The 230,686-nt window shown below is 39.8% G+C and carries 199 protein-coding genes, 12 tRNA genes, 3 rRNA genes and 3 pseudogenes (2 of these 217 running past the window's edge); 131 read left to right on the top strand and 86 right to left on the bottom strand.

Going from position 1 to position 230,686, the window contains the following annotated elements:
- Nucleotides 1–413, top strand: the end of a protein-coding gene (gene rlmM / locus P3L37_RS14970; protein ID WP_109911794.1) for a 23S rRNA (cytidine(2498)-2'-O)-methyltransferase RlmM. 691 nt of this gene lie to the left of the window's left edge; 413 of the gene's 1,104 nt are visible here — the last part of the coding sequence; its start codon lies off the left edge, out of view; it ends in the stop codon at nt 411–413.
- A 54-nt stretch (nt 414–467) separates the two neighbouring features.
- Here rlmM and xni read toward each other — a convergent pair whose 3' ends face one another.
- The 3 genes from xni to queF form a co-directional block, all read right to left on the bottom strand.
- Nucleotides 468–1,223, bottom strand: a complete 756-nt coding sequence (xni, locus tag P3L37_RS14965) for a flap endonuclease Xni (protein WP_109911795.1) — start codon at nt 1,221–1,223, stop codon at nt 468–470.
- A gap of 18 nt (nt 1,224–1,241) precedes the next feature.
- The gene (ppnN, locus tag P3L37_RS14960) at nt 1,242–2,609 is read right to left on the bottom strand and encodes a nucleotide 5'-monophosphate nucleosidase PpnN (protein WP_004908728.1); all 1,368 of its coding nucleotides are present in this window, start codon (nt 2,607–2,609) and stop codon (nt 1,242–1,244) included.
- Nucleotides 2,610–2,694: 85 nt separating this feature from the next.
- Nucleotides 2,695–3,540 (bottom strand): NADPH-dependent 7-cyano-7-deazaguanine reductase QueF, encoded by an 846-nt coding sequence (gene queF, locus P3L37_RS14955; protein WP_004908730.1) that lies wholly within the window; start codon nt 3,538–3,540, stop codon nt 2,695–2,697.
- 146 nt (nt 3,541–3,686) lie between these two features.
- Here queF and syd point away from each other — a divergent pair, with 146 nt between their 5' ends.
- Complete coding sequence (gene syd, locus P3L37_RS14950; protein WP_004908733.1) at nt 3,687–4,247, top strand: SecY-interacting protein; 561 nt, start codon at nt 3,687–3,689, stop codon at nt 4,245–4,247.
- Between the two features lie 463 nt (nt 4,248–4,710).
- Here syd and P3L37_RS14945 read toward each other — a convergent pair whose 3' ends face one another.
- Nucleotides 4,711–5,607: a DUF535 family protein gene (locus P3L37_RS14945; protein WP_109911796.1), complete on the bottom strand. Its 897-nt coding sequence runs from the start codon at nt 5,605–5,607 to the stop codon at nt 4,711–4,713.
- A 255-nt stretch (nt 5,608–5,862) separates the two neighbouring features.
- Between P3L37_RS14945 and P3L37_RS14940 the strand changes: the two genes are divergently transcribed.
- The 3 genes from P3L37_RS14940 to P3L37_RS14930 are packed head-to-tail and all read left to right on the top strand — an operon-like array spanning nt 5,863 to nt 7,438.
- The gene (locus P3L37_RS14940) at nt 5,863–6,198 is read left to right on the top strand and encodes a YqcC family protein (protein WP_109911797.1); all 336 of its coding nucleotides are present in this window, start codon (nt 5,863–5,865) and stop codon (nt 6,196–6,198) included.
- Between the two features lie 7 nt (nt 6,199–6,205).
- Nucleotides 6,206–6,964 carry a tRNA pseudouridine(65) synthase TruC gene (gene truC, locus P3L37_RS14935; protein ID WP_109911798.1) on the top strand — a complete coding sequence of 253 codons (759 nt, stop codon included), beginning with the start codon at nt 6,206–6,208 and terminating at the stop codon, nt 6,962–6,964.
- Between the two features lie 21 nt (nt 6,965–6,985).
- Entirely contained in the window at nt 6,986–7,438 is a 453-nt protein-coding gene (locus P3L37_RS14930) for a flavodoxin (RefSeq protein WP_004908745.1), read from the top strand.
- Between the two features lie 83 nt (nt 7,439–7,521).
- Here the strand turns inward: P3L37_RS14930 and P3L37_RS14925 are convergent, their stop codons facing one another.
- The 4 genes from P3L37_RS14925 to map all read right to left on the bottom strand — a co-directional run bounded on the left by P3L37_RS14925 (nt 7,522) and on the right by map (nt 12,753).
- Nucleotides 7,522–7,902, bottom strand: a complete 381-nt coding sequence (locus P3L37_RS14925) for a DUF3461 family protein (protein ID WP_004908747.1) — start codon at nt 7,900–7,902, stop codon at nt 7,522–7,524.
- Nucleotides 7,903–8,320: 418 nt separating this feature from the next.
- Nucleotides 8,321–9,148 carry a 2,3,4,5-tetrahydropyridine-2,6-dicarboxylate N-succinyltransferase gene (dapD, locus tag P3L37_RS14920; protein ID WP_004908750.1) on the bottom strand — a complete coding sequence of 276 codons (828 nt, stop codon included), beginning with the start codon at nt 9,146–9,148 and terminating at the stop codon, nt 8,321–8,323.
- 62 nt (nt 9,149–9,210) lie between these two features.
- Nucleotides 9,211–11,847, bottom strand: coding sequence for a bifunctional uridylyltransferase/uridylyl-removing protein GlnD (gene glnD / locus P3L37_RS14915; RefSeq protein ID WP_109911799.1), 2,637 nt, complete (start codon nt 11,845–11,847; stop codon nt 9,211–9,213).
- Between the two features lie 108 nt (nt 11,848–11,955).
- Nucleotides 11,956–12,753, bottom strand: coding sequence for a type I methionyl aminopeptidase (gene map, locus P3L37_RS14910; RefSeq protein ID WP_036957992.1), 798 nt, complete (start codon nt 12,751–12,753; stop codon nt 11,956–11,958).
- 651 nt (nt 12,754–13,404) lie between these two features.
- On the opposite strand from map, the gene rpsB reads away from it, so the two are divergent.
- The 19 genes from rpsB (at nt 13,405) to tilS (ending at nt 35,338) form a co-directional block, all read left to right on the top strand.
- The gene (gene rpsB, locus P3L37_RS14905; protein WP_004908759.1) at nt 13,405–14,130 is read left to right on the top strand and encodes a 30S ribosomal protein S2; all 726 of its coding nucleotides are present in this window, start codon (nt 13,405–13,407) and stop codon (nt 14,128–14,130) included.
- Between the two features lie 142 nt (nt 14,131–14,272).
- The gene (gene tsf, locus P3L37_RS14900; protein WP_004908761.1) at nt 14,273–15,124 is read left to right on the top strand and encodes a translation elongation factor Ts; all 852 of its coding nucleotides are present in this window, start codon (nt 14,273–14,275) and stop codon (nt 15,122–15,124) included.
- 189 nt (nt 15,125–15,313) lie between these two features.
- Nucleotides 15,314–16,042: a UMP kinase gene (gene pyrH, locus P3L37_RS14895; protein WP_004257499.1), complete on the top strand. Its 729-nt coding sequence runs from the start codon at nt 15,314–15,316 to the stop codon at nt 16,040–16,042.
- 107 nt (nt 16,043–16,149) lie between these two features.
- Nucleotides 16,150–16,707: a ribosome recycling factor gene (frr, locus tag P3L37_RS14890; RefSeq protein WP_109911800.1), complete on the top strand. Its 558-nt coding sequence runs from the start codon at nt 16,150–16,152 to the stop codon at nt 16,705–16,707.
- A gap of 147 nt (nt 16,708–16,854) precedes the next feature.
- On the top strand, nt 16,855–18,048 hold the full coding sequence (ispC, locus tag P3L37_RS14885; RefSeq protein ID WP_004908768.1) for a 1-deoxy-D-xylulose-5-phosphate reductoisomerase: 1,194 nt from the start codon (nt 16,855–16,857) through the stop codon (nt 18,046–18,048).
- 186 nt (nt 18,049–18,234) lie between these two features.
- Nucleotides 18,235–18,990: a polyprenyl diphosphate synthase gene (gene uppS / locus P3L37_RS14880; protein ID WP_109911801.1), complete on the top strand. Its 756-nt coding sequence runs from the start codon at nt 18,235–18,237 to the stop codon at nt 18,988–18,990.
- Nucleotides 18,991–18,999: 9 nt separating this feature from the next.
- Nucleotides 19,000–19,860, top strand: a complete 861-nt coding sequence (cdsA, locus tag P3L37_RS14875) for a phosphatidate cytidylyltransferase (RefSeq protein ID WP_004908774.1) — start codon at nt 19,000–19,002, stop codon at nt 19,858–19,860.
- Between the two features lie 8 nt (nt 19,861–19,868).
- Nucleotides 19,869–21,221, top strand: a complete 1,353-nt coding sequence (rseP, locus tag P3L37_RS14870; protein WP_109911802.1) for a sigma E protease regulator RseP — start codon at nt 19,869–19,871, stop codon at nt 21,219–21,221.
- A 42-nt stretch (nt 21,222–21,263) separates the two neighbouring features.
- Nucleotides 21,264–23,678 carry an outer membrane protein assembly factor BamA gene (bamA, locus tag P3L37_RS14865; protein WP_109911803.1) on the top strand — a complete coding sequence of 805 codons (2,415 nt, stop codon included), beginning with the start codon at nt 21,264–21,266 and terminating at the stop codon, nt 23,676–23,678.
- A gap of 89 nt (nt 23,679–23,767) precedes the next feature.
- Nucleotides 23,768–24,262, top strand: a complete 495-nt coding sequence (skp, locus tag P3L37_RS14860; protein WP_004908780.1) for a molecular chaperone Skp — start codon at nt 23,768–23,770, stop codon at nt 24,260–24,262.
- 3 nt (nt 24,263–24,265) lie between these two features.
- On the top strand, nt 24,266–25,303 hold the full coding sequence (gene lpxD, locus P3L37_RS14855; protein ID WP_109911804.1) for a UDP-3-O-(3-hydroxymyristoyl)glucosamine N-acyltransferase: 1,038 nt from the start codon (nt 24,266–24,268) through the stop codon (nt 25,301–25,303).
- Between the two features lie 129 nt (nt 25,304–25,432).
- Nucleotides 25,433–25,885 (top strand): 3-hydroxyacyl-ACP dehydratase FabZ, encoded by a 453-nt coding sequence (gene fabZ, locus P3L37_RS14850; protein ID WP_004257450.1) that lies wholly within the window; start codon nt 25,433–25,435, stop codon nt 25,883–25,885.
- 1 nt (nt 25,886) lies between these two features.
- On the top strand, nt 25,887–26,684 hold the full coding sequence (gene lpxA / locus P3L37_RS14845; protein ID WP_004908785.1) for an acyl-ACP--UDP-N-acetylglucosamine O-acyltransferase: 798 nt from the start codon (nt 25,887–25,889) through the stop codon (nt 26,682–26,684).
- Between the two features lie 44 nt (nt 26,685–26,728).
- Entirely contained in the window at nt 26,729–27,880 is a 1,152-nt protein-coding gene (gene lpxB, locus P3L37_RS14840) for a lipid-A-disaccharide synthase (RefSeq protein WP_109911806.1), read from the top strand.
- The gene (gene rnhB / locus P3L37_RS14835) at nt 27,880–28,473 is read left to right on the top strand and encodes a ribonuclease HII (protein ID WP_109911807.1); all 594 of its coding nucleotides are present in this window, start codon (nt 27,880–27,882) and stop codon (nt 28,471–28,473) included. The genes lpxB and rnhB overlap by 1 nt, the downstream gene beginning before the upstream one ends.
- Before the next feature lie 11 nt (nt 28,474–28,484).
- A complete protein-coding gene (gene dnaE / locus P3L37_RS14830) occupies nt 28,485–31,967 on the top strand; it encodes a DNA polymerase III subunit alpha (RefSeq protein ID WP_004908794.1) in 3,483 nt (1,160 codons plus the stop codon).
- Nucleotides 31,968–31,979: 12 nt separating this feature from the next.
- A complete protein-coding gene (gene accA, locus P3L37_RS14825; RefSeq protein ID WP_222959899.1) occupies nt 31,980–32,939 on the top strand; it encodes an acetyl-CoA carboxylase carboxyl transferase subunit alpha in 960 nt (319 codons plus the stop codon).
- A gap of 145 nt (nt 32,940–33,084) precedes the next feature.
- Nucleotides 33,085–33,972 carry a DMT family transporter gene (locus P3L37_RS14820; protein ID WP_042851536.1) on the top strand — a complete coding sequence of 296 codons (888 nt, stop codon included), beginning with the start codon at nt 33,085–33,087 and terminating at the stop codon, nt 33,970–33,972.
- Between the two features lie 13 nt (nt 33,973–33,985).
- Nucleotides 33,986–35,338, top strand: a complete 1,353-nt coding sequence (tilS, locus tag P3L37_RS14815) for a tRNA lysidine(34) synthetase TilS (RefSeq protein ID WP_109911810.1) — start codon at nt 33,986–33,988, stop codon at nt 35,336–35,338.
- Nucleotides 35,339–35,401: 63 nt separating this feature from the next.
- On the opposite strand, the gene rof is transcribed toward tilS, so the two are convergent.
- Nucleotides 35,402–35,665 carry a Rho-binding antiterminator gene (gene rof / locus P3L37_RS14810; protein WP_004908806.1) on the bottom strand — a complete coding sequence of 88 codons (264 nt, stop codon included), beginning with the start codon at nt 35,663–35,665 and terminating at the stop codon, nt 35,402–35,404.
- 271 nt (nt 35,666–35,936) lie between these two features.
- Here rof and nlpE point away from each other — a divergent pair, with 271 nt between their 5' ends.
- From nlpE to chbG, 7 genes are all read left to right on the top strand, one after another.
- Nucleotides 35,937–36,593, top strand: a complete 657-nt coding sequence (gene nlpE / locus P3L37_RS14805) for an envelope stress response activation lipoprotein NlpE (RefSeq protein ID WP_109911812.1) — start codon at nt 35,937–35,939, stop codon at nt 36,591–36,593.
- A 371-nt stretch (nt 36,594–36,964) separates the two neighbouring features.
- Nucleotides 36,965–37,285: a PTS sugar transporter subunit IIB gene (locus P3L37_RS14800; protein ID WP_004908810.1), complete on the top strand. Its 321-nt coding sequence runs from the start codon at nt 36,965–36,967 to the stop codon at nt 37,283–37,285.
- Between the two features lie 115 nt (nt 37,286–37,400).
- Nucleotides 37,401–38,759, top strand: coding sequence for a PTS N,N'-diacetylchitobiose transporter subunit IIC (gene chbC / locus P3L37_RS14795; protein ID WP_036957985.1), 1,359 nt, complete (start codon nt 37,401–37,403; stop codon nt 38,757–38,759).
- Nucleotides 38,760–38,803: 44 nt separating this feature from the next.
- Nucleotides 38,804–39,151, top strand: a complete 348-nt coding sequence (gene chbA / locus P3L37_RS14790; RefSeq protein WP_004908815.1) for a PTS N,N'-diacetylchitobiose transporter subunit IIA — start codon at nt 38,804–38,806, stop codon at nt 39,149–39,151.
- Nucleotides 39,152–39,161: 10 nt separating this feature from the next.
- Nucleotides 39,162–40,028 carry a transcriptional regulator ChbR gene (gene chbR, locus P3L37_RS14785; protein WP_109911813.1) on the top strand — a complete coding sequence of 289 codons (867 nt, stop codon included), beginning with the start codon at nt 39,162–39,164 and terminating at the stop codon, nt 40,026–40,028.
- Between the two features lie 108 nt (nt 40,029–40,136).
- Nucleotides 40,137–41,489, top strand: a complete 1,353-nt coding sequence (locus P3L37_RS14780; RefSeq protein WP_109911821.1) for a 6-phospho-beta-glucosidase — start codon at nt 40,137–40,139, stop codon at nt 41,487–41,489.
- 35 nt (nt 41,490–41,524) lie between these two features.
- Entirely contained in the window at nt 41,525–42,280 is a 756-nt protein-coding gene (gene chbG / locus P3L37_RS14775) for a chitin disaccharide deacetylase (protein ID WP_109911814.1), read from the top strand.
- 62 nt (nt 42,281–42,342) lie between these two features.
- On the opposite strand, the gene proS is transcribed toward chbG, so the two are convergent.
- The 6 genes from proS to metN all read right to left on the bottom strand — a co-directional run bounded on the left by proS (nt 42,343) and on the right by metN (nt 47,970).
- Entirely contained in the window at nt 42,343–44,061 is a 1,719-nt protein-coding gene (proS, locus tag P3L37_RS14770; RefSeq protein WP_004908825.1) for a proline--tRNA ligase, read from the bottom strand.
- Between the two features lie 99 nt (nt 44,062–44,160).
- Nucleotides 44,161–44,880 (bottom strand): tRNA (N6-threonylcarbamoyladenosine(37)-N6)-methyltransferase TrmO, encoded by a 720-nt coding sequence (gene tsaA, locus P3L37_RS14765; RefSeq protein WP_109911815.1) that lies wholly within the window; start codon nt 44,878–44,880, stop codon nt 44,161–44,163.
- A 7-nt stretch (nt 44,881–44,887) separates the two neighbouring features.
- Complete coding sequence (gene rcsF, locus P3L37_RS14760; protein ID WP_004908829.1) at nt 44,888–45,289, bottom strand: Rcs stress response system protein RcsF; 402 nt, start codon at nt 45,287–45,289, stop codon at nt 44,888–44,890.
- A gap of 122 nt (nt 45,290–45,411) precedes the next feature.
- The gene (locus P3L37_RS14755) at nt 45,412–46,233 is read right to left on the bottom strand and encodes a MetQ/NlpA family lipoprotein (RefSeq protein ID WP_272667390.1); all 822 of its coding nucleotides are present in this window, start codon (nt 46,231–46,233) and stop codon (nt 45,412–45,414) included.
- 59 nt (nt 46,234–46,292) lie between these two features.
- A complete protein-coding gene (gene metI / locus P3L37_RS14750) occupies nt 46,293–46,946 on the bottom strand; it encodes a methionine ABC transporter permease MetI (RefSeq protein WP_004257375.1) in 654 nt (217 codons plus the stop codon).
- The gene (metN, locus tag P3L37_RS14745; RefSeq protein ID WP_004915275.1) at nt 46,939–47,970 is read right to left on the bottom strand and encodes a methionine ABC transporter ATP-binding protein MetN; all 1,032 of its coding nucleotides are present in this window, start codon (nt 47,968–47,970) and stop codon (nt 46,939–46,941) included. Before metN ends, metI begins: the two co-directional genes overlap by 8 nt.
- Before the next feature lie 168 nt (nt 47,971–48,138).
- Here metN and gmhB point away from each other — a divergent pair, with 168 nt between their 5' ends.
- From gmhB to P3L37_RS14710, 7 genes are all read left to right on the top strand, one after another.
- Complete coding sequence (gmhB, locus tag P3L37_RS14740; RefSeq protein ID WP_004915273.1) at nt 48,139–48,705, top strand: D-glycero-beta-D-manno-heptose 1,7-bisphosphate 7-phosphatase; 567 nt, start codon at nt 48,139–48,141, stop codon at nt 48,703–48,705.
- 432 nt (nt 48,706–49,137) lie between these two features.
- Nucleotides 49,138–50,678: ribosomal RNA gene (locus tag P3L37_RS14735) — 16S ribosomal RNA — on the top strand.
- 65 nt (nt 50,679–50,743) lie between these two features.
- Nucleotides 50,744–50,820, top strand: a tRNA-Ile gene (locus P3L37_RS14730).
- A 132-nt stretch (nt 50,821–50,952) separates the two neighbouring features.
- A tRNA-Ala gene (locus P3L37_RS14725) sits at nt 50,953–51,028 on the top strand.
- A 315-nt stretch (nt 51,029–51,343) separates the two neighbouring features.
- A 23S ribosomal RNA gene (locus P3L37_RS14720) occupies nt 51,344–54,474 on the top strand.
- Between the two features lie 143 nt (nt 54,475–54,617).
- Nucleotides 54,618–54,733 (top strand): 5S ribosomal RNA (gene rrf / locus P3L37_RS14715).
- Together the 16S, 23S and 5S rRNA genes with 3 tRNA genes alongside form the textbook arrangement of a ribosomal RNA operon.
- Before the next feature lie 59 nt (nt 54,734–54,792).
- Nucleotides 54,793–54,869: transfer RNA gene (locus tag P3L37_RS14710), tRNA-Asp, on the top strand.
- Between the two features lie 83 nt (nt 54,870–54,952).
- Here P3L37_RS14710 and P3L37_RS14705 read toward each other — a convergent pair.
- The 7 genes from P3L37_RS14705 to P3L37_RS14675 all read right to left on the bottom strand — a co-directional run bounded on the left by P3L37_RS14705 (nt 54,953) and on the right by P3L37_RS14675 (nt 61,976).
- Complete coding sequence (locus tag P3L37_RS14705; protein WP_109913266.1) at nt 54,953–55,663, bottom strand: ArsR/SmtB family transcription factor; 711 nt, start codon at nt 55,661–55,663, stop codon at nt 54,953–54,955.
- Entirely contained in the window at nt 55,644–56,051 is a 408-nt protein-coding gene (locus P3L37_RS14700) for an amino acid-binding protein (protein WP_109913267.1), read from the bottom strand. Before P3L37_RS14700 ends, P3L37_RS14705 begins: the two co-directional genes overlap by 20 nt.
- Nucleotides 56,044–56,367 carry an antibiotic biosynthesis monooxygenase family protein gene (locus P3L37_RS14695; RefSeq protein WP_109913268.1) on the bottom strand — a complete coding sequence of 108 codons (324 nt, stop codon included), beginning with the start codon at nt 56,365–56,367 and terminating at the stop codon, nt 56,044–56,046. The genes P3L37_RS14700 and P3L37_RS14695 overlap by 8 nt, the downstream gene beginning before the upstream one ends.
- 118 nt (nt 56,368–56,485) lie before the next feature.
- Nucleotides 56,486–56,818: a YfiM family lipoprotein gene (locus P3L37_RS14690; protein ID WP_181937025.1), complete on the bottom strand. Its 333-nt coding sequence runs from the start codon at nt 56,816–56,818 to the stop codon at nt 56,486–56,488.
- Between the two features lie 67 nt (nt 56,819–56,885).
- Nucleotides 56,886–58,241 (bottom strand): CDP-diacylglycerol--serine O-phosphatidyltransferase, encoded by a 1,356-nt coding sequence (pssA, locus tag P3L37_RS14685; protein ID WP_109913270.1) that lies wholly within the window; start codon nt 58,239–58,241, stop codon nt 56,886–56,888.
- Nucleotides 58,242–58,400: 159 nt separating this feature from the next.
- Nucleotides 58,401–61,046 carry a bifunctional acetate--CoA ligase family protein/GNAT family N-acetyltransferase gene (locus P3L37_RS14680; protein WP_109913271.1) on the bottom strand — a complete coding sequence of 882 codons (2,646 nt, stop codon included), beginning with the start codon at nt 61,044–61,046 and terminating at the stop codon, nt 58,401–58,403.
- 228 nt (nt 61,047–61,274) lie between these two features.
- Complete coding sequence (locus tag P3L37_RS14675; RefSeq protein WP_109913272.1) at nt 61,275–61,976, bottom strand: tRNA-uridine aminocarboxypropyltransferase; 702 nt, start codon at nt 61,974–61,976, stop codon at nt 61,275–61,277.
- A gap of 169 nt (nt 61,977–62,145) precedes the next feature.
- Between P3L37_RS14675 and P3L37_RS14670 the strand changes: the two genes are divergently transcribed.
- Nucleotides 62,146–63,240 carry a tRNA/rRNA methyltransferase gene (locus P3L37_RS14670; protein ID WP_110731775.1) on the top strand — a complete coding sequence of 365 codons (1,095 nt, stop codon included), beginning with the start codon at nt 62,146–62,148 and terminating at the stop codon, nt 63,238–63,240.
- A gap of 151 nt (nt 63,241–63,391) precedes the next feature.
- Here P3L37_RS14670 and emrB read toward each other — a convergent pair whose 3' ends face one another.
- The 11 genes from emrB to nrdH form a co-directional block, all read right to left on the bottom strand.
- Nucleotides 63,392–64,930, bottom strand: a complete 1,539-nt coding sequence (emrB, locus tag P3L37_RS14665; RefSeq protein WP_109913274.1) for a multidrug efflux MFS transporter permease subunit EmrB — start codon at nt 64,928–64,930, stop codon at nt 63,392–63,394.
- Between the two features lie 14 nt (nt 64,931–64,944).
- Nucleotides 64,945–66,126, bottom strand: a complete 1,182-nt coding sequence (emrA, locus tag P3L37_RS14660) for a multidrug efflux MFS transporter periplasmic adaptor subunit EmrA (RefSeq protein ID WP_109913275.1) — start codon at nt 66,124–66,126, stop codon at nt 64,945–64,947.
- 216 nt (nt 66,127–66,342) lie between these two features.
- Nucleotides 66,343–66,858, bottom strand: a complete 516-nt coding sequence (gene mprA / locus P3L37_RS14655; RefSeq protein ID WP_109913276.1) for a transcriptional repressor MprA — start codon at nt 66,856–66,858, stop codon at nt 66,343–66,345.
- A gap of 663 nt (nt 66,859–67,521) precedes the next feature.
- The gene (locus P3L37_RS14650) at nt 67,522–68,721 is read right to left on the bottom strand and encodes an MFS transporter (RefSeq protein WP_109913277.1); all 1,200 of its coding nucleotides are present in this window, start codon (nt 68,719–68,721) and stop codon (nt 67,522–67,524) included.
- Between the two features lie 130 nt (nt 68,722–68,851).
- Nucleotides 68,852–69,847: a glycine betaine/L-proline ABC transporter substrate-binding protein ProX gene (gene proX / locus P3L37_RS14645; protein ID WP_272667336.1), complete on the bottom strand. Its 996-nt coding sequence runs from the start codon at nt 69,845–69,847 to the stop codon at nt 68,852–68,854.
- 102 nt (nt 69,848–69,949) lie between these two features.
- Entirely contained in the window at nt 69,950–71,125 is a 1,176-nt protein-coding gene (proW, locus tag P3L37_RS14640; protein WP_109913279.1) for a glycine betaine/L-proline ABC transporter permease ProW, read from the bottom strand.
- Nucleotides 71,118–72,317: a glycine betaine/L-proline ABC transporter ATP-binding protein ProV gene (gene proV, locus P3L37_RS14635; protein ID WP_004908883.1), complete on the bottom strand. Its 1,200-nt coding sequence runs from the start codon at nt 72,315–72,317 to the stop codon at nt 71,118–71,120. Before proV ends, proW begins: the two co-directional genes overlap by 8 nt.
- A 727-nt stretch (nt 72,318–73,044) precedes the next feature.
- Nucleotides 73,045–74,016, bottom strand: a complete 972-nt coding sequence (gene nrdF, locus P3L37_RS14630; RefSeq protein ID WP_004908884.1) for a class 1b ribonucleoside-diphosphate reductase subunit beta — start codon at nt 74,014–74,016, stop codon at nt 73,045–73,047.
- Nucleotides 74,017–74,028: 12 nt separating this feature from the next.
- Nucleotides 74,029–76,161 carry a class 1b ribonucleoside-diphosphate reductase subunit alpha gene (nrdE, locus tag P3L37_RS14625; protein ID WP_109913214.1) on the bottom strand — a complete coding sequence of 711 codons (2,133 nt, stop codon included), beginning with the start codon at nt 76,159–76,161 and terminating at the stop codon, nt 74,029–74,031.
- Nucleotides 76,162–76,172: 11 nt separating this feature from the next.
- Nucleotides 76,173–76,586, bottom strand: coding sequence for a class Ib ribonucleoside-diphosphate reductase assembly flavoprotein NrdI (nrdI, locus tag P3L37_RS14620; protein ID WP_109913213.1), 414 nt, complete (start codon nt 76,584–76,586; stop codon nt 76,173–76,175).
- Between the two features lie 8 nt (nt 76,587–76,594).
- Complete coding sequence (gene nrdH, locus P3L37_RS14615; RefSeq protein WP_109913212.1) at nt 76,595–76,822, bottom strand: glutaredoxin-like protein NrdH; 228 nt, start codon at nt 76,820–76,822, stop codon at nt 76,595–76,597.
- A gap of 288 nt (nt 76,823–77,110) precedes the next feature.
- Here nrdH and P3L37_RS14610 point away from each other — a divergent pair, with 288 nt between their 5' ends.
- Both P3L37_RS14610 and cspE read left to right on the top strand, forming a co-directional pair.
- On the top strand, nt 77,111–77,569 hold the full coding sequence (locus P3L37_RS14610; protein WP_004908893.1) for a methylated-DNA--[protein]-cysteine S-methyltransferase: 459 nt from the start codon (nt 77,111–77,113) through the stop codon (nt 77,567–77,569).
- 216 nt (nt 77,570–77,785) lie between these two features.
- Complete coding sequence (cspE, locus tag P3L37_RS14605) at nt 77,786–77,995, top strand: transcription antiterminator/RNA stability regulator CspE (protein WP_004257099.1); 210 nt, start codon at nt 77,786–77,788, stop codon at nt 77,993–77,995.
- Between the two features lie 133 nt (nt 77,996–78,128).
- Here the strand turns inward: cspE and lipA are convergent, their stop codons facing one another.
- The 9 genes and pseudogenes from lipA to rsfS form a co-directional block, all read right to left on the bottom strand.
- Complete coding sequence (lipA, locus tag P3L37_RS14600) at nt 78,129–79,094, bottom strand: lipoyl synthase (RefSeq protein ID WP_004908904.1); 966 nt, start codon at nt 79,092–79,094, stop codon at nt 78,129–78,131.
- Between the two features lie 123 nt (nt 79,095–79,217).
- Nucleotides 79,218–79,781, bottom strand: coding sequence for a lipoyl(octanoyl) transferase LipB (lipB, locus tag P3L37_RS14595; protein ID WP_231136593.1), 564 nt, complete (start codon nt 79,779–79,781; stop codon nt 79,218–79,220).
- Between the two features lie 391 nt (nt 79,782–80,172).
- Nucleotides 80,173–80,436 (bottom strand): DUF493 family protein YbeD, encoded by a 264-nt coding sequence (gene ybeD, locus P3L37_RS14590; protein ID WP_004908910.1) that lies wholly within the window; start codon nt 80,434–80,436, stop codon nt 80,173–80,175.
- 151 nt (nt 80,437–80,587) lie between these two features.
- Nucleotides 80,588–81,699 (bottom strand): annotated as a pseudogene (dacA, locus tag P3L37_RS14585) (D-alanyl-D-alanine carboxypeptidase DacA); the annotation flags it as partial.
- Nucleotides 81,700–81,976: 277 nt separating this feature from the next.
- Entirely contained in the window at nt 81,977–82,945 is a 969-nt protein-coding gene (gene rlpA / locus P3L37_RS14580; protein ID WP_004908915.1) for an endolytic peptidoglycan transglycosylase RlpA, read from the bottom strand.
- A 13-nt stretch (nt 82,946–82,958) separates the two neighbouring features.
- Nucleotides 82,959–84,071 carry a peptidoglycan glycosyltransferase MrdB gene (gene mrdB, locus P3L37_RS14575; protein ID WP_109913209.1) on the bottom strand — a complete coding sequence of 371 codons (1,113 nt, stop codon included), beginning with the start codon at nt 84,069–84,071 and terminating at the stop codon, nt 82,959–82,961.
- A 37-nt stretch (nt 84,072–84,108) separates the two neighbouring features.
- On the bottom strand, nt 84,109–85,998 hold the full coding sequence (gene mrdA, locus P3L37_RS14570; protein WP_238562722.1) for a peptidoglycan DD-transpeptidase MrdA: 1,890 nt from the start codon (nt 85,996–85,998) through the stop codon (nt 84,109–84,111).
- Nucleotides 85,999–86,030: 32 nt separating this feature from the next.
- The gene (rlmH, locus tag P3L37_RS14565; protein ID WP_004908925.1) at nt 86,031–86,501 is read right to left on the bottom strand and encodes a 23S rRNA (pseudouridine(1915)-N(3))-methyltransferase RlmH; all 471 of its coding nucleotides are present in this window, start codon (nt 86,499–86,501) and stop codon (nt 86,031–86,033) included.
- A 2-nt stretch (nt 86,502–86,503) separates the two neighbouring features.
- Nucleotides 86,504–86,830 (bottom strand): ribosome silencing factor, encoded by a 327-nt coding sequence (gene rsfS / locus P3L37_RS14560; RefSeq protein WP_080641496.1) that lies wholly within the window; start codon nt 86,828–86,830, stop codon nt 86,504–86,506.
- Between the two features lie 344 nt (nt 86,831–87,174).
- Between rsfS and P3L37_RS14555 the strand changes: the two genes are divergently transcribed.
- Complete coding sequence (locus P3L37_RS14555) at nt 87,175–87,819, top strand: DUF1722 domain-containing protein (protein WP_231136567.1); 645 nt, start codon at nt 87,175–87,177, stop codon at nt 87,817–87,819.
- Here P3L37_RS14555 and nadD read toward each other — a convergent pair.
- The 8 genes from nadD to P3L37_RS14515 form a co-directional block, all read right to left on the bottom strand.
- Nucleotides 87,807–88,472, bottom strand: a complete 666-nt coding sequence (nadD, locus tag P3L37_RS14550) for a nicotinate-nucleotide adenylyltransferase (protein WP_109913207.1) — start codon at nt 88,470–88,472, stop codon at nt 87,807–87,809. The two genes, P3L37_RS14555 and nadD, sit on opposite strands and share 13 nt — an antisense overlap.
- On the bottom strand, nt 88,465–89,496 hold the full coding sequence (gene holA, locus P3L37_RS14545; protein ID WP_109913206.1) for a DNA polymerase III subunit delta: 1,032 nt from the start codon (nt 89,494–89,496) through the stop codon (nt 88,465–88,467). Before holA ends, nadD begins: the two co-directional genes overlap by 8 nt.
- On the bottom strand, nt 89,496–90,035 hold the full coding sequence (gene lptE / locus P3L37_RS14540; RefSeq protein WP_004908937.1) for an LPS assembly lipoprotein LptE: 540 nt from the start codon (nt 90,033–90,035) through the stop codon (nt 89,496–89,498). The genes holA and lptE overlap by 1 nt, the downstream gene beginning before the upstream one ends.
- Nucleotides 90,036–90,065: 30 nt before the next feature.
- Nucleotides 90,066–92,648 (bottom strand): leucine--tRNA ligase, encoded by a 2,583-nt coding sequence (gene leuS / locus P3L37_RS14535; RefSeq protein WP_109913205.1) that lies wholly within the window; start codon nt 92,646–92,648, stop codon nt 90,066–90,068.
- A gap of 350 nt (nt 92,649–92,998) precedes the next feature.
- Nucleotides 92,999–93,724 (bottom strand): amino acid ABC transporter ATP-binding protein, encoded by a 726-nt coding sequence (locus tag P3L37_RS14530; RefSeq protein ID WP_004257041.1) that lies wholly within the window; start codon nt 93,722–93,724, stop codon nt 92,999–93,001.
- Nucleotides 93,721–94,398, bottom strand: coding sequence for a glutamate/aspartate ABC transporter permease GltK (gltK, locus tag P3L37_RS14525; protein WP_109913215.1), 678 nt, complete (start codon nt 94,396–94,398; stop codon nt 93,721–93,723). The genes P3L37_RS14530 and gltK overlap by 4 nt, the downstream gene beginning before the upstream one ends.
- A 4-nt stretch (nt 94,399–94,402) precedes the next feature.
- Nucleotides 94,403–95,143 carry an amino acid ABC transporter permease gene (locus P3L37_RS14520; RefSeq protein ID WP_109913204.1) on the bottom strand — a complete coding sequence of 247 codons (741 nt, stop codon included), beginning with the start codon at nt 95,141–95,143 and terminating at the stop codon, nt 94,403–94,405.
- Nucleotides 95,144–95,258: 115 nt separating this feature from the next.
- Nucleotides 95,259–96,152, bottom strand: a complete 894-nt coding sequence (locus P3L37_RS14515; RefSeq protein ID WP_004908948.1) for an amino acid ABC transporter substrate-binding protein — start codon at nt 96,150–96,152, stop codon at nt 95,259–95,261.
- Nucleotides 96,153–96,734: 582 nt separating this feature from the next.
- Between P3L37_RS14515 and P3L37_RS14510 the strand changes: the two genes are divergently transcribed.
- The 5 genes from P3L37_RS14510 (at nt 96,735) to P3L37_RS14490 (ending at nt 101,519) form a co-directional block, all read left to right on the top strand.
- Entirely contained in the window at nt 96,735–97,145 is a 411-nt protein-coding gene (locus tag P3L37_RS14510; protein ID WP_042851762.1) for a hypothetical protein, read from the top strand.
- A gap of 48 nt (nt 97,146–97,193) precedes the next feature.
- Entirely contained in the window at nt 97,194–99,266 is a 2,073-nt protein-coding gene (locus P3L37_RS14505; RefSeq protein WP_109913203.1) for a protein-disulfide reductase DsbD family protein, read from the top strand.
- Nucleotides 99,263–99,994, top strand: coding sequence for a DsbA family protein (locus P3L37_RS14500; RefSeq protein ID WP_004908958.1), 732 nt, complete (start codon nt 99,263–99,265; stop codon nt 99,992–99,994). The genes P3L37_RS14505 and P3L37_RS14500 overlap by 4 nt, the downstream gene beginning before the upstream one ends.
- A gap of 386 nt (nt 99,995–100,380) precedes the next feature.
- Nucleotides 100,381–100,881, top strand: coding sequence for a protein disulfide oxidoreductase (locus P3L37_RS14495; protein ID WP_004908960.1), 501 nt, complete (start codon nt 100,381–100,383; stop codon nt 100,879–100,881).
- A 110-nt stretch (nt 100,882–100,991) separates the two neighbouring features.
- The gene (locus tag P3L37_RS14490) at nt 100,992–101,519 is read left to right on the top strand and encodes a protein K (RefSeq protein WP_117162198.1); all 528 of its coding nucleotides are present in this window, start codon (nt 100,992–100,994) and stop codon (nt 101,517–101,519) included.
- Between the two features lie 48 nt (nt 101,520–101,567).
- Here P3L37_RS14490 and P3L37_RS14485 read toward each other — a convergent pair whose 3' ends face one another.
- Nucleotides 101,568–102,281 (bottom strand): NUDIX hydrolase, encoded by a 714-nt coding sequence (locus P3L37_RS14485; RefSeq protein WP_004908966.1) that lies wholly within the window; start codon nt 102,279–102,281, stop codon nt 101,568–101,570.
- A gap of 151 nt (nt 102,282–102,432) precedes the next feature.
- Here P3L37_RS14485 and P3L37_RS14480 point away from each other — a divergent pair, with 151 nt between their 5' ends.
- The 17 genes and pseudogenes from P3L37_RS14480 to P3L37_RS14400 all read left to right on the top strand — a co-directional run bounded on the left by P3L37_RS14480 (nt 102,433) and on the right by P3L37_RS14400 (nt 121,366).
- A complete protein-coding gene (locus P3L37_RS14480; protein WP_109913202.1) occupies nt 102,433–103,452 on the top strand; it encodes an SPFH domain-containing protein in 1,020 nt (339 codons plus the stop codon).
- A complete protein-coding gene (locus tag P3L37_RS14475; RefSeq protein WP_109913201.1) occupies nt 103,452–104,375 on the top strand; it encodes a sugar kinase in 924 nt (307 codons plus the stop codon). Before P3L37_RS14480 ends, P3L37_RS14475 begins: the two co-directional genes overlap by 1 nt.
- A 72-nt stretch (nt 104,376–104,447) precedes the next feature.
- Nucleotides 104,448–104,624: pseudogene (locus P3L37_RS14470) on the top strand (transposase); the annotation flags it as partial.
- A 1,109-nt stretch (nt 104,625–105,733) separates the two neighbouring features.
- Nucleotides 105,734–108,274: a filamentous hemagglutinin N-terminal domain-containing protein gene (locus P3L37_RS14465; RefSeq protein ID WP_109912865.1), complete on the top strand. Its 2,541-nt coding sequence runs from the start codon at nt 105,734–105,736 to the stop codon at nt 108,272–108,274.
- Nucleotides 108,275–108,352: 78 nt separating this feature from the next.
- Nucleotides 108,353–108,739, top strand: coding sequence for a holo-ACP synthase (gene acpS, locus P3L37_RS14460; protein WP_238562695.1), 387 nt, complete (start codon nt 108,353–108,355; stop codon nt 108,737–108,739).
- A gap of 10 nt (nt 108,740–108,749) precedes the next feature.
- A pseudogene (gene fabG, locus P3L37_RS14455) lies at nt 108,750–109,504 on the top strand (3-oxoacyl-ACP reductase FabG).
- An 11-nt stretch (nt 109,505–109,515) separates the two neighbouring features.
- Entirely contained in the window at nt 109,516–110,073 is a 558-nt protein-coding gene (locus tag P3L37_RS14450; RefSeq protein WP_109912863.1) for a 3-hydroxyacyl-ACP dehydratase FabZ family protein, read from the top strand.
- A 19-nt stretch (nt 110,074–110,092) separates the two neighbouring features.
- A complete protein-coding gene (locus P3L37_RS14445) occupies nt 110,093–110,383 on the top strand; it encodes an acyl carrier protein (RefSeq protein ID WP_109912871.1) in 291 nt (96 codons plus the stop codon).
- A gap of 22 nt (nt 110,384–110,405) precedes the next feature.
- Nucleotides 110,406–111,572 (top strand): aminomethyltransferase family protein, encoded by a 1,167-nt coding sequence (locus P3L37_RS14440; protein ID WP_109912862.1) that lies wholly within the window; start codon nt 110,406–110,408, stop codon nt 111,570–111,572.
- Nucleotides 111,573–111,645: 73 nt separating this feature from the next.
- Nucleotides 111,646–114,231, top strand: a complete 2,586-nt coding sequence (locus P3L37_RS14435; RefSeq protein ID WP_109912861.1) for a beta-ketoacyl-[acyl-carrier-protein] synthase family protein — start codon at nt 111,646–111,648, stop codon at nt 114,229–114,231.
- Nucleotides 114,228–115,445 (top strand): beta-ketoacyl synthase N-terminal-like domain-containing protein, encoded by a 1,218-nt coding sequence (locus P3L37_RS14430; RefSeq protein ID WP_109912860.1) that lies wholly within the window; start codon nt 114,228–114,230, stop codon nt 115,443–115,445. Before P3L37_RS14435 ends, P3L37_RS14430 begins: the two co-directional genes overlap by 4 nt.
- Nucleotides 115,445–116,503 (top strand): ATP-binding protein, encoded by a 1,059-nt coding sequence (locus tag P3L37_RS14425; protein ID WP_109912859.1) that lies wholly within the window; start codon nt 115,445–115,447, stop codon nt 116,501–116,503. Before P3L37_RS14430 ends, P3L37_RS14425 begins: the two co-directional genes overlap by 1 nt.
- A gap of 20 nt (nt 116,504–116,523) precedes the next feature.
- On the top strand, nt 116,524–117,237 hold the full coding sequence (locus P3L37_RS14420) for an ATP-binding cassette domain-containing protein (protein WP_109912858.1): 714 nt from the start codon (nt 116,524–116,526) through the stop codon (nt 117,235–117,237).
- Complete coding sequence (locus P3L37_RS14415; protein ID WP_109912857.1) at nt 117,218–117,892, top strand: hypothetical protein; 675 nt, start codon at nt 117,218–117,220, stop codon at nt 117,890–117,892. Before P3L37_RS14420 ends, P3L37_RS14415 begins: the two co-directional genes overlap by 20 nt.
- A gap of 11 nt (nt 117,893–117,903) precedes the next feature.
- Nucleotides 117,904–119,208, top strand: coding sequence for an ABC transporter permease (locus P3L37_RS14410; RefSeq protein ID WP_109912856.1), 1,305 nt, complete (start codon nt 117,904–117,906; stop codon nt 119,206–119,208).
- 114 nt (nt 119,209–119,322) lie between these two features.
- Nucleotides 119,323–120,267 (top strand): ACP S-malonyltransferase, encoded by a 945-nt coding sequence (locus tag P3L37_RS14405; RefSeq protein ID WP_109912855.1) that lies wholly within the window; start codon nt 119,323–119,325, stop codon nt 120,265–120,267.
- Nucleotides 120,268–120,529: 262 nt separating this feature from the next.
- Entirely contained in the window at nt 120,530–121,366 is an 837-nt protein-coding gene (locus tag P3L37_RS14400) for a hypothetical protein (RefSeq protein ID WP_162598860.1), read from the top strand.
- Nucleotides 121,367–121,528: 162 nt separating this feature from the next.
- Here the strand turns inward: P3L37_RS14400 and P3L37_RS14395 are convergent, their stop codons facing one another.
- Nucleotides 121,529–121,840: a hypothetical protein gene (locus P3L37_RS14395; protein WP_109912853.1), complete on the bottom strand. Its 312-nt coding sequence runs from the start codon at nt 121,838–121,840 to the stop codon at nt 121,529–121,531.
- A 632-nt stretch (nt 121,841–122,472) separates the two neighbouring features.
- Between P3L37_RS14395 and P3L37_RS14390 the strand changes: the two genes are divergently transcribed.
- The 12 genes from P3L37_RS14390 (at nt 122,473) to P3L37_RS14335 (ending at nt 136,811) form a co-directional block, all read left to right on the top strand.
- Complete coding sequence (locus P3L37_RS14390; RefSeq protein ID WP_204163277.1) at nt 122,473–123,006, top strand: hypothetical protein; 534 nt, start codon at nt 122,473–122,475, stop codon at nt 123,004–123,006.
- A 44-nt stretch (nt 123,007–123,050) separates the two neighbouring features.
- Complete coding sequence (locus P3L37_RS14385) at nt 123,051–125,339, top strand: TcfC E-set like domain-containing protein (protein ID WP_109912852.1); 2,289 nt, start codon at nt 123,051–123,053, stop codon at nt 125,337–125,339.
- A gap of 20 nt (nt 125,340–125,359) precedes the next feature.
- Nucleotides 125,360–126,037: a pilus assembly protein gene (locus P3L37_RS14380; RefSeq protein WP_109912851.1), complete on the top strand. Its 678-nt coding sequence runs from the start codon at nt 125,360–125,362 to the stop codon at nt 126,035–126,037.
- Nucleotides 126,038–126,048: 11 nt separating this feature from the next.
- Nucleotides 126,049–126,570 (top strand): hypothetical protein, encoded by a 522-nt coding sequence (locus P3L37_RS14375; protein WP_109912850.1) that lies wholly within the window; start codon nt 126,049–126,051, stop codon nt 126,568–126,570.
- A gap of 7 nt (nt 126,571–126,577) precedes the next feature.
- On the top strand, nt 126,578–127,210 hold the full coding sequence (locus P3L37_RS14370) for a hypothetical protein (protein ID WP_109912849.1): 633 nt from the start codon (nt 126,578–126,580) through the stop codon (nt 127,208–127,210).
- Nucleotides 127,211–127,218: 8 nt separating this feature from the next.
- Complete coding sequence (locus P3L37_RS14365) at nt 127,219–128,202, top strand: hypothetical protein (RefSeq protein ID WP_162598859.1); 984 nt, start codon at nt 127,219–127,221, stop codon at nt 128,200–128,202.
- A 9-nt stretch (nt 128,203–128,211) separates the two neighbouring features.
- Nucleotides 128,212–129,357, top strand: a complete 1,146-nt coding sequence (locus tag P3L37_RS14360) for a hypothetical protein (protein WP_109912847.1) — start codon at nt 128,212–128,214, stop codon at nt 129,355–129,357.
- Nucleotides 129,358–129,553: 196 nt separating this feature from the next.
- Nucleotides 129,554–131,605: a hypothetical protein gene (locus P3L37_RS14355; protein WP_238562692.1), complete on the top strand. Its 2,052-nt coding sequence runs from the start codon at nt 129,554–129,556 to the stop codon at nt 131,603–131,605.
- Nucleotides 131,606–131,643: 38 nt separating this feature from the next.
- Complete coding sequence (locus tag P3L37_RS14350; protein WP_109912845.1) at nt 131,644–133,605, top strand: RCC1 domain-containing protein; 1,962 nt, start codon at nt 131,644–131,646, stop codon at nt 133,603–133,605.
- Nucleotides 133,606–133,621: 16 nt separating this feature from the next.
- Nucleotides 133,622–134,563 carry a hypothetical protein gene (locus tag P3L37_RS14345; protein ID WP_109912844.1) on the top strand — a complete coding sequence of 314 codons (942 nt, stop codon included), beginning with the start codon at nt 133,622–133,624 and terminating at the stop codon, nt 134,561–134,563.
- Between the two features lie 218 nt (nt 134,564–134,781).
- Complete coding sequence (locus P3L37_RS14340) at nt 134,782–135,732, top strand: hypothetical protein (protein ID WP_109912843.1); 951 nt, start codon at nt 134,782–134,784, stop codon at nt 135,730–135,732.
- Nucleotides 135,733–135,857: 125 nt separating this feature from the next.
- Entirely contained in the window at nt 135,858–136,811 is a 954-nt protein-coding gene (locus P3L37_RS14335) for a hypothetical protein (protein ID WP_109912842.1), read from the top strand.
- A 491-nt stretch (nt 136,812–137,302) separates the two neighbouring features.
- Here P3L37_RS14335 and lnt read toward each other — a convergent pair whose 3' ends face one another.
- The 5 genes from lnt to miaB form a co-directional block, all read right to left on the bottom strand.
- Nucleotides 137,303–138,832, bottom strand: coding sequence for an apolipoprotein N-acyltransferase (gene lnt / locus P3L37_RS14330; protein ID WP_109912841.1), 1,530 nt, complete (start codon nt 138,830–138,832; stop codon nt 137,303–137,305).
- Nucleotides 138,832–139,716, bottom strand: a complete 885-nt coding sequence (corC, locus tag P3L37_RS14325) for a CNNM family magnesium/cobalt transport protein CorC (protein WP_004908986.1) — start codon at nt 139,714–139,716, stop codon at nt 138,832–138,834. Before corC ends, lnt begins: the two co-directional genes overlap by 1 nt.
- Before the next feature lie 365 nt (nt 139,717–140,081).
- Nucleotides 140,082–140,549 carry an rRNA maturation RNase YbeY gene (gene ybeY / locus P3L37_RS14320; protein ID WP_004908987.1) on the bottom strand — a complete coding sequence of 156 codons (468 nt, stop codon included), beginning with the start codon at nt 140,547–140,549 and terminating at the stop codon, nt 140,082–140,084.
- Nucleotides 140,550–141,602, bottom strand: coding sequence for a PhoH family protein (locus tag P3L37_RS14315; protein WP_109912869.1), 1,053 nt, complete (start codon nt 141,600–141,602; stop codon nt 140,550–140,552).
- 39 nt (nt 141,603–141,641) lie between these two features.
- Complete coding sequence (miaB, locus tag P3L37_RS14310; RefSeq protein ID WP_004908990.1) at nt 141,642–143,072, bottom strand: tRNA (N6-isopentenyl adenosine(37)-C2)-methylthiotransferase MiaB; 1,431 nt, start codon at nt 143,070–143,072, stop codon at nt 141,642–141,644.
- A 464-nt stretch (nt 143,073–143,536) separates the two neighbouring features.
- On the opposite strand from miaB, the gene ubiF reads away from it, so the two are divergent.
- Complete coding sequence (gene ubiF / locus P3L37_RS14305) at nt 143,537–144,724, top strand: 3-demethoxyubiquinol 3-hydroxylase (RefSeq protein ID WP_109912840.1); 1,188 nt, start codon at nt 143,537–143,539, stop codon at nt 144,722–144,724.
- A gap of 70 nt (nt 144,725–144,794) precedes the next feature.
- Here ubiF and P3L37_RS14300 read toward each other — a convergent pair whose 3' ends face one another.
- The 10 genes from P3L37_RS14300 to nagB form a co-directional block, all read right to left on the bottom strand.
- Nucleotides 144,795–146,150, bottom strand: coding sequence for a dicarboxylate/amino acid:cation symporter (locus tag P3L37_RS14300; protein ID WP_109912839.1), 1,356 nt, complete (start codon nt 146,148–146,150; stop codon nt 144,795–144,797).
- Nucleotides 146,151–146,695: 545 nt separating this feature from the next.
- Nucleotides 146,696–146,770: transfer RNA gene (locus tag P3L37_RS14295), tRNA-Gln, on the bottom strand.
- A gap of 10 nt (nt 146,771–146,780) precedes the next feature.
- Nucleotides 146,781–146,857, bottom strand: a tRNA-Met gene (locus P3L37_RS14290).
- Nucleotides 146,858–146,907: 50 nt separating this feature from the next.
- A tRNA-Gln gene (locus P3L37_RS14285) sits at nt 146,908–146,982 on the bottom strand.
- Nucleotides 146,983–147,013: 31 nt separating this feature from the next.
- Nucleotides 147,014–147,088, bottom strand: a tRNA-Gln gene (locus P3L37_RS14280).
- Between the two features lie 31 nt (nt 147,089–147,119).
- Nucleotides 147,120–147,204: transfer RNA gene (locus P3L37_RS14275), tRNA-Leu, on the bottom strand.
- 6 nt (nt 147,205–147,210) lie between these two features.
- A tRNA-Met gene (locus tag P3L37_RS14270) sits at nt 147,211–147,287 on the bottom strand.
- 369 nt (nt 147,288–147,656) lie between these two features.
- Nucleotides 147,657–148,880 carry an ROK family protein gene (locus tag P3L37_RS14265; protein WP_109912837.1) on the bottom strand — a complete coding sequence of 408 codons (1,224 nt, stop codon included), beginning with the start codon at nt 148,878–148,880 and terminating at the stop codon, nt 147,657–147,659.
- 11 nt (nt 148,881–148,891) lie between these two features.
- Complete coding sequence (gene nagA / locus P3L37_RS14260) at nt 148,892–150,055, bottom strand: N-acetylglucosamine-6-phosphate deacetylase (RefSeq protein ID WP_123382157.1); 1,164 nt, start codon at nt 150,053–150,055, stop codon at nt 148,892–148,894.
- Between the two features lie 75 nt (nt 150,056–150,130).
- Nucleotides 150,131–150,934: a glucosamine-6-phosphate deaminase gene (nagB, locus tag P3L37_RS14255; protein ID WP_004909001.1), complete on the bottom strand. Its 804-nt coding sequence runs from the start codon at nt 150,932–150,934 to the stop codon at nt 150,131–150,133.
- Nucleotides 150,935–151,350: 416 nt separating this feature from the next.
- Here nagB and nagE point away from each other — a divergent pair, with 416 nt between their 5' ends.
- The 6 genes from nagE (at nt 151,351) to glnS (ending at nt 158,981) form a co-directional block, all read left to right on the top strand.
- Entirely contained in the window at nt 151,351–153,378 is a 2,028-nt protein-coding gene (gene nagE / locus P3L37_RS14250; RefSeq protein WP_272667335.1) for an N-acetylglucosamine-specific PTS transporter subunit IIBC, read from the top strand.
- A 241-nt stretch (nt 153,379–153,619) separates the two neighbouring features.
- Nucleotides 153,620–153,874: a colicin E3-like toxin immunity protein gene (locus P3L37_RS14245; protein WP_004909005.1), complete on the top strand. Its 255-nt coding sequence runs from the start codon at nt 153,620–153,622 to the stop codon at nt 153,872–153,874.
- Between the two features lie 186 nt (nt 153,875–154,060).
- Complete coding sequence (locus tag P3L37_RS14240) at nt 154,061–155,314, top strand: hypothetical protein (RefSeq protein ID WP_109912836.1); 1,254 nt, start codon at nt 154,061–154,063, stop codon at nt 155,312–155,314.
- The gene (locus P3L37_RS14235; RefSeq protein ID WP_226537870.1) at nt 155,311–156,117 is read left to right on the top strand and encodes a sel1 repeat family protein; all 807 of its coding nucleotides are present in this window, start codon (nt 155,311–155,313) and stop codon (nt 156,115–156,117) included. Before P3L37_RS14240 ends, P3L37_RS14235 begins: the two co-directional genes overlap by 4 nt.
- A gap of 211 nt (nt 156,118–156,328) precedes the next feature.
- Complete coding sequence (locus P3L37_RS14230) at nt 156,329–157,144, top strand: sulfite exporter TauE/SafE family protein (protein ID WP_110732271.1); 816 nt, start codon at nt 156,329–156,331, stop codon at nt 157,142–157,144.
- Nucleotides 157,145–157,313: 169 nt separating this feature from the next.
- A complete protein-coding gene (gene glnS, locus P3L37_RS14225) occupies nt 157,314–158,981 on the top strand; it encodes a glutamine--tRNA ligase (RefSeq protein WP_004909016.1) in 1,668 nt (555 codons plus the stop codon).
- A 216-nt stretch (nt 158,982–159,197) separates the two neighbouring features.
- On the opposite strand, the gene P3L37_RS14220 is transcribed toward glnS, so the two are convergent.
- From P3L37_RS14220 to kdpF, 7 genes are all read right to left on the bottom strand, one after another.
- Nucleotides 159,198–159,593, bottom strand: a complete 396-nt coding sequence (locus P3L37_RS14220) for a DUF5329 family protein (protein ID WP_272667334.1) — start codon at nt 159,591–159,593, stop codon at nt 159,198–159,200.
- 96 nt (nt 159,594–159,689) lie between these two features.
- A complete protein-coding gene (gene kdpE / locus P3L37_RS14215; RefSeq protein ID WP_004909034.1) occupies nt 159,690–160,376 on the bottom strand; it encodes a two-component system response regulator KdpE in 687 nt (228 codons plus the stop codon).
- Nucleotides 160,377–160,392: 16 nt separating this feature from the next.
- On the bottom strand, nt 160,393–163,080 hold the full coding sequence (kdpD, locus tag P3L37_RS14210) for a two-component system sensor histidine kinase KdpD (RefSeq protein WP_109912834.1): 2,688 nt from the start codon (nt 163,078–163,080) through the stop codon (nt 160,393–160,395).
- An 8-nt stretch (nt 163,081–163,088) separates the two neighbouring features.
- On the bottom strand, nt 163,089–163,682 hold the full coding sequence (gene kdpC / locus P3L37_RS14205) for a potassium-transporting ATPase subunit KdpC (RefSeq protein ID WP_109912833.1): 594 nt from the start codon (nt 163,680–163,682) through the stop codon (nt 163,089–163,091).
- Between the two features lie 10 nt (nt 163,683–163,692).
- Complete coding sequence (kdpB, locus tag P3L37_RS14200; RefSeq protein ID WP_109912832.1) at nt 163,693–165,756, bottom strand: potassium-transporting ATPase subunit KdpB; 2,064 nt, start codon at nt 165,754–165,756, stop codon at nt 163,693–163,695.
- Nucleotides 165,757–165,769: 13 nt separating this feature from the next.
- Nucleotides 165,770–167,473 (bottom strand): potassium-transporting ATPase subunit KdpA, encoded by a 1,704-nt coding sequence (gene kdpA, locus P3L37_RS14195; protein WP_222959882.1) that lies wholly within the window; start codon nt 167,471–167,473, stop codon nt 165,770–165,772.
- Between the two features lies 1 nt (nt 167,474).
- Complete coding sequence (gene kdpF, locus P3L37_RS21420) at nt 167,475–167,564, bottom strand: K(+)-transporting ATPase subunit F (RefSeq protein WP_071524535.1); 90 nt, start codon at nt 167,562–167,564, stop codon at nt 167,475–167,477.
- 444 nt (nt 167,565–168,008) lie between these two features.
- Here kdpF and P3L37_RS14190 point away from each other — a divergent pair, with 444 nt between their 5' ends.
- Together P3L37_RS14190 and P3L37_RS14185 are read left to right on the top strand one after the other, a co-directional pair.
- A complete protein-coding gene (locus P3L37_RS14190; protein ID WP_004909050.1) occupies nt 168,009–168,215 on the top strand; it encodes a YbfA family protein in 207 nt (68 codons plus the stop codon).
- 199 nt (nt 168,216–168,414) lie between these two features.
- Complete coding sequence (locus P3L37_RS14185) at nt 168,415–169,158, top strand: type 2 GTP cyclohydrolase I (RefSeq protein ID WP_004909053.1); 744 nt, start codon at nt 168,415–168,417, stop codon at nt 169,156–169,158.
- Between the two features lie 291 nt (nt 169,159–169,449).
- On the opposite strand, the gene P3L37_RS14180 is transcribed toward P3L37_RS14185, so the two are convergent.
- Nucleotides 169,450–170,577 (bottom strand): multidrug effflux MFS transporter, encoded by a 1,128-nt coding sequence (locus P3L37_RS14180; RefSeq protein ID WP_109912829.1) that lies wholly within the window; start codon nt 170,575–170,577, stop codon nt 169,450–169,452.
- Nucleotides 170,578–170,709: 132 nt separating this feature from the next.
- Between P3L37_RS14180 and P3L37_RS14175 the strand changes: the two genes are divergently transcribed.
- Nucleotides 170,710–171,471, top strand: coding sequence for an AraC family transcriptional regulator (locus P3L37_RS14175; protein WP_110732272.1), 762 nt, complete (start codon nt 170,710–170,712; stop codon nt 171,469–171,471).
- An 84-nt stretch (nt 171,472–171,555) separates the two neighbouring features.
- On the opposite strand, the gene P3L37_RS14170 is transcribed toward P3L37_RS14175, so the two are convergent.
- On the bottom strand, nt 171,556–172,842 hold the full coding sequence (locus P3L37_RS14170) for a citrate synthase (protein WP_004909058.1): 1,287 nt from the start codon (nt 172,840–172,842) through the stop codon (nt 171,556–171,558).
- Between the two features lie 670 nt (nt 172,843–173,512).
- Between P3L37_RS14170 and sdhC the strand changes: the two genes are divergently transcribed.
- The 22 genes from sdhC (at nt 173,513) to P3L37_RS14060 (ending at nt 193,684) form a co-directional block, all read left to right on the top strand.
- Nucleotides 173,513–173,902 (top strand): succinate dehydrogenase cytochrome b556 subunit, encoded by a 390-nt coding sequence (gene sdhC / locus P3L37_RS14165; RefSeq protein ID WP_004909059.1) that lies wholly within the window; start codon nt 173,513–173,515, stop codon nt 173,900–173,902.
- Nucleotides 173,896–174,240 (top strand): succinate dehydrogenase membrane anchor subunit, encoded by a 345-nt coding sequence (gene sdhD / locus P3L37_RS14160; RefSeq protein WP_036947812.1) that lies wholly within the window; start codon nt 173,896–173,898, stop codon nt 174,238–174,240. Before sdhC ends, sdhD begins: the two co-directional genes overlap by 7 nt.
- On the top strand, nt 174,241–176,007 hold the full coding sequence (gene sdhA, locus P3L37_RS14155; protein WP_004909067.1) for a succinate dehydrogenase flavoprotein subunit: 1,767 nt from the start codon (nt 174,241–174,243) through the stop codon (nt 176,005–176,007).
- A 35-nt stretch (nt 176,008–176,042) separates the two neighbouring features.
- Entirely contained in the window at nt 176,043–176,759 is a 717-nt protein-coding gene (locus tag P3L37_RS14150; protein ID WP_004256824.1) for a succinate dehydrogenase iron-sulfur subunit, read from the top strand.
- 496 nt (nt 176,760–177,255) lie between these two features.
- The gene (gene sucA / locus P3L37_RS14145) at nt 177,256–180,069 is read left to right on the top strand and encodes a 2-oxoglutarate dehydrogenase E1 component (RefSeq protein ID WP_004909072.1); all 2,814 of its coding nucleotides are present in this window, start codon (nt 177,256–177,258) and stop codon (nt 180,067–180,069) included.
- 14 nt (nt 180,070–180,083) lie between these two features.
- Nucleotides 180,084–181,295: a 2-oxoglutarate dehydrogenase complex dihydrolipoyllysine-residue succinyltransferase gene (gene odhB / locus P3L37_RS14140; RefSeq protein ID WP_004909074.1), complete on the top strand. Its 1,212-nt coding sequence runs from the start codon at nt 180,084–180,086 to the stop codon at nt 181,293–181,295.
- 132 nt (nt 181,296–181,427) lie between these two features.
- Nucleotides 181,428–182,594: an ADP-forming succinate--CoA ligase subunit beta gene (sucC, locus tag P3L37_RS14135; protein WP_004909077.1), complete on the top strand. Its 1,167-nt coding sequence runs from the start codon at nt 181,428–181,430 to the stop codon at nt 182,592–182,594.
- Nucleotides 182,594–183,466: a succinate--CoA ligase subunit alpha gene (gene sucD, locus P3L37_RS14130; RefSeq protein ID WP_004256808.1), complete on the top strand. Its 873-nt coding sequence runs from the start codon at nt 182,594–182,596 to the stop codon at nt 183,464–183,466. The genes sucC and sucD overlap by 1 nt, the downstream gene beginning before the upstream one ends.
- Before the next feature lie 841 nt (nt 183,467–184,307).
- On the top strand, nt 184,308–185,876 hold the full coding sequence (cydA, locus tag P3L37_RS14125; protein ID WP_004256799.1) for a cytochrome ubiquinol oxidase subunit I: 1,569 nt from the start codon (nt 184,308–184,310) through the stop codon (nt 185,874–185,876).
- Nucleotides 185,877–185,890: 14 nt separating this feature from the next.
- Nucleotides 185,891–187,030, top strand: a complete 1,140-nt coding sequence (gene cydB, locus P3L37_RS14120) for a cytochrome d ubiquinol oxidase subunit II (protein WP_004909081.1) — start codon at nt 185,891–185,893, stop codon at nt 187,028–187,030.
- Between the two features lie 11 nt (nt 187,031–187,041).
- On the top strand, nt 187,042–187,155 hold the full coding sequence (cydX, locus tag P3L37_RS14115; RefSeq protein ID WP_004909083.1) for a cytochrome bd-I oxidase subunit CydX: 114 nt from the start codon (nt 187,042–187,044) through the stop codon (nt 187,153–187,155).
- Between the two features lie 5 nt (nt 187,156–187,160).
- On the top strand, nt 187,161–187,448 hold the full coding sequence (gene ybgE / locus P3L37_RS14110; protein ID WP_004256791.1) for a cyd operon protein YbgE: 288 nt from the start codon (nt 187,161–187,163) through the stop codon (nt 187,446–187,448).
- Nucleotides 187,449–187,582: 134 nt separating this feature from the next.
- Entirely contained in the window at nt 187,583–187,978 is a 396-nt protein-coding gene (ybgC, locus tag P3L37_RS14105; RefSeq protein WP_004256789.1) for a tol-pal system-associated acyl-CoA thioesterase, read from the top strand.
- Nucleotides 187,975–188,658: a Tol-Pal system protein TolQ gene (gene tolQ, locus P3L37_RS14100; RefSeq protein ID WP_004256787.1), complete on the top strand. Its 684-nt coding sequence runs from the start codon at nt 187,975–187,977 to the stop codon at nt 188,656–188,658. Before ybgC ends, tolQ begins: the two co-directional genes overlap by 4 nt.
- A 17-nt stretch (nt 188,659–188,675) precedes the next feature.
- Nucleotides 188,676–189,098, top strand: coding sequence for a colicin uptake protein TolR (gene tolR / locus P3L37_RS14095; RefSeq protein WP_004256786.1), 423 nt, complete (start codon nt 188,676–188,678; stop codon nt 189,096–189,098).
- Between the two features lie 51 nt (nt 189,099–189,149).
- Nucleotides 189,150–190,268 carry a cell envelope integrity protein TolA gene (gene tolA, locus P3L37_RS14090; RefSeq protein WP_109912828.1) on the top strand — a complete coding sequence of 373 codons (1,119 nt, stop codon included), beginning with the start codon at nt 189,150–189,152 and terminating at the stop codon, nt 190,266–190,268.
- A gap of 146 nt (nt 190,269–190,414) precedes the next feature.
- Nucleotides 190,415–191,707: a Tol-Pal system beta propeller repeat protein TolB gene (gene tolB, locus P3L37_RS14085; RefSeq protein WP_004909089.1), complete on the top strand. Its 1,293-nt coding sequence runs from the start codon at nt 190,415–190,417 to the stop codon at nt 191,705–191,707.
- A gap of 44 nt (nt 191,708–191,751) precedes the next feature.
- Entirely contained in the window at nt 191,752–192,249 is a 498-nt protein-coding gene (gene pal / locus P3L37_RS14080; protein ID WP_004909091.1) for a peptidoglycan-associated lipoprotein Pal, read from the top strand.
- 22 nt (nt 192,250–192,271) lie between these two features.
- A complete protein-coding gene (cpoB, locus tag P3L37_RS14075; protein WP_109912827.1) occupies nt 192,272–193,063 on the top strand; it encodes a cell division protein CpoB in 792 nt (263 codons plus the stop codon).
- Between the two features lie 196 nt (nt 193,064–193,259).
- A tRNA-Lys gene (locus P3L37_RS14070) sits at nt 193,260–193,335 on the top strand.
- A gap of 37 nt (nt 193,336–193,372) precedes the next feature.
- Nucleotides 193,373–193,448, top strand: a tRNA-Lys gene (locus tag P3L37_RS14065).
- A 160-nt stretch (nt 193,449–193,608) separates the two neighbouring features.
- Nucleotides 193,609–193,684: transfer RNA gene (locus P3L37_RS14060), tRNA-Lys, on the top strand.
- Nucleotides 193,685–193,734: 50 nt separating this feature from the next.
- Here the strand turns inward: P3L37_RS14060 and P3L37_RS14055 are convergent.
- Together P3L37_RS14055 and P3L37_RS14050 are read right to left on the bottom strand one after the other, a co-directional pair.
- On the bottom strand, nt 193,735–194,004 hold the full coding sequence (locus P3L37_RS14055; protein ID WP_162617362.1) for a hypothetical protein: 270 nt from the start codon (nt 194,002–194,004) through the stop codon (nt 193,735–193,737).
- Nucleotides 194,005–194,027: 23 nt separating this feature from the next.
- Nucleotides 194,028–194,906, bottom strand: coding sequence for an aminoglycoside 6-adenylyltransferase (locus tag P3L37_RS14050; RefSeq protein ID WP_110731787.1), 879 nt, complete (start codon nt 194,904–194,906; stop codon nt 194,028–194,030).
- A 410-nt stretch (nt 194,907–195,316) separates the two neighbouring features.
- On the opposite strand from P3L37_RS14050, the gene P3L37_RS14045 reads away from it, so the two are divergent.
- The 5 genes from P3L37_RS14045 (at nt 195,317) to P3L37_RS14025 (ending at nt 201,237) form a co-directional block, all read left to right on the top strand.
- A complete protein-coding gene (locus P3L37_RS14045) occupies nt 195,317–196,162 on the top strand; it encodes a hypothetical protein (protein WP_109912824.1) in 846 nt (281 codons plus the stop codon).
- 498 nt (nt 196,163–196,660) lie between these two features.
- Complete coding sequence (gene nadA, locus P3L37_RS14040) at nt 196,661–197,701, top strand: quinolinate synthase NadA (protein WP_004909097.1); 1,041 nt, start codon at nt 196,661–196,663, stop codon at nt 197,699–197,701.
- A 65-nt stretch (nt 197,702–197,766) separates the two neighbouring features.
- Nucleotides 197,767–198,489, top strand: a complete 723-nt coding sequence (gene pnuC, locus P3L37_RS14035) for a nicotinamide riboside transporter PnuC (RefSeq protein ID WP_109912823.1) — start codon at nt 197,767–197,769, stop codon at nt 198,487–198,489.
- A 355-nt stretch (nt 198,490–198,844) separates the two neighbouring features.
- Complete coding sequence (aroG, locus tag P3L37_RS14030; RefSeq protein WP_109912822.1) at nt 198,845–199,900, top strand: 3-deoxy-7-phosphoheptulonate synthase AroG; 1,056 nt, start codon at nt 198,845–198,847, stop codon at nt 199,898–199,900.
- 416 nt (nt 199,901–200,316) lie between these two features.
- Nucleotides 200,317–201,237: a hypothetical protein gene (locus tag P3L37_RS14025; RefSeq protein ID WP_110731789.1), complete on the top strand. Its 921-nt coding sequence runs from the start codon at nt 200,317–200,319 to the stop codon at nt 201,235–201,237.
- 65 nt (nt 201,238–201,302) lie between these two features.
- Here P3L37_RS14025 and P3L37_RS14020 read toward each other — a convergent pair whose 3' ends face one another.
- Both P3L37_RS14020 and gpmA read right to left on the bottom strand, forming a co-directional pair.
- Nucleotides 201,303–202,043, bottom strand: coding sequence for a hypothetical protein (locus tag P3L37_RS14020; protein WP_109910947.1), 741 nt, complete (start codon nt 202,041–202,043; stop codon nt 201,303–201,305).
- Nucleotides 202,044–202,216: 173 nt separating this feature from the next.
- A complete protein-coding gene (gpmA, locus tag P3L37_RS14015) occupies nt 202,217–202,969 on the bottom strand; it encodes a 2,3-diphosphoglycerate-dependent phosphoglycerate mutase (RefSeq protein ID WP_004909107.1) in 753 nt (250 codons plus the stop codon).
- Between the two features lie 928 nt (nt 202,970–203,897).
- On the opposite strand from gpmA, the gene P3L37_RS14010 reads away from it, so the two are divergent.
- The 7 genes from P3L37_RS14010 to P3L37_RS13980 all read left to right on the top strand — a co-directional run bounded on the left by P3L37_RS14010 (nt 203,898) and on the right by P3L37_RS13980 (nt 213,066).
- Nucleotides 203,898–204,344 (top strand): hypothetical protein, encoded by a 447-nt coding sequence (locus P3L37_RS14010; RefSeq protein ID WP_109910949.1) that lies wholly within the window; start codon nt 203,898–203,900, stop codon nt 204,342–204,344.
- Between the two features lie 22 nt (nt 204,345–204,366).
- Nucleotides 204,367–204,687 (top strand): PTS fructose transporter subunit IIB, encoded by a 321-nt coding sequence (locus P3L37_RS14005; protein ID WP_004909112.1) that lies wholly within the window; start codon nt 204,367–204,369, stop codon nt 204,685–204,687.
- The gene (locus P3L37_RS14000; protein ID WP_110731791.1) at nt 204,674–205,792 is read left to right on the top strand and encodes a PTS fructose transporter subunit IIC; all 1,119 of its coding nucleotides are present in this window, start codon (nt 204,674–204,676) and stop codon (nt 205,790–205,792) included. The genes P3L37_RS14005 and P3L37_RS14000 overlap by 14 nt, the downstream gene beginning before the upstream one ends.
- A gap of 91 nt (nt 205,793–205,883) precedes the next feature.
- Nucleotides 205,884–208,469, top strand: a complete 2,586-nt coding sequence (locus tag P3L37_RS13995) for a glycoside hydrolase family 38 C-terminal domain-containing protein (RefSeq protein ID WP_109910951.1) — start codon at nt 205,884–205,886, stop codon at nt 208,467–208,469.
- A 12-nt stretch (nt 208,470–208,481) separates the two neighbouring features.
- A complete protein-coding gene (locus tag P3L37_RS13990) occupies nt 208,482–210,032 on the top strand; it encodes a fructose PTS transporter subunit IIA (RefSeq protein ID WP_109910952.1) in 1,551 nt (516 codons plus the stop codon).
- Nucleotides 210,033–210,208: 176 nt separating this feature from the next.
- Nucleotides 210,209–210,916 carry an oligogalacturonate-specific porin KdgM family protein gene (locus tag P3L37_RS13985; RefSeq protein ID WP_109910953.1) on the top strand — a complete coding sequence of 236 codons (708 nt, stop codon included), beginning with the start codon at nt 210,209–210,211 and terminating at the stop codon, nt 210,914–210,916.
- Nucleotides 210,917–210,948: 32 nt separating this feature from the next.
- Nucleotides 210,949–213,066, top strand: a complete 2,118-nt coding sequence (locus P3L37_RS13980) for a metallophosphoesterase family protein (protein ID WP_110731792.1) — start codon at nt 210,949–210,951, stop codon at nt 213,064–213,066.
- 120 nt (nt 213,067–213,186) lie between these two features.
- On the opposite strand, the gene P3L37_RS13975 is transcribed toward P3L37_RS13980, so the two are convergent.
- The 3 genes from P3L37_RS13975 to modE all read right to left on the bottom strand — a co-directional run bounded on the left by P3L37_RS13975 (nt 213,187) and on the right by modE (nt 216,616).
- Complete coding sequence (locus P3L37_RS13975) at nt 213,187–214,014, bottom strand: CPBP family intramembrane glutamic endopeptidase (RefSeq protein WP_109910955.1); 828 nt, start codon at nt 214,012–214,014, stop codon at nt 213,187–213,189.
- A gap of 204 nt (nt 214,015–214,218) precedes the next feature.
- A complete protein-coding gene (gene modF / locus P3L37_RS13970) occupies nt 214,219–215,688 on the bottom strand; it encodes a molybdate ABC transporter ATP-binding protein ModF (RefSeq protein ID WP_109910956.1) in 1,470 nt (489 codons plus the stop codon).
- A 139-nt stretch (nt 215,689–215,827) separates the two neighbouring features.
- Nucleotides 215,828–216,616 carry a molybdenum-dependent transcriptional regulator gene (gene modE, locus P3L37_RS13965; protein WP_004909124.1) on the bottom strand — a complete coding sequence of 263 codons (789 nt, stop codon included), beginning with the start codon at nt 216,614–216,616 and terminating at the stop codon, nt 215,828–215,830.
- 218 nt (nt 216,617–216,834) lie between these two features.
- Here modE and P3L37_RS13960 point away from each other — a divergent pair, with 218 nt between their 5' ends.
- A complete protein-coding gene (locus P3L37_RS13960; protein ID WP_004909125.1) occupies nt 216,835–216,987 on the top strand; it encodes an AcrZ family multidrug efflux pump-associated protein in 153 nt (50 codons plus the stop codon).
- 85 nt (nt 216,988–217,072) lie between these two features.
- Here P3L37_RS13960 and P3L37_RS13955 read toward each other — a convergent pair whose 3' ends face one another.
- Complete coding sequence (locus P3L37_RS13955; RefSeq protein WP_181937024.1) at nt 217,073–218,086, bottom strand: ElaD/SseL family deubiquitinase; 1,014 nt, start codon at nt 218,084–218,086, stop codon at nt 217,073–217,075.
- 313 nt (nt 218,087–218,399) lie between these two features.
- Here P3L37_RS13955 and modA point away from each other — a divergent pair, with 313 nt between their 5' ends.
- Genes modA through modC form a run of 3 tightly spaced genes read left to right on the top strand, consistent with a single transcriptional unit; the run spans nt 218,400 to nt 220,960 of the window.
- Nucleotides 218,400–219,176 carry a molybdate ABC transporter substrate-binding protein gene (gene modA, locus P3L37_RS13950; protein ID WP_109910958.1) on the top strand — a complete coding sequence of 259 codons (777 nt, stop codon included), beginning with the start codon at nt 218,400–218,402 and terminating at the stop codon, nt 219,174–219,176.
- Nucleotides 219,177–219,201: 25 nt separating this feature from the next.
- Nucleotides 219,202–219,891: a molybdate ABC transporter permease subunit gene (gene modB, locus P3L37_RS13945; RefSeq protein WP_109910959.1), complete on the top strand. Its 690-nt coding sequence runs from the start codon at nt 219,202–219,204 to the stop codon at nt 219,889–219,891.
- Between the two features lies 1 nt (nt 219,892).
- On the top strand, nt 219,893–220,960 hold the full coding sequence (gene modC / locus P3L37_RS13940; RefSeq protein WP_004909131.1) for a molybdenum ABC transporter ATP-binding protein ModC: 1,068 nt from the start codon (nt 219,893–219,895) through the stop codon (nt 220,958–220,960).
- Nucleotides 220,961–221,044: 84 nt separating this feature from the next.
- Here modC and P3L37_RS13935 read toward each other — a convergent pair whose 3' ends face one another.
- Complete coding sequence (locus P3L37_RS13935; RefSeq protein ID WP_109910960.1) at nt 221,045–221,863, bottom strand: pyridoxal phosphatase; 819 nt, start codon at nt 221,861–221,863, stop codon at nt 221,045–221,047.
- Between the two features lie 754 nt (nt 221,864–222,617).
- Here P3L37_RS13935 and P3L37_RS13930 point away from each other — a divergent pair.
- From P3L37_RS13930 to pgl, 5 genes are all read left to right on the top strand, one after another.
- On the top strand, nt 222,618–223,586 hold the full coding sequence (locus tag P3L37_RS13930) for a Gfo/Idh/MocA family protein (RefSeq protein ID WP_110731794.1): 969 nt from the start codon (nt 222,618–222,620) through the stop codon (nt 223,584–223,586).
- A 14-nt stretch (nt 223,587–223,600) separates the two neighbouring features.
- Nucleotides 223,601–224,803, top strand: coding sequence for a DegT/DnrJ/EryC1/StrS family aminotransferase (locus P3L37_RS13925; RefSeq protein WP_109910962.1), 1,203 nt, complete (start codon nt 223,601–223,603; stop codon nt 224,801–224,803).
- Nucleotides 224,800–225,228 carry an NUDIX hydrolase gene (locus P3L37_RS13920; protein WP_004909135.1) on the top strand — a complete coding sequence of 143 codons (429 nt, stop codon included), beginning with the start codon at nt 224,800–224,802 and terminating at the stop codon, nt 225,226–225,228. The genes P3L37_RS13925 and P3L37_RS13920 overlap by 4 nt, the downstream gene beginning before the upstream one ends.
- Nucleotides 225,229–225,259: 31 nt before the next feature.
- The gene (locus P3L37_RS13915) at nt 225,260–226,054 is read left to right on the top strand and encodes an inositol monophosphatase family protein (protein ID WP_109910963.1); all 795 of its coding nucleotides are present in this window, start codon (nt 225,260–225,262) and stop codon (nt 226,052–226,054) included.
- Nucleotides 226,055–226,170: 116 nt separating this feature from the next.
- Entirely contained in the window at nt 226,171–227,151 is a 981-nt protein-coding gene (pgl, locus tag P3L37_RS13910) for a 6-phosphogluconolactonase (RefSeq protein ID WP_123382144.1), read from the top strand.
- A 229-nt stretch (nt 227,152–227,380) separates the two neighbouring features.
- Here pgl and bioA read toward each other — a convergent pair whose 3' ends face one another.
- Nucleotides 227,381–228,649, bottom strand: a complete 1,269-nt coding sequence (gene bioA, locus P3L37_RS13905) for an adenosylmethionine--8-amino-7-oxononanoate transaminase (RefSeq protein WP_109910965.1) — start codon at nt 228,647–228,649, stop codon at nt 227,381–227,383.
- A gap of 93 nt (nt 228,650–228,742) precedes the next feature.
- On the opposite strand from bioA, the gene bioB reads away from it, so the two are divergent.
- Nucleotides 228,743–229,780: a biotin synthase BioB gene (bioB, locus tag P3L37_RS13900; protein WP_117162177.1), complete on the top strand. Its 1,038-nt coding sequence runs from the start codon at nt 228,743–228,745 to the stop codon at nt 229,778–229,780.
- Nucleotides 229,780–230,686, top strand: partial view of an 8-amino-7-oxononanoate synthase gene (gene bioF / locus P3L37_RS13895; RefSeq protein ID WP_123382142.1) — the 5' portion only. The gene runs 251 nt beyond the window's last position; only the first 907 of its 1,158 coding nucleotides appear in the window; the start codon lies at nt 229,780–229,782; its stop codon lies off the right edge, out of view. The genes bioB and bioF overlap by 1 nt, the downstream gene beginning before the upstream one ends.

The raw sequence follows: 230,686 nt of genomic DNA, 5'->3' as shown, positions 1-230,686 counted from the left end.
TGAAACGCAGTATGATGGTCGATGCTGTAGATAATGGTCCTATGGCGGAAAGCCTTATGGATACAGGGCAAGTTAAGCATCACCGTGAAGATGGTTTTAAATTTAAGCCTACTTCCCATAACATCACTTGGTTAGTCTGTGATATGGTCGAAAAACCAGCTAAAGTTGCTGCATTAATGACGGATTGGCTTGCTCAAGGTTGGTGCCGAGAGGCCATTTTTAACTTAAAATTGCCGATGAAAAAGCGCTATGAAGAAGTCTCACATATCTTAGAAAAGTTGAAAATACAGCTTAAAGAACAAGGCGTTAATGTGTTGATTCAAGCGAAGCAGCTTTATCATGACCGAGAAGAAGTGACTGTACATGTGATGAGGGTATGGTCGGCGAATCCGATGGCACGTGAGTATTATTAATTCATAAATTCAGTCAATAAAAAGGCCACTAATGAAGTGGCCTTTTTATTTCTACTAGTTGGTTGTATAACGCAGCTGATTTAAATTTCCTTGGAGCACAATATCGGTTCTTAACGTCGCAATATCTCGGCAAATCAATGCAATCTCCTGCTGATTGATTAGCTTTTTCTGCCATTTCTCTTCAATTTTATCTAAATTGGCAAATATATTTTCAATTGAGTGGTATTGCTGCAAGAGTATTGTCGCACTTTTGGGGCCAATGCCCGCGACACCGGGAACTTTACTACTACTGATCCCAGCAAGTCCCCAATAATCAGGGAGCTGCTCAGGAGAAACGCCAAATTCCTTTTCAATAAAAGGGATATCAAGCCAGCGCTTTTGAAAATAATCGCGAATTCTTAAGTTAGGGGCAAGTAGCTGGCAGTAACCTTTATCTGTGGATACGATGGTGACAGTGTGCCCCGAACCTGCAATACGTGTTGCTAAGGTAGCGGCTAAATCATCGGCTTCATCTCCTTCAGACTGCCAACAGTGAATCCCTTTTTCTTTAAATAAGGCTATTAATACGGGGAGCTCAGTATGCAAATCTTCAGGCATAGGTTGCCGACCTGCTTTGTAATCGGGCAGTTTTTCATGACGCCAGCTTTGATGACGCCCTTCTTCATCGAACACCGCAACAACGTGTGTGGCATTAGTGTGGGCGATCAACTGCGATATTGCAGATAAACAAGTTTCTCCACACGGGCTTCCTTGCACCGCGTGGATACGGCGTATTAAGTTTAATGCATCAATAATTAATAAGTGGATCATAAATACGCCATCATTTACTTATTTCACGATTTCATAGCAAGGTTCATATGCCGTACCACCCGGTAATTTCATACGATGTTGCTCAACGAAGCCTTGTAATAGCACATCCATACGCTTCATTAGCTCACTATCGCCGTGAATTTTGAATGGTCCATGCTTTTCTATGGCTTTCATACCAAATTCTTTCACGTTACCAGCCACAATACCGGAGAAAGCACGGCGTAAATCTGAAGCCAATTTTTCAGGGGCTTGCCCTGGATGGAGGTTCAGTGATGCCATATTTTCATGCGTTGGTTCGAATGGATGCTGTAAATCGTGAGCAATTTTAATGGACCAGTTAAAGCTATAGGCATCGCCGGTGCTACGGCGATTTTCTTTAACTTGTGGCATGCTACGTTTCATTACACGAGCAACTTCTGGTGCATCGTCAATAATAATTTGGTAATGCTTACTGGCTTCATCACCTAAAGTGTGACGAATAAAATCGTCTAACACTTCAAAGTATTCTGCACTTTCTTTTGGACCCGTTAAAATCAATGGTAGAACTTGTTCACTGTTGGCTGGGTCCATCAAGATACCAAGTAAATAAAGCAACTCTTCAGCGGTACCAACACCACCAGGGAAGATAATAATCCCATGACCTAATCGAACGAATGCCTCTAAACGTTTTTCGATATCAGGCATAATGATGAGCTCGTTCACTAATGGGTTTGGTGGCTCAGCAGCGATAATTGAAGGTTCAGTTAAACCGATAAAACGGCTATTTTTGTATTGTTGTTGGGCATGGCCAACAGCGGCACCTTTCATTGGTGCTTCCATCGCTCCCGGGCCACAACCAGTACAGATATTGAGTTCACGCAAGCCAAGCTCGTTACCGACCTTACGGCCATATTGGTATTCAATTTCATTAATTGAGTGGCCCCCCCAGCAAACAATCATACTTGGGTCTTCATCAATATGTAGTGCGCGAGCATTACGTAATATAGAGAAAATCATATTGGTGATATGCGTGCCGTTTTCGAGGTCTAGATTAAATTGTTCTTTGGCATGCGTAATCTGCGCATGAACAAATAAAATGTCACGTAAGACGGCAAACAGGTTTGCTTGTAAGGTGCGGATGATTTTACCATCAACAAAGGCTTTTTCTGGGGGCTCGATAAGTTCAAGCTTAACGCCACGTTCACGACGTAATACATTGATATCAAAATCTTTACTTTTTTCTAATAGCTCTTTGCTGCTATCAGTTAAGCTGCCTGAATGCAAAACGGCTAAAGAGCAATTCCTAAATAATTGGTACAAATCGCTACTGGCCGTGCGTTTTAGCATATCAACTTCAAGTTGAGAGAGTAGATCCATAGATCCTAATGGACTGATATGAGTAATCAAGTAGTACTCCTTTACCCCATGGGTTCTTGATATGTGAATTGTACTGCAAATGTATTAATTACATTTACTTTTCAAGCATATATATTTATTGCCGTGATAAGCGACCTAATTCAGGCGTAAATTCTTCATTACTACGCCATGGGTTTATGTCAAGCCCTCCACGGCGAGTATAGCGTGCGTAAACACTTAATTTTTCAGGTTTACATAATTGCATAATATCAGTGAAAATGCGTTCAACACATTGTTCGTGAAACTCATTATGATGGCGAAATGAGACCAAGTAACGTAATAAGGCTTCGCGATCAATTTTTGGTCCACGATAGTGGATCTGCACAGAGCCCCAGTCAGGTTGATTGGTAATTAAACAATTTGATTTTAATAAATGGCTCACTAACGTTTCGTCAACAACTTGTTGCTGGGTACAATTCGCCAAATAGTCACGATTAAACTCATAATTATCAATGTCAATTTCTTGCTCATCAATACATGTGCCAAGTAATGGCTGGATAGGTTGATGAGAAAAGTGCTCTAATTTATGGAGTGTAACGCTTACTTGCCCATTAGCACAGCGGCTTAAATCATTTTGCAAAGCGCTTCGCACATTTTCCCAAGTTTCAAAACGCGTTTGGTTAAAACTGTTTAGATAAAGCTTAAAACTTTTAGACTCAATTAAATTTTCGCTATTTGCATCAACACTAATCGAGCCTATCGCTACTTGGGGAACACCACGCTGATTTAGCCATGAAAGCTCGTACATTGTCCAAATGTCAGCACCGTGAAATGGAAGCGACTTAGCGTGAATGGCTAAAGGATCACGATTTAAGCTACGAGGGACAGCTTGTAATAATGTGGCATCATACTGGTCATGATAAGCCGTTTTTTTCCCAAGAGTTAAATTATTAAGTGCGGGATTATTCTGATAGTGTGACATAGGAGTCCTTATACTTCATAAACTAAAAATGAGGCTAACAGGTAAAAATTGGGATATTTTCTTCGTCTGTGAACTTCTGTCATAATACCATTTATCGGCAACATTGACGCCTTTCTCTTTAAATTGACTACAAAAAATAGATAATTATGAATACATCACATTCTGCCGCACTACATAATTTTACTCAAAAATATGTTTCACAATGGCATCAACAAACGGGGTTACCTCCTGCCTCAACAGATTTATATGGCATTCCATCTCCCTGTATTGTCCGTACAGGTGAAAATTGGGTTTACTGGGAGCCTCAAGCATTTCCAATAAAGGATGCGAACTTGGATAAAGTCGCGACAGCATTGGAGATTAATTTACAAAGTGATATCCATACTTTTTATACGACACAGCTTGCTGGCGATATGAAAGCCACATTTCGTGATATTACGCTGAGTTTAGTGCAGGTTTGGAATGAAGATGACTTCATCCGTTTGCAAGAGAATTTAATTGGTCATTTAGTCACTCAAAAGCGTTTAAAACTATCCCCCACGCTGTTCATTGCGACTTTAGAGTCTGAGATTGAAATGATATCAATGTGTAATCTCACGGGGGAAATTATATTAGAAAAATTTGGTAGTCAGGACCGGCGTGTACTTTCTTCGAATTTAACAAGTTTTCTGGATGAACTAGGGGTTGTCGTTGAACCTCAGGGGTAAGTATTTTTAAGTGGGTTTGTGTAAGTAAATGCCTACAATTGAACTAAGTAATTTCTTAAAAAATGATCTTTATATTGTAATGATAATTATTTAACTTTTAATTTCATGGCGTTACTATCTGGTATGCGATTTTTGCGTGTTTTACTGTGTTATTGTTTATTTTGCTAGGTTGTTTCATTAATAGATTTAATGCATTCTTATCTCGCTGGACAGGGTAAACTCGTTTAGCTTTTTATACCTTCTTGTGAGGTATAAAAATTGTTTAAAACAAGGCGATGGAACGCGACTAGATGACGAATCTATGAATTTGTTTTAATCAACAGGATGTTGAATGACGGGAAGTCATTTTGCAGGATGCGTAAATTTTAAAGTATGGGCCAGTCAGCTTAGGTTGACTGGCTTTTTTAGTTATGAATCACTCGTAGCTAAGTGGTGTTAAAGTGCTAAAGATAATTTATTAAAATTAATACTCTAAGCTAATTGAATTCTTGGTTAACGAGGTAATAATCTCTTGAGTCATGGCATCGCGTAGTGCTTCCCGGCGGCGAAATTCAGCACGACGCTGGCTTTTCACTGACTCAATATCTCGTACAGGCTCTTGAGTGGGTAATTGGAACCAACCATCAGGTGTTTTCGTTGCACTACATTCTTGCCAAAACATATCGTAGCTTGATTTCAAATGTTGGCTCTTAATATGGCACTGGTTTGAAATTCCTAATATTGATTTTACCTGAAAGAAGCTTGCTACGGCATAAATGGCTGACATTAATAAGTTTTTTGGTCTCATACCGTGCATCTGTTTAGTAATCAATCTAACTTGGTCGACACTTTGTTCAGTGGAAGGGCCTTGCAAAGAGCATACGTATAGTTGACCTTCAGGGCCAAAGGAAAAGCTCATTAAATAAATATCGTCGCCCGTTTCATTTTTCAAGTGTAAAGTGAGATCGCCTTCCCGAGGGTATTGAGAATAAATCAAAGTTAATTGAGCGAACTCGCCTGATTTTAATTCAATGTTTGCCACGATAAGCCCTTTTCGCTTAGCAGAAAACATCGCTTCAATAGCTTCAGGTTTAAATGTCTTTTCAATTAAGTTGAGAGTGTAGCTGGCGGTTAATAGCTTTTGCTTTCCGCTCCAGCTTTTATGTAGATACTTATTTATAGGGCGTTCGATAAAATGAGGAACGCTTTCAATAACTGAAGAAAATTGCGCACTACGGTAGTTTTGGCACATAACTTGATAATGCTGATATTGTGACGAAGGTAGCTTTGAAATACGTATTTTTCTTTTTAATTCAATATAGTTAGAATTTAAAGCTTTCCAGACTTTATTTTCTTTACGCCACTGTTTTAGTCGTCCCATAGATAAACCATTTTGTTGTTAATTATTCTGTAAGTACTAAATTGATAAAACATTTAATCTTACATGTGCTATCTGCAACAAAATATAAACGAATCTTATTAAATGAGTTGTTCGATTAATAGCTACGATAATAATTATTATCGATATGCAAAATAAATAAACTTGTATTTGTTAAGGCTTAACCCCATGTATCCGACAGAATTATGATAGAAAATACCGTATATTTGCTGCAGCCATCACTAAATGAGTTTAAGTATGAATATTGAACAACGTATTATTGAGAAACTTCGTCACTTAGAAGAGGAAATGAAATTAAAATCCCTTTGGAATGAACAGCCACCTTCACCTGAAGCTTTTAACAGCATAGAGCCTTTTTGTATTGATACGATGGAGGCTATAGAGTGGCTGCAGTGGATTTTGATACCTCGTCTTCAAATGTTAATTGAACAAGGGGCAGTACTGCCAACTAATTTTGCCGTCGCGCCTTATTTTGAAGAAGCTTATAAGCATGATGAAGAAGAACAATACACGCTAATTATTAATTATTTGCGTGAATTAGATGGTTTTTTCTCAACGAAGACCAACGGGTAATTTATTGATGTTGGAAATTATTTATCACGACGAATATCTGGTGGCGGTGAATAAGCCTGCGGGTATGTTAGTGCACCGCAGCTGGTTGGACAGTAAAGAAACCGTATTTGTTATGCAAACATTACGTGACCAAATTGGCCAGTATGTTTATCCCATTCATCGCCTCGATAGGCCTACCTCAGGTATATTACTTTTTGCATTATCGAGCGAGGTTGCAAGGCTGTTATCGGCTCAATTTGAAAACCATCAGTTAGAAAAAGTGTATCACGCTGTTGTTCGTGGTTATTTAACCGAAGAGCAAACCATCGATTATCCGCTATTAGAAGAATTAGATAAAATTGCAGATAAACATGCGTCACGTGAACCTGTTCTACAGGAATGCGTTACCCACTGTAAACCGATAGCAACAGTTGAGTGCGCGATTGCGATTGGGCGATATGAAACATCAAGATTTAGTTTAGTTGAGTTAAAACCTGAAACTGGTCGTAAACATCAATTGAGAAGGCATATGTCTCACCTTCGTCACCCTATTATTGGTGATAGCAAGCATGGAGACTTACGGCAGAATAGAGGAGTGAATACACATTTTTCAGTGTCTCGCTTGATGTTACATGCCAGCTTATTAAATTTAAATCACCCAATAACAAAAGAAAATATATCGTTAGTTGCCGCGTGGGATACACAATGGTTGTCATTAATTGAGCAATTTGGATGGTCAGATAAAGTTGCAAAATTAGGGATAAACGTCATTAACTCATCAAGTTAACTATGAAATAGAGGGAATGTTATGTCAAAAATAGGCATTTTTGTTGGAACTGTCTATGGGAACTCTTTAGCTGTTGCGGAAACGGCACAAGAAATTTTAGAGCAGCAAGGGCATGAAGTGGTTGTTTTTGATGAGCCCACCTTGAATGATTGGCAACTTTATAATTCAGGCAATGAAATTGCACTTATTGTTACCTCGTCGACAGGGCAAGGGGATTTGCCTGATACAATCGCCCCGTTATATAGCGAAATCAAAGATGTTGTCGGTTATCAACCGGATTTGCGTTATGGCCTAATTGCTTTAGGCGATAGCAGTTATGAAAGTTTTTGTGGCGCTGGTATTCGTTTTGATGAGTTGTTAGCTGAGCAATCAGCAACCCGTATTGGTGATATTTTATTTATTGATGCGATTGAAGTCGATGTTCCCGAGGAGTTTGCTAAGCCTTGGGTTGAAGCATGGGCTGAGTTACTTTAAATGTCTGCGCCGTAGTATTACCAGTATTAATGATAAATATCGGCAGTACTACGGCGCAGTAAATCAATCGTTTCGCCTGTAAATTATTTACGGGTCAATTTTTCTAGATCCGCTTCAATTTCCGCGATCTTGTTTGAAACCACATGTTCAAGATGACGTAAATCATCAAGAATTTTGTGTTTTAAATCAATATCAGTTTGATCTGTTTGGCAAATTTGGTCTAGTTCTTCGATGGCATAACGCAGGTTAGTGTTAATTTCATTAATTTCTTTGAAATTATTATTACCATCCGCAATGGTTTTACGCTGGCGTGGATATTTGAATTTTACGCTTTTAGCGAAAAACTCCCCTTTATCTTTGCGAAAATAAATTTTTAAAATGTCATTATTCGCTTCTTGGCGTAAGGTGTAGCGGTCGATGTCTTGAGGGTTACTGATGCCTAAACTTTTCAAATTATCGTACATGTTAGCTCGCTTTACTGTAGAGACAGAGTCGGTGAACAAAGTGATAGTGTGAGCAGGCCGTAACAATATCGGTCTATTTCTCGTTAAGAAGTTATCTATTCTACCCATCTGGGTGATAGATTGAATGATGTTATTACGCAAACAGCATCATTATAATGAAAAATAAAATAATACAGTTTTATTAGAGGTAAACGGCAAAAGCTACGGACATATTATGCGCGATTTCTAGAAATTGACAAACTTCTCTTTGCAATTAATGCGCTAATATTAAAAGGTAACGCTGATATGGCCACCCGAGTTGCATACGAGTGTATGCGATTCGGGATAGCTTCGATTTTTAACCTAATTACAATGGCTCATGACAAAAACTTATTATAAAAACCAGTAACAGGTTTGGTATGAGATTCTAGGTGATTAATTACTCATCAATCGTTCTTAATAATTCATTAATACCGACTTTGCCGCGAGTTTTCTCATCGACTTTTTTAACAATGACTGCGCAATATAGGCTATAGCGACCATCTTTTGATGGTAAATTTCCCGATACAACCACGGAACCAGCAGGGACTCGGCCGTAATGAATTTCACCTGTTTCACGGTCATAGATTTTGGTGCTTTGTCCCAGATAAACCCCCATTGAAATAACGGAGCCTTCTTCAACAATCACCCCTTCGACCACTTCGGAACGAGCACCAATAAAGCAGTTGTCTTCAATAATCGTTGGGTTGGCTTGTAGTGGCTCTAAGACACCGCCAATACCCACGCCACCAGATAAATGCACGTTTTTACCAATCTGCGCACATGAGCCCACGGTTGCCCATGTATCCACCATGGTGCCTTCATCAACGTAGGCACCAATATTGACATAAGATGGCATTAATACGCTATTTTTAGCGATATAAGCGCCTTTACGTACAGCCGCTGGAGGAACAACTCGGAAGCCTTCTTTCTCGAAGCGAGCTTGGTCATAATCTGCAAATTTCATCGGCACTTTATCGAAATAACGGCTTTCTGCACCGTCAATCACTTGGTTATCTTGAATGCGAAAGGATAACAAAACCGCTTTTTTCAGCCATTGATGGGTAACCCAAACACCGGCAATTTTTTCAGCTACACGCAATTTGCCGCTATCGAGTAATGCAATGGTATCTAGCACGGCTTGTTTTACCGAACTTGATACAGTATTTGGTGTGATACTGGCTCGCTCTTCGAACGCTTGTTCAATGATCGCTTGTAAATGCTGCATTGATTGTATTTTCCTCTTGAATGACATAAAAGTGAACGTTCACCATGAAAATGTGATGGACGCTATATTTTATCCTTCGATTTTAGGGTTTCTGTCAACCTTTCTGATAACTCTTGTTGCATATTTTTAGTCAACGCTTTGTGATCTTTATCTGCTAACACAAAGAAATCTTCCACTTTTTCGCCAATTGTGGTGATGCGCGCGCCATACAGAGAAATTTCCATTTGAGCAAAAATATGACCGATGCGAGCTAATAAACCAGGTTGGTCCAAAGCGAACAACTCCATATAAGTGCGACGTTCGTTAGTGGAATGTAGAAAATTAACTTTTGTTGGCACGGTAAAGTGACGTAACTTTGACGGTAAAGTACGTGGCTTAGGGAGTGAAATTTCGGGTTGCTGAACGGCTAATAACAACATTTTTCGAATATGATCGTATCTGTCTTTGGATAGGGGGCTACCGTTAGGCTCAAGTACGACGAAGGTATCCATGGCCATATTGTCTTTGTTAGTAAAAATTTGAGCACTGTGAATGCTTAAATTTCGTCGATCTAATTCGCTGGCGACAGCGGCAAATAAATGGGGTTTATCATGGCACCAAATGAAAATTTCTGTTCCGCCATGTTTAGGTTGCGTGCTGATTAACACTAAAGGCTGGCTCAAATCATGGGCTAGTAGGTGCTTAGCATGCCATGCTAATTGGGATGGAGTGTGACGTAAAAAATAATCTGCATGGCAACGAGACCATAACCCTTGTAGTTTTTCTTCATCAATGGATGATTGGCGCAGTAATGATAAAGCCTGATAACGATGGTGACGAATGCGTTCACGTAAGTCAGGGGTGCTTTGCATGCCTTGATTTAACTGGTGTTCTGTTGATAAAAATAGTTCACGAATTAAACTTTGTTTCCAACTATTCCACAGCGTGCTATTTGTCGCACAAATGTCAGCGACAGTTAGACACATCAGGTAGTTAAGCCGTGAAACGGTTTTTACTTCCCCTGCAAATTGTTTAATGACATCAGGATCTTGGATGTCGCGTCGTTGAGCGGTTACTGACATCAATAAGTGATTTTTCACCAACCATGACGCCAATTCAGCTTCTTTGGTAGAAAAATCATGTAGTAAGGCAAAATCATAAACAAACTCAGAGCCGAGATCGGAGTGATCTCCTGAGCGGCCTTTAGCAATATCGTGGAAAATCGCTGCTAATCGTAAAAGCTCAGGTTGCAATAATTTGGGATAAACACTAACGCAAAGAGGGTGATCTCGTCGGTTTTCTTCTAAGGTAAAGCTATCAATTTTTTGCAGCACACGAATAGTATGTTCATCAACGGTATATGCATGGAATAGGTCGAATTGCATTTGCCCGACAATATTGCTCCATAGCGGTGTGTAAGCGCTTAATACACTATGAAGGTGCATGGGAACAAAGGCACCTTTGATTGCTCTGGGGTGGCGTAGAATTTTGATAAACAGTTTTCGGGCTTCAGGAATTTCACATAATGGCACTGAAAGGTTACGGCGTGCATAACGAAGCTGACGTAATGTGGTGGAATAGATCCCTGTAATATTTGGATAGCGAGCCATTTGATAAAACATTTTTAAAATAGCAGCTGGTTGCTTAATAAATAATTCTTCATCAATAACATCAATCAATGACCCGCGTAATTGGAATAGCGAATCAATAGGGCGTGGTTTTTCGTTAGGGTTAAGCGTTAAAATGGCCTCATCAAATAATTGTAATAGCATTTGATTGAGTTCTCTCACCCGGCGAGTGACACGATAGAAATCTTTCATCATTCGTTCAACGGGTTGGTTTTTTTCGCCCTCATAACCCAGTAACCGAGCTACACTAAACTGGCGGTCAAATAGTAGACGATTATCATGACGTTTCACCACTAAATGGAGCGCAAAGCGAATTTTCCATAAAAACATTAAGCACTCTTTGAGTTCTTGGCGCTCTTCTTCGGTGAGAAAGCCAAAGCCCACCATTTCATCGACGGTGGTTGCGCCAAAATGGCGCCTGCCGACCCACAGTAATGTATGGATATCTCGCAATCCCCCTGGGCTACTTTTAATATCAGGTTCTAAATTATAGCTGGTGCTATGGTAGCGTTGATGACGTTCTTGTTGTTCTTCAATTTTTGCAGCAAAAAAGACCGCGGAAGGCCAAAAATCATCGCTAAAAATGGTTTTTTGTAATTGTAAAAACAGGGTGACATCACCACAAATTAGCCGTGATTCAATGAGATTAGTTGCAGTGGTTAGGTCTGCATTTCCGGCTTCAATGCATTCAGCCAGCGAACGAACACTGTGGCCGATATCAAACCGTAGATCCCACAATAGAGTAATAAATTGCCCAATTTCGCTAGCAATGTGCTCTGGAAGAGGGGTTTTGCTTAACACTAAAATATCAATGTCAGAAAGTGGGTGCAATTCATGGCGTCCATAACCCCCAACAGCGATTAGTGACATATCTGGTTGCTTATCAAATTGAAAGGATTGCCATAATCGCGTTAGTAAGGCATCAAGATAGTCACTACGTAAGTGAATGAGATCGACAACATCTTTACCTTGCTTGAAAGCCTCTTCGAGCCACTGATCAAAATTATCGACATGTTGCCTTAATGAATTCAGCTCAAGGTCATGAGTACTAAATTGATTAGGGGGTAGGTAGGAAGCTGAATTTACAGTCATCTTTATCTTTCCGTATTGATAGCAATAGGGGTTAGCTACCAGCTTACGGTTTTTTGATAAAAATGAACAGAGGAAGAGCCTTCGGTTAGGAAGGCTCTACAGAGAAGATTATTCGTTAACTAATACCGCAGAGATAAATGGTTCTTCTTCTTTACGCAGTGTGAGGATTTCACAGCCGTTATCCGTCACAACTAACGTATGTTCATATTGGGCAGACCAGCCGCGGTCTTTGGTTTTTACTGTCCAACCATCTTTCATGGTACGAATACGGTGATCGCCTGTATTGACCATAGGCTCAATGGTAAAAGTCATCCCTTTTTGCAGGACTACGCCACTGTCGTCAGCGTCGTAGTGTAGAACTTGTGGTTCTTCATGAAAACCTTGGCCAATGCCGTGGCCGCAATATTCACGCACAACAGAGAAATCTTGTTTTTCGACAAATTCTTGAATGGCTTTACCCAAAGTTCGTAAGCGAATACCCGGTTTAACCATACGAATTGCCAAATACAAGCTGTCTAGTGTGACTTGGCAAAGGCGCTCACCTTGAATCGTCGGTTTACCAACGATAAACATTTTGGAGGTATCGCCATGGAAGCCATCTTTGATGACGGTAACATCAATATTGACAATATCGCCATCTTTCAAAATTTTATCATCACTAGGAATGCCGTGGCAGATGACATCATTGACGGATATACAAACTGATTTAGGAAAACCGTGATAATTCAGGCACGCAGGGATAGCTTGCTGTACGTCAACAATATGTTGATGACATAGGCGATCTAATTCACCTGTACTAACTCCCGGCACAACGTGCGGAGCAATCATTTCTAATACTTCTGCGGCTAAGCGGCCAGCAACGCGCATTTTCTGAATATCTTCTTCAGTTTTGATAATAATAGCCATGAGTGTAGTCCATTCATGCCAACATTGATTAAAGGCATGTTAAAAAAGAGGGGTAAAAATAGGGAGCCCATTTTACATCGATGAGACATATGGTAACAGCCACCGCATTTTCTGCCAACTAGCTATCGAACGGATTCGAAAGTCGAAGTTACTTTATAGTAGATAAGGAAAGGAGCAGAGCTTGTTCATTTTGAGCTTTTAACAGCACAAAATGCAAAGTAATAATGAAGGTCATCTAGAAGGCATTGCAAAAATAAGGCTTTTTTATCTTGCCAAATAGTGTCTATAATTGAGCTGAGCAATGGTTAAATATTGCTCAGCTCAATAGCTTTAAATCAAATCTACTTTTAGGCACTTTTGTGAGCGAAAAAAACAACAAAAGTTGGCTTCTAAGTTGGTTTTATGGTATAAAGCGCGCCGGCAATCCATATTATTTCTTATCACCATCATCGAAATGTCATTTTATGGCGTCAAGATGAGGCCACTGATAAAATATTGGATGTGCGAAACTTAAAACTCAATTGTGTAATAACACACACAAATCGACACGTGCACCGGGGTGCTCTTATGCGTTTTTTAACGCAGCTTTGGAGTCGGTAGCATGGGATTTGTGGAGGCATAACCCCAATTACTTAAATACAGAGGTATTAAATGGCAACTGTTTCCATGCGCGATATGTTACAAGCAGGCGTACACTTTGGTCACCAGACTCGTTACTGGAACCCAAAAATGAAACCTTTCATTTTCGGTGCGCGTAATAAAGTTCATATCATCAACCTGGAAAAAACTGTTCCAATGTTCAACGAAGCTCTGGCTGAGTTGACTAAAATTGCTTCTCGTAAAGGCAAAATTCTGTTTGTCGGTACTAAACGTGCTGCAAGCGAAGCCGTTCAAGAAGCTGCTAACAGCTGTGATCAGTATTTCGTTAACCACCGTTGGTTAGGCGGAATGTTGACTAACTGGAAAACCGTTCGTCAGTCAATCAAACGTCTGAAAGATTTAGAAATTCAATCACAAGACGGTACTTTTGACAAACTGACTAAGAAAGAAGCGCTGATGCGTACTCGTGAACTTGGTAAGTTAGAAAACAGCTTAGGCGGTATCAAAGATATGGGCGGTTTACCTGACGCTCTGTTCGTTATCGATGCAGACCACGAACACATTGCTATCAAAGAAGCAAACAACCTGGGTATCCCAGTATTTGCTATCGTTGATACTAACTCTGATCCAGACGGTATCGACTTCGTTATCCCTGGTAACGATGATGCAATCCGTGCAATCAAACTGTATCTGGGCGCTGTAGCAAGCACCGTTCGTGAAGGTCGTTCACAAGATCTGGCTGTTCAAGCAGAAGAAAGCTTAGTAGAAGCTGAATAATAAGGCTCAAACCCTTATTTAGGTATTGCTATACAGGTACTGCTATATGTTAGAAGGGGCCTGATTTAGGCCCCTTTTATATATGAATCAGAACTATCCACGTGGGGAAGACTCCCACGGGGAATATCGAGGAATAAATCACATGTCTGGAATTACCGCTGCATTGGTAAAAGAACTGCGCGAACGTACTGGCGCAGGTATGATGGAATGTAAAAAAGCACTTGTTGAAGCTAATGGCGACATCGAATTAGCGATTGATAACATGCGTAAATCAGGTCAAGCAAAAGCGGCTAAAAAAGCAGGTCGCGTTGCAGCTGAAGGTGTTATCCTGACGGAAGTTTTCAACGGTGGTAAAACAGGTGCTCTGGTTGAGCTGAACTGTGAAACTGACTTCGTTGCTAAAGATGCAGGTTTCTTAGCATTCGGTAAAGAAGTTTTAGCTTCTGTTGTCGCTGACAAAAATGCTGACATCGATGCACTGAAAGCAAAATTCGAAGAAGCTCGTACAACATTAGTTGCGAAAATTGGTGAGAACATCAATATTCGTCGCGTTGCTATTCTGGAAGGCGCACAAGTAGGTAGCTACCTGCACGGTGCTCGTATTGGTGTTTTAGTTGCGGCTGAAGGCGCTGACGAAGAGTTACTGAAACACATCGCTATGCATATCGCTGCAAGCAAACCTGAATATGTAACTCCAGATGATGTTCCTGCTGATGTTGTTGCTCACGAGCATCAAATTCAGTTAGACATCGCAATGCAATCTGGTAAACCACGCGAAATCGCTGAAAAAATGGTTATCGGTCGCATGAACAAATTCACAGGCGAAATCTCTCTGACTGGCCAGCCTTTCGTAATGGACCCAAGCAAATCTGTTGGTGACTTACTGAAAGAGAAAGGTGCTACTGTTTCTGGTTTCCTTCGTTTCGAAGTAGGTGAAGGTATCGAGAAAGTTGAAACTGACTTTGCAGCAGAAGTTGCTGCGATGAGCAAGTAATCAACTAAGGGCCGCCAATTGGCGGCTCTGTTTTATATACGTATATTCCCCGGATGTTAGCGTCATCGGCATACGCTAGAATTTGTGTGTATAAAAAATTATATTTAAATTAATTAAAAATTTTAGGTACGTAGAACCGTGTGATTCTACGTGTGTTACCCCAATAAATATCTGTTAGGACAGAACACCATGGCAACCAATGCAAAACCCGTTTATCAGCGTATTCTGCTTAAATTAAGTGGCGAAGCCTTACAAGGCGCAGAAGGTTTTGGTATCGATGCTAGCGTTTTAGATCGTATGGCTCAGGAAATTAAAGAACTCATAGAACTGGGTATACAGGTCGGTGTGGTTATTGGCGGTGGTAACCTGTTTCGTGGTGCTGGTTTGGCACAAGCTGGCATGAACCGTGTTGTCGGAGACCACATGGGAATGCTAGCAACGGTGATGAACGGACTCGCGATGCGTGATGCATTACATCGCGCCTATGTGAATGCAAGACTGATGTCTGCGATCCCACTTAACGGTGTCTGTGATAACTATAGCTGGGCAGAGGCCATTAGCTTGTTACGTCACGGCCGCGTTGTTATTTTTTCGGCAGGAACAGGAAACCCATTCTTTACAACAGACTCCGCTGCGTGCCTACGTGGTATTGAAATTGAAGCGGATGTTGTGTTAAAAGCAACAAAAGTTGATGGTGTTTATTCAGCAGACCCTGCTAAAGACCCTGACGCAGTTCTTTATGAAAATCTGAGCTACCAAGAAGTGTTGGAACGTGAACTTAAAGTGATGGACTTAGCAGCATTCACATTAGCACGTGACCATAACTTACCGATTCGTGTATTCAATATGAATAAACCGGGCGCTTTACGACGCGTTGTTATGGGCGAAAATGAAGGAACTCTGATTTCTCACAATTAATACTCAGAGACATGACCTGAGTTTAAATGTATTATCTAATATAAATTCAGACAATTTAAGCGAGGTCGCATGCGGCCTTTAATAACCAGTTCTTAAGGGTTGAAAACGTGATTAACGAAATCCAAAAAGATGCTCAAGACCGTATGGAAAAGAGCCTTGAAGCATTCAAAAACCAAATTAGTAAAGTTCGCACAGGCCGTGCATCTCCAAGCCTATTAGATGGCATTACTGTTGAGTACTACGGTTCAGCGACACCTTTGCGCCAATTAGCTAACGTCACTGTTGAAGATTCACGGACATTAGCTATTTCGGTTTTTGACCGTAGCATGTCACCAGCGATTGAAAAAGCAATCATGGCATCAGATTTGGGCCTGAACCCGTCATCAGCGGGTACTGTTATCCGTGTTCCACTTCCTCCATTAACGGAAGAACGTCGTAAAGACTTAATTAAAGTGGTCCGTGGTGAGGCAGAGCAAGGTCGTATCGCAGTTCGTAACGTTCGCCGTGACGCTAACGACAAAGTTAAAGCGTTACTGAAAGATAAAGAAATCAGTGAAGATGACGAACGTCGTTCACAAGATGATATCCAAAAACTGACTGATAGCTACATCAAGAAAGTTGATGAAGCATTAGCGCAAAAAGAAGCAGAGTTGATGGAATTTTAATCCATCATAATAATAAAGCCACCAATGCAGACGGTAAAAGTGTGCGTTAGCGTGGCTTTATTATTTTTCAAGTTTATTAAAAAATCCTTTCTAACCTCTAAGCTGATATAATCTCAGTATTGAATTAATACAGAGTACTCAATCACTATGAAACGTCTGACAATCCTAGGTTCTACAGGCTCAATTGGTACAAATACACTTTCTGTTGTTCGCCAAAATCCCGAAAAATTTCAAATTGTTGCTTTAGTGGCAGGAAAAAATGTCACTGAAATGGCGAAACAGTGCCTTGAGTTTAATCCGAAATATGTCTCAATGGCGGATGAATTATCAGCAAAAGCCTTAAAAACTATTTTGATTGAGAATAACTGCAAGACTGAGGTTTTGTCAGGAAAACAAGCGGCTATTGACCTTGCGGGCCTTGATGATGCCGACCAAGTTATGTCAGCAATTACCGGAGTTGCCGGTTTACTTCCTACCTTGGCTGCAATACGTAAAGGTAAAAGAATATTATTAGCGAATAAAGAGTCTTTAATTACCAGTGGCCGTTTATTCTTTAATGAGATTCGTAAGCACAATGCAACCGTATTTCCTATTGATAGCGAGCATAATGCTATTTTCCAAAGTTTACCGGAAATTATTCAACGCAATTTAGGCTTTGCTGATTTATCAGCCTCGGGTATTTCAAGTATTGTTTTGACCGGTTCTGGCGGGCCTTTTAGGGATACACCATTATCGCATTTTGATAACGTGACACCTGATGAAGCATGTAACCATCCAAATTGGTCAATGGGACGAAAAATATCAGTTGATTCAGCGACAATGATGAATAAAGGTCTAGAATATATTGAGGCTTGCTACTTTTTTAATGCGAATGCTGAGCAGATGGAAGTAATTATCCATCCTCAATCGGTTATTCATTCTATGGTTCGGTATAAAGATGGCAGCGTGATAGCACAACTGGGTACGCCTGATATGCGCACTCCGATTTCATATAGCATGGCTTATCCTCAACGTATCATATCTGGTGCAAAACCTCTTGATTTTGCAACGCTTTCATCATTAACGTTTGTTCAGCCTGACTACCAACGCTATCCTTGCTTGAAGCTCGCAATCGATGCCTGCCACCAAGGGCAAGCCGCTACAACCGCGCTTAATGGTGCAAATGAAGTGACTGTTGCGGCCTTTCTTGAAGGCAAAATACGCTTTACGGATATAGCAAAAATTAACCACAGTGTATTAGATAGCCAAGTTTTTTCTGAACCTGTTTCAATTGAGGAGGTCTTAGAAATCGACGAGCGAGCACGTAAAAATGCAGAAAAAATAATCGCTCAGACAATTTAACGCTGGTATGTGTTTTATTTAGTTGCTGATAGCCATAATAACTCTTTAATATGTGACGTGTTTAAAAAAAGAAAAATAACATAGCACTACTTTGAGAATTAAGGATGTGTCTTATCAGCAAATTCAATAATAGTAGTTATTATTGGTCTGTATACTCAAAGTGGTACTCACAAGGATTAATATTTAATGAACTCTAGTGGTGAAAATCTCTCTGATTCAATGATGCCTAAGCATGTTGCTATCATTATGGATGGTAATGGTCGATGGGCTAAGCAAAGAGGGAAACTCAGAATTACAGGTCATAAGGCAGGTGTTGAATCTGTCCGTAATTCGGTGCGTTTTGCGGTGAAAAATAAAATTAGTTCGCTCACATTGTATGCATTTAGCAGTGAAAACTGGAGACGACCAGAGAAAGAAGTGAGTTCTCTAATGGAACTATTTGTTTTTGCTCTTGATAATGAAGTTAAAAACCTGCATAAAAACAATGTCAAACTAAAAGTCATTGGTGATATTAGTCGTTTTAGTGAACGCCTCAGAAAAAGAATTGATAAGGCAGAAGCATTAACGCAAAACAACACTGGGCTAAAACTGAATATAGCCGCGAACTATGGTGGTCGCTGGGACATCAGTAACAGTGTAAAACAAGTATTTGCAAAGGTACAAAGTGGTGAACTTTCTATTGATGACATCAATGAAGAAAATATTAATGACCATATTTGTATGCATGATCAAGAAAATGTCGATTTAGTCATTAGAACCGGTGGGGAGCATCGCATTAGCAACTTCCTATTATGGCAAGTCGCTTATGCGGAATTTTATTTCACCAACGTTTTGTGGCCAGATTTTGATGAAATGGTGTTTCAGAGTGCAGTTGATGCTTTTAGTAAGCGTGAGCGCCGTTATGGTGGAGCTGAATCAGATGATGAACTGGGCAAGGAATAGGGGATAGATGTGCTGAAATATCGTTTACTTACTGCGATAGTCTTAATACCGATTGTTATAGCAGCTCTGTTTTTACTTTCCCCAGCAAATTTTGGGCTTGTCGTAATTGCGGTTTGTGCTTTAGGAGCTTGGGAATGGGCACAATTTGTCGGCTGGCATTCACAAGCTAAACGTGTCGGGTTGGCGGTTGTTTTTGCAGCAATATTACTTGCAATGCAATTTTCTATCTCCAATATAAACCAGTTCTCCTCTGAGCCTATGGTTTTGTATGGCCTGTGGGCAGGTCTTATTTGGTGGGTAATAGCGATTATTTTAGTTGTTACCTACCCAGCATCGGCTTCTTGGGGTAAATCAGCAATTATCCGGTTGTTATTTGGCGTGTTAACGATTATCCCATTTTATTGTGGAATGATGGTTTTAAGAACTGTGGGTTATCAAAGTGATACATTCTTCGGTGCTTGGTGGTTACTGTATGTCATGTTGCTAGTTTGGGGGGCAGATTCAGGTGCCTATGCATTTGGTCGTACTATCGGACGCAACAAAATGGCACCTAAGGTATCTCCTGGTAAAACGTGGGAAGGCTTAGTCGGTGGGCTGATAACAGCAGGGATTATCTCATGGTTATTTAGCGCCTTTGCGCCAATCCCTGTGATGCCTGATTATTTACTAGTGACTTCAATTATTGTTGTTGTAGTATCAGTATTTGGTGATTTGACCGAAAGTATGTTTAAGCGTCAATCAGGTATTAAAGATAGTAGCCACTTAATTCCAGGGCATGGCGGTATTTTGGATCGTATTGATAGCCTGACGGCAGCAATCCCTGTTTTTGCTGGGCTAAATTTGTTAATTTTTAACGGTTTTGGTCTTTAGGAAGATACATGGGATTTATTTGGAGTTTAGCTGCATTTATTATCGCGATAGGCGTGTTAATTACAGTACACGAGTTCGGTCACTACTGGGTTGCTCGTCGCTGTGGTGTTTATGTTGAGCGCTTCTCTATTGGCTTTGGCAAAACGTTATGGCGTAAAGTCGATAAACATGGCACTGAGTTCGTTTTAGCCATTATCCCATTAGGGGGTTATGTCAAAATGCTTGATGAACGTGTTGGAGAGGTTGTTCCTGAGCGTCGTCATCAAGCGTTTAATAATAAAACAGTAGGTCAACGAGCTGCCATTATTAGTGCGGGGCCTATTGCGAACTTTTTATTGGCAATTGTTGTCTATTGGATTGTCTTTATGATTGGCGTTCCTTCTGTGAAGCCTGTCATTGAAGATGTAAAACCAGGTTCTATTGCGGCAATTGCAAATTTTGAACCAAAAATGGAACTAAAATCCATTGATGGCATCGAAACTCCTGATTGGAATTCAGTTCGCTTAGCATTGGTCGGCAAAATAGGTGACCACGAACTGACTGCACAAGTATTACCGAGTGGTTATAATGAACCGATGACAAAAACGGTTGATTTAACGACTTGGCAGTTTGATCCTGAGAAACAAGATCCAATTTTGTCGTTAGGGATAATGCCTGTTTCTGCAAAAATTGACCCTGTTATTCAAAAAGTCACAGAGGGGTTAGCTGGCGAACGAGCAGGTTTACAGAAAGGAGACAGAATAGTCAGTGTTAACGGGGAGGTATTAGGCCTTTGGAACCCAGTAACACGAATTATTCGTAATAACCCAGGTGTACCGTTAAAACTAGAAGTACAACGGTCGCAACAATTGGTTTCACTCACGTTGACTCCTGATAGCCAAGATGGACAACGTGGAGAGAAAATTGGATTTGCAGGCGTAGAACTTTCAGTGTTACCGTTAGCAGATGAATATAAAATGGTGCAGCAATATGGGCCATTCTCTGCGTTTTACCAAGCCAGTGATAAGACGTGGCAGTTAATGAAGTTGACGGTCAATATGATGGGTAAACTGGTTGTTGGGGATGTCAAACTCAATAACTTGAGCGGTCCGATATCTATCGCTAAAGGTGCGGGGGTATCCGCCGAGTCAGGCTTGGTATATTATTTGATGTTTATTGCGCTTATTAGCGTCAATTTAGGTATCATCAATCTGTTTCCATTGCCTGTTTTAGATGGGGGGCACTTGCTCTTCTTATTAATTGAAAAAATTAAAGGAAGTCCAGTGTCTGAGCGAGTACAAGACTTTAGTTTTCGGATAGGTGCAATGGCATTGATTCTGTTAATGGGACTTGCACTTTTTAATGATTTCTCTCGCTTCTAATTTTTATAAGCTGGGGACCAGTAAGGAATACGCATAACAACGATGGCGATGAAAAAGTTGCTCATAGCGTCGCTGCTTTTCGGCAGCGCCACTGCATACGGTTCAGACGGATTCGTAGTTAAAGACATTCGTTTCGAAGGTCTACAACGCGTCGCCGTTGGTGCAGCATTATTGAACATGCCAGTTAGGGTTGGCGATTCAGTTGATAACGATGATATCAGCCGTTCGATCCGTTCCCTATTTTCAACCGGTAACTTCGAAGATGTTAGGGTCCTGCGTGATGGAAACACGCTGATCGTTCAAGTTAAAGAGCGGCCAACGATTGCCAGTATCACCTTTACAGGTAATAAGTCTGTTAAAGATGATATGCTCAAGCAGAACTTGGAAGCTTCAAATATCCGCGTTGGTGAGGCACTTGACCGCACGACAATTGCGAATATCGAAAAAGGTTTAGAAGACTTTTACTATAGCGTTGGTAAATATAATGCAACAGTAAAAGCTGTTGTGACACCTTTACCACGTAACCGTGTGGATTTAAAATTTGTTTTCTCTGAAGGTGTTTCAGCTCAAATTCAGCAAATTAATATTGTAGGTAATAAAAATTACACTACAGCAGAATTAGTTAATAAGCTGCAATTGCGTGATGATGTACCTTGGTGGAACCTTGCTGCTGACCAAAAATACCAGAAGCAAAAACTGGCGGGTGATTTAGAAACTCTGCGCAGTTTTTATCTTGACCGCGGTTATGCACGTTTTAACATTGACTCCACGCAAGTCAGTCTGACTCCAGACAAAAAAGGCATTTATATTACGATTAACATTACTGAAGGCGACCAATACAAAATATCGGGTGTCGAAGTTAATGGTAATACTGCAGATCACTTAACTGAAATCCAAGAACTTATCACTATCACACCGGGAGAGTTATATAACGGTGCTCAAGTGACAAGCATGGAAAACAAAATCAAAGATATGTTTGGCCGCTATGGTTATGCATATCCTCGAGTAATGACACAGCCTGAAATCAACGATGCAGATAAAACCGTGAAATTGCATTTAAATATTGATGCAGGTAACCGTTTCTATGTGCGTGAAATTCGTTTCCAAGGCAATGACACCAGTAAAGACACCGTTTTGCGTCGTGAAATGCGCCAAATGGAAGGGGCATGGCTTGGAAATGACCTTGTTGAACTCGGTAAAGAACGTCTGAATCGTACAGGTTATTTCGAAACTGTTGATGTTGAGACTCAACGTGTACCGGGCAGTCCTGACCAAGTAGATGTTATCTACAAGGTTAAAGAGCGTAATACAGGTTCAATGAACTTTGGTATCGGTTTTGGTACTGAAAGTGGTGTGAGTTTCCAAGTTGGGGTTACACAAGATAACTGGTTAGGTACAGGTAATGCGGTTGGTATTAACGCAAGTAAAAACGACTACTCAACTAACGTTGAATTCTCATTTACTGACCCGTATTTCACCGTGAATGGTGTGAGCTTAGGCGGTCGTATTTTCTATAACGACTTTAGTGCGAAAGATGCGGATCTATCTGGCTATAACAACAAAACGTATGGTCTAGACAGTTTCTTAAGCTTCCCGTTCAATGAAAATAACTCTTTCCGTGTTGGTGCGGGTTACGTTCATAACCGACTTTCAGATATGCGAGCTCAAGCTGCGATGTGGGATTACCTCGACTCTATGGGGAAAAATCCACCAGTTACAGAAAATGGGCGTAATAAAGAAAGTTTTGATGCGGATGACTTTACGCTTAACTTAGGTTGGACTTATAACTCGTTAAACCGTGGTTTCTTCCCAACATCGGGTAATAAAACGAACGTATCGGGTAAAGTAACAATACCTGGCTCTGATAACGAATACTATAAACTGCGCTTTGATACCGCACAGTATTACCCACTGGATGAAGACCAAACTTGGGTAGTTCTGGGGCGTGCACAAGCAGGTTATGGTGATGGTATTGGCAGTAAGCAAATGCCATTCTATGAAAACTTCTATGCGGGTGGTTCAAGCACCATTCGTGGTTTCCGTTCGAATAATATCGGTCCAAAAGCGGTTTACTTGAAGAGAATTAATGGTGTGGATGGCCCTGAGCCAGGAAGCCCATCAAGTGATGCGGTCGGTGGTAATGCGATGTACGCAGCATCATTTGAATTAATCACTCCGACTCCATTTATTGACGAGAAATATTCGAACTCAGTTCGTACGTCTCTGTTCGTTGATGCGGGTACGGTATGGGATACTAATTGGAACAGTATCAATGCTGATTGGCGTAAAGGTATGCCTGACTACGGTAAGGCAACTAACGTCCGTGCTTCTGCTGGTGTTGCTTTACAATGGATGTCCCCTCTTGGACCACTGGTCTTCTCTTATGCGCAGCCGATTAAGGACTACGAAGGGGATAAATCAGAACAGTTCCAATTTAATATTGGTAGAACGTGGTAAGCTATTCCAGTTTCTACTTATGATGGCTCCCATAATTTTATGGGAGCAACCAAAATTTCCAGCCATACGTATGGGTTAAGGAGTTTAGTGTGAAAAAATTGTTGTGTGCAGCGGGTGTGAGTATTGCTTTAGCAATGTCTGCGGGTGCTTATGCTGAGAAAATCGCTATCGTCAATGTTGGTGAAATTTTCCAAAATATGCCTGCGCGTGAAGCCGTTGCTAAACAGCTTGAAAGTGAATTCAAAAGCCGTGCGACTGAGTTACAAAATCTAGAAAAAGATTTGCAAACTCGTGTTGAAAAATTGCGCCGTGATGGTGCAACGATGAAGCAAAGTGAGCGCGAAAAGCTTGAATCTGAACTCATGACTAAACGTGATCAATTCGCTGAAAAAGCTCAAAAATTTGAAGAAGACAACCGTCGTCGTCAAGGTGAAGAGCGTACTAAAATTTTAACTCGTATTCAGAACTCTATTAAGTCTGTTGCCGCTAAAGAAGGCTATGATGTCGTTATCGATGCAAATGCAGTTGCCTATGCAAAAGATAGCGTTGACATTACAAGTCAGGTTCAAAAACAGGTTAAATAATAGATGTCTTCAATTCGATTGGCTGACCTTGCTCAGCAGTTGAATGCGCAATTACACGGTGATGGTGATATTACCATCACCGGTATTGCTCCAATGCATTCAGCGAATAATCAACAGATTACTTTTTTATCTGACAGCCGTTATAGTGACAAATTGGCCGATTGCCAAGCTGCAGCGGTGGTTCTCACAGCAAAAGATCTCGAAGCATGTAAAGTAGCTGCACTGGTAGTGGATAACCCATACCTTGCTTATGCACGCATGGCTCAAATTATGGATACAACGCCAAGTCCGGCTGAAGATATCCACGCATCAGCGGTAATTGCTGATGATGCAAAACTCGGTAAGAATGTCGCAATTGGCGCAAATGCTGTTATCGAAAGTGGTGTTGAACTTGGCGATAATGTGGTGATTGGCGCAGGTTGTTTTGTGGGTAAAAATACACGCATAGGTACAGGGACCCGTTTATGGGCAAATGTCAGCGTGTACCACAATATCGAAATTGGTACACATTGTTTAATTCAATCTGGCACTGTGATTGGTTCAGATGGCTTCGGTTATGCAAATGATCGTGGTAATTGGATCAAAATTCCTCAGTTAGGCACAGTGATCATCGGCGATCGTGTTGAGATCGGTGCAAGCACAACGATTGATCGCGGTGCGTTAGATAACACTGTGATTGGTAATGGGGTTATTATCGATAACCAATGCCAAATTGCACACAATGTCATAATTGGTGATAATACCGCAGTTGCTGGCGGAGTTATCATGGCTGGTAGTTTAAAAATCGGTCGTTACTGCATGATTGGTGGGGCTAGCGTCATCAACGGTCATATGGAAATTTGCGATAAGGTCACAGTAACAGGAATGGGTATGGTCATGAGGCCTATCACTGAACCGGGAGTATATTCTTCAGGAATTCCTTTACAGCCTAATAAAGCTTGGCGTAAAACAGCTGCTTTAGTCTTAAGTATCAATGAGATGAATAAGAGACTGAAACACGTTGAGCGTGAATTAGATAGCCAAAATCAAAAAAATCAGTAATCATTTTGTAATTCAGGCTAAAATAGTTATCTGAGTTACGTTTTCCGGCCTGCCAGTTAACCTAATTTATGGGTTAAAGCAGGCCGATTCATTAATTAAACCGTATTAATAGACAGGAAGAGTATTTCGATGAGTGATAATCATACTCTGAATATAGAAGAAATCTTAGAACTGCTTCCACACCGTTACCCATTCCTTTTGGTTGACCGTGTATTAGATTTTGAAAAAGGCAAATCATTGCGTGCAGTGAAAAATGTGTCATTTAATGAGCCATTTTTCCAAGGGCACTTTCCAAGCAAACCCATTTTTCCTGGCGTATTAATTTTAGAAGCCATGGCACAAGCGACTGGGATCCTTGCGTTTAAAAGCGTTGGAAAATTAGAGCCTGGTGAGTTGTACTATTTTGCAGCGATAGACAATGCGCGTTTTAAACGTCCTGTTCTACCAGGAGACCAAATGGTCTTAGAAGTAGAATTTATTAAAGAACGTCGCGGAGTTGCACGTTTTAAAGGTGTTGCTAAAGTTGATGGAGAAGTGGCCTGCGAAGCAGAAATGATGTGCGCCCGTCGCCGTGAGGTCTGATATGATTGATAATACAGCCTATATTCATCCATCCTCTATCGTAGAAGATGGAGCTATCATCGGTGCCAATGTTCGTATTGGCCCTTTTTGTTATATTGGCGCGAATGTCGAAATTGGCGAAGGTACTGAGTTGAAATCTCATGTTGTCGTTAATGGCCATACAAAAATAGGCCGTGACAATGTGATTTTCCAGTTCGCTTCCATTGGTGAGATTAACCAAGATCTTAAATATCAAGGTGAACCAACACGAGTTGAAATCGGGGATAGAAACCGTATTCGTGAAAGCGTAACTATTCACCGTGGTACAGTTCAAGATGTTGGCCTGACAAAAGTGGGCAACGATAATTTACTGATGGTGAATGTGCATATTGCCCATGATTGTATCATTGGCAACCGTTGTATTATTGCAAATAACGGTACTTTAGGTGGCCATGTAACACTTGGTGATTATGCCATCATTGGTGGTATGACCGCAGTTCATCAATTTTGTAAAATTGGTGCTCATGTTATGGTCGGCGGTTGCTCTGGTGTTGCACAAGACGTGCCACCTTATGTTATTGCACAGGGTAACCACGCAACACCATTTGGTTTAAATCTTGAAGGTTTAAAACGCCGTGGTTTTGAAAAAGAATCACTACATGCTATTCGTAATGCATACAAGGTGTTATATCGTTCAGGTAAATCATTAGAAGAAGCACGTGAAGAAATCGCGGAAGCGGCAAAAGCCAATGAACACGTTAAAGTGTTTAGTGATTTCTTAGAGGATTCAGCACAGTCTAAACGTGGTATTATTCGTTAATCTAGTATTAATGAATCTGGGCCTTTAATAAGGAGCGAATTTCGGTGAATAATAGCCGCCCACTTACTATTGGCCTTGTTGCCGGAGAAACATCTGGTGATATTCTCGGTGCTGGGCTTATCCGTGCACTTAAAGAGCAAATACCAGATGCTCGCTTTGTTGGTGTTGCTGGTCCATTAATGCAAGCGGAAGGTTGTGAAGCTTGGTATGAAATGGAAGAGCTTGCTGTCATGGGCATTGTTGAAGTCCTTGGCCGTCTACCTCGGCTATTATCCATTCGTAAGGATTTAACCCAGCGTTTTACTGAACTACAGCCGGATGTTTTTGTTGGGATTGATGCCCCTGATTTTAATATTACCCTAGAGGGGCGCTTAAAATCGAAAGGTATCAAAACCATTCATTACGTTAGCCCATCAGTTTGGGCATGGCGCCAGAAGCGGGTATTTAAAATTGGTCGTTCAACAAATTTAGTATTAGCTTTTTTACCTTTTGAAAAAGCATTTTACGACCGTTTTAATGTTCCTTGCCGTTTTATCGGGCATACAATGGCGGATGCCATTCCATTACATCCTGATAAACAAGCCGCTCGACATCGGCTGAATATTCCTGAGCATGTTAAATGTTTGGCTTTACTGCCAGGAAGTCGTCATTCAGAAGTCGAAATGCTAAGCGCAGATTTTCTCAATACAGCGAAAATATTACAACGCAATATCCCTGGTTTACATATTGTGGTGCCGTTGGTGAATGAAAAACGCCGCCAGCAGTTTGATGAGATAAAAGAAAATACCGCACCTGAATTGCAAGTCCATATTTTAGATGGTCAGGCTCGTGATGCAATGATTGCAGCAGATGCGACTTTGTTAGCATCAGGAACAGCAGCACTTGAGTGTATGCTAACAAAATGCCCAATGGTGGTGGGGTATCGTATGAAACCTTTCACTTTCTGGTTAGCTAAACGGTTAGTGAAAACGCCGTATGTTTCTTTGCCTAATTTGTTAGCAGAAAAAGAAATTGTGAAGGAGTTACTACAAGAGGAATGCCAGCCTGATAAACTCGCACAGCAGTTGCTTCCTCTCCTAGATGGTGGAGAACAGGTTGAAAACCTGAAACAAACTTTTTTACAATTACATCAGCTTATTCGTTGTGATGCAGATAAACAAGCTGCTGAAGCGGTATTAGATATGGTCAAAAATTAATGGAATTTATCTATCCAAAAGCAAATTTAATCGCTGGTGTTGATGAAGTGGGTCGAGGCCCGCTAGTTGGAGCTGTAGTGACCGCGGCAGTGATTCTTGATCCCAATAACCCAATTACAGGGCTGGCAGACTCAAAAAAACTCACCGAAAAAAAACGTGAGAAATTATTTGATGAAATCCAACAAAAAGCGCTGTGTTGGTGCATTGGTCGCGCAGAACCAGAAGAAATTGATAACATAAATATATTACATGCAACTATGTTAGCGATGCAGCGTGCCGTTGCGGGTTTATCTATTGTTCCTGAGTATGTTTTAATTGATGGCAACCGCTGTCCTAAATTGCCAATGCCTTCACAAGCAGTCATTAAAGGCGACAGCCTAGTACAAGAAATTAGTGCAGCATCCATTTTAGCTAAAGTGATTAGGGATAGGGAAATGGTCGAATTGGACAAAACCTTTCCTGAATATGGCTTTGCGAAGCATAAAGGCTACCCAACCGCGTATCATTTAGAAAAATTGGCGCAGTATGGTGCAACCGAATTCCATCGTAAAAGCTTTGCTCCAGTGAGAAGAGCTTTAGACAGCAATAAGTAGGTATTAGGTCGATGGCATCACCTCGTTTTATTCATTTACGTGTTCACAGTGACTATTCCATGATTGATGGGCTAGCCAAAACGGGGCCACTGGTTAAAAAAGTGGCTTCAATGGGCATGCCTGCGTTTGCGATCACCGATTTTACTAACCTTTGTGGGCTAGTCCGGTTTTATGGTGCAGCACATGGTGCAGGGATCAAACCCATTATTGGTGCTGATTTTTATGTGGAAAGTGAACTATTGGGTGATGAAATATCTCACTTAACTGTTTTAGCACGTAATAATGAAGGTTATCAAAACCTTACCCTACTCATTTCTGAAGCGTACCAAAAAGGCTATGGTGCGGTTGGACCAACAATTAAACGTGAGTGGCTGGCTAAGCACAAAGATGGTTTGATTCTACTCTCTGGTGGCCGTAAAGGGGATGTCGGGCAATGTCTATTAAGAGGTAATCAAGCCTTAGTGGATGAGTGCCTTGCATTCTATGAAACGCATTTTCCAGATTGCTACTACTTAGAATTAGTCAGAACAGGGCGGCCAGATGAAGAAAGTTATCTGCATGCGGCTGTCGAGTTAGCAACTAAAAAAGGCTTGCCTGTTGTTGCAACGAATGATGTTTGCTTCATTGAAAGTAGTGATTTCGACGCCCATGAAATACGTGTTGCTATCCATGATGGTTTTACATTAGCTGATCCGAAAAGGCCTAAAAATTATAGCCCTCAGCAATATTTACGTTCCGAAGAAGAGATGTGTGAGCTATTTGCTGACATCCCTGAAGCGTTAGAAAACAGTGTAGAGATTGCTAAGCGTTGTAACGTCACGATTCGCCTTGGTGAATACTTCTTACCGCAATTCCCAACAGGGGATATGAAAACCGAAGACTTTTTGGTTATGCGGTCAAAAGAAGGGTTAGAAGAGCGCCTCGAGTTTTTATTCCCAGACGAAAAAGTACGAGCGGAAAAACGCCCTGAATACGATGAGCGTCTGGAAATTGAACTTAACGTGATTAATCAGATGGGGTTCCCCGGTTACTTCTTGATCGTGATGGAATTTATCCAATGGTCAAAAGATAATGGCGTACCTGTGGGGCCGGGGCGAGGTTCCGGTGCGGGCTCTTTAGTTGCTTATGCCCTTAAAATTACGGATCTTGATCCGCTTGAGTTTGACTTGCTTTTTGAGCGTTTCTTGAATCCGGAACGTGTTTCGATGCCTGACTTTGATGTCGATTTCTGTATGGAAAAACGCGACCAAGTGATTGATCACGTAGCCCAAATGTATGGGCGTGACGCTGTTTCACAGATCATTACTTTCGGTACGATGGCCGCCAAAGCGGTTATCCGTGACGTGGGGCGCGTACTTGGGCACCCATATGGTTTTGTTGATAGAATTTCAAAATTAGTGCCGCCAGACCCCGGTATGACACTGGAAAAAGCGTTCGAAGCAGAACCACAGCTACCTGAAATTTATGAGGCTGATGAAGAGGTTAAAGCGCTTATCGATATGGCGCGTAAGCTCGAAGGTGTCACACGAAATGCTGGTAAACATGCGGGTGGGGTGGTTATCGCTCCAACTAAAATTACTGACTTTGCGCCGCTTTATTGTGATGCGGAAGGTAATAACCCTGTCACACAATTCGATAAAAACGATGTCGAATATGCGGGGTTAGTGAAGTTTGACTTCCTTGGTTTACGGACGTTGACGATCATTAACTGGGCGTTGGAAATGATCAACGCGCGTCGAGCTAAGAAAAATTTAGAACCGATTGATATTGCAGCTATTCCGCTACACGATCAAAAAAGCTTTGATATGCTGCAGCGCTCAGAAACCACAGCGGTATTCCAGTTAGAATCCCGTGGAATGAAGGACTTAATTAAGCGATTACGCCCCGACTGCTTCGAGGATATGATCGCACTGGTGGCATTGTTCCGTCCCGGGCCACTGCAATCAGGCATGGTAGATAACTTTATTGACCGTAAACATGGTCGTGAAGAAATATCGTACCCAGATGTACAATGGCAACATGAATCATTAAAACCTGTTCTAGAGCCCACATATGGGATTATTTTATACCAAGAACAGGTTATGCAGATTGCTCAGGTTTTAGCTGGCTATACGCTTGGCGGTGCGGATATGCTGCGTCGTGCGATGGGTAAAAAGAAACCTGAGGAAATGGCGAAGCAGCGTTCTGTTTTTGAAGAAGGTGCAATTAAAAACGGAGTAGACGGCGAGCTATCAATGAAAATCTTTGACTTGGTAGAGAAATTTGCCGGTTATGGGTTTAATAAATCGCATTCAGCTGCCTATGCTTTAGTTTCTTATCAAACATTATGGTTAAAAGCGCACTATCCCGCTGAATTTATGGCTGCAGTTATGACCGCGGATATGGATAACACGGAAAAAGTGGTTGGTTTAGTTGATGAATGTTGGCGAATGGGCTTAAAAGTATTGCCGCCAGATATCAATAGTGGGCTTTATCACTTCCATGTGAATGATGAAGGTGAGATAGTTTACGGTATCGGTGCAATCAAAGGAGTCGGCGAAGGCCCGATCGAAGCGATTGTTGAAGCTCGTCAACAAGGCGGCATCTTTAAAGAGATTTTTGACCTTTGTGCGCGAGTTGATATTAAAAAAATTAACCGTCGTGTGATGGAAAAGCTTATCATGGCAGGGGCATTTGACCGATTAGGCCCTCATCGTGCAGCGTTGATGTCTTCCCTTGAGGATGCGTTAAAAGCAGCTGACCAACATGCTAAAGCAGAGGCAATAGGCCAAGCAGATATGTTTGGTGTACTAGCTGAAGCACCTGAACAAGTTGAAAGTTCATATGCAAGTGTACCTAAATGGCCAGAGCAAGTAGTATTGGATGGTGAACGAGAGACGCTTGGTTTATATTTAACAGGGCATCCAATAACGCGATACTTGAGCGAAATAGAGCGCTATACTAATGGGCTTAGATTAAAAGATGTGAACCCCACCCCTCGTGGTCAAGTAACAACTGTGGTAGGTTTAGTACTTTCAGCTAAAGTGATTACAACCAAGCGTGGAAATAGAATAGGGATTTGTACGCTTGATGATCGTTCCGGTCGTCTGGATATTATGTTATTTTCAGATGCACTCGATAAGTACCAACATATGTTGGAAAAAGACAATATCCTGATAGCCACCGGTCAGGTCAGCTTTGATGATTTCAATGGTGGTAATAAAATGACAGTGCGTGAGTTAATGGATATTAGTGAAGCAAGGGAAAAATATGCACGAGGACTTGCAATTTCACTGTCAGATAAACAAATTAACGATCAATTGCTGAACCGGCTTCGCAGTACTCTTGAACCTCATCGTTCAGGAACGATCCCGGTTCATCTGTATTACCAGAAGGATGATGCCAGAGCCAAGCTTAAATTTGGTGTTGTTTGGCGTGTGACGCCAGTGGATCCCCTTTTGAACGATCTTCGAACTCTGCTGGGTAGTGAGCAGGTAGAATTAGAATTTGACTAAAATAGGAATATTATGAGTCTGGATTTTCTTGATTTTGAACAGCCAATCGCGGAATTAGAGGCGAAAATTGATTCTCTAACAGCGGTTAGCCGTCAAGATAACAACTTAGAAGTTAACCTAGATGAAGAGGTTGCTCGTTTACGTGAAAAAAGTGTTGAACTGACACGTAAAATTTTCTCTGATCTTGGGGCTTGGCAAATAGCTAAACTCGCTCGTCACCCACGTCGTCCATATACATTGGATTATATTTATCGCATTTTTACTGATTTCCAAGAATTAGCAGGGGATCGCGCTTATGCAGATGATAAAGCCATTGTCGGTGGAATGGCGCGTTTGGATGGTCGTCCAGTCATGATTATTGGGCATCAGAAAGGGCGTGAGACAAAAGAAAAAATCCGTCGTAATTTTGGTATGCCAGCCCCAGAAGGTTACCGTAAGGCACTGCGTTTGATGGAACTGGCTGAGCGTTTTAACTTACCTATTATCACCTTTATTGATACTCCAGGTGCTTATCCGGGAGTTGGTGCTGAAGAGCGTGGTCAGTCAGAGGCTATCGCACGTAATTTACGTGAAATGTCACGTTTATCTGTCCCAGTCATTTGTACCGTTATTGGTGAAGGTGGCTCTGGTGGTGCACTTGCTATCGGTGTGGGTGATAAAGTCAATATGCTGCAATACAGCACTTATTCTGTTATTTCACCAGAAGGCTGTGCATCTATTCTATGGAAAAGTGCAGATAAAGCACCATTAGCAGCAGAAGCAATGGGGATTACCGCCCCACGTCTTAAAGAACTGAAATTAATTGATAATGTTATTCCTGAGCCATTAGGCGGTGCACATCGTAATTATGATGAAATTGCAGAACAGCTAAAAGCACGCCTAACCGAGGACTTAGAGGAATTAGAATTATTAGATGCTGAAGCATTGAAAAACCGTCGCTATCAGCGCCTGATGGACTATGGTTATTGTTAATCATTAACAGCTAATCATTAATAAATACGGGAGTTTGCTTTTGCCAGCTCCCGTTTTTATTTTTAAGCTAGTCATTTTTAATGATAACCGAGTGTTTTGATTTAAATTATTCATCTGCTGAAAATAACTATAGATAGGGACTAGGGTGCGACAATATAATTATTTGCTATATGCTTTTACTTGCGTGTTGATATGGAGCTTTATTCCTATTGTCTCTCGTTTTGGGCAAGAAGGCATGGACAGCTTTCAATTCCTGTTCTGGTCGAACGTAATATCTGCGATATCTGTGATTATTGTTGCTCTTGCTTCAGGCTATCGACTGACAAAACTGTTTATTTTGCCAAGAGATATATTAGTCAAAGTCTTTGTTCTTGGCTTTCTTGACTGTTTATTCTATTTGTTGCTGTACTACGGATATTCCATTGAGAATGGTATAGCGGTATTGGTCATTCAATATAGTTGGCCATTAGTTATTATCTTGTTATCAGTAGTATTGCTAAAAGACAAATTAGCTGGAAGACAAATAATTGGTATCATAATCGGTTTTATTGCGGTGATTATTACTTTTACCAAAGGGCAAATTACGCAATTACATGTTGAAAACCCAACAGCGTTATTACTGGTTTTTAGTGGTGCGTTTTGCTTTGCCCTAATGTCAGTTTTCTCCCGTCAATATTCGATTGACCCCTATATTAGTACTGTATGGTTATTTATTTTTTCAACGCTGACTTCTTTTGTCTTATTGATGCTGTTTAGTGAAATGCGATTACCTTCAAAAGCGGCTTTTTGGCCAACGTTGATTAATGGTATTTTAATCAACGGGGTGTCTTACATTTTATGGTTCAAGGCGATGAATACAGGGCACTCGGCGAAAATAGCTTCTGTGGTATTTTTGTCTCCCGTATTATCGGTGCTCTGGTTAGTGTTAATCTTAAATGATGCTTTTGAAATTGCGTATGCAATAGGGGTATTACTGGTAATTATTTCTGGTGTTCTGTGTGTTGGCGCAAAGAGCCAAAGTCAGAAGTTGTGAGAAGGGCGAATAAATGTCACAGCATTCGCAAGTCATTGTTGATAGGGTTCTTAATAAAATAAGCGGTATCGAAAAAATTCTAGTGGGATTCAGTGGTGGTATTGACTCAACAGTTTTATTACATGCACTTTATCTTATTCGAAAGAAACAGCTTCCTCTATTAGAGGTTCGCGCTATTCATATTCATCATGGGTTGAATAGAAAAGCAAATGAATGGGAGCAGCATTGTGCTCAATTGTGTTTACAGTGGGACATTCCTTTCATTTGCCGACACGTAGTGGTTGATTCAAGCCAAAAAGGTATTGAAGCAGCGGCACGAGATGCCCGTTATCAGGCTTACCGAGAAGAATTACAAGAAGGTGAGGTGCTAGTTACGGCTCAACACCTTGATGATCAAGCAGAAACTTTCATGTTAGCGTTAAAGCGTGGTAGTGGGCCAGCAGGGTTGTCTTCAATGCCTGAACAATTAGCGTTTTCAGCATGTTGCGGTTCAACATCGCTGCTACGACCATTACTCTCAACACCCCGTATAGCGCTAGAAGCTTATATGCAAGAGCAGCAATTATCGTGGGTTGAAGACGATAGTAACCAAGATGATCGTTACGATAGAAATTTTTTACGCCTGAATATCATGCCTGTTTTGACTGAGCGTTGGCCGCATTTTTCGAGTGCAGTTGCCCGCAGTGCAGCGTTATGTGCAGAGCAAGAAACATTACTTGATGAGTTATTAAAGGATTCCCTTGATGAAATGATGGATTATCGAGGGGGGCTATTTATTGATGACTTGAAAGCCTGTTCATCAGCAAAACGCAATGCACTTATTCGCCGCTGGATTGGTCTGCATCAGCTACCAATGCCACCATTTAACCAATTGGAACGTATTTGGCAAGAAGTGGCGTTAGCTCGGCAGGATGCGGATCCTATTTGCCGTTTAGGGCAATTCGAAATTCGCCGTTATCAAGGTGCGTTGTGGGTTGTTAAGCGCATTAATAGCTTAGCTAATCAACAATTTGAATGGATTTATCCCGAGGCTTTTGAGTTACCTGAATCCTTAGGAATTTTACAAATTATGGAAGGTGAGGGGCAAATACGTCCACCATTTTCACATGAAAATGTGACGGTTCGTTTTGGGCTGCAAGGCACGCTCAATATTGTAGGACGGCATCGTTCCAGAAGCAGTAAGAAGATCTGGCAAGAATTAGGAGTAGCTCCATGGATGAGAGAAAGAGTGCCTCTAATTTATTATAACGACCAGCTCATTACTGCGGTGGGGTGTTTTATTACTCCTGAAGGAATGGCTGATGAAGCGACTCTTGGTATTGCTATTGATTGGCAAAAAGAGAGTGAATTTAAGGTGTTGAGTTAATGAGAAGCCCCTTATGACTGTGATTACCATAAGGGGCCATAGAAGGACTCAAAATAGCGAGTATTAGTGAGAGTGGTCGACAACAATCGTGCCGATTTCTGGATGACTGAAGGAAATTATGCAATCCAATCTTAACTCCTTGGTTCCTTCATGTGTCTCAACAATCAGGTACTCAACTTTTTTTCGTAGGAGTAAATCATTGGCCTGCCCCTCAATATTCACGCCGTCATTAAGTGCTATTTGCAATTTTAGCTGACGTTGGCATGCGATTTCTAGATATTCGTAATCATCACAATTGATAGGTTGATATTCAGTATCTGTAGACATATTCCCTCACCACTGTGTTAGTGGCGGTTATTGCCGCCTTGAACATGTTGTACCAAGCAAAAATGTGCTTAGTACGATAATAGCACAGTAACTTTAATAACTATAATCACAGCACTGGGAAAAAGACAATTCTTATTCACCAAATCAATGCATAACGTATTTTATCAGTAATGTCCGAATTTTCTTATGTTTACCATATTTTTATTAGATGAAATGCTATGATGTTTATATTGGTTAATAAGTTAAAACACATGGTTTTAAGGGAATTATAATGAAAAAATCACTAATGTTAGTCTTAATGGCGGTTGGAAGCATTACGTTAGCTGGCTGTCAGAGTGCGACAAAAAATATTGATGCAGCACCAGTCGATAAAGTATATACAGGCGTTTTACCTTGTGCAGATTGCTCTGGTATTGAGGCGACATTGTTAGTTAACCAAGACGGTAGTTATGTTGAGCAGCTTGTCTACTTAGGAACGAAAGATGGTGATACTGCTTTCCATGATACTGGTAAATGGAATATAGAAAATAATAAATTACGTGCAACTAATCCTAAAGGTGAGAGCACTTATTTTGCTCAATCAGCAGATGGCCAATCAATGACCTTACTGGATTTAGATGGTAACCCGATTGAAACACAGATGAATTATACATTAGACCAAGTTAAGCCAAGTAAAAAAGTGGGGCAATACCGCTATATGGCAGATGCAGCTGTATTCACAGAGTGCGCTAGTGGTCGTCAATATGCAGCTTCTGGTATCGAATTAGAAAAAGCGTATGGAGAAACGGGTGTAGATGGTGGTACGCCAGTTTACGCTGAAATTGAAGGTTATTATACCATTCGTCCTTCAATGGAAGATGGTCAGTTCGACTCAGCATTAGTACCAACAGGTACAATTAAATTCGACAAATCGGCTTCTTGTAACTAATTCGTATTTTTTCCTTTCTTAAAAGACCCACTTCAGTTGAAGTGGGTCTTTTTCTTTCGGACTCCTAAATTATCGACTAACGCCTCGTATTCTCTATCTTTAATTCATTTCTTATCATTATTTGACATCAGTATAACTTTTTTATTGACGCAAAATATTTATATAAATGTGAAGGTCGTCATAGCTGCTGGTCAATAGGAGACAATTGTTGCTCAGTTTGAATTATCGAAAAGGCTGGGAAGGCAGTATACTCAATTCAACTAGAGATAATTATATTCTTTAGCGTGTAGGGCTGAGTTATATGATAAGTCTATAAGAAAACTTATAAGTCACAGCGGTAATAAAAAATAGAACGAATTAAAGGATAAGGAATGAATAAGAAAAATATTTATCTATTTTGTTCTGCAGGTATGTCTACCTCACTGCTAGTTAACAAAATGAGACAGCAAGCAGAAAAATATGATGTACCTGTCAATATTGAAGCCTTCCCTGAAAGCTTAGCTTCAGAGAAGGGTGTAGATGCGGATGTAATATTGCTGGGCCCGCAAATCGCGTGGATGTTATCGGATATTCAGAAATTATTACCTAATAAGCCAGTTGAAGTTATTGATTCACTTTTATACGGAAAAGTGGATGGGCTTGGTGTACTAAAAGTCGCTGTTGCAATCATAAAACAACAATCGGCAAGCTAGTATCAAAAAGCTATTTACTACCTCTACAACATAATAACTCCATCGACATGAACGCTATTAATACAACGTAATTAGTTAAGAATGGAGCACACTCAAAAAAATTGAGGGTAATTTTATGAGTCTTTTTATCACTTCGCTTGAAAAGGTTCTCCTTCCATTCGCAGTTAGATTGGGAAAGCAACCTCATGTTAATGCAATAAAGAATGGTTTTATTCGAATTATGCCTCTGACATTAGTTGGGGCAATGTTTGTGCTAATTAATAATGTTTTTCTGAGTTTTGATACAGGGTCTTTTTTCTATTCTTTGGGCGTTAGACTAGAACCCTCAACGATAGAAACACTAAATGGCTTTAAAGCCATCGGTGGAAATGTTTATAACGGGACATTGGGGATAATGTCCTTAATGGCACCTTTTTTTATTGCAATGGCACTGGCGGAAGAACGTAAGGTGGATCCTCTAGCGGCTGGTTTGTTAGCCGTTGCATCTTTCATGACAGTAACACCTTATGACGTCAATGGTGCTTATGCTGTTGGTGCTAACTGGCTCGGTGGGGCAAATATCATTTCAGGGATCATTCTAGGGCTAGTCGTTGCTGAAATGTTCACTTTTATTGTTCGCCGTAATTGGGTGATCAGATTACCCGATAGCGTACCTCCATCTGTATCTCGTTCATTTTCTGCACTTATTCCTGGTTTTATTATCTTATCCATTATGGGAATTGTGTCGTGGGCATTAAGCGGTATTAGTAGTAACTTCCATCAAATTATAATGGATACAGTATCAACACCACTTGCTTCTATGGGGAATGTTGTTGGTTGGGCATATGTTGTATTTACGTCTCTACTATGGTTCTTTGGTATTCACGGTTCTCTCGCATTAACCGCATTAGATAGTGGCATAATGACCCCATGGGCATTGGAAAACGTGTCTTTGTATGCTGAATATGGCTCAGTTGACGCTGCGATTGCTGCGGGTAAGTCTTTCCATATGTGGGCAAAACCGATGCTTGATTCCTATGTGTTCTTAGGTGGAACCGGTGCTACATTAGGATTAATTATTGCTATCTTTATTGCATCACGCCGTGCCGATCATCGTCAGGTTGCGAAATTAGCATTACCAGCGGGTATTTTCCAAATTAATGAGCCGATTATTTTTGGTCTACCCATTATTATGAACCCAGTAATGTTTATTCCATTTATTCTTATTCAGCCTTTATTGGCGGGAATAATGGTCGCGGCTTATTATCTAGGGATTATCCCGCCAGTGACGAATATTGCACCATGGACGATGCCTACTGGGCTAGCTGCATTCTTCAATACAAATGGTAGTATTGCCGCTTTATTACTTGCATTATTTAACCTTGGTGTGGCCGTACTCGTTTATCTTCCATTTGTTGTGATTTCTAATAAAGCACAAAACACAATTGATGAAGAAGAAAGTGAAGAAGATATTGCTAACGCACTTAAATTTTAAAATAGGGAGGAGCTTGCTCCTCTCATTAAAATAGAGATAAAAATATGTTTGAGCTTAATGATATCCAAGAAAATGCCACTACGGATGAACTTGAAGAAGTTGTCATGGGACTGATTATTAATGCAGGGCAAGCAAGAAGCTTAGCTTACACCGCATTAAAAAAAGCGAAAGAAGGTGATTTTGTGACCGCAAAAAGTTTAATGGCGCAATCTCATTCCTCGTTGAATGAAGCTCATAAAGTGCAAACTCAGTTAATTGAAAGTGATATGGGGGAAGGGCGAATCAAAGTAAGCCTAGTCCTAGTTCATGCGCAGGATCATTTAATGAACGCAATGTTAGCCCGTGAATTAATTACAGAGTTAATTGAATTACATGAAAAACTAAACCATTAGAGAGAGGGTCATGATGCAGACACTGATGAATAGAACCGACACTAATGCTGAAATTAAACTAGTTCAAGAAAGTGAACTTTTTAATAATAAAACCTTTCATGTCTTTATTTATAATAAAGTTGAGAGTGCAAGTGGACTGCATCAACATGATTATTATGAATATATGATCGTTTTAACGGGGCGTTGTTATCAAATAATTAATGGAAAAAAAGTTTTATTAGAACGAGGAGATTTCATTTTTCTTCCAATAGGGTCTTATCACGAAAGTGCTTATGATTTTGGGCCAACACGAATATTGAATGTGGGTATCAGTAAATCATTTTTTGATAAACATTACTTACCACTATTACCAAGTTGTTTTGTTGCATCACAGGGTTATCAATTGAAAAATGAGTTTATGGCTTATATAGAATCCGTAATCGCATCATTAAATTTTCGTGATAGCGAATTTAATGAATTTATTGAGTTAGTTACATTTAATGTAGTAAATCGATTACGCCATTATCGTGAAAAAAGTATGCGAGATGATGCACCGCAGTGGTTAAAAAGCACATTGGAAGAAATGCATGATATCGCTATGTTTAGTGAGAGAGCTCTACAAAATATGATTTCTATAACGGGAAAATCACAAGAATACTTAACCCGGGCAACAAAAAGATATTATGGCAAAACGCCAATGCAGATTATTAATGATATCAGAATTAACTTTGCTAAAAAGCAACTTGAAATAACTAATTATTCAATTACAGATATTGCTTTTGAATCAGGTTATAGCAGCCCAAGTTTATTTGTAAAAAAATTTAAAGAGCTAACTTCATTAACACCGAGTGATTACAGAAAAAATCTATTTAGCGTTGAACAAAAAATGGTAGGTTAAATTATTATCTAAATAAGCTTTCCATTACTAAAATCTCTAGCATACCCATCTTTATATATAAGGATGGTGTGCTTTTCTATGTCTATTATAAAGGTCCATGAGGTTAATATGACTCGGAAATTAAAAGTTGTTACTATTGGAGGGGGGAGTAGCTACACTCCTGAATTACTGGAAGGTTTTATTAAACGTTATCATGAATTACCTATTACTGAATTATGGTTAGTGGATGTCGAAGAAGGTAAAGAAAAATTAGATATTATCTATAATTTATGCGAACGCATGGTTAAGCATGCCAATATACCTCTAAAGATATTTAAAACACTGGATAGGCGAGAAGCATTAAAAGATGCTGATTTCGTCACGACTCAATTAAGAGTTGGGCAATTAAAAGCGCGTGAATTAGATGAATCGATCCCTTTAAAACATGGTTATTTGGGACAAGAAACTAATGGTGCTGGTGGTTTATTCAAAGGGTTACGAACAATACCTGTGATTTTTGACATTATCAAAGATGTTGAAGAAATTTGCCCGAATGCTTGGATAATTAATTTTACTAACCCTGCTGGTATGGTGACTGAGGCTGTTTATCGGCATACTAATTTCACACGCTTTATTGGTGTTTGTAATATCCCTATCGGTATGAAAATGTTTATTACCGACGTTTTAAAACTATCTGATAGTGATGAATTATCTATCGATTTATTTGGTTTAAACCATATGGTTTTTATCAAAGATGTTATTGTAAATGGCTCATCGAGGTTTAATGAATTATTAGAGGGTATTGCCTCTGGAACGTTAAGTGCCAATTCAGTTAAAAACATTACTGACCTTGCTTTTGACGAAGGTCTAATTCGCGGGTTAAATCTGATCCCATGTTCCTATTTATTGTACTATTTTAAACCTAAGGAAATGCTAGCGATTGAGCTGGGTGAGTATTATAAAGGCGGTGCTAGGGCACAAGTCGTGCAAAAAGTTGAACATCAACTATTTGAACTATATAAAAACCCGACATTAGATGTAAAGCCTAAAGAGCTTGAATTAAGAGGTGGGGCTTATTATTCAGATGCAGCTTGTGAAGTCATCAATGCGATATACAATGATAAGCAAACGGAGCACTATGTTAATATTCCACATCATGGACATATCGATAATATTCCTGAAGACTGGACTGTCGAAATGACATGTATATTAGGTCGTGATGGTGCGAAACCGCACCCACGGGTAAAACATTTTGATGATAAAGTACTTGGTTTAATTTATACCTTAAAAAACTTTGAGATTGCGACTAGCCAAGCTGCAGTAAATGGTCAGTTTAATGATGTTTTATTGGCGATGAATTTAAACCCATTAATTCATTCTGATAACGATGCGCGTTTAATTTCTAAGGAATTACTTATCGCCCATAAAAAATATCTACCCAACTTTGCTAAAGCAATACAACAGCTTGAGCAAGAAGGTTAATTAGCCAGATAGCTTATAGAATTAAGGGAGAGCATATGGCTGTACTACTTATTGTAAATGCTGATGATTTTGGGCTCTGTGAAGCTGTCAATTATGGTATTATTGAATCTCATCGTAATGGGATAGTTCATTCAACTAGTGCGATGATGAATATGCCAGCAATATCCCATGCAGCTAAATTAAGCCAAGAAAATCCGAACTTAGCGGTGGGCATGCATTTTGTTTTAACTGCAGGAAAGCCCTTCTCATCAATGCCTACACTCAGCCGTGATGGAATGTTGGGGAAATGGCTTTGGGATATTGATATTAATGATTTACCATTGATTGAGATTGAACAAGAGCTAAACTTGCAATATCAAAAGTTTATCGAAATTTTTGGTCAAAAACCTAGCCATATTGATAGCCATCATCATGTCCATATGATTGAAGGTATTTTTCCAATTGTAGTTGCTTTCGCCCAAGAGAAGGGAGTTGCATTACGCGTTGATCGTCAATTAGAGAAGAATTGGCCACCATTATCATATCAAGTGGTGAGTACGGACTGTTTTAGTAGCGAATTCTATGGTGATGAAATTTCAGAAACACTGTTTTTGAAGATTATTAATGAAGCTAAGGTACAAGGTAATAGATCTATTGAAGTTATGAGCCATCCTGCTTTTATTGATAATGCACTATTAAAAAGTAACTATGCATATCCACGTTTAAATGAATTGGAAGTTTTAACATCTGAAAACTTAAAATCACAAATTTTGGCACATGGCTTTAAGATTGGTTCGTACCGAGACATCTAAAGAAAAAGCCCAAATTCAAAGTAACCTAAATTTGGGCTTTATTTTCTAGCTTTTAACCTGTTTTATTTACCGAGCTTACCTTTTAGGAAGCTAACAATATTTTCTAAACCAACAAGTTCTTTATCATCACTTCGGCGTGATTTATATTCAATTTGGTTGTTGTCTAAGTTACGGTCACCAATAACGATAGTATATGGAACACCAATCAGCTCCATATCGGCAAACATCACACCAGGGCGCTCTTTACGGTCATCGAAAATCACATCAATACCGTTTGCTTTTAAGTCAGTGTAAAGTTTTTCTGCAACCTCTTTAACACGATAAGATTTGTGCATATTCATTGGTAAAATAGCCACTTGGAACGGAGCAATTGCATCCGGCCAAATAATTCCTCGGTCATCATGGCTTTGTTCAATGGCAGCGGCAACAATACGCGTTACACCAATACCATAACAACCCATGGTGACGATTTGGTTATGGCCATCTTCATTTTGGACTGATGCTTTCATTGCTTCTGAGTATTTAGTGCCTAATTGGAAAATGTGGCCAACTTCGATACCGCGTTTAATTTGTAGTACGCCTTTACCATCAGGGCTTGGGTCGCCTTCAACAACGTTACGTAAATCAAAAGCTTCTGGTAACGCTAAATCACGTTCCCAGTTGATGCCAAAATAGTGTTTGCCATCAATATTTGCGCCAGCACCAAAGTCGCTCATTACTGCAACGCTACGGTCGATAACAATCGGTAGAGGCATATTGACAGGGCCTAAAGAACCTGGGCCTGCATTCACCGCATTTCTGATTTCAGCTTCAGTGGCAAATTCTAATGGGCTAGCCACTAAAGGGTGTTTTTCTGCTTTGATTTCATTTAATTCATGGTCGCCACGAATTAATAAAGCGACTAAAGTGTGCCCTGAATCTTTTTTCGCGTGGACAATCAATGTCTTAACAGTTTTCTCAACAGGTAAATTGAATTGTTCGACAAGCTCTGCAATTGTTTTTGCATTTGGCGTATCAACAAGCCGCATTTCTTCTGTTGGAGCGCCACGAGGTGTTGTTGGTGCTAATGCTTCTGCGAATTCAATGTTAGCAGCATAATCAGATTCGGTAGAGAAAATAACGTCATCTTCACCATTTTTTGCTAATACTTGGAATTCGTGGGATGCGCTACCACCGATAGAGCCTGTATCAGCTTGAACAGCACGAAAATCAAAACCAATCCGCGTGAAAATTTTGCTGTAGGCTTCGTACATTGTATCGTAGGTTTCTTGCAATGATTCTTGGCTAGTGTGGAAAGAGTATGCATCTTTCATGATAAATTCACGTGAACGCATCACACCAAAACGTGGGCGAACTTCATCACGGAATTTGGTTTGAATTTGGAATAAATTCAATGGTAGTTGTTTGTAAGACGTAATTTCGTTACGCACTAAATCGGTGATCACTTCTTCATGGGTTGGGCCGAGAACAAACGGGCGCTCACCACGGTCAACAAAACGCAGCAATTCAGGGCCATACTGTTCCCAACGTCCACTTTCTTGCCATAAATCTGCAGGTTGGACGACGGGTAAAGATACCTCTATAGCGCCTGCATTTTCCATTTCTTCACGAACGATGGTTTCTACTTTTCGCAGAACACGCACACCAGTGGGTAACCAGTCATACAGACCAGAGGCAAGTTTACGGATCATTCCTGCACGCAGCATCAGCTGATGGCTGATAACTTCTGCATCCGCAGGGGTCTCTTTTAGAGTTGAGAGCAGATATTTGCTAGTACGCATTGTATAGGTTCCATTAGAACAACAAGTTATGGCAAACGACTTATTTGCCAAGGTATATAGTGAGCTAGTCTACCAGTGACGAAGACTTGTCAAAAGGGGTTAAGGTGATTTTTCGTATGGTTCAATAGCGAATACTTCAGTCACACCATCAATTACTCGCCAACGAATATTAAAATCTAATAAATGGACTGCATAGTCACGTATTTCAGTAGATTGTTTTTTATATGCAGGGCGAGGGTCTTGCATTAAAACTTGTGAAATAAATTGTTTAATACCCGGGTACTGACTTTGATAAGTATTTAATACAGTTTCTGTATGTGGGGTAAATATAACCGGCATATTATCTGAAGGTGTTTCTTGCGCATACCCTGCAGTTGCAGTAGGTATTGCCTCAGCGAAAGGTAAATAAGGTTTTATATCGATAACTGGGGTGCCATCAACCAAATCAAGACTACCAAGCTCAAGGATCACTTGGTTATTTTTTATTGTTATTCCATGTAATTCAACAAGTGACATACCTATTGGGTTTGGTCTAAATGTTGAACGGGTTGCGAAAACACCCATTTTATCATTGCCTCCTAGTCTTGGAGGACGCACTAGTGGCTTCCAGCCATTTTTCATCGTTTGATGAAAAATGAATAAAACCCAAACGTGGCTAAATTGATTGAGACCTCGGACTGCATTTGGCTGGTTAAATGGAGAATTTAGATGTAAGCGTCCCGCACCTCCCTGAACAAGTCCAGGTTGGCGAGGGATCGCAAACTTTTCTTTATAAGGTGATTCAATGTGCCCAATAACATTAAACTGAAAAGATTGCATAAGATACTTATTCAACAATTTTTAATGCACTGCCTTCGCAAATAGTTGCCTGGTAACAACCTGGGGAGGTCATAGTTTGGCACTGGTGTAAAAGTACTGCATCAGCCGCAATATAGGCAGCCTGTGATAACATACTGTTTTTTGCGGTATTCAAATTTGCCGGAGGGCTTTGAACACTTTCTCGACAAGATTCCCCAGAAACAACACCTAAATCTTTGAAAGGCATCCCTAATAATTCTTCTGGACTATTCATTAATTTAACGTTTGCAGTGTTTGGTTTTGTCTCACTCGGTACAGGTTTAGACAATTTCATACTAGTGAAACCTTTATTTTGCCCTGGACTCGTGTATTGGTTAATTCCACACCCGGCTAACAAAAATGTCACCAAAGTGAGCAATAACAGTCTCATAATTATACCTTTCTTATATTATTCAAAATAATGCCGTTGTTTTATAGTCTATAAATTACAAAAAATACTAGACGGCGTTAAGCCGTCTAGTATTTTAATCGTTTTTTAAATAATAAAAAAGATTACCAGCCTTTAACTGCACCACCATCGAAGACTTCGTTAGCTTTATTTGCCACTTCATCTGATTGATATGCTTGAATAAATTTCTTCACATTTTTGCTATCTTTATTATCTTCACGAGCAACAATAATATTTACGTAAGGAGAATCTTTATCTTCAACAAATAAACCATCTTTTGCTGGGGTTAATTTAGGTGTAGCACTACTCGCCCAAGTAGTATTGATGATCGCTAAGGCAATTTTTTGGTCATCTAAAGCACGAGGTAATTGAGGTGCTTCTAACTCAACAAATTTCAGGTCTTTCGGGTTTTCAACCACATCTAAAACCGTTGGCATTAAACCTGTACCATCTTTTAATTTAATTAAACCTTGTTGTTGTAATAACAGTAATGAACGGCCTAAGTTAGTTGGGTCATTTGGTAACGCAATTTGTGAACCATCTGCAAGTTCATCAACTGACTTAATCTTTTTAGAGTAAGCCGCAATTGGATAAATAAAAGTATTTCCAACAGGGACTAATTTATAGTTACGGTCTTTAATTTGCTGATCAAGATAAGGCTTGTGCTGGAATGCGTTCGCATCGATATCGCCTTTACTTAATGCTTCGTTTGGTAAGACGAAGTCATTAAATGAAACAAGCTCAACATTTAAACCGTATTTTTCTTTAGCTACTTTTTGCGCGACTTCAGCAACTTCTAATTCTTTGCCCATGATCACACCAACTTTAATGCTGTTAGCATCTTTCTCTTTTTCACCACAACCAGTGAGAACGAGTGTGCCTAATAGCGCGCCGACAACTGCGATAGATTTTAATTTAATAGACATTGGTTTACCCCTTTAAAACGGACTTTATAAGCACCTCAACGGCGCCGCTATTTTACTAACTATCGATGTGAAACTTTTTTCATTAAATACTCGCCACCAAACTGAATTAGATTTACTAAAATGACAAGTAGAACAATAACGGTATTCATCACAACAGGGTTATAGGTTTGATAACCATATTGTAGTGCGATTTGGCCTAAACCACCGGCACCAACTGCACCACCCATTGCAGAATATCCGACTAACATAATTAACGTGATAGTGGCTGCATTAATTAAACTTGGCAATGCTTCAGGGATTAAAATCTTACGAATAATCTGAAGTGGAGTTGCCCCCATTGCACGAGCTGATTCAATTAAACCACTTGGAATTTCTAATAACGCATTTTCAACCATACGAGCAATAAATGGTGCGGCCCCAATAGTTAAAGGCACGATAGCTGCTTTTAAACCAATGGTGGTACCAACAAGAAACGACGTTAATGGAATAATCCAAACTAGCAAAATAATAAACGGTACTGAACGGAAAATATTAACAACAACCGCAAGAGCACGATATAAGCCAACATTTTCCATAACTTGATCTTTGCGCGTAATATAGAGCAACACGCCTAAAGGTAAACCTAAAACAAAACCTAAAAAGCCGGAAACAAAGGTCATTGTGATAGTGTCAATTGTGCCGTTAATCAGCAGATAAATCATTCTCTCAGACATAACCCAAAACCTCTACTTTCACGTGGTGCTCTTTCAAAAATGCAATTGTGGACTCAACGCCACCATTGATGCCATGTAGCTCTGCTAGCATCACACCAAATTTCACGCCGCCAGCGTAGTCAATTTGTGAACTTAAAATATTAATATCAATATCAAACTTACGTACTGCCATTGAAATTAAAGGTGCATCAACAGACTGCCCTGTAAATTCGAGCTTAAGTAATGGAGATAGGTCTTGACCTGGTTCTGTTTTCAATCGTTCTTTATAATCATCTGGAATATCAATGACTAATGTTGACTGTATAAATGCTTGAGCGACAGGTGTTTTTGGGTGAGAGAATACTTCGCTCACTTTATCTTGCTCGATTAATTGACCTCCACTTATTACAGCAACTTGATCACAAATACGTTTTACAACATCCATTTCGTGAGTAATTAATAAGATAGTTAGTCCTAATCGGCGGTTAATATCTTTCAACAATTCTAAAATTGAACGAGTTGTCGCCGGGTCTAATGCACTTGTAGCTTCGTCACATAGCAATACTTTAGGGGAATTAGCTAATGCGCGAGCTATAGCTACACGTTGTTTTTGTCCGCCGGATAAATTCGCAGGATAAGCATCTTTCTTTTCACTTAAACCAACTAAATCTAGTAATTCATTCACACGCTCTTTAATTTTTTCTTTAGGCGTATTATCAAGCTCTAAAGGTAGAGCAACGTTATCAAAAACAGTGCGTGAAGATAACAAGTTAAAATGTTGAAAAATCATGCCAATGCCGCGACGTGCTCTCGTCAAGGTTTTTTCAGTCATCGACGTTAAATCTTGCCCATCAACAATAACTTGGCCTGAAGTTGGGCGCTCAAGCATATTTACGCAACGAATAAGCGTACTTTTACCTGCACCTGAAGCACCAATAACGCCATAGATCTGACCAGCAGGCACATGCAAGCTAATATCAGTAAGTGCTTGAATGTTACGGCTTCCTTGCTGGAAAACTTTATTAATATTTGAGAGCTTTATCATTTATAGTTTCTAACTTTATCTGAATTGTTTTTAGATAGTGTATCTAATAAGGTTGGATGTTAAGGCGTCTAGACGTCTAAGTCAATAAAGATTGTTCTATTTATTCTATTCTCCTTTTATTTCTTTTCATGAGATACTAAAAAAATACTAAATTTTAGGAGCAAACAGGTGAGTAACGGGATCCCAGCAGTCTTTTTAGATAGAGATGGAACAATTAATATCGATCATGGCTATGTGCATAAAATTGATGACTTCGAATTTATCGAAGGGTCAATTGAAGCAATGCTTGAATTAAAAAAGATGGGCTATGCATTAGTTATCGTAACCAACCAGTCAGGTATTGGTCGGGGAATTTATACAGAAGACCAGTTTATGCAACTAACAGAATGGATGGATTGGTCATTAGCAGATCGCGGTATTGACTTAGACGGTATTTATTTTTGCCCCCATCATACTGAAGCTACAGTAGAAGAATATCGCCAAGACTGTAATTGTCGTAAACCAAAACCTGGAATGCTATTAGATGCACAAGACTTTTTAAAGATAGATATGGCTTCATCCATTATGGTCGGTGACAAACTGGCTGATATGTTAGCAGGTAAAGGTGCTAACGTCGGTACGACCGTATTAGTAAAAAGTGGCGAGCCAGTCACAGATGAGGCAATTAATAATGCAGATCTTGTTATTAATAGTATTGCCGAACTGCCAGAAGCACTAAAAAGAATCAAAAAGTAGTCGTTTTGTGTGGTAAATAGGCAGTTAGAAAAAAAATGTAAAAAAACACTTGCCAGATTTTTCTGACTCCCTATAATGCGCCACCACTGACCGGGAACAAGACAACGCAAAGCGCGATGAACACTGAAACGGCAGCGAGAGATTCTGAAAAGAAAAAGCAAAAAATTGCTTGACTCTCACAGAGGAAAACGTATTATACGCCTCCTCGCGACAACGACCTCGAAGTCGAAAATCAAAAGATTTAGTCGCAACGCTCTTTAACAATTTATCAGACAATCTGTGTGGGCACTCACAGGACACTATCAAAAAAATATTTGATTTTAAGTCTTGAAGAGTGACTAACACGTTAATTCATATATATATGAACTAATAGGTAATTTGGTTTCTTCGGAAATCAAACGACAGTAAACATTCTTTGAGCATCAAGCTTTTTAATTGAAGAGTTTGATCATGGCTCAGATTGAACGCTGGCGGCAGGCCTAACACATGCAAGTCGAGCGGTAACAGGGGAAGCTTGCTTCTCGCTGACGAGCGGCGGACGGGTGAGTAATGTATGGGGATCTGCCCGATAGAGGGGGATAACTACTGGAAACGGTAGCTAATACCGCATAATCTCTTAGGAGCAAAGCAGGGGAACTTCGGTCCTTGCGCTATCGGATGAACCCATATGGGATTAGCTAGTAGGTGGGGTAATGGCTCACCTAGGCGACGATCCCTAGCTGGTCTGAGAGGATGATCAGCCACACTGGGACTGAGACACGGCCCAGACTCCTACGGGAGGCAGCAGTGGGGAATATTGCACAATGGGCGCAAGCCTGATGCAGCCATGCCGCGTGTATGAAGAAGGCCCTAGGGTTGTAAAGTACTTTCAGTCGGGAGGAAGGCGTTGATGCTAATATCATCAGCGATTGACGTTACCGACAGAAGAAGCACCGGCTAACTCCGTGCCAGCAGCCGCGGTAATACGGAGGGTGCAAGCGTTAATCGGAATTACTGGGCGTAAAGCGCACGCAGGCGGTTGATTAAGTTAGATGTGAAATCCCCGGGCTTAACCTGGGAATGGCATCTAAGACTGGTCAGCTAGAGTCTTGTAGAGGGGGGTAGAATTCCATGTGTAGCGGTGAAATGCGTAGAGATGTGGAGGAATACCGGTGGCGAAGGCGGCCCCCTGGACAAAGACTGACGCTCAGGTGCGAAAGCGTGGGGAGCAAACAGGATTAGATACCCTGGTAGTCCACGCTGTAAACGATGTCGATTTGAAGGTTGTTCCCTAGAGGAGTGGCTTTCGGAGCTAACGCGTTAAATCGACCGCCTGGGGAGTACGGCCGCAAGGTTAAAACTCAAATGAATTGACGGGGGGCCCGCACAAGCGGTGGAGCATGTGGTTTAATTCGATGCAACGCGAAGAACCTTACCTACTCTTGACATCCAGAGAACTTAGCAGAGATGCTTTGGTGCCTTCGGGAACTCTGAGACAGGTGCTGCATGGCTGTCGTCAGCTCGTGTTGTGAAATGTTGGGTTAAGTCCCGCAACGAGCGCAACCCTTATCCTTTGTTGCCAGCGATTCGGTCGGGAACTCAAAGGAGACTGCCGGTGATAAACCGGAGGAAGGTGGGGATGACGTCAAGTCATCATGGCCCTTACGAGTAGGGCTACACACGTGCTACAATGGCGTATACAAAGAGAAGCGACCTCGCGAGAGCAAGCGGAACTCATAAAGTACGTCGTAGTCCGGATTGGAGTCTGCAACTCGACTCCATGAAGTCGGAATCGCTAGTAATCGTAGATCAGAATGCTACGGTGAATACGTTCCCGGGCCTTGTACACACCGCCCGTCACACCATGGGAGTGGGTTGCAAAAGAAGTAGGTAGCTTAACCTTCGGGAGGGCGCTTACCACTTTGTGATTCATGACTGGGGTGAAGTCGTAACAAGGTAACCGTAGGGGAACCTGCGGTTGGATCACCTCCTTACCATTGAAGTGTTTTTGTGAAGTGCTCACACAGATTGTCTGATGAAATAGAGTAGCGGTATCGATAGGCTTGTAGCTCAGGTGGTTAGAGCGCACCCCTGATAAGGGTGAGGTCGGTGGTTCAAGTCCACTCAGGCCTACCAAAATCGAATTGATGCTTCGTTATAACCTAGCTCGTTTACCTAGCGTAAACGTCGCCATGTTATGCCTTGCCTAAATTCGATTTATAACTAATTTCTTTCATAAAAAGAAACGATACCGAAAAATACCTTTATGGGGCTATAGCTCAGCTGGGAGAGCGCCTGCCTTGCACGCAGGAGGTCAGCGGTTCGATCCCGCTTAGCTCCACCATAAATTTTTCTGATTATTCAGAATAGATTAGTGAAATAGTCTATTGCGAATAATTATGCTCTTTAACAATCTGGAACAAGCTGAAAATTGAAAACAACGCACATTGTTTATCGCTTAAACAATGTGAGAGTCTCTCAAAAATCTCAACTTGAATAGTGTACTTTAAACTATCGAGTCGACGAGCGACATGAGTTCAAGGCAGCCCGCGCACAGCAAGCGCAGCGTACTTAACGTACGTGAGCATTGCGCGCACGGACTAACGCCGAAATCATGAAGCACAGTCACTCGTTGTAAGAAGACACCTTCGGGTTGTGAGGTTAAGCGACTAAGCGTACACGGTGGATGCCTAGGCAATCAGAGGCGATGAAGGACGTGCTAATCTGCGATAAGCGTCGGTAAGGTGATATGAACCGTGATAACCGACGATTTCCGAATGGGGAAACCCAGTGCAATTCGTTGCACTATCGTTTGATGAATACATAGTCAAACGAAGCGAACCGGGGGAACTGAAACATCTCAGTACCCCGAGGAAAAGAAATCAACCGAGATTCCCCTAGTAGCGGCGAGCGAACGGGGAGCAGCCCAGAGTCTTAATCAGCATTAGCATCAGGAGAACGGTCTGGAAAGGCCGGCAGTAAAGGGTGATAGCCCCGTATCCGAAGGTGTTAGTGTTGTGAACTCGACGAGTAGGGCGGGACACGTGTTATCCTGTCTGAATATGGGGGGACCATCCTCCAAGGCTAAATACTCCTGATTGACCGATAGTGAACCAGTACCGTGAGGGAAAGGCGAAAAGAACCCCGGCGAGGGGAGTGAAATAGAACCTGAAACCGTGTACGTACAAGCAGTGGGAGCCCCACCACCAAAGCATTTTCTGGTGTTGAGGACAACTTTGAAGTGACATTCAACACGCGTTGGCGGAGCGTTTTTTGCGACGCCCAACACACAAAACAAGCAGTGAATGTGCTTTGGGGTGGGGTGACTGCGTACCTTTTGTATAATGGGTCAGCGACTTATATTCTGTAGCAAGGTTAACCGTATAGGGGAGCCGTAGGGAAACCGAGTCTTAACTGGGCGAATGAGTTGCAGGGTATAGACCCGAAACCCGGTGATCTAGCCATGGGCAGGTTGAAGGTTGGGTAACACTAACTGGAGGACCGAACCGACTAATGTTGAAAAATTAGCGGATGACTTGTGGCTGGGGGTGAAAGGCCAATCAAACCGGGAGATAGCTGGTTCTCCCCGAAAGCTATTTAGGTAGCGCCTCGTGAACTCATCTTCGGGGGTAGAGCACTGTTTCGACTAGGGGGTCATCCCGACTTACCAACTCGATGCAAACTACGAATACCGAAGAATGTTATCACGGGAGACACACGGCGGGTGCTAACGTTCGTCGTGAAGAGGGAAACAACCCAGACCGCCAGCTAAGGTCCCAAAGTCATAGTTAAGTGGGAAACGAAGTGGGAAGGCTCAGACAGCCAGGATGTTGGCTTAGAAGCAGCCATCATTTAAAGAAAGCGTAATAGCTCACTGGTCGAGTCGGCCTGCGCGGAAGATGTAACGGGGCTAAACTATGCACCGAAGCTGCGGCAGCGAACGTATCACTTAAACTGATTAAGTGATATTCAATAGTATCAGAACGATTGACGGAGCAACGCGACGTCAATGCGTCCAACAAAGTCGAGGCGGAAACGTCAGACAGTCAGTTTAAGGATACGTTCGTTGGGTAGGGGAGCGTTCTGTAAGCCTGTGAAGGTGTACTGCGAGGTATGCTGGAGGTATCAGAAGTGCGAATGCTGACATAAGTAACGATAATGCGGGTGAAAAACCCGCACGCCGGAAGACCAAGGGTTCCTGTCCAACGTTAATCGGGGCAGGGTGAGTCGACCCCTAAGGCGAGGCAGAAATGCGTAGTCGATGGGAAACGGGTTAATATTCCCGTACTGGTGATAATTGCGATGGGGGGACGGAGAAGGCTAGGCTATCCGGGCGACGGTTGTCCCGGTTTAAGGATGTAGGCAGGTGAATTAGGCAAATCCGGTTCACTATATGCTGAGGTCCGACGACGAGTCACTACGGTGATGAAGTAGCTCATGCCCCGCTTCCAGGAAAAGCCTCTAAGCTCTAGATTATCATTAATCGTACCCCAAACCGACACAGGTGGTCAGGTAGAGAATACTCAGGCGCTTGAGAGAACTCGGGTGAAGGAACTAGGCAAAATGGTGCCGTAACTTCGGGAGAAGGCACGCTGGCATTAGGTGAAGTCCCTCGCGGATGGAGCTGAAGCCAGTCGCAGATACCAGCTGGCTGCAACTGTTTATTAAAAACACAGCACTGTGCAAACACGAAAGTGGACGTATACGGTGTGACGCCTGCCCGGTGCTGGAAGGTTAATTGATGGGGTTATCCGTAAGGAGAAGCTCTTGATCGAAGCCCCAGTAAACGGCGGCCGTAACTATAACGGTCCTAAGGTAGCGAAATTCCTTGTCGGGTAAGTTCCGACCTGCACGAATGGCGTAATGATGGCCAGGCTGTCTCCACCCGAGACTCAGTGAAATTGAACTCGCTGTGAAGATGCAGTGTACCCGCGGCAAGACGGAAAGACCCCGTGAACCTTTACTATAGCTTGACACTGAACATTGAGCCTTGATGTGTAGGATAGGTGGGAGGCTTTGAAGTGTGGACGCCAGTCTGCATGGAGCCAACCTTGAAATACCACCCTTTAATGTTTGATGTTCTAACGTAGCCCCGTTATCCGGGGTGCGGACAGTGTCTGGTGGGTAGTTTGACTGGGGCGGTCTCCTCCCAAAGAGTAACGGAGGAGCACGAAGGTTGGCTAAGCATGGTCGGACATCATGCGGTTAGTGCAAAGGCATAAGCCAGCTTGACTGCGAGAGTGACGGCTCGAGCAGGTACGAAAGTAGGTCTTAGTGATCCGGTGGTTCTGAATGGAAGGGCCATCGCTCAACGGATAAAAGGTACTCCGGGGATAACAGGCTGATACCGCCCAAGAGTTCATATCGACGGCGGTGTTTGGCACCTCGATGTCGGCTCATCACATCCTGGGGCTGAAGTAGGTCCCAAGGGTACGGCTGTTCGCCGTTTAAAGTGGTACGCGAGCTGGGTTTAGAACGTCGTGAGACAGTTCGGTCCCTATCTGCCGTGGGCGTTGGAAGATTGAAAGGGGCTGCTCCTAGTACGAGAGGACCGGAGTGGACGCACCACTGGTGTTCGGGTTGTCATGCCAATGGCATTGCCCGGTAGCTAAGTGCGGAAGAGATAACCGCTGAAAGCATCTAAGCGGGAAACTTGCCTTGAGATGAGTCTTCCCTGACTCTTTAAGGGTCCTAAAGGAACGTTTAAGACTAAGACGTTGATAGGTTGGGTGTGTAAGCGTAGCGATACGTTGAGCTAACCAATACTAATGAACCGTGAGGCTTAACCTGACAACACCGAAGGTGTTTTAGAGAGATTATGTTGATTCAATAAGCGTGAGAAGCCGAAAGGTGAAGGACACAGCAGCTTGTTCGAGATTAATGTTCTGGTTTAGTGCACGAAAGTGAGATTAAACGGGAATACACAGAATTTGTCTGGCGGCAATAGCGCGGTGGTCCCACCTGACCCCATGCCGAACTCAGCAGTGAAACGCCGTAGCGCCGATGGTAGTGTGGGGTCTCCCCATGTGAGAGTAGGGAACTGCCAGACATTAATTAAAGGTTTATTGCTCAATTAGCGGTAAACAGCCGAAAGGCAAAAGAATAAGTGGAGCGGTAGTTCAGTTGGTTAGAATACCTGCCTGTCACGCAGGGGGTCGCGGGTTCGAGTCCCGTCCGTTCCGCCACTTATCGAAGCCTCGTGATGAAAATCGCGAGGCTTTTTTGTATTGATAACATACTGAATTTTATCGATAATGCCTATTTTAGGTTAACCGATATTAATATCAAAAATACGTTTTAAAGCTTTTTTACCATTGGAAGTAAAAGTAATTTCTCTATAGCCTTTTGCTTTATCTATCCATCTATTTTTTTCAAAGAATTGTAGTAGCAAGGCTCCTGCAAGTCCTCCTAGGTGCATACGCCTTTCACTCCAATCCAAGCAAGCGCATGCTATTTTTCGTTTTGTATGAGGAATAATATCTATCCCAAATTTTTTAAATTGCGCCATACCAATATCTGATAACTTGTTTTCTTTAGCGGTAAACCAACCATTTTTATCCATAAATTCGTAGATCTGAACAGCAACTTCCCCTGCTAAGTGATCATAGCAAGTACGTGCTTTTCGCAGATGAATAGGTGTTGCTATTGTTGGGGTATACTCTAATTTAATGGATACCCCCATTAATGTTTCTAATAATTCGGCAATATCTGAGCCTGCAAGTCGGTAATACCGGTGCCTTCCTTGAGATAGACAGCTAATTAAGTGGCTATTTAATAGCTTAGTGAGGTGTGCGCTCGTTGTTGATGGTGCTATATCTGCAACTGCACTTAATTCTGTTGCTGTCCATGCCCTACCATCCATTAATGCACACAAAATGCTGACTCTTGAAGGGTCAGCAATCGCAAATGCAACTTTTGCGATAGATTTCTCTAATGGTTCTTTTTCTTCAATGAGAATACTATTTTTGCTTGGTATCATATGGTAGGTTTTCCCACTTCTTTGTAACTTCAGTAGTTAATATATTATTGTCTGTTATTAATATTAGCCTGTTATTATGGTCGCTATATTGGACTAAGATATTAATTTGGTGGCGTGCAAGCAGAGAAACAATTTCTCCAAGTTCGCCTGGGCGTTCTTGTTTTAATTTGCGGATCACAGGTTTTGAAATACTTTCAATCTTCAGCCCTACTGTAGCCAGAGCATTGCTTGCTTTTTCTGGCTGGGTGACGAGAAAGTGAGCATGGCTTTTTCCTTCGATAGAAAAAACACCACCACCTTCAAGGCCAATACCATGTTTCCCTAATGTTGTCGCCAATAGTGCTAAAGCACCCACTTGGTTTTCAATAATCACATGAATATCATACATTAAAATTATCCTCTTTATTGAATGAGTAATCCTTTAGGGTATTAGCAATTCGAATTCTATAATGAGAAAAAATGGTTTGTTGTCCTTCAACTTGTGCTTCAATATGCATGAAATGTTTTTTCCAATTTTTTACGGCTTCTTCTGTTTCCCACCACGAAAGTGAGAGAATTTTTCCTTCAGTGGTTATACTTTGAAAACGTTCAACCGAAATAAACCCTTCTATGCGCATAAGTTCAGATTTTAGTTGACCGGCTAGTTCAAAATAACGATTTTTTTGTTCTGGTACTGGGATGGCTTCGAAAATCACTGCGATCATGAGTCTCTCCTTAATATTGAGAGCTCAACTATAAAGGGTTAATTAAGAGATACTTCGATGGTGAGCGAAATATTGAAAATAGCAGGGGAATTTAAAAGAATGGGAAGTAAGGAGAGGGTTACTTTAAGGACTGATATAAACTATAACCCGCTATTGACCCTGCAACATCATAGGCAAAATCATGCCAACTCCACCCCGTACCAGCAGGCCTGCTGTCATAAAGCTCTTTTGCTGCGCCAAGAGAAACTGAGAATAGAATACCGAATATGGCAGCATCGCGGTGTTGTATATTTTGTTTGTCTGCATAAGCGTTACCCGCTGCAGCCATAGCGGCTGAAAATGCAAAATGTTGTGCTTTATCTTTGCCTTGCCAATTGTCATTGGACCAATGAAAACCACTGCATCCTGTGATGGAAAATATAAGTAAGCTAAAAATTAATGGCTTAAACATATTAGGTATCATTATCCAGATGATGAATGTAAAAAGCGTCACTTAAGTGACGCTAAATTGAGATGTATTATAAAATCCGACTAATTAACCGATCCACTCGTATTCGACGTAGACGTCGGATTAATTTTTTCACTTTAACAGGATAGGTTTGAATACTGTCTAATTCACGAAAATGGCTAACAACCTTAGTATGAGTTCGAATACACTCTAGCTCGTGATTGCGTTGCTCTTGCAACTGTTGTTTTGGGTCGTGAATTAATACTGCGTTTTCAAGATCTAACCCCCAAGCGCGTGGGTTTAAGTTGTTACCCGTGATCAATTGCCAGTGATTATCAACCCACATCCCCTTTAGATGATAGGTATTGTCTGCGTCTTTCCAGAGCCTAACTGTTAACTGCTGGCTATCAATAAAGCGTTGCAAGCGACTAACAAAACGGCGCAGATTGATCTCATAAAGGTATGGTAACGCACCAATTATTTTAAAGGGTTCTTCAGGTGGGATGTAGAAGTCATTGGCAGTTTTGTCGCCAATGATAATTTCTACTTGTTTGCCATCACGGAGTAACCGACTAATAACTCTGACTAACACCGCAGGTAAATTAAAATAAGGCGTGCAGATTGTTAGTTTATTATTTGTTGCACCCATTAAATGAGTGATAACACGGTTTAAATCGTTTTTCTTGCCGAGGCCAACAAAGGGAGTGACAGACAACTCATCATTTGATGCGTTTCCTGAAAATTGATAGGACGCTCCCCGTAAGCCCAAACGAAATTGCTTAATTAGGTGCTTAAACTCAGCTGTTTTTGGCCGATTCGGTGTATTTAATAGATGAATGGCATCAGACTGTAGTAATGCGTCATCAATAAATTTTTTCATTGATGCGGTAAGTTGGCTGTTTTTGATAAGGTGATAACGGTCATAACGGTATTTATTATGACGCTGTAAATAGACGTCATTAATACTTGCACCGCTATAGAGCAGAGTATCATCAAATAAAAAGCCTTTTAGGTGCAGAACACCTAGTGCTTCCCGTGTATTTACAGGAATACCGTAGATAGGAATTTCAATTTCAGGGTAATGTTTTGCAACATCGTAATACCAATCGGCGTTTGTGGCATTTGCAGCAGCCCCTATCCGGCCTCGTTGAGCACGGTGCCAGTCTACGAGAATTTTGATATCCAATGATGTATTAGCTTGTTTTGCAGCATATAGAGCATGAAGTACGTCTTTACCTGCATCGTCTTTCTCTAAATACAAAGCCGTTATGTAGATAGTATTTTGAGCCTGAGAGATTTGTTTAAGCAGTTCATCACGAAAATCTTCTGTCTTATATAGCGTTTTTACATCAGCAATTTCTTGAGATAGTTTTGGCAAACTGACCAAATATTGTTGATGTTTTGCTTGTTTTAATTTTGACAACATCACAGTGTGAATTTTCTCTTATTAGTCTAATAGCAACTCGCTTTGCGCACATTTTTAAGCGAATGATCTATAGATGATAGCATATTTAGCCAAACCATTTAGTATAAATTGACGACTTGTTTAATTACTATACAAGTTGAGCCGTATTCTTGGATATTTCTATAAGTGCAGTGTCAGATTAACTACTCCATCTTCAAACTGAACGTCAATTTCAAAGCCGAGTTTTTTCGCTAGGCTAATCATATTACGGTTTTCAGGCATGGTTATTGCCGTCAGTTTTTTAATGCCGTGGCTCCGAGTATAGTTAAGTAACTTTTGCATCAGTTGATAACCGAGCGTTTGCCCCTTCATGTCGGAACGAACCAGTACTGCAAATTCAGCTTCTTGGTTATCAGGATCCGCCATAGCCCGTGTTACACCTATAATTTCAGGAGATGTATTGGGGTTTCTTACCGCAACAAAAGCCATTTCCCGATCATAATCAATCTGAGTCATATTGGCGAGATCATCATGGGTAAACTCACTAATTTCGCTAAAGTAGCGATAATAAAGATCCTCTTTAGTAACTTGTTCTATAAAGGATTTTAGCAAAGGCTCATCTTCAGGGAGGATCGGACGTAGTAAACAGGTAAGGTCTTCTTTTAAATGAATCGTTTCTTCGAGTTCACTAGGGTAAGGGCGAATTGCCAGCCTAGATGTTGTTGCATCATCTGTTGGGCTTAGAGTCATGGAGACATCAAGTAAAGTGAATTCATCCCCTGAGGCAAGTAATGGGTGAATGTCTAACCTTGTAATATTTGGGCAATCAATAATTAAATTTGAAACGCGCACTAATAAAGCTGACAACCCTATGATATTTAAAGGTTCTAAAGCACTTCGAGATTTGATTTTGTAACTTTTGATGGCATTGATAACTTGGTAGCGAGCTAAAGCCATATTTAGCGGGGGAAGAGCGACAGCAGCTTGGCTCTCTTGTTGCCACTCAATACCACCTTCTCCTAACATGATGAGAGGGCCAAAAACAGGGTCTAGCTCAACAGCGATTCTGAGTTCTTGAGCGCCAGCTCGATTGGCCATACTTTGTACCAACAGGCCTTCAATTCGTGCATTAGGGAAATTTGTTGAAACACGTTCCATAATCGCTTTAGCTGCATCTTCTACCTCTTTAGCATTGCGTAAATAGAGCATGACCCCTTGTACTTCTGACTTATGAACAATATCAGGAGAGCGTAATTTCAAGGCGACGGGATAGCCAATTTTTTCTGCAATTTCAATGGCTTCATTACTAGAGTGTGCTATCCATGTGGGTAAGCTATTTAACCCGTAGGCTTTTAAAATAGGTTGAACTTCATGTGTATCCAAGTGTAGCTTATTATTTTCCAGTGCTTGTTGAATATATTCATGAGCTTGTTGAGTATTCGCTGTAATACCAATAGGTAAAGCCGGAGTTTCTTTGAGTTGTTTTTGGTTACGGCGATATTCCACCATATGCATGTATGCTGTGATTGCCCCTTCTGGAGTACGGTAGGTTGGGATCCCTGCTTCACTAAATAGCCTGCGAGATTCTTGAGATGAATATTCTCCACACCAGTTGGTTAAGATGGTTAGCCATTTTCCTCGTGGGTGCTGCTTAATCGTTTTAATAATTTTTTCTGCCATGGCTTTACTTTCCGTTATCGCACTGGGAGTGTGGATAAGCAATAAAGCGTCATGGTCGTGGCTGTCGAGCATTTTGTTCAGTACATTGATGTAGCGCTCAACGGTGGAATCATCCCCCAAGTCAATTGGGTTTTTCGTCGATAAATCAAGAGGTAACAGGGAGCTTAATTCATTTTCTGTTTCAACACTTAACGTTGCAAGTTTGCCACTACGCAAGAGAAGTTCGTCTAATGCCATCGCTGCGGGTGCAGAACCGTTGCTCATAATAGAGAGGCGTTCACCGCGTAATGGTGTCATATAGCTTAATGTTTCAACCGCAGAAAACATTTCGTGAGTATCTTGCACACGAAGTAGCCCAGCACGTTGGATAGCGGCGTCATAAGCGGCATCTAGGCTCGGTTTATCGCCTAGAAGTTCTTGTGCTTTGCGGGTTCGACCGCTTTTTATTACTAATATAGGTTTATTACGTGAAGCACTGCGAGATGAGGATAAGAAACGTCGCGCATCACTAATACTTTCGAGATACAGCAAAATGGCACTGGTTTTGCTATCACGGGCTAAATAATCGAGTAAATCGTCAATATCAATATCGATGCTATCACCAAGGGCAATAAAATAAGAAAAACCGATGTCTCGGTGCCTTGCCCAATCCAGAACGGTATTTGATACAGCAGCAGATTGTGAGATAAACGCGAGTTTCCCTTTTAAGATTGGAATCGGGGAGAAACTGGCATTCAATCCTTGCCATGGGGCGAGAAAACCGAGGCTATTCGGGCCTAATAGGCGAATTTGATATTGCTGGGCGACTTTTTTTAATTCATTAAACTGAATGGAAGGGGATGATAAAATAATAACCACTTTACAGCCGGCTTCCCCTAATTGCTGTAAACAGGCGATATTACGTGAGTAATGCGTGCAGATAACGGCAAGGTCGGGTTTGAGTGGCAATTTATCTATGGAAGGATAAGCAAGTACGCCAAGGACAGAGTTTCGGTTTGGGTTAACAGGTAAAATAGGGCCTTTAAAGCCGCTGGTAAGTAGGTTTTTCATCATCACCGAACCTGCACGGCCAGGATTTTCAGATGCTCCAACGACAACGATAGACTTTGGCCTGAATAAAGATTCTAACTGACTGACTAAACCCATAGTTGATAACCCTTTGCTTTGCTGAACGAGATAAGCGTTCAATAGGTAAAAAGTGGCTGAGTGATACTTATGAATACTATGCCTTATCTTTGCGATTGCGCTAGTTTATCTGGTGAGTTTAATTAATTTATACAAGCACGTTCACGTTTTATCAGCACGATTATCTAAAAGTTATCATTTAATGGTACTAGGCTCGAAAAGAAAGAGAAAAATAGTACCAATAAATAGTTAGAGGTGAGATTCAGTGAGTAGCATCTGTGCAATAGGGTGATGCGGCTTTCCTTCAAGGTATTTTTGACGGAACAAATTGAAATGGCTAAAGAGTTGTTGTGAAGCGTTTAAATCTCCCGCTAATTCTAAAACGGTAGCTGCAACTTCAGCGGTACAATGTTGCTCTTCCCTTGATGGTGTACGTAGTAAGTAATCACTCCTTGCTTTGGTATTAATTGAAAGCATTGGAATATCATTAAGATAAGGGCTTTTCCGAAACATTTTACGTGCTTCTGGCCAGGTCCCATCGAGTAAAATAAATAAAGCGGGTTTATCCGACAAAGTAGGCTCGTTGACTACGACGCGTTCATTTTGAGCGTAGCTTTCTGGGAAAATGAGGTAAGGTTGCCTTGTGGTGTCTTGTAATGCTGCCAGTAGCTGCGCATCAGGCTCTGTCCTTGACCACTGAAAGGCCAAAGTGTTGGGCAAAACATCCGCAATCAATTTTCCCGTATTACTTGGCTTAAATACTTCACCATCAAACATAATCAAGCAGAATTGACTTTTTGCTTGTGACGATACGGTATCTTGGCACAGGCATTGTGGGATAGGTAACAAGCAATATTGGCAACGTTTTACTCGGCAGCCTCGCGCTTTAAATGGTTTAGTTGATAATGCGAGGCGCTGTTGACGCAAGTGATAAACGGCATTCGAAGTCATGTTGAGTGATATTTTTTAGGTCTAAAATGAAGGCACATATTGTACGCAAAACGATTTCTATGCGATAGAAGTATATTCAATAACTTTTAGATGAGATAATAGTGTGAATCGGTAGCGTAGCCATGCAACATCATGTAATCTTCGCGCCATAGCTTAGTAGGGGATAGTGATGAACGACTCGAATGATTTTAGTGGTAAAAACGGCAAAGTAAAAGTGATGTATGTCCGCAGTGAAGAGCAGGACAATAATAAAGGTAATGACAAACGCCGAGGCGGTGGCCGTGACGATAGGCGTGGTAATGACAAGCGTGGTGGCGATAGACGAGAGGGGGCCCGTCAAGATCGTGGTGGCCGCTCAAATCGCCCTGAAGGAAGTCGTGAAGGGCGTCGCTCCGATAACCGAAATGAGGTATCTCGTGAACGTTCGCCATGGCGCACTGTTTCAAAGCCAGATAGCGAAGAATTAGCGAATGACCACGGCGGAATTGTTGGCAAGAGTCAAATAGATCCTGAACAACTACGTAAGCAGCGCCAGGAAGAAACTCGTATCTATGGTGAGAATGCCTGCCAAGCTATGTTTAAAAACCGCCCTGATGCGATTGTTCGTGCATGGTTCTTACAATCCGTTACGCCGCGTTTTCGAGACGCGTTAAAATGGATGGCGGCAAATCGCAAGGCTTACCACGTGGTAGATGACGAAGAGTTATCGAAAGCATCAGGAACCGAACATCATGGTGGTGTCTGTTTTATCATCAAAAAACGTGGTGGAATGAGTGCGGATGCGTATTTACAACAAGCCGCAGAAAAAGATTGCGTATTGGCACTTGAAGATGTGGGGAATCCACATAATCTAGGTGGAATGATGCGTAGTTGTGCCCACTTTGGCGTAAAAGGCGTTATTTTACAAGATGCTGGCATGTTGGAGTCAGGTGCAGCAATTCGTACCGCAGAAGGTGGGGCTGAGCATATTAAGGCGATTGATGCTGATGGGCTGACTGACACTTTGGATAAATTCCGTAAAGCAGGCTACACCATTGTGACGACTTCCAGCCATAAAGGCAGTCAAGATCTCGCAAAAGCGAAGTTACCCGCCAAAATGGTACTAGTTTTAGGCCAAGAGAGTGATGGTTTAAGTGATAGTACGTGGGATCAAGGCGATATGAGTTTGTATATCGGTGGAACAGGTAAAGTGGAAAGCTTGAATGTCTCTGTTGCAACGGGAATTATGTTGGCCCAGTGGTGGCAACAAAACCAAGTTAAATAATCCTTACGTTTTATAAGAAAAATAAAGCCATACATAAAGGATGCATATCCCAGTTGTATGGCTTTTTTATTTCTGTCATGAAGACAACTTACTGAATCAGTAAGAGTATTTTGCCAATAGCCTCCCATAAAATTATATGGGGTTGGGCTGATTAATGAGCACCACCGCCGTCTTTCGAACCTGCCCCAAATGGTGGCTTAGCGAACCAGACAATGACCATTAGTAGGATGAAAATTCCAGCTGAGAGCCAAAATATCTCATTTGCTGACATAATCAGTCCTTGGTCAGTGATCGTTTTAGCGAGGTATGCCGAACTTTGCTGCTCATTCATACCAATTTTTGCCAGCTCGCTGTACATCTGTTGGGCATTTGGGTTGTATGGGTTAACAAATTCAGTGAGGTTTTCATGATGCATTGACTCTCTTTGGGTCCACATGGTCGTTGTGATTGATGTCCCGATGGCTCCAGCTAAGGTACGAGTGAAGTTAGATAAACTGGATGCAGAGGCCATTTTTTCTGGTGGTAGGCCAGATAATGTAATGGTTGTCAAAGGCATAAAGAAACAAGCGATAGCTAAACCTTGCACAAATTGCGGCCAAGCGGCCTCGGCAAAACTCATTCCAGGTTCGAATGTATAAGCACGCCAATAGTAACAAACTGCATAGATAATAAAGCTGAATGTCACTAAATAACGCATATCAATTCGGTTACCAAAACGCCCTATAATTGGCGTAATCAGTAGCGGTAATAACCCTACAGGAGCAGAGGCTAGCCCTGCCCAGGTCGCAGTATAGCCATAAACCTCTTGTAGCAATTGCGGCAGTAGTACAATCGTCCCGAAATAGAGCATGTAAGCCAAACTTAGGGATAAACAGCCAATCGTAAAATTGCGTTCTTTAAACAGGGATAAGTCGATGACGGGATGGTCATCGGTGAGTTCCCAGACAATTAAGAAGGCGATAGCGACAACGGCAATAACGGTTAGGACGATAATTTCAGTCGAGTTAAACCAATCCAGCTCTTTGCCTTGGTCAAGCATGATTTGTAAAGCACCAATACCGACAACCAATAGTACCAAACCAATAGTATCAATACGCTGAATAGATATTTTAGTTTCACGGCCTTTTAAGGTACGCATGATGGCAAAGATGATTGCAATACTAAATGGCACATTGATAAAAAATATCCAGCCCCAATGGTAATTATCACTAATATAACCACCAAGAATCGGTCCGCAAATAGGTGCAATAACGATAGTCATTGACCAAAGGGCGAGGGCCATGTTGCGCTTGGCAGGAGGATAATTATTAAGCAGTAGGCTTTGAGACAAAGGAATGAGAGGCCCTGCGACTAAACCTTGTAAAACACGAAATAAGATCAACATCTCTAGGCTGCCAGAAATACCGCACAGCCATGAAGTTAAAGCGAACAAGCCAGTGGACCATAAAAATAGCCTGACTTCACCGATTCTACGCGCTAACCAACCAGTAACAGGGATGGAAATTGCATTAGCAACACCGAAAGAGGTTATTACCCATGTTCCTTGTGAATTGGAAGCCCCTAAATTTCCAGCAATGGTCGGAATAGCTACGTTAGCAATTGTAGAATCAAGAACTTGCATAAATGTTGCCAATGAAAGGGCAATCGTCATCCATGCGAGTTTAGATCCCGTTAAAGGTGCTGTCGTCACGATTGCACCTCCACCTATTGATTCTCTAGGTTATTATTAATTATCTCAGTAACTATTTTGTCTGCAGGAGACATATCCACAGCTAATGCAGCAGTATGATAAGCAGGAGTAGCGCGCATCCCTTTAGAAAGCACTTTGCCGTTTTTATCTAATGTATCAACCGTAACTTCGGTGGATAAACCGATACGTAGTGGATGCTCTTCAAGCTGAGTTTCATCTAAGGCAATACGCACGGGGAGGCGTTGGACTACCTTGATCCAGTTACCACTGGCATTTTGTGCAGGTAATAAAGAGAATGCGCTACCTGTTCCCATATCAAGCCCAACTACAGTACCGTTAAACACGATATCTTTACCGTAAAAATCAGTCGTGACTTTCGCAGGTTGGCCGATACGCATGTCCGCAAGTTGTGTTTCTTTAAAGTTCGCATCAATCCACATACCATTGGAAGGGACAATGGCCATTAATGGTGTTGAAGGGGTAATTTGTGAACCCACTTGCACACTGCGACGTGAAACATAGCCATCAACAGGGCTGACGATTTTTGTCCGTTGTAGGGTGAGCCAAGCGTTTCTAACTTGTGTCGCGGCCTGTTCTACTGCGGGTTGTTTTTCAATTGCGGTATTCAAAACAATGGCTTGATTAGCATTATATTGTTCTATTGCCATGTCTAATGCTGCTTTTGCACTGACAACGGCTTCTCTCGCGTGTTGTAGTTCTTCTTTACCGATGACATGGCTACTGCCTAAAACTTCGCGACGTTTTAAATCATTCTGTAAGCGGTTTAATTCAGACCGTTTTACGTCAATATTGGCTTGTAGCTGGCGGCTATTAACCATGTGCTGGCGAGTCTGGCGTACACTGTTCGCTAATTCTGTTTTTGCTTTATCGAGTGTTAATTCTGCATCACGTGGGTCTAGTTCAACCAAAACAGTTCCACTTGTCACGAAATCGGTATTATCCACATTGACTGTCATAACGCTCCCAGAAACTTGGGATTGTATTTGTACTTGGTTACCCGCGACATAAGCGTTGTCAGTTGATTCATAGTGGCGAAGAACGAGATACCAGTAGACCACCCAGCCAACGCCTATAATAATAAATAATAGAGTCAAAAAGATCAGCGCACTTTTGCGTTGTCTTTTTTTATTTCGTTGGGGAGTTTGCGTTTGTTGCATTTCCTCAGGGGAACTCATACTCGTATTTCTCCACTTCTATGGATAAGGATCACGGTTGTTTCCAGTAGTTAGGTATTAACCACTGGAAACTGAGACTACAAATGATTTTGCTGTTTGATGGGATATCGTAAAGCATAAGGCTGAAAGGATAATGAAATATTATTGGCTGAAAAGTATTTTTTCAGCTTTGAGCTAAAGAATGGCTCAAATACATTAACCTTACAATTTCTGTGGTCAATCTTTTATAGTATCTAGTTTTGTCAGTAATTTACGCATCAGCGTGTCAAGCTGTTGTTTTTCATCAGTATCTAAAACAGACCAAATATCAATTAATGCGCTGTGTTGAGGTGGCAATAGACCATTTAAAAATTCAGTCCCTTTTTCTGTGAGGTGTAGATGAAGGCAACGTCTATCGTTGTGACTTTCTTTGCGTTCAATCCAACCATTTTTTTCCAGTTCATCTGCAATTCGTGTCGCATTGGTTCTTGAGGAACCAAGAGCAGCACTGAGTTCAGATGGCTGAATACTGCGGGAGTCTTTTGTATCAAGGATCATGAGTGCCATAAACAGTGTTTCATTGATACCTTGAGACCTTAACATATTATTCCGAGTTTCAAGTAATTTTCCATGAACATGCATGCATAAGCGTGTTAGCAGAATTTCTTGATACGGAATAGGACTTTCATGTGAATCTTGTTGTTCTACACGAGCATTGAGTAGCTCTTCAGTCGGTGTAAATGAACTTTCCATTATTGGGATACCTTATTAGTTTCAGTTGGTAAGATTACAACTGTCATCAACCATCTAAATGGTATATTAAAAGATAGAATTAGCAATTATACTTAATTAATATCGCCGATTTTATTTTGATAATGATACATGATTCATAAATTTTATGAATGTAATTCGCCAGTTTTAGCATAGCCTATCGACTATTTCACTCAGAGTGCGTTAATTTTGACTATAAAACAACCAACCTAATACTAAATTAAAGGCTAATTCCAATCATACAAAACAATATATAATCACATGACATTAACTCAATACCATTTTTTTTGTTACCCAATAATTACAAGTTAGATAGATATTTTCAATGCGTAGGTGTAATTACTTATTTTTGTATAATTAAAACATTATTTGATGAAACAGTAATTTAATTTATTAACAGGAATACTACCTTTTTATCGAGTCATTGTATTTGTTTAACTGTGTCATTCACTAATATTTACTTTGTTTACTATTACAGTTGATAACTATCAGTTCTGTGATGGGCTGTTTATTTATTCAATATTCAACGTATTGGATGGATAAAATTGAACCGTATATTTTTAATGCATTATAACTTTTTATATATTGATGTGTGGGCTCATTAATTTTTATCTAAAAACGTATTGATATCGGTATGAGTCATATTTAGTCATCAGTTGTGGTGATGACGGGATCAAAGCGAATCCCTATAGACCAAATAATTAAACTTATGGTGGTCAAGATTGCACCTGCAACCGCAACACCCTCCCAACCCGCATGTTCATAGGCATAACCTGAAAGGAGAGACCCTAGAGCGCCTCCAATAAAATAACTGGTCATATAGCCAGCGGTTAGGCGGTTACGAGCTTCTGGTAATATACGATATAACGTACTCTGACTAGTGACATGGACGGCTTGCACTGCAAGGTCTAACACTAATACACCAATGATAAATGCAACGAGGGAATATTTAGCTAAGCCGATAGGTATCCAGGACAATAGCAATAATACCAATCCAATAGTCGTAATGCGCTTTCCTTTTCCTTTATCGACAAGATGCCCTGCTTGGGAAGCCATAAGTGCACCTGCAGCACCGACTAAGCCAAATAAACCAATAGTCCCTTCGGAATAATTGAATGGCGGGCTGGCTAACAAGAAAGCCATTGCGGTCCAAAGTAAACCAAAATTAGCAAATGATAGTGCACCGAGAGAAGCGCGTACCGCGAGCACTGGAGTGCCGAAAAATAGCCGGCCAATAGAGCAAATCAGCTGAAAGTAGTTTAAGTTAGTTTTTTGATGATAACGTGGAAGTTTAATGGCTAGAACAATCATTAATAGCATCAATAGCGCAAAGGCCACCCAATAGATAGCACGCCAGCCACCGACCATAGCAACAGCACCCGATACAGTTCTCGCAAGTAAAATACCTAGCAATAAACCACTCATAATCATTCCTACCGCTTTGCCTCGTTTATGTGGCTTAGCAATAGATGCCGCGAGAGGGATCAGAACTTGTGCAACAACAGAAAATAGCCCTGTAAGGGCGGTACCTAAAAGGATTTGCCAAATATTATTTGAAAGCGCTGTAATTAATAACCCTAATGCAGAAAGAAAGGTCATGGTTAAAATTAAGCGTTTACGCTCAAATAAGTCGCCCAAAGGGACTAAAAATAGTAAACCTGCGGCATAACCGAGTTGGGCGGCGGTGACAATAAACCCAGCCATATTGGTTGTTAAATTAAACTGCCCCGCAATGGTCTCTAAAAGCGGTTGAGCATAGTAATTACTGGCAACGACAAGGCCTGTGGCAATGGCCATTAAAATAGTGAGGCCCGTTGTCAGCTCTGCAGTTTGGGTCTGTTTCATGAGGATTACCTATTATTAGCTAGGTGACTACTATAAACAAAATTTATTACCTTGGTTTATTTCTTTTTGTCATTGATGCAAAAAAGCCACCGGTTAGGGTGGCTGAGGTTATTAATCGGTTTGTTTATTTTTACTTAGCGGCTGCTTGCGCTTCCTTTACCCAACCATCAAAAGTGGATTGATGGGCTTTGATCCACGCATTTGTGTGGCGTTGAATATCCGATTGTGAGGCTTCACCGTTATGCATTCTTAAGTTCTGTGCATTGATATCGGCAATAGGTAGCTTCATCACTTCAAATAATTTTGCTGCTGCTGGGTTATCCGCAGCCCATTTTTTATTGGCGACGATATGCATGGTATTTGGTGGGAAACCATAATTTTTTCCGTTAGGTAATGTGGTGTCTGTTTTTTCACCATTTGGCATTGAAGAGAATGGCACTTCTAACCAAACTACATCACGACCCGGCTTGAGGACATCACTTATCCAATAAGGCGTCCACGTATAATATAAAATAGGCTTACCTTCTTTATATCGGGTAATGGTGTCAGCCATCATCGCCGCATAGTTACCTTGGTTATGGTCGACCGTTTTTTCTAGGTCATAGGCTTTTAAATGGTTATTGATGGCCGCTTCACAGCCCCAACCTGGGTTGCATCCCGTTAAATCCGCTTTACCATTGCCATTTGAATCAAAGAGCTTGGCAATTTTAGGATCTTTGAGTTGTTCAACATTGGTAATATTGTATTTTTCAGCCGTTTTTTTGTCGATGAGGTAGCCTTGAGCCGCATTAACAACATAATTCCCTTGACGATAGAATACATTATCGCCGCCAGCAGCGTCATATTGTGCGTTATGTAAAGGAACCCAGCTGGTGGCTAGGTAAGTCGCATCGCCGTTCGCAATGGATGCGTAAGCTACGTTATAGTCGACTTCTTTGATAGGCTGAACATCATAGCCAAGTTCTTCAAGGGCTTTCGCCACAATCAGTGTTTGGAATGATTCTTCACTGATCGTGCTTTGCACTGGGTTAATTTTGATTCCTTTACCCGGCAGGTCGTTAGCACCGGCAAATGGAACGGCAAACATGGCTGTTAGTGCAGATGCAAGAATGATTTTATGTTTCATTATATTGTTCCCTCTGTTTTTTCGCAGCGAGCTTGGCTTTCATGCTAAGTGCCAAGTTAGGTGCCATATGAATGGCACTCAGGTGAATGGAGGATGTTTTGATTAATGGTTTTTTTTACAAAATGGGCGCATAACTAACCCAATAGGCCCTTTTTGGTACCAGCGGCATGATGTTTTGCCACGAGTATCTTGCCCTAAAGATTGGGTAAAACGGTCTAAGATGATAGCTAGAATAACAATACCGACCCCTCCGACAGATGCGAGCCCCATATCAAGTCGACCAATACCCCGTAAGACCATTTGGCCTAAGCCCCCAACAGCAATCATTGAAGCGATAACGACCATTGACAGTGCTAACATCAAGGTTTGGTTGACCCCAGCCATAATGGTTGGCATCGCTAATGGTAATTGCACTTTAAACAACATTTGGCGAGGGCTTGCACCAAATGATTCAGCGGCTTCAATTAAATCAGCTGGAACTTGTTTGATCCCTAAAATGGTCAAACGAATGATGGGCGGTAAAGCAAATATAATAGTGACGACAACACCAGGTACATTACCGATACCAAATAACATAACAATCGGGACTAAATAGACGAATGCTGGTGTGGTTTGCATCGCATCAAGTAATGGACGAATAACTTTAGCGGCTCTATCACTACGTGCCAGCCAAATACCCAGAGGCAATCCTATGACAATACAAAACAGCAAAGAAGTGAGAACCAGAGACAGAGTCACCATGGCTTCTGACCAAGCACCAATTGCTCCGATGGCTATCATCGAAACAAATGTGGCCACCCCCATCGCGCGTCCTGCTAATTGCCAAGCGAGTAATGCGAAAATGATAATGGCAACAGGGGATGGTAGCGAGGTGAGGAATTGTTCAAACCCACTTAGAATAAAATCAATGGGGGCACGAATTCCTTGGAATACAGGACGAAAGTTAAGTACTACCCAATCGATAGCATGTGCAACCCACGAATCAAGAGGGATCAGTGTGTGCTGGAAGGGATCCATAATATTAAACTGATCGGGGATGATGCTATCTGTTGGAGTGGCATCAAGCCAATCACTTGAACTGGTGTCAGCAGGTGTGGTTGTGTCTGATGCATTTCCCCAAGGATCATCCCCAGCGGTATTTGTTTCGCTAGAGCTTGTTGCTGCCCATGGGTCATCCGCCGGTATATTCTCAGTACCTTGTGTTGGCGTATTCGTGGCTTCAGTATCCGCCCACGGGTCTTGTTGGGTATTCGTTGCTTCTTGATTCTGCTTACTCATTTGGTGTCTCCTTATCCAGCGCCTGTAACAGCATTCCTTTTGAAATTACGCCCAAATAGCGGTTTTTTTCGTTAATAACCGGAACAGCACAAGGGGCTTGTGCCACGGTAGAAATAACTTCATTTAAGGATGTATCACCTTGAATTGGCTCGATATCAGTTAATATTGCAGCTTCAATACCAGCTTTTTCATGGAGTGCTTTTTCTAAGGATTCAACAGAAACCACACCGGCAAAGGTATGTCCTCGAGAAATTAAATAACCGTGATAGCGGTCTTCATCGTTGAGGACTTTTAGCGCTGAACGAGGGCCAAAACCCGGTGCGATATGCAATAGTGCATTAGGCCGTCTGCGTGCAATGTCCTTAGCACTGAATACTTGGCTGATATCTACACCGCGGAAGAAGGTCTTAACATAGTCATTTGCTGGATTATTGAGAATTTCATCAGGTGTGCCGACTTGAACGACAACGCCTCCTTGCATAATGGCAATACGGTCGCCAATTCTCATAGCTTCATCAAGATCATGAGAAATAAAGACAATCGTGCGTTGTTTATCCCCTTGTAAGGATAGCAATTCATCTTGCATTTCAGTACGAATGAGTGGGTCGAGAGCGGAGAACGCTTCGTCCATTAACAGAATATCAGGGTCATTAGCTAGCGCTCTGGCTAACCCGATACGTTGACGCATCCCACCAGAGAGCTCATCTGGGTATGAATTAGCCCATTTTTCAAGATTAACTTGCTCAAGCGCACTCATGGCTTTCTTATGGCGTTCTTCTTTTGGAATGCCAGAAAGTTCCATACCAAAAGCAGTGTTATCGATCACGTTCATATGTGGCATCAGCGCAAAGGATTGAAACACCATACTAATTTTTGTTCGCCTAACTTCGCGCAGTGCTTTGTCTGAAATATTGGAAATATCCTCTCCATCTATCATGACTTGCCCGCTGGTCGGTTCGATCAGGCGATTGAGGAGGCGCACCAAGGTCGATTTTCCTGAGCCAGAAAGTCCCATGACAACAAAGATTTCGCCTTCTTCAATCGTCAGATTAACATCTTGAACACCTACGGTAAGGCCTGTTTTTTCAAAGATATCATCTTTATTCATACCTGACTCTAATAGCTTAAATGCTTGATCAGGATTGTCCCCAAATATTTTATATAAATTTTTAACTTGTAATTTTATTGCCATATATTATTTACCCAATTTTCAATCAACAAGGAAGACAAATTACCTATATTGAAAGTGATGAATTCTATAGTGATAGTTAACATTATGTTTCCTATCTATGATTATCCTTTGAAAATTATTAGGGCAGAGATTCCTATATTCGGTTTAATGGGTTAGTTAATTATGGATTAAATTCAAATTTCTCCATTTGAGTTATTAGTAAAATTTGCAAGCAATAAACCCTAGCATAATAAAATCAGCTGACAACCCTAGGTTAAGTATAATTAATCAAAAATAATAGAGATGAAATGTGATGCGATTAATGTAAATAAAAACGATGTTAAGTTATATGATGATAGCTTTTATAGTTTCTATATTAAAGTTAACTTACTGTTGGGATTGAATTTAATTGAAAATAATTCACACTAATTTAATCAATATGCGAGTTGCCGATTTTATTCGATTTTTATGTGGAATAAATGCTTGGTTGATAGATGAAAAATAGAAATTAATATCAAATTCATTAAATAAATTTATGTAAAATAAGGTGATAATTGATTGAATTAAAAATAATTGCCAGATTAACTCATTAAAAATGAGCAATTAAACAGATATACATATAAAAAACGAATTAATTCGGCTGTTTTTTGAGCGAAAAAATACCATGACAAATAAAATTATTATAATTCATCATGGTATGGATTTGGTTGTGAGTGATTCTTATTGATAAATTAAATTAACAGTTCAATTAGAAGTTCCAGTCATCATCTTCGGTACTGACTGCTTTACCAATAATATAAGATGAACCGGAGCCCGAAAAGAAATCATGATTTTCATTTGCATCAGGAGATAAAGCCGATAATATCGCTGCACTTACATCGGTGACGGTATCAGGAAATAAGGCTTCATAACCTAAATTCATTAATGCTTTATTGGCATTGTAATGAAGGAATTTTTTGACATCTTCCGACCAACCTACTGTGTCATAAAGTTCTTGTGTATATTTCACTTCATTTTCATATAAATCGAATAATAATGAAAAAGCAAAATCCTTAATTTCTTTCTGAGTATTCTCATCATATTGGGATAATGACTTTTGAAATTTATAGCCAATATAATAGCCGTGTATGGCTTCATCTCGAATAATTAAACGTATAAGATCTGCGGTATTGGTTAACTTTCCTCTACTTGACCAATACATTGGTAAATAGAAACCCGAATAAAACAAAAATGATTCTAAAAAGACACTTGCGATCTTTTTCTTTAAAGGGTGTGAATCACAATAGTAAGATAGGATGATCTTAGCTTTATTCTGTAATGCAATATTTTCTTCACTCCAGCGGTATGCATCATCAACATCAATCGTTGAACAGAGAGTTGAAAATATTGAGCTATAAGAGCGCGCATGTACTGCTTCCATAAAGCTAATGTTCGATAAAACGGCTTCTTCGTGAGGTGTTTGTGCATCTGGCATTAAGCAAGGCGCACCCACTGTATTTTGAATCGTATCTAGCAGGGTAAGGCCAGTAAATACACGTATTGTTAGCTGTTTTTCTGCAGCAGTTAAAGTATTCCAAGAAGGAATATCATTAGATAATGGCACTTTTTCGGGAAGCCAAAAATTACTTGTTAATCGGTTCCATACTTCTAAGTCTTTATCATCCTGAATACGGTTCCAGTTAATGGCTTTTACTGGTGTGCTAGATGTGCTGGTGGTCATAATATTTTCCTATTACAAAGTGCAAGATACGCAGCCTTCGACTTCAGTTCCTTCGAGGGCAGTTTGGCGTAATCGGATGTAATACAATGTCTTGATTCCTTTTCGCCAAGCATATATTTGCGCTCGGTTAATATCTCGCGTGGTGGCATCATCTTTAAAAAATAGAGTCAAAGATAAACCTTGGTCAACGTGCTGAGTTGCCATGGCATAAGTATCAATAATTTTTTCAGGCCCGATTTGGTAAGCATCTTGGTAATATTCCAAGTTCTCATTCGTCATGAAAGGAGCAGGGTAGTAGACACGACCAATCTTACCTTCTTTACGAATTTCAATTCGTGAAACAATGGGGTGAATGCTTGATGTTGAATTATTGATATAAGAGATAGACCCTGTCGGAGGTATCGCCTGCAAGTTTTGGTTATAAATTCCATAGGTAATAACAGACTGTTTTAAGGCTTGCCAGTCTTCACGAGTTGGAATTTCGATACCCGAACGTCGGAATAATTCCTGAACGGCTTGTGTTTTTGGCAGCCAAATATTGTTGATATATTTATCAAAATAATCACCAGAGGCATAAGTTGAATGTTCAAAACCAACAAATGCAGTTTTTCTTTCAATAGCTAATTGATTGGATGTTTTTAATGCGTAATAGGTGACGGCATAAAAATAGATATTGGTGAAATCGAGCGCTTCTTCTGAACCATAATAGATATGTTCTCTTGCCAAGTAGCCATGTAAATTCATTTGCCCTAACCCAATCGCATGTGATTGTCGGTTACCTTCGGCAATGGAAGGGACAGAACGAATGTTACTCATATCTGAAACCGCACTCAGTGCTCTAACGGCAGCCGCTATTGATTGAGCGAAATTCGGTGAATCCATCGTTTTAGCAATATTCATGGAGCCTAAATTACAGCTAATATCTTTACCAATTTGTTGATAGCTTAAATCGTCTTCATAAACACTAGGGCGATTAACCTGCAGTATTTCTGAGCACAGATTGCTCATATTAATGCGCCCTGCGATAGGGTTGGCTCGATTCGCGGTATCTTCAAATAAAATATACGGATATCCTGATTCAAACTGGATTTCAGCTAAAGTTTGGAAAAATTCCCGAGCATTAATTTTGTATTTTTTTATCGCTTTGTTATTGACCATTTCATGGTATTTGTCTGTCACACTGATTTCAGACATAGGGACACCATAGGTGCGTTCAACATCATATGGTGAAAACAAATACATGTCCTGGTTATCTTTCGCTAGCTGGAAAGTGATATCAGGAATAACTACCCCTAAAGACAGTGTTTTAATCCGTATTTTTTCATCTGCATTTTCACGCTTCGTATCAAGAAAACGCATGATATCAGGGTGGTGAGCGTGCAAATAAACGGCACCGGCACCTTGCCTTGCGCCTAATTGGTTGGCATAAGAAAAAGCATCTTCTAACATTTTCATAACAGGAACAACGCCAGAAGATTGATTTTCAATTAGTTTTATTGGGGCACCTTGCTCTCGTAAATTGGTCATTAAAAAGGCAACACCGCCCCCGCGTTTGGATAACTGCAAAGCAGAATTGACTGAGCGACCAATGGATTCCATGTTGTCTTCAATTCTTAAAAGAAAACAAGAGATTAACTCACCACGTTGTTTTTTACCGCAGTTAAGGAAGGTGGGAGTTGCAGGTTGAAAACGACCTGTAATAATTTCATCGACATACAACTTAGCAAGGGATTCATCCCCTTGAGCAAGGGTTAAAGCAACCATACAGACGCGATCTTCATAGCGTTCGAGGTAGCGTTTACCATCAAAGGTTTTCAGCGTATAGCTAGTATAATATTTAAAGGCACCGAGAAACGTTTGAAAACGAAATTTGTGTGCGTATGCCTGTTTAAACAGTGCTTTGATAAATTCAAAGTTATATTGTTCTAATACACTGTTTTCGTAATAGTTTTCTTGTACTAAAAAGTCTAACTTTTCTTTTAAATCATGGAAAAATACGGTGTTTTGGTTCACATGCTGTCGAAAATAGTGATGAGCCGCTTCTTTGTCTTTATCAAATTGAATACGGCCTTCGTTATCATATAAATTCAACATCGCATTGAGCGCATGATAATCCACATCTGATATATTTTGCATTTTATCCATTTGGAATAACTCTAGTTGTTTGTACGTTGCCAAAACGTTTTTAGGCCTCGTTGAACGGATTGAACATCTTTATCAGTACCAAGAAGTTCAAACCGATATAGGTAGGGAATATGGCATTTTTGCGCGATGATATTTCCAGCTATTGCATAGGCATCACCAAAATTGGTATTACCCGCAGCAATAACACCACGGATAAATGCGCGATTGGCTTCAATATTAAGAAATTGAATCACTTCTTTTGGAACAGCCCCTTTTGTACCGCCACCACCATAGGTTGGTAGTAATAAAACATAAGGTCTTGTCGCAATTAGGCTACTTTCGTGGTTGCCAATAGGTAACCGTGTTGCAGGGATACCGAGCTTTTCAATAAAGCGATGGCAATTTTCTGAGCGACTTGAAAAATAGATGAGTGATTCCGTTTCCATGACATCACCTAAGCGGCTAATAGGCTAATCATGTCAGGTCGAAAACCGGCCCAATGTTTGTCACCTGCAATAACAACAGGGACTTGTTGATAACCTAATTTTTTTACGAGTTCAAGGGCTTGGTTATCTTCAGTAAGGTCAATAATTTGGTAGGAAATAGATTTGCGATCTAAGGCTTGATAAGTAGCATTACACTGAACGCAGTTAGGTTTACTATAAATGGTAATCTCAGTCATGTTATTTACCTTTTGAATGTTTATTCGCATTAAAAATAAGGCATGTGATACATGAATACTATATATGGATTTTAAATTTATCAACCATACAATATGTAGTGAATATGAAATATTGAATGATAATCATTCTAATTGTTGGCTAGGTGGTTATTAACATTGAAAATAAAAAAATATCGTATTAGATGATTCAGATAGACACTCTAAGAAAAAAGATCATTGCAAAGTGGAAATAATTTACTCTATAACTGTATATACAATCAGGTAATTGAGTCCTTTTGAGGAGATACTATGTACCATCAATATTTAGCGACACCGGATAAATTTCCTAAACCGTGGGTCCATATTACGGCTGATGACAACGGAATAACGAGCCTTTATTTTGTTGATGAAAAAACAGAAAAAGAAACGAAGAATGAGCATTCGAAGCTTTGTGTGAAAGAACTAAAGGAATATTTTAATCACAAAAGAACCGTTTTTACGGTGGCATTAAATCCACAAGGTACAGAATTTCAGAAAAAAGTCTGGAAACATCTTTGTGGGATACCTTATGGGGAACGCTGGAGCTATAAAGATTTGGCTTTAAAGTTAGGCTCAGCTAATTATTGTCGCGCAGTCGGCATGGCAAACTCACGTAATCCAATCTCATTAATTGTTCCTTGTCATCGTGTACTTGGACATGATGGGAAATTAGTGGGGTATACAGGGGGCTTAGATATCAAAGACTGGCTACTTTTACATGAGAAGTAAAAACTAAATAATTAGCTATAGATAATACTATTGGTTGTGATAATTGCTATTGATAAGAATTATTGTCGAAATCAGAACCTGTTCTATCGATAAATAATATTTTTTTATCTTTTTAGTCCATTTTCGTGATCTAGGTTGTAGACAAGTAACTGAGAAATCTGATGTACTGAGCTTGATACAGATGGTGTGTCTATTTTATTTTAAAGGTAATATTTGATGTCTAAAGTTAAAGGTAACGTTAAGTGGTTCAACGAATCTAAAGGTTTTGGTTTTATCACTCCAGAAGATGGTAGCAAAGATGTATTTGTTCACTTTTCTGCGATTATGGGCGATGGTTTCAAAACCTTAGCTGAAGGCCAAAAAGTGGAATTTGAAATTACTGAAGGTGCTAAAGGCCCATCTGCTGCTAACGTTATTCCTCTGTAATTTTTATAATTAAGATTAAAACGAACAGCTGAAAACTCGCGCTAGTTATCTAGGGCGAGTTTTTTTATCTATTGCAATAAAAAATGCCTGATGAAAATCAGGCATTTTTTGTTTATACGTAAAATAGTGGAGGCTATTTAACTTCCTCACCTTTAGCTTGTAAATCAGCATGGTAAGAAGAGCGAACGAATGGGCCGCAAGCTGCGTGAGTGAAGCCCATTGCCATGGCTTCTTCTTTCATCTCATCGAACTCCGCAGGGCTGACATAGCGTTTGACGGGTAAGTGATGACGGCTTGGTTGTAAGTATTGGCCTAGTGTAAGCATCGTTACGCCATGGCGACGTAAGTCGCGCATAACCTCGATAATTTCTTCATTGGTTTCACCAAGACCAACCATTAACCCTGATTTAGTTGGGATATCGGGATGGGCTTCTTTAAATTTTTCGAGCAATTTTAAAGACCATTCATAATTAGCACCAGGGCGAACTTGACGGTAAACACGTGGTACATTTTCAAGGTTATGGTTAAACACATCAGGTGGTGTCGCGGTTAAAATTTCTAATGCGCGATCCATACGGCCACGGAAATCAGGAACTAGTGTTTCAATTTTAATCGATGGGCTTTTTTCACGAATAGCGCTAATGCAATCAGCAAAGTGCTGTGCTCCGCCATCACGTAGATCATCTCGGTCAACTGACGTAATAACGACATAGCGTAATGCCATATCTTTAATGGTTTGCGCTAATTTTTCAGGCTCGTTGGCATCCGGTGCATTTGGACGACCATGAGCAACATCACAGAATGGGCAGCGGCGGGTACAGATAGCGCCTAAAATCATAAAGGTCGCAGTACCATGGTTAAAGCACTCAGAGAGATTAGGGCATGAAGCTTCTTCACAAACAGAATGCAGCCCATTTTTGCGCATGGCTGCTTTAATGCCTTGAATACGAGTGGAGTCAGCAGGAAGCCTAATTTTCATCCAGTCAGGTTTACGTAGAATTTCTTCTCGTTCAGTCACAACGTTTTTGACAGGGATCAGCGCCATTTTGTCGGCGTCACGATATTTAATTCCGCGTTCTATCTGAATTGGTTTACTCATAATATGACGGTTCCAGTTATCTTTTATGCTGATGGATAAGTGATAATTCTAAATAAAACCAAATGAAGGCTGTTATCCATTCATTAAAATATTTTTTAAAAATGTTAAAAAATTATAGCATTATTATTGAACAATATGAAATCCCAGTGTGTCACAGAATTGACGAATTAGCACAGGTTGAACATCAGATAATGACACATTGGGAGCAAGATCACTAACCTGAGTCATCTTTAATTCACTGTAACCACAAGGGTTTATGCGATTAAAGGGTTCAAGATCCATACTAATGTTCAAAGCGAGACCATGAAAAGAGCAGCCTTGCCTTATGCGTAATCCAAGAGAACAAATTTTGTCGCCATTCACATAGACACCGGGAGCATCAGGGCGAGGATACGCTGCTATATTAAAGTGGGCAAGGGTATTCACGACGGTATTTTCCAGTGCGGTGACGAGTTCTCTAACACCAATTTTGTTGCGCTTTAAGTTGAGCATCACGTACATCACTTGCTGTCCTGGCCCATGATAGGTGACTTGACCACCTCTATCACTTTGTATAACAGGGATATCACCGGGGGCTAGTACATGCTCTGCTTTCCCTGCTTGACCTTGAGTAAATACGCGAGGGTGTTCAACTAGCCATACTTCATCACACGTATTTTCAGTGCGCTCTTCAGTAAATTGATGCATCGCATCGGATACTTGCTGGTACGGCGCAAGGCCTAATTGACGGATAATTATCGTTCGTTCTGACAATGTTTTAACATCCACCTGAAAAAATTGAGTACTTAGTATAACGCTGGTAGGGGGGGAGTGCTAGTTTTGTCATGTTATGAATATGTTAACGCGATTTTTTTGAGTGAAATATGAAAAAGGTAAAAATTTGGGGACGTTTATATTTTTAGGTTTGGGAATTGATATGAAAAGTTATTTCTCATTAGGCATTTTGATGAAAAACTTATTTTATTTGTACTATCAGCAAGAAAAAATAATTATAAGGCTCTGTAGTGCAGAATAAATAAAAAACTACACCTTAATCGGTTATGGTTAACCTTTGGGATGTAGTTTATTTTTACAGAAATTAAAGTACAACTTTAACTAATTCTAATGCACCTAATTCGCTATACAAAGTTTCCACTTGTTCAATATGGGTGGCATTGATAGTTATAGAAACGGAGTGATAATTCCCCTTGCTGCTCGGTTTTACGTCTGGAGAGTAATCCCCCGGAGCATGACGTTGTATCACTTCAATCACTTGATCAACCAATTCAGGCTGTGCCAAACCCATGACTTTGTAAGTTAATGGGCATGGGAACTCAAGCAGTTCACCTAATTTCGTTTTCATGGGCACTCCTAATTTTTAAATTGGGCTGCTGGCTGAAAAAGATTGGCTGGTATTAAACCAGCCAATGAGATGTATTCATCCAACAAACATTTCGATACTTACTCTATTTCGATATTTACTATATGGGGATGACTTATTTTAGTTTCAAGTCTTAACCAAACCAACGGTGGAAGAGTAATTTAATATAGTCAATTAACCGACTGAAAAAGCCACCTTCTTCAACATCTTTTAATACTGCTAAAGGGTGCTGTTCGATAATTTTACCATCAAGTTGGAAGCTAATAGTACCGACTTGCTGCCCTTTGGTTAATGGGGCTTCTAGCTCAGTTGTAGATAGCTCATAACTGGCTTTTAAATCTTTTAAGCGACCTCGTGGGATGGTGAGGTATAAATCTTCAGTGACACCTAATTTTACTTCATTTTCATCACCAAACCAGACTGGTACACTGGCAAAATCCACATTGGCTTGTAATGGTTTAACGGTTTCATAAAAGCGGAAACCGTAAGTGAGTAACTTTTTACTTTCGGCATCACGGCCTTTGCTGCTTTTACCTCCCATAACAACGGAGATCAGGCGCATATCACCATCGGTTGCGGAGGCGACAAGGTTATAGCCAGCGGCATTAGTATGGCCTGTTTTGATGCCATCAACAGCAAGGCTCTTATCCCACAATAGGCCAGGCCATTACGGTTTGTTTGGCGGATATTGTTAAAGGTAAATTCTTTTTCTTTATAGATTGCGTACTCATCAGGCACATCACGTACGAGTGCTTGCCCAATAAGTGCCATATCACGGGCTGAGCTGTATTGGCCTTCGGCATCTAAACCATGAACGGTTTGGAAATGGGTATTTTTTAGCCCTAATTTGTTTACATAGCCATTCATTAATTGAACAAAGTTGGCTTGGTCACCCGCAATGTAGTCGGCCATAGCAACACAAGCGTCGTTACCTGATTGCAAGTTAATACCACGAGTTAATTGAGATACGCTAACGCGGTCGCCAGGTTTTAAGAACATCAATGATGAGCCTTTAAACACCGGGTTACCGGTAGCCCACGCATCATTTCCGACCGTGACGATATCATTTTCACCAATTTTACCTGACTTAATTGCTTGACCAATAACATAACTGGTCATCATTTTTGTCAAACTCGCAGGATCGCGGCGTTGGTCGGCATTACTTTCAGCGAGAACTTTCCCTGAATTATAATCAATTAAGATATAAGCTTCTGCATCAATAGCAGGTGCTGCAGGAATTGATGTATTCGGGAAGGTTTCATTAGCATTCGCAATATTAGCAGTCATAAGAAGGAGTGCGGAGCCCAGCACAGTATGACGCACGATGCGTGATGGAGCGACATTATTCATGGTTTTACCATTACATCCGAAATTCGGTTAACACAAGGAGGCGCAGTTTAGCAAAAGAATGGGATAAGAAAAAAGCCACTTTTGCACTGTACCAATGATTTTTTTGTCAGTTTAACATTGCCTAACTTTAGGTTGCATCAAATGTAATGGAGCAACCTAAAGCTACGTTGTACTAAGGCGCAACGACCATTGACGATTGATTTTTTTCAGACTGTAAACGGCCTTGAACCTCAACGGCTTGTTGCCTTGTACTAAATGGTCCTAACTGTACTCGGTAAATGCCATTATAGGGTTGTAACCGCCCAGGAACATTAAACTGTGTTTTCAATTCATTCAGCATATTTTGTGCATTGGTTTGGCTACTAATGGCGCCTGCTTGAACGAGAAAACCACGCTCAGGAACCACTTCTTCCGTTGTTGTTGGTGGTGGCGTTGGTGTTTGTAAGCTCATGTCAGGCATCGTAGGCTGCATCGGCTCTTTTGGTTGCTGAACGGGCAATGTATTTTCTGGCGTTGGCAAGTTCTCCATCACAGGGGTACCCATTGGGCCAGAACCTAATTGCGGGCGCCCCGGCAATGCATAGCTTTGTTTCACAAAATTAGAGCCAACGGTTCCAGTTCCTGACAAAGTGCCGTCTTGAGCGACTTGAATGGCATCAATTTTAATTTTTGTCGTTGGCATTAAATTCAGGCGGTCAGCGGTTGCACGTGACACCGCAATACTTTTTCCTGGCGTATAAGGCCCACGATCATTAACACGCACGACCATCATCCGGCCATTCATCATGTTGGTGATGCGGACATAGCTAGGGATCGGTAACGTTGGGTGAGCTGCAGTTAATTCCACTGGATTAACACGTTCACCAATCGCAGTCATATTTCCTGCAGACTCCGCACCATAAATAGACGCATAACCCACTTGGCTAAATTGTGACGGGTCGCGTACGATTTGGTACTGTTGACCATTACGTGAGTAATCATTATTGGCAGTTGGATGATACGGCTCATAATGAGGCTCTGCACCTAATACATCTTGAGTGGGTACATTGGTTGGCACTTGGGCTGGTTGTTTAACTTCGTCTGTCACACAGCCACTAAGTAGCGCGGCGGTGACGCCAAGCATTATCCATTGTAAACGCATACTAAGCCTCATTTTATAAACTTTTGGAAAGGAATTTTCGGTGTGTATGTATCGACATGATAATACCGAATCCAGCCATTAAAACAATCAAAGCGGAGCCCCCGTAGCTCACTAAAGGGAGGGGAACACCAACCACTGGTAATATACCACTGACCATACCGATATTCACAAATACATAGACAAAAAGGATTAAGATCAAACCACCAACCATAACCCGACCAAAAGTATTTTGTGCGCTAGCAGCAATATAAAGCCCACGAATAATCAATAAAAGGTATAAACCAAGTAAAATAAGCACACCGACTAAGCCAAGTTCTTCTGCTAACACGGCAAAAATAAAGTCGGTATGTCTTTCCGGTAAAAATTCAAGTTGTGATTGTGTGCCATGTAGCCAACCTTTACCCATTAATCCACCAGAACCAATCGCAATTTTTGATTGGATAATATGGTAACCAGCGCCTAGTGGATCAGTTTCTGGGTCTAATAACATCATGACACGGGCTCTTTGATAACCATGCATTAAAAAGAACCACAGTAGTGGAATAAAGGCGGCGAGCGCAATGGCGGCAACAGCAATAAGCCGCCAACTCATTCCGGCAAGGAACAAAACGAATAGGCCTGAAGCTGCAACTAAAATCGAGGTACCAAGGTCAGGCTGTGCAGCCACTAATAATGTTGGTACAAAAATCAATACGAGTGCAATTAATGTATTTTTGAATGAAGGAGGGCATAGGTCTCGGTTCATGAAACGAGCGACCATTAAAGGGACGGCAATTTTTGCAATTTCAGAGGGTTGGAACCGAATAAAACCCAAGTCTAACCAGCGCTGTGCCCCTTTACTTATCTGCCCAAAAACATCAACAAAAATCAGTAAAATAACGCAGAAGATAAACAGGTGAGGCGCCCAATTTTCATACATTCTAGGGGGGATCTGCGCCATTACTATCATAACGACGAAGCCTGTCGCTATCTGCCCTAATTTACGCTCCATCATTTCAGGATCTTGGCCGCTAGCACTCCACATAATAAATGCGCTGTATGCAAGCAACGCGATAATAATTAGCAGCATAGGCACATCTATATGCAGACGTGTGGATAACGAAATTTTTTTCTTATCGTCTGTCATATTCTTTATAGCTCATTGTTATTATTAGGATTATGCATCAGCGGTCTTCTCCTGCATTAGTTGCTGACACCGCGACTTCAGTACGGTTATCACCAAGAAGAACGTGGTCAAATATTTGCCGCACAATGTCACCGACTGCTGGGCCCGCGCCCCCGTTTTCCAGAATAATTGCAACGGCAATCGTGGGTTTATCATACGGAGCATAAGCAATCATCAATTTGTGGTCGCGTAGGTGCTCAGCAAGTTTACTGGCATTATAGGTTTCATAGCTGAAGACCTGCGCAGTACCTGATTTTGCTGCCGCTTTATAAGGGGTACCAATGAAACTACGGCGTCCAGTACCATTCGGTGCATTAGCGACACCGTACATTCCATGCTTCGCTAGCTCCCAAAAACCGGAATTGATATCGCCAATTTGTTTGGTTTCTTTGTCTTCATAAGGCACCATGGCATTACCCAATTTTGTGCCGTAAAGCAAATGTGGGGTTTTAACTTGGCCATCATTGATTAATGTCATTAATGCTTTTGACATTTGAATTGGTGTTGCTGTCCAATAGCCTTGCCCAATCCCAACTGGAATGGTATCGCCTTGATACCAAGGCTTTTTATAGCGTTTTTGTTTCCATTCACGGGTTGGCATGATACCAGAACGTTCTTCTGCAAGGTCAATTCCGGTATAATCACCAAAACCAAAACGACCCATCCACTCAGAAATACGATCAATCCCCATATCATAAGCCACTTGATAGAAGAAAGTATCCGCTGATTCAATGATTGACTTTGAAACATTCAGCTTACCGTGCCCCCAGCGCTTCCAGTCACGGTAACGTTTTTCGGAGCCCGGCAATTGCCACCAACCAGGGTCAAAAATGGTCGTATTCGGTGTGATGACCTTTTCACTTAATGCCGCAACAGAAATAAAGGGTTTTACTGTCGATGCAGGGGGATATAACCCTTGAGTTGTTCGGTTAATCAGCGGTCTGTCAGGATTATTTAATAACGCTTGGTAATCTTTATTTGAGATGCCGTTTACAAACAAGTTAGAGTCATAACTTGGATTAGATACCAGAGCCAAAATTTCGCCATTACGTGGGTCAGTGACCACTACGGCTGCACGGCTGGTGGTTAACAGTTTTTCGATATAAATTTGTAATTCAAGGTCAATAGTGAGGTAGATATCTCGACCTGCTTGCGGTGGTTGCTCATGCAATTGTCGAATAACGCGACCGCGGCTATTCACTTCCACTTCTTCATAGCCGGTTTTACCGTGTAAGACATCTTCATAATAACGCTCAATACCTAATTTACCGATATCATGACTAGCAGCATAATTAGGTAATAAACCTTCTTTATCAAGACGTTCAACATCTTTGTCATTGATTTTTGCCACATAACCAATCACATGGGTTAATGCTGAACCATATGGGTAAGAGCGTCGTTGGTAACTTTTGACTTCTAAACCGGGAAAATGGTACTGATTAACGGCAAAACGAGCAACTTGAACTTCGTTGAGCTGGGTTTTCAATGCAATAGAGGTAAACCGACGTGAGCGCTTACGCTCTTTTTCAAAATTAGTAATGTCTTCGTCAGTTAAATCTACTACATTACGAAGGTTATCTAAGGTTTCTTGCAGATTACTGACTTTTTCCGGCACGATTTCTAGCTGGTAAAACGTGCTATTAAGGGCGAGTTGAGTCCCTCTGCGGTCATAAATAATCCCACGGCTTGGTGCAATAGGCACCAATTTGATTCGGTTATCATTTGACCGTGTTTGGTAATCTTCGTGGCGGACAATTTGTAAGTGATACAAATTGGTCACAAGAATAGACGTTAAAATGACAATCACACCGAAGGCGATAAGCGCTCGGCGGATAAATAAAACTGATTCAGCGGTATGGTCGCGAAAAGGGGTGCGTTGTGTTTTCATCCCATTGCCATTTTGAACATATTTAAACCTGACTATTCCCTGTGATAAGGGTGGTTAGTCGTAATACTCCATGCGCGATAAAGACTTTCGGCAACAAGAACACGAACCAGTGGATGGGGGAGCGTTAGTGGTGATAGTGACCAACTTTGCTCTGCCGCCGCTTTACAAGCAGGTGCAAGGCCTTCGGGACCACCGATTAATAAGCTGACATTACGGCCATCTTGTTTCCATTTATCGAGTTGTACGGCAAGTTTTGGGGTGTCCCAACGATCGCCTGGAATATCCAAGGTGACGATGCGATTTCCTTTACCTACAGCTGCGAGCATTAATTCGCCTTCTTTTTCTAGAATGCGTTTTATATCTGCATTTTTCCCGCGTTTTCCTGCAGGGATTTCCGTTAATTCAAATGGCATATCTTTAGGAAAACGGTGGAGGTAATCCATAAAGCCGGTCTGGACCCAGTCCGGCATTTTTGTTCCAACGGCGATGAGCTGTAATTTCAAACTCAGCTCCAGAGCTTTTCTAATTCATACATACGACGACTCTCATCTTGCATAATATGAACAATGGCATCGCCAAGGTCGACGACTATCCAATCAGAAATACCTTGCCCTTCAACACCTAATGGCATTAAACCATTTTTACGGCAAGCTTCGATTAACCTGTCAGCGACTGACATCAAATGGCGACTTGATGTCCCTGTACAGATGATCATCTGATCGGTAATACTTGATTTCCCTTGAACATCGATAGTAATGATATCTTCTGCTTTAGCATCATCAAGCTGATCGATAATAAATTGTTGGAGTTCAGTTCCTTGCAAAAGGTTCACCTTTTATTCAAATAAACAGAATATCACGTTAAACACTGTTTGTAGTTTGTAGATAAAATAATCGCTGATAACAAAGTAAACATATTAACAGCCCTGCTATTTTACCCTAGATTTTAAGAAAAATCGGCTAAATTATTTTTTATTCATCGTGGAGTGAAATTTATAGGGATATCCGTACATTTGAGCAAGAAGTTTGTGCTAACTTTACAAAATAACGCTAAAAACTGTACTCCTGACAAATATTTTAGAATGAGACATGTATTGTGCAAATAATTAAACCAAAAGTTTTTATATTTGAAGGAATTAATCATCTATCCGCTAATATTCATCCACAGGTGAATTCTATGGTTGAATTTGTAACGAACCTCACCTATGAGCGGATGCAAAATAAAGTTAATGGTATTATTTGCTCTAGACAGCAACTTGTTAAATTACAAGGATTATTCCCTGCGAATATTCCGATATTAACGGATGATAAGCTACAAGATATAGCGTTGTGGGACTGCTTTTTAACGAAATTGTATACGATAGAAAGATTAGATGGTTTATATAACGATTTAACACATCACAACATGATTCAATTTCATAGTTGCCATAAATATCTCATCATGGCGTATTCACCTATTGGCTATCAGTATACAGGGCGTTTAGTGGCGAGTATTAAAAGTAGTACCGATCTTGTGTGTTTTTTTAATCAATATAAAGCCTGTTTAATGGAAATATTGGCGGCAGTGCCAGCAAAAAACATTGAAGTTAATGCGTTGAGCCATATGCAAGGCTATTTCAAACATAAAGCCACGAAAGATGAGAAAAAACGCTTATTATGGCTGATTAATGACTATTTAGCGGGTAATTTACCACTAAACAGGCCATTAGAGATGATGAAGCAATTGCTTGTTCAATACCCAGACAGCTATTTAATGGAGCAAGTTATTTTTGAGCCATATCCTAATAGTTGTTCAATAAGAGAGCTCCCTTATTGTTGGTAAAGGTGCTGTTGATGAATATATTGCAAAACCGCATCTGGAATTAATTCGTGACAAGAGTCGCCCGAGCTTAATTTTTCGCGGATCTCTGTTGCAGAGATATTTACCAATGGGGTATCCCCAATAAAAATGTACCCATTGGCCGTTTGATTTAAAGCAATCGGGTCTGTTGTTTGATGTTCTAACAGCCAGTTTTGCATTATAGGGTCGGAAAATTGAGTGGCATACCCCGGACGCGAACAGACTAATAGATGACAGTTATCTAAAATTCGATCCCAACCGTACCATTTATTAATCGACAATAAAGAATCTTGACCAATAATAAACGCAAGGGGCTTTTCTGGCCCAATTTCTTGACGTAGTTCAGCGAGAGTTTCTATCGTATAAGAAGGGCTATTTTTCGCTAATTCACGCGTATCGATAGCAAATAAAGGGTTATCCTGTATTGCTAACTTCACCATTTCTAAACGTTGTGATGGAGTTGCTTCTGGTTGTGGGCGATGGGGGGGAACGTGGTTTGGTAGCAAGATCACTTTTTCGAGCCCAACTTGCTGAGCAAGGGCTTGCACAGGGCGTAAATGTCCAAAGTGAATGGGGTCGAATGTTCCACCGAATAACGCTAGTAAGTTATGCTGTTTTGAAAATGAATTACTCATGAATAAAATTCTCTGCAAATGCTTTGCCGCATAATAGCATAGACAGTGATTGCAGGTCAGGCCATGGAGAATGGCTAAAATCTTGTTTTATATTGATTTCTGCTTGCGTTAATAACATTAATGCGGATTGCAATTGATGCAGTGTTAAGCGTTGTAAGGCTTCAGTGAGTACACCTCGGCGGTTTTGCCAAACTTTGTGCTGATCAAACAATGTTTTTAATGGGATTGTTACAGATTGGCGTTTCAATGTAATTAGCAGCATCAGATCGCGTTGGATTGAGCGCAATAATATAACGGGCTCAACATCCTCTTGTTGCAGTTGCTCTAAAATATGCCAAGAACGGCGCGATTTACCAGCCAATAGGGCATCAACCCAATGATAGGGCGTAAAATGCGCAGAATCATTCACGGCACTTTCGACACGAGGGTAGGTGAGTTTACCATCAGGATAAAGAAGGGATAGCCGTTCAAGTGCTTGCGCTAAGCCAAGTAAATTCCCTTCATAACAATAGCAAAGTAGTTGGTTAGCTTCGGTTTCTAAAGAAAGCCGCATACTGTAGGCGCGTTTAGAAACCCATTGTGGTAACCGTTGATATTCAGGGGTCAGGCAACTGATATAAATGGCGTCTTGGCTAATCGCTTTAAACCAAGCACTGTTTTCTTGTGCTTTCGTGAGTTTATGGCCGCGTAACACAAGAAGTAGGTCTGAATGGAGTAGCTGCGCCAGTTGATTCAACTTTTCTGCCATGGCAGCGTTAGGGCCATTTTCAGGCAACAGCAGAGTGAGTGTTTGGCGGCTAGCAAACAGGCTTAAAGCTTGACAGAGACTAAAAATTTCATCCCAGTCAGTATTTTGCTCAAGAGCAAACGAAAAATGTTCCTCAAAGCCTTGTTCTTGTGCCGCTTTGCGGATGGCATCTTGGCTTTCTTGAAGAAGAAGGGGCTCATTGCCCCATATTAAATAGCGGCCTCTTAGAGACTCTTGTAACGAAGAGGCCAGCTGTTCAGGGTAGATACGCGTCATTATGGTTGAGTATTCGCATCAGCCGCTTGGTTTTTTGCCTTCTCAAGTTCTGCTGAATGAACAAGCAATAATTTACGTACAATATTACGTGCAGCTTGTTCTTGCATTTCTTGTCTTACAATTTCTTTTTCAGCATCTTTCGCAAGCGCTTCTAAAGGGTTGTCGAAGAAAGTGCGTTCAACACGGCTTTGTAAAGGATAGATAGCTCCATCAGGCATCAACACTTGCACATTCATTACCAGTGTTAATTGTTTCTCTGCCGCTTTACCATCTTGATAAACGGACACAGTTTCAGTGTTTTCATTAGAGCTCAAAACTTTCAAAATGGGGACACCGGCTCTTCCCGTTTCGAGAATGGTCACGTTATTGAGCCGCAGTTGCTCCCTAAGCGCCCTTGTAAGGTAGCCATATGGGTCACTTGAACTTAGCTGCAATGTTCTCAGTTCCTCAGGAATTTGAGTTGTTCCTTGAAGACGAAAACCGCAACCTGCGGTGACTAGTACCGCTAAGCTCAAAAATAAAGTTATCAGATAACGCACCTGGCCTCCTTATCAGCCAATAACCTAATATTAACCTACAACAAGGTTAAGCAATTTGCCTGGGACATAGATTACTTTGCGGATGCTAACACCTTCAAGGTATTTCGCTACGCTCGGTTCATTTTTTGCCATATCTAGGACAAATTCTTGGTTTGCATCAGCCGGAACGGTAATGCGACCACGAACCTTGCCATTAACTTGAACGACAACCAGTTTGGTATCGTCAATCATGGCTGTTTCATCAGCAACTGGCCATTGTGCGAAATCGATGTCTGTTTGGTGACCGAGCGCTTTCCACATTTCAAAGCAAGCATGTGGAATGATTGGAGATAGCATCAGTGTGATTGCTTCGAGAGACTCTTGTACTAATGCACGGTCTTGCTCAGTTTCCTGTGGTGCACGAACTAATTTGTTCAAGAATTCCATGATAGCGGCAATCGCAGTGTTAAATGCATAACGACGACTGAAATCATCGGAGACTTTCGCGATTGTTTTGTGCAGGTCACGACGTAAGTCTTTTTGTTCTGGTGTTAATGTGCTGATATCTAAAGGTGAAGTTGCACCTTTTTGTGAATGCTCATGCACTAAACGCCAAACGCGACGCACGAAGCGGTTAGCCCCTTCAACGCTGGATTCTTGCCACTCAAGGGTTAACTCTGGTGGAGCAGCAAACATCATAAACAGACGAACAGTATCCGCACCGTATTTTTCGACCATTAATTGAGGGTCAATACCGTTGTTTTTCGACTTAGACATTTTGCTCATGCCGGTATACACCAGTTCATGACCTTCATTGTCTACCGCTTTAGTTATACGGTTTTTGTCGTCACGTTCAACAATGGCATCGGCTGGGGAAACCCAAACACGTTGGCCATCGCTACCTGTGTAGTAGAATGCATCAGCCAGCACCATGCCTTGGCACAGTAAGCGTTTTGCTGGTTCATCGGAGTTGACTAACCCTGCATCACGCATCAACTTATGGAAGAAGCGGAAATACATTAAGTGCATGATGGCGTGTTCGATACCACCAATATATTGGTCAACCGGTAACCAGTAGTTTGCTGCCTCAGGGTCTAACATGCCGTCGTCATATTGCGGGCAGGTATAACGAGCATAGTACCAAGAAGATTCCATGAAGGTATCGAAGGTATCGGTTTCACGTAATGCAGGTTGACCATTAATGGTCATTTTAGCCCATTCAGGATCTGCTTTAATCGGGCTTGTAATACCGTTCATTACGACATCTTCTGGCAAAATGACAGGTAACTGATCTTCAGGAACCGGAACCACAGTGCCATCTTCCAATGTTGCCATTGGGATTGGAGCACCCCAGTAGCGTTGACGTGAAACACCCCAGTCACGTAAGCGGTAGTTTACCTTGCGTTGACCAGCACCCAGAGCAACGAGTTTATCTGAAATAGCATTGAAACCCGCTTGGTGGTCTAATCCACTGAATTCACCTGAGTTAATCAGTGCATTTTTCTCAGTCATCGCTTCTTGGGATAAATCAGGCTCGTTGCCATCAGCATCGGCAATAACCGCTTTGATGGGTAAGTTGTATTTGTGGGCGAATTCCCAGTCACGTTGGTCGTGAGCAGGAACGGCCATAACTGCGCCAGTACCGTATTCCATTAAAACAAAGTTAGCGACCCAAATTGGCAGTTTTTCTTGGGTTAATGGATGAATAACGAATAAGCCGGTTGCCATGCCTTTTTTATCCATGGTCGCCATATCCGCTTCCGCAGTTTTGGTGTTACGGCATTCATCAATAAATTGGGCTAATTCAGGGTTATTTGTCGCGGCTTCTTTAGCCAGAGGGTGACCCGCTGCAACAGCCACATAAGTTGCCCCCATAAAGGTATCAGGGCGAGTGGTATAGACTGTTAAGGTTTCATCACGGTCTGCAACATTGAATGTGATCTCAGTCCCTTCGGAACGGCCGATCCAGTTGCGCTGCATGGTTTTGACTTGCTCTGGCCAGTCATCTAATTTGTCGAGGTCGTTGAGCAGCTCTTCTGCGTAGTCGGTAATTTTAATAAACCACTGTGGGATTTCTTTGCGCTCAACAGGGGTGTCACAACGCCAGCAGCAGCCATCAACCACTTGTTCATTCGCCAAAACAGTTAAGTCGTGAGGGCACCAGTTAACCGCAGAGGTTTTTTTGTACACTAAACCTTTTTCATACAGTTTAGTAAAGAACCATTGTTCCCAACGGTAATATTCAGGAGTACAAGTGGTGACTTCGCGATCCCAATCGTAACCAAAACCGAGCATTTTCAGCTGGTTTTTCATGTAATCGATATTGGCGTAAGTCCATGGTGCAGGAGCAGTATTATTTTTAACCGCAGCACCTTCAGCAGGCAGACCAAACGCATCCCAACCAATTGGTTGGAGAACGTTTTTCCCCAACAAACGTTGGTAACGAGAGATAACGTCACCCATGGTGTAGTTACGTACGTGGCCCATGTGTAGTCGACCAGAAGGGTAAGGTAGCATGGACAGGCAATAGTATTTTTCTTTGCTGTTGTCTTCTGTCACTTTGAAAGTTGCTTTTTCATCCCAGTGACGCTGTACTTTAGGCTCTATATCTTCTGGACGATATTGTTCTTGCATGGCACCGATAATCCTATGGTGAATAAAGGCTACATCTGTAGCGTGAATGTCTTTCTTAATTGAGATCCGCATAGCATAGCGGATCTACACCGAAAACAACAATAGTTGATTAGCTGAACCTAATAGGGGGAAGCTGGATATTGTTTTTCGGGGAACGGATCAGGATATTTTACGCTGATAACCAAACAACTTAACTAAAAAAACAGTGAAATGGTAGTGGTTTCGTGAACTATTTCAAATTCAGCAAGTTGTTGTTGATTTATTCGCTTAGGCAATACTCATAGTGCAACAATATTGCCCCGCATGAATGTGTGTTAAGGCTAGGGAGCCTAATGGCTCCCTGAGAAAGATTAATGGAGAATTTTTGCGAGGAAATCTTTTGCACGATCAGATTGTGGGTTAGCGAAAAAGTCTTCTTTTTTACTGTCTTCGACAATCTTGCCTTCATCCATAAAAATAACGCGATTAGCCACTTTTTTGGCGAAGCCCATTTCATGGGTCACCACCATCATGGTCATTCCTTCATTGGCGAGCTCAACCATAACATCGAGTACTTCATTGATCATTTCAGGGTCAAGGGCCGATGTTGGTTCATCGAACAACATGGCGATAGGATCCATACACAGCGCTCGAGCAATAGCGACACGTTGTTGTTGTCCCCCTGAAAGCTGAGCTGGGAATTTATTGGCATGACTGGATAAACCCACGCGTTCCAATAATTTCAAACCTTTTGCTTCAGCTTCTTTTTTATCGCGGTTTAATACTTTAACTTGCGCCAATGTCAGATTTTCAATAATCGACAAATGAGGAAATAGCTCGAAGTGTTGGAATACCATCCCAACTTTAGAGCGAAGTTTTGCAAGGTCAGTTTTTTTGTTATTAACTTGAATATCATTCACAAAAATCTCACCCTGTTGAATTGGTTCTAAACCATTTACTGTTTTTATTAATGTGGATTTACCAGAACCAGATGGCCCGCACACAACCACAACTTCACCTTTTTTAACTTCAGTTGTGCAGTCTGTAAGCACCTGAAACTGGCCATACCATTTGGATACATTTTTCAGGGTTATCATGAAACAGTCCTTTTCTTAAGATAATTCACTAACATAGAAGCGCCAAAACTGATAATAAAGTACACCAGACCCGCAAACAGTACCATCTCTACTTGTGTCCCATCACGCTCACCAATATTGGTGGCAGTACGGAAAAAGTCTGTCAAACTGAGTACATACACGAGGGATGAGTCCTGAAACAGAACAATTCCTTGAGTTAACAACAGCGGCACCATGGCTTTAAAGGCTTGCGGTAATACCACGAGCCGCATGGTTTGCATATTTGTCATTCCCAAAGCTAACGCCGCAGAAGCTTGTCCTCGTGAAATACTTTGAATACCCGCACGAATAATTTCAGAATAATAAGCTGCTTCAAAAAGAGAGAAGGCTATCATTGCAGAAATTAAACGAATATCATTTTTTGGTGATAAGCCTAGAACATTTTGTAATAAGCTAGGAACGATTAAGTAGAACCACAGCAAAACCATAACCAACGGAATAGAACGGAATGTATTCACATACAGGGCTGCAAACCAGCTGATTGGCTTGAATGTGGATAACCGCATCACGGCCAAAACCGTTCCCCACAAAATTCCCACCACTATCGCGGTCAGTGTAATTTTCGCAGTGACAATGAAGCCATCGATTAAAAAGGGCATACTCGGAGCAATTGAGCTCCAATCAAATTCATACATCATTTTATCGCCCTCCAATGGTGCCTGGTAAGCGAACTTTGCGCTCTAATAACGTCATCAAAATCATGATAATGACGTTAATACCGACATAAGCTAATGTAATTGCGGTAAAGGATTCCCATGCGTGAGCAGAATAGTCCAATAGCTTTCCTGCTTGTGCCGCCATATCGACTAAGCCAATGGTTGACGCAATGGCTGAGTTTTTAACCAAGTTCAACATTTCTGAGGTCATTGGTGGCAAAATGACCCGATAGGCATTGGGTAATAGAACGTAGCGATAGGTTTGTGGCAAAGTGAGCCCCATTGCGAGTGCGGCACTTTTTTGCCCTCTAGGCAGTGACTGAATGGCTGCACGTACTTGCTCAGTCATTCGTGCTGCGGTGAATAACCCAAGGCAAAGCATTGAGGAAATAAAGAATTGATAATTAGGATCCAATTCCATTTTAAACCAATCCCCGATTGAACGAGGGAGAAGTTCTGGAATAACTAAATACCAAGTAAAAAATTGTACGATAAGCGGTACGTTACGGAATAACTCTACGTAAGCGGTACCTAAAAAAGCTAAAAAGCGGTTAGGTACGGTACGTAAAATACCGAAAAATGAACCGACTAAAAATGCGATGATCCAGGCGCAAATAGAAAGTGTTACGGTGACTTCGAGGCCAGATATTAACCACCCTAAGTAGGTGGTATTCCCAAAAGGGGCTTCCTGAAGGAAAATCCCCCAATTCCAATTAATAGACATAATATTGACTTCCTGTGGGCAATGAAATTCCCGAATACTGTCGTAAAAGAGGATGCAAGGCGGGGAACGACCGCCTTGCAATTCTTACTTCAGTAATACCCTGTTTGTCTTTTTATTAGTTTAATGCTTTATCATTTGGTTCTTTAAATAAGGCTTTCATTTCATCGGATAACGTAAATTTCAGGTTCAGATTTTTCGGAGGAATAGGTTGGTTGAACCAGCGATCAAAGGATTTTTCAGCGACACCTGATGTTTGTGCATTCGCAATGGTTTCATCGATAAGCGCTTTAAATTGAGGGTCATCTTTACGCAACATACAGCCATAAGCTTCTTCGGTTTGCGGCTTGCCAACGATTTCCCAGATATCCGGTTTCTTCGCTTTTGCACGCTCACCTGCTAACAACGCATCGTCCATCATAAAGGCAACAGCACGACCTGATTCTAAGGTACGGAACGAATCACCATGGTCTTTCGCACTGATAATGCGCATTTTCATATTTTTTTCATCATTTAACTGATTCAACAGAATTTCAGAAGTTGTACCTGAGGTCACGACGACATTTTTACCGGCTAAGTCAGCAAAGTCTTTCACACCAGAGTCACCTTTAGTGAGTAAGCGCGTCCCAACCACAAAGATTGTGTTAGAGAAAGCGGCTTGTTTTTGTCTTTCTACATTATTGGTTGTTGAACCACATTCAAAATCAAATGTGCCATTTTGCAGGAGTGGAATACGGTTTTGTGATGTGATTGGAATGAGTTTGACTTGCAGATCAGGCATGTTTAATTTTTTCTTCACTGCATCAACAATGGCATTTGAATAATCCTGTGAGTAACCAACCACTTTCTGGCTATTATCATAGTAAGAGAAAGGTACGGAAGATTCACGATGACCAACAACTATTACACCGTTGTCTTTGATTTTTTTCAGGGTGCCGTTTAACTCCTCTGCTTGGACTGCGCAGGTTGCACCTAAAATCATCATCGATAATACAAGTTTACTTATACGCATAGTTACAACTCCTTTAGAACATCGGTGTAAACCCGTTGTAATTTTTAAGGTGCTATCGCGAGATAACGCCTGAATTACTGTGGTTTCGTAGTGTTGTGTTTGCAAATATTTCGCAGATTTAGACAATTCCGCGATTATCCGCTATATGTTTTATTGTTGTTAAAAAGTAATTAAATTTGTTAATTAATGAAAACGAATTGTTTCAATTTCGGGAGCTGTCTCGCATATTATTTGGGTAATTTTTGAATTACCGCACTAACATGGTGATTTACCATCTAAAATTGTCTTAAATTGATAATCATGCACTGTTAAGGTGCAAGTTATCTTCGTTTCATGCCATATATTAGATAAAGCAATTTGCGTGCCTAGTTTTGGTAGAACTGCATTTTTGTTTACTGAAAAAGAGGGTGATATTTGTAAAGTTAGCTGATGGCACTTGTACGGAATGTTTTGCTGTGTAAGATGTAACCTCTATTTAACTTATAGATGGGGTAACGGTATTAGTCAAAGATAGGTTTTTATCGTTATGGTTGTCAAAGTCGCATAATTAGTGTTATTTCAGGAAGTTATACCAAGATGCGCATGAACAGGCATTTAAAATTAGGTAAAGGATTAGTGATATTCGCCTGTCTGATGGTATTGGTTTGTATGAATCAACGTGCCGTCGGAGAGCGTTTGCTCGCCAATTTTTTTGTGCCAGATGTATTAGCGCAAGCACAAATTAACACGGGTACTCACGTTTCTTATATCGATCAGTCACAGGTAAAACAAAGTGATAGCAGCGGTACACATCTTTCCAGCTGTGAACTGAGTGCTAAGTCATTAATGACTTTGTTACCTGCTGTTCTTGAACCATTCTTCTTCATGTTTCTTTCTTTGGCTGCGCTAACTTTATTTTGTACTAATCTATTTATATCTAGAGCAAATAATGAAGAGAAGCATGCCCCTCCAAGAGTCAGACGACACTTACAATTTTGTAATCTTCGGAATTAGCACACAACGGATAGGGACTCGTTTGTGTAATTTATTCTGGAGGAAACAATGCGTTTTTTAATTAATTCATTTTTTATATTTTTTGCACTATTTTCGAGCAGTTTATACGCTGCAGATACGGGGTGGTTGCAACCTGCGAATACGGGGTGGATGAATGACAACACTCCACGGCATGCGCAGGTCAGGTTATTAAGTTCGGCACAGGAAAATGGCAAAATCGACATTTTGCTCGATGTAAAACTTGATGACGGGTGGAAAACCTATTGGCGTTCGCCTGGCGAAGGTGGAGTCGCACCTGAAATTGTATGGTCGTCACCTGTTGAATCAACAGATTGGCAATGGCCAACACCTGGTCGCTTTGATGTCGCGGGTGTTTCAACTCAAGGCTATATGGGAGATATTGTTTTCCCCATTACAGTCACAAGTAATGAAAAGCTCGATAAACTTGCTGGAACACTCACGTTATCAACCTGCAGTAATGTGTGTATTTTAACCGATTACCCGTTTGAACTCGATTTAACAGAGCCAGCTCCTGCTGACTTTACTTGGGCATTTAACCAAGCCAAAGGGGCGGTTCCACCATCTAGTGGCTTAGTAGAGCAAACCAAAGTTGGCTTTACCAATGATAAGCTAATCATTGAATTACAAAAAAGTTCAGGAAATTCGTGGGAACAACCTAACATTTTTACTGATGTGGTTGAAGGTGCAGCATTAGGCGTGCCTGTAATAGAGACAACAGGCAATCATTTAACAGCAACAATAGATGTTGGTGATGATTGGGGAGGCGAGTCTCCCGATTTAACCGGTAAAACAGTTTCTTTTGTGGTTGCAGATGGCGAAATTTCGCAGCAAATTAGTCATCAAGTGAGTACATTTACTGGCACGATAGCATCAAAAGTGAGTGGTGCTTCGTTATGGCAGGTGATGCTATTTGCACTTTTGGGGGGCTTGATCCTTAATCTGATGCCATGCGTTCTGCCTGTGTTAGCGATGAAACTTGGCTCTGTATTGATGGTGCCTCATGGTGAGCAAAATACCATTCGCCGTCAGTTTTTATTGTCATCTCTTGGTATTTTAGTTTCCTTTTGGTTACTGGCGCTATTGATGACGTTATTACGAGTCGGTCAACAAGCTGTTGGTTGGGGTATTCAGTTCCAAAACCCATGGTTTATCGGTTTTATGGTATTGGTAACAGCGCTATTTACTGCAAATTTATTTGGCTTATTTGAAATCAACTTAGGTAGCAAGGCCAATACACGCTTGGCAACAGCTGGGGGGCATGGTAGCAGCGGTCATTTTTGGCAAGGGGTATTCGCGACATTATTGGCAACACCTTGCTCTGCACCATTTTTGGGCACAGCCGTAGCATTTGCACTGGCAGCGCCGATGGAAGAGTTGTGGTTGATCTTCACCGCATTAGGTATCGGTATGAGTTTACCGTGGTTACTGATCGCTGCTTTTCCGGCTATCTCTCGCTTACTACCAAAACCAGGTATGTGGATGCTGAAATTACGCGCCATACTAGGGTTAATGATGCTGGTATCTAGCTTATGGTTAATTAGCTTATTAATACCACATTTTGGTGTGCCTACTTCGACGGCGATTGCTGTCATTTTCTTAGTATTATTAGTTGTTTTTATCGCGATAAAACGAGGTGTAAGGGCAGCTATCTTGCCATTCATATTATTTGCCGTTTTTGCTGGTGGGTTTGTTTGGATGACGCAAGAACAGCATTCCGGCAGCCGTTCTCTCGTTAAAGATACCGTAAATTGGCAACCTTTGACTGAGCAAGCGATTACGGCTGCGCTGGCGGATAACAAGCGCGTCTTTATTGATGTTACTGCTGAATGGTGTGTGACTTGTAAGGCAAATAAATACAATGTACTACTGAGAGATGATATCCAACAGCTACTTAGTGAACCTGATGTTGTTGCTTTACGGGGTGATTGGACCAAACCTTCACCTGAAATTACGGCATTTTTACAAAAACGTGGGCAGGTCGCTGTTCCATTTAATCAAATTTATGGCCCTAACTTGGCCGAAGGCGAAGTACTGTCAACAATACTTGACCGTGAATCGCTAATATCCGTTATGAATCAGGCCAAAGGAGCCACAAAATGAAAAAAACAATCTTAGCCGTTTTATTTTCGTCGCTAATGATGGGGTCAGTAGCACAAGCGGCACCTTTAAGTGCAGACCAAGAAGCGCAAGTGCGTAAATTAGTGCGTGATACTTTGATTGAAAACCCAGAAATTTTGGAAGAAGCGATTGTTGCCCTGCAAGCTAAACAAGGGGAAAGACAACAAGCCCAAATGAAAGAAACGTTAAAAGCGGAGCACGATGCTTTGTTTAATGACCCAACCAGCCCGCGTATCGGTAAAAAAGATGCCAAGTTAGTTTTGGTTAATTTTACTGATTTTAACTGCCCATTCTGTAAGCGTTTCGACCCACAACTGATGGATCTTGTGAAAAAATACCCTGATGATGTGGCTGTGGTAATTAAATACTTACCATTTAAAGGCCAGACTTCAATGGATTCAGCTCAGTTAACCATGACGCTGTGGCAAGAAGACCCGAAAGCATTTGAAGCTCTACACCACAAATTTATGCAAAAACAAGGCATGCTATCAGATGCCAATATCAAAGATGCGCTTAAAGCGACAGGAAACGATAAACTGAAAGCCAGTGATAAGAGCCGTGATGGCATTCGCACCAATATGATGTTGGCAGAGAAATTGGGTGTGAATGGTACGCCAGCAACATTGGTAGGTGATGAGTTGATCCCAGGTGCTATTGATGCACAGCAGTTTGAGGCGGTAGTGAAGGAGCAGTTGGCTAAGCTCAAATAATCCTCGTTATCCTCGTCATATTTCGCGCTGTGGCGTTGTTGGCTGCTCTCGACTACGTGAGTCACATACTTGTGTATGCTCCCCACGATAGTCTCGTTTGCCGCCTAGCCACAACGCGAATTATTTAGAGGATAAAGATTAAATAATCCAAACTCTAAAATTAGAGGATAAAGATTAAATAATCCAAACTCTAGAATTAGAGGATAAAGATTAAACAATCCAAACTCTAAAATTAGAGGATAAAGATTAAACAATCCAAAACTCTAGAATTAGAGGATAGGAAAACAAATATTTAATTAAATGCTAAAGCATTCATTTTAAGTGGATGTTTTGGTTTCTTACATCATTGATTTGTACTATTTGATACCAAATAGGTAAGCAACTATATGAATAAAATAAAAAAATGGTCTAAAGAAATTATTGTTTTGGCAATTATTTTATTTATTGCCTTTACAGTGATGGATTTATGGCGCAAGCCACAAACCCTTGCGCCTGTATTATTGGAACAACACACTCTGGCCAACGGTGAGACGGTTTCATTGGCAGAGTTAAGTAAAGAAAAACCGATATTGGTTTATTTCTGGGCGACGTGGTGTGGGGTCTGTAATTTGACTTCGCCAACGGTATCAGAATTAAGCCAATCAGGTATGCCAATTATTTCGGTAGCGATACGTTCAGGTGAAACATCTCGCTTAATCAAGGGGATGGAAAACAAGGAGCTAACCTTTCCTGTGATCAACGATATAAGCGGGCAACTTTCCAATGCGGTTGGGGTCAGTGCGACGCCCACTTTTATGGTGATTGATAACGGTGAGCTAGTCAGTTTTACATCGGGTTGGACGAGTTCTTATGGCTTAAAAATGCGTATGTGGTTGGCATCTTTTTAGTTTTCTATCATCCCCTTTGGGCTAAAAAAGGGGATTTTTCTGCCTATAAGTTTAATTTATCATTATGGTAAACTCATTCGGCTATATAAATAATAAAATAGGTGAATGGGATGGCTATGTTTAAAAAAGTGGTTGGATTATTTTTAGGTGTGATACTAATCGCGGGATGTTCCCCTGAGGTGGAAGAGAAAACAGTACCGGAACAACCGTCAGGAACGATCGAAAATTCACAAATAGAACAGCGTTATGATGAAATAAAAGCTAATTCAACAGAAGATAAAATTAATGCCTTTAATGCTAAAGGAGATGATGACCCAACGATGTTACGGGGCATTTTTCTGTCTGACATGGCAGAATCATTACCTATGCTGATTGATGATGTGACTCTATTGACTGAAGTCACCGCGAAAAATGGCATGTTATTTTACCAATACACCATCAAAGGGATCCCTGATAACGTATTGGAAGGCGATAGCTGGCAGCAAAATATGCGTGAAATTTTGAACCGCAACTACTGCGGTAAAAATGCAGGTATGGATATTTTGCATGGAATGTTCCCTGAAGGCATTACGCATAATTACCATAAGTCCAACAAACTCATTTTTACTTATATTGTGACCCCTGCGATTTGCCAATAGCATTCATTGCGGTGCCTGATAATATTGATTTATCAGGCAGTTCAAAAATTAAAATTCCAAATTACGAATAAAACGGTAATCCGCTGATTGTGGTTTTAAGCGATATAAATTAGCAGGGCGACCGCGCTCATGGCGTTTCTCTCCAGTATCAATCAACAAATCCGCTTGTTCAAGTCGGCGCCTAAATGATTTATTTTGCAGGGGCTTACCAATCAGAACTTCATGGACATGTTGAAGTTCAGCTAAGGTAAAAACTTCAGGTAATGCAAAGCCTGGAACTATCGAATAAAGTGATTTTTGCTTTAGACGTTCTCTCGCTTGTTGATAGAGTTTAAAATGGTCGAACGCAAGAGAAAGCTGATCTATTTCATCAATAGAGACCCACCTGACAGAATCTACTGTATCAATATGGGCTTCACAGGCTTGGTAAGCAATTAGAGCCGTATAACAAACAGTGACAGACCAACCGCGTGGATCACGTTGGTGGTTTCCAACTGTACAAAGCTGCTCAATATAAGGGGGGATCACGCCTGTTTTTTCTTTTAGTTTACGTAAAATAGCTTCTTCTAAGGTTTGATCATGTTGCTCATCAATAAATCCTCCCGGCAAACCCCATTTCCCCTTTTCGGGGAAACTAGCTCGTTCAACCAGTAATACCTTCAACGTGTTTTCATGGTAAGCAAACAAAACGGCATCGACAGTGAGTAAAGGTGATAAATAATCCTTTCTGTCATAGCTAGCAAGAAATTCTTTTTCATTCATATTGTTACCACTCAAATTCAAAGGTGAAGTTTAGGGGGAAATCATACAGATAAAAATAGTTATTGTCATTAGGACATTTATTTCTTGACTTCTTTTTGTCTATAAGACAATAATAAATTAAAGTCTTAAGGACATTAATGAGGAGTGCACTATGTTTAACTTTAAATATTTCAAAGCAGACTCATCAACTTTTGTTATTCAATCAGTGAATGGAAAAGTGCGTAAACAAGGTAAGGGGCTCAGTTTTTGGTATAACTCGGATAAAACCTCTATTGCGGCGCTTCCATTGAATGCACAAGAAGCCCCCTTTATTTTTAATTTACAATCTTCTGATTTCCAAAGTTTACGTATTCAGGGACAAATTTCTTTTCAGGTAGTCGCTGCCGAAAAAACGGCGGATGTTTTAAATTTTAACTTAACTAAAGATGGAAAAAGCTATGCATCTGAAGATCCACTTAAACTGAGCGACAGGGTAGTGCGTGCGGCTCAAACTATTATCCAAGCTAAGATACAAACTACTTCATTACGAGATGCATTATTGATTAGCCAATCATTAGTGACATTAGTTAGCAAGCAACTTGCAGAACAAGCTGCAATCGAGTCATTAGGCATCGCTATTTTAGATGTTTCCATTGCAGCAATTGCACCTTCACCTGAAACCCTCAAAGCATTAGAAGCACAAGCGAGAGAATCCATTTTGAAAGAAGCGGATGACGCTATCTATGCCAGACGAAAATTTTCTGTCGAACAAGAAAGGACGATTAAAGAAGCTGAGCTAGAAACTGACTTATCTGTGCAGGCCAAAGAGCAGCAAATTGAAGAAGCTCGCCTTGATAATGAACGTAAGTTGTTACGTGAACGTGCAGAGATTAAGCAAGAAGAATTAACAGCACAGGTGAGTGCGGAAGCAAAACGTAATGAGTTGGTGGCACTTAGCGTGGAAAACCAACGGATCCAATCTGATGCAGATGCCTATGCGATTGAATCTAAAATGAAAGCTTATAGCCAATTACCAGTGGAGAACTTAAAAGCGCTTGCGTTAGCGAAAATGGGACCAGAGCAATTGATGGCAATGGCATTTGAATCATTAGCACAAAATGCAGGAAAAATTGGCGAGTTAAATATTTCCCCTGATTTATTTGGACAGCTAATGAAAAAAGGGGCGAAATAATGAATAAGATTGATGATGCCCGATTCATTCTCGTGATACGTAAAACTCGCTTACAGGAGCTCATTGAACGCTTCAATACATGGCCTCAGGCAAAATTTTATTTGGAACATAATCATGTGGAAGTCGATGATTACTTGAATGAACATGATTTATATCAGCGGCAATTAGTTCAAGCTGAATCAATTTTGAAGTCTTTAGGCCGATTTCAATTATTGGAAAGAAAATTATTACCAAGCTACCAATTTTCTAAGCAGGACATTATCGTCGTGATTGGGCAGGATGGCTTAGTGGCTAATACGTTAAAGTATTTAAAAGGGCAGCCCGTTATTGCGATTAACCCCGATCCTGCAAGGTGGGATGGAAAACTACTGCCATTTGAAATTAGTCAATTACAGGAGGTGGTAACGAAAACATTGAAAGGTCAGGTTGAACAAAAATCAGTGACCTTTGCACAGGCAACAACCAATGACGGGCAATCACTACTGGCGGTGAACGATTTATTTATTGGCCCGAAAAGCCACACATCGGCACGTTATTTATTGAACTGGAATGGAGAACAAGAGTTTCAATCATCCTCTGGAATTATTATATCGACCGGACTTGGGTCAACGGGGTGGTTTCAATCTATTTTAGCGGGGGCACAGGCAATTATGGGAGGGAATAATCATCCGTTAGCACAAGGATTTGGCTGGGAGGAATGTAAGTTACAGTTTAGTGTTAGGGAGCCGTTTTTAAGTAAAACGACAGGAACCAGATGGGTATTTGGCACGATAGAGCCGAGTAACCCGTTAGCGGTGGAGTCATTAATGCCCGATAACGGCGTTATTTTTTCCGATGGTATTGAAGATGATTTTTTACAATTCAATGCAGGTTGTATTGTGACAGTGAAAATTGCAGATGTACGAGGGTTATTAGTTGCTTAGTCGGTAATTCCCCCTAAAAATAATCGAGTTGATAAGTAGAATTTTCTCTAACAATAAACACTGGAGAAAATGATGGAAAAAACAACCTTTACTGATGCTCAAATCATTTCTATTTTAAAACAAGCCGAACAAGGTGTTCCCGCTGCACAATTTTGTCGAGAGCATGGCATGGGTAATTCGACGTTTTATAAATGGTGGGCAAAATATGGTCGTATGGATGTATTGTTGATGGCGGAAATGAAAAGCCTAGGGGCTTCTTTGCATGAAAATTACTCATCGGTATTTTGGTATCGAAAGACGATTGATAAGCTAATTTTAACAATTAATTAGGATTACAGCATATAAGAGTAGTGTATTGGCACTATATTAATAAGATTCAATAAAAAGATAAATATAGTGTTATGGCGATAGTCTATTTGATAAATTAATTGAATCAACTTGTCGAATATTCAAATCCTAAACTATATAGTATACATATATTAAATAATCAACAAAATGTGACCGTGATTTTAGCGATTTTTAATCATTACTTATCCTCTATTGAGGATGATAAATAGTAAAACTAAACTAAAATTTGGCAAGTGCTTGCTAAATTAGTGATAGTTTGGGTTTTTAATATTGAATGCGAATATCCTGTAATTAATGGGTAGTTATAATCAGATTAAACAATTATAACTATAGCTATTATACAAATAATCAAAAGCATCGATGATTAATAATTTATTGGTGATCGTATAAATATTGAGGAGCATGGTCTCAAGTTTTAAGGAAAAAGATAGCTAAGATAGGTATGAATCACTTAATGAAATCACGAATTTAGAGTTGTTTAACTCGTTATAATTTAAAGGGAATATCTCAGGATGGCTGTATTTGCAACTATAGGAAATGGCTTTTGTATGGGGATAATACTTTGCCATTACGCACTGTGATTTATCATTAATTTTTAAAGTATATAAGTTTTACAATCGTGAAAAAAGAATAATAAATTTAATTTTTAGTCTATTTATAGTTTTATTTTATATTGTTATATATTGAAATTATTTAAATTTAATTCGGTTTTTTTTGGTTTTAATATTATACCCTATGATATTAGATTGTGAATGTTAATCTATAAAGACTATAAAAATAGTTGATAAAAAAATGGCTTGTATATATTCATGATCAATAAGTAACTTTAATAATTATAATTTATATGTGGGTGTGAATTAATTTTTTGTTTTAAACTTCTATTCGTATTTTATTTTGATAGGGTTGTTTTATTTTTATAATTAACCAATAAGTTGTTTTTTATATATTCTATCTATTTTATCGCTACTCGTCATACGCTAATTATTTCAATGTTAAACTAAGGATTTACAATGAAAGAAAGTAAACATGTTTTTTTTAATAAAGAGGCTCAAAATTTAACTAAACTGAAACCTATCGCTTTTTCAATTTTTATGACTATAGGTATGGTATCCATTGTGAACGCTAATACTATTTCAACAGAAGCGTTAACTGAGGTGGTTAAAAAAGAGAATGCTAAAGTTTTAAATATTGCCACGGTAAGTCATGGTAACTCATATAATACCTACGAAAATTTCGATATTTCCGAAGCAGGGTTGGTTATCAACAATAGTTCTGTAGATTCAGACACTCAACTGGCTGGTAAAGTACCTGGAAACAGTAATTTGGTGGAAGGTGAAGCCGATATAGTGCTTATTGATGTAAAATCGACTAAAGCAACGACACTTAATGGCATTATTGAAGTGACGGGAAAAAGTGCCAGAGTAATAGTTTCCAACCCATCAGGTATTAATTGTAGTAGCTGTACCTTTCTTAGTGCCAATCGTGCTGTTTTAACGACAGGTTCATTGGTACTTAAGGACAATGCATTAAGTGCATATAAAGTAGAAAAAGGCACTATTTCTATTAGTGGAAATGTTACATTTGATGATTCGCCCAGCAATATTGATTTAATTTCTCGCGATGTCGTCGTCGCGGGTATTGTACATGCAGAGGAAGCGGATTTACGGGTAACGACTGGCGCAAATGAAGTTAATGCAGAAAATGACAAAGTCACTGAAATCAAAGGAACAGGAACCGCACCTCGAACAAGTCTAAAAGTTGAAAAAGATGCTGAGATAAAAGCCAAAAAAATCACATTGGTGAGTACGGATGCTAAAGCCGCTTTTTCTAATCAAGGACAAGTAAGGGGAGGGGCTGATGGATTTATTATTGATAATAAAGGAGAGCTACTGAATAGCGCAGGTAAAATTGCTGCAAAAGGAACTGTAAATATCAATGTTGCGAGAGATATCAAAAATACGACAGGTAAAATTCAAAGCTCAAGTACAATTAACATTAATACTCAAGGTTCAAAATTAGTAAACTCTTCGAATGGCAATATTTCATCAAAAGGGTCGGTAACGATCGATAGTGGTGAGTTAAAAAATGATGCATCCTATATTGCAAGTGAGAGTAATATAATTATTAATACTAATGGTAAAAGCATTATTAATGACACGACATTAGGAGCCAGAGTTGGTATCGCGGCTATCGGTGATATTAAAATTGTGAGTGGTATATTCACTAATAATAATGGCCAAATTAAGTCGGAAGGTGATATAGATATTGATACAAACACTAAAGCATTTAATAATAAAAATAGCACTATAGATACAGATGGCAATATTTACATTAAAAGCGGGAAGCTAGATAATAATACAGCACGTATCCGTTCAGTGAATAAAGTCACTATTGATACTAACGGGAACAAATTATCAAATAATGGACTGACAGCAGATACAGCAAGTAATGATACACAAGGTATTTTAAGTGGTAAAGGTGGTATGTCTCTTAATATTGTTGGTTTGAGTAATGATAAAGGTATTTTGGCGAGTGAAGGTGACTTCGAGTTTACAAATATAGGTACGATATCTAACCAATGGGGGCAAATAAAGGCGGATGGGAAACTGCTATTTAAGAGTGATAGCGTAGATAACATGTATGGTGGCATTGCATCTAAAAATGGTGGTGATATCGTCATTACTAAAAAACTCGATAATCATTTTGGTGTCCTATTCTTCGAAGGTGAGAAAGCATTAATTAAGTCACCTACTATCGGGAATAGTAAAGGCATCATTAAAGGTGATAATATCAAAGTAGAAACAGAAACTCTAGATAATGACTCTGGCTTTATTGTTTCTGAAGTGAGTCTTGATGTTGCGGCCAATAATTTAAAAAATAGTCGTAGTTCTGGCTACAAAACAGAAATGGGGTTCTATATAGGCCAGCCGGATCAAGTTGGTGGTATTGTTAGTAAGAAATCAATGACATTGAAAGGTGAAAAATTATCATCGAACTCAGGTCGAATTATTACTGAAAAGGGTAATATGGTTCTTGATTTCAACCAATTGGAAAACGCTAGCAGTATGATTGCTTCTGAGCAAGAAATGGTTATTAAGGCTAATTCCTTGAATAACACCCATGGTACCGTATATGCAAAAGAGAAGTTAGAATTGACTACTGCAGAACTGAAGAATGTAAGTTCGGGTTCATTAGAAGCCAACACACTAACGGGTGTTATTGCGACTGACGGTATTACTGATATTCATATTACTAGTGATTTTAATAATTCTGGCGTTGTTTCTGGCATTAAGGGATTGAATATAAATATTGATGGTAAATTTGATAATAGTATTAAAAGCACACTATCAGGCAAAGATTCATTTATCTTGACCGTAAAAAAAGACATTGTTAATAAAGGAACTTTAAATTCAGACTTAAACAGCACGATCTCGGGCGTGAATATTACAAATGAAAAATCAGGCTCTTTAATTGGCAGGGAGGGGGTGAAAATAAATGCTTCTGGAAAATTTGTCAACAATGGCCGCTTAGTTGGACCAATCATTGAATAAATAAACTTCTTATAACAGAGGTGGCAAATAATTAGTTACCTCTATATTTTAACTATTATCTATTTTCGGAATCATATTATGATAAGGATAGGTACAGATATTATTGAAATCAATAGGGTTATTGTTGCCATAGAAAGGAGCAAAGATAGCTTAATTAAACGTTTATTCCAAGATGATGAAATTAATTATATTGAAGATGCATATGAAAATCCTCAACGAGTCGCTGGTTTATGGGCTGCAAAAGAAGCTGCAGTGAAAGCAGTCGGTATAGGGTTTAGGCTGGGGATTACATTTCATGATATTGAAATAAGTCATGATGAGTATGGTTGCCCTTACTATAAATTTAATGGGGCGATGCTTGAGATGATGAATAAAAAAAATATTCAAACGTCATCTCTAAGTATTTCGCATTGTCGTTCTTATGCGATAGCAACAGCACTATTAGGTGGGACACCATTATTATAGAGAGTATTATATGTTTATCTATTCGGATCTAAATAAAAAAAATGTAGTGGTAACAGGAGCGAATGGCGATATGGGGCTAGCAATCTGTGCTAAATATTTAGAACAGGGATGCAATGTTTATGCTATATATCATCGTTCTCGAGATTCTTTGGATAAATTGCAATTAAAAAATAAAAATAGTCATTGTTTATATATAAAACAATGTAATATCAAAGATGATAATTCAATAAATGAATTAGTAAATTTTTTAATCAAGGACGTCGGATATATTAATGTATTAGTGAATAATGCGGGGATTGTTAAAGATAATCTGTTTGCAACAATGAATGTTGATGATTTTTCAGAGGTTATTAGCACTAATCTAATTGGCATGTTTAGCATAACTAAAAAAATGTTAACTTTATTACGAAGTGCAGAAAAATCTACAATTATTAATGTTTCATCGATTGCCGGCATTATACCAAGTGTAGGACAAATTAATTATAGTTCTTCTAAAGCGGGGATTATTGGGTTTACTCATACTTTGGCTGCCGAGTTGGCAAGTAAAGGAGTACGAGTAAACGCGTAGCGCCGGGGATGATTGAATCAGCGATGGTGAAGAAAGTTTCCAGACAGGTTGTCCGTCAAGTTATCTCTACTATCCCATTGCAACGCCTAGGGGTAGCGAGCGAAGTCGCGGACGTAATCGTTTTTCTAAGCTCAGATGCATCCAGCTATATAGTTGGTCAAACTCTGGTCGTTGATGGTGGCATGGTAATGCGTTAAGAGATCAGCACATGGTTAATTATAATAATTCACTCGTTTCACCTGAGCTTTTTTTGAAACTAGGTGGTTGGAGACAACCAATCATAATGGTAGATAGGATCGTAGATTTTATACCGGGAAATAAAGCCTCAATAACGGTTATAAAACATATTACTTTTAATGATAATTATATTATAGGACATTACCCTGGCTCCCCGGTTATGCCTGGTGTAATGATTGCAGAGATATTTGGTCAGGCCAGTGAATATTTATCATTTATTAATGATTTTTGTAATAAATATAAAGATAGAACCGGTATTGAATTACATGGGTTCAACGAAATATCACGCGAAATAAATATGCCAGAATCAGAAATAATGTTAATAGAGCATAGGAAAAAAGTTAATGGTGTACTAGCCTCACAAAATTTAAAATTCACAAATGCAGTATACCCAGGGGATACAATCGAAGTGAAGAGTTCAGTCTCTTTTTCTGATGCCAATAAATTTAAACATTATTCCGTTGAGGCAAGAGTTGGGAGGCATATAGTTTGTCAAGGAACTATTGTCAATTATAGAGAGAGTTATTAGCAAAGGTTTAGATATTACTATGAATGAAAATTCAGCATTAGAAAAAATAGAACAACGAAAATTAATTTTGAATAAAGTAAAGTGTGGTTTAATTGAACGTTTAAATTTAAATAGAAAGCCTAATCAGATAGATGATGACACCCCATTATTTAGCACTGGCCTAAGACTAGACTCAGTAGATGCAACGGAAATTTTAGTTTTTATAAACGATGAGTTTGATATACAAGTTAGTGAAGGTGATGATCCTAGTTATATGCGTAATATAAATAATATGGTTTCTTTTATTCTAATGAAGAAGAGTTTTAAATAAATTTAAATATATAGGAATAAATATGGGGTCTATAGTTTCTGAAATAGAAGTAAATGGTTCACCTTTGGATGGGAGTAATCAGATGAATTTGATGGCTAATCAGTCTTGTATTAAAGATGAATACTATGCTGTACGCAATAATGTATTATTGGCTGATTATTCTCATTATGGTATTGCAAGAGTTATTGGTGAGGATGCATGGTTATTATTGAATTATATGATTTCAGCTGATCTTTCTTCTATTCGTGATGAACAATTATTATATGGGTTATTTTTAAATGATCTTGGTGAGATCATTAGTGACCTTTATGTCGCTTGCGATGATGAAAGCTATTTATTGATTTCTGAATGGTTGACAGGTGATGTGTTATCTAAAATGGTTAATGATGTTATAGAAAAAAAAAGGCGCGAAGGTCAACATTATAAAATTGAAACCGTAAAATCACTTAATTCTGAATGGAGTATGCTTTGCGTTGAAGGGCCGTATTCATGGGAATTGTTATCAGAAATATTCGGCTTGGATATTATTGGATTACCGTTTCATGAACATATGCATATTAATACAGAGCTTATTCTAATGCGTGGTGGCAAGCATGGTGAATTTTGTTATCACTTACTGGGTGAGAAAGCGGAGTTAGATAATATATGGGATAAAATACTCAAGTTAGCGGATAAATATGATTTAAAAACTAGCAGCTTGAGTTATTTAAATGATGTGAGATTAGAGAATCCATGTTGGGATCCTGATATTTTTAACGTGCACACACGATGCCCTATTGAATTACAAATGCAATGGGTGGTCAGCTATGATAAAGAAGAATTTATTGGACTAGAAGCAATTAAAGAAAGATTAAAATCTGGAGTAACAAAGCGAGTAATCGGCGCGAAGGTTACTAGTGATAATGGTAAAAAATTATTTGTTGGAAATAAAGTTTTATTTCATGGAAAAGAGATTGGTGTCGTTATTAATGTTGGTTTCTCGAGGGCGCTAGGTCAGTATATTGCACGATTATTAATAGAAAATGAATATGCTTATGCAGATATAGACGATTATATTATTAAATCAGATGACGTTACTGTTGAAATTGTTACTTCAAGTATTCCATTTATTTATAATTTAAGCCTGATGGTTAGTCCTATAGAACACAGTTATGTGGATAGAACACGAGCGCTGAGTTTTATTGAATAAGCATTATTTAAAATTATAAGAGCTCTACATATTAGCGTGAGCTCCAGAAGATAGGGTTTTAAAGGGATCTTGCATGAAAATAAAACGTCGTCGTGTCGTTATAACGGGTATGGGGATTCTTTCCGCACATGCAGAAAATATACCTGAATTTAAAAATGTATTACTGTCAATGGATTGTAGTGTTAAAGCAAGTAAAAGATATTCAAAATGGTTCGTCAATGCGAATGCCTCAGAGATAGAACAAGATATTGATTATTCGGATATTCGAAAAGATATAGTTGGGTTTTTGGATAATGCAGCGTTGTGGGCATACAAAGTTACCAGCGAGGCATTACAACAAGCTAATTTAAAAGATAATAAAGTAATATTAGATAATACAGCAATGATTGTCGGGGTATCTTCTGCGGGTACAGAAGCCTTTTTACCTCTATTTGAACAGCACGTAGAAGATTTTTCTATTAAGAAAGCTATTCTTTCTGGCGGCTTTTCGTCTTGCTGTTCAAGTGTATCCAATTTGCTTGGAATACGTGGTGGGGTTGAATTGGTTGCTACAGCCTGTACAGCGAGCACGAATGCAATTGGTATTGGATATGATTATATTCAAAATGGTAAACATCCTGTTGTATTAACAGTGGGGACTGAGCCGATTTATTTACCCACTTTTGCTGGTTTTTATGCTCTTAACGTCATGAAAAATACCCCTACGTCACCTTTTTCGGGCGAACCGGGTATGTCTATTGGGGAAGGTGCAGGGGCTTTAGTATTGGAGGATTACGAACATGCGCAGGCTCGTGGGGCAACGATTTATGGTGAAATAGTTTCATACGCGACTTCGTGCGATGCTTACCATGAAACAGGGCCTGAGCCTCGTGGCAGTGGTGCAGTCCAGGTAATGTTAAAGGCGATGCAAAATGCCGGTATTAGTCCTGATGACATTGATTATATAAATGCACATGGAACGGGAACGGAGGCTAATGATCGTATTGAAACTAGGTCAATGAAAAAAGTTTTTCCTAATATTGACAATATACCACTTAGCTCGACTAAATCTTATGTTGGCCATAATATCGGTGCCGCAGGTATAGTTGAAATAATTGCTTGTTTAATCACTACGATTGATAACAAAGTTTTGCCAACATTGAATTTCACAAAACCAAGGTTAAATTGTGATCTCAACTATGTTCCAAATCAATTCCAAGATAAAAAAGTTGGTTTATTTATGAGTAATAATTACGCCTTCGGCGGGAATAATTGCTCTATTGTAGCTAGTCCGCATTTATCAAAAAATGAAATATCAGAATATACCCCTAAGCGGGTTGTTATTACCGGTATGGGAGCGGTGACATCGGCTGGGAATAATATTAAAGAATTAATGCTTGCTGTACGGAATATGAAAGAGCCAAGTGAATTAGAGAAAATTGTATTTGGTCATGATGTCCGTAGTGACATAAGTAAATTAATGGCAGTGATTAAAAATGATTATGAATTCGAAAAAACATTAGGGCATCCATTCTATAATCAAGAAATTGAAGAAAAAATAAATCACCAATCAGGTCAGCACTCTGTTAGAAATATTAATCCTAAAAAATTACTACGTTGTTACGATCCGCGTAAAGCGATTCCTAGCGGAACATATGCTTTGATTGCGTTAACTGAGGCATTAGAGAATGCAGGCCGAAAAATAAAACGAGATGGTGAGAATATTGGTTTAATTATGGGAATGTCAAAGGGGCCTCAGAGCACCGTGAATCGCTATTTACAAAGTCTGATCCCGGATCCCAATAAAGTAAGGACATCCGAGTTTGCTGGAACTTTAATGAATGCAGTACCGACATTTTGCTCAATTTCTGCAGGTATAAAGGGCTATACAACCACATTAGCAACGGGAGTTAATGCGGGTTTAGGAGCTTTGACTTACGGTTATGAAATTATTCGGCAAGAATTACAGCCTCAAGTAATAGTCGGTGGAGCAGATGAAAATTTCGGTTCAATTTCTATATACATGCAATCGATGAATAAAAAGATGAATTTGACTTTAAACGCAGAAGATTTTCATATTTATAGCAAAGGCGCTAAAGGATATATTCCAGGTGAAGGTGCGAGTATGTTGCTGTTAGAAGACATGCAACATGCGAAAGATAGAAATGCAAAGATATATGCTGAAATAGTAGGTTACGGAAAAGCAAATGACAATTCATTTTTTGATGAGGAGCATACTAAAGCCAGTGAAAGTATCGACATTAGTGATCGTTCCAATGCATTGATTACCGCAATTGAGCGGGCATTAAAAGAAGCAAGAATAAATCCGAAAGATATTGATCTTGTCTGTGGTTCCAGTGATGGGAATAAATGGAACGATGCAACAGAAATTACTGCCATCCGCAATGTTTTTCAAACATCTTTAGCGGAGATTCCAGTTGTTAATTACAATGCAATATATGGTTTCGTCGAGTCATCAGTCGGTTTGCTAAATATATCCATTGTTGTAAATATTATGTGTACTGGTGTAATACCACCAATTCCATATACCTGCAATTTTATAGCGGATGATGTGAATTTTATTACTACTCCAACTAAAAAAAATATTAATTATGCATTGATAACCGGTTCATCGGAAGGGGGAAACCACTATGCAATAATTATCAGGAGGATGTTTTGAGTGATAAAACAATATTAAGTGGATGGGAAATAAATTTACCAACAATAAATGACTTTAATGAATTAATTACTCAGATTGCCGCAAATGAATGTGTTCTGGAAAATAAATGGCTTAATGACGAGGATTTAGTGGCTGAGCTTGAATTATCCGGAAATCCATCCGTGGTAACATATCATAACAAGCCGTACGCGTTAGATTGTTTTTTGAAGAAACTAATCGATAAATCATTAAAAAAGGCAAAGCTAGATAAAATGCAATTACAAGGAAGAAGAGTCAGATTTTATCTCACTGGCCACGGAATGAGGACCGATTTAAATAATTATCAGGGATTTTATGATAAAAACGATGTTGAGGACATCAACTATTCTCCTAGTATAAAAAAATTACATGCTAGGCATTATGCACAAGATCATCTCGCTAATGAATTATTACGATACTATGGTTTAACATGGCCTCCGATAAGTATATATAGCACCAGTAATTCGGCATTAATGGCTACTCATATAGGGAGTAAGTCGATTAATAATGGGGAACTTGATATTGTTGTTGTAATTTCCTGGTTAGATATCTACCTACAAGATATTTTATTTATAGATGGCCAAGATATGTTAGTGCAAGAGCATGCACAGCCTTTTAGTCCGGTTAGTGATGGCGCTATACTTTCGGAAGGTTATGCAGTATTAATTTTAGAAAGTGAATCTCATATTAATAAAAGAAAATTCTATCCTAGAGTCTATATCAATTATTCTGGCTGCATGCAAATTCATGGCGAGCGTAATAGTAATGTTTCCTTTTATACAATATCTAAAGTCATTGAAAATACGATGAAAACGCTAAAACTGAATGCATCAGAACTTGGTGCAGTATTTGCTCATGGCAATGGATCTATAATCAGCGATAAAGCAGAAGCTATGGCAATTGAAAATTTATTAAAAGATAATTTAGATATTCCAGTTTTGAGTTATAAAGGGCAAATTGGTTATATTTCAAATTGTTCAGGAATTATTGATTTAATGATTATGACTGAATCAATCTTAAATAAGAGGATACTGCCATCGATTAGTCATTATTCAATAATGAGCAATTTAAAATTTAATTTTTTTTCAGATACGGAACCATTGCCATATTTTAAAAAATGTATGCTGAAGTTGGGATTAGGAATGGATGGTTCAATTATTACTATGGTGCTTTCATCATATCAGGAATTAAATTAATGATAATGGATAATAAGAATAATATCCCTCAACAGACAATGAGTATAGCTGCATTTTCAATCGGTGAACCAGAGGAACCTATTATGCCATTTGTTCCATCATGGCATAATGTATGGGAGTCACATATGCTAAATTTAGCCAATAAAAGAACAGGGAGTCGCCATTGGGCATTCAGGAGGTATGGGGTTAATCATAAAATCTATGCTAATGAAGGAATAAGAAATACAAATTATCGGCCTTTTATCCATTCTATGGAACGATCTTGTGACCATGCTGTTTCAAAACTAAATATTAAAAATAAACTCTCACTGAAAAAGGGAAATAATGGTTTCATATATGTTGAATCATGGGGGGAATTAAGCACATTTGAAGACATTTCGAGTTGGCGAGATTCTTTTAACATAAATATAGTTCCTAAAAGTATATTGAAAAAATATGGAATAAGAGGTTTTTCTTGTAAAGTAAGAGGTGAACGTAACGGACTTATGTCAGCGCTACTATTAGCTCAAGATTTATTAAGTTGTAATGAGTTTGATAATATATTTATTTGCGGAGCTTTTAGAGCAATTCCTGTATTGGTTTTTAGTGAAATTGAAAATCAGCCCAAAAATTTGTTTAAAAAGCTGAATAATACCAATAATCAAATAAGTATTGAACGTACAGGATGTTTTATCTTGAATAAAGAAAAAAACAGCCATATGCAAATTTGTGTGAGAGATTATTTTATTTTACCAAAAGGGAATCGTAAAGCATCGGATTATCTATCAGATATCTGGAAACAATGCTTAAATTCAGGTGCGAAGTCATTATTTTCTACAGCGTTACCAACGGTAGAATTTAGAAAAATTCAAAAAATTGCATTTAAAAAATTGGAGGGACGAATTGAATTTCATCAATTAAATGATATTTATGGCGATAGTGGTTGTATGATGCCAGCATTAATGTGGGAGTATTTAAGTCATGTTCAGCCAACCAACTCTTATCATGCCATGACTGTCATTGATGGCGATAGAGGGGGCTGGCTCCTTGAGTTATGGGAAGCTAATTCGCAAGAATAAAATATCAATGAGGTGATTTTTTGACTCAATATCAACGTGTGAATAAAATACCAATTATTTCTTTATGTAATATTATTAAATTTTTTGGCGATGATTTTTATGAAAACATAAGCTTTGATAAAATAAGCTTAGAAATATATTCAAATGAATTTATTGTTATTACAGGTTCCAGTGAATACGAAAGAATTAAACTGCTTAATATTATTTCAGGGATTGATAGTCATTATATAGGGCATGTTTATTTGATGGGGAGTTATTTGTCTTCTCTAAATGAACTGGAGTGTTCAATATTACGTAATAAATTCATTAGCTTAATTTATAAGCACCCTTGTTTATTGTCGACGTTAACAATTTATGAGAATGTTTCTTATCCCCTATTATTAAAGGGAATGAACGAACGTAATGCTAAGAATCATATACTAAAAATAATGGAGTATATTGGTATCAATCAATTTGCTGATAAACTACCAAAAGAATTACCTCCCTTATTGTTGTACAAAGCCGCTATTGCTAGAGCACTGATAACGAATCCTAAACTGATTATCGCCTATGAGCCTATAGTATATTTTGATGCAAATCATAGTGAGCAATTGGTTGAACTATTAATTAATATCAAACAAGAGTTAGGGACCTCGGTCATTATTTCCACTCATAATGATGCGATAACATCAAAAGTGAATAGAGTTTTAGAGCTGGAAAATGGAAAACTAAAAAATGTTAAATTTACTAATTAATAAAAATGCATTTGTTTTATATATTTTATCCTTTGGGGGTATATTCTTAATACCTTCTGTTCTTTATGGAAATGATTTCAAAGATAAGCTTCATGGTAATAAGTTGGAAAAGTTATTATCAATTAATGAATACATGAAATTTGATACTTTAATTGCAATAACTAATGAACTAGATAAAAATATTAAATTGAAAAATAAGAGTATTGAAAAAATTTTCTATGGTTATGGGATGCTATTTATTTCTGATATATATGTTAAAGAAAATAAACCAGCTAATGCAGCTGAATCAGTTAAGAAGGCATTTTACTCTATCGATGAGGCTGTAGAATCAAATAATAATCAATGGCAGCTGAAGTATTTACGGCTACGTATGGATGCGTTTGTTCCTCAAGCGTTAGGTCGTTGTGTGGTCGCAATTGCGGATAGTCGTGCGTTAATGAGAAATACTAGTGTCGCTCAAGAACTTTTATCTATGCTTGAATATATGCAAGCTAGGGCATTAATGAATTGTAATCGAAAAGATGAATCTGAAATGCTGATGAGAAAACTATTTTTACAAAATGATATGGGAAGAACATTTTCTCAATATGGCTATACTGGTGTGCCTCCTTGGTCAGTATCAGAAATTGAGTCTATATTCCCTCCATTAGTATAAGAGGGTGATTAATGGCTACTTTATTAGATGTGATTATTTTTAGCCTTGTGATTATCGTTGTTCTATATACATTTTTAGTTAAGTCTACTGATGCTAAATATTTATTTTTGATTTTCAAAAACAACTTTAGAGTGAATATATTTTTATTAATGATTATCATTTTTTTTTATGTTGTTTCATTTCTGTGCGGTGGGTTTTTAAATCATCTGATTGTTCAGTTAGAGGAGCATACAGCTAGAACAAATATTGGTCATATCCAAATATACCAAAAAGGATATCTCGATAGTTCCCGGAATGAAAATATGAAGTATCTTATAGAAAAGCCATCAGAAATAATAACGCTATTAAATGAAAACGATGATTTGAATAGTTTAATATCAAATATTGCAGAGCAGTTAGTATTTTCTGGGTCTATACACAATGAAGAAATAAATACTTCAACTTATTTTAGAGCTATTGCTATAGAGCCGTTTGAGTCTATAAAGTTTGGGGCTTATGACCTTACTATCTCTGGTAGTGATTTGTCGAAAGTTAATCACCAAGAGATAACATTAGATTCAAAATTAGCGGGTTCAGTGGGTTTAAGCTATGGTTCTAAGGTGGAGTTACGGATTATTGATAGTTTAGGACGGGAAACTAAAACCAATACCCGAGTCAGGGGGGTTTTTCAAGCAGGAGTCAAAAGTTCTGATTATGGAATGTTAAAAATTCCTATAGAAACTGCACGTAAAATTTTAAAGACCAGTTCAGCAAGCACGGTGAGTCTATTTCTTAACGATGTAACAAAAACAGAACAGACGTTGGCTATCATTAATAATATAATAGAACAACATCAACTTGAATTAGAAGCATTGCCTTGGAATAAATTATCAGACCATGCTAGTGTGACAATTAAATTTTTTTCAGTAATATTTTTATTTATTAAATTATTAACATTAATAATTTCATTTTCTTTGGTTGGTCTTATTCTGATGATTAGTATTGGATCACGTTATGACGATATTAATGTATTGGCAAGTATAGGCGCGAATCAGTTCTACCTCGCTCGTATGGTTATTTTTGAAGGTGTTTGCTTAGCTTTAATTATTTCTTTTTTAAGTTTTATTATAAGTATTTCTATTTCTTATTTAATAAATATAAATGGCATAAATATTACATCGGAAAAAACAGCTGGGGATAGTTATCAAGCATATATTGTGTGGGGTAAATGGTCTGATTTTATCTTAATTTTAGTTATATTTCCTATTATATCGACTATTACGGCATTGATTTATCCAGTATATAAAATGTTATGCGTTAGAGTTAATTTTAGATAAGGATGGAAATATATAGGGAGAATAAATTAGCATTTAAATAGAAATTTGGATTTAGGTTGTAAATTATTTTAATAATACCAACAAAAATAAAGTGATAATTAGGAGGGTTACGAATTGTTAAAGTTAAAAGAAAATATTTTTTTGAATATAAAAGATGAGTGGGTTTTTTTATTTTCCGGGCAAGGATCTCCAAGTTTGGGAATGGGGGCCAACGTCCGTGATATTTCAATAAATACATCGCGCGTTTGGGATTGTGCTAGTGATATCTCTGGCATCGATATAAGAAAACTTTGTATTAAAGGTCCTATGAGCAAGCTTATTCAAACACGTTATCAACAACTCGCAGTTACAACGATTAATATTGCGACACTCACTTTATTAAGAGAGAAATTTTCAATTAATGAGCAAGGGTATTCAGGACATAGCGCAGGTGAATATTCAGCCTTATATGCTGCTGGGGTAATGGATATGGAAACATTATTTAAAGCAATAGATAAACGCTCTATTATCATGCAGTCACTTGCAAGGGAGAAAAAAGGAGCGATGTATGTTGTTAAGAAATATAGCTATAATAAACTTTGGGAACTCATTGAGTATTTAGGGTTAACCCCATTTGTCAATATATGTTGTGATAATAGTAATAATCAACAAGTCATTGGTGGTAGGTTAGAAGAAGTTAAAGTACTCGTCAATTACTTACTCTTAAATCATATTGAAGTTATTAAATTATCAGTGAATGGTGCGTGGCATTCAGAGTTAATGCGTGATGGAAAACGGCCATTAAGAGAATACTTAGAGAAACTCGATTTCGCTAAGCCAAAAAAAACTATTATAATGAACGTATCTGCCCTTAATATTTCTAACAAAATTGATATTAAAAATCAATTGATTAATCAGTTAACCGATACAGTCAAATGGCAAGATACAATAAAAGAATGGGTGAAAATTGGGCACGGAAATTTCCTTGAAGTTGGTAGTAAAAAAACACTTCTACCTTTAATTGATGAAATTTTTCCTAACAATAACTTTAATAAAAGATATACCAGCGAATTTATTTGATATCTCTTAATGCTAGTGATATTAGGGAGTGAACATGTTACCAAGCTGTAGCTATTATATAAAAAAACATCATTTTACTATTCTTAAACCAATTATAATAACCTCATTGACATTGGCATTGTGCTTTATTAATAATGTTGAGTGTTTATCTTTCTCAGAGTTGTATTTTGGCATAACAGCTATTTCGACATCAATTATTTGGAATGTGTCGGAATATTATAATTCGTATTGGGTTTATTGTGTTTTTTCGGGTAAATTCAAGATGAATAAAATTAACCGAAAATTATTAACAATAAAAAAGAATTTGTGGATTTGCAGAGTAATGTCTTTTTTATCATCTCCACTACAATCTTCTTTTTTATTATGTGTGATTATTTTGGGTATTACTTTTGTTATATGGCCATACGGAAAGGATAATGTTCGGTTGATGGTCTTCTGCCTTGGAGCTCTTGTATCACCGTTACTTATTTGGTGTATTATACGGTTTACATATTTACATCATCTCTCTATAGCTAGCGATAAAATAAAAAATTATATTCGTGGTGAACCAATCACTTGTAGGAAAGTGATTAAAATTGATTACATCGTAATAAAAGAAATTTTTTTCAGTGTTATTGTAATTTTAGCAATTGTTCTACCTATTAAACATAAAAAAGAATTTGATTTGGGGCAGGGGTATGCAAGCCCAAGTTTTATTGTCGCATTAATCATATTAATATATTGTATACTGGGCATCATGCTATTTTTATCTAGAGGTTCCCAAATAAATTTTCTCGTGGGGAAAATATTACTATCTGAAGTTAATTTTGATTATAACTTTACTCATGGTTCTGGGGGATATTCTTTTCATGCAAAAAATATTTATCTTCGATTGCTAATTTGGATGTGTACCATCTTTATACTAGTCACTATATTTTGTTTGGTTTTTGAATTGCTGAATATACCAGTCTGTTTTACTTATATATTTTTCACTTGTCTTATCCCAACAATTATTATTTATAGAGTAGAAAGGGTTATCCATTGGCGGCATGATTTTAACCTTGCATCTGATATATGCCTGCGAATAAATGCAGTTAATCAGGCTGCTACTCATAGATAATGGAATACTTAGGAAAAAGCTAAATCTAAGCTTCTATTTATTTTATTTATAGATGTTAGATGTTCTAATAAAATAGTTAACGATAATCGAGTGCATGAACTTGAGCTTAATTTTTCAAAGGAGCTCTATAGAACGTGAACGTCAAATATAGGGTCGATATTATTAGTCACATGTATTATCACCAATGAATGACCAATGTAAGGAATTGCTAATGACTTTTCCTGATGAACGAATATATCCCTCTTCACTTAGTTTTATAAGTAAATGTCTAGTTTTGTAAATGCTAAACTGACAATACTCAGAAATCTCTCTAGTTGTAGGCCAATGACTTTCATCTTGCTGAGAAAATTGTTTAATATTTTCTATTTTTACTGGTTGCCGTTGATTCAATGTTTTAACTGCATCTAGTATGAGAGATAATTCAAAGTTATTAATTTTTCGGCACTTTTTCGTGGTTACGGTTTCATTGCTCATAATAGTTCCTTTCAAAAAAGTATTTATATCACTTGATAATGAAAATTGGGTCATAAGGTTATTATTTAAATATTGAACTAATATTTCCTTTAGATATGCCCATCTATATAGAGAAGGCAAATAGATACCCATAATATGGAACATAACTAAATAATATTTAAAGCTAAATATTATGACTTAAGGAGGTTGCTATTCATATATATTATTAAGGCATTTTCGGAATAATTCAATAGTGTTTTAGCTAATAAATGAGAACAGAATATTGTATCGCTATTTACAAGCTTGCGATCCTTATTATCGCACAATGCTTGTGTGATTAAGATAAATAATTTTATACTTTGAAATGGCCATTTTATTTAACTTTAGGTTTTTATCAGTGAATTATTCATGTATTATTCGAATCAATCACTAATTAAGTGATCAAGTAAAGCGCTACAATAATTAACATTGAAAGTTTCAAAGCCAAAGTGAATGATATTATATACTTATCTTCTTCTTTTAATTTGTATTCTTTCATTGCGGCAACGTGCTTTATTTTTATAGCGATGCTATCCAATGTGCATGACTTATGATGTAGTTATAGGTGGCATTCAATGGATTTAATTTCTAGAAATAATAATAGGAATATATGTATGAACTTTAAAAAAATGTCGAGTAGCTTCGTTGGTATTATTGCATTGAGCTCTATTCTCGGTGGAGCAGTTATTGCTAATGCTGCTGATGGCGTAGAAAGGAAAATTACGCTAACCGCCCAAATCAGTGATGGTATCTATGTTACTAAGCCTGATGGCAAAACGTGGTATACCACGGAGGAGTTAGAGTCCGTTGATCATAAGCAAAGTGCTTTTGCTAAAACATTAGATGTGCGGGTTTGGACTAAAGGTGAGAAATTTAATGTTTCAATGATTCAGCCTCTTATTATTCAACGTAATGATGGTGCCTATCGCTTAAAAGATACTAAGGTTAGCTTTGGCGGACCTGCAAATATCTTGGATTATGGTAAACCTCCCGTTTCTATCACACAGACTTTAGTCGGTGATGGTGGTTTTGATGATATTTATAAACTGAATATTGGCGCTACTGCACCAACAAGTACAGGCGCAGCAGGCGAGACTAATGGCGCATATAGTGGTGATCTCGTCATGTTATTTGAACCATCTGCATAGAAATAAGGTTATTATCTAGTGAATTAGTAGGCACAAATCAAATTATGTTTAATGTTATTATTACAGAGTCAGAAATATGGCGTTATAAATTTAAGATGTGCCTACTAGCTATTTATGTAGGCTTATATAGTCATGGCGTAAAAGCGGATAGCACATCTTTAGTATTTAAAACTCCTCCGGGTTTTGAAAATATCGGCGTAGGGAAAGAGTCAGGTTTTTTAGTAACCTATAATGGTAATGCTTTACCAGGTTATGTTACTTACAATTCAAGTACTAAACTATTATCTATTGATAGTAGACGTTATAAGGAAAATATTTTTAATTCTAAGGATGTTAAAAATGTAAATGAAATACTGAAACGCATTAATTTTGAAAAATGTGAACGAGGTTGTGAGGTTCAAGTCGATAATAACGATGTATCTATTGATAAATTAAATCAAACCATATCTATTTTTGATAAAAATTCAAAGTATATTACACCTCAAACTAATTTTGGTTTAGTACATAATCAGACTATAGATATTAAAGGTAATAATGATGGTTATCGGAGTGCTAATATATCGGGGAATGGTTATATTGGTCTTCCATCACAAATGTATGGCTATTTTAATTGGTATTACAACAAGCGTACTTATCAAAATACCCAATCATCTAGTAACTCTGCGATATCAACTTATTACCTTCAGAAAAACTTTGATAAATACTATGTAAGAGCGGGAAAACAAAATTCACTTGATTATTATGCAGGGGCTATAAATTCGGTTATTTCGCCAAGTTACAATGGTTTTTTGACTGTAGGTAGTCAGGACAACTTCAGCCGTGAAAATAAACAAAATGGTGCAGATGTATTGACCTTTTTCGCCATGAGCGAAGGCAGCGTAGATATTGAGCGAGATGGACGAGTATTGCTCAATCGTTCCTCTAGTGTTGGTAAAAATGAAATTGATTACCGTATGCTTCCTAGTGGTTATTATCCTGTAGAGATAATTTACTTCGATAAAAACGGTCGAGAAATGGGCCGTGAAAGCCAGATGATCAATAATGTTAATTATGGCAATCAGGGTGATAATTGGCATATTACAGCGGGGAAACAATTATACGATGATAGTAATATTTTGGAAGTTGGTGTCGGTCACGATATGCAAGGTTATTATGGCAACATACTGGCATTAGCCGCTGATAATGGCAAATGGACGACTGATATTAATATTAATAAACCATTGTTATTTGATGAGCAAGTGTTTCAGCCTACAATAGGGTTCCGTGCGGGTGAAAAAGGAATCGGTGGATACGCTAGTTTGGCTGTCGGTAATAGCGAACTTGGTAGCATTACGGCATCTTATTATCAGCAAGATGATGTATCAGATGCATATTATACGGCTAATAGCAGCTCTATTAGCTATTCTCGTAACTTTGGTGCCAATTTAGTTTCATATTCATATGGTCGTTTCTATAGCAGTGATTATCAGCAACTGCAAATTAGCCGTTTATTTACCGGCGAGACATTTTATGCAAATACATCATTAGGTGTTAAGAGACAAACAAATTTTGGGGATGGAGTTTATCTGAATCTAACTCTATCCTATAAAGATAGTCAGGCACGCCTAAATATATATAACTCGAGTGGTGATGTTGCTTATTCAGCTAGTTATCAAAAAGAGTGGATTGATCAGTTTGGATCTACGACTGCGAATATCGATTATGGACATAGTAAAGACAACGATAATATTACTTTAAGTGCAGGGCGATCAGGCTCTTTAGGTGAGTTAAATACTTCAGTTGGTTTTGATCGCAATAACACTCAGGGGAGTCTTTATTATCGTGGTGGATTATCTGTCAGCAAATATGGTGTTTATCCTGGCCGTTATAATAATAGTGGTTCAGTATTATTAGTAGATACTCCTGCTAATGAGGGCGGTAGCTATTATGGGTTTAATGTATTTGGTAACCCTGTGACAAGTGGGCGAATATATTCAGTTCCAATTAATAGTTATAAGCCAATCGGCTATGCATCGGTTTCAAATAATAATGCTGAAGATATTGATATGCAAATTGAGGTTCCTGTTAATGTACTTAAGAGTCATCCTGGGCAGGTTTATTACTCTAAGGCTTTAGTTAATATCAATCAAATATACAGTGGCTTTATGCGTAATAAACTGGGTGAGCCTGTTTCCGGAACGCTTAGCAATGGTGAACTCGTTTACCGAAATGGATTATTTTCTTTCAACTCAGAAAAAGTACTTAAAGATATATCTTTAAGTCATGGTAACGTTAATTATAAATGTGATTTGACGTTAAAAAAAGATAATGGCTATGTTTGTATTCCATTGTAAATAGGTTATAAGGACACGATATGCTGAGGTTATTTCTGTTATGTATTTTGCTTACTCAATTTGGCAATGCTTGGGCGGTTGGGCAATTATTAGTTACACCGGCAAGTACAACTGTTGCATCAAAACAATCACGTATTATAACGATTAAAAATACAGGTGATGCGCCAATATATGTAGATGTATCGTTATTCCATGTTGAGAATCCTGGCCTGACTCCTGAGATTAAAACTTCGATTCAGGAAATGTTAGAGCCAAATATTATTGCTTCACCTACTAAGATATCACTTGGTCCAGGGCAAAGTCGCGAAGTTAAGCTAGTTGGTTTAAACGCTCCAGTAAAAGAGACGGTATATCGATTATATGTACTTCCTGTCTCATCTTTTAATGTTATTGGAGGCAAGGAGGCTAATAAAAAAATTTCCGCACCCACTGTAATTTCTGTAGGTTATGGCGTTTTAGTACGGGTATTACCCGACGGTGAAGTACATCAAGAATTAACTTATGAATGTAAATCGGATGGAATGTTGTTAATTAATAATGGCAACACTCGAGCAGATTTAATGAATGTGACTACAGATGATAGTAGGCAGAAGGCAATATCTCGTCTTAGTGTTTATCCGTCTACACCCGTAAATTTTTCTTATAAGAGTTTTGTAGCTAAATTTAAAGGTAAAGAGTTTTCTGCTTCTTGTAAATAATGGTGGTGAGAATGAGTTTTAATAAATTAGCATTACTGTTGATATTTATTAGTTTTATTTCTCAAGCGGAAGTTACTATTCACGGTAATAAAAGTATTGAAATAATAGGTGAAGTTGTTGAAGAAGACAACTTTGAAGTCACGGATGGAAATGGAGGTTGGTATAGCGAGCTTGAGTTAAAGCAGCAAGAGATAAATTCTCCGTATCAAGTTGACGCGCGGGTTCATGTATTATCAACCAACCCAAATTTTATGGTTACTCTGCAAAATATTGTTATTTTAAAAAATGATTCAAAAGGCTTATCTTTTGCACCGGCTGACGTTATTTTTTCGAGTGATCAAGGTGAGACTAAAAAATTAAAGCCAATGGAAAGTCAGAGTTTTACTAATCCGGATGTGCCGATTGGTGCTGATAGTGAAGGCGAGTATACACTCAGTATATCGGCGAATGCTCCAATCGGTAGTCATCAAGATATCACAGGTGCTTATGTTGGTGAGATTGCACTTATTTTTGAACCTTCAGCTTCGGATTAGTTTATATATGAAATTACGATCTCATCGTTTAGTTGCAGCATTTATTTTTTTATATTCATTTAAAGTATGGTCTGCAATAGATGTCGTGCCTAAAGTATTGGAGTTAACTGGTGATAGTGATCGTATTGCGATAATTAATAATGGTGAGAAAACAGAGTTTATTAATATAAAACTTAAGAAGATAACTAATCCAGGAATTGATTATTCTTTTGAGAATTATATTGATATAAAAGAAGAAGACGATCCGAAAATATATTATTCGCCATTTAGGATTGCGTTATCTCCTAAGCAAAAGAAATATCTTACTGTAAAAAGGGTAAAGGACGTTTTATTTGAGGAGGTTTATCGTATTGATATAATGCCGAGCCTACTTCCGATTTCTAATGGCAATGATTCCTCTGTTATTATTAATATTGGTTTCAGTTCTATTATTCGAAATTACCCTAAGGTTATCAGAAAAGAGTTTGAGTTTAATTGCGGAAATACACAGGATGTGGTCATAAATAAAGGTAATGCTCATATCACTGCAAGGTACATAAGTGGCGATTTAAACGGTGAGGCTATCAATATTTATCCCGGTCAAAAGAAATCTTTTCCTCATAAAGACGTTGTTGTCGAAAATCAAGCTTGTAGGTTATAGGTATCTAGATGAAAATTAATATTCTTTGTGTTTGCTTGTATCTCATAGTTATCACATTCTTTGAATCCACTTCGGCCTGGGCAGCTTCTGTGTATCCTAAAAGGGTAGGAAATTATTATAGCTGTAGATTAGAAGATAATGGGAATAATACTAGCAAGGCAACACTTAGTATAGATTATATGGCATACCGAGGGGATTACTCCTTAACTTCACGTGCTATTGCAGTGGTGTTTTATAATTTCGCTGGTAAGCCTATCGGAAGAAACCTTCAACCTAACAGTGTGAGCCTCGATGGTGTTAAGGCAACAACGGTTCATACTATCCGAGAAGTACAATATTATCGAGCGAGTCTCAGTAACGTATGGAAAAACAACGGTTATTTTGCGGCCGAAATTGTTATTGATAATATCACTAATAAGTATTTTAAAGACTGGCAAGCTATGTCGGTTGGGCTTGCGGATCAAGATTCCAGAGGTGACTTTTATGTCAATAATACTGGGGTCGCATATCTTACTTTTGATAAAACAACGGATAGCTGCTGGCTTGTAGAACCTGAAGATCCACCTCCTCCAGAACAACAAATTACTTTTAATTTTGATTTACCGCAGCGTTGGGACTTAAAAGCCATTAAACCAGGTAAGTCAGTCATCAATTTAAGTGGCACTGGGAATAACCCATTTTGTATAAATTATAATGGTATGGAAACCGCAGATAATAAATTTATTTTAATGGTTAATAGTGATAGTGAAAAAAATAATACATTTAATTTGCGTAACCAAAATGATGTCTCTAAAGAGATACATTATCAACTACGGCTCAACGATGGAATTAAGGTATTAAGATATCCTGCAGTTGCAGGTCGAAGTTATTCCTTTGATAAAAATGCTACACAAGTTTGCTTTTTACCAATTTTTGATATTGACGCAGGAAGTAGTCCACAAGTAGGTAATTATAAAGATGTTCTTAACTTTAATATAATTGTAAAACCATAAGGAATTTTTATGCCAAATAATTTAATGCTTAGTACAAAGGCTATTATTCTTGATACAAGAAAGGAAGAGAATAAAGTAAAGGATTTAGTGATTACTGTAGAGAGTGAGTCAGGTGAACCAGTTATTGGTCTTGATGTGACTTTAACACGGCACAGAATTATAAAGTTTCCTGATGTGCCGAATAGTGATGACCCTACAGTACCAGTGGTGGTTAAAACGGATCAAGAGGGTAGATATACACTCAAGGTATCAATAGATTTAGACCCTGGATTAGCTTGGGCTAGTGAAGGCTTTATTAATGTTTCAGTGGTTGCAGATGAAGGTAATGTTGAAGATGTCATAACATCCACAGTAAAAGTATTTTATGGTACTCGTCCAGAAACTTATTTCCTTAATATTAAAACAGACCCAGTTACGGGGGATTTAGAGTATGACCGTTATGAGAAAGAAGATACTACATTCGTCATTGTTTATGGAACTCCACAGCCACCGGAAGCAACTTTGACGCTTAGATTATACTTAGATGGTAATATGCATGAAAGGTTTCTGCCAGACCCTGTAAAACAGACAGCGATTGATTTGAGGGCTGTTTTTGATAAGAAAAGCTTTGTAGATGGTGATCATCACCTTTATTATACTTTGTCTGGTGAGCCCGGGAATATTGCAACTTCTTTTGACCTACCATTCAAGATTAGCCGTGGATCGACAGTCAGAGAATTGAAGTCTATCTCTATTCCAAACTTGTATAATGGTTATATTAATCAGGCCCATTGGTATGATGGTATTAGTTATGATTTTTCTGAATTGTGCAAGAGTGTAAGTTTCGATGATATTGATACAACAGTAGAAACGCCTTTAGTGCTTCGATTCTTACCTTTCAATACTGCCGGTGATGAAGTAGAGCTTGTAGCTCCTAATGAGGTCAAATTGAGTCTTGAGCAAATTCAGGCAATATATGATGATCCAAAACATTTATACGTAGGTCCTCCGGGCGCTAAAGATGATATTTTCTATGAGCTGCAGCAAGGCTCTTTGCATATTGACTATCTTTTGAAAATAAAAAGAATTGAATATCCAAAACTTTCAGCTGTATATAGGGTTTTAGTTGATCTCTTACCGCCTGCAGTTAGAAATAAATTAATAACTAATAATTAATATGCCGCATTTAAATATAATACTGAGATTGAAATGTTTAATATTAAAGGTTTTATAATTTTCAATTAATAAAAATATATTGTAAGCCTGACTCATTACTGATTTATCAAGCATGACTGTTATTTTATATTCAGAACCTACTTGACTGGTTAGAGTCAGGCATTTAAATGTGTTTTTTACATTGGTTGGTGATTCTATGTTTAAAAATTATGGCTTGTTTCCTCCTTATCTTCCGCAAATGAATGATGGCATAATTAATGAGGATGATCTTTCAGTTGATAATAAAATATATGTAGAAATAGCAGAGTATCAACTGGCTGATGTTGCTGATGAAATTAGAGTTAATTTTGATAAAATTAGTTCAAAACTAAAGGTTATAACTGACCCGAAAAACGAATTTCCTGTGCAAATGGTATTTGATGCAAATATCATTCCAGACGGTGTTTATAAAATAGATTATTCTGTCACTGATTTTGCAGGAAATATCAGTGAATCACCATTTACGTTTGCCATTGTAGATAGACGGGATAGCGGAACATTGCCAGCACCTATTTTTATTGATGCTGATATTAATAATATTATTAACAATAATGATGTTGTTTCTAATTTTGGAACACATATTCTCGTTCCAATATATCCGAATATATCTATTGGCGATGAAGTGGTTCTTTCATTTTGGATTATTGATGATGAAACTAATTTAGTTGCTCCTGGGTCGTCCTATACGATTAAACACCTTATTGTCGGCCAAGACATTACCGATGGTTTTGTCACTTTAGTTCCAGAAATCAATATACTCTTAGTTAAACGCGGGAAGGCTAAAGCACGCTATCAGTCAATTGATGCTAATCAGCATGTTGAAACATCTAAAATTGCCACTGCCATGCTCGAATTGGATATCAGCGTTTCTCTTCCGGCTCCTGTGTTTGTTGATAATATTCACGGATGGTTAACATCGGCACAGTTGAGCAAGGGGATTAGAGTAAGATGCATTTATGATGATATGGCTATAGGCGATATTGTTACTTTGTATATTCGTGGTTATACCATGGATAATATCCCGATTAATGGGACGAGTGCGAATATCGTTCATACTGTAACTTTATTTGATGTTGATGATGGTTATTTACTTCTTACCTTTTTGAAAGGAATTGCTGAAAAATTAAATTTTGGCTATTTTACCTCTTATTATAAAGTTTTCCGTGCTAATAAAACCAGATATTCTTATTTTAGCAATGTCAAAGTTGATTTGGAGCACATGAACCCATTGAGTGCGCCGGTGTTCATGCAAGCGGAAAATGGTGTTATCTATATTTCTGATATAGAAATGGACAATGGTGCTATTGTCCGAGTTTCATATCCTGAGATGGCTTTAAATGATACCTTATCAATTTACATCTATGGAACCGATGAGAATGGCCATTTTATTAATAACTCCGGATATCAGAATGTTGTTATTTTAAATACAGGTGATGTCGCTAATCAATATTACGACTTTATAGACCCCAAAAAAAAAGCGTTACTTGTTCCTAGGAATGGGAAATTGCATGCTTACTTCACCGTTATTTATGCTGATGATGGAGGGTTTTCCTATTCCGAGCAGTCTAATGTCGTTGTTGATAGCAAAATAAGCGATGTTATTACAAGTAATGCTGCGCCTTATGATTATAATGTCGTACATGTCCGTTCTTATAATTATGCAAGAATTATTGGCGAGCCGGGTACAATATTAAAACTTTCTTCCCCTATTTATACTCAGTTTGTTGAATCTGGCACGAATACTCATCAGGTAACAGTTAATCCAGATGGTGAAGGGCGCTTTAGATTATTATCTTCACATTCAGGTGATGTAACGATTTCTATTGTACAAGCAACTAACCCGATTATTAATCGAAGCTTGATGACCCATTTTGGTAATTATATTCTTACCGACGGAAATATTGATTTTTATAATAATTCAACCAATGCATTAAGTGATGGTGTTATGCCATGCTGTATATATTTAAGAACCGCCCCTAAAGATAATATAAGTAATGTGGATATTACTAAGGTGTTTGTTCAGGTTGATGGCAATGCAAAGATTGTGGGTTCTACTGCAATTGGTGGTCAATCTGCAACAATTAATCTTAATGACGATTTTTCATGTGAAATTCAGATTGTTAATACTGTTTCTGAATCAATCTCAGCCATAATTACTTTGCCTGAGAGCCCAGGTACGTTACTCATTTTAAATTTATTCTTTCAATAGAATTTATTACACGACGAATTTTTTATTTAGAGGTTATTATGGCCCTTTCTGTAACTATTACAGCAACATCAGGAGCAGCCGCAGATGGTATTGCTGAAAATGCTGCTTTTGCTGTGTTACATGATGGTAGCATTTTAATTGATAACAAAGTCTTAATCTTTACTCTTAGTGGCTCTGCTATTTTCACAGATAGTCTGACCAATACAACCAGCCGTGTGACTTCGGTTATTGGTTCTGCCAGTGTTAGCTTTACCGATATTGTTGGTGAAACCGTTATTGTTACTGCAACTTATCAGAGTGACCCTTTAGTCAGTGGTTACACTGAGTCTACTTTTGTTGATATACCACTGGCGTTAGAACCTCCCTATATTGAACCATCATTTGGTAATATTATCGATTATTCAGTGATTGAGAATACTATCGATTTTATCGTGGCACCTTGGGCCAATATGAAAGTAGGTGATGTTGTCCATGCTTATATTGGAAATATTATTACATGGGATGCGATATATCGTGTAGAACAAAATGATATTGGTAACCCTATTCGAATTGTTATTAACAATGCAAAAGATTTACTTTTTCAGTATATCGATAAAACATTAGTTGCATATTATAAGGTTGGGGATATTCAATCTCCTGACGCATTATATTATGTTGTTAATGCTTATATTAGGAATGTTTCTATTATTGGTAGCCGTGATAGCGATCGCTCAGCTTTACATTTATGTGCCTTTAATTCATTGACAGGAAATCCAATAAAGGTGAGGTGGCAGTATTATCTTGAAGATACTTGGCAAGAATCAGCTCGTTTTACTGATCGACACCCGTTAAAAGAACTTCATGTTTCTCTTGCGAATCAATCAGGGGCAATCACTGTTTATCCAATGAATACGGCCGCGGTGGGGGATAGTAATAATAGTATTGCTTTTGCGGTTACTTCAGTGGGTAAACTGGTTACGTGGGGAGGCCGTCTGGCATGGGCTGTCCCCCCTAGCAATGTAGCGGCTCTTTCTAATATAACGGCTATTATTGCCTCACCAAATATCGTTGCAGTCCTCGATACAAATAATACGCTTTATTCATGGGGAAATAATGCGGTTGGCGGAAATCTTACCGCTATTGTTGATAATGTTTTAACGGCAATTTGTAATCGAAGTGCGATTTGCGCGATTACTGATGGTGGTTATCTGAATGCTTGGGGCAATATTTATGCAGGCGGAAAGCTCCCCTCGGGGTTGCCTGCTGAGAACGGTTATATATCAGTATCTGCTGCCAGAGGGGCATTTTGTGCAATAAATCGCCAAGGATTTGCTGTGGCTTGGGGGGAGAATAACTTCGGAGGTAATATGCCGAAGGATATACAGAATATTAATAATATTATTGATGTTTTTGCCACAGATGGTGCTTTTGCGGTGCTTACTGATATTGGTGTTGTCAGAGCTTGGGGTAATGGTGATTATGGCGGTACATTACATAAGCCTATTAACAATGCTATAGCTATTGCATCATCGAGCAAAGCCTTCGCTGTACTTCGAAGTGATAATACTGTTACTGCTTGGGGGAATGGTTTATATGGTGGGATCGTCCCTGCAAATATTGCAGCTCTCAGGAATATAATATCTATAAGTTCTACTGATGGTGCTTTCTGTGTGCTTTGTGACGATGGAAAAATCTATACTTGGGGAAGCAAGGAATATGCGGGCGTGATCCCGCCTGATATTGTTAATAAAGATATTTTAACTGTTTCCGGGATTAGCGGGGCCTTTTCATATATCACCAATAAAGGTTCTGTATCTGGTTGGGCTAATTCGGGAACCTTCGATACAGTTAGCGACCATTTCTACAGGACGGCATATCGTTTAACACGTAATACACCAATTAATACTTTTTTATGTATGGATTTAGAGGGAAATATAATTTCTATAGGCGATAAAGGGAGTGTTGGTAATTTGCCGCCAGGAATTAATAATATGCTTCGTTATAGTGAGTTTAAATTTTAATATATAGGAGAATTAAATGATTGAAATGAAATATGTCATTAATGTTTCTGTGAAAAATAATAATGCACCAGCAGATGGTGAAAGTTTTAATAGTGTTAGTGTGATTTGTTTGGATAATAAGGACTTCAAACCCGTTGCGGGTTTGGAAGTTATTCTTAGTGCATTAAGTATTGGAGGAACGGCTTTTTTTAAAGAAACTGACACTACAGTGTATCCCGCAATTACGAATAGTATCGGTCTAGTAACCGCCGACATCGCGGATATAGTCGCAGAGAACATCGTGATTAAATGTCATGTTAAATCTGACCCTATTAGCCAAGATACCGCTGCATTAACATTCCGTAAGCCGACAAAAACGTTTGAAATCACCAGAGCTGCAAATCTTAACCGAACTTTCTTATATGGTGAACCTACAGTATCTTGGGCTGGTGCCGAGTTCACTCTCTATACAGACGGTGGTAGTGGCGATATCGAATGGTCGACAAATAATATTATTTCTGAAGTCACTATTCGCCCTAATGCTAATCAATCGGCATCGATTATGATAAATGCGGATCCTGGAAAAAACATTCGCATTATAGCGAAAGATAGGGTTACTGGTGAGTCAGATGCTTATTCATTCTACCTTCATTCATTTATTCAATCAGATCGTCAAAAGCATACTTTTTCAGAGGCTAAGGAAAAATTTGGCGACTATCTGTTACCTGTGAGTACTTATGAAAAAGTATTCTCGCAATGGGGTAACCTCATGGTTTATTACATTTGGTCAACAGCTGTTGATGACACCTATTGGACTAGAGAGTTAATTCCTAATAGTGCGCAGAACGATGAAAACGTAATTGATCAAGTTGAATCACGTGACTTTGAACGTGTTATTGTTTTCGATGTTAAAACGGGTGTTAAATCAATAGCCAATACTTTATTTAATAAAAAGTATTTCATGTATGCTATTGATTAATTATTTCCACTCCAGATGGCTGATGAGCTCAGGAATAACACATTATTTTCTCTATATTATTGAAAATGATCCAACTGGTTTTTTATCTGTGGCTGAGCTTTCTATATATTAGCGAATTTTTATTATACTGGGGATATTATTTATATCACTAGTTTTACAACATATACGTTAATAATAGTTGTTTATTGTTAGTCTGCTCAATAATATGGGGTAATTATATGGCTGATAATCAGTATTTAATAAATATAAATGTGATCAATAATAATGCTCAAGCTGACGGTAAGAGCTTTAATCAAGTAAAAGTAATTTGTATGGATTCAATTGATCTTCGGCCGGCAGTTGGCTTAGAAGTCGTTTTTACTGCGATCAGTGTACGTGGAACCGCTTTTTTTCGGGAAAATAATGCAGCTGTGTACCCCAGTGTAACTGATGGTATTGGTGTGGCTTCTGCAAATATCGGGGATACTATTGCCGAAGATATTGTGCTCAAATGCCATGTGAAATCGGATAATACCAGTCAAAGTTCTGTATCACTGACCTTCAGAGCCGCAACGGGTAAATTTGAAATTACGAATGCATCTAATATTAATGCAACGTTCTCTCCTGGTGAACCAACCATTGCATGGGGAGGCGCTGAGTTTGTTATTGATACTCAAGGGGGATCTGGGGATGTTGAGTGGTCAATCAATAATATCGTTTCTGAAATCACCATCCGAGAAGGTGCACAGCAGAATGCATATGTCATTATTGGAGAGGATCCAAGAAAAGAAGTACGCATCACGGCAAGGGATAGAGTAACTGGTGAATCTGATATGTATACTTTTTACCTGCGTTACTTTATTCGTTCAGATAGACAGAAACATAAATATTCGGACGCGGTAGCGGGTTTCGGTAATTACATGCTGCCCGTGGCAGTTTATGACCAGCTTTATTCACAGTGGCGTAATCTTGCCATGTACTTTATATGGTCTACCGCTATTGATGAAACTTATTGGACTAAGGATTTGGCGGCCTTTAATCTCAATAATATCGATGAAGTACCATTGATAGAGGGTGATAAAACTCCTCGCGTTTCATCACGTATTGTTTTTGATGTTAGAACAGGCACTAAATCAAGTAGCTCAACTTCCAGTAAATATAAAAAATATTTTATGTATTCTCTTCCTTAATTTTTCAGAATAGTACTTTTATTAGTTTATATTAGGAAATGTTGTTATTTCACATTTCCTTTTTTATTAAATAATAGCCTTCTTGATTAAATCATTGTTAATTAATTTTATAATAGGGTGAAATAATGTCTCTTCAAGATTATATAATAAATTTATCTGTCGAATTTAATAATGCGCCGGCGGATGGGATAAATTCTAATGTTGTTAATGTCATTTGCATGAATTCAATAGATAATTCGCCTGCTATCGGGGTTGATATTATATTTAGTACTTTAAGTATTCAGAACACAGCCTTTATTAGTGAGTCTGGCAGCTCGGTATATTCAACAGTGACAGATGGTACAGGTAAGGCATCGGCGAATATTTGCGATACTCTTGTTGAAGATGTTCTTGCGCGTTGTCATATAAAGTCTGATTCCACTAATCAAGATACTGTATTATTAACCTTTCGTAAGGTAACTGAAAAATTTACAATCACTAATGCTAGCAATATTAATCGTACTTTTTTAGCAGGGGAACCTACGATTGCTTGGAGTGGTGCTGAGTTCACTCTATATACTAAAGGGGGCTCTGGTGATGTTGAATGGTCATTTGGACAAAATACTCCCGCTGTGACTCTTCGACCAGGAGCTAAAGGGGTCGCCTATATATTAATCAAAAATGACCCTAGTAAAGAAGTTCGTATTATAGCGAAAGATAAGCTCACGGGTGAGATTGATAGCTATTTCTTTTATTTACGTAATTTTGTTCGTTCAGATAGACAGAAGCATACTTTTTTTATGGCTAATGTAGGCTTGGGTAAGTTTATGTTGCCTGTGGTTGTTTATCAGCAAATATTTTCCCAATGGGGCGATCTTACGTATTACTTTATTTGGTCGGAAGCGGTTGATACTCCTTATTGGACAAATGAAGAAGCTCGAGTATTAGTTGAAAAAGAGGGGATGGGAACCGATAATTTTACTACTGAACATGTTGTATTTGATGTTAGAACGGGTGTTACATCAACCAGCCCTGATGGCCCAATGTATGAGAAATATTTTATGCATAATCTTTCATTTACACCAAGTGAGTTGGAATAGTAAATAGAATCAAGATAATCATTTTTATATTTAACCAGCTTTGAGGATGTTAGATTTTTAAAATTAATAAATATAAATTCTTCAACTATATTGTAAACAAAATCCTTTTAATTAAAAGAAAGGTTTTTATTTCGTTTTTTATTTCGTTATTTTATTTTTTTATAATGTTTATTCTTTAATAAAGAAATGGCTTTTTTAGACTCAGTAATAATATATTCTAACTCGATAATACGAAGTCCTGATAATGTGAGTCAGTGCTCTTGCTATTTAACTTGTGGCAGCTGATTACTAATGATTTCCACCAAAGTCAAATTATCTTCAATTTTAACATTTCTTTTTGTTAAAGCTGATGACAAAGCTTTCTTCTCTATTATTTTGACAATTACTTGTATACTTTTGCTATTGGGTTAAAAAAGGATTAGAAGAAGCGGGTTTTGTGGTTGATACGGTAATCCCACCTCTTTTATTTGTATCGAGGTGGGGTTAACTCGTTACTTTTGACGTCTATTCATAGCAAAACCGAGAATACCAAATATCACGACCACTCCCCACATCGGATAATTACTCCAACGTGCGTAAGGAGTCAGCCCTGTTGTTGGGGTGACTTCAGTAGCCAGTGTTGCCGTTTTAAATTGTGGCAGCATATCCTGAATAGAGCCATCTGCACTGATCACTGCGGTGATACCATTATTGGTTGAGCGCAACAGTGGGCGGCCTAACTCCAAAGAACGCATCCGTGCCATTTGGAAGTGTTGCCAAGGGCCTATGGATTTTCCAAACCACGCATCATTTGAAACAGTAAGTAAGTAGTCGCTATCAGGCTTAAAGTTATCTCTGACCTGTGTACCTAAAATAATTTCATAGCAAATCGCAGCCGTTAGATGAATATTACCAACTGCTAATTGCGCTTGTTCATAATCGCCACGGCTAAAACCCGACATCGGCAAATTAAAGAACGGTGCGATAGGGCGCAGTAAATCTTCTAAAGGTACATATTCACCAAATGGCACTAAATGGTGTTTGTTATAGCGGTTTTTAGATGGATATAAATACGGTTTTTTATCGCCTAATACAATGATTGTATTATAAAAAGTATATTCACCATCCATCGGGCGTGCATCCACAATACCCGTAATTAACTGAGTGTTCGACTCTGCCAGTAATTGGTCGAGAGATTTAAGCCACGTTTGGTTGTCGAGCTCAACGGAAGGTACTGCCGATTCAGGCCAAACAATCAAAGACGCTTTACCGATATAAGGGCGAGAGAGCTCCATATAGGTGTCTTTGGTTTGTTGTAAAAAGCTGGCTTCCCACTTCATTGATTGGGGAATGTTGCCTTGAACCAGTGCCACTTCCATTTTCTTGTCTTCAAGGGAGGTAAACCATTGTACATTTTTGGCAATTAATGGGGCAAAAATTAAGGCAGCCGCAACAGCGAGCGCGATAAAGCTGCGGCGTAGGATAGCGAGTACTAGCAGACCACTGATGCTAAATAATAGCAACGTAATCATTTCCACCCCAAATATAGGAGCGAGAGCTTTCATCGGCCCATCAATTTGGCTATAACCAAATTGCAGCCATGGAAAACCAGTGAGAACCCAACCACGTAAAAACTCAGTAACCTGCCACAGCGCTGGGGCAAAAAAGACTAAACGCCAAATATTGGCATGTGGGGCAAATTTAGCCATCAATGCGCCAAAAAGCCCAGTATAAAGAGAAAGGTATGCCGCTAAAAGAATAACAATAAATACGTTAACAGGGCCTGGCATGCCGCCAAAATCTGCAATGCTGACGTAAACCCAGTTAACGCCACTACCGAATAAGCCAAATCCCCAAGCAAAGCCGATAGCAAAAGATTGCTTGACCGTGCGCTGCAAGGTCAGTAATTGGAGGAAAAGGATAGAAAGTAGTGCGGCAGGCCAGATGTCAAAAGGCGAAAAAGCCAGCGTTCCACTGGCTCCGAAAATTAAAGCCAGCAGTAACCGCAACCGCTGACTTTGATAAATAGACGTTGAGTTCATTAAGTCTTTTCTTCTTCCAAAGTTGGAACTGGCGCGTCGTCTGGGATTTTTACGTGAAGCAGAAGGATCCGGCGACTATCTGCCATCGCAACTTTAAATTGATAGTTGTCTATGGTTATGGTTTCACCACGAGAAGGCAGATGACCAAAGGCTTGCATAACGAGGCCACCGACCGTATCAACTTCTTCGTCACTAAAATGAGTCCCAAAGGCTTCATTGAAATCTTCAATCTGCGTCAGGGCGCGGACAGAATAAGAATGGCGGCTAAGCTGGCGAACATCAACATCGTCTTGGTCGTCATACTCGTCTTCGATTTCGCCTACGATGAGCTCTAAAATATCTTCAATGGTTACTAGACCAGAAACACCACCAAACTCATCAATAACGATAGCCATATGATAGCGTTGAGAGCGGAATTCTTTGAGTAGTCTGTCTACTCGCTTACTTTCAGGTACAACAACCGCTTGGCGTAATACCTTATCGATACTAAAAGGCTCTGCGTCGGTACGCATAAATGGCAGTAAATCTTTTGCCATCAATAACCCTTCGATATGGTCTTTGTCTTCACTAATAACAGGGAAGCGTGAGTGAGCAGAGTCAATAATGACATCAAGGCACTCATCAAGCGTTTGATTACGTTTTAAGGTAACAATTTGGGAACGCGGGATCATAATGTCGCGCACGCGTTGATCCGCGATATCCATTACCCCTTCAAGCATTTCGCGGGTGTCAGGATCGATCAAATCGTTCTGTTCAGAGTCGCGGATTAATTCGACCAAATCATCACGATTTTTAGGTTCACCATGAAATAGGTGATTTAACAGTGCAAAGAACCCTTTCTTAGGACCAGGGTTATCGCTACTCGAAGAGTTATCGTCGCTCATGGCGGTTAATTTTTTTTTCCTCAAAAAATACTCGTCATACTTCGAACCGCAGCGTTGTTGGCTGCACTCGGCTACTCGAATCACATACTTATGTATGCTCATCGAGATATCCTAGCTTGCCGCCTAGCTGCAATTCGAATTATTTAGAGTATTCACTCGTCGTATCTCGAACTGCAGCATTGTTGGCTGCACTTGGTACCAAAAGTAGCCCAAGTCAAAGTATTTGGAGCTTAGGTTAGTTAATAAAAACAGTTTGCTACATTCTTTTTTAGCACAAAATTGACGGTTTATCTGCAAAATAACCGTCAGTTTTTTGTAAAATAATGCTTTCTTTGAGAAAGATATCTCAAAAAATTATAGTTAGGTCACTCTTTTTCTGCAAGATATGGGTCTTCGTAGCCTAATTCAGCCAGAATTTCGGTTTCTAAACTTTCCATTTCTTCTGCTTCATCATCTTCAATATGATCATAGCCTAAAAGATGAAGGCAACCATGAACGACCATATGAGCCCAGTGTTCTTCTGCCGTTTTTTGTTGCTCGATAGCTTCTTGCTCAACAACTTGGCGACAGATAATTAAATCACCGAGCAAAGGCAGCTCAATTTCTGGCGGAGCCTCAAAGGGGAATGACAACACGTTGGTCGGTTTGTCTTTGCCACGATAGGTTAAGTTTAAGTGATGGCTTTCGGGTTCATCAACCACCCGAATAGTGACTTCACTTTGTGCTTGAAATTTAGGCAAAACAGCTGTTAACCAACGCTGAAATTCGGCTTCAGGAGGCAAGCCTTCAGGGTTTTCGCACGCAATTTGTAAATCGAGAATAATGTCACTCATTTATAGATTTTCCTGCTTTTCAAATTGCTTTTGCTGTTCTTTTTCTTCACGTAACTGTTGGCGACGTTTATTGTCTTGTTCTTCCCATGCTTCATAAGCCATGACGACTTTGGCAACAACAGGATGACGAACCACATCTTCACTGTGGAAGAAATTGAAGCTTAAATCATCGACTTCGGAGAGCACTTCAATGGCATGACGTAATCCTGATTTACTACCGCGAGGCAAGTCAACCTGAGTAATGTCTCCCGTCACAACCGCTTTAGAATTAAAGCCAATACGTGTTAAAAACATCTTCATCTGCTCGATGGTGGTGTTTTGGCTCTCATCTAAAATAATAAAAGCATCATTCAACGTACGGCCACGCATATAGGCCAGCGGCGCGACTTCGATAACATTACGCTCAATCAGTTTTTCAACTTTTTCAAAGCCTAACATTTCGAATAGCGCATCATAAAGTGGGCGCAGGTAAGGGTCGACTTTTTGGCTGAGGTCGCCCGGTAAAAAACCAAGTTTCTCACCTGCTTCAACAGCAGGGCGCGTAAGCAGAATGCGGCGAACTTCTTGGCGTTCTAAGGCATCAACTGCCGCGGCTACCGCTAAATAGGTTTTCCCAGTTCCCGCAGGGCCAATGCCAAACGTAATATCATGGTCTAAAATATTGGCGATATATTGCGCTTGATTTGGGGTGCGTGGTTTGATCACACCACGTTTAGTCTTAATATTCACCGCTTTACCGTAGTCAGGAACGCTATCGGCGGATTGCTCTAAAACACGGCTATCCAGAGTGGCTAAGTGAATATTTTCAGGGTCAATATCAGGGATAACACCGCGCACAGGCGCGGTATCAACATACAGTTGACGCAAAATTTTGCTGGCCGCTTGAACGTTCAGCGGCTTACCCGATAACTTAAAACGGTTATCACGGCGATTAATTTCGATAGCAAGGCGGCGTTCTAGCTGCTTGATATTATCGTCAAATGGCCCGCAGAGGCTCATTAAACGTTGGTTATCTGCGGGTTCTAGAAAGATTTCTTGTGTTGCGATTTGCAAATTTTTTGTCTCGGTCACTGAATATCCTATGGTTGTGGCTTAGGGCTGAAAACTACCAACACCTAGCTCATCTTCTTTACGGGTGCGTGCAATAACAGACTCTGGCGATTCATGAACGCGAAGACCCATTTGATCTTCTGTACGAATGACTTTACCGCGTAATGAGTTGGTATAAACATCCACAATTTCGACATCCACAAATTTACCAATCATATCCGGTGTACCTTCAAAGTTCACAACACGGTTATTTTCAGTACGTCCAGACAGCTCCATAACATTTTTACGCGATGTTCCTTCAACTAAGATACGTTGAATGGTTCCCACCATTTGGCGGCTGAAGCTTAATGCCTGCTGATTAATGCGCTGTTGCAGTAAGTATAGACGCTGTTTTTTCTCATCTTCCGTTACGTCGTCAGGTAAATCTGCAGCGGGTGTGCCAGGACGTGCGGAATAAACAAAGCTGTAGCTCATGTCAAAATTCACGTCAGCAATCAGTTTCATGGTTTTTTCGAAGTCTTCGGTTGTTTCACCAGGGAAGCCCACGATAAAGTCTGAACTGATAAGAATACCAGGGCGTGCTTCGCGTAGTTTGCGAATAATGGCTTTGTATTCAAGTGCCGTATGAGCACGTTTCATCATCGTTAGAACGCGGTCTGAGCCACTTTGCACAGGTAGATGCAAGAAGCTGACTAATTCTGGAGTATCGCGGTAAACTTCGATGATATCGTCAGTAAATTCAATTGGGTGGCTAGTGGTAAAGCGAACTCGGTCGATACCATCAATAGCTGCAACTAAACGCAGTAATTCTGCAAATGAGCAAATTTCACCATCAAAGGTCTCACCGCGGTAAGCATTCACGTTTTGACCCAGTAAGTTAACTTCACGCACACCTTGTGCAGCTAACTGTGCGATTTCAAATAGAATATCATCACAAGGGCGGCTAACTTCTTCACCACGGGTATAAGGCACTACGCAGAAGGTGCAATACTTATTACAGCCTTCCATAATCGAAACGAAAGCCGTTGGCCCTTCAGCACGAGGTTCGGGTAAACGGTCAAATTTTTCAATTTCAGGGAAGCTGATATCAATAACTGGGCTGCGTGTACCTTGAACTTGGTTAATCATCTCAGGCAAACGGTGCAAAGTTTGCGGGCCGAAAACGATGTCAACGCTTGGTGCACGTTGGCGAATAAAATCCCCTTCTTGTGAAGCGACACAGCCGCCTACACCAATAATAATGTCAGGGTTTTTGTCTTTAAAAAACTTCCAACGACCAAGTTGATGGAAGACTTTTTCTTGTGCTTTTTCACGAATTGAACAGGTATTAAGCAGTAATAAATCTGCTTCTTCAGCAATTTCAGTGAGTTGATAACCATGGGTATTTTCTAATAAAGAAACCATTTTGGATGAGTCATACTCATTCATCTGGCAACCCCAAGTTTTAATGTATAGCTTTTTATTCGTCGACATGTCGTATATCCGGTGTTTTCGAAGCGGCTAGTGTAATGGACTCCGAAACGCGTTGTAAATCCAAAGTCCTACCCTTTATATTTGGGAACTCGCATGCATTTTGATTAAGGACATCATTGTATGATGGGATAAATGCAAAGATATTTAAAATAATATCACCACACGAAATCTAAGGGCAGGCAATTTGCCTATTGTTTTAAAATTAGCACGTATTGTATTCATTTGCGGCATCAGTGACCAGAGGATGTTGCAAAATTGTGGTTGTTTTTTGTGCAAATTAAAGTGTTTTCGGCAAAATACACTGTTTGTAAGGTTATAAAGATGAAGGGCTCGAATAACCTCTAAGCCTTCAATGCTTATATTTCCTGTGAGGATCATCATTTTTCGGTACAATACCTTTATCAACGTGGTCACTGTTATCAAACAACAATCTTTATTAAACAATAATAAATAGTAGCGAACGTATGAATAAATTAATCGAATCTTATGATGTTGTCGTCGTTGGCGCAGGTATGACTGGCGCGGCAGCAGCATTGGGCTTTGCTCAAGAAGGCATGCGAGTCGCTTTGCTTGAAAAAGCACAACCTGCGGCCTTTGACCCACAAAGTGCTCCAGATGTTCGTATTTCTGCGATTAGCCGTGCTTCTGTTGAATTGTTGGAGCAATTAGGGGCTTGGCAACATGTTAAGGCAATGCGAAGTGCTCCATATCGTCAGTTAGAAACATGGGAAGAGCCAGAGAGCAATGTGGTTTTTGATGCTCAGAGTCTTGGGTTGCCTGAACTTGGGTTTATGGTAGAAAACCGTGTGTTACAGCTTGCATTATGGCAAGAATGTGAAAAATACAGCAATCTAGACCTTGTCTGCCCTGCGAGACTTATCAATTTATACCAACCTAAGTCACAAGAAGAGTGGATATTAGCATTAGATGATGGCCGAGCTCTGCAAGCTAAGCTTGTTATTGGAGCTGATGGCGCGAATTCGCAGGTCCGCAAAATGGCAGGGATTGGTAGCCGTGGCTGGCAGTATCGCCAATCATGTATGTTGATTAGCATTCAAACACAGCAGTCTCAGCAAGATAAAACATGGCAGCAGTTTTTTCCATCAGGGCCTAGGGCATTTTTACCGCTGTATGATAATTGGGCTTCATTAGTCTGGTATGACAGCCCTGCAAAGATTAGGCGTTTACAAGGCATGTCAATGGAACAGTTGACGGGAGCGATTTCTGAAGCTTTCCCTGAACGTTTAGGGCCTGTTACCGCAATTGCGTCAGGGGCATTTCCACTGACTCGTCATCATGCTCGTCGCTATGTAATAGATGGATTAGCATTGATTGGTGATGCCGCTCATACCATTAATCCATTAGCGGGGCAGGGAGTGAATTTAGGCTACCGAGATGTTGATGCGTTGTTGAAAGAAGTGATTTACGCGCGCGAATACATACAACCTTGGCATTCCCTTGATGTATTGAAGCGTTATCAACGCCGTCGTTTGCCTGATAATTTAATTATGCAAGCTGGAATGGACGTATTTTATATGGCATTTAGTGAAAAGTTACCAGGATTGAAAATAGTTAGGAACCTTGGGTTGATGGCGGCACAGCGTGCTGGAGAAGCGAAAAAGCTGGCGTTGAAGTATGCTTTAGGTTTATAGAAATTATCTTGAATATAATAAATAGGACGCTAATTAGCGGCCTATTTATTATTAAGTGAAGAAGTTATGGTTATTTATTATTAGCTAAATCAACCGGCTGAATATTACTTGTGTCTGTATTGATGCTGTCATCTTCAGTAATCACTGAATCTAATGTTTCATTTTTTGCTGAAAATGCATGAGCCAGTTTTTCTGTGTCGAGTTCTTTTTCCCAACGCGCAACAACGATACACGCACATGCGTTACCCACTAAGTTAGTTAATGCACGGCACTCAGACATAAAACGGTCGATACCTAAAATAAGCGCCATACCTGCGACAGGAACGCTTGGCACCACCATCAGTGTGGCTGCTAAGGTAATAAACCCTGCACCCGTCACACCAGCTGCACCTTTTGAGCTTATCATCGCAACTAACAGCAACGAAATTTGTTGCCAAATAGTGAGCTCAATATTAGTGGCTTGGGCAATAAACAATGCAGCCATCGTCATATAAATATTCGTACCATCAAGATTGAATGAATAACCCGTTGGGATAACTAACCCGACAACCGATTTTTCACACCCTGCATGCTCCATTTTGCGCATTAAGCTTGGCAGTGCCGCTTCGGAAGAAGAGGTACCTAAAACTAACCATAGCTCGTCTTTGATATATTTAATTAGCGCAATGATGGAGAAGCCGTTGTATTTAGCAACTGCACCCAGAACAAGTAAGACGAACAACAGTGAGGTAATATAGAACGTCATAATCAGCATCATTAAGTTGCCGATAGAGGATATTCCATATTTACCAATAGTAAATGCCATTGCGCCAAATGCCCCGATAGGTGCGAGTTTCATGAGCATCGCAACCATTTTGAACACAGGCTCAGAGAAGTTTTGTAGTAGTTTTACAATGGGCTCGCCGTGTTTACCTGTTGCAGCTAATGCTAATCCGAAAATGACAGCAATAAATAGAACTTGCAGGATGTTGCCGTTTACTAATGGACTAATGACGGTATCAGGGATGATATTCATCAAGAAGCCAACTATCGAAGATTCGTGTGCTTTTTCAACGTAGGTGGCAACTTTAGTGCTATCAAGGGTTGCCGGATCAATATTAAGGCCTGAACCTGGGCGAATGATATTCGCGACGATAAGACCGATGACGAGGGCGATGGTCGAGAAAGTGATGAAGTAGAGCATCGCTTTACCTGCGACGCTACCAACGGCCTTCATGTTTGACATGCCAGATATACCAGTAACAACAGTTAAGAAGATAACTGGCGCAATAATCATTTTAACGATTTTGATGAATGCATCACCAAGCGGTTTTAATGATTCTCCAATGTCTGGAAAAAAGTGGCCAAGTGCGATACCCAGAACGATGGCTACGATTACCTGAACATATAAAATCTTATATATTGGTTGCTTTATCATGTTTCGCATAAATTTTCTCTGTAAAAATGTTGCGTTTGGCAATTTATAATTATTAGGTTTAAAACTTTTATTAGAGTTTCTGAGAACTAATTTAGTTGGAATGGAAGAAGGGGCTGAATCTATTAGTACCAGAGGTTGATAATAATTTAACTGGTAATAATCATACCTAACTACAATTCGAGCGCAGATTACCACTTTCAGCAGTTATAGAGAAATGATTGAAGTCACATATTTGATAGAAAAGTTATGCAAACGTAAATTTTATGAGCTAAATGTTACTTTAATATCACTTTAAGCGATTAAGCTATTGGTTATCCGATAATATTGGAATTAAATAAATAAAGAAACTACCAAAAAGTCATCATTTAAGCTAAAAATAGAGATAGAAATATAAAAAACAGTAGAGATGAAGCCTCAACCTATTAAAAAATGGAGTTATCTGCTATTTTTTAATTTTTTATTTAATTTATCAATAAAATCGATAAGCAAAATTAAGATAGTTTAGGCAGAGAAAGAGAGAATAGGCGTTAATTTAAGTGATATTGAAAAGAGAATGGCTGGGGTACCAGGATTCGAACCTGGGAATGCCAGGATCAAAACCTGGTGCCTTACCGCTTGGCGATACCCCAACAAAAGAAATGGTAGCTACGACGGGATTCGAACCTGTGACCCCAACATTATGAGTGTTGTGCTCTAACCAACTGAGCTACATAGCCATATATAATTTCTTTGAAATGAATTGTGCAACTCTAGGTAGGATAGTAGATGGCTGGGGTACCAGGATTCGAACCTGGGAATGCCAGGATCAAAACCTGGTGCCTTACCGCTTGGCGATACCCCATCCGGGAATTCTACTATTGATTGTTTTAAGATGGCTGGGGTACCAGGATTCGAACCTGGGAATGCCAGGATCAAAACCTGGTGCCTTACCGCTTGGCGATACCCCAATCTTAAATTCAATGCTACCGAGAAGGAAAATGGTGCGGGAGACAAGACTTGAACTTGCACACCTTGCGGCGCCAGAACCTAAATCTGGTGCGTCTACCAATTTCGCCACTCCCGCAAATAATGGTGGCTATGACGGGATTCGAACCTGTGACCCCAACATTATGAGTGTTGTGCTCTAACCAGCTGAGCTACATAGCCATCTTTTTTTGCATAACCTTCGTCGGCGTTGCGGGGCGCATTATGCTAATTACAGACCCGACAGTCAACAGCTTTTTGCACTATTTTTTAGAAAACGTGACTGTTTGTTTGTTGAATAATCATTTTGTCGATAAAGCCAGCAAAAAACAAGCCCGTATTTGAAAAAAATCACTTTTTGTCTTAGACGCTAGATAAATGTAATTTGGTTATGGTGTGAAATAAAACAGCGAAAGAGCTAAAAAATTTGTGTGGGGGAACAAAACGGAGGAATGGGGAGTATGCTAAAAGTGATGTATGGAATGCAGCGTTCAGTTTATAGACAATAAAAAAGCAGGTATCTCAACCTGCTTTAAAAAAACACGCCAAAAATTAGCTTTCAAACAGTTTTTGTAATAATTCACCATTGAGCATCGCGCGTTTAGTGAGTGCGAAAGCGCCTATTGCCGAGTTATGAACTAGCTGCGATGTGACGATGGGAAGATTCTCTCTAAATCCTTTTAAGGCTTGTGTATCAATGCAGCTTTGAATTGCGGGTAACAGAATTTGTTCTGCTTCTGTGATATCGCCTGCAATAACGACTTTTTCAGGGTTAAATAAGTTTATAGAGATAGCTATCGCTTTACCGATTTGCCGGCCAACGTGCTGGATAACTTCCGTAGCAAGAGGATCTCCCTTATTAGCGGCTTGGCAAATATGGGAAATCGTACAAGTTTCCAATGTAAGGGAGCTCGAATAGCCTTGTTCTAAACGCTGTTTTACGCGGGCTTCAATCGCTTGGTTTGAGGCAATGGTTTCTAAACAACCAAAATTACCGCAATGGCAAAGTTCGCCAAGAGGGTCAACTTGAATATGCCCAATTTCCCCGAGGTTACCTCGATGGTTGAGTAATATCTCTTTATTGATGACTAAACCCGCCCCTGCGCCTCTGTGGATGCGAACTAGTAGAGAGTCTTCGCAATCACGAGTAGCACCAAAATAGCTCTCAGCGAGGGCTAGGCTGCGAATATCATGCCCTGCATAACAGGTAATTTTAAAGTGTGCTTGTAAATTGTCGATGAGATGCCAATTGTCGACCTTGATATGTGGCATGTAGTAAACAATCCCACTATTTGGGTTAACTAACCCAGGGAGAATAATAGAAATCGCAATCAGCTCTTTTAAGCGCTTGTGATTGTGCTCAATAAAATCATCAAGAGCGGCAATCAACTTTTGTTCTACGGCTTGCTGAGAAGGCTCTGTGATAGGGTAATGGGCATCGACAATCATTTTGCCACCTAAGTCGTATAAGGCGATGGTGGCATCATAGCGCCCTAAGCGGACGCCAATCGTGTGAAAATTTTTGTGTTCAGAAACAATAGATATGGCACGACGGCCTCCAGTAGAGGCCTGTTGGTCAACTTCTTTAATTAAACCACGTTCGAGTAACTGGCGAGTGATTTTAGTCACACTGGCTGGGGCAAGTTGGCTTTGCTCCGCGATTTGAATTCTTGATATCGGGCCATGTTGGTCAATTAAACTATAGACGACAGCGCTATTTAGTTGTTTGACGAGATCAATATTACCAATTTGCTTCAGCGAGTGGCTTTGATTCATTAGCTAGTTACTCATTTTTTGTAGACTTCTGCTCCGTTAACATAGGTTGCAAGGACGTCGAAGTCGTGGTTAAACGCGGTTAAATTCGCAATTTTACCCGGAGCAATAGACCCTAAAGTCTCATCAACTCCAATGGCTCTTGCGGGGTAGAGCGTTGCCATTCTCAGTGTTTCATCTAATGGAATACCCACGTACTCTACACTGTTTCTCACTGCTTCTATCATGGTGAGTGACGAGCCGCTGAGTGTGCCATTTTCATCTACACATAATCCATCGCGGTAGTATATGGTTTTACCCGCGAAGATAAAATGATCCATTTCACCAGTTTGAGGATCTATTCCTGCCGGCGCTGTGGCATCAGTCACTAAAATTAATTTATCACCTTTTAAGTGCTTACTATTACGGATATTTGCCCACTGAACATGTAAGCCATCAGCAATAATTCCTGCATACACTTCAGGAGTGTCATAAATAGCACCAACTAAACCGGGGCCACGGCCTGAAATATATGGCATGGCGTTGAAAAGATGCGTTGAAAAGCGAATTCCGGCTTTAAAGCCCTGTTTAGCCTCTTCATACGTTGCATTTGAATGCCCAGCAGAAATAACAATGCCGGAATCTTTCAATTGATGAATGTAATCAAGTTCAACCATTTCAGGCGCTAAAGTGATTTTAGTGATGGAGTCTGCATGAGCAGCTAAATAATCAATCATCTGCGCGGATGGTTGGCGGATAAATTCAGGGTTATGTGTGCCTTTTTTAATAACATTAATATATGGGCCTTCTAAATGGAGCCCGAGAGCTTGGTTCTTGTGGTCTTTTAAGTACTCAGTCATGACCTCAATACCATGCTTCATCAATTCGTCAGAGCAGGTAATCAGCGTTGGCAGGTAACTGGTACATCCTGTACGCTCATTGGCTTTTTGCATGATATCCAAATTCTTTAATGTGACATTTTCTTTATTATCATTGAATTGGACACCACCACAGCCGTTGACTTGCAGGTCAATAAACCCTGCAGATAACGTCGCACCTTGTAGGTCATGTTGTGGAATATGGGAAGGTAATTCAGAGACAGGACAAACATCTTTGATGATTTCACCATCAATGACGACCGCATGGTTATCCAGTCTTTCATGACCTGTATAAATAATGCAATTTGTTAATGCATACATGGCTTAAAACTCCTGACCTCTGGAAAGTGGGTCACCGATCAGCCTTCGCTGATCGGGTGATTGATAAATATAATCTTAGTTAAACTTTTCAATAATTTCAGATTCTAGCTGTTTGAAATATTTAAGCGTTTTAACTTTTAATTCGAGTGTTGCGGGTTCATCACAGACGACCAGTGCTTTTGGGTGCATTTGCACGCAGCTCACTGTCCACATATGGTTAATTGAACCTTCAACTGCGGCATGAACTGCGTTCGCTTTATTCGCACCCGTTGCAAGTACCATTAACTCTTCAGCATCCATTAATGTGGCGACACCGACAGTTAAAGCAAATTTTGGTACTTGATTGATATCATTATCAAAGAAACGTGAGTTAGCTTGGCGCGTTTCTGGTGTCAATGTTTTAATGCGGGTGCGTGAGTTCAATGAAGAACCGGGTTCATTAAAAGCAATGTGACCGTCGTTACCTACGCCGCCCATAAATAAATTAATTTTGCCGTAAGATTTAATTTTATCTTCATAACGTTGGCATTCCGCATCAACATCTGGGGCATTACCATTCAGTAAATTAATATTTTGCGCTTGAATGTCGATGTGGTTAAAGAAATTTTCATGCATAAATGTGTGATAGCTTTGAGGATGATTAGCTGGAATACCAATATATTCATCCATATTAAATGTTACCACATGCTTAAAACTAACTTTTCCTGCGTTATATAAAGCAATCAGTGCTTTATAAGTGGCAAGAGGGGTACCGCCTGTTGGTAACCCAAGAACGAAAGGGCGATCAGCAGTAGGGTTGAATGCGTTGATTTTGTCAGCGATATACTGTGCGGACCAAATGCCAACATCATGCGCATTATTAAGTGGAATTAGCCTCATGTCTCAATTACCTCTAATAAGTCTGTGAAATCTTTCATGTATATATGTATCCCTGATGTTATTCATTAGATATAGGAATACTCGTTATACTTCAAATTTATTGTGCATTATCACTTGGTTGACATGCTATTTTTGTTTCAGGACATGCATTCAAGTGTGCTGAGAATATACAGGTTAATAGTACAAATAAGTTATTTTTAATCATAAAATAAGTTTTCGATAATAGCTAGTAATTTAGTCATATCAGTAACTCTTTCGTTGACATTTATCACAAATCGAACCTATTTATTTTGCATCGCGAAACAATTAATTTAGACTATGAAATTGATACTCTCAATAACCTAAATTATGATTTAGGTGTGTGAACAATAAGATCCCGTAAATGGGGCAAAAATAGGGCGATAAAGGGGGAGTTTGTGAATATTCTTAGCTACTTACAGCGGATTGGTAGGGCACTTATGGTGCCAGTTGCTGTACTACCAGCCGCAGCAATCCTGATGGGGATTGGCTATTGGATTGACCCAGATGGTTGGGGAGCCAATAGTGCAATCGCAGCGTTACTGATAAAATCGGGTGCGGCTATTATTGATAATATGTCCGTACTGTTTGCTATTGGTGTTGCTTATGGAATGTCAAAAGATAAGGACGGTGCGGCTGCGCTGACCGGTTTTGTTGGCTTTTTAGTCGTGACAACACTGTGTTCGCCGGCATCTTATTCCATGATCATGAATGTTCCGTTGGAAAGCGTTCCTGCGGCATTCGGTAAAATAAATAACCAATTCGTGGGTATCTTAGTTGGGGTATTGTCTGCTGAATTGTACAACCGCTACAGTGGCGTAGAGCTACCAAAAGCGTTGTCTTTCTTTAGCGGTCGTCGCCTCGTGCCGATTTTGACATCATTCTTAATGATCATCTTAGCCTTCATTCTGATGTATGTTTGGCCGGTGGTATATAATGGTTTGGTTTCTTTCGGTGAAAGCATTAAAGATTTAGGTTCTGTGGGAGCGGGTATTTATGCCTTCTTCAACCGTTTATTAATTCCTGTTGGTCTACACCACGCACTTAACTCTGTGTTCTGGTTTGACGTTGCTGGGATCAATGATATTCCGAACTTCTTAGGCGGCGCTAAGTCAATTGATGCCGGCTTGGCAACGATAGGTATCACTGGTCGCTATCAAGCAGGCTTCTTCCCAATCATGATGTTTGGTTTACCTGGTGCGGCATTAGCGATTTACCACTGTGCTCGCCCGGAAAACAAAGCCAAAGTGGCTGGTATTATGATTGCTGGTGCGTTTGCGGCATTCTTCACCGGTATCACTGAACCACTTGAATTCTCATTCATGTTCGTGGCGCCAATTCTGTACGTAGTCCACGCATTGTTAACGGGTATTTCGGTTTATATCGCAGCAACAATGGAATGGATTTCAGGGTTCGGTTTCAGCGCAGGTTTAGTCGATATGTTATTGCAATCACGTAACCCATTAGCCGTTCAGTGGTATATGTTGATTGTTCAAGGCTTAGTCTTCTTCTGCATTTACTATGTCATTTTCCGTTTCATGATCCGTAAATTCAACCTGTTAACACCAGGCCGTGAAGAGAGCGCAGGTGATGAAACGATTGATGGTTATGACGAAAGCATTAGCCCTGCCGATAACAGTGACAGCGATATTCAAAAAGAAGCTCGCCAATATGTTGCAGCGGTTGGTGGTAGTGATAACATCGTCAGTATTGATGCTTGTATTACACGTTTACGTTTAGGCGTTAAAGATTCAGCAGTTGTTAACGATGCGATGACTAAACGTTTAGGCGCTTCAGGTGTTATCCGCTTAAGCAAACAAAATGTGCAAGTGATTGTCGGTACACGTGCTGAATTGGTCGCAAAAGCAATGACTGAAGTAATTGCAAAAGGCCCTATTGCCGGTTCTGCACCAGTTGCAGCAGCAGAAGAGAAAAAAGCCGCAGAGCCTGCGAAAACAAAAGGTAATGTGATTTTATCTCTGGTTGCGCCAGTCAGTGGTCAAGTGTTCTCCCTTGACGATGTGCCAGATGAAGCGTTTTCTAGCCGCATTGTGGGCGATGGTATTGCCATCAAACCAACAAGCAGCGAAGTGTTAGCGCCGGCGTCAGGTACGGTGGTGAAAATTTTCGAAACTAACCACGCATTCTGCCTTGAAACAGAAAACGGTGTTGAACTCATTGTTCATATGGGGATCGATACGGTTGCACTGAAAGGTGAAGGTTGCGCACGTTTAGTGGAAGAAGGTGCTGAAGTAACCGCTGGCACACCAATCCTGAACTTAGACCTCGCGTTCCTTGAAGCCAATGCTAAATCAATGATTAGCCCTGTTATCATCAGCAATATCGATGATTTTTCTGGCGTCGAAATTTTAGTTGAAGGTGACGTGAAAGCAGGTGAAACCGTTATTTATAATGTTCTGAAATAATTCAGTTTAATATTATAAGTGAGTAAGAGGGTGGCTTAGGCCACCCTCTTTGTTTATGCAGCTTAAATAAGAAAAAGATAATCATATAGGGCATAACAAATAATGATAATCACTATCAATTGAGTCCAGTGTATAAAGAAAATATAATTAATTGTTAGCTTTGTGGAGAGGCTGAAATACGAGAGTAATTAAAATAAAAGCGCCTAAAAGCAATATAACAAAGTATCTATAAGGAGAAAAAATGGGATTAAAAATTCATCTGGTTTGGTTTGATAAACAAACAGAAGAATATGTTGGTGAAGAGTATTCTCTTGACTTAGGGGATGATGGTAGCATTATAGAAAAAACTATTAACCCTGAAGAAAACATTATTAATAATGGTTGTTTTGATGTGCTTTCTGATTGGGCCTCTAATCTTCAAAAGCATATAAAACATAAATTTAAATTTAATAAATATGATTATCAAGTTTCATTCGATTATCGAGAAGAATGGTAATTATTTATATTTATAAATTATTAGTAAATCATTTAATTTGCTTTTTTTTATGCAGGTTAATATTTACCCATAAAAATGAGGGTTATATAAAATAATTGGTAAATAATTTATTTATTTAAAATAAAGGTAAAAATCTGTAGAAATATTAGGGATTTATTCAAAGTAATAACATAAGGAATATGTATTATGACAGAGTCAATAAAGCACCTACAGATCCATAAACTAGAAGATATGAATATTCATAGAAACTTAGGCGCAGGTCATGACCCGATGCAGATAGGGCCACCCAGCATAACCATTCATGTGGCGCCTAAAGGTAGTCCAATTTACAATCAGTTAGGAGAAGACACGGGGAATACATCACAATGGGGACATACCTATATTAGTATTCGAGGCATTAATCCTGTGACACATAATTATGAACAAATTAGCATGGGACTTAGTCCAGGAGAAGATTGGGGGTCATCAAAAGATAATTTGTCTTTTAATGATCATGTTCGTTATAAAAGTGCTTCCACATTGACGATAACATCAAATAATCAACAGTTTTTTAGTCATTTCAATAATCTATATACGGCTATGCATGATTATAAAACAGGAAAAACGCAGCCTCCGAATTATAATCCATTTAGTTTAACTGGGGAAAAAACGTGCGGTAAATTTGTTCAGTCAGAGCTAGAAAAAGCAGGCATGCAAGGTATTAATATCCCCTTTTGGCCTGATGATGCTTATGAGAATTTAGACAATTTGGCTGATGATTACGAAACACCATTAGTAATTGATTTAGGTGGTAATGGTGTACAAACTTTAGTAGATAGTTTTGGCGTTGAATTCGATTTTAAAGGAAATGCAATTAAGTCGCGAACAGGCTGGGTACACCCAGATGATGGATTACTGGTGTGGGATAAAAATAAAGATGGCATGATTAATTCAGGTAACGAATTGTTTGGTAACAATAGCCTACAGATTAGTAATACACGACTGAAAGATGGCTTTTCTGCTTTATCTGAATTGGACAGTAATACTGATAGAATTATTAATTCAAGTGATAAGTTTTGGTTGGAGTTAAAAGTCTGGCAAGATAAAAATTCGGATGGTATTAGTCAATTCCATGAATTAACAAATTTAAGTAATATGGGCATTAACGCAATTGAGTTGAATGCAAATGAGCTCAATTTTTATGATGAGAATGGTAATTTCCATAAATTAATGGCTAAGGTAAGTTGGGATAATAATAAGCAAACTGAAGTCGTTGATGTATTATTTCACCAGCGAGCGAATACGATTAATTTACAACAAAATTTTAATCAACTTATTGATAATATGCTTGGTTTTTCATTCCCCTCAAATGATGACTGTATCTTTTTAATTGCAGACACCATAACAAGCTATCCTCATGCAACTTCACTCTCTACCAATGATTTAGGAAAAATCTCGTGAGGTTGCTTTCATGGTCTATCGTTATAGGAGCGTTCATTATCGGGACTCCAACTTGGGGAGGGAATACAAATCCTCCTTTAATTCCAACTGTAAGAGATCGTCTATATACCATTGGGTATAATGAAACAGAACTACGTTATGACCCAGACCTACCTAAAAAAGTTTCTTATCCTGCAAACCAACAGCAAGTGCTTGAGTTATATCATCGGGCATTAAAAAATAATAATGAAGATGATAATTATGCCTTATTTTCTTTTTTCAGAATTGGTTGCACCGATTTTAAGCATTTACATAATGTGAAAGCTGCAAAAGAAGAGTGTGCACTGGCAAATTTCTTTTTGAAGAGAGTATTAAAAATTAATTCTAACAATGGGTTAGCTCTGTTATTTACAGGGGTAAACTATCAGCATGGTAATGGGGGGGAAGTAAATATGCCAGAAGCAATTTCATATTATGAACGAGCTTACCACCTTCATGGTAATAAGGTAATTGTAGCAGGAAAAAATCTTTCGACGATTTATTTACATGGACTCGGCGGGATCCCTCAGGACTTTAATAAAGCTAAATACTATTTAGAAATGGCCGCAAGAGATAACCCAAAGGGGCAAGATGCATATTACCTCAAGAATTTTGATACATATGTTGATTTACTCAAAATATCAAATGAAGGTGATAAATGTAAGCAACAAAACCCTAATAACCGTATCTGGGTAAAAGAATGTAATGATAAAGTAGAAAAGAAAATAGAAGCGTACTTAAAAAAACATAGAGGAAATCAGAAAGAGAAAGATGCGATTGGTTAATTTACCAAAATTTTATTTTATGACTAGTATGAAAGGTAGTTATGAATAATACGTTAAAAATAGAGTGTAAAAAACACTCTATTTTTCGTATTAAAAAATTGCATTTATTAATAACATTGGCGAAATCTCAAACAAGGTTGTCAAATCTGCATAAGCAAGGGGCTTTTTTCATCGATAAGATATTTTCTCAATGACTGATGAGGAATTTTCTGTGGAACTGCTTCTGTGCTTATTTGGCTTTATTTCGGGGATCACCACCGCACTATTTGGTTTTGGTGGCGGCTTTATCACCGTTCCACTGTTATATGCGCTAATTACCTTAGTATGGGGGCCACAAAGCGATGCAGGAACTGTGGCGATGCAAATCGCGGTGGCAACATCCACTTGCGTGATGATTTTTTCATCAACATTATCAAGTCGCGCTCATTATTTAAAAGGAAATCTCAGCTGGCCAATTATAAAGCCATTTATTATCCCTATTTCAGTGGGGGGGATATTTGGGGCGATTGTGGCGTTATCGGTAGATAATGCATTAATTCGTTGGATATTTATTGGCTATCTCATCATCACTATTTTAGATTGTTTTATTCGTCCCGGTTTTATGAAGACAGAATCTACGGGGATACAACTCTCTCGTGGTGGTATTTTTGCAGATACTCCGATTGGTGTGGTGATTGGCGCGGTAGCGGCATTTTTAGGTGTTGGTGGCAGTGTGATGACTGTTCCATTAATGCGGCGCCGTGGTGCCAGTATGATCCAAGCCGCTGCCTTTGCGAATCCATTGACATTACCAATGGCGATCACGGGTACATTAACCTATTTTTATTTCGCTATTGATAAACACATTGACCTCGGATCGGGCTTTCTGGGGATGATCTATATCAAAGGGGCATTAATTTTAATTGTGACATCGTGGCTAGGGATACGTTTTGCTTCTTTATTAATGCCTTACCTTAGCGATAAACGTCATGCCCAAAGTTATCCACTACTGTTACTCGTGGTTTTAGCTGTTATGTTACTGGTTTAAAATCGCGTATTTCGGTAGGCAAAAATGAGGTTTTTGTCCTAAATTCCTTCTGATCATCGCTTTTGCCGCACTTGGCGCAATCAAACGGTTGTTTCCTGATTGATTATGGTAGAATATATTTAGTTACTACACGCTTTTAGCGCGCTTTTGGCATTGAGGAATGATGACAATGAATGAGGCAGATGCTCGCCCAACAAATTTTATCCGTCAGATCATAGATGAAGATCTGGCGACCGGAAAACACACGTCAGTGCATACGCGTTTTCCACCTGAACCGAATGGCTATTTACATATTGGTCATGCGAAATCAATCTGCTTGAATTTTGGCATTGCCAAGGATTATCAAGGCCAATGTAATTTACGTTTTGATGATACCAACCCTGTAAAAGAAGATGTCGAATACGTTAACTCGATTCAAGAAGACGTTAAATGGCTTGGTTTTGAGTGGAGCGGTAATGTTCGCTATTCCTCTGACTACTTTGATACCTTGTATCAATATGCAATTGAGCTGATCAAAAAAGGCTTAGCTTACGTTGACGAGCTCAGCCCAGATCAAATTCGCGAATATCGTGGAACATTGAAAGAGCCGGGTAAAAATAGCCCATACCGTGAGCGCCTTATTGAAGATAACTTAGCATTATTCGAAAAAATGCGTGCGGGTGGCTTCGAAGAAGGAAAAGCGTGTTTACGTGCGAAAATCGATATGGCATCCCCATTTATGGTGATGCGCGACCCGGTTTTATATCGCATTAAATTTGCGGAACATCACCAATCTGGCAATAAATGGTGCATTTACCCAATGTATGACTTCACGCATTGTATTTCTGATGCATTAGAAGGTATTACACACTCTTTATGTACCTTAGAATTCCAAGACAACCGTCGTTTATATGATTGGGTATTAGACAATATCACCATTGATTGCCATCCACGTCAGTACGAGTTTTCTCGTCTGAATTTGGAATACACGGTGATGTCTAAGCGTAAATTAAACCAATTAGTCACTGAAAAACACGTGCATGGTTGGGATGACCCTCGTATGTTAACCATATCAGGCTTACGCCGTCGTGGTTATACTGCAGCCTCTATCCGTGAATTTTGCCAACGTATTGGTGTGACAAAACAAGACAACAACGTTGAAATGGCCTCTTTAGAGTCCTGTATTCGTGATGATCTGAATGAGTCAGCACCACGTGCTATGGCGGTTATTGACCCAGTTCGTGTGGTGATTGAAAACATGCCAGCGGGTGAAGAGATTTTAACAGCGCCAAACCATCCAAATAAACCGGAGATGGGAACGCGCCAAGTGCCATTTAGCAATGAAATTTATATCGACCGTGCAGATTTCCGTGAGGAAGCGAACCGCCAATATAAGCGTTTAGTATTAGGCAAAGAAGTTCGTTTGCGTAATGCATACATTATTAAAGCAGAGCGTGTTGAAAAAGACGCAGATGGTAACATCACAACCATCTACTGTACTTATGATGCAGGCACATTAAATAAAGACCCAGCAGATGGCCGTAAAGTGAAAGGCGTTATTCATTGGGTAAGTGTCGCTCACGCATTACCTGCAGAAATTCGTCTGTATGACCGTTTATTCACTGTGCCAAACCCAGGTGCAGAAGACGATTTCTTATCGGTTATCAATCCAGATTCACTGGTTATTCGTCAAGGTTTTGTTGAGCCGAGCCTGAAAAATGCCGTGGCAGAAAAAGCGTATCAGTTTGAACGCGAAGGCTATTTCTGTGCGGATAACAAGTTAAGTAGTGCAGAACATTTAGTCTTTAACCGGACTGTGGGGTTGCGTGATACTTGGGCGAAACTCGAAAATTCTTAATTTGATGTCCCCGTCATACTTTGCACCACAGGGGTGTTGGCTTCATTAAGTTACTCGAGTCACATACTTATGTATGCTCACGGGATAACTTAATTTGCCGCCTACCTGTGGTACAAATTATTTAGGGGCCAGATCGAGTATTAGCACAAAAAACGCTGACAAATAAATGTCAGCGTTTTTTATAGTAATCTACAAAGCCTACAAAATCTGAAGAACCTATTTGGATTTGCTATCCACTTTTTCTTTTAATAATTCATGCAGATATTCATTCGCGGAAGTCACATTACCTTGCGCATCTTTAACTTGATACTCTTCGCCAGTAATGGACGATTTTGAAGCTACGTTATCAATAAATTGTTCTACAGTTTTGAGACGTTTTTCTGTTTTACGCAGTTTTAATCGCAAATGAGACTCTGCGTCAGTGGCAGAATATTCAGTGCCATTACGTGTAAAAGTAAGGTTTTGTTGTTTACCAAGCTCAGCTAATAATGATTCAGTACGCATTTTTTCTTCAGGGCTTAACGCAAGGGCTTGAGTAGTCACAAAAACACTTAAAAAAAGGACTAAAGCAGATGAAAAACGGTTTGATAGTTGGGCTGTGAGTGATTGCACGAATTTCTCTCCATAGAAAAAAGGTGAGTAAATTATAAGCAGTCTTTTAATTTAAACTATCGGTAAGATTCCTAGAATTCAATAAATGGTCATCTGTTAAGGCATAAACCGATAACCAATTCCTGTTTCGGTTAATAAGTGAATAGGGCGTGCTGGGTCATTTTCTAATTTTTGCCGTAGATGGCCCATGTAGATGCGTAAGTAATGATTATGTTCCACATAATTAGGCCCCCAGACTTGCAGTAATAAGTGCCTCTGAGTTAATACTTTACCGCTGTTAGCCACGAGTTCACTGAGTAAACGAAATTCAATCGGGGTTAGATGAAGTTCTTCATTTTGTTTGGTCACGACACGATTAATAAAGTCGATGGTAATATCCCCAAACTGGCATTTTGAGTTTTCTTGAGTGGCTTTGCCGAAGCGCCGTAAAGCCACTCTAACTCGAGCCAGTAACTCACTAATTCCGAAGGGTTTTGTGAGGTAATCATCAGCACCTGCATCCAATGCTGCCACTTTTTGTGATTCTTCTTCACGAGCGGATAAAACAATAATCGGAATACTACTCCACTGACGTAGATCACGAATTAAATCAAGCCCATCACCATCGGGTAAGCCAAGGTCTAAAATTAACAAATCAGGTTGTCGCGTACCGGATTCAATGAGGCCGCGTTGGTAATTTTCCGCCTCAAATACCTTCCAGCCTTCACCTTCCAGCGCTAAACGAACAAAGCGGCGGATTTCTTTTTCATCTTCAACAACCAGAATTTGATGGCTAGTACTCACAATATTGTTAATCCTTTTATGTTTCTACTTCGATATCAGGTAGTTGCTTTAAAGGTAAGACAAAATGGAAACTCGCTCCACCTTTATTATTATTTTGCGCCCAAATTTCGCCTTCATGTAACTGAATAATAGCACGACAAATGGCGAGCCCTAAGCCAACTCCTGGAATTGCGGACTCTTTTTGCGCCCGAGAAAATTTATCAAAAATGGTTTTTTCTTGTCCGTTTGGAATCGCATTGCTGGCATCCCATATTTCAATATGAATTTTTTGCCCTTCAACTGTAGCTCGAATACCAATCGGGGTATCGTCATGACTGTATTTTACGGCATTTTCTAATAGGTTGATTAGCACCCGTTCAATCAAGTTAGCATCACAATAAAGTAGTAAGTCTGCTGGAATATCAATTTCTAAAGGATGGCTGTGTAAGGTGTAATCTAAGGTTCTAACAGCACTACTGGTAATTTCTTGCAGTGATTCCCACGCTAAATTGGGCTGAATACTGCCAGATTGTAAGCGAGCCATATCCAGTAAATTATTCACCAAGCGCGAAGTGCTAAGTACTTGCTGGCGCATTTGGTTCACTTGTTCTGTTAGTGGTGATTTTTCCGCAGACAAATTCAACATTAAGATTTCGGTTTGGCCGAATAAAACGGTGAGCGGTGTTTTTAGGTCATGAGACAGTGCGGCAAGTAAGGAGTTTCTTAGTTGTTCTCGTTCAATATCTAATTTGGCTGATTCAGCTTGTTTTGTCAGCTGCAGACGTGCAAGAGCACTCGCAATCAGTCCTGTAAAGGTTTGCAGCATGCGTTGCTGTTCTGGGATCAATAACTGGCGCATGTTTCTTGGTTCAATGGCAAGAACGGCAAGGGTTTGATCGGCAGTGATGATAGGTTGCAATTGATAGGGAACGCTTGGTAGTGTATCCGTACCAGCACCGGCGGGTTGCCGCTTATCAAAACACCATTTAGCAATGGCTTTATCAATCAGCATTTCACTGTGGCCTTCACATTTTAATGGTGATAACTGGTCGTTTTCATCGGGGAGCAGTAAGCAGCTTTTGGCTTGAAATGCATTATTAAGGAAATGGTACCCAGTTCTCCCAATATCATCAGTCGTGATAGCTTGTCCTAATTCTTTTGTCATTTCATATAGGTGACGTGTTCGCTGCTCTCGATACCGAGCGATACGAGCTTGGTAGCGCATACCTGCAGTTAAATTCCCCACAACAACCCCCACAATTAGCATCACTGTAAACGTGACTAAATATTGCATATCCATGATAGCAAGGGAGAAATGGGGTTGAACAAAGAACAGGTCAAAACTGATCACGTTGACCAGAGCGGCGAAGACAGAGGGGCGTCGGCCATAAAATAATGCGATTAACACGACACCTAATAGATAGAGTGTCACGAGGTTGGCTTTATCGAGGGCCAATAAAAAGGTGCGCGAAAATAAGGTGATAGCAGCACACATCACAATAGCCATTAAATAGCCATTCATATCCGATCGCCATTTTTCAGAGAACGGCTTTCTTTCTGGTTCTTTGTCCCACTCACTTTTCTCTTCAAGTGCGACGATCACTAAATCCAGATCAGGGCCGAGCTTACCAAGACGATCGGCAAAACCGGGACGTAAATTGAGCTTAAACCATTTGTTTACTTTATTACGCCGACCAATCAATATCTTCCCTAAATTATGTTCTCGGGCATAACGTAATATCGCTTTTTCTTCCGAAGGGTCGGATAAAGTTGCTGTTTCTGCACCTAAGTCTTGAGCAAGACGCAACGCTTTTAAGATAGCTCTACGCTGGGTTTCAGGTAGCTGATGAAGTGAGGGAGTTTCAACATAAACAGCATGCCAGACACTACCGAATTTTGCAGCAAGTCGTGCGGCAGTACGGACTAATTTTTCATTTCCGGTATTATGGCCAATGCATAGCAAGAGCCCATCGCGAGTGTGCCATACGGGGGCTTGGCCTTTACCATCACGAAATTCACGCATCTGGTCATCAACCCGGTCAGCAGTACGCCGAAGAGCCAGCTCACGCAGTGCAATTAAGTTTCCTTTGCGGAAAAAATGCTCAATAGCGCGTTCGGCTTGCCCCGGTATATACACTTTGCCTTCTTTAAGGCGTTGTCGTAGGTCGTCAGGAGGAAGATCAACTAATACCACCTCATCAGCTGCATCAAAAATATGATCTGGAACTGTTTCACGTACGCGAATACCTGTAATACTTCCCACGATGTCATTCAGGCTTTCAATGTGTTGAACGTTGATGGTTGTCAGTACGTCAATTCCGGCATCAAGGAGTTCTTCGACATCTTGCCAACGTTTAGGGTGGCGGCTGCCATGGGGGTTACTAAATGCTAATTCATCCATTAAAATTATGGCTGGATGCCTAGCAATTGCTGCGTCAATATCGAAACCATTTAGGCGGCGACCGTGATGAGTTATGCGCCTAGGTGGCAACAGAGAAAGGCCGTCAAGTAGCGCGGCCGTTTCTTCTCTTTCATGGGTTTCTACTACGCCAATCAGCACATCTAGCCCTTGAGCTCTGAGTCTCTGTGCTTCTTGCAGCATGGCATACGTTTTTCCAACACCAGCACAGGCACCGAAAAAAATCTTTAATTTGCCACGCCCAATTTCATTGGCTTTGACCAAGAGTTCATCAGGGTTAGGGCGAATAGGTTCTTGATTGTCCATCACAGCCCCTAGTGAGTTTGACTGTTTATTTGTTGTTGATATTCATCAAGTGCTAAGTTCAGTTTTAGCACATTAATGACGGGTTCACCTAAAAAGGGCAACAATGCCTGTTCAGTATGCGTTTCTATCAATGATTTTACTGTATCTAATGGAATTTGCCTGCTTTTTGCAATACGTGGAGCTTGGTATAACGCTGCATCAATAGAAATATTGGGGTCTAAGCCACTGGCGGAAGACGTGAGTAAATCTACTGGGATGGCATTACCTGCATCGGGGTTCTCTGCGCGCAGTTGTTCGCTACGCTCTGCCATCGTTTGTTGTAATAATGGGTTACTGACAGCCAAATTACTTCCACCAGAAGCTAAGGTATTGTAGGGGATATCGACAGTTGCTGAGGGGCGACCGTGAAAATAGCGAATATTACCCACATTTTGCCCGATTAAGGCAGAACCAACAATGCGCTCATCTTGTGTGAGTAAAGAACCGTGAGCCTGCCATGGAAAAAAAATATTAGCGAGGCCAGTCACCATTAATGGGTAAGCAATACCTGTAAAAATGGTGAGTATAAATAACATAATCATCGACGAACGGATCATATTCATAATCAATTCCTTATATTCCAAAGAGACTAATAAGCAGATCAATCAGTTTGATCCCAACAAATGGCACAATTAACCCGCCTAAGCCATATATGCCTAAATTACGTTGCAATAATGATTGAGAGCTCATTGGGCGATAGTTGACCCCTTTAATGGCGAGGGGGATCAAGAAGATAATAATCAATGCGTTGAAGATAACGGCAGAAAGGATAGCGGATGCGGGTGAATGTAATTGCATAATATTTAACGCATTTAACTGTGGCCATGTTACGGCAAAAGCGGCAGGGATAATGGCAAAATATTTAGCAATATCATTAGCAATACTGAAGGTGGTTAATGAGCCACGGGTCATTAGCATTTGTTTACCAATATGCACCACTTCAATCAGTTTGGTTGGGTTGGAGTCTAAATCCACCATGTTACCGGCTTCTTTTGCGGCTTGGGTACCTGAGTTCATTGCGACTGCGACATCCGCTTGCGCGAGTGCTGGCGCATCGTTGGTGCCGTCACCGGTCATAGCAACTAAGCGACCCTCAGATTGATATTGGCGGATCAACGCCAGTTTGGCTTCTGGTGTCGCTTCTGCAAGAAAATCATCGACGCCTGCTTCGGCTGCAATTGCGGCTGCTGTTAAATGGTTATCTCCGGTGATCATCACCGTTTTGATGCCCATACTACGCATTTGGGCGAAGCGTTCTTTCATGCCCCCTTTGACGATATCTTTTAATGCTACGACACCTAAAACCGTTTTATTATCAACCACCACAAGTGGCGTTCCGCCTAAATGGGCTACTTTTTCGACCAGTTGATCCGCTTCGACAGGAAATTTACTGTGATTGGCTTCGATATAACGGCGGATGGCATCCGCAGAGCCCTTGCGGATCATTCGCTCGCCAATATTGACACCACTCATACGTGTCATTGCGGAGAAAGGAACAAAAGTTGCATTCAGGGCATGAATATCTCTTTCACGTAAATTAAATTTTTGTTTTGCCAAGACCACAATACTGCGTCCTTCTGGGGTTTCATCCGCTAAAGACGATAGTTGTGCAGCATCCGCCAGTTGCTGCTCTGTAATACCTGTTAGCGGTAAAAATTCAGAGGCTTGGCGGTTTCCCAGTGTAATGGTCCCCGTTTTATCAAGTAATAGAACGTCGACATCACCTGCTGCCTCTACAGCACGGCCGCTGGTGGCAATTACATTTGCTCCTAGCATGCGGCTCATCCCTGCCACACCAATAGATGAAAGTAAGCCACCGATGGTTGTTGGAATTAAGCACACTAATAACGCTATTAACACTAAAATAGAAACGGCACTGCCTGCGCCTGCATGCTCTGCGGCAAAAACGGTGAATGGGTACAAGGTGGCACAAACTAACACAAAGATAATAGTCAGTGCAGTTAATAAAATAGTGAGCGCGATTTCATTGGGGGTTTTACGGCGTTGTGCGCCTTCAACCATGGAAATCATTCTATCTAAGAAGGTTTCACCGGGATTGACGGTACACTCGACTATCAGCCAATCGGAAAGTACGCGAGTTCCGCCTGTCACTGAAGAGAAATCACCACCAGATTCGCGGATCACGGGAGCGGATTCCCCCGTGATGGCACTTTCATCCACGGAAGCACCACCTTCGATGACTTCGCCATCGCAAGGAATGGTTTCTCCGGCACGGATCAACACAATATCGCCTTTACGTAACTGATCTGAACTCACGATATCTTGGTTCGCCTCCAATGAGGCAGACGCTAGCCGCGTTGCGCTACTTTGTTGCTTTACGCCTTTTAAGCTTTGAGCTTGTGCTTTACTTCGCCCTTCAGCAAGCGCTTCTGCAAAGTTGGCAAAAATAACCGTGAACCACAGCCAAAGGGTGATCATTCCGCTGAACCAAGCACTGCCTTGTGTGTAACCCGTTACCATCGCTAACCAGAGTAACGTGGTGATAATACTGCCAATAAAAACTACAAACATGACTGGGTTACGCCATTGTGCTTGTGGTGTACATTTTTTGATAGATTCAATAATGGATTGTTTAATTAATTGATTATTGAATAATTTAGTTTGCTTGTTTTTCATTTTTTTTTCCTCATTATCCGGCAAAACCAATGTGTAATTGCTCAGCGATAGGGCCTAATGCAAGAGCGGGTACAAAGGTCAGTGCGCCAATGAGAAGTACGGTGAAAACCAGTAAGCCAATAAATAATGGGCCAGTTGTCGGCAATGTGGCATGGCTTTTGGCTTGGGGTTTCTTATTGGCCATGGAACCTGCGATAGCCAAGACAGGAAGAATGACACCAAAGCGGCCTATAAACATCGTAATGGCAAGTAGCACATTGTAAAACGGAGTGTTAGCGCTGAGCCCAGCAAAAGCGCTACCGTTATTATTAGCCGCAGAAGAAAAGGCGTATAACACTTCACTAAACCCATGCGCTCCAGGGTTTAAAATTCCTGCACGGCCCGCTTCGGTTATTAATGAAAGAGTGGTACCAAGTAGCACTAAGGTTGGGGTGACTAAAATCGCCAGTGCCACCATTTTCATTTCTCGAACTTCGATTTTTTTACCGAGGTATTCAGGCGTACGACCAATCATAAGTCCAGCAAGGAAGACAGCGAGTAGCACAAACAGCAACATACCGTATAAGCCGGAACCAACGCCACCAAAGACCACTTCACCAATTTGCATTAACCACATCGGTACCATTCCGCCCATTGCGGTAAAGGAGTCATGCATGGCGTTAACTGCTCCGCAAGATGCGGCAGTGGTAACGACAGCAAACAAAGCAGAACCAACAATCCCAAAGCGGCTCTCTTTTCCTTCCATATTGGCAGAGCTAGTGGCATGTAGTTCGGTTAAAAATGGGTTTCCCACATATTCAGCCTTAACCACAACGATGGCGGCAACCACAAAAATGATCCCCATAACCCAGAGTAAAGTATGGCCTTGTTTGTTGTTACCAACTGCACGACCAAAAGCAAAGCAAAGTGCAGTAGGGATCAGGAAAATAGCAAACATTTGCACAAAATTACTCAGTGCGGTTGGGTTTTCAAAAGGATGTGATGAGTTAGCGCCAAAGAAGCCGCCACCATTGGTGCCGAGCAATTTTATCGCTTCTTGGGAAGCTACTGGCCCCATCGGCAATAGTTGTTCACTGTTATCTAAAGGGTGAATAAGTAAATAACTGGAATAATTTTGAATAACCCCTTGGCTGACAAAAAATAATGCAAAAATAATCGCTAAAGGAAAGAGTAAATACACCGTAATTCGGTAAATATCTAACCACGCATTACCGACAGTTTTACTACCATGGTGTGAAAAAGCGCGAATAATTGCGAAAGCAACGGCAATACCTGTCGCTGCGGAAAGGAAGTTTTGTACCGTCAACCCGGCCATTTGGCTCAAATAACTTAATGTATTTTCGCCGCTATAAGCTTGCCAGTTAGTATTAGTAATGAAACTAACGGCGGTATTAAAGGATAAATCCCAGCTCATCCCTTCAAAGTGTTGAGGGTTAAGGGGCAAACGGCCTTGGCAGATTAAGATAACGAATAATAAAATAAAACCTAAAAGATTAAATAATACAATCGCTAAGGCATATTGTTTCCAATTCATCTCAGCCATGTCTCTTCCTGGCTGTTTGACACCGGTTAAACGCCAAAGTAAGGACTCACTGCTTGCTAACCGATGAGGTATATCATTGTCGATTAACCGAGCAATAGCATTGCCTAAAGGCTTTGCTAAGATGAATAAGAACAGTAAAAAACTACCTAAAAATAGCAATGTGGTGGTAGTCATATCAGAAATCCTCCGCGTTAAGCAGGGCATAAATCAGATACGTCAGCAGTAAAACAACGAGAACTGCCCCAATAATGGAAAGTAATGACACAGTATTTTCTCCTTATTATTTCCATGTGATAAGGCTAAAGAGTTCGCTGTAAAGAAGCTGATAAAAAGCACGGGTAGGGTGTAAAAAAAGTATAAAAATGGCTGTTTATTTAGCAAAAATAGAGAGCTTAATAGAGAAAGCGGCGTACGGCCTTGTTTGTTAAATTATTGTGATTTAAATGTATAATTAAAACATTGATTGGTTAAAAAATGTAATAAAAATACGGAATGAGCAGATTTTTTAGAAAAATTTACAGATTAAGTGGTCAGATGAGTAGTTTTATTACACAATTTGCGATATCCTATCTACAGTCAATATATTTCATATTATCTGTCCGGTTTTAGTCGCTCTTTACTACTGTGTTAATGGGAAATGTGTGTTAATGGGGAATGATAGAGCAAAGCTGGAATCGACAAATAAAGTGGCAACTGAAGGAGGATACCGATGTCCACATATCGCGAATATTCCCGTAATCAGGTACTTGCACGCCGCACTGCCGCTGTAACAGCTGGCATTATTGCGTTTCCGGTTATGGTTTTTTATCCAAAAAGAGCAAAGTTTTATAGTCATTTACATAAGGTTTGGGCAAAAACCAGTGATAAACCTGTTTGGCTAGAACGTTCAGAAACAACCCTAGAAGGCCATCGTTAATTTAGTGCTTAATGGTGAGTAATAACCCCTGCAATATTGAATTGTGGGGGTTTTGTTTTTAATCCCGCCTATTTTTATTCTATATACTTCAAATAACACAGAAAAAAATCATGTTTCCGTTTATGCTTATTGATTATCAGTCAATTACGTTCAAACTGGTGGATAAACCGTTTAGCTGTGCAGTAAAAAGGACAACATAATGCATAACTTAAGATTAGAAGAAATCATTAATGACGAATTGAAAGTTAGTGAGTTCCAAGATTTTGCACCGAATGGATTGCAAGTTGAAGGGCGACCACATGTACATAAAATCATCACCGGTGTGACAGCTTGCCAAGCATTATTGGATGTTGCCGTTGAAAAGAAAGCCGATGCCATCATTGTTCATCATGGCTATTTTTGGAAAAATGAGCCCGCCATTATCAAAGGAATGAAGAGAAATCGCTTAAAAACATTATTAGCGAATGATATCAACCTGTATGGTTATCACCTTCCATTAGATGCACATCATCAATTAGGCAATAATACACAACTTGCTTATATTATGGGGGTGCAGGTAAATGGCCAAATCGACCCATTAATGCCATTTGGTTTTTTTGATCAACCGATTACTCCTTCAGAGTTAACGTCTCGTTTAGAAACTCGCCTTGGTCGTAAAGTCTTACATTGTGGTGATAATGCAAAAGAAGAAATTCGTCAAATCGCATGGTGTACAGGGGGAGGGCAAGGCTTCATCCTACAAGCGGCTGAATTTGGTGTAGATGCCTTTGTAACAGGGGAAGTTTCTGAACAAACCATTCATATAGCAAGGGAAATGGGGATCCATTTCTACAGTGCAGGGCATCACGCAACGGAACGTTATGGGATTAAAGCGCTGACTAAGTGGCTTGTAGATGAACATGGGTTAGATGCGGAGTTTATCGATATCGATAACCCTGCCTAAATTCTCGTCATATTTCGAACTGTGGCTGTGTTGGCTTCACTCGGCTACTTGGGTCACATACTTTTGTATGCTCCCCAAGATACCCTTATTCGCCGCCTAGCCACAACTCGAACTATTTAGAGAATTAAATTTTTGCCGCCTTTTACATCAAAGCGTTGTTGGCTGCATTCACGAACCCTAGTCACATACTTGTGTATGTTCCTAGGGCTTCACTCTTTTGCCGCCTAGCGGTGATTCGAAATACTTAGAATATTTATAATCTATTGAAAATAAAAATAAAAATAAAAATAGCTATTGGGTTCGGTATTTTAACGATGCGAAAACCAATACTGCACTTGAAATAGTTAACACTAAACCTAAGTGCTGGCTCCAACCTGCAACCATCAAACCAATGGCGAGCCCGATGTAGTAAAATAACCCTAAAATGGCGCCGGCGGTGCCTTTTTGCTCACCATAACGGTTTAATGCATGGGCAAGTATGTTCGGGATCGCAATTCCATAACCAATAACAATGCCAATAACGGGTAAAACAAACCAAATTGAATCCATTAGCACAAAAACTAAACAACCACTCACCAATGAAATGAGGCTGGCAAGCTTAACAAGTTGTTCAGATGTGTGTTTTTTAGCCAATAAATAGCGATTTGATATCGAACCTAAACCGACTCCAAGTGCTAATAAAATCCCAGTTAATCCAAACTGTTGTTGAGTGAGCATTAATTGTTCAAAACTGAATGGTGCCAGCTGATAATAGCTAAATAAATTAATGTTGAAAAATGCTATCAAGATCACATTTCTAACAATTTCTTTATCTGCGATCATGCGTAAAAATGTCTTAATAAATGAGATGTGAGTCACGGTTTTAGGCTTAGTCTCGGGTAAACGACAGATTGACCAGAGAAAAAGCACCACAGCTAAAATCGCTAAGCCGATAAAAACGGTTCGGTAACCGCCAAAATTAACGAGTCCAGCACCAGATAACATCCCTAAAGCAGGGCTGATAGCCAAAGCAACGCCCATAATAGAGAAAACTTTTGCTAATTCATGGCCTTGGTAGCTATCGCGCATGGCGGTTTGTGTACCAATTGAACCTACGGCAGCGCCAAAGGCTGACAACATTCTCATTAGTAATAATAAATAAAAATGTGTGACAAATAACGCGCCAATAGACGCAATACCATATATCAATAAACCCGCCAGAATCGTCGGGCGGCGCCCTAAGGTGTCACACATACGCCCCCAAAACACCACGCCTAATGCAAAAGCAAAGAAATAAAGCGACAGCGTTTGTGAAGCTTGTTCCGCATTTACTGAGAAAGCACTGGCGATATCAGTGAGTGCGGGGCTGTATATGGTCTCCACAATTTGTGGAAACATCATCAAGGCAACAGCAAGCCATAATGAAAGAGGGTGTTTCATACTTTTTTTCCTGCCAATCTACTAAAAATAAAGGGTCTAATTAGATACAACGATTCAATGGCAGGCAGTTTAGTGTTATTTTTATTGTCTTATTACAATAATAAAGACTATAAATATCAAAAAAGAGACATTATGGCTTGGCTAAATCAAACAGATGAATTTCAAACTCACTGGTACCGCTCGCCAGTATTGGGAATTGCAGCAAAAATGGGGCAGCATGACTCTGGCTTTCATAAACATGAAATGGGACAACTTCTTTTTACACAACAAGGATGTATACGAATTTCACTGGAAAATCGTTTGTCTTTACTTCCTCCGGGAAGAGTGGCTTGGATCCCACCATTTGTTCTTCATCGGGCTCAAATGCGGGCATCAGTGGGTTACCGTTCGGTTTATTTAGCGCAAGAATACGCTGACAGAATAGGGAATGAAGTGATGATATTAAGCATTTCATCCTTATTGAGAGAAGTACTTGAACGTATTGCGATTGCGCCATTTGATAGTGATTGGCAACAAGGGAATTTAGCTAATTTATTGCCCGTATTTATCGATGAGTTACAAAGTGCAACTTTAGAGCCAACACTGCTACCATTACCGCAAGATAGGCGTTTTAAAGGGGTTGATATCGAACAATTACCTCCAAATTTAAACCAATTAGCACAAACTGTTGGGGCGAGTGAGAAGACGATTACCCGGATTTTTTTTAAAGAAACAGGAATGAATTATCAAGCATGGCGTCAACAATGGCGTTACATTAAAGCGATTGAATTACTCGCACAAGAAAAACCCTATCACTATATTACTCAAGAACTTGGTCTAACAAGCGATAGCGCATTTATTAGTTTTTTCCGCAAAATGAGCGGGATGACACCAAAGGAATATCAACAGCAGTAAGCTAGATAACTTAGGTAAACAAAAATGAAAAAAGCCCCGAAAATTCGAGGCCTTAGCATGTGTAGGGGTAGATTTAATTAAATATTATTTTTTTGCTAATTCTGAGTTGAATTCACGTTTATCATAACCCGTGTACAACTGACGAGGGCGAGCAATTTTCAAGCCGTCATCGTGCATTTCATTCCAATGTGCAATCCAGCCAATAGTACGTGCAATGGCAAAAATAACAGTAAACATTGAAGAAGGAATACCCATTGCTTTCAAGATGATACCTGAATAGAAGTCAACGTTCGGGTACAGTTTTTTCTCAATGAAGTACGGGTCGTTTAATGCGATACGTTCCAGCTCCATTGCGACTTCTAGCAAGCTGTCATTCAGGCCAAGTTCGTTTAGAACTTCATGGCAAGTTTCACGCATTACTGTTGCACGTGGGTCATGGTTTTTATAAACACGGTGGCCGAAGCCCATTAAGCGGAAAGAGTCATTTTTGTCTTTAGCGCGCTCGATAAATGCTGGGATGTGCTCGACGGTTTGGATTTCTTCCAACATACGCAAGCAAGCTTCGTTAGCACCACCATGAGCAGGCCCCCACAGTGATGCAATACCCGCTGCGATACAAGCAAATGGGTTTGCACCAGATGAACCCGCAGTACGAACTGTAGATGTTGAGGCGTTTTGCTCGTGGTCAGCGTGCAGAATCAAAATACGATCCATTGCGCGCTCTAAAACAGGATTAACCGTGTATTCTTCACAGGGTGTAGAGAACATCATGTGCAAGAAATTACCCGCGTATGACAGGTCATTACGTGGATAAACAAAAGGTTGGCCAATTGAATATTTGTAACACATCGCTGCAACTGTTGGCATTTTTGACAGCAGGCGATAAGCCGTAATTTCACGGTGACGTGGGTTGTTAACATCCAACGCATCGTGATAGAACGCGGCTAATGCCCCCGTAACACCACATAAAACGGCCATCGGGTGTGAGTCACGGCGGAAACCATTAAGCATGCGTGTAATTTGCTCATGGATCATTGTATGGCGAGTCACCGTATTTTTAAATACGTCATATTGTTCTTGAGTCGGTGCTTCACCGTATAGCAGGATATAACAAACTTCGAGATAAGAGGCTTCAGTGGCGAGTTGATCGATAGGGAAACCACGGTGCAACAGAATGCCTTGATCACCATCGATATAGGTGATTTTTGATTCACAGGATGCAGTAGAAGTAAAACCAGGGTCGTAGGTAAAGAACCCTTTAGAACCTAAAGTTCGGACATCGATAACGTCTTGACCAATCGTTGGGCTTAAAATATCTAGGTCAATATCACCCTTACTACCAGTCGTTAGCTTAGCTTTGTTATCAGCCATTACGGTCTCCTTAGCGCTTGATAATCGACACCCAACAACCCAGAAGCTCAGCGTTATACTGTGTCTTCGTGCATTGTTCTACCGGTATGCTTTGGAAATCAGCTCGCTATCACATAAAACCTGAAATCTGAGACCGACGACAATGTAATTAGGTTGTTTATGAGTGTGTAGATGTTATGTTCTTTTTGTTGTTTTCCCTACAATATCATTATTTGTGGTAAGAGGAACAACTTTCATAACTTTTGTTATTAATACCCATCATAGTTCAAATTGAAGAGTATTTAACATTGCAACATTCACGTTTTTTCTTTTCCGATGAAGGGTAAACAGCACCGTTAAGATAATTCTGCCAGACCTATATGTAAGATAAATGTTGAATCATTGTCAAATAAGATAAGCACATTTATACAAAATGTTTAAATCGTGATCCTTCTCACTGTTCGGGCTAAATGTCTCCAAACATTTTGTGTGGGAATTGTAATGGCATTGTGAAGACTTTATACTAGCGGCAGGTCTCCGGATTACCCTGTAGTAGGAGTTCCCAGCGTGATCAGTATGCAACTTTATTTAAACATGATGGATTAGAGTTTGTGTTAAGTTGCATTTTGTACCCCTGTCGCTGTCTGATTTCCACCCCAGGTCCGGAGGATGGAAAATAATAAAGAGCTGTGTGGGCAAAATTGTGAAAAAACAAAGACCTGTCAACCTTGATTTGCAGACGATTCACTTCCCGATCACTGCAATATCTTCGATCTTGCACCGTGTCTCTGGCGTCATTACTCTCATCGCAGTTGGTATTCTGCTTTGGTTGTTAGGGACATCTCTCTCCTCTCCAGAAGGTTTTCAATACGCGTCTGAAATAATGACTGGCTTTTTTGCTAAGTTCATTCTTTGGGGCATCTTGACTGCTTTGGCTTACCACATCTGTGGTGGTATTCGTCATATGCTAATGGATTTCGGTTGTGTTGATGAAACGCTTGCTGCTGGTAACTCATCTGCAAAAATTACATTTGTCATTACCGTGATTTTAGCAATTCTGGCGGGGATTTTAGTATGGTAAGTAATGCTTCAGCTTTAGGCCGTACTGGTATCCAGGACTGGCTATTAATCCGTGGTTCTGCGATTGTCATCGTACTCTACGTACTCTACATTGTTGGTTTTGTTGCTATTAACGACATTACCTATGAAGTCTGGCGTGGCTTTTTCGCCTCTTCTGTGACGAAAGTATTCACAATCCTCACCTTGTTCTCGATTCTTGTCCATGCGTGGATTGGCATGTGGCAAGTGCTGACTGACTACGTTAAACCTTTAGCAATTCGTTTAGTATTGCAGCTGGCTATCGTTGTAGGTCTGTTGGCTTATTTAATTTACGGAACAATTGTTGTGTGGGGTGCATAAATGAATCTGCCAATCAGAGAGTTTGACGCTATCGTTATCGGTGCGGGTGGCGCAGGTATGCGTGCCGCATTACAAATTTCACAGATGGGCCTATCTTGCGCACTTCTGTCAAAAGTCTTCCCAACCCGTTCTCATACTGTATCAGCACAAGGCGGTATTACTGTTGCTTTAGGTAATACTCACCCTGATAACTGGGAATGGCACATGTACGATACCGTGAAAGGTTCCGACTACATCGGTGACCAAGATGCGATTGAATATATGTGTAAAACAGGGCCAGAGGCTATCCTCGAATTAGAGCATATGGGGTTGCCATTCTCTCGTCTTGATGACGGAAGTATTTATCAACGTCCATTTGGTGGTCAGTCTAAAAACTTCGGTGGTGAGCAAGCTGCACGTACTGCGGCTGCGGCTGACCGTACTGGCCACGCACTGTTACATACTTTGTATCAGCAGAACTTAAAAAACCACACAACCATTTTTTCTGAATGGTATGCCCTTGATTTAGTTAAAAACCAAGATGGCGATATCGTAGGTTGTACTGCAATTTGTATGGAAACAGGTGAGCTGGTTTATTTCAAAGCGAAAGCCACTATTTTAGCAACCGGTGGTGCTGGTCGTATTTACCAATCAACTACTAACGCACACATCAATACGGGTGATGGCGTAGGGATGGCTGCTCGCGCAGGTGTTCCACTACAAGATATGGAAATGTGGCAATTCCACCCAACAGGTATCGCAGGTGCAGGTGTTCTCGTCACTGAAGGCTGCCGTGGTGAAGGTGGTTATCTGTTGAACAAAGACGGTGAACGCTTCATGGAGCGCTATGCGCCGAACGCAAAAGACCTTGCGGGTCGTGATGTTGTCGCACGTTCTATTATGATTGAAATCCGTGAAGGTCGTGGTTGTGATGGTCCATGGGGCCCACATGCCAAACTGAAACTGGATCACTTAGGAAAAGAAGTTCTGGAATCACGTTTACCGGGTATTCTTGAGTTATCTCGCACCTTTGCTCACGTTGACCCAATCAAAGAGCCAATTCCAGTTATTCCTACTTGTCACTACATGATGGGCGGTATTCCGACTAAAGTCACTGGTCAAGCTATTCGTTATAACGAAAATGGCGAAGATGAAGTTATTCCGGGTCTGTTTGCTGTCGGTGAAATTGCCTGTGTATCTGTACATGGCGCTAACCGTTTAGGCGGTAACTCACTTCTCGACTTAGTCGTATTTGGTCGTTCAGCGGGTCTGCATTTGAAAGAGTCCATCATGGAACAAGGTTCAATGCGTGATGCGTCTGAATCTGATATCGATGCAGCGATGACTCGCTTTAACCGTTGGGAAGGTGCTCGTACTGGCGAAGACCCAACTGAAATCCGTAAAGCACTGCAAACCTGTATGCAGCATAACTTCTCGGTATTCCGTGAAGGTGATGCGATGGCGAAAGGCTTAGAAGAGCTGAAAGTGATTCGTGAACGTCTACAAAATGCGCGTCTTGATGATACCTCGACTGAATTTAATACTCAGCGTATCGAATGTTTAGAACTGGATAACCTGATGGAAACGGCTTATGCAACTGCTCAAGCTGCAAACTTCCGTACAGAAAGTCGTGGTGCGCATAGCCGCTTTGACTACCCAGAGCGAGACGATGCGAATTGGTTATGTCACTCATTATATTTACCGCAATCTGAAACGATGACGCGTCGTGAAGTCAACATGCAGCCAAAACTGCGTGAAGCCTTCCCACCGAAAATTCGTACCTACTAATGCGTGGTGTTAATCCAGTTGCGGAGAAATAAACTATGAAATTACAATTTTCGATTTATCGCTACAATCCTGATGTGGACAACGCACCTCGTATGCAAGATTACACGCTAGAAGTTCCTGAAGGGCGTGACATGATGTTGCTGGATGCGTTAATCCAAATCAAAGAGCAAGATCCAACATTATCCTTCCGTCGTTCTTGTCGTGAAGGGGTGTGCGGTTCTGATGGTCTGAACATGAACGGTAAAAACGGGTTGGCATGTATTACGCCATTATCTGCTTTAATCCGTGGTGGGAAGAAAATTGTCATTCGTCCATTGCCGGGTCTGCCTGTTGTGCGTGACCTGATTATCGACATGACACAATTCTATACCCAATACGAAAAAATTCGTCCATATCTCATTAATGATAACAAGAATCCACCGGCGCGTGAGAATTTACAAACTCCTGCACAACGTGAAAAACTCGATGGTTTATATGAGTGTATTTTATGTGCTTGTTGTTCGACTTCTTGCCCATCTTTCTGGTGGAATCCGGACAAGTTTATCGGGCCTGCAGGCTTGTTGGCAGCGTATCGCTTCTTAATTGATAGCCGTGATACTGAAACCGATTCACGATTAGATGATCTGAACGACGCTTTTAGTGTCTTCCGCTGTCATAGCATCATGAATTGTGTCAATGTATGCCCTAAAGGACTAAATCCAACGAAAGCTATTGGTCATATTAAATCTATGTTACTAAAACATAGCGCTTAATGATGAATATTTAACCCGCAGTGCTCAGGTGCTGTGGGTTAAAATGGAAATAGCACAAAATAAAAACATAAGTTAAAAGAAACGCGTAAAGTAAAAACAATGACATGATTTTAATGCGCGGAAGCTCACAAAAGCGCGAAAACGAAATACCAACAATGAGCATCAGAAAGTAACATTGTCACCCATAAAAAGTAGTATTTATTAAAACGTTGTCATTACAAAAGCGTAAAAAAGTGAAAGCAAAGAAAGTAACAGTAAAAAGTAGAAAAAATAGCCAACTGCAAAAGATGAAGACGACAGCCCAAGCATAGGGGCCTTTAAAAACCGCAGCCAGTTTTTAAAGGTTCCTTAAAAGGGAAACCCTTACTGATAAAGGGCCTCCCAAAGAGAGAACATGCATAAAGCACGTCCAAGAGAACCTTTATCGAGGTCGCTTAAATGCGGCGATTAGTTAACCACGGCGAAAACTAAAGCTTTAATAGCTTAAGGGATCACAATGCAGAACGGCGTAATGAAGGACTGGCTGGATTCAAGCTTTCTGGCAGGCGCGAACCAGACTTATATAGAACAGCTCTATGAAGATTATCTGACTGACCCTAACTCTGTCGATGCCGAGTGGAAAGCAATTTTTGAGCAACTCCCTGGTGCAGCATTAGGCACTAGCGGCGAACAATTCCACTCCCAAGCGCGCGATTACTTCCGTCGCTTAGCAAAAGACTCTACACGTTATCACACCTCTGTTAGCGATCCAGCTATCGACGCAAAACAAGTTAAAGTTTTGCAATTAATCAATGCGTTCCGCTTCCGCGGGCACCAAAATGCGAATCTTGACCCGTTAGGTCTTTGGAAACGTGAATCTGTTCCAGATTTAGACCCAGCATTCCACAACCTGACGAAAGAAGACTTCAACGAAACATTCAACGTGGGTTCATTTGCTATTGGCAAAGAAACCATGAAGCTTAGTGAGCTATATGAGCACCTGAAACGTATTTATTGCGGTTCTATCGGTGCTGAATATATGCATATCACGAATACAGAAGAAAAACGTTGGATCCAACAACGTCTTGAGTCTGTTGACGTTTCTAAGATCTTCTCAGTAGAAGAGAAAAAACGCTTCTTAGCTGAATTAACCGCGGCTGAAGGGCTTGAGCGTTACATTGGGGCTAAATTCCCAGGCGCCAAGCGTTTCTCATTGGAAGGTGGTGATTCACTGATCCCAATGCTGAAAGATTTAATCCACCACGCAGGCAAGCAAGATACCCGTGAAGTTGTTTTAGGTATGGCTCACCGTGGTCGTTTAAACGTTTTAGTTAATATCTTAGGTAAAAAACCGGGCGAATTATTTGATGAATTCGCGGGTAAACATAAAGACCACTCTAGTGCGGGTGACGTTAAATATCACCAAGGTTTCTCTTCTGACTTTGAAACCGCAGGCTCTCGTGTTCACTTAGCATTGGCATTTAACCCATCTCACCTTGAAATTGTTAGCCCTGTGGTTATTGGTTCAGTACGTGCTCGTCGTGACCGTTTAGATGAAGGCCGTAGCAACATGGTTCTGCCTATTACTATTCACGGTGACTCCGCAGTAACTGGCCAAGGTGTTGTGCAAGAAACGTTGAATATGTCACAAGCACGTGGTTATGAAGTCGGCGGTACGGTGCGTATCGTAATTAACAACCAAATTGGTTTTACCACTTCTAACCCGAAAGACACCCGTTCTACAGAATACTGCACAGATATCGTGAAGATGGTGCAGGCCCCAATTTTCCACGTGAATGCAGATGACCCTGAAGCAGTGGCATTTGTAACTCGTTTGGCACTGGATTTCCGTAACACGTTCAAACGCGATGTTATGATTGATTTAGTATGTTATCGCCGCCATGGCCATAACGAAGCGGATGAGCCAAGTGCAACTCAGCCAGTGATGTATCAAAAAATCAAGCAGCACCCAACACCACGTAAAATTTATGCAGACCGTTTAATTGCAGAAAATGTGTTAAGTGCTAATGATGTCACTGAAATGGTCAATCTGTATCGCGATGCGCTAGATGCAGGTAACTGTGTGGTTGAAGAGTACCGTGAAATGGGTCTGAATTCATACACATGGGCTCCATATTTAAACCATGAATGGGATGCATCATATAAATCAACCGTTGATATTAAACGCTTAACTGAACTGGCAACTAAAGTTAGTACCATTCCAGAGGGCGTGGTTGCGCAATCTCGTGTTGAGAAAATTTATGCAGACCGTGCCGAAATGGCGAAAGGTGAAAAGCTTCTCGACTGGGGTGCAGCTGAAACTTTAGCGTACGCAACATTGGTTGATGAAGGTATTCCTGTTCGTTTATCGGGTGAAGATGCGGGCCGTGGTACATTCTTCCACCGTCATGCAGTGGTCCACAACCAAACGAATGGTTCAGTTTATGTTCCACTGCAAAATATTCATAATGGCCAAGGCGTGTTTAATGTTTGGGACTCTGTTCTGACTGAAAATGCCGTATTAGCATTCGAATATGGTTATGCAACCACAGAACCTCGTGCATTGACTATCTGGGAAGCACAATTTGGTGACTTCGCTAACTGTGCTCAAGTGGTTATCGACCAATTCATTAGCTCTGGTGAGCAAAAATGGGGTCGTATGTGTGGTCTGGTCATGTTACTGCCTCATGGTTATGAAGGTCAGGGTCCAGAGCACTCATCTGCACGTTTAGAGCGTTACTTGCAACTGTGTGCTGACCAAAACATGCAAGTGTGTGTTCCGTCAACACCTGCTCAGGTTTACCACATGTTACGTCGCCAAGCCTTACGTGGCATGCGTCGTCCTCTGATTGTGATGTCACCAAAATCTCTGCTACGTCACCCATTAGCGGTCTCTAGCATGGAAGAATTGGCAAATGGTACATTTGAGCCAGTTATCGGTGAAATCGATGAAATCAATCCGAAAAATGTGAAACGCGTCGTTATGTGTTCAGGGAAAGTCTATTACGATCTGTTAGAACAACGTCGTAAGAATGAACAAACTGACGTTGCTATCGTGCGTATCGAACAGCTATATCCGTTCCCACACGAAGACATTCAAAAAGCGTTGGCGCAATTTACTGATGTAAAAGACTTTGTATGGTGTCAAGAAGAGCCATTAAACCAAGGTGCTTGGTATTGCAGTCAACATAACTTCCGTGAAGCTATCCCAGCAGGGGCAACTTTACGTTATGCAGGTCGAGCTGCTTCTTCATCTCCAGCAGTTGGCTATACGTCCGTACACCAGGAACAACAAAAAGCCCTGGTTAATGACGCTTTGAACATTGAATAATTAAAGGATAGAAAATGAGTAGCGTAGAAATTCTTGTTCCCGATCTTCCTGAGTCCGTTGCAGATGCTACGGTTGCCACATGGCATAAAAAACCAGGTGACAGTGTTCAGCGTGATGAAGTACTGGTTGAGATCGAAACAGATAAAGTCGTATTAGAAGTTCCTGCAAGCGAAGCGGGTGTTTTAGAAGCTATCGTTGAAGATGAAGGTGCAACGGTATTATCTAAGCAATTACTGGGGCGCATTCGTTTAGGCGACAGCACTGGTATTCCTGCTGAAGTGAAAGAAGCACAAGAATCAACACCTGCACAACGTCAAACTGCAAGTCTAGAAACAGAAAGCAACGATGCGCTGACCCCAGCTATTCGCCGTTTAATTGCAGAGCACGATTTAAACCCTGCGGATATCAAAGGGACTGGCGTTGGTGGACGTTTAACTCGCGAAGATGTTGAAAAACATTTAGCGGCAAATAAATCTGCGGCACCTGCGGCGAAAGCACCAGAAGCGCCACAAGCGCCTTTAGCGCATCGTAGCGAAAAACGTGTTCCAATGACGCGTTTACGTAAACGTATCGCAGAGCGTCTGTTAGAAGCGAAAAACACCACTGCAATGTTGACGACGTTTAACGAAGTCAATATGCAACCAATCAAAGACTTACGTAAACAATATGGCGAAGTATTCGAAAAACGTCATGGTGTTCGTTTAGGCTTTATGTCTTTCTATGTGAAAGCTGCTGTTGAAGCACTGAAACGCTACCCAGAAGTGAATGCTTCTATCGATGGCGATGATGTGGTTTACCATAACTATTTCGATATTAGTATTGCAGTTTCAACACCACGTGGTCTGGTAACACCTGTTCTACGTGATGTCGATGCAATGAGCATGGCTGATATCGAGAAGAAAATTAAAGAACTGGCTGTCAAAGGTCGTGATGGTAAATTAACTGTTGAAGACTTAAGTGGCGGTAACTTCACTATCACTAATGGTGGCGTATTCGGTTCTCTGATGTCTACACCTATCATTAACCCACCACAGAGCGCGATTTTAGGCATGCATGCGATTAAAGACCGCCCTATGGCTGTAAATGGTAAGGTAGAGATTCTTCCTATGATGTATTTAGCACTGTCTTACGACCACCGTTTAATCGATGGTAGTGAGTCAGTTGGCTTCTTAGTCGCTATCAAAGATATGCTGGAAGATCCAACTCGTTTACTGCTGGACGTATAGCAACATAACAGGGCAGGGTACAACTTGTCCGGTCTGAAGTAACCGATGCAGCCCGTTCGCGGGTTGCTAAATCAGTAACAATTGCAGGAGGCGAATAAACGCCTCTTCAGACTCAATTATGGATAGAACATCATGAATTTACACGAGTACCAGGCAAAACAGTTGTTTGCACGTTATGGGATGCCTGCACCGACAGGTTATGCCTGTTCATCAGTCGCTGAAACCGTCGATGCTGCTAAAAAAATTGGTGACGGCCCATGGGTAATTAAATGCCAAGTTCACGCAGGTGGACGTGGTAAAGCTGGCGGCGTAAAAGTCACTAGTGATATCAATGAAGTGAAAGCATTTGCAGAACACTGGTTAGGTAAAAACTTAGTTACCTATCAAACTGATGCAAACGGCCAGCCTGTTAACCAAATTCTGGTTGAAACGGCAACTGATATTGCTAAAGAACTCTATTTAGGTGCGGTTGTAGACCGTAGCACTCGTCGCGTTGTATTCATGGCATCTACCGAAGGTGGCGTGGAAATCGAGAAAGTAGCAGAAGAGACTCCAGAGTTAATTCATAAAGCGATTATCGACCCACTGACTGGCCCAATGCCTTTCCAAGGCCGTGAATTAGCATTCAAATTAGGCTTAACCGGTAAACAAGTTAGCCAATTCGCGAAAATTTTCATGGGTCTGGCAACATTATTCTTAGAACGCGATTTAGCATTAGCTGAAATCAATCCACTGGTTATTAGTACTGCGGGTGATTTAGTTTGTTTAGATGGTAAATTAGGTATCGATAGCAACGCGTTATATCGCCAACCAGAAATTCGTGAACTGCGTGATGAATCACAAGAAGATGCACGTGAAGCACAAGCCGCTCAGTGGGAACTGAACTACGTTGCGTTAGATGGCAATATCGGCTGTATGGTTAATGGTGCGGGCCTTGCAATGGGTACCATGGATATCGTTAAGCTGCACGGTGGTGCACCAGCTAACTTCTTAGATGTTGGCGGCGGCGCGACAAAAGAGCGTGTAACTGAAGCATTTAAAATTATTCTTTCTGATGAAAACGTGAAAGCAGTTTTTGTTAACATCTTTGGTGGTATCGTTCGCTGCGACCTGATTGCAGACGGCATCATTGGTGCAGTTGAAGAAGTTGGTGTAAATGTACCAGTAGTTGTGCGTTTAGAAGGTAACAATGCAGAGTTAGGTGCTAAAAAACTGGCAGACAGCGGCTTGAATATTATCGCTGCGAACAGCCTGACAGATGCAGCTAAGAAAGCAGTAGCAGCAGCGGAGGCTAAATAATGTCTATTTTAATCGATAAAAACACCAAAGTAATTTGCCAAGGTTTCACAGGTGGCCAAGGTACATTCCACTCAGAACAAGCGATTGCTTATGGCACGCAAATGGTGGGTGGTGTGACTCCAGGTAAAGGTGGCACTGTACACTTAGGTTTACCTGTATTTAACACTGTTCGTGAAGCTGTAGAAGCTACGGGTGCAACAGCCTCTGTTATCTATGTTCCAGCACCATTTTGTAAAGATTCTATCTTAGAAGCTATCGATGCTGGCATTAAACTGATTATCACCATCACTGAAGGTATCCCAACGTTGGATATGCTGACAGTTAAAGTGAAATTAGACGAAGCAGGCGTTCGTATGATTGGTCCTAACTGCCCAGGTGTTATCACTCCGGGTGAATGTAAGATTGGTATCCAACCTGGTCATATCCATATGCCAGGTAAAGTCGGTATCGTTTCGCGTTCAGGTACGTTGACTTATGAAGCTGTTAAACAAACAACAGATGCAGGCTTAGGTCAATCAACGTGTGTTGGTATCGGTGGTGACCCAATCCCCGGTTCAAACTTTATTGATATCCTGAAATTATTCCAAGCGGATCCACAAACTGAAGCTATCGTCATGATCGGTGAAATCGGTGGTAACGCAGAAGAAGAAGCAGCGGCTTATATTAAAGAGCACGTCACTAAACCTGTTGTCGGTTACATCGCAGGTGTAACTGCACCAAAAGGCAAACGTATGGGCCACGCAGGTGCAATCATCGCAGGCGGTAAAGGCACTGCTGATGAGAAATTTGCTGCATTAGAAGCGGCTGGTGTGAAAACCGTTCGTAGCCTTGCAGACATCGGTGATGCAGTAAAATCACTGTTGAACAAATAAGTAATTCGCTAGGTAACTAGCAAGAGTAAGAGACGAAAGCCCGTGCTCATGAGAGCGCGGGTTTTTTTATACCTTGCAAAAATGTTTCAAACAATTTTTGTATGGTTATGCGGTTTTATGAAAAGTATGTCTATACTTAAAAATGCGGACTAAAGGGTTATATGAAGGAAAATGGGTAATAAAATGCCAATTAGGCGAGGAAGGGGGGAGTTAGTCGCATTTTGTGCAAAAAATAGCAAAATTGCGACATGTCAATTTTATAATATTGACGATAATTCAATTAAGCCAATATAACCGTTTTTTGATAAAAAAGGCTATATTAATAAAATTCATAATAAGTTTAAAATAAGATACTATTACAAATTAAATATTCTTTTTTCGAGGCTTTAATTCATAGATTATATTTTTTGTTAATCTTTGGAAAAATTAAGAACATCTATGTCATTATCAATAACAGCATTTTAACAAGTAAATAACCATTAATTGACTGGCAGGTATAGCAATTAACAATAGGAAAAAAATTGACGTAAATCAATTCATTGCCTCTGGCTTTATTTGCTTAAATTGCTTAAATTGGTGCTCGATCAAATACTCGGTTTTCTATTAAAGGGTATAATTATTGATGTAAATTCAGAATTCAAATCTGAGTCACGTAAAAGAAGTTTATTGTGTGTGAAGATAGGCGTACTATTATTATAGTAATGTTCGTTCTTTTAATTTTGTTAATTATTTGTTGTTTTGAGGCATTTTTTGCTGGTAGTTAAGAGGCTTTCTAAGTATTAAAAACTGGAAGCTGGGTTGCCGCAAGTCGGTGTCTTCCTGCTAGGAGCAAGGAGTCAAGATGTTTGATATTGTCGAACTGTCACGATTACAGTTTGCCTTAACTGCGATGTATCACTTTCTGTTCGTACCATTAACGCTAGGTATGGCGTTTTTGCTTGCGATCATGGAAACGGTATATGTACTGTCAGGCAAGCAAATTTATAAAGATATGACTAAGTTCTGGGGTAAGTTATTCGGTATTAACTTTGCCCTAGGTGTTGCAACGGGTTTGACCATGGAGTTCCAATTCGGTACTAACTGGTCTTACTACGCGCACTATGTTGGAGATATCTTCGGTGCACCTCTTGCAATCGAAGGTTTGATGGCGTTCTTCTTAGAATCTACCTTTGTCGGTTTATTCTTCTTTGGTTGGGATCGTTTAAGCAAAAAACAACACCTTGCTGTAACATGGTTAGTTGCTTTAGGTTCTAACTTCTCTGCTCTGTGGATTTTGGTTGCGAATGGTTGGATGCAAAACCCAATCGCTGCTGATTTCAACTTTGAAACTATGCGTATGGAAATGGTTAGCTTCTCTGAGCTAGTCTTGAACCCAGTTGCACAAGTTAAGTTCGTCCACACAGTTGCTGCGGGTTATTGTACCGGTGCAATGTTTATCTTAGGTATTAGCTCTTACTACCTGCTTAAAGGTCGTGATGTTGCTTTTGCTAAGCGTTCTTTTGCAATTGCAGCAAGTTTTGGTATTGCAGCGGTTCTATCTGTTATCGTTCTTGGTGATGAATCAGGTTACGAAATGGGTGACGTGCAAAAAACTAAACTTGCAGCGGTTGAAGCTGAGTGGGAAACTCATGCTCCTCCTGCCGCGTTTAACTTAATCGCTTGGCCAGATACCGAGAAACAAGAAAATAAATTTGCGATCTCGATTCCTTGGGCGATGGGTATCATTGCAACCCGCTCGGTTGACACTCCTGTTTTAGGTCTGAAAGACCTAATGAAACAACATGAAGTTCGCATTCGTAACGGTATGATTGCATATGGTCAGTTACAAGAACTTCTTGCAGGTAACAAAGATCCTGAATTGCGTGCAGCATTTGAAGCAAGCAAAAAAGATCTTGGGTATGGTCTGCTGTTAAAACAATATGCACCAAATGTTGTTGATGCAACTGAAGCTCAAATCCAAAAAGCAGTGAAAGATAGTATTCCTAACGTTGGGCCTCTGTTCTGGGCATTCCGTATCATGGTTGGTGTTGGCTTCCTGTTACTGTTAATTATTGGCTGGGCATTCCTGTCAGTAGTTCGTAACCGTATTGGTCAAAATAAACTGTTGCTGCGTATTGCACTGCTCGGTATTCCACTACCATGGATTGCAATTGAGTCAGGTTGGTTCGTTGCAGAGTATGGTCGTCAGCCATGGGCAATTGGTGAAGTGTTACCTGTTTCGGTTGCACACTCTAACTTGACGACTCATGACCTGATCTTCTCTATGGTATTGATCTGTGGTCTGTACACACTGTTCTTAATTGCTGAAATGTTCTTAATGTTCAAATTCGCTCGTAAAGGGCCAAGTAGCCTGAAAACCGGTCGTTATCACTTTGAACAGAAAAACACTTCTGCACACGACGTTCAGTAAATAGGAGTCCACTTATGTTTGATTATGAAGTTCTTCGATTTGTGTGGTGGATCCTTATCGGTGTATTACTGATTGGGTTTGCTGTCACAGATGGCTTTGACATGGGCGTTGGCTTCTTATTACCTATTTTAGGTAAAACAGATACTGAACGCCGTATCATGATTAATGCTGTTGCACCGCACTGGGATGGTAACCAAGTTTGGTTAATCACTGCGGGTGGTGCAATGTTCGCTGCATGGCCACAAGTTTATGCTGCGGCATTCTCTGGTTTCTATGTTGCTATGATTTTGGTATTAGCTGCATTGTTCTTCCGTCCGGTTGGTTTCGACTACCGTTCAAAACTGGAGAACCCAAAATGGCGTAACATGTGGGACTGGGGTCTGTTTATTGGTGGTTTCGTTCCACCATTAGTTATCGGTGTTGCGTTTGGTAACCTGTTATTAGGTGTTCCACTGCAAATCGATAATCAACAGTATCTGACTTACACAGGTAACCTGTTTGGTCTGCTAAACCCATATGGTCTGTTAGCGGGTGTTGTCGGCTTAATGATGATTGTGACGCAAGGTGCAACTTATTTGCAAATGCGTACCACTGGTGAACTGTACTTACGTGTTCGTAAAGCAACTTATATCTGTGCATTAGTCACTTTAGTGGCTTTCGCAGGCGCAGGTGTTTGGTTAGTGATGGGTATTGATGGTTATGTTGTTACTTCAACTATCGATACATTAAGCGTATCTAACCCACTAAACAAAACTGTTGCCGTTGAATCTGGTGCTTGGTTAACTAACTTCAATACTTACCCAATCCTGTGGGCGTTGCCTGCTCTGGGTGTAGCACTGCCGTTAGTGACAATGCTGTTTAGTAAAGCAGACAAAAATGGTTTGGCGTTTGTGAGTTCTTCATTAACCATCGCTTGTATCATTTTAACCTGTGGTGTAGCAATGTTCCCATTCATCATGCCTTCAAGCATCATGCCAAACGCAAGTTTGACCATGTGGGATGCAACATCTAGCTTGTTCACACTGCAAGTAATGACTGTTGTTGCTATTATCTTTGTACCAATCGTACTGGCATACACCGCATGGTGTTACTACAAAATGTTCGGTCGTTTGGACAAAAACTTCATCGAAGGCAACAAGCATTCACTGTATTAAGGAGCATAACTATGTGGTATTTCGCCTGGATCCTCGGCACGCTGTTAGCTTGTAGTTTTGCAGTGATCGCAGCATTAGCGTTAGAGCACTCTGAAGACTCTAAAGCCGCTAAAGATGGTGAGTAATAAAAATGCTGGTGGATAAAACCTATCAGCTATTGGATAAGGGGCCGATAAGGGCCCTTATCCTTATTTTAGCTTTAGTTACTGCAGGTGCAGTCATGTGGGATCCAACCCTATTTGCTGCAAAAACTAGTTCATTTCAAATATGGCAAGGGCTGCTGTTAATATGGGCAACGTGTACCGCGATGATTTTTGGTGTGGGTTTTAAACCTAAAAAAGTTATCTTTCGTGCAATTTTTCATCCATTGCCTGCTGCCATCATTCTTATTTGGGGACTTTTTCAGGTCTTTAGATAATTCTAATTGCTAATTATGGGTCCATTGACCCATAATTATTTTTGATATCTTTACTTTCAAAGTGATTCCAAACTGGCACTGTCTTGCGTATAGTGGCACCGTTAATTAATTTAACCTAAGACGGAGTGATTGTTATGTTATTTCGCTGGCCTGTTCGCGTGTATTATGAAGATACAGATGCGGGCGGTGTTGTTTATCATGCACGCTATTTAGCCTTTTTTGAGCGAGCAAGAACCGAAATGCTGCGAAATAAAGGTATCAATCAACAAAGTATGCTTGCTGAGAACCTTGGCTTTGTTGTGCGAAGCATGACAATTGATTTTGTCAAAGGGGCGAAGCTGGATGACCTGCTGGAAGTTGAAACACAAATTATTGAAATGAAACGTGCTTCCTTAACTTTTCAGCAAAGGTTAGTTGATTCGCAAGGTAACCTGCTTTGTGGGGCAAATGCCCTTATTGCTTGTGTGGACACATCAAAAATGAAGCCAATTGCGCTTCCTAAGTCTATTGTCGCGGAGTTTAAACAGTGACTGACATGAATATCCTGGATTTATTCCTTAAAGCGAGCCTTTTGGTTCAGCTCATTATGTTCGTTTTGATCGGTTTTTCTATCGCATCATGGGCGATCATTATTCAAAGAACGAAAATTTTAAATGCGGCAACGCGTGAGGCTGAAGCATTTGAAGATAAGTTCTGGTCAGGTATTGAGCTATCGCGCTTATATAAAGAAAGCCAAGCTCGCCGTGATGAATTGAGTGGTGCCGAACAAATTTTCCATTCTGGTTTTAAAGAGTTCGTTCGTTTACACCAAGCGAATATTCATGCGCCAGATGCAGTAGTGACGGGAGCTTCCCGTGCAATGCGTATTTCAATGAATCGTGAACTCGAATCAGTTGAAGCACATATCCCATTTTTAGGTACTGTTGGTTCAATTAGCCCATATATTGGTTTATTTGGTACTGTTTGGGGGATTATGCATGCGTTTATTGCATTGGGAGCGGTAAAACAAGCAACATTACAAATGGTTGCACCGGGTATTGCTGAAGCGCTGATTGCAACCGCAATTGGTTTGTTTGCAGCGATCCCAGCAGTTATGGCATTTAACCGTTTGAACTTACGTGTCAGCAAATTAGAGCAAAACTACGATAACTTTATGGAAGAGTTTTTAGCCATCTTGCATCGTCAAGCCTTCTCTGCTGATAAGAAATAAGACGGGGAGATAAGCGAATGGCGCGCACAAGTCGCAGACGTGAGCTGAAATCCGAAATCAACATTGTTCCATTACTGGACGTATTGTTGGTACTGTTGCTCATATTTATGGCAACAGCACCGATTATTTCTCAAAGTGTGGAAGTTGAATTGCCGGATGCAACAGATACACAAACCGTATCATCAAGTGATAACCCACCGATTATTTTAGAAGTGTCGGGGGTTGGCCAATATAACATGCGCCTTGATGGTGAGGTTTTAGAATTGCTGCCACCAGAGCAAATTGCTGCAGAGGCGAAATCTCAACTAGAGAAAAATCCAAAAGCAATTTTCTTGATTGGTGGTGCAAAAGAAGTCCCTTACGAAGAAGTGATTAAGGCGCTGAATATATTACACAGCGCAGGGATAAAATCGGTTGGCTTGATGACTCAGCCTATTTAGGCTGGGTTATTGTCGTTTGAATAAGTCACAATTCTTTTTTTGGATACCAGAGTGGGAAAGACAAAAGAGAAAAAAGATAACTTAAATCGATCGTTAGTGATGTCAATCGTATTGCACGTCCTATTGATTGGTTTGATTGTTATAGGCTCTTTAGTTTCCGTCGTCAAACTTGGTGGTGGCGGGGAAGAGGGAACTGTCATCGATGCGGTGATGGTTGACCCTGGCGTGGTTGTTGAGCAGTATGAAGAAATGCAAAGACAGCAAAATAACGTCAGACAAGCGGCAAAAGAGCGCAAAGAGCAAGAACAAAAGCAAGAGGCTGAGCTTAGAGAACAGCAAGAAAAGGAACAAAAGCGTCTTCAGCAGCTTGAAGAAGAGCGTATTAAAATTCAACGTGATACAGCTGAGCAACAAAAGCAAGCTGAGGAACAACAGAAAAAAGCATTAGACGCTGCTAAAAAAGCGAAGGAAGAGCAAAAAATAGCGGAAGAAGCTGCTGCAAAAGCGAAAGCTGAAAAAGAAAAGCTAATTAAAGAGCAAGCGGCTGAGAAGGCGAAGGCCGAGGCGCAAGCGCAGAAAGAAGCCGAAGCCGCTAAAGCCAAAGCTGAAAAAGAAGCTAAAGAAAAAGCGGAAAAAGAAGCCAAGGAAAAAGCCGATAAAGAAGCTAAAGTAAAAGCTGAAAAAGAAGCGAAAGCTAAAGCGGATAAAGAAGCTAAAGAAAAAGCCGATAAAGAAGCTAAAGCAAAAGCGGCGAAAGCCAAAGCTGAAGCGGCTAAAAACGCGGCTTCCGTAGATGATTTGCTTGGTGATTTAACTGCCTCGGGCCCAAGCAAACAAGGTGGTGAAGCCGCAGCTGGAAAAGGTGGTGGTAAAAAATCGGGCGCTTCCAATGCGGATGTGGACAGCTATGCTGGTAAAGTCAAAGCGGCTATCCAAAGTAAATTTTATGATTCAGATACTTTCCGTGGACGTACTTGTGAACTTCAATTGAAGCTCGCGCCTGATGGGTTATTGGTGAGTATTACACCAAAAAATAGCCCAGCTAATGACGCGGCACTCTGTGATGCAGCAATTCGTGCAGCAAAACTTGCAACGATGCCTAAGCCACCGAGCAGAGAAGTCTATGATACGTTTAATAAAGCGGGTAGCACAGTTGTGTTTAAGCCTTGATTTTCAATAACTCAGAGCAGTCTGTATTGATATTATTAAGGCAATAGCATAAATAGTTTGTGTGGTATCTAGTTTTGTTATTATACCTTTGTTAAAATTCAGCGAATTATTGCGGTAGTAAATAATCCGCAGTAAGGGAGATAAGAATGAAGCAGGCTTTTAAAGTAGTTTTAGGGTTCCTAATGCTATGGGCGACAGTGGCTCAGGCTGAAATACGTATTGAGATCACTGAAGGTGTTAATTCAGCTCAACCTATTGGCGTTGTGCCGTTTAAATGGTCAGGTGCGGGTGCACCACCACAAGAAGTCGGCCAAATAGTCGGCGCTGATTTACGCAATAGTGGGAAATTTAACCCTATCGAGCCAAGCCGCATGCCTCAACAACCTGGTACCGCTTCTGAAGTGATTCCTGAAGCGTGGACAGCATTAGGTATTAATGCTGTTGTTGTGGGGCAGGTACAGCCAGCAGCAGATGGTAGCTTTGTCGTTAGCTATCAGTTAGTTGATGTTGCGGCTAACCCAGGTGCTGTTTTATCTCAGAACCAATATAAAGTAACCAAAGAATGGTTACGTTATGCAGCGCATACTGCAAGTGACGAAGTCTTTGAAAAATTAACAGGTATTCGTGGCGCATTCCGTACTCGTATTGCTTATATTGTTGTTAACAAAGGCGGTCAGTATCCATATGAATTACGAGTTTCTGATTATGACGGTTTTAACCAATTTACGGTTCACCGTTCACCAGAACCTTTGATGTCGCCAGCATGGTCACCAGATGGTGAGAAATTGGCTTATGTTACATTTGAAAGCGGTAGTTCAGCACTTGTCATTCAAACGTTATCAACAGGAGCAGTTCGTCAGGTAGCATCATTCCCACGTCATAATGGGGCACCTGCATTCTCTCCAGATGGCACAAAATTGGCATTTGCACTGTCTAAAACAGGCAGCCTGAATTTATATGTTATGGACTTAGCGAGTGGGCAAATTCGTCAGGTGACTGATGGACGTAGTAACAATACGGAACCAAGCTGGATGCCAGATAGCCAAACTTTAGTCTATACTTCAGATCAGGCGGGACGTCCGCAGATCTATAAAATAAATATTAATGGTGGCAGCCCTGAACGTGTGTCTTGGGAAGGAACACAAAATCAGGACGCTGATGTTAGCCCGGATGGTACTTTCTTAGTGATGGTCAGCTCCGGCGGCGGTCAGCAACATGTCGCCAAACAAGATCTGGCAACGAACAACGTTGAATTTTTAACGAAAACGTTCCTAGATGAAACGCCGAGTATCGCACCTAACGGCACTATGGTAATTTATAGCTCCTCTCAAGGCTTGGGGACTATATTGCAGCTAGTTTCGACCGACGGGCGTTTCAAAGCGCGTCTTCCGGCTACCGATGGACAGGTTAAATTCCCTGCCTGGTCGCCGTATCTGTGATGCATAATAATAATGTGTGGCAAAAAATATTAAGGATCAAAACGATGCAACTGAATAAAGTGCTTAAAGGGCTGATGATCGCGTTACCAATCATGGCAGTCGCAGCTTGTAGCTCTAACAAAAACAATGACCAAGATGGCGTAGATACTTCTACTAACCAAACTAACACTGGTCTGTCTGCGGAAGAGCTGGCACGTCAGCAAATGGAACAGCTGCAACAAAACAACACTGTTTACTTTGGCTTTGACAAATACAACGTATCTCCAGAATACGCTGAAATGTTAGATGCACACGCAGCATTCCTGCGTAGCAACCCATCTGTACGTGTTGTTGTTGAAGGTCATGCGGATGAGCGTGGTACTCCAGAATACAACATCGCGCTGGGCGAGCGTCGTGCTAATGCAGTTAAAATGTACCTGCAAAGCAAAGGTGTTTCTGGTGACCAAGTTTCACTGGTTTCTTACGGTAAAGAAAAACCAGCTGTGTTAGGTCACACTGAAGCAGACTACGCGAAAAACCGTCGTGCAGTCATTGCATACTAATAGATAAGCGAAATTATCTATTATGAACAGTAACTTCAGACACTTACTAGTCGGTCTGTCGTTATTGGTTGGCGTAGCGGCCCCTTGGGCCGCTATTGCCCAAGCGCCAATCAACAATGTCGGATCTGGTTCAACAACAGATCGCCTTACCCAACTTGAGACAGCAGTTAGCTCTCAAGGTCAAATCATGTATCAAATTCAACAACAACTCGCTGACAACCAACGCGACATCGACATGTTACGTGGTCAGATTCAAGAAAGTGAATACAAATTGAATCAAGTTATTGAGCGCCAGAAAGATTTATACATGCAATTAGACAATGCAGGCGGTGGAAACTCAGCAACTTCAGGTGATACAACAACACCTGACACTAGTGCATCAAACGCATCACCTTCCTCAACGGCACCTACGGCAGCTGCTAATACAGGTGGGAATGAGAAAGATGATTACAATGCTGCAGTCAAATTAGCGATGGAAAGCAAATCCAAAGCTCAAATTGATCAGGCAATAGGGGCATTACAAGGCTTTGTTAAAGCCTACCCTAAGTCTGGGTATCAATCTAACGCCAATTATTGGTTGGGGCAGTTAAACTACAATAAAGGTAGCAAAGACGATGCTGCTTTTTATTTCGCAACTGTAGTTAAGCAATATCCTAAATCCCAAAAAAGCAGCGAAGCCTTATATAAAGTTGGGCTGATCATGCAAGATAAGGGACAGAAAGATAAAGCAAAAGCTGTTTACCAACAGGTGTTGAAACAATATCCAAACAGTGCTGGTTCAAAATTAGCCGAAAAAAAGCTGAGTACACTTTAATTTATAACCCCGAAGCCATATTACCGAATATTTCGGGGTTATCAGTATGATAAGTGTGCATTTAATCTTTTTTTGCAAAAAAATCATTGCACCCTCGCCAGAAATCAGTAATATAAGCCGCCGTTGATACGAGAATACGGTTAGCCAAAAATCTCGAAAGACAAAAAGAAATTTAGTTAGAAATATTGTTTTAGATGGGTCGTTAGCTCAGTCGGTAGAGCAGTTGACTTTTAATCAATTGGTCGCAGGTTCGAATCCTGCACGACCCACCATCTAAAACCTATAGTAGCAAAAAGAAGTAATCCAGATGGGTCGTTAGCTCAGTCGGTAGAGCAGTTGACTTTTAATCAATTGGTCGCAGGTTCGAATCCTGCACGACCCACCATCTAAAACCTATAGTAGCAAAAAGAAGTAATCCAGATAGGTCGTTAGCTCAGTCGGTAGAATATTTGAGTTTTACAAGATGGTTGCAGGTTCGGCCCGTAAGGGGAAGTTCGAAGAACTTAAAATCCTGCACAAACAAGTAATTAAGTAATCCCAAAGATGGGTCGTTAGCTCAGTTGGTAGAGCAGTTGACTTTTAATCAATTGGTCGCAGGTTCGAATCCTGCACGACCCACCATCTCAAGTCCAGCCTTAGCATTCAGTTCCAATTCAGTAAATACTCAATCGTTAAGCCATACCTCGTAAGCTGGTTGCAGGTTCAGCCCGTAGGGTAAATCCGAAGGATTTAAATCCTGCACGACCCACCATCTCAAGTCCAGCCTTAGTATTCAATTCCCAATTCAGTAAATACTCAATCGTTAAGCCATACCTCGATAAGCTGGTTGCAAGTTCAGCCCGTAGGGTAAATCCGAAGGATTTAAATCCTGCACGACCCACCATCTCAATACCAATCCAGTAAATGTTCAGCTGCCGAGCCATATCTCGACATGAAAGCACTGCATTCCTTTGCTGTACTTTATTTATCTTATTTCACCAGTTTCTGGAAGTAAGGCGTTATCCTGTAAAATACCAATAAGTAGTTCTTGCATTTTCTCAGCCATAATCTGCATATTATCAAATCCTTGAAGGCTAGCGAGCTCAATAGTTACATCTTTAAAGCAGCGCATTAAACACTGAAGAGACAATGCGGCGCTTTGAGCCGTTCCACAATTAAAAATAACCTCCAATGCCTCGATATAAGGTTTAGGCATCCACTCATGGTAGTTGCGTCCTTTATGCCAAACATGTCCACCTTGTAAAGAAACAAGGCGTTCTAGCAGCGTTAAAAAATACTGTTTCATATCCGCACTTCTTGACCATGCGACCCACAACTCATCTCGTGTTAAAGCAATGGTAACTTGATGTGCTTCATGCCAAAAATCAGATACAACGTCAGCGAATTGCGATATTGTTAATTGAGGAGGAGCAAATACTTGTTGGTTAGCACTTTCAGGTAAGCCTTCGGTGATCCCTGTTTTATCGAGTAATACAGTAAAACCACGGGAAAATGTCGCATCTAAACCTTGCAGCTTCATCTTAGATAATCGCTCAGGCTCAGCAAAAGTGAAATCCACTTTGCGGCCTTCTTCAAAGATCACCAAGCGAGTTGGCCAATCAGGGGAATCCTCTTCAAGATTTAGCAAATGAAGGGCAACCAAAGGTCCACCAAACTGATTTATCCAAGACTTCTGATTGAATATTTCAGATGTACCGTGGCCGATCAGCTCGATATCAATATCGGAATAACTATCAACATGTTGATCTCGCCCTCGAGAGCCAGTTAATACCACGGCTTCAATTCTTGGATCGAGCAATGAAACTGAAATAATTTTATTTATTAATAATGCAGGTGATTCCATAACTGACCTAATGAATTAAGTAAGGATGGCTAAGATACCGATAAAGAGGCAGAAAAGCGAAGCTTCAGACGCAAAAAACTACTTAAATGCCCAAGTTTTTTTCGAAGTGAGGGAAAATTGTTAGCGTTTATAGGTGATGTGACAGAATTTAAGCTGTGTTAGTACCAAAATTGCCTTAATTGCGAAAAGCACATTGTGTTAAACATGGGGACGGAAAAAAGTACCGTGGTGATATCGCTAATGTAAACTTAATTTAAACTTTACTTTTTGTGAAAGTACCCTGAAATTACGTTGCTTTTTTATTATCTGTAGCTATATTTATAAACAATTATTTCCTTTGTTATATATTAAAATAAAATTTGTATTTTATTTCTTATCAAATTATTATTTGTTTTTTAAAGGAAATTAAAATGAAGACAAGTATATCAAAACTAGATAAATATTTTTTAGAATTAAAGGATTATTATGAATCCATAAGTGGAAATCTAAAAGAACTTCATGTAGAAATAGATACATTAACTGAAAAAATATTAAAAATAGAAGCTGAACACGAGAGTATATTCCTTGCCGAAAGTTATAAGTTGGAAAGTAAACTAACATATGTTGAATATATTCAATCTAAAATATATATTGATAGAGTTAAAGTTTATATTCATACCGTTAAGAATGCTCTAGATAAATATCAGCAACTGCAAGATGAATTGCGCTTTTATATTAAAAGCCCAAAAGAGATAAAAAACATTACACCAAATATCGCTGAGTGTTATGACAATGTGACAGAAAGCATTCGTAATTATCCATACATTAGTTCTAGATTACACAGATTGTTATCCACGTTTGACTCGAAGGTTAGCCAGTTGATCACTGATACTAAAGAATATACTTTAACTTTTCACTCTTCCTTGGCTAATTTAAGATACACTGCAAGTGATATATCTTATTCGATAGGAAGTTTACAGCAATATAAACAATCGGATGAGGAATTAGAGATTAATAATGCTGAGAATGATGAACTTGAAATTATTACTGAGTATAGGCAAAAAATGGATATGTCGAGTGATAAATTAATACAAGATAGTACTAAAGAGGGTGATGCTATTAGTTACGAAAACAAAATAAAATCTGAATTACATATTGAGAGTGGAAATTTGACCGAGAATATTGCAGGGTTTTACAGTAGAGAGAAAATTCTATCTAATATAGTAAGTCATAATAATATTATAGAATCCATTTTTCTACCTATACCAATATATTAGTTGCATATCTTCCTTTGATTTATCATACCTGTCTACAGTACAAGTCGGCAGGTTGTAACTTTTTTATTTCATGACATTTATACCCGTGACTCTTCAAGTTGCAGGGCATTTCGTTGAGGTATAAGTGACTACGCTCGTCGAGCCACAGAGTTTATCTATGCACTCCGTCTATTTTCCTTGTCGCCTGCCCGCAACCCGAATTATTGGGGGATATAAAATTAACGTGTACGATCCCTATTACATATACAAGTTAGCCTCTTAATTAAACACCATCTATTGATAAATCAAAGAGCAATCAACTTTTGCTTTCATGCAGGGTATATCCTTTGAGGAGAATCGCTAATGGGGAGGAAATGATGCTAGATAAGTAAAAATAGTGAAGACTTATTGAGCAAATTAGCGTATCGTGTTTAGTATATAAAACAAAAATTGTGAATTTAGGCGGTTTTTAGCTTGGTTTAACTATTAAAATCGCTTTTTGCTAAACAGAGGCAACCAATGAGCGTGTTTATCGATTTTGACCAGTCAGTTTATCCATTCCCAGCAAAACCCGCACGATTAAGCTCGGATGAAAAATCATTTTATCGGCAGCGGATCAAATCGCTTTTGTTCGAAAAAAATGCGGTGATCGTTGCACATTACTATACTGACCCTGAAATTCAAGCATTGGCTGAAGAAACGGGGGGTTGTGTCGCAGACTCTCTTGAAATGGCGCGTTTTGGTGCAAAGCATTCGGCATCAACTTTGGTTGTTGCTGGGGTGAAATTTATGGGCGAAACTGCAAAAATTCTCAGCCCAGAAAAGCAAGTCTTAATGCCGACATTAGAAGCCCAATGTTCCCTTGATATTGGTTGTCCTGAAGCGGAGTTTATCCGTTTTTGTGATGAGCACCCAGATAGAACCGTAGTGGTGTATGCCAATACCTCTGCAGCAGTTAAAGCTCGGGCTGATTGGGTTGTGACCTCAAGTATCGCAGTGGAATTGATTGAACACTTAGACAGCTTAGGTGAAAAAATTATTTGGGCTCCTGACCGCCATCTCGGACGTTATGTTCAACAGCAAACTGGGGCAGATATTCTGTGTTGGCAGGGGGCTTGTATTGTTCATGATGAATTTAAAACGCAATCATTAGAAAAAATGAAAGCACTATACCCTGAAGCAGCGGTATTGGTGCACCCTGAATCACCCCAAGCGATTGTCGACCTAGCGGATGCGGTTGGTTCTACAAGTCAATTAATTAAAGCAGCACAAAATTTACCTAACCCATCGATGATAGTGGCGACGGATAAAGGTATTTTTTACAAAATGCAGCAAGCTTGCCCCGAGAAGACGCTTTACATCGCTCCAACAGCGGGTGAGGGCGCTACATGCCGTACTTGTGCACATTGCCCTTGGATGGCAATGAATGGCTTAAAAGCGATTGCTGACGCCTTAGAAGGGAATACGCAAGATCATCAAATTCATGTCAGTGAGATATTACGAGAAAAAGCATTACGACCATTAAATAAGATGCTAGATTTTGCAGAGAGTCTAAAATAATAAATACAATTTTAATGAAGTACTGAGCAATACAACATTAACGATCACTTATAAAGGATTTTGGGATGGATTTCTTTAGTACAGCCAATACGTTAGTGCAGATCCCGCTATGGGGTTCAGTTTATGATTTATCTTACATTGAAGCCGTGGGGACCATTGCCGGCTTACTTTGTATCTTGCTTGCCAGCTTAGAAAAAACGATTAATTATCTGTTTGGGCTAATTAACGTTTCTCTGTTTGCAGTTATTTTCTTTCAAATTCAGCTATATGCAAATTTATTGCTACAGATATTTTTCTTTGTCGCCAATATTTATGGCTGGTATGCATGGAGTAGGGTCACCAGTTCGCAGCAAGCAGAGTTAAAAATTCGTTGGTTGAGCTTACCAAAAGCGGCTATAACACTGGTTATTTCAGTCGTTGCTATTATTTATCTCACATTTAATATTGATGCAGTATTTGGCGTACTAGCAAGATGGGCAGTCGAGTTGTTAAATCTGTTTGGTGCCAACCTTGCGATGCCTACGATAGAACCGGATGCATTCCCATTCTGGGATTCTGCAATGACCATACTTTCTGTCGTCGCAATGATCTTGATGACGCGTAAGTATGTAGAAAACTGGCTACTGTGGGTCATTATTAATGTGATTAGTATTGTTATTTTCTTTATTCAAGGTGTTTATGCGATGTCTTTAGAATACTTAATTTTGTTAGGTATCGCGGTCAATGGCTCCAGACTTTGGATAAAATCAGCTAAAGAGAATGGCTCCTCACCAATTTCGCGTATTTAGCCAGAAAAAATCCGATAAAACGGCTAAAGTGACATCATCGTTGTTTAGCTGTTTTAGTTATTCTTTGCTCTGCTAAATGGGTTTTTAGCTTGTTTATTGTGCTAAATATCAGCCTTTCACCTCATTTTATAATTAGCGATTAATAAAACCATGGTTTTATCGTGCGTTTGCCTGTTTACAGACTTCGGTTGAACGGTTAGATTAAAAATTCGATGCTAATTATCTTGTAAGTTTTTTAAGTCCAGTGAAGTCATTCACCGTTCCGCTCAACGCTTTACTCAAGCGCAGTAACTTGGGAGAAACCTAGCATGCAAATCAACTACAGTAAAAAATAATAAACATTGGATATACGGGTATGAATTATCAGAACGATGACGTCAGAATAAAACAAATAAAAGAATTATTACCACCAATTGCTCTGCTTGAAAAATTTCCAGCAACCGATAAAGCTGCGTTTACCGTTCATGAAGCACGCCTCGCTATCCACAATATTTTAGCAGGCAAGGACGACCGTTTGGTTGTCGTCATCGGGCCTTGCTCAATCCATGATACTAAAGCGGCTTTAGAGTACGCAGAGCGTTTAGGTAAATTGCGTGAAGAACTTAAAGGTTCTTTAGAAATTGTCATGCGTGTATATTTTGAAAAGCCGCGCACCACAGTGGGTTGGAAAGGGTTGATCAACGACCCTAAAATGGATTGTAGCTTTGATATTAACGAAGGTTTGCGTATTGCACGTGAATTGCTGTTAACAATCAATAACCAAGGTTTACCGACTGCAGGTGAATTCTTAGATGTTATTAGCCCGCAATATGTTGCAGATTTGATGAGTTGGGGAGCAATCGGTGCTCGTACGACGGAATCACAAATTCACCGTGAATTAGCGTCAGGTTTATCTTGTCCTGTCGGTTTTAAAAATGGTACCGATGGCACGATTAAAATTGCCATTGATGCAATTAATTCAGCGCGCTCAGCTCATTGTTTCTTATCGGTCACTAAATGGGGGCATTCTGCCATTGTGAACACTAGCGGAAACCCTGATTGTCATATTATTTTACGCGGCGGTAAAGAACCAAATTACAGTGCTAAACATGTACAAGAAGTACGTGAAGGGCTAGAAAAAGCAGGGCTTGTACCGAGTATTATGATTGACTTTAGCCATGCGAATAGCTGTAAAAAATTCGAGAAACAAATGGAAGTGGCGACCGATGTGAGCGAGCAAATCCGTAATGGTGACCGTTCTATTACAGGGATTATGATTGAAAGTAATCTTGTTGAAGGTAACCAAAACTTAGAATCGGGCGAGCCATTAGTTTATGGTAAAAGTGTCACTGATGCATGTATTGGTTGGGATGATACTGAAAAAGTTTTACGTCAATTATCTGATGCAGTGATTACACGTCGTACGAAATAAATATCTTCTTTTTAAAATAAAAAGCTAATTCTATAATTGAATTGGCTTTTTTAATATTTATATAATTATAAATATTAAGCTCTCTAGTTTCAATCCATATGAAATATATTATTTTCATTTTTAATGTTTGTGTGTTATTAAATATTAAATAAAAATTTGTTTATTTTATTAGGTTGGGTTAAATTGATTTTAAACCTAATTATTGAAGTGTGATATTTTTTATTCACTATCTTAGTTGTTAGATTTTATTTGGCTCTTAGAGGCTTATTTAATGGAATGATTTTTTAATTTTACTAGCAAATATGCTTTTCTAGAATCTATGGTTAATTTTATCAATTTATTAAGTGTAATTTAGTGAAAGTTATTTTGTTAAATTTAGTTATGATTAAATAAATATGGAAAGTAAAGGAAATAAAATGGAAAAAAATATCAAAATTGAATTGAATCGTAATATATATATGAGAATAAATTCACATGATTTAGGTGTGTATATTGATTCTGGAGAGAAAATTTATCATATAATGAGTAACAGTACAGAAAAATACATTAAAATTTTTTCTGATAAGAAAGATATGGGGGAGATTAGTGAAAAAAAATTACAGCAGATTAAAGATTATATTCTAGAAGTTAATAATTATGCTATTGGGACACTAAAGCAGATAAGTAGTATAATTGATTTCAAGGAAATGATTATCAAATATTTTAATTCTGAAAGCCTTGATGAAAGAGAGTCATTACTTAAAGAATTAAGTGAATATGGAAGTAAATTAGTTAAAGAAGAGCCTTATTTAAAGTATGTATTCGATGTTATTGATACTGATGGAATGAATGATAAACTATTTCATGAATTGAAGTCAATTGACAATGAATTTTCAGAACTAGCTAAAAACTCTAGGTATGGAAGTAATAGTGTACATTCTTTAGTTAATAATGTTAAGGAATTTCTTGCGGATAAAGAAGCTTTTTATTCGGATTATATTGGCGAACTAAACAGTAATCAGAAAATGGTTGATTTGTATGATTCAATGGCAAAAAATTATCAGAAACAAATATTTGATAAGTGTCTTCAGGGATCTCTAACGGAAGCAAGAGAAATAGAAACCAAATATAACGATACTATAAGTAACCGAGATATTTTCGAGTCTCATATAACTCATACTAAATCAACGATGAAAGCGTACAAAGAGGCGATTAGAAAACAAGAAGCTGGAACTCAAAACTTTGTTTCTGTTATGGCAGGTTTTGCTCCAGCAGATATGAGTTTTGGGGTGAGGAATGATCATCAAATTAATTCACTCAGCCATACACAGATTATTCACCCAGCTATATACAACTAATAGTAAAATTTAATTAATAAAATTCTCTGTCAATATATTTATTGGCAGAGAATATTATCCTCTAGCTATTTTTGTATTTTACTCAATAACTCCATTAGCTTAGCTTTCTCTTCAGATGTTGCATTAGCTGGCGTTGCCGTTAATTGCAATACTTCATTGTCGGTCTGAACATCGAAATGCACTTTTCCTTTTTCACCTTTCACGTAAGTGACATCTTTTAAGGGAATACGGTAACAATGAGCAAAAATATTGGGGCGAATATATAAATGAGCATCTTTGACGGCTAAATAAACGCCATCTCCCGCTTTTTTGCCGAAGTAACCAAGAAAAATGGTAAAAACAAACAGGAACATCCCTAAACTTTGGCTTAATATAATGAAAGTGATACTGATTAAACCAAGTGCGCCGACTAAAATACGGTTATTACGTTTGTTGAACTCAACACGTTGGTCAAATTGAACATTTAAAGATGTATCAAATTGGTTTAGTTGATGATAGCGCCAGCGGATCGCAGAGAAAATCATTCCCATAGTAAATACAATGGTGATTGGCATCAATGCTAGGCTACTTAATATCGTAAGAACAATGGATAACCGAGGTTTATAAGCCATTACCATCATACTAATAATTTGTACTGGAAAGCTGACACAGGCAATGATCATTAAGGTTTTCATCAGCTCAGCATTAGCTGCACCATTTGAACCATCAACGACTAATTCGCCACCTTGGATCATATACAGCAGAGAGCCTAAGATACTGGCGCTCAATACAAGACCAACCCAAACATACATATTAAATTTGTTCATTTTGTTGTTTTATCAACCTTTCAATGTGTTTTCCCTATGATAGCCGCTTATTCCTCTTTCTAAAACTAACAGTTAGTGTTTTTTGTTATAGAGGGAATAAGGTCATATTTCAGATAATAAAAAAGGGCTAAGCAAATGGCTTAACCCTTCTGTATTAAAGATAAAGTAAGTAATTACTTCGCTTTACCTTGGTTTGCAACTGCAGCTTGTTTAGCAGCGATTTCATCTTGGTTACCTAGGTAGTAACGTTTGATTGGTTTCATGTTTTCATCGAATTCATAAACCATTGGTACCGCAGTTGGAATATTTAATTCAAGAATTTCATCTTCACTTAAGTTGTCTAAGTGTTTAACTAAAGCACGCAGTGAGTTACCGTGAGCGGCAATGATCACTTTCTCACCACTGGTGACACGTGGTTTGATCACTTCTTCCCAATAAGGGACAACACGTTCAATTGTTGTTGCTAAGCTTTCAGTGACTGGTAATTCGTTTTCTGACAGTTTCGCATAGCGAGGGTCGTGGCCAGGGAAGCGTTCATCATCTTTAGTCAGGTCAGGTGGTGTGATGGCAAAGCCACGACGCCATAATTTAACTTGTTCGTCACCGTATTTTGCTGCGGTTTCTGATTTGTCTAAACCTTGCAGAGCACCGTAATGACGTTCATTTAATTTCCAGCTTTTTTCGACTGGTAACCATGATTGTTCAACTTGATCAAGGATGTTCCATAAAGTATGGATAGCGCGTTTCAGAACGGAAGTGTAAGCAAAATCAAAAACAAAACCTTCGTCTTTTAGCAGTTGGCCTGCAATTTTTGCTTCTTCGCGGCCTTTATCAGACAGTTCTACGTCAGTCCAACCTGTGAAGCGGTTCTCTTTGTTCCACTCACTTTCACCGTGTCTTACTAAAACCAGTTTAGTTACAGCCATAGCTAAAACTCCTATCAGTACATTCTAATTAGAAATGAATTGTTGCTGACCTACATTATAGGGATAGTCAACTCGAACGCCAGTAGCAACTTGCGTTTTCTCCCTATCTATGTGAAAAACAAATTTTACATGAGGGTAATGACTTGTTTTCTAAGTTTGTAGATCCTGTGGATACTCTAAATTTAACTCGAATTGAATCGATACAGCAAGCGATAAAATGACGGTTTGTACATTCTTATGATGGATATCAAGCAAAGTGCCTAATAACTTTAAGGCAAAGAACAGGCAGTTGGTTGTTTTTTTACAAATTACTGATGATTGCTGTTTAAACCAAGTTTGTTTTTTCACCATAAGTTTTTTGTTCGGTGATTGAGGTACACTGACTCGTTTGAACATTGTGCTTGAAGTCGTGAGTTTGTAATGGTCCAATGAACTGATAACATTGAAAATGTTATCAGCTTTTGATGAATTACATTGTCTCACTTATTGAGCAATATAAATTTAATGAGTTAAGCATTAATCAATACTTCATTATTCTGACCTATCTTAAATTTGTTATTTTTCAAATTTTTTATTTCATTAAATTCCTTTTAATTAAGCTTGTGGGTTGAATCGCATTCTATATAAAAATGCATAAAAATACTTTTTTTGAATTAATATAAAGAAGCCAGATTAATAATTTATATTATTGTGGAATTTCCAGTTTTTTATTCTTTTGCTTTTTTTACTAAAATATATTTTTAAAATAAAAAATATTTTTATAATTTAATCTAAGTCATTAATAATCAATTTATTATTAATTAACGAAGGTCGTTAATAAGGTTTTGACGGTTTTAATTTATATCTATTTTAATAAATGAGTGTGGAATCACAGTAATTTTCTATTTTATACGTTTAGAATGATGCCAATTTCTAAAGGGGAAACACGATGTCTTTACATTTTGCTTCATTTTTTAAGACCTGCATTTTATTTTTGCTGTCACTTGATAGCAAAATGAAGGCTTTATTGAGCAAAATTTGCTGGTTTGTTCCCGTTACCTCTTTAGAAAAAGACGAATCCGAATACCCTAACCAATTAGAAAATGATTTTTCAGTTAATTGGTCGCAATTATGGCTGAGTGCACAGACGCTTTATACCGAATTATTTGCTAGCGGTGTGGTTAAAGTAGAAAGAAAGTATTACGTAAAGCCATTAATATCACTGAATATTCGTAAGCGTTACGAATTGCTATTTTTGTTCCTTGTTTCTAGTTTACGTCACATGATGACTTGCCGTCATTCTAGTGGTGCGCCTGGAAATTTGGCTAATTTAACTTTAATTGTCTTTCAAAAGCACAATGCGCGTTTTCGCCATTGTGCTTTTTTTATTACCTGAATTAAATTTTTAAGGAGTTGTTATGTTTATTATCTGTGTCGCTGCTTGTCCTACTGGTGTTGCTCATACTTATATGGCAGCGGAAGCATTGGATATCGTAGGGAAAAAACGTGGTCACGAAATCAAAGTTGAGACCCAAGGGAGTATGGGAATTGAAAATGAAATTACCAGTGACGACTTAGCAAGAGCAGATGCGGTCATTTTGGCTGCTGATGTCGCTGTTATTAATAAGGAACGATTTGATGGAATGATTAAGCTTGAATGTAGCGTTGCTGATCCAATTAAGTATGGCGATGCAATTATTGATGCCATCGAGGAGGAAATGAAGAATGGGGCAGTTTAATGGTGCGTCTAAATTAGGTATTGGTACGGAAATTAAAAATGCCATTATGACTGGTGTGTCATGGATGCTGCCATTTGTTATTGCTGGTGCGGTAATTATGGGGATAGCGCGTATTGGTGCATCTTTATATGGCATTGATAATATTTGGGATGCAAGCCATCAGGATGCGACAAATTTTGTGGTGCAAATGCTTCATAAATTTGATGGTTTTGGTGGGTTAGCGTTATCACTCATGTTACCCATTGTTGCGGGTTATATCAGTTTTGCGATTGCGAATAAACCCGGACTAGCGCCAGGCATGGTTGGCGGCCTATTGGCTAGCAATTTAGGGACGGGGTTTTTAGGTGCATTAGCGGCAGGATTTATTGCGGGTTACATTGTTCGTTTATTAGCGAAATATACGAAATTACCCAAATCACTTGCATCAGCAGGACCTATTTTTATTTTACCAGTCGGGGGTACATTACTCACCTGTATTATTATGGCATTTGTGATTGGTGCACCTTTAGCGGCACTTAATCATGGTATGGAACAATGGCTTTTATCAATGTCGGGGTCTAACAAAATTATTCTTGCTGCCGTTATTGGTGCCATGGTTGGATTTGACCTTGGGGGGCCAGTTAATAAAGCGGCTGTAACTACTGCAATGGCATTATTAGCATCGGAAATTTATGAGCCAAATACTGCGGCTCAAGTGGCTATTATTATTCCCCCAATTGGCATTGGCTTAGCAACGTTAATTTGGGCAAAACGTTTTCCTGAGTCATTACGAGAGGCTGGCAAAGCGTCGACATTAATGGGGTTAATTGGTGTTTCAGAGGGTGCAATTCCATTTGCGCTGGCAAATCCAAAAATTATTATTATTAATATAGTTGGTGCAGCAACAGGTGCGGCGATGGCAGTTGGTTTAGGTGCGATAAACCATGCGCCTATTTCAGGGTTTTATGGCTGGTTGGCCGTAGATAAATGGCCGATATATATATTATCGGTTGCTGTAGGATCTGGAATTATCACTGTTGGTTCTTTATTAATATTTCGTGGAAATAAAACGATAGAAACTAAAAAAATAGAAACGGCGATTCCTAAATTTAAAGTCGGACGTTAATTAGAACTTTATCTTAATAATCTTATGCTGTGTTAATTAGCGTGAATAACGTGACGGGTTTGTTCTGCTAAAAATATTTTAAGGTCATAAAATGAAAACGGTACATTTAATTCAACATACGCACTGGGATCGTGAATGGTATTTCACTGAGAATGATTCAAAAATTGTTCTTTATTATTTCATGAATGATTTAATAAAACATTTAGAAGAAGACCCTTCTCTTGGCCCATTTGTCTTAGATGGACAGACTGTAGTGTTGGAAGATTATTTACAGGTTGCACCAGAAAGGCGTGATTGTTTACAGAAATTAATTAAACAAGGTCGAATTCTTATTGGGCCTTGGTATACACAAACGGATTTTTTAGTGGTGGGAGCTGAATCCATTACGCGTAATTTATTATTGGGCAAAGCCGATTGTGATCAATGGGAAAATTATATGCCAATAGGTTATGTGCCTGATTCATTTGGACAAAGTTCGCAACTTCCAATGTTTTTACAAGAGTTTGGCATTAACCATGCGGTGGTATGGCGCGGCTGGTGTGAACATGATGTTGCCAGTAGTGAATTTATTTGGAAATCGCAGTCAGGCCATCGAGTCACTACGGCGGTATTACCTTGGGGGTATGGTTGTGCGAAATGGCTGCCTGATAACCCAGAAAAAGCGTCAGCTGTTTTGCCTGCAATCCTAGAAAAACAGGCTCGGTTTGCTCATTCGGACCAGATATTGTTACCTAATGGTAATGACCAGTCGCCATTTGAGTATGCCGTTCCTAGAATGCTTGAGCAGCTAAATAAAGTACAAAATGACTATTATTTTGTCAAAAGTAGCTTTAGTGCATTTTTTGATGCGCTTCAAGCTAATAGTTCGGGATTACCTGAATTCGAAGGTGAATTACTGAGCTCGAAATATATGCGTGTCCACCGCGGTATTTTTTCCACACGGGTGGATATCAAATTATTAAATGCACAGTTAGAGCAATTTGTTAGCCAACAACTCGAGCCACTTTTAGCGATTAATTGGCGGCTTGGTTTGCCTTACCCACAAACCGCGATTGATAATATTTGGCGCAAAGCGATGCAGTCGCATGCCCACGACAGTATTGGTGGGTGTAACTCTGATCGTGTTAATAGCATGGTAAAAGCGCGCTTAAAAGACGGCTTAGAAAGTGCGAATCAACTGTTTGATCTGAATATGAAAATGCTTGCTTGTGGGATAGAGGCGACCCAAGAAGGTAAAAAAGTGATTATCTTCAATTCATTGCCACATAAAAGAGATGCGCAGGTTCGCATTACACTTTATACACCGGAAAAACAATTTTGTATTAAGGACGATGCAGGAAGACCTTGCCGCTGGCAACTTATTCACGAAGAAAAACAGGATATGTCATTGATCGTACAGGAACTAGCAAATAGTACAACAACGACATGGTATCGGAAGTGTGAAATATTACTTGAAGCGAAAGACTTGCCTTCCTGTGGTTATCGGACTTTTTATTTACTTGAAGGTGAAAATGCGGGCTTTGACACTCCTACCCATATTCAGGCTGAGAATATATTAGAAAATGAATGGTTGAAGCTCGAAATACATCAAGGGCAGTTGATGCTAACCGATAAACGCAGTCAGCAGCATTATCCGAACATTCTTCGGTTAATTGATGGTGGGGACGCAGGGGATAATTATAACTATTCGCCACCTGAAAATGATTGGTTAATCAGTAGTGATGGCCATTTAGAGCAATTTGATTGTATCAGGGCGCCTTTAATGGATTCGCTTATGCTTAATTGGCTGATACCCGTTCCTCAAAATGCGATGGCCCGCCAAGAAAAGCAAGCTAATGCGCATTTAACTGCCACCATGAAACTTTCTTTGCCTCATGATAAGGCATGGTTAGATGTTGAAATCACGATCAATAATACAGTCGAAGACCATCGAATCCAGGTAGAGATCCCTACGGTAGTTCAACAGGTATTTCATTTCGCAGACCAACCTTTTGGTTTGATCCAGCGAGAAAATCAGCCAGCTGCCATGAAAATATGGCGAGAAGAAAACTGGACGGAAGCACCAACGGCACTCTATCCAATGCAAAGTTTGGTAATGCAATATGATGATAAAAAAGGTATGTGTGTTGTTACGAAAGGGCTCAGAGAGTATGAGATACCAGCAAACCAAACCGATATTATTCGCGTAACCCTGCTGCGCAGTGTGGGTTGGTTAGGCCAAGCCAATCTCACTTGGCGGCCGGGACGTGCATCGGGTATGGTTCTTCCATCACCAGAGTCACAAATTCAGGGGCTCCATCATTTCCATTTTGCCATACTGCCGATAGACAATAGTCAAAGTTCCCAACTTTGGCGTGATATTGAGCATTGGCGTTTACCTGCGTTTGGTTACCTAGACTCTGGTTGGTCTCAATTTAAAACTAACCCTCATTATATTGTTTTTCCTGATATTTATAGTTTACTGACGTGGGATAGCGAGCTGCATTTCAGCACTTTGAAAAAAGCACAGAACCAAGAATCACTTATTTTGCGAGGGTGGAACCCAAGTAGTGAAACCAAAACTTATTCAGAGCCTAAGTCGAATACACAGATACACCAAGTTACTTTATCGGAGTCTCCATGCATAAATACAGATAAAGCAGCCCCTTGTACGCCTGTGTCTTGGTTGATTAATTAATAAGGAAAAGTAATGAAAGTACTTACATTTCGTTGTGAGTTACCAAATGGTATTCATGCAAGACCAGCGAGTGCAATTGAGCAAAAAACAGCTTGTTTTCAATCAGATATTTTACTTTTTAATAAAAGTAAACAACGCCAAGCCAATGCGAAAAGTGTGCTGGCTCTTGTTGGTGCAGATGTCACTGTTGGTGACGAATGTTATTTTACAATCAGTGGAAATGATGAAAATCTAGCTTATGAAAAACTAAAAATATTTATTGAGCAAGAGTTTATTCATTGTGATGGATTAATGCCGAAAAAAGATAAACCAGAACAAGGAATGATCCCGATATATCTGAGCCGGACACTATCCCAAATTATTCAGGGTGACGGTGTTAGCAAAGGTATTGCAAAAGGTAGGTCTATTTATATGGAATCTTTTGATTTACAAAAGATTTCATTATCAGAGCCATCGAGTTCACAATCAGAGCAATGTGAAATACTAAAACTTGCGTTACAAAGAGCTCGTCAGCAATTTAGTCTAGACATTCAGCAAGCTGATAAAGCAGCGGTTGATATTCTAGAGGCACAAAGCCAATTATTGGATGATGAGGATATTGAAGCCTGCTTGCTTGAACCAAGAGAGGCACGTAATGCGATTGCGGCGTTATCAATGGCAATTGAGGAACTCAGCTTGCCATTTCGAAGCAGTAGTAATGAATATTTACGCCAACGTGAGTTAGATATTAAGGATTTGGGATTGCGTATAGCGAGGCATCTTGGTATTCAATCTAAAATACAACTTCCTAAATTAACAGAAGATTCGATTATTATTTGTCAAGGATTACTAACTCCAAGCGAATTATTGGCATTGAGAGGTGAATATTTGCAAGGTATTGTGATGGCTACAGGCGCAGAAATATCACATACCGTTATTTTAGCGCAATCTTTCTCTCTTCCTTTAATATGCCTTTCATCCTCTATGATTGAATCAATCCAATCTGCTCATGTTTTATTGGTAGACACGCAATACGATTTATTAATTATTGAACCTGATGTATATGCAGATAATTGGTTCAAGCTTGAAAAATATAAATTATCTCATTTGGCTAGTTCTACGAATAAACCAAAAATTAATTATTCAGTATTGGACCCGTCTTTAATTTTTCTTGATGAAAAAATGGAAAGTAAAGAGGAAGTCATTAAACGATTAACTGATAATTTAGAGATTAATCACCGAGCTGACTCAGGAGCACAAGTTGAACAAGCAATATGGCAGAGGGAAGAAATTTTTAGTACGGCATTAGGTTTCTCAATTGCAATACCGCACTGTAAATCACCTTTTGTTAAACATAGTAGTATTTCAGTATTGCGTTTACCGAATGAGCTAGCGTGGGGAGACAATGTTGATGTTAAATTGGTAATTATGCTAACAATTAATGATTCAGATGAAAATCAGCATATGCGAATCTTTTCTGTTCTCGCACGTAAATTAATGCATGAGTCTTTTAGAAATGAAATATTAAATGCGAAAAAATCAAAATATATTGTTGATTTATTAAAGTTGGAATTAGGGATGTGAGATAAGAATATAAAATAATTTTAAAATTTTAATAAGGTTAATTTTCTTTTAAGTTACTTAAAGGGATGGGATGGTTTTTTCAAAAAAATAAGGAGTGTATATACATAAAAGATAACTAATAACTCATTGTTTTAATCGTTAAATAAAAAATAAATATTAATTATAGGAATCAGTTTATGAAAAACTTAACTCTAGGTATCTCTACGTTATTATTTTGCACAGCAGCGAATGCGACATATATTGACTATCGTCATGAATGGTTAGGGGATGAGCATCGTCATGAAGATCGTGTCAAAATTGGCCATAGCATGCAAAATGGAACTTATTTTAGCCTTGAAGGAAAATGGAGAAGCCGAGATGGCGGTTTCGGTGAAAACCTATCATCAAAAGGAAATGAGGTTGAAGTCGGTTATAAATATAAAGCCACAAAAGATTTTGTTTTAACTCCTTCTTTTGCGCTAGATTCAGGAGATAAAGATACAGCTTATAAATTCAGTGTCAAAGCTGCTTATAATTTAACGGATGATTTTAATATTGGAACTCGTTTACGTTATGGCGTAAGGCATTATGATAACTCTAATAAGCCTAAAAAAGATAATCAACATTATTGGCAGAGTAATTTTTATTTAGGTTATAAGTTGCAAGATTTCTCATTAAGTTATGACTTTGAATATAAATTTGATACTGATTATCCCGCATATAAAGGTAAAGAAAAGGATTATGCACATAATCTGAATGTGTCTTGGATTGGTAATAAGACATGGGTTCCTTATATTGAATTAGGCTATGTTTCCTATGATGACGGTTCATACGTCAAAAATGGACAAACTTACCGTGATGCATGGCAGTGGCGTTATCGTGTTGGCATTGCATATAACTTCTGATAGAAATAGTTAATTATCTAAAGGGAACAAATATGAACAATAAATTAAAATATGGTTTTGCCCTTGCATTAATGTCCGTTGGAACTGTCGCAATGGCAAATGACCCTACGGCTCAATCTTATAATTATCGCGTCGCGTTTATGCCCGACATCCATTTTCATGATGTTTATGGGCAGTTTGCTGATAATGCATTTGAAGGATTAAAAAATAGTAAAAGTGGTCAAAATGCCGTTATTCGTTCTATGTATGCGCAATTAACCTCTACGCGTTTATTTAATGAAAATTATTTTGCTCTACGTGCTGCACTTGATGATGCAGGTAAGAAAGGTATTAAACTCATTGCATTACCTGGCGATTTTACCGATGACGGCCAACCTATTCATTTACGTGGGCTAGTGAAAGTCTTGCAAGAGTACGAGCAAAAATATGGTATGCGTTTCTTTGCAACGCCAGGAAATCATGATCCGAACCGCCCATTTGATATGCCAGCAGGAAAGGAAGATTTTCTTGGAATTGATGGTAAAACTCAACGTATCTTTAGTTTAGGGGCTAATGAGTGTACGGGATATAAAGGAAAAACGGCCGTTATAGAAACGGGCGCTGAGTTACCGACAATTTGTACCGAAGAAATGGTATATAGTGGTTATGGTCGAGTGATGGATGCAATGAAATCGTTTGGTATTAATCCACTACCAGAAGATATTTATTGGGAAACGCCATACTCAAACTATGATTCTCAAGGTTACAGCTATGAAGCAGCTTTAAAATCCAGTGATTTTAACCAAAGACAGTATGAAATTTGTACTCAAGGAACAGGCGGTAAATATAAGCAGGAGGGATATGGGCCTTGTTTTAATGTTGCAGACAGTAGTTACCTTGTTGAGCCTACTCCTGGTTTGTGGTTAATGGCCGTTGATGCCAATGTCTATGTTCCTTCTGAAAAAGCAGATATTAACCACCCTAAGGCGGCTAAAAACTTTGCGGGGTCGGGGAATGCGGGTTACAACAAAATGTTGACACACAAACAACAGACTGTTGAGTGGATGGCGGATGTTGCAAAGCGCGCGAAAGAACAAAATAAAACATTAATCACGTTTAGCCATTTTCCGATGGTTGAATTTGATAATGGCGCAGCAGATGACCTTGAAACCATTTTTGGTAAAGGTAAATTTCAGTTAGAAAGGGCTCCAAAAGAAGACACGAGCCATGCAATGGCAAAAACAGGCATCGGTGTTCATGTTGGCGGTCATATGCATTTTAATGATACAGGTGTACGTAAGTATTCGGATGGCAGCTTACTTTTTAATATTCAAGCTCCCTCAATGGCAGCATATGTCCCTGCTTATAAAATATTGAATTTTAGAAATGCCAATGAAATTGATGTGCAAACTATTATAATAGAAGATGTACCTCGGTTTGATGAGTTATTTGAGCACTATCAGCAAGAATGGGATCACCTCAAAAATACCAACTCGTCGCATCTTTGGAATAAAGATATCTTAAGCGCAAATAATTATTATGACTTCACTAATTGGCATATTACTGAACTGACACGTTTACGTTTTATTCCAGAGGAATGGCCATGTGAAATTCGTCAAATGTTATTTAGTTTGAATGGTGAAGAGATGCTTATTTTAAGCCAATTAGATACAAAGAAAGCTTATAATGAAGTATTAACGGCACCATTGAGCCAAAATCATGAAATCTGTGCAAACGACCCTGGGACTGTTAATGTCACCGAAATCTATTTGAAGAAAGACTCTGATGCATGGAAAAAAGCCAGTGATAAAGCCGCTATTCTTGCTAAAAATACAGGGTATCAGTTAAAGGACTTTGCAAAATGGAATGGTTTTGATCTTGCTGTGGATTTTTATCGTTTACGTAATGCAGACGAGCTTGCGTTACAAGATATACCTGTAGAAAGATTAAATCAGTATCGATTCCTCACAGGAACCTTGTTATCGTCATTACCAACTGAGACTGACAAAATTAATGCGGGTAGTTCATTTGAAAATATTTTTAAATTACGTTTTGGCAGTATTTTCACTGTAATTGATAAATATCTACAAGGAAATCCGAGTCGAGATTTTTATCTTAATATTGAGTCTGGTGAAATTAAACCAATGAATGTTAATCAAGCTAGTAATTAGATTAACGATAGATAACATGGCTATAATAATGAAAAATCACTAACATCACTTGTGTTAGTGATTTTTTATGATAAAAATCATCCAGTTTATGGGGGATTATGAATTTTCAATTCGCTAATATTAACTAGTAACCAACTTAAATGGGTAAGTAAAAAATAATAGATGCCCTAAATTCAACCCGAAATGAATTGATACTGCCAGCCATAATTTACCACTCCACATCCAAGCTAAGCCATAAATCAAACCAGCTAACGTAGCAAAGAGAATTAACAACGGCCCACCAGCAAAATGCACTGCACCAAATAACAGTGAAGTAATAACTAATGCGAGGTAAGGTGATTTTAACCAAAGGGTTAGGCGTTGCTGTAAATAGCCACGAAATAGCGCTTCTTCTGCTAATGAAACAAAAAATAGATTACAGAGCATAAAAGCAGGTAACCAACTAGGAAAATGCCATTCAAAGGCTAACCCACCAGCAGCAGTCGCAATTAGCAATAAAAGTGGAACAAAACTAACTAATAGTGCCCATTGAACTTTAGTTGCATGTTTGGCTGGACGGCAAATAAATAATGTTGGTAAGCAGGCAAGTAAAATAAAAGGGACGAGTGCCTTATCAAAATTAAAATACATTGTGAAAGGAGCGCTATGTGTTCCTACTGTGACTTTATCTAGATATTTCAGGTTATTAAAACCAGGAAATAAGTGAATGAATAACCCGATCGCACAGATTAGTAAGGTGATTTCACTGATAATTTTTATGGGTAGGTAGTGTTGGAAACGCAAACGAATAATGGCAATTAACGTAATACAAGCTAAGAGTAGAATCGCTTGCCAATCAATAATGTGTGTGTATGCAGCAGTAATGATTGTGCAGATGAGTAAAAAAAGAGCAATTAAACGATGTGTTGCAAGTGTAGCAAGTGAAGAGGCTAACATTAACCAAGCCATAAAGAATATCCATTATAATGTCTAAATTATTAGAAGAGGCGAAGTGTAATGATTTTGTGTGATTTTTCTAATTGAAAATAACTGAATAATAATAAATTAAACAAAATCAAATGGTTGTAATTAGATAATTTAGTTATCATCTATTAAACATTAGATTAAATTTGCCAATAGTTTCATCGTATCTATTGGCAAATAAGTCAAAAATTAGAGCGCTTCAATATCGTAACGGTATTTTCCATTATCAGGGACAAAAGTGAGCCGATGCGTAATACAAGCAGGGGCATCTTCATGATGATGGGTAACGAACAGGAGTTGTGTGTTACCTTGGCTTAGCATTACATCAATAAACCGCAGTACTAATAATCGGTTAAGACCATCTAAGCCTTGTAATGGCTCATCTAAAATCAGCATGGCAGGGTGTTTAACTAGCGCTCGGGCAATCAAAACTAAGCGCTGCTGCCCCCACGAAAGACTATGGAAAGGTTGCTGAGCTGTTTGTGTTGAAAAACCTAACAAAGCTAACCATTCATGCGCTAATTGTATTTGACGGTCAGAAGGTGCTTGGTACAAGCCAATAGAATCATGAAAACCGGAAATAATGACATTGAGTACACTGGTTGCGACTCGGTATTCTTGGTGAATGCTATTGCTGACATACCCAATATGGCGCTTAATATCCCATATGGTTTCTCCTGACCCACGACGGAGGCCAAATAAGGTTAAGTCATTACTGTACCCTTGAGGGTGATCTCCTGTAATCAAGCTCAGTAACGTTGATTTTCCTGCTCCATTTTCGCCGATAATTTGCCAGTGTTCGTTTGGATTTACCTGCCAATTTAAACCGTGCAGTATCGGTTTGTCATTGTAGCTAACGGTCCCATTTCTCAAAATAATACGAGGCGTTGTATCATCCAGTTTTTCGTCTGCGGTTGGGTCTTCGGTTTCAGGGATGAAAAGATGTTTAATTTTCTCGCTGTGCTGTAATTGTGTGATTAGCGTGTTAGCGAGTACTGACTCTCTATTTCCCGCCATCGTTAGCTTACAGTCTGCGACAACACCCATATTTTCAATAAATTCAGGGAGTTCATCAAAGCGATTTAGCACTAACACCAAGGTGAGGCCTTTTTCAGACAAACTAGAGAGTAGTTCACTAAGATGATTTCTTGAGTAAACATCTAAGCCATCAAATGGCTCATCAAGGATTAGCAAGTCAGGGTTGCCCATTAATGTTTGGCATAATAAAACCTTACGAGTTTCACCGGTGGAAAGGTATTTAAAGCGACGCGAAAGTAAGTCACTGATACCAAAGCGAGCGGCCAGTTCGAGACAAAATTCATTGTCTTTATGGTTAAATTGAATGATTTCAGCAGCGGTATACCCTGTGTCATCTTCATCATCACTGAGCATATCCGTATTGTTGCGCTGCCATTCTTCATTGATGATTTTTTGTAATTGTTCAAATGATAAACGAACTGGAGAGGTGAATGTATTTTTTACGACACCCGAAAGTGGAGGGAGCTCATTGGAAAGCACTCGAGCGAGTGAAGATTTACCGCTGCCATTAGCACCAATAAAAGCCCAACTTTCCCCTTTTTCGATGTTAAGTTGTTGAATGTCTAAAGTCTGGATTTCGCTGAGCTTAAAGTTGCCATGTTGTATTGTTATTGTGCTCATCAAGCTTCCTTATCATGATTATTTACCTTGTCATCTATCACAAATAATCAGGATTGAAGATAAAGTCAACAACTGAACGGCATGGCAGGAAAAAAAAGGTGAATGCTTACTTACTTTTATAGTAAGTAAGCAGGACAAATTAACACAGGGTGGCAATAATCACTTGGTCAGCATTGAATAGTGCAGTAACGCTATTATTAATTTTCAAAGATTGGCTATCAATTTCACTGTTTGGCATGGTTGAACATAAAGTTTCACCGCCTGTGAGTGTCACTATCACTTCGCTGTTCTCATCACCTCTCTCCAAAGTGGTAATTTTCCCTGCAAGGTAGTTATCAAAGCCTGTTGGGTTAGGTTGTTTAGTTATTTTTACCCAAGGTGCTTTAATCAATGCGAGAACTTCTTTACCTTCGGTTAACCCTAAACGGTTAGCACTTTGCTCTGTTAGTGCGGCATTAATCACAGTGCTGTTATCGGCTAAGCGAATTTGTACATGTTGTTGAACTTGCATATGGTCACGGGAAATTAAAGTACCAAAAAATTGGTTACGGGCACTGGTTTGCAATGAAAACCGTGAAATAGCCGCTAATAAGCTGTCTAAAGGGAGATTATCTTCTTTGAGTACATCAAAGGCTTTTTGTTGAATTTGCGCCAGTAAATCATAAAGTTGAAGTAATCTTTCACCATAATGGGTGAGTGTTGTGCCGCCACCGCCTTTGCCACCTGTTGCTCTATCAACAAGGATATCATCAGTGAGTTGATTCATTTCATTGATGGCATCCCAAGCACTTTTATAGCTGATCCCTGCGAGTTTAGCGCCTTGGCTGATTGACCCTGTCGCTTTAATTTGTTTTAGTAGCGCGATACGGCGAGGATCAGCAAATAAACTGCCCTGTAGTTTCAGTGTGAGTAAAATTTCGGCCTGCATAAATTTCTCCCTTCCGGCGTGGCTGGTGATGACAGACGTAAAAAGCACGTTTAGTATGTCGTTAGTATAATATTTTGTCTAAAATAGTCTCCATTATAACGTAATTGTGCGTTATTATTCTGATTTGATTTATACTCAATGTACTGAGAGTCAAGTTTTCCCTCGTCGGCGTATCTTGTAGGCTGGTGGGCACAGTATCACTGAAGAGGTTTTTTCCTATGTTTGAACTAATTAAAAGTTTGGGTTTTGCCCTGATGATGGTTCCAGTCGTTATGTTTTTGATCATGGGTTTGATCTATGGCTTGGGTGCATTCTTTAACTTACTGTCTAAAGCACATGTACCTCATCATCACAACACTGAAAACAAGTAATTTTTAACAAAATTTCTTATGTGGCTGATTATAGGCCCCCTGACTGTAAATGCAGTCAGGGGGTTTTTCATATTGGAGAGGAATTTCATGATGGTCGGTATTCGTTATCGTAGTAAGTAGAAAATAATTGCCGACGTTCATGAAGATTAAATTGCTCTTGTTCATAAATTGTTTTATTTAAGAAATCTTGGTGGAATTGTTTGAGCGTTTTATCAGGATCTTGCTGAATATTTTCAGTTAATTGCTTTATTGCTGCAATAACAAATAATCCACAGCCATTAGGTACGTTCTGTTGGATGTTTCCTTCTATGTAAGTGATATCTTCTTCAGTAACACCGCCCTTTTTGGCTGCCACTGTTATTTCTTTTCGAATATCGGTACTCACGTTATCGTATGAATTAAATAGAATGCATTTTCTTTTATTATTCGCTGATTGATGTATTGGATCTGCCTGATAGAGCACAAATAAGATCCAATGGTTATCATTAACATTGATAGGGAATAATTCGAGTTGGTTTAATGTGTTGCTATTCAAGACTTTTTGTTCAATTATTTCTGCTAATAAATTGTACCCGCTTTGGGTGAGGCCTATTGAGTCATTGACCGTCATATTTGATGGCAAAGTTGGGTTATTTTTATTGCTTGCATCAATCTCATCACTTGTTGTCATCCTGTTATTATCCCAAAGAGTGGATTCCGTAGGTTCATTTTTCATCAATAGTTTTGTTAAACCAAGTCTATCAATAACTTTTTCTATTGCAGATCCGACAATATAAAGCAGCTTAGAAGGGGTCGTTAGTTTCGAGTCTTTTAGGTGTTTTTTGGTTTTTGTATTAAGGTGTAATTGATATAATTTTTTGCTAGTTTCTTGTATTTCTTTATCTATACCTTTCTTTGCAGGCAGCTTTCCGCTAAATAAATCAAACAGAATATTTTCTGCTTTTCTTCCCTCACTGTCTTGCCGTAGAGCGATATTGTGTAATAAATCGATACTCTCTAAGTTCCCATTACTAGCCGATTTTGCTAAAGAAGCTAAGGTTTCAGATGCTATTTCTTTATCAAACAGTCCATTAAACTGTTCGACTGTTAATTCTGCCATAAAGTGCGTACTAAGCTTTGTCGGAAAGGCCACCATATAATTACCTTTGCTATGTCATTTGTAAAAGTGGAATGGAATACTGAAATGTGCACAACTTGTGCCGATAAAGTTATAAGGGCAATAGAAAGTTTTCTATAGAAAAACGATTTGGGTACTTGTGTGTTTTTTCATCAGCTAATTTATCCTTTAGGGAAAACATGCAACAAAATTGCATCATTTCTTGCGCCAGCACACTTTTATCGCGAGTTTGACTTTAAGTTATCGCTGTGTCCTGTTATATATAACGTGTCGATTAATACTAGGGTAGATAAAAATGAAAAAAGGTTTGGTATCACTTCTCGCGGGCGCAACATTGACATTAACGATGGCTAGCCACAGTTTTGCAGCTGATAAAATTACGGTTTTTGCCGCTGCATCACTGACTAATGCATTAAATGAAATCTCAGAACAATATAAGAAAGACACCCAAGTTGAAGTTGTTGCTTCTTATGCATCTTCTTCGACTCTAGCTCGTCAAATTGAGCAAGGTGCTCCCGCTAATTTATTCATTTCTGCTGACCAACAGTGGATGGATTACGCTATTGATAAAAAGTTGATGGTCGAAGATACACGCTATACATTATTAGGTAATGAATTGGTGTTAATCGCACCGAAAGATGCAAAAATTGATAAAGTCGAAATCAATAAACAAACGGATTGGAAAAAATTGCTAGATGGTGGCCGTTTAGCCGTTGGTGATCCTGACCATGTCCCTGTTGGTATTTATGCCAAAGAAGCGTTAAGCAATTTAGGCGCATGGGAAACGGTTAATCCACTATTAGCGCGTACGAATAATGTGCGTAGTGGTATGGCATTAGTTGAACGCCAAGAAGCCCCTTTAGGGATTGTTTATGGTTCTGATGCTGTCGCTAGCCAAAAAGTCAAAGTGGTCGGTGTGTTCCCAGCAGATACACATAAACCTGTTGAATACCCAATGGCAATTGTTAAAGATCAAGATAACCAAGCAACGCGTGATTACTATGAATACTTGAAAACCCCTGCGGCTTCAGAAGTATTCAAACGTTACGGTTTTGAACCTCGAACTAAATAAACGTTAAGAGAGCATTTTTTTGCAGATGTTAAGTCCTTATGAATGGGAAGCGATTTACCTAAGTCTAAAAGTATCCAGTGTAGCTGTAATTTTCAGTTTACCATTAGGTATTTTAATTGCGTGGGTATTGGTTCGCTGTAATTTTCCTGGAAAAACACTGCTTGATAGTATTATCCACCTACCACTGGTATTGCCGCCAGTGGTAGTGGGGTACTTACTGTTGATCAGTATGGGTAAACGCGGTTTTATCGGTGAATGGTTATATAACTGGTTTGGCTTTAGTTTTACCTTTAGTTGGCGGGGCGCTGCGCTTGCGTCTGCCGTGGTTGCATTTCCACTAATGGTGCGTGCAATTCGTTTAGCGCTTGAAGCGGTTGACCAAAAATTGGAGCTAGCAGCGAGGACATTAGGTGCGACACCATTACGTGTATTTTTCACGATAACCATTCCGCTCTCTCTTCCCGGCATTATTGTCGGAACAGTGTTAGCCTTTGCACGTTCGCTTGGTGAATTTGGCGCCACAATTACTTTTGTTTCGAATATACCAGGTGAAACACAAACCATCCCATTAGCGATGTACACCTTAATTGAAACGCCGGGGGCAGAAGTAGACGCTGCGCGCTTATGTGTCATTGCGATTATTTTAGCCTTGATTTCATTATTGATCTCAGAGTGGCTAACCCGCTGGGGTAAAAAGCGTTTGGGAGTGGCCTAATATGTTAGAACTCGATTTTTCACAAAAATTAGGCGACTTACAGTTAGAAGTTAAAACGCAATTGCCAACGGAAAGTATTACCGCGGTTTTTGGGCTTTCTGGCGCAGGAAAAACCTCGCTTATCAATGTGATAGGTGGGCTAACTAAACCCAGTAAAGGGCGTGTTGTACTCAATCGTCGTACATTGGTGGATGTAGAAAAAGGGATTTGCTTACCGCCCGAACAACGCCATATCGGTTATGTATTTCAAGATGCACGGTTGTTTCCTCATTATCGGGTGAAAAGCAATTTGCGTTATGGCATGGCGCCTGAAATGAAAGCCCGCTTCGACGATATTGTCGGGCTGCTTGGTATTGAAAAATTACTCAATCGCTACCCGATAACCCTTTCTGGTGGTGAAAAACAACGAGTTGCCATAGGTCGTGCATTGCTTACAGCCCCTGAAATTCTCCTGATGGATGAGCCGTTAGCCTCTTTGGATTTGCCCCGAAAACGGGAATTGCTGCCGTATTTAGAAAAGCTTTCTCAAGACGTTAAAATTCCGATTTTATATGTCAGCCATAGTTTGGATGAAATTTTGCGTTTAGCAGATAAAGTCATCGTGATGGCACAAGGTAAAGTTAAAGCCTTTGGCGCCTTGGAAGATGTTTGGGCAAGCAGTGCTTTGCGTCCTTGGCTACAGCAAGAAACGTTAAGCAGTGTGGTCAGTGCAACTGTACATAGTCAACACCCTGATTATGAAATGACAGCGGTGATTGTGGGGAGTCAAAAACTGTGGATCCCACGTGTTAACGCACCACAAGGCACTAACGTTCGGATACGTATTGATGCATCGGATGTATCTTTGGTGCTTGAAAAACCACAAGTGAGCAGTATTCGAAATATTTTGGCCGCAGAAGTGGTTGAATGGATTGAAGATGGCGAACAAGTGGATGTGAAGCTAGATTTAGGCGAAGAACATTATTTATGGGCACGTATTACCCGCTGGGCAAGGGATGAGCTGTCTATTCGTAAAGGTAGAAAAGTGTATGCGCAAGTGAAGGCTGTATCGCTATCTCGTCATCTATAATCACTCGTCGTTCTTGGCGTTGTGACAATAGAAAATAAGAAAAGGAAAGCTAAGCTTTCCTTGAATTAATAAAATAATTGGACGTTACAGAACGTACTTACGGATAACTTCAGCAATACCCGGTTCAGTATTAACTCGAGTCACGAGCTTAGCTTGTTGCTTGATTTCATCAACCGCATTACCCATCGCGACACCTAAACCTGCGGTTGTCAGCATACTTAAATCATTGAAATTATCACCAAAAGCGACAACATCATTCATTGTCATCCCTTGGGATTCAACCCATTCCTTTAAGCGTTGGCCTTTACTATTACCTTTACGGCCGACATCCACCTGATCCATCCAAGACCATTCACAATCTAAACCAAAGTCATTTTCAATTTCACTAACGACTTGATGAAGTTGATCTGTATTTGGTGAGCTAACAGCAAATTTCCAAATAGAATCATAGTTATGCATCACATCAGCGTAATCTTCAACAAATTCAATGGTTGGACGCTGTGCAACAGGTAAGGATTCAGCCCAATTTAATGTACGTTTAATGCCTTCTGTTTGCGCGTTATAGAGCATCGCATTATCAACATACATTAAATGTTGAATATCAGTACCACGCAGTTTATCGATCATTTGCGTGACTGAATCGAGGGTCATCGGATTAGATTTTAGGACTTTTTTGCCTAAATAATCGTATAGATAAGTTCCGTTACAGCAGATCGCTGGTGTATCAAGGTCTAAGGTTTGGTAAAACGGATGAATAGCGACATGATGACGACCTGTCACAATGATGACCTTAACGCCTTGGCGACGGGCTTCCTGTAAGACAGCTAGAGATTCCGGTAGAATTTTCTTTTGGTGATCAAGTAGTGTTCCATCAAGATCGAGCGCAATAACGCGGTATGACATAAACGGCTCCACGTGATTTTAGAGTTATCTATACGATGATTGGCAGCATCAGTATAGGAGATGAGGATATATTGAGCACAGCTATAAACTATCATATTCATGTTAGTAAGCTAAGGTTGTTTTATCATCATAGCGGATAATAGTAACGAACTGAACCGTTTTAGTATCACTATTATTTGTTCTTGGCACGATATATATAGTGGTGTTGGTGTCATTTTTTACAGTTAAAGCGAAATTAAACTAATAGCTGCGATAAATTGTAGATAATATTAATTGGCATTGTTAAATCTAGCTGTTGTTGAGGTTGTCTGTCAGAGACAGATATTCCATATTGTTTAGGTAGATACTTTTGATGTGAAAAGCTCAATATCGACTATGATTTTAAAATTTTAAGATAATGAGGCGTTTTTTTAGTAAATTGCAGAATTGAAATTTCGAACGCTCAAAAAGTTGTTAGCATGGACTCATACTACATTGAAGTGATTTGTGGCGAAGGTTATTTAGATAGTATTTAGCATCTTGCTAGTAAGAATAAAGGGTTTATTGTGGTAGCCAATAAAACTTTGATGTTACATTAAAAAATCAAGTTGAAATAATATACTTCGTTATTTATTAAAAATAAACAAGCATAATATAAAAAGTAATTTTCTTAGATTGTTTTCTTTGTAAAATATTAACTAATATGCATGTCGTTTTAAATTGAAAATAAATTTCATGCGAAATAGTTGGGCCATTAATATGGGGATTTAATTATATGAGGTTGGCGATAATTGGATGTGGGAATATTGTAAGAAAGGAACACATACCTGCATTATGTAGTTTGGGGGTGAGTATTAGTGCGCTGTGTGATATATCGATAAGTAATATTTATAAAACAAAATTATTATTAAATTACAGTCCTCCTACTTATTTATGTTATCGTAAAATGTTCGATGAAATTGAGCCAGATACAATTATTATTGCTCTTCCTCATGAGTTATATGAAAATGTAATTTTTTATTGCTGTAAAAATAATATAACAATAATAAAAGAGAAGCCATTTGCTTTAAATGTCATGCAGGCGAAAAAATTAAAGAATTTAATAATTAAAAATGATATGAGATTTTTTACTGTTTGTCAAAAGAGATATACGTTAGCTTATGAAAAACTGAAAGAATATTTAATCTCAACAGAAGAAAAAGTCTCCCAAATAGAAATAAGATACACTATTCCTAGTAAAAATCCAAATAGTGACTGGAGAAGCAGTCATGCGAGTTCTGGTGGTGGTGTTTGGTTGGATATGGGCTATCGCATTGTAAATTTAGTAAACTATTTATTTGATGGAGATGAAATTAATGTTAATTACTCTAGGTTAATAAATACTTCTTCTGGTGAATATGATGTTGATGATGTTGCTTTTGTAGAGTTACAATGCAGAGATACAATTATTTTTATATATATATCATGCGTAGGATATAAGAAACATGAAGATGTAACGTTAATAAGTAATAATTGTATTATTTATGGAAATGAAAATATAGTTCAGGTTAAGTCAAAGAAACAAAAAATAATAAATGAATTTAATTTTATTAATGCACTTGAGTCACCATTTGTTCGTATGTATCGAGAGCTTTTTTTCAGTGATTCTCAAGACAGTTTCAATAGTAACTTAGTCAGTTCACTTGCCGTGACCGATATTTTAGAAATTGCTTTCAAAGAAAGTGGTTATAAAGCGATAAAATAAAAAGGAATGGAAGTATGATGAAATCAAAATACTGTAAGTTTAGTCATCCAATTATTACAGATGAAATTAAAGATAGTGTTAATAGGCAACTTTTTGAAGATATCTCAATTTATGATAATGGTGGAATTTACGAGCGCCTAGAAAGTACATTTAAAGAAATTTTTGATGTAGAAAATGCAATTGCTGTTAATTCTGGTACTACAGCATTATTTTCCATGTTTTATGGTGCTGGTATAGGCCGAGGGGATGAAGTAATAGTCCCTAGCTATACATTCTTTGCTACATGCTCTCCACTCCACCAGCTAGGCGCTGAGCTAAAATTTGCAGACTGTGGGGATAATGGCAATGTAGATCCAAAATCCGTAGAAGCCCTGATTAGCGATAAAACAAAAGCGGTGATTATTACACATATGTGGGGGATACCGTGTGATATGGATGAACTGATAGATATATGCGAACGACACGAAATTCTTTTATTAGAAGATAGTTCTCATGCACATGGAGCAACTTGGGATGGCAAAATGATTGGGAGTTTTTCTGATGGTTCTGCTTGGAGTTTTCAGGGTAAGAAAATACTAACTTCAGGCGAAGGTGGCTTCTTTGCCACTAAGCATCGTGAATTCTACGAACGAGCTGTGTTAGTCGGGCATTTTAATAAGCGTGCAAAAAAGGAAGTGAACACTGATAGTTTAAGAGATTTTGCTATTACAGGGACTGGCCTTAATTTACGAATGCACCCACTTGGTGCTTCGGTTGTTATGCCTCAGATGCTAAACTTTGAGCAGATGATGCAAGAAAAAAGGGAAACTGCTCATTTATTGAAAACTGGAATTGAGCAGATCGATGGTTTAAAGATAGTTCGCATTCCTAAAAAAGCGAACCCAGCTTGGTATGCCATGCCAGTTATGTTTGATCAGTCTAAATTTTCAATTGGTCTGCATGAATTCGTAGATATATTAAACCAAGCTGGTGCACTTGAGGCTGATATACCTGGCTCAACGTGCCCTATCAATGAATATTCTCTCTTTCACTCACCAAATAAAATCTCTCGTGACTATGGTGAGAAAATTCGAATTAATAAAGCTTATTTCGGAAATGCTATAAAATTTCACAATAGTATGTTTAAGTTGGATATTTGGTACGGAGAAGAGCGTTTCAATTTTATTGATAATTATTTATCAATCATTTCATCTGTTGCAGAGAAGTATCGAAGATGATAGAAAAATATATCCCTCATTCAGTCATGTCCAAACTTAAAAACTATGATCGTGTTGTTGTAGGCGGTTTAATCAAAGCTGGACATGATTCAAAAATTCTTTTTTTGAAGCGTTCAGAAGGCGAGTTCATGCCAAATGTATGGGAAATTCCTTCTGGTGGCATGGAATGTGATGAAGATATGCAGACAGCGCTTAGTCGTGAAATCGCAGAAGAAACCGGAATGATAATTATTGAAATTTCTGGGTTTTCCGGTGCGGTTGAGTACCAAGCAATGGGCCAACGTTGTATCCAATTAAACTTTAATGTTTCATGCTCTGGTCATGTTTGTTTAAGCTCTGAGCACTCAGATTTTGCATGGTCTACTGTTGAATCATTCAAGGGAAATCTTGATCGTTTTATGTTGAGAACGTTAGGGTTGCAATGAGTTACCAAAAAGCTAGTTAAGGAGTTCTACAGTGTTAAATATTGCTTTAGAAGCCGCGAATACTGCTAGTAAATATTTACTAAAAGGTTTTTACGAAGCTGGTACATTTACCAGAAAAATAGATAACACCATTGTTACCGCTACAGATCTTAAAGTAGAAAATGTGATAAGAGAAGTACTTCAGGCGAGAACTCCACATATTCCTATTTTAGGGGAGGAGTTCGGAACAAATATTGAAGGTGAATTTTCTACCGGATGGATAATAGATCCTATTGATGGAACACGAGCATTTTTGTATGGCGTTCCATTATTTAGTACGTTAATTGCTTATGTTGAAAGTGGCATTCCCCTTGTCGGAGTTATATCATTTTCCGCTATTGATTCTATATATTATGCATCGTTAGGGAACGGGTGTTGGTCTAAAAAAGGTGATCTTGCACCAAAACGGATATGCACTCAGATAAAAAAAACGAAAAAATTAGGCGAAGCTGTTGTTTCGATATCAGGTATACACAGTACCAATTTTGATAACAGAGAAGGTAACAAAGCTTACAATCTATCAAATGTCGTTAATTCTGCTCAAGATATGGTTTTTATAAATGATTGTTATCAGCATTTAATGGTAGCAGCAGGAAGGATCGATTGTGCTATTGATACGTTAATGAAACCATGGGATATCGCGGCTATTTTACCTTGCCTTACTGAAGCTGGAGTTTATTATGCAAACATTAATGGTAATAAAACAAACGTGATCAATGGGGGAAGTTTGGTGTCAGCATCCTCCTCTGAGTTATTGGATGAATTAATTGTAGCTTTAAATTCATGACGCTGAACTTTGGCGCTATTTACTCACTGTGATTTGCATAATATAGGGTATAGTGAAGCCAATGTAGTGGACTATAGATACGGTTTTGTATTTTTATCATGAATTAAGGAGTCAGGATGAATCAGGTTGTTTATATTGCGAGCCCCGAGAGTCAGCAAATTCACGTATGGTTGATGAATGAGGTTGGGGAACTTACTCTTTTACAAACAGTAAAAACACCAGGCCAAGTGCAACCTATGGTATTAAGCCATGATAAAAAATACCTTTATATTGGTGTGCGCCCGAATTTTCGTGTCGTAACCTATGAAATTGAAGGCAAAGGGACACTGCGTTTAAAAGCAGAAACATCCGTTCCGGGAACGCCAGTTCACTTATCATTGGATAACACGGGCAAATATTTATTTGTTCCTTCATATCATCAACATAATCTATCAGTTCTGACTATCAATGATGAAGGTGTACCAAACCAAGTCGTTCAAGTGATTGAAGGATTGCAAAATCCACATTCGTCTCATGTTGATGTTGATAATCAACAGCTTTGGGTGCCTTGCTTAGGTGAAGACCATATCCGTTTATTCGATTTACATGAAAATGGTTATTTAACCGAAGCAACTGCAGACCAAATTACTACGGCTGAAAAATCTGGCCCTCGTCATCTGGCCTTCCATCCGACTGAAAAGGTCATTTATTGTGTGAATGAGTTAGATTCAACGGTAGGCGTATATCGTAAATTCACTCGCTATCGTAACATGCAAACTTTGGCAAATTACCCATTAGGTAACGAAAGCCAGCGCTGGGCTGCCGATATCCATATTACGCCAGATGGCCGCCATTTATATGTTAGTGAACGTTCTGAAAGCTACCTCAGCCACTATCTGGTTTCTGATGACGGTTGCGAGCTAACATTAGAAGCACGTTACCCAACAGAGACGCACCCAAGGGGCTTTAATATTGATGCGACAGGTCGTTTTTTAATTTCCAGCGGGCAAAAATCAGACCACGTTTCAGTTTCTGAAATTGACCCGATTACGGGAAAATTGCGTTTATTAGCACGCTATGGGGTAGGGAAAGGACCTATGTGGGTCACTATCCTTTAATCTTCGTCATACTTCGAGCTATAGCGGTGTTGGCTTCACTCGGCTACTTGGGTCACATACTGGTGTATGCTCCCCAAGATATCCTCGATTGCCGCCTTGCTATAACTCGAATTATTTAGAAGATTCTCTAGTTAAAAATCTAGTTAAAAATCTAGTTAAAAATCTAGTTAAAAATCTAGTTAAAAATCTAGTCAAAAAATCGACTTAGATTAAGATTGAATTTATTGAGTTATCCCAACACTTTTGCCATCGTATTCGTCACGTTGCTCAGTTGCTCTGGGGTGATGATGTACGGTGGCATTACATAAATCAGTTTGCCGAATGGGCGAACCCAAACACCATTTTCCACAAATACTTTTTGCAAAGCCGCTGTGTTTACAGGTTTCTTCATTTCAATCACGCCAATTGCACCTAGAACTCTCACATCTGCTACGCTAGGATGGGATGCTAATGGTGTTAGCTCAGTCTTAAGTTGTTGTTCAATAGTGGTAATTGTTGTTTGCCAAGGGCTATTGAGCAGCAAAGTCAGGCTAGCATCTGCAACGGCACAGGCAAGTGGGTTGCCCATAAAGGTTGGGCCATGCATAAAACAACCCGCTTCCCCATTGCTAATAGTTTCTGCAACGTGGCGGGTTGTGATCGTTGCCGAAAGGGTCATATAACCACCGGTTAATGCTTTTCCTAAACACATAATATCCGGTGATATATTTGCATGATGGCAAGCAAACAATTTGCCTGTACGACCAAACCCCGTAGCGATTTCATCGGCAATTAATAATAGACCATATTGATCGCATAAATGGCGAACTCCCTTTAAATATTCAGGGTGATAGATGCGCATTCCACCAGCGCCTTGAACAATCGGTTCAAGGATGATCGCTGCAATTTCATGGCTATTTTCGGCAAGTTGTACCTCAAGAGGGTGCAAATCTGCACTATCCCATTCATCGTAAAAACCGCATTGTGGGGCTTCCACAAAAATATGCGGAGGTAAATACCCCTTATACAGGCCATGCATTGAATTATCAGGGTCACAAACGGCCATCGCACCGAAGGTATCACCATGATATCCATGACGTAATGTGAGGATCCGTTGACGCTTTTCCCCTTTGGCTTGCCAATATTGCAATGCCATTTTCAGAGCAACTTCAACCGCCACTGACCCGGAATCGGCAAGAAAGACACATTCGAGTGGCTCTGGCGTGATTGCAACCAACTGCTTGCATAGATTCACTGCGGGTGGGTGCGTAATTCCACCAAACATCACATGGGACATTTTGGCTAATTGCGTTGTGACCGCTTGGTTTAATACAGGGTGATTGTAACCATGAATGGCTGCCCACCATGAAGACATCCCATCAATTAATTTTACCCCACCGGCCATGATTAGCTCGGCTCCATGGGCTTCAACAATCGGGTAAGCCGGAATTGGCTGGCTCATCGAGGTATAAGGGTGCCAAATATGTTTGGCATCAAACTGAATATCTACGTTATCCATTTGCTGTTATCGTCAACTTTTTTATCTCATTTTAGTTGACATGATAATCACAATATTTAAACTGGCAACAACTTTTTCAACTGGAGCGTTTCCGTGAGCCAATTAAAACAGTGGACAATAAAACAAGCTAATGAACTGTTTTCAATGCCTTTTTTTGAACTATTATTTCAGGCACAGCAAATTCATCGCCAACATTTCGACCCCCAGCAAGTGCAAGTCAGCACTTTGTTATCAATTAAAACTGGAGCTTGCCCTGAAGATTGTAAGTATTGCGCGCAAAGCGCTCGCTATAAAACAGGGCTAGAAACTGAAAAATTAATGGAAGTTCAGCAAGTTCTGGAATCGGCGAAAAAAGCAAAACAAGCAGGTTCAACCCGTTTTTGTATGGGCGCGGCATGGCGTAACCCGAAAGAACGCGATATGCCTTACCTTGAAATGATGGTAAAGGAAGTGAAGTCATTAGGAATGGAAACTTGTATGACTTTAGGGATGATTGATAATTCCCAAGCTCAACGCTTAGCAGAAGCAGGATTAGATTATTATAACCATAACCTTGATACCTCTCCAGAATACTACGGCAATATTATTACGACTCGCAGTTATCAAGACCGCTTAAATACACTCGAAAATGTACGAGATGCAGGGATCAAAGTCTGCTCGGGTGGGATTTTAGGCTTAGGTGAAAAAGTTAGTGACCGAGCGGCCTTATTAGTCCAATTAGCCAATTTACCGAAACCGCCAGAAAGTGTGCCGATCAACATGTTGATGAAAGTTGAAGGCACCCCAATGGCAGATAACGAAGATGTCGATGCATTTGATTTTATTCGTACTATTGCCGTTGCACGCATCATGATGCCAACGTCATACGTTAGGCTGTCTGCAGGCCGTGAATACATGAATGAGCAAACCCAAGCATTATGTTTTATGGCCGGTGCAAACTCCGTATTCTACGGGTGTAAATTATTAACGACGCCAAACCCTGACGAAAACAAAGACTTGGCGCTATTTAGAAAACTGAATATTAACCCTGAGCGTATTGAAACCGACGAAGGGGATAACCATCAAGCTGCTAAGTTAGCCGAAACGTTGTTAACTGCTGATAACGCTCAATTTTATAACGCTGCAGTATAATGACTTGGCAATCATTTATACAAAACCAGATAGCGCAGCGTAAGCAGGCGTCTATCTGGCGTCAACGTCAGTGCATTGATCATGCGAATGGTAGGTCTCTTTATTTTTCCGGAAAAGAATATCTCAACTTTTCATCCAATGACTATTTGGGGTTATCTCACCATCCCCAAGTGGTTGCCGCTTGGCAACGTGGTGCCGATGAATATGGCGTGGGGAGTGGGGGATCGGGACATATCACAGGGTTCACCAAAGCGCATGATAAATTAGAGCAAGCGCTCGCTGGTTGGCTAGGCTACCCAAAAGCCTTATTGTTTATTTCTGGATTTGCTGCGAACCATGCGGTGATCACCGCATTAATGACGGAAAAAGATCGTATCTTAGCGGATAAGCTCAGCCATGCATCGATCATGGAAGCCTCGATTCATTCGGGGGCTCAATTAAGGCGCTTTCAGCATAATAATCCATTATCACTCGAAAACTTAATCCACAAGCCTATTTCGGGAAAAACGCTTGTTGTGACGGAAGGCGTTTTTAGTATGGATGGTGATAGTGCTCCCCTTCAACAATTACAGGAAATAGCAAGAAATCAGCATGCTTGGTTGATGGTTGATGATGCACATGGTATTGGCGTTATCGGAGAACAAGGTCGTGGTAGCTGCTTTGCGAGTGGGGTTAAACCTGAAATTTTAGTCGTAACATTTGGTAAAGCATTTGGTTTAAGTGGCGCAGCGGTGCTGTGTGATGAGCCAACGGCTGAATTTTTCATCCAATCTGCACGCCATTTAATTTATAGCACTTCGATGCCTCCGGCTCAGGCCGTTGCTCTTCTAGCGGCCGTTGAGCAAATTCAGCTTGCGGATCAGGCACGAGAAAATCTTAAGCAACATATTGAATATTTTAGACATA

It is taken from the genome of Providencia sp. PROV114 (genome assembly GCF_032704305.1).
In the GTDB taxonomy this organism is placed as follows: domain Bacteria; phylum Pseudomonadota; class Gammaproteobacteria; order Enterobacterales; family Enterobacteriaceae; genus Providencia; species Providencia rettgeri.
This window is presented reverse-complemented; position numbering and strand designations above follow the sequence as displayed.

Bases quoted from the DNA above. Each gene is read 5' to 3' on its own strand.
- bamA (WP_109911803.1), top strand. From the start codon at position 21,264: ATGGCGATGAAAAAGTTGCTCATAGCGTCGCTGCTTTTCGGCAGCGCC.
- P3L37_RS14940 (WP_109911797.1), top strand. From the start codon at position 5,863: ATGAATATTGAACAACGTATTATTGAGAAACTTCGTCACTTAGAAGAG.
- mprA (WP_109913276.1), bottom strand. From the start codon at position 66,858: ATGGAAAGTTCATTTACACCGACTGAAGAGCTACTCAATGCTCGTGTA.
- cydA (WP_004256799.1), top strand. From the start codon at position 184,308: ATGTTTGATATTGTCGAACTGTCACGATTACAGTTTGCCTTAACTGCG.
- lnt (WP_109912841.1), bottom strand. From the start codon at position 138,832: ATGAACTCAACGTCTATTTATCAAAGTCAGCGGTTGCGGTTACTGCTG.
- P3L37_RS14425 (WP_109912859.1), top strand. From the start codon at position 115,445: ATGATAATGGATAATAAGAATAATATCCCTCAACAGACAATGAGTATA.
- modC (WP_004909131.1), top strand. From the start codon at position 219,893: ATGTTAGAACTCGATTTTTCACAAAAATTAGGCGACTTACAGTTAGAA.
- P3L37_RS14375 (WP_109912850.1), top strand. From the start codon at position 126,049: ATGAGTTTTAATAAATTAGCATTACTGTTGATATTTATTAGTTTTATT.
- nrdE (WP_109913214.1), bottom strand. From the start codon at position 76,161: ATGGATAAAATGCAAAATATATCAGATGTGGATTATCATGCGCTCAAT.
- holA (WP_109913206.1), bottom strand. From the start codon at position 89,496: ATGACGCGTATCTACCCTGAACAGCTGGCCTCTTCGTTACAAGAGTCT.
- pal (WP_004909091.1), top strand. From the start codon at position 191,752: ATGCAACTGAATAAAGTGCTTAAAGGGCTGATGATCGCGTTACCAATC.
- modB (WP_109910959.1), top strand. From the start codon at position 219,202: ATGTTAAGTCCTTATGAATGGGAAGCGATTTACCTAAGTCTAAAAGTA.
- P3L37_RS14505 (WP_109913203.1), top strand. From the start codon at position 97,194: ATGCGTTTTTTAATTAATTCATTTTTTATATTTTTTGCACTATTTTCG.
- chbG (WP_109911814.1), top strand. From the start codon at position 41,525: ATGGCTGTACTACTTATTGTAAATGCTGATGATTTTGGGCTCTGTGAA.
- P3L37_RS13920 (WP_004909135.1), top strand. From the start codon at position 224,800: ATGATAGAAAAATATATCCCTCATTCAGTCATGTCCAAACTTAAAAAC.
- P3L37_RS13980 (WP_110731792.1), top strand. From the start codon at position 210,949: ATGAACAATAAATTAAAATATGGTTTTGCCCTTGCATTAATGTCCGTT.
- P3L37_RS14415 (WP_109912857.1), top strand. From the start codon at position 117,218: ATGTTAAATTTACTAATTAATAAAAATGCATTTGTTTTATATATTTTA.
- P3L37_RS13975 (WP_109910955.1), bottom strand. From the start codon at position 214,014: ATGGCTTGGTTAATGTTAGCCTCTTCACTTGCTACACTTGCAACACAT.
- P3L37_RS14045 (WP_109912824.1), top strand. From the start codon at position 195,317: ATGAAGACAAGTATATCAAAACTAGATAAATATTTTTTAGAATTAAAG.
- dnaE (WP_004908794.1), top strand. From the start codon at position 28,485: ATGGCATCACCTCGTTTTATTCATTTACGTGTTCACAGTGACTATTCC.
- P3L37_RS13935 (WP_109910960.1), bottom strand. From the start codon at position 221,863: ATGTCATACCGCGTTATTGCGCTCGATCTTGATGGAACACTACTTGAT.
- P3L37_RS14930 (WP_004908745.1), top strand. From the start codon at position 6,986: ATGTCAAAAATAGGCATTTTTGTTGGAACTGTCTATGGGAACTCTTTA.
- miaB (WP_004908990.1), bottom strand. From the start codon at position 143,072: ATGTCGACGAATAAAAAGCTATACATTAAAACTTGGGGTTGCCAGATG.
- P3L37_RS14925 (WP_004908747.1), bottom strand. From the start codon at position 7,902: ATGTACGATAATTTGAAAAGTTTAGGCATCAGTAACCCTCAAGACATC.
- P3L37_RS14005 (WP_004909112.1), top strand. From the start codon at position 204,367: ATGTTTATTATCTGTGTCGCTGCTTGTCCTACTGGTGTTGCTCATACT.
- pgl (WP_123382144.1), top strand. From the start codon at position 226,171: ATGAATCAGGTTGTTTATATTGCGAGCCCCGAGAGTCAGCAAATTCAC.
- proS (WP_004908825.1), bottom strand. From the start codon at position 44,061: ATGCGTACTAGCAAATATCTGCTCTCAACTCTAAAAGAGACCCCTGCG.
- P3L37_RS14495 (WP_004908960.1), top strand. From the start codon at position 100,381: ATGAATAAAATAAAAAAATGGTCTAAAGAAATTATTGTTTTGGCAATT.
- tolR (WP_004256786.1), top strand. From the start codon at position 188,676: ATGGCGCGCACAAGTCGCAGACGTGAGCTGAAATCCGAAATCAACATT.
- leuS (WP_109913205.1), bottom strand. From the start codon at position 92,648: ATGCAAGAACAATATCGTCCAGAAGATATAGAGCCTAAAGTACAGCGT.
- P3L37_RS14700 (WP_109913267.1), bottom strand. From the start codon at position 56,051: ATGTATGATATTCATGTGATTATTGAAAACCAAGTGGGTGCTTTAGCA.
- gltK (WP_109913215.1), bottom strand. From the start codon at position 94,398: ATGTATGAATTTGATTGGAGCTCAATTGCTCCGAGTATGCCCTTTTTA.
- mrdA (WP_238562722.1), bottom strand. From the start codon at position 85,998: ATGAAAACACAACGCACCCCTTTTCGCGACCATACCGCTGAATCAGTT.
- P3L37_RS14705 (WP_109913266.1), bottom strand. From the start codon at position 55,663: ATGATACCAAGCAAAAATAGTATTCTCATTGAAGAAAAAGAACCATTA.
- P3L37_RS13960 (WP_004909125.1), top strand. From the start codon at position 216,835: ATGTTTGAACTAATTAAAAGTTTGGGTTTTGCCCTGATGATGGTTCCA.
- metN (WP_004915275.1), bottom strand. From the start codon at position 47,970: ATGATAAAGCTCTCAAATATTAATAAAGTTTTCCAGCAAGGAAGCCGT.
- P3L37_RS14010 (WP_109910949.1), top strand. From the start codon at position 203,898: ATGTCTTTACATTTTGCTTCATTTTTTAAGACCTGCATTTTATTTTTG.
- lpxA (WP_004908785.1), top strand. From the start codon at position 25,887: ATGATTGATAATACAGCCTATATTCATCCATCCTCTATCGTAGAAGAT.
- ubiF (WP_109912840.1), top strand. From the start codon at position 143,537: ATGAATAAATTAATCGAATCTTATGATGTTGTCGTCGTTGGCGCAGGT.
- P3L37_RS14800 (WP_004908810.1), top strand. From the start codon at position 36,965: ATGAATAAGAAAAATATTTATCTATTTTGTTCTGCAGGTATGTCTACC.
- kdpD (WP_109912834.1), bottom strand. From the start codon at position 163,080: ATGGACAATCAAGAACCTATTCGCCCTAACCCTGATGAACTCTTGGTC.
- P3L37_RS14365 (WP_162598859.1), top strand. From the start codon at position 127,219: ATGAAAATTAATATTCTTTGTGTTTGCTTGTATCTCATAGTTATCACA.
- P3L37_RS14515 (WP_004908948.1), bottom strand. From the start codon at position 96,152: ATGCGTATAAGTAAACTTGTATTATCGATGATGATTTTAGGTGCAACC.
- tilS (WP_109911810.1), top strand. From the start codon at position 33,986: ATGTCACAGCATTCGCAAGTCATTGTTGATAGGGTTCTTAATAAAATA.
- P3L37_RS14695 (WP_109913268.1), bottom strand. From the start codon at position 56,367: ATGATCGCAGTGATTTTCGAAGCCATCCCAGTACCAGAACAAAAAAAT.
- ybeY (WP_004908987.1), bottom strand. From the start codon at position 140,549: ATGAGTGACATTATTCTCGATTTACAAATTGCGTGCGAAAACCCTGAA.
- P3L37_RS14170 (WP_004909058.1), bottom strand. From the start codon at position 172,842: ATGGCTGATAACAAAGCTAAGCTAACGACTGGTAGTAAGGGTGATATT.
- P3L37_RS14485 (WP_004908966.1), bottom strand. From the start codon at position 102,281: ATGAATGAAAAAGAATTTCTTGCTAGCTATGACAGAAAGGATTATTTA.
- P3L37_RS14190 (WP_004909050.1), top strand. From the start codon at position 168,009: ATGTCCACATATCGCGAATATTCCCGTAATCAGGTACTTGCACGCCGC.
- P3L37_RS14440 (WP_109912862.1), top strand. From the start codon at position 110,406: ATGGGGTCTATAGTTTCTGAAATAGAAGTAAATGGTTCACCTTTGGAT.
- P3L37_RS14465 (WP_109912865.1), top strand. From the start codon at position 105,734: ATGAAAGAAAGTAAACATGTTTTTTTTAATAAAGAGGCTCAAAATTTA.
- tsf (WP_004908761.1), top strand. From the start codon at position 14,273: ATGTCTGGAATTACCGCTGCATTGGTAAAAGAACTGCGCGAACGTACT.
- kdpA (WP_222959882.1), bottom strand. From the start codon at position 167,473: ATGACTACCACCACATTGCTATTTTTAGGTAGTTTTTTACTGTTCTTA.
- truC (WP_109911798.1), top strand. From the start codon at position 6,206: ATGTTGGAAATTATTTATCACGACGAATATCTGGTGGCGGTGAATAAG.
- cydB (WP_004909081.1), top strand. From the start codon at position 185,891: ATGTTTGATTATGAAGTTCTTCGATTTGTGTGGTGGATCCTTATCGGT.
- P3L37_RS14490 (WP_117162198.1), top strand. From the start codon at position 100,992: ATGGCTATGTTTAAAAAAGTGGTTGGATTATTTTTAGGTGTGATACTA.
- kdpC (WP_109912833.1), bottom strand. From the start codon at position 163,682: ATGAATATGATCCGTTCGTCGATGATTATGTTATTTATACTCACCATT.
- P3L37_RS14395 (WP_109912853.1), bottom strand. From the start codon at position 121,840: ATGAGCAATGAAACCGTAACCACGAAAAAGTGCCGAAAAATTAATAAC.
- xni (WP_109911795.1), bottom strand. From the start codon at position 1,223: ATGATCCACTTATTAATTATTGATGCATTAAACTTAATACGCCGTATC.
- accA (WP_222959899.1), top strand. From the start codon at position 31,980: ATGAGTCTGGATTTTCTTGATTTTGAACAGCCAATCGCGGAATTAGAG.
- cydX (WP_004909083.1), top strand. From the start codon at position 187,042: ATGTGGTATTTCGCCTGGATCCTCGGCACGCTGTTAGCTTGTAGTTTT.
- syd (WP_004908733.1), top strand. From the start codon at position 3,687: ATGAATACATCACATTCTGCCGCACTACATAATTTTACTCAAAAATAT.
- P3L37_RS13925 (WP_109910962.1), top strand. From the start codon at position 223,601: ATGATGAAATCAAAATACTGTAAGTTTAGTCATCCAATTATTACAGAT.
- P3L37_RS14780 (WP_109911821.1), top strand. From the start codon at position 40,137: ATGACTCGGAAATTAAAAGTTGTTACTATTGGAGGGGGGAGTAGCTAC.
- dapD (WP_004908750.1), bottom strand. From the start codon at position 9,148: ATGCAGCATTTACAAGCGATCATTGAACAAGCGTTCGAAGAGCGAGCC.
- P3L37_RS14180 (WP_109912829.1), bottom strand. From the start codon at position 170,577: ATGAAACACCCTCTTTCATTATGGCTTGCTGTTGCCTTGATGATGTTT.
- proV (WP_004908883.1), bottom strand. From the start codon at position 72,317: ATGGCAATAAAATTACAAGTTAAAAATTTATATAAAATATTTGGGGAC.
- chbC (WP_036957985.1), top strand. From the start codon at position 37,401: ATGAGTCTTTTTATCACTTCGCTTGAAAAGGTTCTCCTTCCATTCGCA.
- P3L37_RS14520 (WP_109913204.1), bottom strand. From the start codon at position 95,143: ATGTCTATTAATTGGAATTGGGGGATTTTCCTTCAGGAAGCCCCTTTT.
- P3L37_RS14355 (WP_238562692.1), top strand. From the start codon at position 129,554: ATGTTTAAAAATTATGGCTTGTTTCCTCCTTATCTTCCGCAAATGAAT.
- proX (WP_272667336.1), bottom strand. From the start codon at position 69,847: ATGAAACATAAAATCATTCTTGCATCTGCACTAACAGCCATGTTTGCC.
- kdpB (WP_109912832.1), bottom strand. From the start codon at position 165,756: ATGAAAAACAAGCAAACTAAATTATTCAATAATCAATTAATTAAACAA.
- rpsB (WP_004908759.1), top strand. From the start codon at position 13,405: ATGGCAACTGTTTCCATGCGCGATATGTTACAAGCAGGCGTACACTTT.
- uppS (WP_109911801.1), top strand. From the start codon at position 18,235: ATGAACTCTAGTGGTGAAAATCTCTCTGATTCAATGATGCCTAAGCAT.
- map (WP_036957992.1), bottom strand. From the start codon at position 12,753: ATGGCTATTATTATCAAAACTGAAGAAGATATTCAGAAAATGCGCGTT.
- nagB (WP_004909001.1), bottom strand. From the start codon at position 150,934: ATGAGGCTAATTCCACTTAATAATGCGCATGATGTTGGCATTTGGTCC.
- tolB (WP_004909089.1), top strand. From the start codon at position 190,415: ATGAAGCAGGCTTTTAAAGTAGTTTTAGGGTTCCTAATGCTATGGGCG.
- lipB (WP_231136593.1), bottom strand. From the start codon at position 79,781: ATGCATCAATTTACTGAAGAGCGCACTGAAAATACGTGTGATGAAGTA.
- P3L37_RS14445 (WP_109912871.1), top strand. From the start codon at position 110,093: ATGAATGAAAATTCAGCATTAGAAAAAATAGAACAACGAAAATTAATT.
- rnhB (WP_109911807.1), top strand. From the start codon at position 27,880: ATGGAATTTATCTATCCAAAAGCAAATTTAATCGCTGGTGTTGATGAA.
- P3L37_RS13985 (WP_109910953.1), top strand. From the start codon at position 210,209: ATGAAAAACTTAACTCTAGGTATCTCTACGTTATTATTTTGCACAGCA.
- P3L37_RS14360 (WP_109912847.1), top strand. From the start codon at position 128,212: ATGCCAAATAATTTAATGCTTAGTACAAAGGCTATTATTCTTGATACA.
- ybeD (WP_004908910.1), bottom strand. From the start codon at position 80,436: ATGAAAACGAAATTAGGTGAACTGCTTGAGTTCCCATGCCCATTAACT.
- lipA (WP_004908904.1), bottom strand. From the start codon at position 79,094: ATGAGTAAACCAATTCAGATAGAACGCGGAATTAAATATCGTGACGCC.
- nadA (WP_004909097.1), top strand. From the start codon at position 196,661: ATGAGCGTGTTTATCGATTTTGACCAGTCAGTTTATCCATTCCCAGCA.
- P3L37_RS14945 (WP_109911796.1), bottom strand. From the start codon at position 5,607: ATGGGACGACTAAAACAGTGGCGTAAAGAAAATAAAGTCTGGAAAGCT.
- gpmA (WP_004909107.1), bottom strand. From the start codon at position 202,969: ATGGCTGTAACTAAACTGGTTTTAGTAAGACACGGTGAAAGTGAGTGG.
- P3L37_RS14410 (WP_109912856.1), top strand. From the start codon at position 117,904: ATGGCTACTTTATTAGATGTGATTATTTTTAGCCTTGTGATTATCGTT.
- metI (WP_004257375.1), bottom strand. From the start codon at position 46,946: ATGTCTGAGAGAATGATTTATCTGCTGATTAACGGCACAATTGACACT.
- P3L37_RS14500 (WP_004908958.1), top strand. From the start codon at position 99,263: ATGAAAAAAACAATCTTAGCCGTTTTATTTTCGTCGCTAATGATGGGG.
- P3L37_RS14335 (WP_109912842.1), top strand. From the start codon at position 135,858: ATGTCTCTTCAAGATTATATAATAAATTTATCTGTCGAATTTAATAAT.
- nrdI (WP_109913213.1), bottom strand. From the start codon at position 76,586: ATGGAAACGGAATCACTCATCTATTTTTCAAGTCGCTCAGAAAATTGC.
- ispC (WP_004908768.1), top strand. From the start codon at position 16,855: ATGAAACGTCTGACAATCCTAGGTTCTACAGGCTCAATTGGTACAAAT.
- aroG (WP_109912822.1), top strand. From the start codon at position 198,845: ATGAATTATCAGAACGATGACGTCAGAATAAAACAAATAAAAGAATTA.
- cspE (WP_004257099.1), top strand. From the start codon at position 77,786: ATGTCTAAAGTTAAAGGTAACGTTAAGTGGTTCAACGAATCTAAAGGT.
- rlpA (WP_004908915.1), bottom strand. From the start codon at position 82,945: ATGCGTTTACAATGGATAATGCTTGGCGTCACCGCCGCGCTACTTAGT.
- pssA (WP_109913270.1), bottom strand. From the start codon at position 58,241: ATGTTGTCAAAATTAAAACAAGCAAAACATCAACAATATTTGGTCAGT.
- sdhA (WP_004909067.1), top strand. From the start codon at position 174,241: ATGAATCTGCCAATCAGAGAGTTTGACGCTATCGTTATCGGTGCGGGT.
- P3L37_RS14185 (WP_004909053.1), top strand. From the start codon at position 168,415: ATGCATAACTTAAGATTAGAAGAAATCATTAATGACGAATTGAAAGTT.
- ybgC (WP_004256789.1), top strand. From the start codon at position 187,583: ATGTTATTTCGCTGGCCTGTTCGCGTGTATTATGAAGATACAGATGCG.
- bioA (WP_109910965.1), bottom strand. From the start codon at position 228,649: ATGGATAACGTAGATATTCAGTTTGATGCCAAACATATTTGGCACCCT.
- proW (WP_109913279.1), bottom strand. From the start codon at position 71,125: ATGAGTAAGCAGAATCAAGAAGCAACGAATACCCAACAAGACCCGTGG.
- P3L37_RS14555 (WP_231136567.1), top strand. From the start codon at position 87,175: ATGGTTGAATTTGTAACGAACCTCACCTATGAGCGGATGCAAAATAAA.
- P3L37_RS14385 (WP_109912852.1), top strand. From the start codon at position 123,051: ATGTTTAATGTTATTATTACAGAGTCAGAAATATGGCGTTATAAATTT.
- P3L37_RS14350 (WP_109912845.1), top strand. From the start codon at position 131,644: ATGGCCCTTTCTGTAACTATTACAGCAACATCAGGAGCAGCCGCAGAT.
- sdhD (WP_036947812.1), top strand. From the start codon at position 173,896: ATGGTAAGTAATGCTTCAGCTTTAGGCCGTACTGGTATCCAGGACTGG.
- emrA (WP_109913275.1), bottom strand. From the start codon at position 66,126: ATGAGTTCCCCTGAGGAAATGCAACAAACGCAAACTCCCCAACGAAAT.
- mrdB (WP_109913209.1), bottom strand. From the start codon at position 84,071: ATGACAGACGATAAGAAAAAAATTTCGTTATCCACACGTCTGCATATA.
- P3L37_RS14370 (WP_109912849.1), top strand. From the start codon at position 126,578: ATGAAATTACGATCTCATCGTTTAGTTGCAGCATTTATTTTTTTATAT.
- ybgE (WP_004256791.1), top strand. From the start codon at position 187,161: ATGCTGGTGGATAAAACCTATCAGCTATTGGATAAGGGGCCGATAAGG.
- P3L37_RS14150 (WP_004256824.1), top strand. From the start codon at position 176,043: ATGAAATTACAATTTTCGATTTATCGCTACAATCCTGATGTGGACAAC.
- P3L37_RS14265 (WP_109912837.1), bottom strand. From the start codon at position 148,880: ATGAATCAAAGCCACTCGCTGAAGCAAATTGGTAATATTGATCTCGTC.
- nrdH (WP_109913212.1), bottom strand. From the start codon at position 76,822: ATGACTGAGATTACCATTTATAGTAAACCTAACTGCGTTCAGTGTAAT.
- P3L37_RS13990 (WP_109910952.1), top strand. From the start codon at position 208,482: ATGAAAGTACTTACATTTCGTTGTGAGTTACCAAATGGTATTCATGCA.
- sucA (WP_004909072.1), top strand. From the start codon at position 177,256: ATGCAGAACGGCGTAATGAAGGACTGGCTGGATTCAAGCTTTCTGGCA.
- P3L37_RS14020 (WP_109910947.1), bottom strand. From the start codon at position 202,043: ATGAACAAATTTAATATGTATGTTTGGGTTGGTCTTGTATTGAGCGCC.
- glnS (WP_004909016.1), top strand. From the start codon at position 157,314: ATGAATGAGGCAGATGCTCGCCCAACAAATTTTATCCGTCAGATCATA.
- modF (WP_109910956.1), bottom strand. From the start codon at position 215,688: ATGAGCACAATAACAATACAACATGGCAACTTTAAGCTCAGCGAAATC.
- glnD (WP_109911799.1), bottom strand. From the start codon at position 11,847: ATGACTGTAAATTCAGCTTCCTACCTACCCCCTAATCAATTTAGTACT.
- P3L37_RS14650 (WP_109913277.1), bottom strand. From the start codon at position 68,721: ATGAAACAGACCCAAACTGCAGAGCTGACAACGGGCCTCACTATTTTA.
- P3L37_RS14670 (WP_110731775.1), top strand. From the start codon at position 62,146: ATGAACGACTCGAATGATTTTAGTGGTAAAAACGGCAAAGTAAAAGTG.
- nadD (WP_109913207.1), bottom strand. From the start codon at position 88,472: ATGAGTAATTCATTTTCAAAACAGCATAACTTACTAGCGTTATTCGGT.
- queF (WP_004908730.1), bottom strand. From the start codon at position 3,540: ATGTCACACTATCAGAATAATCCCGCACTTAATAATTTAACTCTTGGG.
- P3L37_RS14510 (WP_042851762.1), top strand. From the start codon at position 96,735: ATGAACAGGCATTTAAAATTAGGTAAAGGATTAGTGATATTCGCCTGT.
- P3L37_RS14025 (WP_110731789.1), top strand. From the start codon at position 200,317: ATGGAAAAAAATATCAAAATTGAATTGAATCGTAATATATATATGAGA.
- P3L37_RS14300 (WP_109912839.1), bottom strand. From the start codon at position 146,150: ATGCGAAACATGATAAAGCAACCAATATATAAGATTTTATATGTTCAG.
- corC (WP_004908986.1), bottom strand. From the start codon at position 139,716: ATGAGCGACGATAACTCTTCGAGTAGCGATAACCCTGGTCCTAAGAAA.
- cpoB (WP_109912827.1), top strand. From the start codon at position 192,272: ATGAACAGTAACTTCAGACACTTACTAGTCGGTCTGTCGTTATTGGTT.
- P3L37_RS14680 (WP_109913271.1), bottom strand. From the start codon at position 61,046: ATGGGTTTAGTCAGTCAGTTAGAATCTTTATTCAGGCCAAAGTCTATC.
- odhB (WP_004909074.1), top strand. From the start codon at position 180,084: ATGAGTAGCGTAGAAATTCTTGTTCCCGATCTTCCTGAGTCCGTTGCA.
- P3L37_RS14480 (WP_109913202.1), top strand. From the start codon at position 102,433: ATGTTTAACTTTAAATATTTCAAAGCAGACTCATCAACTTTTGTTATT.
- chbR (WP_109911813.1), top strand. From the start codon at position 39,162: ATGATGCAGACACTGATGAATAGAACCGACACTAATGCTGAAATTAAA.
- P3L37_RS14435 (WP_109912861.1), top strand. From the start codon at position 111,646: ATGAAAATAAAACGTCGTCGTGTCGTTATAACGGGTATGGGGATTCTT.
- P3L37_RS14340 (WP_109912843.1), top strand. From the start codon at position 134,782: ATGGCTGATAATCAGTATTTAATAAATATAAATGTGATCAATAATAAT.
- P3L37_RS14690 (WP_181937025.1), bottom strand. From the start codon at position 56,818: ATGTTTAAGCCATTAATTTTTAGCTTACTTATATTTTCCATCACAGGA.
- tsaA (WP_109911815.1), bottom strand. From the start codon at position 44,880: ATGCAATCTTTTCAGTTTAATGTTATTGGGCACATTGAATCACCTTAT.
- P3L37_RS14175 (WP_110732272.1), top strand. From the start codon at position 170,710: ATGGCTTGGCTAAATCAAACAGATGAATTTCAAACTCACTGGTACCGC.
- P3L37_RS14380 (WP_109912851.1), top strand. From the start codon at position 125,360: ATGCTGAGGTTATTTCTGTTATGTATTTTGCTTACTCAATTTGGCAAT.
- P3L37_RS14240 (WP_109912836.1), top strand. From the start codon at position 154,061: ATGACAGAGTCAATAAAGCACCTACAGATCCATAAACTAGAAGATATG.
- P3L37_RS14475 (WP_109913201.1), top strand. From the start codon at position 103,452: ATGAATAAGATTGATGATGCCCGATTCATTCTCGTGATACGTAAAACT.
- modE (WP_004909124.1), bottom strand. From the start codon at position 216,616: ATGCAGGCCGAAATTTTACTCACACTGAAACTACAGGGCAGTTTATTT.
- pyrH (WP_004257499.1), top strand. From the start codon at position 15,314: ATGGCAACCAATGCAAAACCCGTTTATCAGCGTATTCTGCTTAAATTA.
- acpS (WP_238562695.1), top strand. From the start codon at position 108,353: ATGATAAGGATAGGTACAGATATTATTGAAATCAATAGGGTTATTGTT.
- fabZ (WP_004257450.1), top strand. From the start codon at position 25,433: ATGAGTGATAATCATACTCTGAATATAGAAGAAATCTTAGAACTGCTT.
- P3L37_RS14345 (WP_109912844.1), top strand. From the start codon at position 133,622: ATGATTGAAATGAAATATGTCATTAATGTTTCTGTGAAAAATAATAAT.
- lpxD (WP_109911804.1), top strand. From the start codon at position 24,266: ATGTCTTCAATTCGATTGGCTGACCTTGCTCAGCAGTTGAATGCGCAA.
- P3L37_RS13995 (WP_109910951.1), top strand. From the start codon at position 205,884: ATGAAAACGGTACATTTAATTCAACATACGCACTGGGATCGTGAATGG.
- P3L37_RS13955 (WP_181937024.1), bottom strand. From the start codon at position 218,086: ATGGCAGAATTAACAGTCGAACAGTTTAATGGACTGTTTGATAAAGAA.
- P3L37_RS14000 (WP_110731791.1), top strand. From the start codon at position 204,674: ATGGGGCAGTTTAATGGTGCGTCTAAATTAGGTATTGGTACGGAAATT.
- sucD (WP_004256808.1), top strand. From the start codon at position 182,594: ATGTCTATTTTAATCGATAAAAACACCAAAGTAATTTGCCAAGGTTTC.
- P3L37_RS14675 (WP_109913272.1), bottom strand. From the start codon at position 61,976: ATGACTTCGAATGCCGTTTATCACTTGCGTCAACAGCGCCTCGCATTA.
- P3L37_RS14050 (WP_110731787.1), bottom strand. From the start codon at position 194,906: ATGGAATCACCTGCATTATTAATAAATAAAATTATTTCAGTTTCATTG.
- sucC (WP_004909077.1), top strand. From the start codon at position 181,428: ATGAATTTACACGAGTACCAGGCAAAACAGTTGTTTGCACGTTATGGG.
- P3L37_RS13930 (WP_110731794.1), top strand. From the start codon at position 222,618: ATGAGGTTGGCGATAATTGGATGTGGGAATATTGTAAGAAAGGAACAC.
- P3L37_RS14530 (WP_004257041.1), bottom strand. From the start codon at position 93,724: ATGATAACCCTGAAAAATGTATCCAAATGGTATGGCCAGTTTCAGGTG.
- P3L37_RS14245 (WP_004909005.1), top strand. From the start codon at position 153,620: ATGGGATTAAAAATTCATCTGGTTTGGTTTGATAAACAAACAGAAGAA.
- chbA (WP_004908815.1), top strand. From the start codon at position 38,804: ATGTTTGAGCTTAATGATATCCAAGAAAATGCCACTACGGATGAACTT.
- P3L37_RS14400 (WP_162598860.1), top strand. From the start codon at position 120,530: ATGAATAAAATTAACCGAAAATTATTAACAATAAAAAAGAATTTGTGG.
- nrdF (WP_004908884.1), bottom strand. From the start codon at position 74,016: ATGACCACCAGCACATCTAGCACACCAGTAAAAGCCATTAACTGGAAC.
- P3L37_RS14755 (WP_272667390.1), bottom strand. From the start codon at position 46,233: ATGTCTATTAAATTAAAATCTATCGCAGTTGTCGGCGCGCTATTAGGC.
- rseP (WP_109911802.1), top strand. From the start codon at position 19,869: ATGGGATTTATTTGGAGTTTAGCTGCATTTATTATCGCGATAGGCGTG.
- rcsF (WP_004908829.1), bottom strand. From the start codon at position 45,289: ATGAGACTGTTATTGCTCACTTTGGTGACATTTTTGTTAGCCGGGTGT.
- rof (WP_004908806.1), bottom strand. From the start codon at position 35,665: ATGTCTACAGATACTGAATATCAACCTATCAATTGTGATGATTACGAA.
- nlpE (WP_109911812.1), top strand. From the start codon at position 35,937: ATGAAAAAATCACTAATGTTAGTCTTAATGGCGGTTGGAAGCATTACG.
- pnuC (WP_109912823.1), top strand. From the start codon at position 197,767: ATGGATTTCTTTAGTACAGCCAATACGTTAGTGCAGATCCCGCTATGG.
- P3L37_RS14450 (WP_109912863.1), top strand. From the start codon at position 109,516: ATGGTTAATTATAATAATTCACTCGTTTCACCTGAGCTTTTTTTGAAA.
- P3L37_RS14610 (WP_004908893.1), top strand. From the start codon at position 77,111: ATGTACCATCAATATTTAGCGACACCGGATAAATTTCCTAAACCGTGG.
- modA (WP_109910958.1), top strand. From the start codon at position 218,400: ATGAAAAAAGGTTTGGTATCACTTCTCGCGGGCGCAACATTGACATTA.
- nagA (WP_123382157.1), bottom strand. From the start codon at position 150,055: ATGTATGCATTAACAAATTGCATTATTTATACAGGTCATGAAAGACTG.
- P3L37_RS14390 (WP_204163277.1), top strand. From the start codon at position 122,473: ATGAACTTTAAAAAAATGTCGAGTAGCTTCGTTGGTATTATTGCATTG.